The following is a 223388-nucleotide window of genomic DNA, read 5'->3' as shown; positions in this document are numbered from 1 at the left end:
AAACCGAGATCAACCAGAAGCTCGACCAGGAAGGCGATCCGCTGATCGCGGTGTTCATGCCTTGCACGCCCAATCCGACCACCGGCTTCCTGATGTATGTGCACAAATCGGAGATCGTGCCGCTCGACATGTCGATCGAGGACGGCGCCAAGCTGATCGTCTCGGCCGGCATGGTGGCGCCGGAGGTCAAGGCCAAGCTGGTGACGCTGAACGGCGAACCGGTCGAAGGCGGCCTTGCCAATCCGGCGATTGGCGCCGCTCAACCGGCGCGCAGCAGCCGCACCGCTTCGTCGCGGCCGAACAGGTAAAGCAGCAAGCGCAGCGCCTCGCCGCGTTCGGATTGCAGTTCCGGGTCGCGCGACAGGATCAGCCGCGCGTCGTCTCGTGCCGCTTCCAGCAGGTCCGCATGGAATTCGATTCGCGCCACCTGGAAGCCGGGCGTGCCGGACTGCCTCGTGCCCAGCAATTCGCCTTCGCCGCGCAGTTTCAGGTCTTCCTCGGCGATCTTGAAGCCGTCCTCGGTCTCGCGCATCACCGAAAGCCGGCGTTTGGCCGTCTCGCCGAGCGGCTCTTTGTAGAGCAGCACGCAGGAGGACGGCTTGTCGCCGCGCCCGACGCGGCCGCGCAACTGGTGCAGCTGGGCAAGACCGAAGCGTTCGGCATGCTCGATGACCATGATGGTCGCGTCGGGCACGTCGACGCCGACCTCGATGACGGTGGTGGCGATCAGGATGCGCGTTTCGCCCTGCTTGAAGGCGCGCATCGCCTCGTCTTTCTCCGCACCCTTCATGCGGCCGTGCACCAGTCCGATCCGGTCGCCGAACAACGGTTTCAGCGAAGCGAAACGGTCCTCCGCCGACATCAGCTTGATCTCTTCCGATTCCTCGACCAGCGGACAAATCCAATAGATCTTCTGGCCTTCGGCGACCGCATCGCGCATGCGTCCGACCAGTTCGTCCAGCCGCTCCATCGGCAAGGTCACGGTGCGGATCGGCTGCCGGCCGGCCGGCTTCTCGGTCAGCTTCGAGACGTCCATGTCGCCGAAGGCGGTCAACACGAGCGTGCGCGGGATGGGTGTGGCCGTCATCACCAGCATGTCGGGCGCGTCGCCCTTGGCGGTGATGGCGAGGCGCTGGTGGACGCCGAAGCGGTGCTGCTCGTCGACGACGGCCAGGACGAGGTCATGGAACGTCACGCTTTCCTGGAACAGCGCATGCGTGCCGACGATGATGTCGACCGCGCCGCTGGCGAGGCCCTCCAGCGTTTCAGTGCGCTCGCGGCCTTTCTCGCGACCGGTCAGGATGGCGATGTGCAGGCCGACTTTCTCCGCCAGCGGCGCGATGGTCGCCAGATGCTGGCGCGCCAGGATTTCGGTCGGCGCCATCAGCGCCGCCTGGCCGCCGGCCTCGACCGCGCGCGCCATGGCAAGCAGCGCCACCACCGTCTTGCCTGAGCCGACATCGCCCTGCAGCAGGCGCAGCATGCGTTCGGGATCGGCAAGATCTGCATTGATTTCGCCAAGCGCGAATTCCTGGCTGGGTGTGAGCTTGTAGGGCAGGGCCGCGCGCAGTTTCTCGACGATGCTGCCGTCGCCGACCAGCGGCCGTCCTGACAGGCGTCGCACCTTTGCCCGCACCAGCGCGAGCGACACCTGACCGGCCAGCAATTCGTCATAGGCAAGGCGCCGCCAGGCCGAGCCTTCGACGGCGACGTCGATCGGATCCGCCGGATGGTGGACACGGGCGAGCGAATCGCCAAAGGCGCGGAAGGTCTGGCGCCGCATGAAGGCGTCGTCCTGCCATTCCGGCAATTCCGGCAGGCGGCCGAGCGCCTGGCCGATCGCCCGGCGAAGCACCTTGGCCGACAGCCCGGCGGTCAGCGGATAGACAGGCTCGACCAAGGGCAGGCCGTCGGCCTCGCTGGCCAAAGCGATATGATCTGGATGGACCATGGTCGGGCGGCCGTTGAACCACTCCATACGGCCGGACACGACGACATGCTCACCGACCGGCATTGCCTTTTCGAGATAGGCGGCATGGGCATGGAAGAAGGTCAACGCGACCTCGCCGGTATCGTCATGGGCGTAGACCCGGTAGGGCACCGACCTGTTGCCGCGCGGCGGCGGCTGGTGGCGGTCGACCCGCACTTCGAGCGTGACGATCTGGCCCTCGGCCGAAAGCGCGATGCCGGGCCGGTTGCGGCGGTCGATCACCGTGTTGGGCAGAACGAACAGAAGGTCGGCCGCGCGCGCTGCGCGGTCGCCGAGATCAGCCGGCACCACACGCTCGATCAGCAAGCCGACTTTCGGGCCTACGCCGGCAAGCGAGGTGATCGGAACGAACAGGGGATCGAGGATGGTGGGACGCATCCTGTCAGCTTATGTCGCGACGGCGGCAGCGCAAAGGCTGACACCGCCCTCTATCCACGCTATATGCGCCGCTTCGAACAGGGATGCGGCGACATGACCGGAACACAGCGATCAAGCGAGGGGCTGGACGCCCGCCGCCGCAAGCTCCTGTTCCGCTCCTGGCATCGCGGCATGCGCGAGATGGACCTGATCCTCGGTTCCTTCGCCGACGCCGAGATCGGCGCCTTGACCGGCGATGAAATCGACCAATATGAGAGGCTTCTCGAAATCCCCGACACCGAATTCCTGCCGATGGTCACCGGCGAACGCCCGGTTCCGCCGGGTATCGACTGCGCGGTTCTGCGGAAGATCCTGGCGTCGCGCCGGACCATGACATTTTGAAAAACGCATATTCATGAGCCTCATTCCTTCCATTGGCCTGCCCAAGGGTCGCGCCGGTCAGTTCATCGTCGACGGCGTCGCCGACGGCTACGAAGCCTTCGCCCTGGTGCAGACGGCGCAGGAGATCGCGCCCGACAAGCCGGTGCTGTTCGTCGCGCGCGACGGCCAGCGGCTGCCGGCGATCATCGAGGCGCTCGCCTTTGCCGCACCCGGCCTGCCGGTGCTGGAACTGCCGGCCTGGGACTGCCTGCCTTACGATCGCGTCTCGCCCGGCGCCGATGCCGCGGCGCGACGGCTCGACGCGCTTTCGGCCATGATCGCGCTGGCCAGGAAACCGCATCGCGCGGTGATCCTCACCACCGCCAATGCGCTGTTGCAGCGCATCCCGCCGGCCGAGCTGATCCAAGCGCAGACTTTCCATGCCAAGCCGGGCAACCAGATCGACATGAACGCGCTGATCGCGCGGCTGGAGATCTCCGGCTTCGAGCGCGTGCCGACGGTGCGCGGCCTTGGCGAATTCGCGGTGCGCGGCGGCATTCTCGACCTTTTCGCGCCGGGCTGGAGCGAGGCGCTGCGCCTCGATTTCTTCGGCGACACGCTGGAATCGATCCGCGTCTTCGACGTGGCGACGCAGCGCACCACCGGCCAGCGCAAGTCGATGTCGCTGCAGGCGATGAGCGAGGTGGCGCTGACGCCCGAAACGATCAGCCGCTTCCGCCGCTCCTATATCGAAGCCTTTGGCGCGCCCTCGCGCGACGACGCGCTCTATGCGGCGGTCAGCGAAGGCCGACGCTTCGCCGGCATGGAGCATTGGCTGCCCTTCTTCTACGAGCGGCTGGAGACGGTGTTCGACTATCTGCCGGATGCGCCTGTCGTCTTCGACCATCTGGCGCATGAGGCGCTGGCCGAGCGCCACACACTGATCCTCGACCACTATGAGGCGCGCCGCAAGCAAGCCGACAGCGCGCTGAAGGACGCCGTGCCCTACAAGCCGGTGGCGCCGGACCTGCTCTATCTGTCGCCGGAGAATCTCAAAGCCTCGCTCGGTCCGCGTGAGGACATCGATTTCACGGTCTTCGACGCGCCGGATGTCGGGAGCAAAAAAGTGTTCCATGGCGGCTCGCGGCAAGGCCGCAGCTTTGCCGAGGAGCGCGCCGACCCGAACATCAATGTCTTCGACGTCGTCGTAAAACACATTGCCGACGAGCGCGCCGCGCGCCGCCGCGTCATCGTCGCCGGATGGACGGAAGGTTCGCTCGACCGTCTCGGCCAGATCCTCGCCGAACATCACCTCGGCAACCTGAAGCCAGTCGCAACGCTTGCCGACGTTGAAAAACTGGAACCGGGGCAGGCTGGTCTTGCCGTGCTGCCGCTCGAATCCGGCTTCGAGACCGACGATATGGTCGTCGTTGCCGAGCAGGATATCCTTGGCGACAGGCTGATCCGGCGTTCGAAGCGCAAGAAGAAGGCTTCCGATTTCATCGCCGAGGCCTCGTCGCTGTCGGCGGGCGACATCGTCGTCCATGCCGATCATGGCATCGGCCGCTTCATCGGCTTGCGCACCATCGAAGCGGTCGGTGCGCCGCATGATTGCCTGGAAATCCACTATGCCGGGGATGACCGGCTGTTCCTGCCGGTCGAGAACATCGAGCTTTTGTCGCGCTATGGTTCCGATTCGGCCGAAGCGACGCTCGACAAGCTGGGTGGCGGCGCCTGGCAGGCGCGCAAGGCGCGGCTGAAGCGGCGCCTGCTCGATATGGCCGGGCAATTGATCCGCATCGCCGCCGAGCGGCAGATGCGTGCAGCGCCCGCTATGATCCCGGCCGAAGGGCTTTATGGCGAGTTCGCGGCGCGCTTTCCTTATGAGGAAACCGACGACCAGCAGACGGCGATCGATTCCGTCATGGATGATCTCGGCGCCGGCAAGCCGATGGATCGGCTGGTCTGCGGCGACGTCGGCTTCGGCAAGACGGAAGTGGCGCTGCGCGCCGCCTTCATCGCGGCCATGGAAGGGTTCCAGGTCGCGGTCGTGGTGCCAACGACGCTGTTGTCGCGGCAGCACTTCAAGACCTTCTCGCAGCGCTTTTCGGGCCTGCCGATCCGCATCGCGCAGGCGTCGCGTCTGGTGGGCTCAAAAGAATTGGCGGAAACCAAGAAGGGCATTGCCGAGGGCACGGTCGACATCGTCGTCGGCACGCATGCGCTGCTTGGGTCTTCGATCTCGTTCAAGCGTCTCGGCCTGCTGATCATCGACGAGGAGCAGCACTTTGGCGTCAAGCACAAGGAGCGGCTGAAGGACCTCAAGTCCGACGTGCATGTGCTGACGCTGTCGGCGACGCCGATCCCGCGCACGCTGCAACTGGCGCTGACCGGCGTGCGCGAACTTTCGCTGATCGCCACGCCGCCGGTCGACCGCATGGCGGTGCGCACGTTCATCTCACCCTTCGATCCGCTGGTCATCCGCGAGACGCTGTTGCGCGAGCGCTATCGCGGCGGCCATTCCTTCTATGTCGTGCCGCGGATCAGCGACCTTTCGGAAATCCATGATTTCCTGAAGGAATCCGTGCCGGAGCTGAAGGTGGCGGTGGCGCATGGCCAGATGCCGCCGGGCGAGCTCGACGACATCATGAACGCCTTTTACGACGGCCAGTACGACGTGCTTCTGTCGACCACCATCGTCGAATCCGGGCTCGATATCCCGACCGCCAACACGCTGATCGTCCATCGCGCCGACATGTTCGGCCTGGCGCAGCTCTACCAGCTGCGCGGCCGCGTCGGCCGTTCCAAGGTACGCGCCTACGCGCTGTTCACGCTGCCGGCCAACCGCAAGCTCACCGATACGGCCGAGCGCCGGCTGAAGGTGCTGCAGTCGCTCGACACGCTGGGCGCCGGTTTCCAGCTCGCCAGCCACGACCTCGACATCCGCGGCGCCGGCAATCTTCTGGGCGAAGAGCAGTCGGGGCACATCAAGGAAGTCGGTTTCGAGCTCTACCAGCAGATGCTGGAAGAGGCGGTGGCCGAGGTGAAGGATACCGGCGAGGCGCAGGACGGCGGCTGGTCGCCGCAGATCGCGGTCGGCACCGCGGTGATGATCCCGGAAAGCTACGTGCCGGACCTGCAGCTCCGCATGGCGCTCTACCGGCGCCTCGGCGATCTCGAAACCACGGAGGAGATCGACGGCTTCGGCGCCGAGCTGATCGACCGGTTCGGGCCACTGCCGGAAGAGGTGACGCATCTGTTGAAGATCGTCTTCATCAAGGCGCTCTGCCGCAAAGCCAATGTCGAGAAGCTCGATGCCGGCCCCAAGGGCGTCGTCATCCATTTCCGCAAGCGCGAGTTCCCCAATCCGGTCGGGCTGGTCAAGTTCATCGGCGAGCAGGGCTCGCTGGCCAAGATCCGCGCCGACCATAGCGTCGTCTTCATGCGCGACTGGCCGAATGCCGAAAAACGCCTGGCGGGATCGGCGGTGGTGATGACGCAACTGGCCCGGCTCGTCGACAAGGCCGCATAGGCACGTGAGCGAGGCCTGCGGGCCTGTTGCAGGGGCAGGCGTACCCTCGCAAGGAAATAGTAACCCACCCGAAAGATCGCGCGCACTTGCGGGGCATGCGACGATTATGACCATTGCGGTGTTTGTACTTGAGAGGTTCAATAGGCCAATCTAATCATTGCTGCAGGGGCTGCTTGTGAACCCGCAAACTTTCGATGAATACTGGCTCGGTTACCTTGCCGGCCATTCAAAACCTTCAACCCGCTTTATCCATTACCTCGGCCTCTTCTTTGCGCCGATCGCCGGCGTCGCGGCATCCTTCCTCGTGACGTGGTGGGCCTTTCTGGTCATCATTCCCGTCTTCTACCTTGCGGCGTTGTTCACCCATCCCCTGCTTGAGCACAACAGCAACAAACCTTTCGCGGAACGGCCTTTGTGGAGCGCCATTGCGCTGCTTCGCATGCTCGCGCTCGATTTGACGGGCGGTCTTGGCCGCCAGCTCAGCCGTCTGAAGGACGCCGGCAGATAGGCATGGAAATGGCGGTTGTCGCTGCCTGTTCGGCCGTGCTGATGCTTGGCGCCGGATTCCATGTCTACTGGGCCTTCGGCGGCCGCATCGGCGCCGGCGTTTCGCTGCCTCAACACGAGGACGGCAGCCCGGCGGTGAAGGAGACGGCCGTCGGCGCCCTGGCGATCGGTCTGGTCCTGGCGCTGGTCCTGCTCCTCCTTCTTGGTTTCGCCGGCCTGATCCGCCTGCCGCTGCCGCACTGGCTGCTGAAGACGGCCGTTATGCTGTGGGCGGCCATATTCACCCTGCGGGCGTTGAGTTGGTCGCGATATTTCGGGTTATTCAAGCGGGTCAGGAACACGCGTTTCGCCAGATATGACAGCCTGCTTTACAGCCCATCTTGCTTGTTGTTGGGGCTGGGCTTGTTCCTGCTCGCGCTGGCGGACACCGCATAGCGAGGCGGCCGAAGCATTCGCCACCACTGAAAAACCCGGCTAGAATAGCCAGTCGGCTTCGTGTAAGGAGCCGCGACCTCGTATCGAGGCTGGAATGGCGGGCACGCGTGTTCGCCGGTTTGTTTTGACGCAATTCCGACGGAAATTTCACACTTTTCCCGGGGTTGCTCCGAAAGGGCGTTTGGGTGCAGCGATGACGAAATGGTCGCCGAATTCGTGGAGAGCAAAGCCGATCAAGCAGGTCCCGGCCTATCCGGATCCTGCCGCGCTCAAGGCCACCGAGGCCCAGCTTGCGACCTTCCCGCCGCTGGTTTTTGCCGGCGAGGCGCGCAAGCTGAAGAAGCAGCTGGCGGCGGTGGCCGCCGGCGAAGCCTTCCTGCTCCAGGGCGGGGACTGCGCCGAGAGCTTCGCCGAGCATGGCGCCGACAACATCCGCGACTTCTTCCGCGTCTTCCTGCAGATGTCGGTGGTGCTCACCTTCGCCGGCGCGCAGCCGGTGGTGAAGGTCGGCCGCGTCGCCGGCCAGTTCGCCAAGCCGCGCTCGTCCGATAACGAGACCAAGGCCGGCGTGACGCTGCCGAGCTATCGCGGCGACATCATCAACGGCATCGAGTTCGACGCAAAGTCGCGCATCCCGGATCCTGCGCGGCAGGAGATGGCCTACCGTCAGTCGGCCGCGACGCTCAACCTTCTGCGCGCCTTCGCGCAAGGCGGCTATGCCAGCCTGGAGAATGTGCATCGCTGGATGCTGGGCTTCGTCGCCGACAGCCCGCAGGGCGAGAAATACGGTGCGCTCGCCAACCGCATCACCGAGACGATGGAGTTCATGCGCGCGGTCGGCATCACCTCGGAAACCAATTTCGCGCTGCGCGAGACCGATTTCTACACCAGCCACGAGGCGCTGCTGCTCGGCTATGAGGAGGCGCTGACGCGCGTCGATTCGACCTCCGGCGACTGGTACGCGACCTCGGGCCATATGATCTGGATCGGCGACCGCACCCGCCAGCCGGATCACGCGCATATCGAATATTGCCGCGGCATCAAGAATCCGCTCGGCCTGAAATGCGGCCCGTCGCTGACGCCGGACGGTCTCATGGAACTCATCGACCTGCTCAATCCCGAGAACGAGCCGGGCCGCCTGACGCTGATCGCGCGCTTCGGCTCGGACAAGGTCGCCGAGCACCTGCCGAAGCTGGTTCGGGCGGTCAAGAAGGAAGGCCGCAACGTCGTGTGGTCGTCCGATCCGATGCACGGCAATACGATCGAGGCGGCGGGCTACAAGACGCGGCCGTTCGACCGCATCCTCAAGGAAGTGCAGACCTTTTTCGAGGTGCACCGCGCCGAAGGCACGCATCCGGGCGGCATCCATGTGGAGATGACCGGCAAGAACGTCACCGAATGCACCGGCGGCGCCCGCGCCATCACGGCGGAAGACCTGCAGGACCGCTACCACACCCATTGCGACCCGCGCCTCAACGCCGATCAGGCGATCGAGCTCGCCTTCCTCGTCTCGGACCTGCTCAAGAAGAGCCACCCGGTGCAGCACAAACAGGCCGCCATCGCCTGAACAGGACCTGATGCCGGATTATTATCGGAGGCGCTGGCGCGAAAGCCGGCGCCTTTTCAATTTGGGCAGGTAGGTTTCAGGCGCCGGCTATTCGGGGTCGGCTCATTCCGGATCGGGCGGTCCGGGAGGATTGCCCGGGAAGCTGGTTCTACCGGGCGGAATGACGGCAAAGTTGATCTCCAGGGGCGGTCCCTTGAGCGACCAGTTGAATGCCACCGTCTTGACCGGCAGACCGGCGGTCCAGGCCTCCTGTTGCGGAGAAAGTTTCCAGCCGCGCGGCCATACAAGCAGCATGCCCTGATCTCGCAGCCGCTGGTCCGTGATCCAGGGGGCGAGGCGCCTGTCGAGGGTCGTGAAGATCGAAGGCTGGTCCGGGGCTTCCAGTCCGGCAAGCCTGGCCGTGCCGTCGTCACCTCCGACGATGCCCAGCGGCGCGGATACCGCCTCGTGCCAGATTGCATCGGCCGTCAGCGAAATCGACCGCGCCGGCCAGCACATTGGCTGCAGGCGGCCGAGTATGTTGCAACTGGTCCAGCGGGTCGCCGCATAGGCGCTCGACACGCCGACCACGCATAGCAGCGCCAGCACCGCCAGCCGGCGCAATTCCGTTGGTCCCAGCCGCCGGCCCAGAAGCGCCATCGCCAGGACACCGATGAGATTGTACATCGTCGCGCCCCAGGCTTCGCCGGTGCCGGTAAACAGCGATGCGGCCATGATCAGGAGCGCCGGCCCCAGACCCATCCATGCCAGGTAGACAACCGCGCGCCGCTCGGGAGCAGGGTAGGCCAGCAAGGGGTCTTGCACGGGCCTGGGCTGTCGTCGCAACAGGCCGGAAATAGCCAGAACGACGGGAACAGCGGCAAGCCCGGCAAGCTGAACGCCGATATAGTAGAGCCGGGCGCGGTTGGCGATGACCCAGGCGTTACGATGCTCGGCATAGGTCAGCGGCAGGAAATCGAGGCGGACGAGTTCCACCGCCAACGGCGCCACGACGCCAAGAAAAACCGCGAGGCCGAGCCATGGCCATGGCGTGGCGAGCCGGCTTCGGGCACGGGTGTCGCACAAAATCCAGATGCCGCCGAAGGCCAGCAGCAGAGCCGTCGAGAACTTGGCATAGAGCCCAACGCCGGCAACGAGACCGAGGAAGAGCCACCAGCCCGGCCGCCCATCGCGCGCCGCGCGCCATAGCAGCCAAGAGGTCGCAGCCCAGAAAGGCATCTGCGCGTAGTCATGGTTGAATTGCGGGGTGGGCCAGCCGAAGAAATAGATCGCGGGCATCAGCAGCACGGCGGCGAGCGCGCGGGTCGGGCCCATCATGTCGCGCGCGAGCAGATAGACCAGGACGAAAGTCGTCGCGACCATCAGCTGCGACAGCATGTATTGCGGCCAGCGGAACGAGCCGGTCAGGAGATGGCTGATCTCGAGCAGCCAGCACGGGAGCTGCGGGTGCTTGTAGGTCAACAGCACCCATTCGCGACCCCACAGGAAACCTTCGACGACGTCGCGCGGCGGTCCAACATTGACGATCGCCGGCATCACGGTCCAGCAGGCGATCTGGATCAGGCACAAAAGCGCCAGCAAACGCCATGGATGCCGGACCAGGCTGTTCCACATCGAAGACAGGTTGCCTTCAGCCGCGGCCGCGACAGGCCAGACATGCACGGATTCGCTGGTTCTCGACATGCGGGCCTAAAATCACACCGGTGGATTGCTGAACAGTCCGATAGCAAAAGCTTACGAAAATGTATGCTGCCGCAACATTGTAAAGCCAAGATTGCTATGGAACCCGTCGCCGGCGCTTCGGGCAGGAACCGCCGGCCGATCATTGCCGGAGCCGGCCCAGGGGGCGCCGCCGTTCCAGCAATACAGGTGCCTCCATGCGCCACCAGCATGCCGTCATTCATTATCGCGGGCTCGATTTCTGGTCGGCGCGCGCCGCGGTTCTCGTCATCATCTGCCTGCAGCTTCTGGTCATCAACAACCTGTCCTTCGGTCCGCGCTGGCTGGCCCCGACGGTGGAAGCGGCGCTGCTGGTGCCCCTGTCGATCGCAACGGCCTGGACGCAAATGGCGACGCGCAAGGCAGTCGATCACGAGCATTGGTACGCGATCGGCCAATTGCGCCTCTATATCCGCCGCACGGCATTGGTGATGACCGGCGTCATCAGCATCATGAATTGCGGGTCGCTGGTTTACCTGGTGCGGGCGCTGCTGGAGGGGCATGCCGGCGCCGGCACGACGCTGCTCGTCGATGCGCTCAACATCTGGGTCACCAATGTGATTGTGTTCGCGCTCTGGTTCTGGAGCACCGATCGCGGCGGTCCGCCGACCTGCGGCCTGGTCAAGCGCGCGCAGGCGGATTTCCTGTTCCCGCAAATGACGCTGCCCGATCGCGAGATCCAGGGCTGGCTGCCGGGCTTCGTCGACTATGTCTTCCTGGCCTTCACCAATGCCACGGCGTTCTCGCCGACCGACACCTTGCCGCTCACGCAGCGCGCGAAGCTGCTGATGATGGCCGAAGCGATGATCTCGCTCTTGACGATCGCGCTTGTGGCGGCGCGGGCGGTCAACATCCTGGCCTAGCAGGAACTTCAGTGGCGCTCCCAGCGCATGACGGCCAGTCGCGGATCGGCAAAGGCGGTGCGCGAGAATTCGAGCCGCTTGTCCGGAAATTCACAGATCGCCTGGATGCCGAACGAGCCAATACGGATGCGCCAGGTCTGCGGCTCCAGCGGCTTCGGCCTGGCAAACCCCTTGCATGTCAACAGCGCGATGTTGGCGCCCTTGGGATCGCGCACCGAGCGATAGCGGATCGCCTGCATTTCGGCTTCGCGGGCGACATCGGCGATCGCCTGGCAGGCGGTGTAATCGGTGGGCTGGGTCCAGGCCTTCTCGTCGCGATCGAGCGGCGGCCGTGCCAGGTCGATCGCGCGATCGCATTTTATCGCGGCGGCGAAGGCGGTGTATTCCGCGGCGTCGTTCGGCCATGGCGTCGCTGGCGATTCCGCGAAGAACAGCAAGCGGTAGAAGGCCATTTCCGCCACCGCCGTCAGCACCGTCTCGGCGGCATAGTAGACGCCTTTGGTCTTGCCGGCGCGGCGGAAGCGCGAGCCGTACGGGTAGACGGAGCCATAGCGAAAAGGCGTCGCCAGCAGGTAATGGAGATGGCGGCATTCCATCGGGATCTGCGGCTTGGTGTCCTCGATGAGGTCCTCCAGCAGCGCCTGCTCGTCGAGCGTGTCGACGAGCTTGAGGGTCGAGACACGGTGCTGCGCCTCGACCATCCGCCAGTACTTGCCTTCGAGCTTGACGGCCTCAGACGAGAGCGCGCCGGGAGTCCAGGTAGGCAATGACATCGACAAGTCCGGCAATCGTCAGGATTTTCTCGAGCGGCGTGCCGTCGAGCGTGGTGTTGGGGCTCTTCAGCCACGCCCGGGCGACGGTCTCGTCGCCGCCGACGATGGCGTCAAGCGAGCGGAACAGGCGAACGAACAGCACCGCCAGCTCGAACGGCTTGGTACCGCGTTCAAGCAGGAATTCCTGCCGGCGCATGCGCGAGACCGTCGCTTCCGACACGCCGATGACCAAAGCGAGCGTCCTGGCGGTGATGTCGAGCAGGTCGGCCGCGCGCAGCGTGGCCTTGGTGATGACGGCGTTTTCGGCCGCCGTCGCGGCCGCGACTGGACGTTGCATGAGCGCACCCTTTTCATTTCTGTGGAAAATATAGTCCACAAAAATTCGTCTGGAAAGGGGCGTGTCAGTCTTTCTTGTAAAGCAGCCAGCCCTTGGCGGGGCGGCCCGCCGTCGTCGAATGCCTGGTGACCCGGTTGCGGCCGCCGACCTTGGAGCGGTAAAGTGCCCGGTCCGCCTTGGTGTAGAGGTCTTCGGGGTTTTCCGCCTCCGAAGCCATGCAGATACCCAGCGATACGGTAACGGTGCCGTAGTTGATGCCGCTCTGGCTGCTGGCGAACAGGGTCTGCTCGATCAGCGCGCGGATGCGCTCGGCGATCTCGTAGGTGGCTTCCTCGCTGGCGCCCTCGACGATAAGCGCGAATTCCTCGCCGCCGGTGCGCGCGACAAATATGTCGGAACGCACGCTGGACTGGAAGATCTCGGCGATGATCTGCAGGATCCTGTCGCCGACCGGGTGGCCATAGCGATCATTTATGTCCTTGAAATGGTCTATATCGGCAAGGATCAATGCGTTGAACAGGATGCCGCGATTGCTGTTGTAGATCCGGGTGATCTCCTTGTCGAAGGCGCGGCGGTTCCACAGCTGCGTGAGCGGGTCGGTGTCGGCGAGCCGCTTGTATTCCTCGAGCTTCGACTTGACGCTTTCAAGCTCGGCCGTCTTTTCGCTGAGCGTGCTGGCGATCTGGCGGCCGTGGTCGATCGTCGAGCTGGTGGCGGCCGACATCGCGCCGGCGATCTTTTGCAGGAACTCTTGCGAGAGCAAGCTGCGATTGCTTAGGCCGCTCGAGGTCTCGTCGAGGATGCGGCCGTACTTCTCGATATGCGAGTGCTCGCTGCGCAACAGCGTGGCAATATCCTCAAGCTCCTTGGCCACCATCTCGCGGGCGTGCTCGACGATGGCGGGGCCGTGATGCTGCGGGAAGAAAGTCCGCCCGATGCGATCGAGATCCTCCTGCGTCGGACGGTTGCTCAACGAGACGACGGCAAGACTGAGTTCGTGATTGCTGCCGCTCAGCGCCTCGTAGAAGATTTCATAGTTGCGCGGCAGGCCGAGCACGCCGAGCTGTCGCATCGTCCCCACGACGGTGCTGGCGATGTCGGTATTCCTGTCGATCGGAACGGCTGCCGGCTGCATGTTGTGTTCACTTCCCCTTCAGTGCGACCGGAGACCTGCCACCGCCGGGAGTCGCTTACGCGGGGATTTGAATCAGAATTGCGGTTGCGATAGCGCGTCCCCAACACGACCATTGCTTGTGGGAAGCATAAATGCGGTCCCGCTAAAGTTTCCTTAATAGCCGGCATTTCCTCATTGTCTTTGCTACCACAGGGTGCAAAGCGGGTGCAGGCGCGGCTTCTGAAACGCGTCGCTCCGGTGTCGCATTTGCCGGTGCCCAGCCATTTCAAAACTGAAATTCTATCCCGCAAGAACGGGACAGATGATGTCGACGGAGACCGGAATGGAAGACAACCATAGCGGATCGTGCCTGTGCGGGGCGGTGCGTTTCAGGACGAGCGGGCCGTTGCGCGGCGTCGTCTATTGCCACTGCTCGCAGTGCCGCAAGCAGAGCGGGCATTTCTACGCGGCGACCAATGTTCCAGATGCCAATATCGCGATTACCGGCGCGGAAAACCTCACCTGGTACGAAGCCTCCGATTTTGCCAAGCGCGGCTTTTGCAAGACATGTGGATCGGCGCTGTTCTGGAAGCCAAGGGACAACGCGTATGTGTCGGTTCTGGCCGGGTCTTTCGACGAACCGACGAGCCTACAGGGCGACTGCCACATCTTCGTCAGCGACAAGGGGGACTATTATTCGATCGAGGATGGGTTGCCGCAGTTCGAGAAATCGACGCCGTCGATAAAGATCGCGGACGGATGAATTTTGCGGCGGCTGCCTTATTCCCTTGATCCCGCCATTGCGATATCCCCCTGCCGGTGACTCGAAACGGGGCTGGGCATGCAGCGGCTGATCGACGCTTTCATCAATTCGGTGCGGGCTTTCCGCAAGCTTGCTGCACATGAGAAGGCATTCCAGCAGGAGCTGTTGCTGCTTGCGCTCGCCTTGCCGGCAGGCTGGTTCATCTCGGTCTCCTGGCGCGGCTATGCCCTGCTCATCGGCGCCGTGCTGCTCCTGATCATGATCGAAGTGCTCAACACCGGCATCGAGGCGGCCTGCGACGCGATCTCGCGCGAGTTCCACATCGACATCCAGCTTGCCAAGGATTGCGGCTCGCTGGCGGTGCTGATTTCGATCGTGCTCGCCGGCGGCGTCTGGGGCATCGCTCTCATCGAACGCCTTGTCGGCGCGCCGATCTGATCCTCGCGGATTGATCACGATCCCGCCCGGTCTTCCCTGGCGCGTTCGCGCTTCGCGAAGTGATGGGCTACCAACCAGGCGACCACGGCGATAACGATGCCGACGCCCAGGGCGATGACCAGGCGCTCATGGCGAGCAAACGCCTGGCCCACGATTTCCTCCGCGCCGAGGCCGAAGACATAGCCTATGCCGCTGAACAGGGCCGCCCAGGCCGCGGACGAGATGGCATTCAGGATGACAAAACGCGGCATCGACACGGTCGACAGGCCGGCAGCGATGCCGCCGACCAGGCGCATGCCGTAGATATAGCGGTTGGTCAGCACGAAAATGTTGGGATGGGTGTTGAGCAGGCGGTAGGCGCGGCTGAAGCCCGGACGCCTGCGCAACAGTCTCACATAGCGATGTTCGGCGAAGCTGCGCCCCATGATGAAGAAGAAGGTGTCGCCGGCGAAGGCGCCGACAAAGGCGGCGAGGAAAGTCTGCCACAACACGAAAACATGCTGATGAGCGAAGAAACCGCCGAGGATGGCGGCGCTTTCGCCTTCGGCCAGGCAACCCAGGAAGACCGCGATCAGCCCGTATTGCTCGATGAGGTGGTGGATGGTCTCGCTCATTCTGTTGCGGGCCGCGGGGACAGTTTTTCGTCGATGCGCCTGATCTGCTCGGCCATGCGCAGGATTTCGTCACGCATGCCGACGATCTCGCTATGGCGCAGTTCGTCGAGCTTTTCATGCAGGGCCATGATCTCGATCTCGGCCTTCAGATTGACCTCGTAGTCATGGGCCGCGTCGATGCGGTCGCGCTCGGTCTGGCGGTTCTGCGACATCATGATCACCGGCGCCTGGATCGCCGCCAGCATCGACAGAACAAGGTTGAGGAAGATGAAAGGGTAGGGGTCGAAGGCGTCGCGCGTGAGCAGCCAGGCATTGCCGGCAGTCCAGACAACAAGAAAGGCCAGGAAGCTCAGGATGAAGGACCAGGAGCCGCCGATCCTGGCAATGGTGTCGGCAATATGGTCGCCATAGGTCTCGTGGAAGGCCACGGCCTTGTTGGTGTTGCGCGTGATGGTGGTGCGCTCGAGGGTCGACTGGAGCACGCGGCTCTCGAGCGGACCGAAACCGTCCGGCTTTCGCTTGAGCAGGCGGTTCGCCATATCTTCGACGATCTTGTTCATTTGTCCTCTCCTTCGCAGGGCGTCGATAGAGGTAGAGGCTGCCGGGCCGGACGTGAAGTGATAGATTGCGGCGAACAGGCGAGGACAACGATGCTCGAATTCCAGAAAATCCATGCGCGGGCGGCAAAGCGCAAGGGCGGGGAGGCCGTGTTGGCGCGGTTGCTCGGCCCGGCGCCTGACAACACTGCGGTGGCGAAAATCCCTGACGACCGCATTCTCTCCACCATGGCCGAGCGCATTTTCGCCGCCGGCTTCGTGTGGCGCGTCATCGAACAGAAATGGCCGGGTTTCGAAGAAGCGTTCCTTGGCTTCGAGCCGAAGCGGCTGTTGTTCCAGCCGGACGACTTCTGGCACGAACTGTCGTCCGACAGCCGCATCGTGCGCAATCCGCAGAAGATCAAATCGGTGCGCGACAATGCCGCTTTCGTCGATCGCGTCTCGAAGGAGAATGGCAGCTTCGGCAAATTCATCGCCTCCTGGCCGGCGGACGATCAGGTCGGCCTGACCGCTTATCTGGCCAAGCATGGCAGCCGGCTCGGCGGCAACACCGGACAGTATTTTCTGCGCTGGATGGAATGGGACACATTTGTCGTCTCCACCGACATGGCGGCGGCCTTGCGCGATGCCGGCCTCGATATCGCCGAAAATCCGACCTCGAAGCGGGATCTCGACAAGATCCAGGCACAGATCAACCGATGGTCGGCCGAGACCGGCCTGCCGCGCCGCCACATCTCGCGCATCCTGGCGATGTCGATCGGTGAGAACCGGTCGGCAGAGGCGTTGCGCGAGTACATGGGCGATTAGTCAGGATACGATCTGCGATCGATCCCAAGTGGCACAAGCAATCGCCATTGCGGGGCGATTTCAGCCACGCTAAATCCGTTCCATGACCAAGACCGCTCCCGATATCCTGCGCATCGCCGTCGCCCAGCTCAACCCGACCGTCGGCGACGTCGCCGGCAACCTCGCCAAAGCGCGCGAGGCGAGGGCGGACGCGGCGCGCCAGGGCGCCGATCTGGTGCTCTACACCGAGCTCTTCCTCGCCGGTTATCCGCCGGAAGACTTGGTGCTGAAGCCTTCCTTCCTGAAGGCTTGCGAGAAGGCGGCCGAGGATTTCGCCAAGGACACGGCCGACGGCGGCCCCGGCGTCATCATCGGCACGCCGCTGAAGCGCAAGACCGGCACGCATAATTCCATCGTCTTCGCCGACGGCGGCAAGATCATCGCCGAGCGCTACAAGCTCGATCTGCCGAATTATGGCGAGTTCGACGAGAAGCGCGTGTTCCAGGCCGGACCGGAGCTGCAGGGGCCGGTCAATTTCCGCGGCGTGCGCATCGGCGTTCCGATCTGCGAGGACATCTGGGGCGACGTCGCCGTCTGCGAGACGCTGGCCGAGAGCGGCGCCGAGATCCTGATGGTGCCGAACGGCTCGCCCTATTACCGCGCCAAGATCGACGTCCGCCATCAGGTCGTGATCCGCCAAGTCATCGAAACCGGCTTGCCGATGATCTACGCCAACCAACTCGGCGGGCAGGACGAGCTGATCTTCGACGGCGCGTCGTTTGCTATAGGTTCCGACAAGACGCTCGCCTTCCAGATGAGCCAGTTCGAGGACGCGGTCGACGTCACCACCTGGAAGAGAAAGGGAGACACCTGGGTCTGCTCGGAAGGCCCGATGTCGAAGATCCCCGAGCGCGAAGAGGCCGATTATCGCGCCTGCATGCTCGGCCTGCGCGACTACGTCAACAAGAACGGCTTCAAGAACGTGGTGCTCGGCCTTTCCGGCGGCATCGACTCCGCGATCTGTGCGGCTTTGGCCGTCGATGCGCTGGGCGAAGAGCGGTTGCGCACCGTCATGATGCCCTATCGCTACACGTCGAAGGATTCGCTGAAGGACGCCGAAGACTGCGCCAGGGCGCTGGGCTGCCGCTACGACATCGTGCCGATCTCCGAGCCGGTCGAAGGTTTCAAGCATGCGCTGACCCAGCTCTTCGAAGGCACCCAGGAAGGCATCACCGAGGAGAACCTGCAGAGCCGCGCGCGCGGCACGATCCTGATGGCGATCTCCAACAAGTTCGGCTCGATGGTGGTCACCACCGGCAACAAGAGCGAGATGTCGGTCGGCTACGCCACGCTTTACGGCGACATGAATGGCGGCTTCAACCCGATCAAGGATCTCTACAAGATGCAGGTCTATGCGCTGTCGCGCTGGCGCAATTCGCATGTGCCGCCGGGCGCGCTCGGACCCTCCGGCGAGGTGATCCCGAACAACATCATCGACAAGGCGCCGTCGGCGGAGCTGCGCGAAAACCAGACCGACCAGGATTCGCTGCCGCCCTATCCGGTGCTGGACGACATTCTCGAATGCCTGGTGGAGAACGAGATGAGCGTCGACGACATCGTCGCGCGCGGCCACGACCGGGCCACGGTGGCACGCGTCGAGCACCTGCTCTATATCGCCGAATACAAGCGCCGCCAGGCGGCGCCCGGCGTCAAGATCACACGGAAGAATTTCGGCCGCGACCGCCGTTATCCGATCACCAACCGGTTCCGGGACCGCGGCTAATCCGCGAGATTGCGCCGCGCATGCAGGATATTGAAATCAGTTTCGACCTGTCGCGGATCGATTTCCGGGCAACCTCCGACCAGCTCATGCAAAGCTATTGGGGAGCGTCACGAACCGACGAGGCGAACCGTCGTGCCTTCGACAACTCGCTTTGCGTCGGCGCCTATCTCGACGGCAGGCAGGTCGGCTTCGCCCGCGCGATCACCGACTATACGGTCTTTGCCTATGTCGCCGACGTCATCATCTGGCCGGAGCATCGCGGGCGGGGGATCGGCAAGCGGCTCGTCCAGGCGTTGATCGATCACCCTGAGGTCGCGTCGGTGGCGCATTGGAGCCTGTCGACCAACGATGCCCACAGCCTCTACGAGAAGTTCGGCTTCAAGGCGTCGACCGATGGACGCTACATGCGCTTCGATCGCAAGCCGACAGCCTGACAAGGAACGCCGGAGCAACGCCGTTGTTGCAAATTCGCCTCAGTGCTTGGACCAGATGCCATTTCCGTGACGGGCCGACTTGGCGATCGGCTGATGCCTTCCTATAAGGACGTCTCCGCGATTCCCTTCCGGGAGGACCGTATGGCAGGATTTTACATCGTTACGCGAGGCCGCGAAGCCTAGGTCTGCTCAGGCTTTCCGAAGATTGATCGGAAAGCTGGATGCAGGAGAGGTATTTGCCGCTGCCGGTCGCCGCTTTCGGGCGGGCGGCCTACCATACTGAACCTCCCGCTTTTCCGAGACGCCGCAACGCGCGGACGCGGGTTTTCCAATTTGATTTTACCGGGACCGGGCTCATTGGCGCCTGGATGACATCATGGCTCGTTTCAAGATCGATCTGCGCGCAAGCGCCTTTCGCAGTGTGCTTGGTTTTACGTTCAGTCACTGGCGTCACCAGCCGTGGCGGCTTTCGCTCATCATGGGCGCCTTCCTGCTCTCGACGCTCGCCGACGTATTGACACCCTTTTACTCAGGCCGCCTGGTCGATGCGGTGGCCAGCGGCGCCGGAACCGACGCAGTCGCCTGGAATGCGGCGATGACGGCGTTCTCGACCCTGATGGCGCTGGCGCTGGCCGGCGTCGTGCTGCGCAATGTCGCCTTCCTGTGGATCGTCGAGCTGACGCTGAAGATGATGTCGGACATCGCCGCCGATGCCTTCCATCGGGTGCAGCGCTTCTCGACGGACTGGCACGCCAACAGCTTTGCCGGATCGACGGTGCGCAAGATAACGCGCGGCATGTGGGCGCTGGACCTGCTCAACGACACGATCCTGATCGCGCTTCTGCCGTCGGTCGTCATGCTCGTCGGTTCGACGCTGCTGCTCGGCTGGTTCTGGCCGCTGATGGGGGCAGTGGTGGCGGCCGGCTCGGTGCTGTTCATCGCGGTCACGGCGATGCTGTCGCTCGGCTATGTCGCGCCTGCCGCGCGGCTCGCCAACAGCTGGGACACGCGGCTGGGCGGCTCGCTGGCCGACGCGGTGAGCTGCAATGCCGTCGTCAAGGGCTTCGGCGCGGAGGCGCGCGAGGAAGCGCGGCTGGCGCGCGTCGTCGCCAAATGGCGCCTGCGCACCGGCCGCACCTGGATGCGCGGTACCGCGAACGGAACCACGCAAGGGGCGCTGCTGCTCCTGATGCGTGCGGCGGTGATCGGTCTTGCTCTCATGCTGTGGGCCTGGGGCCAGGCAAGCGCCGGCGACGTCGCCTTCGTGCTGACCTCGTTCTTCGTGCTGCAGGGCTATCTGCGCGACATCGGCACGCATATCCGCAACCTGCAGCGCTCGATCAACGACATGGAGGAACTGGTCGACTTCCAGTCCGAGCCGCTCGGCATCGAGGACCGGCCCGGTTCCCAGCCGATCCGGATCACCGATGGGCACATCGCCTTCGACAAGGTGACGTTCCACTACGGCAGTCACCTTCTGCCGCTCTACCGCGATTTCTCGGTCGATATCGCGGCCGGCGAGCGTGTTGGATTGGTCGGGCATTCGGGCTCGGGCAAGACGACCTTCGTCAAGCTGATCCAGCGGCTTTACGATGTGAACGCTGGGCGGATTCTGATCGACGGCCAGGATATCTCGCAAGTCGAGCAGGCGTCGCTGCGCGGCCAGATCGCCATCGTCCAGCAGGAGCCGATCCTGTTCCACCGCTCGCTTGCCGAGAACATCGCCTATGCCAGGCCCGGCGCCAGCCAGATCGAAATCGAGCATGCGGCCAAACTCGCCAGCGCGCATGATTTCATCACCAACCTGCCCAAGGGATATGGAACCCTGGTCGGCGAGCGTGGCGTGAAGTTGTCGGGCGGCGAGCGTCAGCGCGTGGCGATCGCCCGCGCCTTTCTGGCCGACGCGCGCATCCTGATCCTGGACGAGGCGACGTCGAGCCTGGATTCGGAATCGGAAGTGCTGATCCAGAGGGCGATGGAGCGGTTGATGATCGGGCGCACGACCCTGGTGATCGCGCACCGGCTCTCGACGGTGCGGGCGCTCGACCGGCTGCTGGTCTTCGATCGCGGGCGTATCGCCGAGGAAGGTTCGCATGACGACCTGATCAGGCTGAACGGCGGCATCTACCGGCGGCTGTTCGAGCGTCAGGCGCTCGAATTGACCAAAGGCCTCGTCGCCTGAGGGAAGGGACTGTGCCCGGCTCCGGCCGGGCGCAGCCGGAGCGTGGTCTTCGGAGTGATATGCCTGCCAACTCGACAGTTACAACCGCCTTCACGTTATGCGGATATGGCTGCATAATGTGCTATTAAAGTTTCTTTCTATACATTGAATATTTTAGTAATTGCTTTCTTGAAGTTGATCGTCTCCCGCTTTTTGAAGCAACATTCGTCGTATATTTACAGAAAAGCAAATCGGATATGATAGGCGCTGGCCTCCAGGATTTTTTGTTTCTGTAGGAATACCGGTTGAACGGAGATTTTCTTTGGGAAGCATGACCGGCCCGCGAAAAGTGGCCGCGCCGTCGACGCTGGAATCCCAGCATGGCTCGGTTCGGCCTTTGGCCGCCAGGGATCTCGAGCACGTCGCCGCGCTGTTCCTGATGAAGTTCCGCCATCGTCGCCTCCAGCGCGATCGCGCGATCGCGCAGACGGCCGACTACATGAGGGAGCTTTACCTTGATGGGGATGAGAGCAAGGCCCTTGTCCAGATCGATCCGCAGGGCCGCCTAGGTGGCTTCATGGGCGTTCTGAAAGCCCGCTACGAGCTCAACGGAAGCGTATTGAACGCGGCCATCATCGGTCCCTTCATGACCGACTCAAATACCGATCACGGTTGGGCCGGGCCGCAATTGCTGCGTACCCTGCATCAAGGCGAATTCGATCTCTACCTGACCGACTCCGCCAATCGCACATCCTTGGCCTTCGCGCGTCCGATGAAGTATCAGCTCCTGCCGGTGCACTGCCTGGAATGGACCTGTGTTTTCCGGCCGGGCGCCATGGCCGCCGCCGCGCTGCGCCGTAAATGGCCCGGGCTGCCCCGCCTTGCGCTCGATCCCTGCGTGAGAGCATTCGACGCTCTTGCAAGAAGAAGGTTCGAGCCATCGGCCCAGCATTCGTCTTCCCAACGGATCCACCGGGAGCCGATCGATGCGGTCCGATTTGCGGAGCGACTGCCAATCCTCATGACCGATTACTCCCTGCGACCGAGTTGGAACGACGGCGAGTTGCCGCGGCTGCTTGCGCTGGCGGCCGAGAAGCGAGCCGACGGGCCACTTCATTTCGGTGGGACCTACGACGAAACGGGCAAGATGCTGGGCTGCTACGCTTTTTATGGCCAGGCCGGCGGCGTCGCGAACCTGCTGCAAATCCAGGCGTCCGGATCCCACTGGGGCGCGACGCTGGATGCTCTCATCGCGGCGGCGCGGGATATGGGTTGCGTGGGCATTGCCGGGCAGTCCCAGAGCCGTTTCATGCCGCAGCTCTTCGGCCACCAGCATGTGTTCTTCCGCTATGCCGGGGGAACGATGGTCCGCTCGCGCATTGCCGAGGTCGCGGAAGCGGTCCGCTCCGGCGACATCTTCATCGGCGGATTGATGGGCGATCGTTGGACCCGGCTCAGTTCCGATGATTTCGGCCGCGTCTGACGGATTTTTCCGATCCGACGCAACCCGGGCGGAGCGCTAACGCGACGTCGCCGAGCCCGCTACGGCGAAGTCGCCGAGCTTTAACGCTCCGCGCTTTCCTGAAATTGCTTTGAATCAGGCGAATTTGCGCGGCGTGGCGCAAAAGCTGGCGATGATCTGGCAAAGGTCGGGTTCGTTGATCATGCGGACGGCTTCGTTCGGGCCAACCCATTTGCGCGTTCGTGCGCGCTTTTCTTTCCAGCGATCCGCGACACGGTCGACATGCAGCGGAAAGACCAGGACCTCGCAAGGCACTTCCTCGCCGGAGGCGAGGACCTTGGCATAGAAATAGCGACCGGCTTCAAGATGCGATACCTTGCCGCGCAACCCGGCTTCCTCGCCTGCTTCACGGGCAGCCGCCTCGCAAAGCGGCTCCCTAGCCTCCGGCCAGCCCTTGGGCAGCACCCAGCGCCCGGTGTCGCGGCTGGTGATCAGCATGATCTCGACGCCGTTCTCGCCTTCGCGCCACGGCAAGGCGGCAACCTGCAGGCGACAAGGCGCGACGCCGAAGAGCCGCCGGACTCTTTCGGCCACTTGGTTGTGGGTCGTTGGCCTCGTCAACATGGTAAGAAGCTGCCCCAAGCCTCCAGAATCGTTTTGCCACCTTACGAATCTTAGGGCGAATTGTGGGCTTTAAAAGTAAAAAACTTCACTCAGCCGGAAAAACCCACCAGAAAAAGTCAGTCTCGCAAAGTAGTCGTGCCCGCCAACCCGACTACGCGACGCCGTTTGAGGCAGATTCTCTGGAAAATACGATGGCCGTTCAGCCGGCGTGATCGTCCGCGATCGGCTTCTGATAAGTGAAGCCCATGTCCCAGGGAAAGTAGATCCAGGTGTCCTGGCTGACCTCGGTGACGAACGTGTCGACCAGCGGCCGACCCTTCGGCTTGGCATAGACGGTGGCGAAGTGCGCCTTGGGCATCATGGCGCGCACGATACCGGCCGTCTTGCCGGTGTCGGTCAGGTCATCGATGATGAGCACGCCGGCCCCGTCATCGGCGAGCAGCGGCGGCGAAATCTCCTTGAGGACCTGCAACTGACCCTGGCTGGTATAGTCATGATAGGAGGCGACGCACACCGTCTCGATGACGCGGATGCCGAGCTCGCGCGCGATGATGGCCGCGGGCACCAGGCCGCCGCGGGTGATGCAGACGATTGCTTTCCACTGTCCCTTGTTGGCGCCGGACAGCCGCCAGGAAAGCGCGCGGGCATCGCGGTGGAACTGGTCCCAGGAGACGGGAAAGGCTTTTTCGGGAAGGGACATGGTTCGCACTCCGCAAGGCGCGCCGTGGCGCGCAAAAACACTGGAATGCAGGCGGAATTAGCCGGAAAGCGCCAGGCTTGGCAAGGGCAGGGCCGGCGATGGCTGTGGACTCAGGAAATACACCCTAACGCGACAGGAAAGCCGCCACGTTCGTGGTGCGCAGCACCGTGCGGGTGACCCCGCCGAACAGAAGCTGGCGCAGCCAGGAGTGGCTGTATGCGCCTAGCACCAGAAGATCGGCGCCCGATTCCGCGATCCTGGCTTGAATCATGTCGTCGACCGAGGTGCCGCCGGATTTCTGCACGCAGACGCTGACATTGGCGCCGTGGCGAGACAGCGCCGCGGCGATCTCGGCGCCGGCGGCTTCCGGAGATTCCTCCAGCGTCTCCGGCGGATCGATGACGAGAATGTCGGTCTTGTCGGCCTCGGCGATGAAGGGCAGGGCATCGAACGCCGCGCGGGCCGCTTCCTTGCTGCCGTTCCAGGCAAGCAGCACACGTCTGAAGGTGGTGACCAGCGGTCCGCCATGGGGCACGACCAGCACCGGCCGGCCGGCGTCGTAGACCAGCGTGTCGACGTCCGCGCTCGGGTCGCCGCCGGCATCGCGTTGCGCGGCGATGATCAGATCGGCGGCGCGCACGCTCGATATGCCGGTCAGCGCGCTGTCGCCGGAGAAGCTCTCCAGGCTTCGCCATTCGAAGGACAGGCCGGATTCCTCCATCCGCTGCAGGAAATAGGCCTGCAATTTGTCGGCGCGTTCCTTGTTCATCTCGGCCGAGACCTGCAGGAATTCGGTATCCGGGAAGCCGGTGGCCGACGTGTAGGGCACGGGAAGCGCCTCGGCATGGATGCCGACGAGGTGGCTCTCGAACCTGTCGGCAAGCGGAAGAGCGCAATCGAGCACGCGCGCGGCGTCCTGTTCGTTCTGCAAAATGGCGACGATCGTCTTGAAGCGCATGACCGGTCCCTCGACGTCTTGACTGCGCATCCGCGCGGCAAAGGGAACGCCTCAGCGCGTTGACTGGTTCCAGCCGAACCGGCCGGTCAGTCCGCTTCGGCGAGCCCCGCCACCATCGCCTCGACGTCCTTGCGGGCAGCCTCGAGGGCTTCCCCGCTGCGGGCGCGGACGACCAGTTCGGTCCAGAACTTGCCGTCGCCATATTTGGGGTACGAGCCGATGATGGTGTCGGGATGCGCTTTTTGGATATCGGCCAGCGGGCCGCCGATCAGGCCTTCGCCGAACGGGCAATGCACGGTGGCCGACAGCATTTTTGTGCCGGCCTTGAGCGTCGGCACCACATTGTCGAGCATGGCCTGGAAGATCGACGGCACGCCGGCCATGACATGGACGTTGCCGATGCGGAAACCCGGCGCGACGGAGACGGGATTGTCGATGTGGTCGGCGCCGCGCGGCATGCGCGCCATGCGCTTGCGCGCTTCGGTGAATTCGATGCCGCGCCCGGCATAACTTGCCTCGAGCAGCGCGTAGGCCTTGGCGTCGTATTCGCAGGGCACGCCGAAGGCCTTGGCGATGGAGTCGGCGGTGATATCGTCATGCGTCGGGCCGATGCCGCCGGTCGTAAAGACATAGGTATAGCGGGCGCGCACGGCATTCACCGCGGCAACGATCTCGTCCTCCTCGTCGGGGACGATGCGCACTTCCTTCAGGTCGATGCCGATCGCGGTCATGATGTCGGCGAGGTGGCCGATGTTCTTGTCCTTGGTGCGGCCGGAGAGGATTTCGTCGCCGATGACGAGCATGGCGGCGGTGACGATTTCAGGCATGGAAGGGCTCCGGCGCAAAAGGTCGCCTGAGATAACGCGGCCGGCGGCCGGCCGCAATGCGAAAGCCGGATATCCGCTTGTGGCGGCGGCCGTTGCGGATATGGTGCGGTCGGTCGGCCTGGGGTGAATGCATGCTGATAACGATTGTCTCGTGGCTGGTTGCCGGCTTGCTCGTTGCGGTGGCCATCGTCGTGCTTGCCCTGATGGTTGCGACCTGGCGGATCGCGGCAAACGCCGAGAGACTGGTGCCGGCTTGCGGGAAATTCGTCGAGATCGACGGCAACCGCATCCACTATGTGGAAGAGGGCGACGGCAGGCCAATCGTCTTTGTGCATGGGCTCGGCGCCCAACTCCACCATTTCCGCCACACGCTGTTCGGGCGCTTCGGCGCCGGCTACCGGCTGATCGCGCTCGACCGGCCGGGCTCCGGCTATTCGGTTCGGGCAAGCGGCGCCACCGGCCGGCTGCCCGAACAGGCGGACATCGTGCGGCGCTTCATCGAGGAATTGCGCCTGGAGCGGCCTTTGGTCGTCGGCCATTCGCTCGGCGGGGCCATCGCGCTTGCGCTTGCGACCGGGCATCCGACTGCGATTTCCGGCATTGCGCTGCTCTCGCCGCTGACGCATCTGGAAGCGACGGGTCGTGAGGGATTTGACCTGCTCTATGTTCCGTCCCGGCCGCTGCGCCGCGTCCTGGCCCATACGGTGGCGATACCGCTCGGCCTTCGCTACGCGCAGCCTACGCTGCGGTTCATTTTCGCGCCGCAAGCGGTTCCTGTGGACTACATGATCGGCGGCGGCGGATGGCTCGGCTTGCGTCCGTCCCACCATTTCGCCACGTCCACCGATGTCGTAGCCGTGGAACGGGACCTTGGCCAAATTGAAAAGCGCTACCGCGAAATAGCGGTACCGGCAGGCATTCTGTTCGGCACCGGCGACCAGGTGATCGGCGAGGCCGTGCATGGCCAACCGATGCTGGACAAGATCGAAGGCCTCGACTTTGAACGGGTCGAAGGTCTCGGCCACATGCTTCAATTTGCAGACCCGGAACGGGTCGTCGGCTTTATCCAGCGTATCGCCGAGCGCGCCTTCGCCAAGGTGGATTGATTTCGGCCGGCGGCTACGGCAATGCCTCGCGGCTCTTCACGCGGCGTCACGCAAAAGTGTCGGACATTCTGTCCCACCCGGAATTTCCAGGGGAACCTTCCCACCCAGCCCAGGGTTTCGTTTTTGTCGCTGTGGGGCAGCGGTCCCACGAATTTTGCGATCAAGAGAATGGAGAAATCCGATGCTTACAAGACTTATTGCAGCTTCGGCGCTGGTGCTGGCCATGGGTGGCGCGGCCATGGCGCAGTCATCCGACGACGACTGGTGGTGGTGGCACCGCGACCACCGTCCCGAGGCGAGCACTCAGGTGGATCCCTATACCACAGGCAGCATCAACGGAGGCTCTGGGCTGACCACCTACGGCAGCACCGGCGCCATCGGGCCGTGCGCTGACACCACACCCGGTCCGGATGCCAACTCGCAACAGAACGTCAACGACCATTATTGCGGAAAGTAGCGCCGCATAGCCACCGGTGACCGGCATGAGGCCCGTAGGGCCTTGCCGGTCGCGGGGCAGTTCAATTCTTAATCGGAGACTTCGGTCTGCGGCCGGTCGCGGCCATCGGCAAGCTCGTCATGCCACTTGCCTTCGGCGTCCTCATATTGGATGCCGTCGGTGGTGCCGGCAACCTGCTGCTCGGACGAGGCGATCTCGGCGGCGCGCAGCGCCTCTTGGTGCGTGCGGAAAGTCTCGGAAAACGTCGAGCCGACCTTATAGGCCCAGCCGCCATCATGCTCGACGATCTTGTAAGTCAGCTTCGCCATGGAATCCTCCGGTTAAGAAGCCCGCTCAATGCAGCTTTCCGTCGGGCAGCCTGTCGTCGGGAACCAGAACTTCCGATTCCCTGGCCGCCTCGACAAGGGCGCGACGTGCGTCCGCTGTCGAACGATAACCTTCTAGCGCTTTGAGGCAAGTGTCGAGAGCATCACGATGGCGATCGCCGCGATTGAGCGGCCAAACGGTCATCAGGCACTCGGCGGCTTCTCGGGTGCTGCTTATCTGGCGGTATTTGCCGACATGGCCGAGCTCGACCACCACCGGCTTTTCAAAGGGTTTGTTGTCCATCATGGCCGCCAACGTAAAGCGGCCAAATTGGTTGCAGTTGTGGCGAGGATCCTGCGCCCAAACGTCTCAGGACCCTGCCGATTTCCGGCATTGTTTTGACGCAATTCCGGATGGAAGGCTACGGCGAAGTCGCCGAGCCTAACCGTTCACACTTTTCCTGGAATTGCTTTAGCCGGCGGCCTTCATCCAATGCCGCATCGTCGTCACCGAGCGCGCCAGCTGCGGCGCCGGATGGATTTCCTCGCCGAAGGCCGCCGCCGCGCGCCAGCCCCAACGCGGGTCGGCGAGGAATGCACGCGCCAGCGCCACCATGTCGGCATGACCGTCGGCAACGATCGCCTCGGCCTGGCTCGGGTCGTCGATCAGTCCCACGGCGCGCGTCGGGATGCCGGCGCCCTTGCGCACGGCTTCCGCCAGATGCACCTGGTAGCCGGGGCCGGGCGGCACCTGCTGCAGGGGCGAATTGCCGCCGCTGGAGCAGCACAAATAGGCGATGCCCTCGGCCTTCAGCGCCTTGGCCACCTCGATCGCGTCCTCGACGTCGAAACCGCGGTCGACCCATTCCTTCACTGAAAGGCGCGCGCCCAGCATCATGGACGGGGCAGCCTTCCTCACCGCCCTTGCGATTTCGACCGCGAAGCGCATGCGGTTTTCCAGCGACCCGCCCCAGCGGTCCGTCCGCTGGTTGGAGAGCGGCGAAAGGAACTGGAAGATCAGATAGCCATGCGCGGCGTGCAGTTCGGCAAAGTCGAAGCCGGCGCGCTCGGCGCGCATGGCCGACTGCGCAAAACGCGCAATGAGTTCCAGGATCTCGTCATCCTCCAGCGCATGCGGCACATTCCAGCCCGTGTCATAGGCGATGGCGGAGGCCGAAACCGTCTGCCAGGGGTCTTCGCCAGGCTGCAGCGGACCGCCGCCTTCCCAAGGTTTGCGGTTGGAGGCCTTGCGGCCGGCATGAGCGAGCTGGACGCCGAATTTCGTGCCGGGCGCGGCGACGCGCCTGGCGGCGTCGAGCGTGCGCTTGGCGGCCGCCTCGTTGTCGTCGGAATAGAGGCCGAGGCAGCCATGCGTGATGCGCCCGCGCCTCTCGACATCGGTCATCTCGACGGTAACCATGCCAGCGCCCGACATTGCCAGGTTCATCCAATGATAGAGATGCCAGTCGCTGGCCGAGCCGTCCTCGGCCGAATACTGGCACATGGGGGCGACCGCGATGCGGTTGGAGAAGGTGAGTCCGCCGAGGGTGATCGGCTGGAAAAGCGATGACGTCATGAAACGGGCTCCTGGGAAGATACCGCTATCTAGGGAGTCGCGGCGCGTCGCGCCAGACACGAGCCGGTGAAACGCCCGCTGGACCAGTCGGTTTCCAGGTCAGTCGTTTTCGAGGCTTGCGCGGTCGGCTTTCACCGATGGACCGGTTCTCGTCCTTCAAGACGGAGAACCGGTCCATCTTTTTGGTTTGAGGAATTTCGGACGGAAAACCGTTTCGCACTTTTCCTGAAATTGCTCTATCCCTTTGCCGCCAACACGGAGGTCGTCATGGAAGATCGCATTCGCATCCGTTCCGAGGAGGTCCTTTCGGACGACTGGGCGGTGCTGAAGAAGACGGTGCTCGACTATCGTCGCCGCGACGGGCGATGGGAGACGCAGACCCGCCAGACCTACGATCGTGGCGACGGCGCGGTGATCCTGCCCTTCGATCCGCAACGCTCGACCGTGCTCCTGGTGCGTCAATTCCGCTTCCCGGCTTACGCCGTGGGCCACCGCGAGCCGCTGATCGAGGCCTGCGCCGGGCTGCTCGACGAAAACGATCCCGAAACCGCCATCCTCAAGGAAGCGGAAGAGGAATTGGGCTACCGCCTCAAGGACGTCGAGCGGCTGTTCGCGCCGTTCATGAGTCCCGGCAGCGTGACGGAGCGGCTCTGGTTCTTCGTCGCGCGCTACTCGCCGGCCGACCGCATCTCGGCCGGCGGCGGCGCGCCGGAGGAGGGGGAGGACATCGAGGTTCTGGAAATGCCATTGGACGAGGCGCTGGCCGGCATCGCCGACGGCCGCATTGTCGATGCCAAGACGATCATCCTGATCCAGCACCTGAAGCTCAATCCGATCAAGGTTTGATTGACCGGGGTCGCCGCCGGCCGCGACGATCGGAACCTGCAGTTCACAAACCACGCGTTGACGCCGGGTTAGCGCAAGGGCTGGACGCTTGCTACCCGCGGCAGGCTTTGTCAATGTAGCCTGCCGCTGCGGTATGAGGCGAATAAGCTAGCAATTCAAAGTGGTGCGGACGACGGGAATCGAACCCGTACGATCAGAGATCGAGGGATTTTAAGTCCCTTGCGTCTACCAATTCCGCCACGTCCGCAGACGTGCCCTTTTCAGATGCCTGACATGAGCCGTCAAGCCATGTTTCGGATCGGTTGCGCTTTGTGCGGTCGCCGTCGTGCTCCCTTCGCGGTGCCGATTTAATATTAGTGATGTTTAAAATGCCAGTTTCTCCAAACCGATCTCATTAGCGTTTGGCTGCGAGCATGTGGCCGGCTTTGATGGTGGAACCATGCGTGGGGCAGGCTGGATCAGAGGGCTACGGGAGGCGGAGGCGCGGCAGCTGCGCTCCGAGATCGATCGGCTCGAGCGGGGACTGATCGAGGCCGCCAATTCGAAGGCCAAATGGAACCTGCACGAGGTCGCGCACACGCTGCGCTGGCAAAAAGCGCGGCTGCGGCGGCTGGAGGAATGTCTCGAGGCGATGCCGGAGGGAAAGACCGTCTCGCGCCGATCCTGACCGGTCGCCCGCAACCTTCGGCGAAGCATATCAGCCATGTTCGTCCACAAGGTGGCAAGGTGGCGCGATCGCGGAATTACGGTCTGCTGAGGGTACGTTAGTGTTTGCCACGCGGCGGATCGATCCGCCGAGGCCGGCGTCTATCAGGCCCCTACCCATTCCCCCGCCTCCTGCGGGCGCCGGCCACCCGAATTTTCAAGAGATGCGGGAGGGGTGTTCCGCATCGTCGCGGCGCCGCAAGCCTTAGAATTTATAGCTGAAATTCACGCCAAGCGTCTGCAGCTTCACGTCCTGATCGCGGTCGGCGAAGGTGTCCGGCGCATCGAAATGCTCCTTGCCGAAATCGTAGTAGCGGTATTGCGCGCCGATGACGACATTGTTGGTCAAGGCATAGTCGACGCCGGCGCCGAGCGTCCAGCCGGTGCTGATGCGGGTTCGGGCAAAGGCCGAGCCTGCCGCCTGCGAGGTCTCGATGCCGGCGAAAGCGACGCCGCCGATGCCATAGATCAGCACGCGATCCATGGCATAGCCGGCCTTGGCATCGATCGATCCGAACCACTTGACGTCGGTGCCGAATGTGTTTCCCGGCCCGGCGTCGGCGGTGCCGTCGATCGAGGCGTAGTTGAGACCGGCCTCGGCGCCGATCACAGCCTGGTCGAATTGCCAGAGCCCCGCGACATGGCCGCCGACGAAACCGCCGTCGATGTCGGGTTTCACCGAAAACGGGCCGCCGTCGTCGCCGGTGATTTCGGACCGGCCCCAGCCATAGCCGGCCTGCATGCCGGCATAATAGCCGGTCCAGTCGAAGCCGGCCGCGGTCATCGGCAGATCGCTACCCAGATCCGCCGCCCGGGCAGATCCGGACAGCAGGGCAAGAAAGCCGACACTGGCGAGCGTCAGTCGACGCATCGAGCGCTCCGAAATGGCGGTTTCGAATGACTCCTCGCAACAGACTAGCTCCATTCGCCGCGAAACGGAATTGCATCTCTGCAACAGTGGTTTACGACCTGACGCTCTGGCTCCGGACGCCGACATTTGCCAAAGTGGCCCATGCAGAGGAATCAGCCGATGACGAACGCCAAGCCGACAAGCGCCGCAAAGCCAAAGCCGTGGACGGAGGTGGCGACACATCTGGTCGACGTTGCGATGGGCCGAAAGCCGGCCGATCTGGTCATCCGCAACGGTCGCTGGGTGAACGTCCATTCGGGCGAGATCATCCCCGGTACCGATATCGCGATCGCCGCCGGCCGTTTCGCCTATTGCGGGCCGAATGCCGGCCACGCCATCGGGCAGGGGACGAAGGTCGTCGATGCCGGCGGGCGCTATCTGGTGCCCGGCCTTTGCGACGCGCACATGCACGTCGAGAGCGGCATGGTGACGGTGACGGAGTTCTGCCGCGCGGTCATCCCGCACGGCACGACCTCGATGTTCATCGACCCGCACGAGATCGCCAATGTGCTTGGATTGCCGGGCGTGCGGCTGATGCATGACGAGGCGGTCGCGATGCCGATCAACGTGCATGTGCAGATGCCGTCCTGCGTGCCCTCGGCGCCGGGGTTGGAACATGCCGGCGCCGAATTGACGGTCGCCGACGTGGCCGAGGCCATGACCTGGGAAAACATCATCGGCCTCGGCGAGGTGATGAATTTCCCGGGCGTCGCCGCCAACAATCCGGTGATGTCGGGCGAGATCGCCGAGACGGTCAAGGCCGGCAAGACAGTCGGCGGGCATTATGCATCGCCCGATCTCGGCCTGCCGTTCCACGGCTATGTCGCGGGCGGGGCGGAGGACGACCATGAAGGCACGCGCGCCGAGGATGCGATCGCGCGCGTGCGCCAGGGCATGAAGGCGATGCTTAGGCTGGGGTCGGCCTGGTACGACGTCGCGGCGCAGATCAAGGCGGTGACGGAAAGCGGCATCGACCCGCGCAACTTCATCCTGTGCACCGATGACAGCCATTCCGGCACGCTTGTGCATGAAGGCCATATGGACCGGGTGGTGCGGCACACCATCAGCCAGGGCCTGAAGCCGGTAACGGCGATCCAGATGGCGACGCTCAACATCGCGCAGCATTTCAGGCTGGAGCGCGAGATCGGCTCCATCGCGCCCGGACGGCTCGCCGATCTGCTGATCGTTTCGGACCTTGCCCAGATGACCATAGACGAGGTCTATGCCCGCGGCGTCCGGCTGGCGAAGGGCGGCAAGCTGGAGATCGACATTGCGGCCTATGACTATCCGCAATCGGCGAAGAACACGGTCAAGCTCGGCAAGAAGCTCGCGGCGAAGGACTTCGACATTTCCGCGCCGCAGGGCGCCAACGAGGTGCGGGCGCGGGTGATCGGCGTGATCGAGAACCAGGCGCCGACGCGCGCCCTGGAAGCCGACCTGCCGGTCGAGGACGGGCTGGTCGCCATGGATCGCCGCAACGACATCTGCCAGATCGCCTTGGTCGAGCGGCATCGCGGCACGGGCGGTGTCACCAACGCCTTCGTCTCCGGCTTCGGCTATGTGAAAGACTGCGCGATGGCGTCCAGCGTGGCGCATGACGCGCACCACATCATCGTCGTCGGCACCAACAAGGAGGATATGGCTTTGGCCGTCAACCGGCTGAGCGAGGTGGGCGGCGGCGTCGTGCTTTATTCCAAGGGCAAGGAACTGGCGCTGGTCGAGATGCCGATCGCCGGCCTGATGTCCGACGAACGCGCCGAGATCGTCGCGGCCAAGGCCGAGCAACTGACCGAGGCGATGCGCAAGGTCGGCTGCTCGCTCAACAACGCCTATATGCAGCACTCGCTGCTGGCGCTGGTGGTCATTCCGGAACTCAGGATCTCGGACGTCGGCCTGGTCGACGTGACGACATTCCAGAAGGTCGACCTCTTCGTCTAAGGCAAGTCATCCGCCCGTGGCGATGGTCAGCACCTTGAATGGCGTGGTGATGACGACCTCGGCGACCGAGCCGACCGCCTTGCCGAGGCCCTGGCCGATATTGTTGAGCTGCGCCGGGTCGGGTTCGTCGGAAGCAAGCCCGGCCGGCGTGCGCAGCCGGTTGCCCAGCAATTGCACCAGGATCGGGTTGTCGGCGAATTTGGCATGGTTCAGGCCGCCGTCGCCACCCTTGGCCTGAGTCAGGTCGACGACCGTCACGCCATAATTGACGAGATCGGCCGCGTTGCCGTAGTCGCCGACGCGCGGCTTGTCGCCGGAGATGAAGCTCGACAGCTTCAGCGCCCGGTCGTCGCCCGAAAGCAGGATGGCAAAGGGCTTGTCGGGCTTGCCGTAGCGGATCATCTGCTTCTTGAAGACATCGACGTCGATGTCGGGCGAGGCGAGGATGACGTAGCCGAGCTTGCCACTGAGATCGCGGTCGCCGGTGATGGCGAGCTGGCGCAGCGCCTCCATCGTCAGCCAGGTGCCCATCGAATGGGCGATGATGTCGATGCTCTTGACCTTCGTCTTGGCAAGCATCCGCAGCGTCGCCTCGAGGTCGTCGCGCGCGGCGGTCGAACTGTCCTTGTCGTAGATATAGCCGGTCGCCTTGGCGCTCGACGCCCATGAGAACAGCACCGGCGTACCCGGATATTTGGTGTCGTGCGCGATCTGCGTCAGCCGATAGATGCCGTCGTCAAAACCGTTGTTGAAGCCGTGCACGAACACCAGGGCGCGGTCACCGCGCACGGAAATGTCGGCGCCGACCGCCTTGGCGAATTGCTGCGCATCGCCATAGTGGACGACGTCGGTGGCGGTGAACTGCTTGGCCGGGTTAGAGTCGGCCGAGCCCTTGGCGCGCTCGATCGCGCCGACCTGATGGATCTTCGGCACGGTGACGTCGACGCGGGCATAGAGGGTGGTCAGCGAACGGTCGCCGTCGAAGACCTGGCGCGGATCCTTGGTCGCCTGCTGGCGGGTCGTGGCGACGAAGATCTCGTGCTTGGCGGCGATGTCGGAGACAGGCGCCGCAACCGCCTTGCGGTTGAGCAGGTCATGCGTGGGACCGGCGCAGCCGGCGAGGGCGAGCGTGAAGGCAAGGCCGACAACGATCTTCACATGCACAGTCACCCGGGATCCCCCAAGGGCGGCAACCTCTCTTGCTACTCCGATAAAGCCAGAGAGCGGCCGGGTCCAGTTCAAAGTCCCTGCGGGCACGGAACCCGCACCGATACGGTTACTGCGCAGCCAACTGACGGATACGGTCCGTCACATCACGATCGCTGGCAAAGCCATCGTCCTCGCGCAGCCGCTGTCCGATCATCTGCACCATCATAGGATTGTCGGCGAATTTGGTGTGGTTGAAGCTGTCAGCGCCCTTGACCTTGGAAAGGTCGACCACTGTGACGCCATAGGAGGCGAGGTCGGCGGCATCCCGATAATCGCCGACGCGCGGCCGCGAGCCGGCGATCAGGCCGGAGAGCCTCAGCGCCCGATCGTCGTCCGACAGGAGCAGGATGAAGGGCTTGTCCGGCTTGCCGTAGCGGCGCATCTGGCTCTTGAAGACGTCGACATCGATGTCGGGCGAGGCGAGCACGACGTCGCCGAGCTTGCCGCTGAGATCGCGGTCGCCGGTGATGGCGAGCTGGCGCAGCGTCTCCATCGTCACCCAGGTTCCCATCGAGTGGGCGACGATGTCGATGCGCCGGGCGCCGGTCTGCGCCAGCATCCGCAACGTCACTTCCAACTGGTCGCGGGCGGCGGCGGCGCTTTCCTTGTCATAGACATAATCGGTGGTCTTGGCGCCGGAAGCCCAGGAGAACAGCACCGGCGTGCCCGGATAGCCGGAATCGTGGACGATCTGGGTCAGTCGGTAGACGGCGTCGTCGAAGCCGGTGTTGTAGCCGTGGACGAAAACCATGACGCGGCCGCCACGGGCGTCGATGTCGGCGTTGAGGGCGCTGGCGAATTTCGGCTGCGTGTCGTAGCCGACGACTTCGGAGGCCATGAAATACTTCGTCGGGTCGTTCGACTTGCCGCGCGAACGGCGTTCGATCTGGCCGGTCTGGTGAATGGGGGGAACGGTGACGTTGACACGCGCATAGTTGAGCGTCGCCGAGCGTTCGCCGTCAAAAACCTTGTTCGGGTCGTCGGAGCGCTTGCGGGTCGTGGCGATGAAGATCGAGTGGTTGCCGGCGATCTCGGTCGCCGTCGTCGGCACGACGACGCTGCCCAGTATTTCCTGCGTCTGGTGGCCCGCGCAGCCTGCTATCAGCAGGGCAAAGGCAATGATCAGAATTGTCTTCAACCGCACGTCGACACTTTCACTGGCAATTCCATTCCGGCCACGATCGGCCGTCCACCTCCGCGAAAACCTCCCGGACAGCCGAAGTGCGGCTAAAGTAAGTCGCGTCCAGCGGAAATTGGCTCAGCGTCGGGCGACGGCCATCGCACTGTTGCGCGAAAGCCAAAACGGCGGCAGGAAGATTGCCGGCACGGGTCACGGCCATTCTGCCGCGTGCCGGCTGCCGAAACGAGGGACCTTCAGTGAACAGCTTTTCCGCCCGCGTAGCCGCTGCCGCCGAAGCGATCCGCGGAATCTTCCCGGAAACGCCGCTGCAGGAGAACGACTATCTGTCGAAGAAGACAGGCGCCCGCGTCCTTTTGAAGCGCGAGGACCTGACGCCGGTGCGTTCCTACAAGATCAGGGGCGCCTTCAACTTCTTCCGCAAGGCGCTCGCCGCTGGCAACAATGCCGAACTGTTCGTCTGCGCCTCGGCAGGCAATCACGCCCAGGGCTTTGCCTTCGTCTGCCGCCATTTCGGCAAGAAGGGCGTCGTGTTCATGCCGGTGACGACGCCGCAGCAGAAGATCGACAAGACGCGGCTGTTCGGCGGCGATTTCGTCGAAATCAGGCTGGTCGGCGACTTCTTCGACGATTGCTATCGCGCCGCCTTCGAATTCACGGAGGCCGCCGGCGCGCATATGGTGCCGCCCTTCGACCACAAGGACATCATCGAGGGCCAGGCGACGGTTGCCTATGAGATCGCGGCCCAGATGCCGGACGCCCGCGTGCCCGACATCGTCATGCTGCCTGTGGGCGGCGGCGGCCTTGCCGCCGGTGTGACGCATTATTTCGCCGACCAGCATCGCGATCCGCGCTTCGTGTTCTGCGAGCCGGCGGGCGCGCCGAGCCTGCGCGAGAGCCTTGCCGGCGGCAAGCGGGTCAAGCTCGCCAAGGTCGACAATTTCGTCGACGGCGCGGCGGTGGCCGAGATCGGCCGCGAGCCGTTGCGCCATCTCAAGGACTTCACCGCCGACGCCGTCCGCCTGGTCCCGGAGAACCGGCTCTGCGCAACCATGATCGAAATGCTCAATGTCGAGGGCGTCGTGCTGGAGCCGGCCGGCGCGCTGGCGATCGATGCGCTGAAAGATTTCTCCCGCAAGGAAATCAGGGGCAAGACCATCGTCGCAGTGGTCTCCGGCGGCAATTTCGATTTCGAGCGGCTGCCGGACGTAAAGGAGAGGGCGCTGCGCTTCGAGGGGCTGAAAAAGTATTTCATCATCCGCTTCCCGCAACGGCCGGGCGCGCTGCGCGATTTCCTCGAAATGCTCGGCCCCGACGACGATATCGCCCGCTTCGAGTATCTGAAGAAGTCGGCGCGCAATTTCGGTTCGGTGCTGATCGGCATCGAGACCAAGGACCGGCGCAATTTCGACCTGCTGAAAGCCAATTTCGACGCCGAGGGCGTGCAATATCAGGACATCACCGACAACGAGACGCTGGCGGGGTTCATCATATGAGCGCAAAAACAAGCACGGTCTTCGTAGCGCTGTTTTCAGGCATCAATGTCGCCGGCAACCGAATCGTCAAGATGGCGGAGCTCAAGGCCTTCTTCGAAAGCCTCGGCTTCGCCGACGTCGCGACCTATGTGCAGAGCGGCAATGTCGTGTTCCGGGCGAAGAAGGAGGATGTGGCGACGCTGACCGGGGAGATCGAGGCGGCCTTCGAGAAGAAATGGGGCTTTAATTCGCGCATCATGGTGCGCGATGCCGGCTGGTTCGAGCGGCTGGTGAAGGACAATCCCTATCCCGAGGTCGCCGGCGAACCGACCAAGCTTCATGCCTATGCGTTGGAGCGCGAGCCGACCGTCGAGGAGACGAAGCGGCTCGCCGACAAATGCACCGGCCCTGAGCGCTTCGAAATCAAAGGCGACGTGCTTTACCTGCATGCGCCGGACGGGCTCGGCAAATCGGTCTTCGCCAATCTCATCCCGCGCACGCTGAAGGTGCCGGGCACGGCACGCAACTGGCGCAGTGTGATGGCGCTGCTGGAAATGGCCGGCAAGGCCGGCGCCTGACTAATCACAGTACGCAATCCCTGACGGAAGGCTACGGCGAAGTCGCCGAGCCTAACCGCGGACCGCTTCCCTGGAATTGCCCGGGACTAAGCGGCCTTCTGCCAGTCGAAGCTCAATTCCTCGCGGAAGGCGAAGCGCTTGATGTGGTCGGCGACCACGCTCTCCAGCCGCTCCAGCGAGGCTGCGTCGTCGGCGGCCAGAGCGATGTGCAGCGCCTGATCGTCGGCATCCATCACGGTGCGGCCGATCGAGAGCTGGATGGCGCCGTGCCGCGGGTCGAACTCGACGGGGAATTTGTGCGACCAGTGCTTGCAGAGCTGCTGCAGGTAACGGCTTGCGTGCTCGGTGGCGACATCGGCGCGGCTTGTCGGCATGAGATTCTCCTGGCGGATGAAGAAACGCCAGCCTGGATAAGGCTGGCGCCAATGGCAGATAGATAGGCACCGCCTGGCCAAACGCCAGCGGGCGCTGGTCACATCGGCGTCGATCGCCGGCCTTTACCAGACGCCCGTGTTCGCCATCGAGGCCCATGGCTCGGCCTTGGCCTTGGCGGGGCCCTTCTGCAGCAGCTCGATCGAGATGCCGTCCGGCGAGCGTATGAAGGCCATGTTGCCGTCGCGCGGCGGACGATTGATGGTCACGCCATTGTCCATCAGCTTCTGGCAGGTGGCGTAGATGTCGTCGACCTCATAGGCGAGGTGGCCGAAATTGCGGCCGCCCTTGTAGTCTTCCGGGTCCCAATTGTAGGTCAGCTCGATCAGCGGCGCCTTCTCGTCGATGCCGCGCTGCTCGTCTTCGGGCGCGGCGAGGAAGATCAGCGTGTAGCGGCCCTGCTCGTTTTCGTAACGGCGGACCTCCTTCAGGCCGAGCTTGTTGCAGTAGAAATCGATCGATTGGTCGATATCGGCGACGCGGACCATTGTATGCAGATAGCGCATGGCGGCTTCCTCGGCTGCTGGGGTTGCCAGGCAACATAGGGGCCGTCCGGCGAAAGGGCAATCATCCGACAAATGCGGCGGCAGGATCGATTTTCGGATCTCGCTTTCGACTTCGGGAAGCGCCGGCAAACAACATTTCGACCTTTCCGGTGCTGAACGGTGAAAAAAGGCACGTCAGCCCTTGCACACCCCGGAAGCCGCAGTGTTAATCTCTTGGCAAGAATCAGTTGCGGTTCAGTTGGAAAAAGGGGGCATTCTTATGGGGGAAAAAGCCTCTTTTACGAGGCGGGACGGAAGCCTTGACGACGCCTTGCAGCGGGACAATGGCGGCGACCCCGCCGAGCTTGTCGAAATCGCCGGCGCTATCAAATGGTTCGACGTGGCCAAGGGCTACGGCTTCATTCTTCCGGACGACGGCGTCTCGGGCGATATTCTCCTCCATGTGACTTGTCTTCGAAGGGACGGCTTCCAGACGGCGCTCGAGGGCGCGCGGGTCGTTTGCCTGGTCAAACAGGGCGAGCGCGGCTTGCAGGCCTTCCGCGTCCTTTCCATGGATGCCTCGACGGCTGTCCACCCGGCAGAGCAGGAACAGCGCACCCACGTCACCGTCAACCCGGAGAGCGGCCTCGAGCGGGCCTTGGTCAAGTGGTTCAATCGCACCAAGGGTTTCGGCTTCCTGACGAGGGGCGAGGAGACAGAAGATATCTTCGTCCACATGGAGACGCTGCGGCGCTACGGCATAACCGAGCTCCGGCCCGGGCAGGTCGTGCTCGTCCGCTTCGGACGCGGCGACAAAGGCCTTATGGCCGCCGAAATCCACCCCGATATGGGCACCTTGTCGGTCTCGCACTGAGGGTTTCTCGACGTAGTCGAAAAGTCCCTTTGCCGCGGCGCGACCATCTTGTCCGAAAACCGGTTCCACTTGTCCGGATCATGGTTTAGGACGAGCGTTTGGACGAGGTACCCATGGCTCATGGCAATTGGCTGACCGCGGGCGTATTCTGCGCCGCGATCGTTTTCGCCACCTGTTTCATCGCTGCGAAGCCGAGTTCGGCGGATGCGATGCTGCTGCCGATCGACCGGACCCCGCTTGTGGTGTCGACTGGTTCGGGCGAGCGTTCCTTCTCCATCGAGATCGCCGATACCTCCGCCGAACGCGAGGCGGGACTGATGTTTCGCCGGACCATGGCAGACGATCACGGCATGTTGTTCGTCTTCGAAAGAACGGATGAGGTCGACTTCTGGATGAAGAACACGCCGATGGCACTCGACCTCATCTTCATCGGCCAGGACGGCAGGATCAAAGCCATCAAGCGCGGCGAGCCCGAATCCGAAGCGATCATCTCGCCAGGACAACCCGTGCGCTTCGTGCTTGAACTCAAGGCCGGCATGGCCGCCCGGGACGGCATCAAGGAAGGCGATCTGTTGCGCCACCCGGCTATCGGCACTGGCGCCAACTGAAAAAGCAAATCTGCCGATGCAGTTCTTTTCGCATGACGGTTTCGAACTCGCCTATCTCGATCGCCAGCCGGCCTCGGGGCAGGGCGACCCCGTGCTGATGATCCACGGCTTTGCCTCCAGCCACTATGTCAACTGGGTATCGCCGGGCTGGTTCAAGACGCTGAACGGCGCCGGCTACCGGGCGATTGCCTTCGACCACAGAGGCCATGGCTCGTCGTCGAAGAGCTATGACGAGGCCGATTACACGCCGGCCAAGATGGCGTCCGATGCGGCCGCGCTGCTTGATAATCTCGGTATCGAGCGCGCGCATGTCATGGGCTATTCGATGGGCGCGCGCGTCTCGGCTTTCTTGGCGCTCTCCGATCCGGAGAAGGTGGCGACGCTGGTGTTCGGCGGTTTGGGCATCGGCATGGTCGACGGCGTCGGCGACTGGGACCCGATCGCGGCCGCGCTGCTGGCGGAGGATCCCGCCGCGACCACGCATCCGCGCGGCCGCTCGTTCCGCGCCTTTGCCGACCAGACGCGCAGCGATCGTCGCGCGCTTGCTGCATGTATCGCCAAGTCGCGCGAGCTGTTGAGCGAGGACGACATGGCGCGCATTGCCCAGCCGACCCTGATCGCGGTCGGCACGAAGGACGATATCGGCGGTTCGCCGGACGAACTTGCGGCGCTGATGCCGAACGCAAGGGCCTTTCACATCGAGGGCCGCGACCACATGCTCGCCGTCGGCGACAAGAGCTTCAAGCAGCGCGTGCTCGAGTTCTACGCCGAAAATCCGCTCTAAGCGCGGCGCTCCTCGGCTCACAATGGTCGATCTGCTCGTCACCTACATGGAGATGCCGGCGCCGCCTCAGGGCGCTCCGCTTGCGTCACCTTCGCCCGTCGCGAGCGTGGCGCGCGAGAGGCTCGGTCTTTCCAGCTATCTCGATCTCTACCGCGCGGTCGGAGGGCCGGTGCAATGGGACCAGCGTCTGCGCATGCCGGAAGCGGAACTCGAAACGCTGCTCGCCGATGACGCCACGCATATCCATGTGCTGCGCGTCGATGGCGAAGCCGCAGGCTTCTGCGAATTCAACAATGTCGGCGAAGCGGCTATCGAGCTCGTTCATTTCGGACTGGTCCCGGCTTTTCAAGGAAAGCGATTGGGGCCGTTCCTGCTCGACCGGGCGTTGCGCTCGGCGTGGTCGCATGGGCCGCAAAGGCTTTGGCTTCACACCGATACCTATGATCATCCGGCGGCCCGGTCGGTTTACGGGCGCGCGGGGTTCAGAGGCTACGCCGAGAGGATCGAGACCTTTCCGGACTAGCCGGAAGGCGCTGCGCGCCCTTCCCGCAATCGCCCTAGCCGCGCGCGCTCCTGTCGGCGAGGGATCTCGCCATCACGCACAGCAGCTCGAACATCATCGTCGCGCCGGCCAGCGCCGTCATGCCGCCAACGTCAAAGGGAGGCGCGACCTCGACGACATCGGCGCCGACGAAATTCAATCCGTCCAGCAATCGAACCATCTCCTGCGCCTCGCGCGTCGTGAAGCCGCCGAGTTCCGGCGTACCGGTACCGGGGGCCATGGACGGATCGATGCAATCGATGTCGAACGTCACATAGGTCGGGCTGTCGCCGACAAGATCGCGCGCTTCCTGCATCACGGAAGCGGCGCCGCGTCTGACGAACTCTTCCATATAGACGATGCGCACGCCCCGTGACGTTGCCCATTCATGCTCGCCGGGCTCGTAGATCGAGCCTCTGATGCCGATCTGGACAACCCGCTTGGGGTCGAGCAGCCCTTCCTCGATCGCGCGGCGGAAAGGCGTTCCGTGCGTATAGGGATTGTCGCCGAAGTAGCGATCGTTGGTGTCGGAATGCGCGTCGAAGTGAACCATGCCAACAGGCGCCTTGCGGGCCACGGCACGCAGCACCGGCAGCGTCGTCAGGTGGTCGCCGCCGGCGGCTAGCGGCAGGGCACCGTCCGCCACGATCGCGGCAATGCCGTCCTCGATGCGCTTCAACCCGTCCAGCAGGTTGATAGGATTGACCGACAGATCGCCCACGTCGGCGACATTGGTGATGCTGAACGGTTCGGTTCCCGAGACGTGGTGGACGCGACGCATCAGGCTCGACTGGTTCCTGATTTCGCGCGGGCCGTGGCGGGCCCCGGCCCGGTTGGTCGTGCCGCCATCCCATGGAATCCCGACAAGGGCGATGTCCAGCCCTTTCGCGGTCGGTACGGCCGGCAGCCGCATGAAGGTGGAAAGCCCGGCAAATCGCGGCACCTGCGCGGCGTCGACGGGTTGGTGGAAGCTGTTTTCCATGCTGGCGGCCATTCCGGAGCGGTTCACGTTCCATAGTGATCGCAGGGCCTGGAATTCAGGCATAGGGGCAAAGCCCAGCGAGGGTATGGGCCTATCAGCGCCGCTCTTGCAGGGCTTGCAGTGAACGGCCGAGATTTTCCCTGGCCTGCGCCTCGAACCGATCCCGGAACTCGGTCGTATAGAAAATATGCGGCCGGGCGACGAAGCTCTTCAGGACGCCCGCGCGGCCCGCGCGCCACATCGGTTCCTCTACCCAGCCATATTCCGACCGGACCGCCCTCTCGTAAGCATCGAACACCGCCGGTTCGGCGCCGAGGATGGCCAGATCCATGTCGAGCAGAAAAGCCGCATCGTTGAGCGCGTCCTCGTTGCGGAAAGGCGGCAACTGGTGGGTGGCGGTGGCGTTGATCATGGCCGCGATGCGAGCGAGGCGATGGGAGTTGGCGCGTCCGGCGAGCCTTTTCTCGGCCAGTTCGGCGCTTTTTGCCTCATTATCCTTGGCGCGGCTGTCATAGATGGCATCGTGGAACCAGATCGCCGCTTCGACGGCCTCCGGGTCATCAAGAAGGTGCCGGTATTCGCCTGCCAGCGCCAGCATCGCTTCGATGTGAGCCAAGCCGTGATAGTGGCGATCCGCAGCCTGGTAGAGCGCTGCAAGCTCGCTTTTCAACGCTTCGTCGATCAAGGGTTCGTTTTCCATCGTCGCTTGAATCTGCGTGAACCATGTCCATTTGACAAAGCACTAAGGAAAATTGAGTTCAACCGTGGTATGATCTAGCCTATATGTGCCGCCGCAGAATGAGTAAGGCCGGAGAGCGTCGATGAACAGCGTTACGATTGCCCGTCCCAGCATGGTGCAGCCGGTCGATCCGATCTGGCGGTCGATCCGCGACGAGGCGATGGAGGCCGTGAACCGCGATCCGCTGCTCGCGGCGTTCCTTTATTCGACCATCCTCAACCAGGAGAGCCTGGAAGAAGCGGTGATCCACCGGCTTGCCGAACGGCTGGCGCATCAGGACATCGGTTCCGATCTCATCCGACAGACCTTCAAGGCGATGCTGGACGACGATCCGGAGTGGAGCACGACGGTTCGCGTCGACATCCAGGCCTATTACGACCGCGATCCGGCCTGCGACCGCTTCATCATGCCGGTTCTCTATTTCAAGGGTTTTCACGCGATCCAGACGCACCGGCTAGCGCATTGGCTGTGGAACCAGGGCCGCAGGGACTTCGCGCTCTACCTGCAGAGCCGTTCGTCCTCGGTGTTCCAGACTGACATTAATCCGGCCGCCCGCATCGGCAAGGGCATCTTCCTCGACCATGCCACGGGCCTAGTCGTCGGCCAGACGGCCGTCATCGAGGACGACGTGTCGATCCTGCACGGGGTGACGCTGGGGGGCACCGGCAAGGCCAATGGCGACCGTCATCCGAAGATCCGCCGCGGCGTGCTGATCGGCGCCGGCGCCAAGATTCTCGGCAATATCGAGGTCGGTCATTGCTCGAAGATTGCCGCCGGTTCGGTGGTGCTGTCGCCCGTGCCGCACAACAAGACGGTCGCCGGCGTGCCCGCCCGGGTCGTGGGGGAAACCGGCTGCGACCAGCCTTCGCGGCAGATGGACCAGCTCCTGCCGTCGCAGAGCATGGACCACGTGGTCAGCTTCGACATCTGATTTCCGCCGTCGTCGGGAACCGCCGAAATCCGGCCGCCGGTTTTCGGCCGACTTGTCCTATGCAATTGTGCCAGCTTGCCTTTACATGGCCATTGTTGGCGTGTCAGAAGCGCCTTCCAACGCACAAGGCCGACATTTCGGAGAAGACTTTTGAAGCCTGACGAAATCAGAAAGCTGGACGCCTATTTCAAGCGCGTCTTCCAGAACCCCAAGCTGCAGGTCAAGGCGCGTCCGCGCAAGGAAGACTCGGCCGAGGTTTATGTCGGCGACGAGTTCCTCGGCATCGTCTTCAAGGACGAGGACGACGGCGACTACAATTTCTCGATGGCCATTCTCGACATCGACCTGGCCTAAGCCAGCAACAGCTCTGGCCGAGGCGCGGAACACCGCCCGGCCGGTTGCAGCCCACAAGTGAAATTCCGTCTAGGGCTTTGTTTTGACGCATTTCTGAACGGAAAACCGCGAAGCACTTTTCCTGGAATTGCTCTAATCCTGGCAGTGCCGCGGGATATGCACCCGCCGCCAACTGGTAGAACCTTCCCGCACCACCACCCGGCGCGCCACCGTCCCGTATGAGGGCGGGATTTCCCGTATGCGGACTTGTTGCGGCCGCACCAGCACTTCGTGGGCAACCGCTTCATATTCCGCCGGCTGAACGACGCGCCGGACGCGCTCCGGCTGAACCACGACCGTTTCGGCGACGCGCGCATAGCGGGCCTTGCGCCATACCTTGCACAGCACCTTGCGGCCGTGGATGACGCGCCACTCCCAGGCATAACCGCCATCGTCGACCTTGACCGTGTGGTAGACCGTGCGTGTCACCGCCGGGACGGTCTCATAGGTGACGCGCGCCGGCGCGATCTGGTCCACGCTTTGGTAGGTGCCGTAGATCGGCGCGTCGTAATCGAGCACCTGTCCGCCAGGGCTCACCACCACATCCTCGTAAACGGTGTCGTAGAGCGCCGGCCTGTGGATCGGCTCATAGCATTCAAGCGCGCGGCCGCCGGCGGCGGTTTCAGAGACGGTGGCAAGCATCGCGACTGCCGCCAGCGATGCGGAGCTTTTGCGGATCATGACATTCCCCCGTTGAAAAAGGACGCCTTCACAACGCAGGACTGTAGCGGAAGCTCCGGGGGCGGACAGCGATTTCAAGGCTTTTCGTTAAGCGGCGCGGTTAAGGAATTGCTACCTTGCGAATGGCTTCGGTCGCAAAGCTGGACCGGGCTCACCTCTCGGGGGCAAGCCGCCCGTGCTTTGCGGGCTTGCCGCGCTTTACTCGACTTAACCAGATGGCTAGGAGAGGCGGCCTTGCGCTAGGGTGAGCCTGCATCCTATTTAGGTCGTAACCGATCCAGAACGATTCCGCGCGATTGCCGATATACCGAGGCGCCGGAATCCATCTCCAACAAGGGTAGTCCATGAAGAACCCCGTTGAAACCTACATGAACCTCGTTCCGATGGTGGTCGAGCAGACCAACCGCGGCGAGCGTGCCTATGACATTTTCTCGCGCCTCTTGAAGGAACGCATCATCTTCATCACCGGTCCGGTCGAGGACGGGATGGCGACGCTGGTTTGTGCACAGCTTTTGTTCCTCGAGGCGGAAAACCCCAAGAAGGAAATAAACCTCTATATCAACTCGCCGGGCGGCGTCGTCACCTCGGGCATGGCGATCTACGACACCATGCAGTTCATCAAGCCGGCGGTGTCGACGCTCTGCATCGGCCAGGCCGCGTCGATGGGTTCGCTACTCCTGACCGCCGGCCACAAGGACATGCGTTTTGCCACGCCGAACGCCCGGATCATGGTCCATCAGCCGTCCGGCGGCTTCCAGGGTCAGGCTTCGGACATCGAACGTCATGCGCAGGACATCATCAAGCTGAAGCGCCGCTTGAACGAGGTCTATGTCAAGCACACCGGCAAGAGCTATGACGAGATCGAGAAGACGCTCGACCGCGACCATTTCATGACCGCGGACGAGGCCAAGGACTTCGGTCTGATCGACAAGGTCATTTCCAGCCGCGAAGCCGTCGAGACTGCCACGGCTTCTGCCTGAGCATCGACGGCAAATGGCAGCATAACGCGGTTTTGGCGCGTCTTGCGGCATTTCGGCCACATTTGGCTGTTCCCTCAGGCGTTGGGATTGCCTACGTTAAGGCTATGTTGATTTTCGACGGCTTAGCTTTGCGTGGGGTTGCTGCGAATCATTGCCGCGTTTTGTGATTTGTGTTTCGTACGGAATGCGCTGTGTGAGCCGGGACACTGGCGGTGGCGGATTCCCGCGATAGATTGGTGAGACGTCACTCAAAGCCAGACCACCGGCGGGCGTTGGTGAAAGGACAGAAAAATGAGCAAGGTCGGCAACGGTGGCGGTGATTCAAAGAACACGCTTTACTGCTCGTTTTGCGGCAAGAGCCAGCACGAAGTCCGCAAGCTGATCGCCGGGCCGACGGTCTTCATCTGCGACGAGTGCGTCGAACTGTGCATGGACATCATCCGCGAGGAGAACAAGACCTCGATGGTGAAGTCGCGCGAAGGCGTGCCGACACCGCAGGAAATCCTCAAGGTCCTCGACGACTACGTCATCGGCCAGCCTTACGCCAAGCGCGTGCTGTCGGTGGCGGTTCACAACCACTACAAGCGCCTGGCGCATGCCGGCAAGAGCAACGACGTCGAACTGGCCAAGTCGAACATCCTGCTGATCGGCCCGACCGGCTGCGGCAAGACGCTGTTGGCGCAGACGCTCGCCCGCATCATCGACGTGCCGTTCACCATGGCCGACGCCACGACGCTGACCGAGGCCGGCTACGTCGGCGAGGACGTCGAGAACATCATCCTGAAGCTGTTGCAGTCGGCCGACTACAATGTCGAGCGGGCGCAGCGCGGTATCGTCTATATCGACGAGATCGACAAGATCTCGCGCAAATCGGACAATCCCTCGATCACCCGCGACGTGTCGGGCGAGGGCGTGCAGCAGGCGCTCTTGAAGATCATGGAAGGCACGGTGGCCTCGGTGCCGCCGCAGGGTGGCCGCAAGCATCCGCAGCAGGAATTCCTGCAGGTCGATACCGCCAACATCCTGTTCATCTGCGGCGGAGCCTTCGCGGGTCTCGACAAGATCATCTCGGACCGCGGCCGCAAGACCTCGATCGGTTTTGGCGCGACGGTGGCCTCACCCGAGGATCGCCGCACCGGCGATCTGTTCCGCCAGGTCGAGCCTGAGGATCTGCTGAAATTCGGCCTGATCCCGGAATTCGTCGGTCGTCTGCCGGTCCTGGCGACGCTGGAAGACCTCGACGAGCCGGCGCTGATCCAGATCCTGACCGAGCCGAAGAACGCGCTGGTCAAGCAGTATCAGCGGCTGTTCGAGATGGAGAATGTCGATCTGACCTTCCACGAGAACGCGCTGTCGGCGATCGCCAAGCGCGCCATCGAGCGCAAGACCGGTGCCCGCGGCCTGCGCTCCATCATGGAAGCGATCCTGCTCGACACGATGTTCGAGCTCCCGGCGCTGGAAGGCGTGCGCGAAGTGGTGATCTCGGAAGAGGTGGTGTCCGGCAACGCCCGGCCGCTCTACATCTATTCCGAGCAGAAGGAAAAGAAGGGCAATGTCAGCGCCTGAAATGGCGTTTGACCCCATAATTTTCATGGAACGGCGCCCGCGTGGCGCCGTTTTGCTGTGAAAGGCGGGAAGGCACGCAATGGAACGGGTCGAGCGACCGTGTTAACCCTTGATCTTTGCCCCGGCTGCATCCACCTAACAGCAGAAGGCCGAGGCGCCGAATTCTGTGCTGTAAAACTCCCGTCACAAACGGTGGTAGGCGGAACGACACTCGGTCGTTAATATGAGATTCGCGGTTGGCTAAAATAAGCAGCCGCGATATGAAAGGTTGGACAATGGCCAAGATATCCAAGGCTTCCGGCGACGGCGTTTTCGCAGTCCTCCCACTGCGCGATATCGTCGTGTTCCCGCATATGATCGTTCCGCTCTTCGTGGGCCGTGAAAAGTCGATCAAGGCGCTGGAAGAGGTGATGGGTCAGGAAAAGCAGATCCTGCTCGCCACCCAGATGAATGCAGCCGACGACGATCCTGAGCCCGATGCGATTTTCGACATCGGAACGCTCGCCAATGTGCTGCAGCTCTTGAAGCTGCCCGACGGCACCGTGAAGGTTCTGGTCGAGGGCGCCTCGCGCGCCAAGATCGTCTCGTTCACCGACCGCGTCGATTTCCACGAAGCCCGCGCTACCGCGCTCGCCGAACCGGAAGAGGAAGAGGTCGAGATCGAGGCGCTTGCCCGCTCGGTCGTCACCGACTTCGAGAATTACGTCAAGCTGAACAAGAAGATCTCGCCCGAAGTGGTGGGCGCCGCCAGCCAGATCGACGACTATTCCAAGCTCGCCGATACGGTTGCCTCGCATCTCGCCATCAAGATCCCCGAGAAGCAGGAGATGCTCGCCACGCTTTCCGTCAAGGAGCGTCTGGAGAAGGCGATGGGCTTCATGGAAGCCGAAATCTCCGTGCTCCAGGTGGAAAAGCGCATCCGTTCGCGCGTCAAGCGCCAGATGGAGAAGACGCAGCGCGAGTACTACCTCAACGAGCAGATGAAGGCGATCCAGAAGGAGCTCGGCGAGGGCGAGGACGGCCGCGACGAGGCCGCCGAGATCGAAGCGCGCATCAAGAAGACCAAGCTCTCCAAGGAGGCCCGCGAGAAGGCGGAAGCCGAATTGAAGAAGCTGCGCTCGATGTCGCCGATGTCGGCTGAATCGACGGTCGTGCGCAACTATCTCGACTGGCTGCTGTCGATCCCGTGGGGCAAGAACTCCAAGGTCAAGCAGGACCTGGCCTTCGCCCAGAACGTCCTCGACACCGACCATTTCGGCCTCGACAAGGTTAAGGAGCGCATCGTCGAGTATCTGGCCGTGCAGAGCCGGCAGAAGAAGCTGAAGGGGCCGATCCTGTGCCTCGTCGGCCCGCCCGGCGTCGGCAAGACCTCGCTCGGCAAGTCGATCGCCAAGGCCACCGGCCGCGAGTTCATCCGCATGGCGCTCGGCGGCGTGCGTGACGAGGCCGAGATCCGTGGCCACAGGCGGACCTATATCGGCTCGATGCCCGGCAAGGTCATCCAGTCGATGAAGAAAGCCAAGAAGTCCAACCCGCTCTTCCTGCTCGACGAGATCGACAAGATGGGCCAGGACTTCCGCGGCGACCCGTCTTCGGCCCTGCTCGAGGTGCTCGATCCCGAGCAGAACTCGACGTTCATGGATCATTACCTCGAGGTCGAATACGACCTGTCGAGCGTGATGTTCGTGACGACGGCAAACACGCTGAACATCCCTGCGCCCCTGATGGACCGCATGGAGATCATCCGTATCGCCGGCTACACCGAGGACGAGAAGATCGAAATCGCCAAGCGTCACCTGATGCCCAAGGTGATCCGCGACCATGCCCTGCAGCCGAACGAATTCTCGGTCGGCGAGGACGCGATCCGCGGCATCATCCAGACCTACACGCGGGAAGCCGGCGTGCGCAGCCTGGAGCGCGAGCTGATGAAGCTCGGGCGCAAGGCGGTGACCGAGATACTGCGGACGAAGAAGAAGACGGTGAAGATCACGGCGGACAACCTCGCCGATTATCTCGGCGTGCCGCGCTTCCGCTTCGGCCAGGTCGAGGCCGACGATCAGGTCGGCGTGGTCACGGGTCTTGCCTGGACGGAAGTCGGCGGCGAGCTGCTGACGGTCGAAGGCGTCATGATGCCCGGCAAGGGCCGCATGACGGTGACCGGCAATCTGCGCGACGTGATGAAGGAATCGATCTCGGCGGCGGCATCCTATGTCCGCTCCCGCGCTATCGATTTCGGCATCGAGCCGCCGCTGTTCGACAAGCGCGACATCCACGTGCACTTGCCGGAAGGCGCGACTCCGAAGGACGGCCCGTCCGCCGGCGCCGCGATGGCCACGGCCATCGTGTCGGTGCTGACGGGTATCCCGGTGCGGGCCGATGTGGCGATGACCGGCGAGATCACGCTGCGCGGCCGCATCCTGCCGATCGGCGGCCTGAAGGAGAAGCTGCTCGCGGCATTGCGCGGCGGTATCAAGAAGGTCCTGATCCCGGAAGAGAACGTCAAGGATCTGGCGGACATTCCGGACAATGTGAAGAACGGCATGGAGATCGTCCCGGTCTCGCGGGTCGGCGAGGTGCTCGCGCACGCGCTGACCAGGATGCCGGAGCCGATCGAGTGGGTCGAGCCGGTCAATGCACCGGCTCCGGTCGACAGCGGCGACGATGCCGGAAAGTCGCTTGCTCATTAGTATTTGCTAACATTGCAGCGCACAAAGAGAGAGCCGGGCCTTGAGCCCGGCTTTTTCATGTGAAAAAGCGACGAAAAAGTGGAAAAAAGCCCGGAATTCCGCGGTTTTCGGCTTGGGTTCCGGAACGCTTCTTTCTAAAGTCCGTTTCCTGCCGGATGAGTCGTAAGTTCCGGTTTTCTCATGGAAGGGAATTTTTATGAACAAGAACGAACTGGTGTCCGCCGTCGCCGACTCCGCAAGCATTTCGAAGGCTGATGCGCAGTCCGCCGTCGATGCGGTGTTCTCCGTGATTACCGGCGAACTGAAGAAGGGCGGCGATGTCCGGCTTGTCGGCTTCGGAAATTTCACCGTGTCAAAACGCGCTGCTTCGACCGGCCGCAACCCGCAGACCGGCGCGGAAGTGAAGATTCCGGCGCGCACCGTGCCGAAGTTCTCGGCCGGCAAGGGCCTCAAGGACGCGGTCAACTAAGACCTTTTCTTTTAAGAGCAGAAAAGCCGGGCTTGCCCGGCTTTTCTTTTTTACGGCTGTTCGCAGCGGCTCAGGCCGTCGGCGCGTCGGCGCGCATCAGGCCTTCCTGTTTCAAATCCACCCACAGCGCCGCAGGTATTTTGGTGTCGAGCAGCGCCCGGTTGCTTTCGACCTCGGCCGGCCGCTGACCGCCGGGGATCACCGACATCACCGAAGGATGCTGCAGCGGGAACTGCAGAGCCGCCTCGATCAGGCGCACGTTGTGGCGCTTGCAGACGGCTTCGATACGCGCCACGCGATCCAGGATCTCCTTCGGCGCCTCGCTGTAATTGTAGAAGGCTCCGGGCTTCGGTCCGGTCGCAAGCACGCCGGAATTGTAGGGCCCGCCCAGCACGATGCCGATGCCGCGCTTCTGGCAAAGCGGCAGGAAGCTGGCAAGCGCGTCCTGTTCGAGCAGCGTGTAGCGGCCGGCGAGCAGGAACAGGTCGAAGTCGCCGCGTTCGGCGAGGGTTTGAGCGACCTGCCACTCGTTGATGCCGCCGCCGAAGGCCTTGATGACGCCCTGGTCGCGCAGCGAAAGCAGCCCGTAATAGCCGGACGACATGAACTCCTCGATACGGGCATCCGAAGCTTCCTTGCTGCCATGGGTAAAGATGTCGACGTCGTGGACGTAGAGGATGTCGATGCGGTCGACGCCCAGACGCTCCAGCGAGGCCTCGAAGGAACGCATGACGCCGTCATAGCTGTAGTCGTAGACCTCACGGCGCGACGGCGTGTCGAAAAACTTGCCGATGCCGGTGCGCTTGTCCGGCGCGGAGACGCGCATGATGCGGCCGACCTTGCTCGACAAGACATAGTCGTCGCGCTTCCTGCCGCGCAGGAATGGGTTGAGGCGGGTTTCAGACAGGCCAAGGCCGTAGAGCGGGGCCGTATCATAGTAGCGGCATCCGGTCACCCATGCCGCCTGCAAGGTGGCGTTGGCGTCCTCGTCGGAGATGGCGCGGTAGAGATTGCCGAGCGGCGCCGTGCCGAAGCCAAGTTCGGTGAAGGTGATGCCGCCATTGCCGATGCGGTCGAAATGCCGTGTCTTCATGTCTGACGATGTCCTGGAGCGATTTGTCTGACATGACACTATCACGCTCGTGGCCCAGCAAAAGTGCCGGGGCTCGTTGGACAGCGATTTTCGCGGTGGTAGCATGAACAAAAACAAGCCTTTCGCGGCAGCACACCGCAAATCCACAAAGCCAAGCGATACCTCCGCAGGCAGGGTGAGCCATCATGACCAAAGCCGGATCAGGCATGTTCGCGACCGCGCTGAATGAGCTTGGCGCGGTGCTGGCGCGCACGGATGAAGCCCAAATCGACGCCGCCTGCGCAATGCTTGCCGGCGCCGGCAGGATCGCCGTCCATGGCTGCGGCCGCGAGGCGCTGCAGGTCAAGGGCTTCGCCATGCGGCTCTATCATCTTGGCCTGCCGGTCTCGGTCGTCGGCGACATGACCACGCCGCCATTGGGGCAGGGCGATGTCTTCCTGGCGAGTTCAGGGCCGGGCGAGACCACCACGGTGCTGACCTTGATGCGGGTTGCCCGCGCGGCTGGGGCAAAGGTGCTGCTCTTGACCGCAGAACCGGAAGGCAGCGCCGGGAAGCTTGCCTACTTCACCCTGCTCATCCCGGCGCAGACGATGGCCAGCGACCAGGGTGCAGCTCGAAGCTCGGTGCTGCCGATGGGCTCGCTGTTCGAAGGCGCATTATTCCTTTTGTTCGAAATCATGGTGCTCAAGCTCAAGGCGCTGACCGGGGCGACGCCGGAAGCGATGCGCGCCAGGCACACCAATATGGAGTAAGGGATGCGCTACGAGCTGATGCTGCCGCACCAGATCCGCAAGGCGATCGAGGAGAACCGGCCGGTCGTTCTGCCGCTCGGCGTGCTCGAATACCACGGCGAGCACATGGCCGTCGGCATGGACACGCTGGCGGTGATCAAGACGCTGGAACTGATCGAGAAGGAGAGGGACATTGTCATCCTGCCGCCGTTCTATTACGGCGCAGCAAGCTATGCGGTCGCGGCGCCGGAAGGCAGCGGCTCGGTGCAGGTCGGCGGTCTCGCGCTTTCGCCTTTCGCGGAGGAATTGTTCTACGGCCTGCTGCGCATCGGCTTCCGCAACATCCACGCCATCATCCATCATCAGACCGAGAATTTCGCGGCCGGCATGCCGACCGATCTCGCCTTCAAGACCGCCGGCCGGCAGGCGATCTTCCGCTTCCTCGAAAAGGAACGCGGCGAGGGCTGGTGGGGTTCGAACGCGATGGCCGACTACTATGCCGGCCACGCCCAGGGCGAGAATGTCTTCAACTGGGTGCAGGTGCATCCGCTGATGCCGGCCGCGATGAACGGCAAATACCCGTTCGACCATGCCGGCATCGGCGAGACATCGCTGATGCTGGCCCTATGCCCGGAGGCGGTGGACGAGAAGCATTTCGCCGACAACACCGGCTGGTACACTAAAGGCGCCGCGGAAGCCTCCGCGGGTCTCGGCAAGATCGGCGTCGCCATGATCCTCGACCATTTGAGGTCGATCCTGCAGGCCTAGCTCTCCCTTCTCCCACAAGGGGGGAAGGAGAAGGCGCCTATTTCACCGAGCCGGCCGTCATGCCCATGATCAGATAGCGCTCGAGCGCGATGCCGATGATCGCCAGCGGCGCGATCGCTGCCGTCGCGAGGGCTGCCATCGACCACCAGTTGATGCCTTGCGAGCCGGTCTGGCTCGCCACCATGACGGGGATTGTCTTGGCGTCCGTCGACGTCAGCAGGGCGGCGAAGAAATACTCGTTCCAGCACAGCACCATCGCCAGGATGAAAGCGGCGACCATGCCGGGCAGCGCGATCGGCATGACGATGCGGAAGAAGGCGCCCCAGATCGACAGTCCGTCGACCAAAGCGGCCTCCTCCAATTCGACGGGAATAGAGTTGAACTGGTCGCGCATGATCCAGATGACGATCGGCAGCACCATCAGCGTGTAGAGGAGCACAAGCCCGATGCGCGTATCGAGGAGGGCGACTTCGCGGTAGAGCACCAGGAAGGGGAGCGCCAGCACGACGGGCGGCAGGATCAACTGCGACAGGAAGAAGAAAGAGATGTCCTCGTTCTTGAACCAGGCGAATTTGTAGCGATAGCGGGTGAGGCCATAAGCGGCGAGGCTGCCGATGATGATGGCGAGGCCCGATGCCCCGACAGAGGTGATGACGGAATTCATGAACCGTTTCAGAAATTCGTCGCGCACGGTCGATGTCTGGAAGATCGAATCCGGCGACAGGCCGAGCGAGCGCCAGCCTTTCCAGTCCGGCTGGAAGTCGACGAAGGGAATGAGATGCCCTTGCGTGACGTCGACCGCCGATTTGAACGAGGTGGTGATCGTCCAGTAAATCGGGAACAGACAGACGAAAGCCCAGAAGATAAGCGCGCCGTAGATGAAGACGCGGCTGGCGATGAAGGCTGCCGGCGAGCGGATTTCGGAAACGGTGTAGTCGGTGGTCTGGACGCTCATGACGGCCGCTCAGTTGACGTTGCGCACGAAGCGACTGGCGAATTTCAGGAGCCAGGTCACGAACACGACGATGATGATGAGATAGGCCATGGCCAGCATGGTGCCGTAGCCGACATTCGAGCGGTCACGGTACTCGCGATAGATGAAGCTCGACACGGAATCGGTGGCGCCGCCGGGGCCGCCGGAGGTCAAGGTGATGATGATGTCGGCGAGCTTCAGCTTGAAGATGATGCGCAGGATCACGGCCGTCACCGACACCGGCAGCATCAGCGGAAAGGTGACTTGCCAGAAGGTCTGCCATGCGGTTGCGCCGTCGACGCGGGCGGCTTCCAGAACCTCGCGCGACATCGCCTGCAGGCCGGCAAGCAGCATGATCATCATGAACGGGATGAAGGTCCAGGCGTCGAGCATCATGATCGAGATGCGGGCGGTGATCGGATCGGAGAAGAAGGCGGGATTGTCCCAGCCGAGATGACGCGCCAGCGTCGCCGCCGGTCCGAACCGGTACTCCATCAGCGATTTGCCGACCATCCAGGACACCGCGACCGGCGACAGCATCAGCGGCAAAAGGAAGACGACGCGGAAGAATTTGCGGGCGCGGATCTGCGCGTTGAGCAGCAGCGCCAGGCCGAAGGCGATGACATATTCGACCAGCACCGCAAGCACATAGAGCACCATGTTGAACAGCGCGTTGCGGTAATAGGGGTCGGCCAGCATCTGCCAGAAATTGTCGAGGCCGTTGAACCTGCGTCCGGTAAACGAGCTGAGGTTCCAGTCGGTCAGCGCGATGTAGAAGCCGAACAGCGTCGGGAAGATCACCATGGCAATGGTGAAGAGCAGCGCCGGCAAAAGGAACAGCGCGCGCTGCCCGTCCTCGCCACGCGTCAGCACCTGCCAGGCGCCCAGCGCTGCGCCCCACAAGATGTAAGCGTAGATCACCGGTCGCCAGGTGTCGAAACCGACCGTGGAAATCTCGGTCTTGTAGAGCACCTGCACGACGATGATCGCCAGCAGGCCAAGCGTCGCGAGGGCCAGCAGGCCCCAGCCGAGGCGTTTGCGGCCTGCCGGGATCAGGTCGGCCGGATTTGCCGGCCACGCATTCGCGGTCGAAATCTGCTGAGCCACGCCTCTCGCCTTCTAGAGCGCTTCACCGTTTCACGGAAACGGCGAACCGCCCTATCTCTTTGTTTTTTCGCAATTCCAGGCGGAGAACCGCTCACACTTTTCCTGGAATTGCTCTAGCGCATCAAACCGGCCGAGCCGGTAAAGATGCGGCCCGATGTCGATGTGCCACCGGGCCGCGACGTCTCATAAGCCAGCCTACATGCCGAGCGAGGCTTTGTAGAGCTTGATCTGGTTTTCGCGGCCGATCTGGTCGGTCAGCTTTTCCCAGGCCGCGGCGATGGCGTCGGCGCCTTCCTGCGCCTTCATCTTGCCGGCGAAGGTGTTGGCCAGGATGTCCTCGGCGGCGGAGTAGTACTGGAAGATGCCGGGGATGCGCGGCTCGATCGCCGCGTTCGGATGGTTGTAGGAATCGCCTTCCGACTTGAGATAGGAGGTGATGAAGGCCTCGTCGTAACCGGCCGCCACCCACTCCGGAATGTTGAAATGGGAGTTGCGGTAGGGCTGGAAGCCCGACGGGTACATCGCCGTCCAGATCGACAGGTCCTTGCCGCCGAGATGCGCGGCGGCCGACCATGCCGCCTTCTTCTTCTTTTCGTCCTTGTCGACGCGGGCCATGACATAGACGCCCCAGCCGAGATAGGCGCAGTTCGGCGCATAGTTCGGGCCGCTGGCGAGCTTGTCCCACTTGCCGGTCTTGGAGTTGTAGACGTCGTCGGAGCCCGGCAGGATCGAGAAGCCGGTGACGTCGCCGATGACCGATGAGTCATTGGTCTTGACGTTCGAGCCGACATCGCCCCACCAGGGGATCATCGAGCCGGTGCCGGCCAGGAACTGCTGGAAGGCCGTGGTGTTGGGATCGGCGTTGATCTGGTCGGCGGGCTCGGACGGCAGGGCGTCGATCACGTCCTGGATGGCGCGCACCCAGGCCGGATTGTTGATGCGCGGCTTCATGGTGTCGGCATCGAACAGCCAGGCCTTGTCGTCGGGATGCTTGGCGTAGGCCGTGGCGCGGCTGCCGAGGAAGTAGAAGCCGAAACCGCCCCAGGGCTTGGGCGCGTCGAGATAGCCATAAACGTCCTGGCCCTTGAATTTCTTGCCTTTGAGGAACTTAGTTACGGCCTGCACTTCCTGCCAGGTCTTCGGCACACCCCACTCGGTCGTGGCGCCGCTTTCTTTCCAGGCCTTGGCGAGATCGGCATCGGCGAAGACGTCGGTGCGGTAGTTGAAGTTGTGCGTGTCGCCGTCGATGGTCACGCGATACTGCTTGCCGTCCCAAGTGCCGACCGGCGGCTTCAGGTAGTTGACGAGGTCGTCGAAGTCGATCTGCTTCTTGACCCAGTCGGGCATCTCGGAGGTGAGGCCCTTGCCGCAGACATCGCCTTCGAAGGGCGCGCCCATCTCGATGATGTCGAAGTCGACGGTGCCGGTGGCGATCGACTGCTGCAAGCGGGCGTTGTAGTCGGCCTGGGCGAGGTCGATCCAACTGATCTTGGCGCCCGTATAGGCCTCCCATGGCTTCAGGAAGCCGCGAAACAGCACATTGTGCAGGTTCTGGTTGTTGAGGCCCATGAAGGTGAGCTCGACACCGGCGAACTCGCCTTCCTTGACATTGGCCTTGGTCGCTTCGAGGCAGAGCTCGCCGACTTTCTGGAAGTCGGCATCGGTAGGCTGGCCTTTGCCGACGCCCGGGATCTGCAGGATTTTCTTGCGCAGCTCGTCATCGGCCGCGGCCGGCCTCGTCAGCGCGCCGAGCCCGGCGCCGGAGGCGGCGGCGATCGCGGCCATGCTGGCCGCGCCTTTCAACAGATCGCGGCGGCTGGCGCCAGCGCGCATCAGTTTTTCATACAGATCGACTCTCATCTACAGGTTCCTCCCAGAACAACAGCCATTGAATTGAAGTGCCAATCTCTCGGACGTCGAAACGCCTCTCGGTTCTCCTCGATCATACGGGGACGTGGGACCCCACCCTGCGTCGCCGGAGCTCCGATCTCAGGGTAACAGGCCTGCTCTCGGATTGGCACTCGCCACTATTCGCGTAATCGATTACCTTGTCAACAAGATTGGCTTTTTATCTATAAGATACCGACTTGCCGTTGCCGCTGGCAATGGCTAGCTTCACCGCAAAAGATAAAAGGGGAGACGATGGCTCAAGTCGCGATCAGCAGTGTGGCCAAGGCGTTCGGAACCGTCAAGGTGCTGCATGAGGTCAGCGTCGATATTGCCGACGGACAGTTCGTCGTGCTGGTCGGTCCGTCAGGATGCGGCAAGTCCACGCTTTTGAGGATGGTGGCGGGGCTGGAGACCGTTTCCGGCGGCACGATCTCGATCGGCGACCGCGTCGTCAACAACCTGCCGCCGGCGAAGCGCGACATTGCCATGGTGTTCCAGAACTATGCGCTCTATCCGCACAAGACGGTGGAGCAGAACATGGCCTTCGCGCTGAAGCTGCGCGGCACCGATCCGGCCGTCGTCGCCGAACGCGTCAAGCGCGCTGCCGACATCCTCGACCTTGCTCCGTACCTCAAGCGCTACCCGCGCCAGCTTTCCGGCGGCCAGCGCCAGCGCGTCGCCATGGGCCGCGCCATCGTGCGCAATCCGCAGGTGTTCCTGTTCGACGAGCCGCTTTCCAACCTCGACGCCAAGCTGCGCGTGCAGATGCGCACCGAGATCAAGGAGTTGCACCAGCGGCTGAAGACGACCACCATCTACGTCACCCATGACCAGATCGAGGCCATGACCATGGCCGACAAGATCGTCGTGATGCGCGACGGCCGCATCGAGCAGGTCGGCGCGCCGCTTGAGCTGTTCGACCGGCCGGCGAACCTTTTCGTCGCCGGCTTCATCGGCTCGCCTTCGATGAACCTGCTCAAGGGCACCGTGAAGAAGGCTGAGAAGCGGGTCGTCGAGATCGCGGGCACGGCGTTCCCGATGCCGTCGGGAGTTACCGCCGAGGATGGCCAGCCCGTTGTCTACGGCGTGCGGCCGGAGCATCTGGAGATCCATCCGGACGGCGTCGCATCCACCGTCTCGGTGGTCGAGCCGACAGGCTCCGAGACGCTGGCCTTCGTGCGCTTCGGCGAAGGCGAGATGGTGGCGCTGTTTCGCGAGCGCCACGACTTCAAGCCGGGCGACACGCTCAAGCTCAAGCCGCGTCTCGACCAGGTCCACCTCTTCGACGCCGGGACCGGCAAGCGTCTCTGACCGCACACAACCCTTCAAGAGGAAACCATGCTCAAAGGGATCAATCCGCTGCTCAATGCCGATGTGCTCCAGGCGCTGCGGGCAATGGGCCATGGCGACGACCTGATCATAGCCGACACCAATTTCCCGTCCGATTCCGTGGCCAGGCAAACCGTGCTCGGCAAGCTCTTGCGCATCGACGCGACGGCGGCCGAAGTGGTGAAGGCGGTGCTGTCGGTCTTGCCGCTGGATACTTTCGTCAATGATGCCGCCGCTCGCATGGAGATCGTCGGCAAGCCGAACGAAATCCCACCGGTGCAGAAGGAGGTTCAGAAGGAGATCGACGCGGCCGAGGGCAAGCCCTGGCCGATGATCTCGATCGAGCGCTACGCCTTTTACGAGCGCTCCAAGAAAGCCTATTGCGTGATCCAGACGGGCGAGCGCCGCTTCTATGGCTGCTTTGCCTTCCGCAAGGGCGTCGTGCCGCCGGATGCGGAGTAAGGACATGGCCACCGGCAAGCCTGTCGTCATGAAGCCCGTTGTGATCCTGGGCGTGTTCGTCGCCGACACCGCCTATCGCGCCGACCGCCAGCCGCGCCTGGGCGAGACGATCCTCGGCAATTCCTTCAAGCTCGGCCCGGGCGGCAAGGGATCGAACCAGGCCGTGGCCGCCGGCAAGCTCGGCGCCGACATCACCTTCCTGACGCGCCTCGGCGTCGATGCTTTCGCCGACATGGCCAAGCAGACCTGGAAGGACGCGGGCGTGAAAAGCGCCGTCATCGACACGCCGGACAGCTATACGGGCGCTGCCTATATCTTCGTCGAGGAAGGCAGCGGCAACAACGCCATCATCGTCAGCCCGGGCGCCGCAATGCTGATTTCCCCGGCCGACATCGAAGCGCATGCCGAGCTCATCCGGTCCGCCGGCGTCTTCGTCACCCAACTCGAACAGCCGATCGACGCGGCATTGAAGGCGCTGGAGATCGCGCGTGGGGCAGGGGTGACGACCATCCTCAACCCAGCGCCGGCCGCCAGCCTGCCCGACCGCATCTATACGCTCTGCGACTATGTCACGCCCAACGAGACCGAAGCCGAAGGGCTGACCGGCATCAAGGTTTCGTCGATCGACGACGCCCGCCGCGCCGCCGACGCATTGCTGGCCAAGGGTGTCGGCGCCGTCATCGTGACGCTCGGCGAGAAGGGCGCGCTGCTGCACACCAAGGAACGATCCGAGCATGTCGGCGCGGTCAATGCCGGCCCGGTGGTCGAGACGACGGGGGCAGGTGACGCGTTCAATGGCGGCCTGGCCGCGGCCCTGGCAAGAGGCGTCGAGCCGCTGGAGGCCATGCGTTTTGCCTGCGCGGTCGCCGGCATTTCGGTGACCCGCCCAGGCACCGCGCCGTCGATGCCGGCATTGTGGGAGGTCGAGGCGCTGCTCGCCAGGACCTCCCGCTTTTGATATTTCGTGGCTTGTTAGAGGCCGCTTATTCTGGAACGCGACCGACGCGAGCGCGTTCATCCTCCTGGTCGGCGACGCCGGAACGGTAGGATGAAAAAGCCTTACGAGAAGCCCACGCTGGTGAAACGCCAGAAACTCACCGAACGGACGGCCCAGATTATCGCTTCCGGGGTTATCCTGGGCGAATGATTTCCAAGGATAGCGCTACAGAATCCTGCTGGTCAGTTCCAGCATCGTCGTCGCACCTTGCTCGCTGCCGGGCATATGCACGACCCGCAGCACCCGCAGGTCCCTGCTCGATCCTTCGACCGGCATCGACACGCTTTCGCCGACCCGCGGCAATTCCTGGAAGGCGAGCTCGTCGACATCCCTTTCGTCGTCGATGGAAATCCGACATCTCACAGCCATCTGATCTCTCCCGTTTTTCGCCCGTGGGCTGAACGAGGCAAGATTGGAATGGTTCCGAGAAAGACCTCAACTGGCGAACCTGCCGCGATATTCGCGCGGCATAAGGCCCTTCAACGCCTTGAATTGACGCCCGAAATTGACCAGCGATCGATAGCCGACAAGCTCGGCGATGTGGACAATCTCGTCGAACGCGAGGCGCGGATCCGATCCTGGCGCGAGCGCGAGGCGCCGCGGCGCGCCGGCTTTGCGGGCGATCCGCGCGGGTGGGAGAAGAGAAACGCAGAGACGGCAAAGCTGACGCCACTCGGCGAAAGGCTGCCGGAGTTGGTCAACTGGAACGGATGAACCTGCACGATCGCAACGGCGGATCCTCGCCGTTTTGCATCTACTTGTCCGGCGGATTGGTGGGCGATGACGGGCTCGAACCGCCGACATCTTCGGTGTAAACGAAGCGCTCGCTCCTCCAAGGCTTGATCTCACAGAATAAATAGCTCTGTAATATCAATGCACTAGCCTTAGCTCTCTCTAGGCCCAAATCTGACTAGTCGGTTGCTGTCACAGCACAGTCACACCGGAGCTAAAAATGGCTACTCTTCGCAAGCGCAACGGCAAATGGCAGGTCCAAGTCAGGCGCCAAGGCTTCCCCGTCCAAACAAGGTCATTCCACTCAAAGGCAGCCGCTAGTGAATGGGCCAGGACGGTTGAACGTCAGCACGACAGGCACGAGCTAGGACCCGACAGAAAGACACTCAAGTCGATCACTCTTGCAGACTTGGTCACACGGTATAGGAATGAGGTCGTACCCAAAAAGAAAGGCTCGGCAGTCGAGACCATCCTGTTAAACCGGTTCCTCCGTTATCCGATCTGTCAGAAGACGCTGTATGAGCTTAGCACAGCCGATTTCGCGGCCTACCGCGATCAACGGTTGAAAGAGCCCAAATACAGATCGAACAAGCCTGTCACCGCTAAATCCCTGAAACGCGAGCTTTCTCCCCTCTCCCACATGTTCCGCCATGCTCTTGTCGAGTGGGAAATTCCCCTGGAGAACCCATTGGAGGGACTGAAACTCCAGGTAGCTGACAACAAGCGAGAGAGGCGCCTTCGTTCTGGAGAATTGGAAAGGCTGCTGGAGGCGACCAAAAAGTGCAAGAACGGGCTTGTTGCACCAATCATCTTGTTTGCCCTTGAGACGGCAATGAGGCGTGGCGAGATGCTCTCCGTTCAGTTTCGGCACATCGACTTCGAACGCCATTCCCTCGTCATCCCTGAGACGAAGAGCGGCTATTCGAGGATGATCCCACTGACCGTCGGAGCTGTGACGATCCTAGCCGCGCTCCGGCCGGGAGCCGCCAAGCCGACCGATCTAGCGTTTCCTATCACACCTGTGGCGATGCGCCTCCAATGGGACAGGCTGACCAAACGAGCCCAGATCGATGACCTGAACTTCCATGACCTGAGGCACGAAGCGATTTCGAGATTGTTTGAACTGGGCCTGTCGATCCCAGAGGTAGCCAGCATATCGGGGCACAGGACGCCACAGATGCTTTTCCGATACGCACACGCCAATCAGGAGGCCGTCAGGGCTAAACTAATAGGAATGAAACAAGGTGATCTTAAAACGATCCAGCGAAAGGTAGTTCCCGACGAAGCACTAACTGGCTCGCAATAAATCCAACTATTTCCCGAAGCTGCATCGCATGGAGCCTACCCCTAACTCACCTTGGCCCTTGGTCACGCCTTGGGCTTTTTCTTTAGAAATTCTGCGATACTGCTTACCGGAATTGAGAACATCCTAGCAGGATTCGGAGACGAGATGTCGAGAGTAAAGCAAGCTATTCCGTACGCTGTTGGGCTCCTCGTGATCTGGCTTGGTTTAGACGCGTGCGTCCGAGTTTATGAAGCTTATGACGCTGTGTGCGGGGACGGTCTGAGGATTCACTGCGCAAGCATTTCTCAGGACGTCACCCTTCTTCGCCTGATCGTTGGCGTCTGCGCTATAACCCTCCCAATGGCGATCTACAGGCATCTTGAAAGGGCAGAGAGACAGAAGCCTGAAAACAAGCCCCATAAAGATTAGTCAAACGCAGTTCCTCTCATTTCCTTTGCACACACACGGCTCTGACATAGGTCTCGGAATCCGCGATTGGCTTCTCCATTTCTGCTTTCAGAGCTTTAGCGGCATTCTCACATAGCTCTTGGCTGGCGTAGTCCACGTTTGTCCATGTCGTCGGCGCTGTAGGCGTTCCGGCAACGACCCATTGGAGCGAGAAAATCAGAACCCAATCCATAACAATCTCCTTCGGTTCTAGCCCCGTGGCCCAGTTTAGTTGGGCGTGTTAGACTTCTCAGCGCGAGCAAAAGTTTCGCCACACTTTACAAAGGCAAATGCCTGAATTCACTGCTCGTCGCAGCGCGGCACTTAAATCCCATTACTAAAGCTACGCGGAGGAGACAACGTGTCAGGTGGAGATCAAGGTGACCACTTCGATGATAGTGGAGACGACCACTCTGCCGAAGGCGACATTCATGACGGCAAAGATGCTTTTGGGAAGAGCGCTTTGCCTTCGGCCAGCAAAACCGGCAGCGATGTTAGGAGCGCGCGCGACGATGGCCGCGCAGCGAACAACGGTGGGGAGAGCAATCGGGATAATGGCGGCGATCACCCCGGAGATCACCCGGACGAGCATCCTGAAGGCAGCACAGCCACCGGTGGAAGCTACTACGGCAACGCCGAAAACCAGGGTGACGAGGGTGCGCAAACCCACAATGTACAAGAAGACTGGAAGTCCGGTGAACCCCAAGGAGAAGCTGGGGAACAAACAGCCGATAAAGGCAACGAGATAACGGACAAGGATGGCCCCAGCAATTGGGACAAATTCGATCTCGCGCTTAAGACCTGGTTCGAACGAGCCGCTGCGGCAGATCCAGAGGCTCTTCCCCCAATGCTCGATCCGGTCATCGACGAAAGTGACCGTCCCACCGAGGGTGAACTCAAAGACATGGAGCAGATAGTTAAAGATTTCAACCCAAAAGAAGGGCCAGTCAACAACAATGAGTCGACGTTACCAGATAAAGAAAAAGATTATCCATAAAATTCGCAGTACCCTAAAGGTCTGAACAGGACAACCCAATATGTCTAACGTAGACTTAACTGACATCCACGAATTTGTTAATTGGATAAAGTTAGTTTTTGCGTTTGTGTTATCTTTTAGTTTCTTTATATGGGTAGATTTAGTAGATAGACACCTTAGTTATCTCGGGCTGAGTTGGAGTCAGTATCTGTACAACCAATTTGTCACACGCGGACCGAATATTGCCTACATGCAGTACCACAGCAGCCTACTGAATATGGAGCGATCGGCCAGCAAAGAGAGAAATGCGCTGGCATCGACCAGCAGGCAAGACGGCGATTCGCTGGTTGTGGTCAGCGTCAAAAACGGGAGGGTGCATATCAAGGTAGGTTCGGGGATGATGTGCCTCACGGAGGAACAGTGGAGGACAATGAGGGTCTATCTTCCACTGCTAGTTGATCAATTTCCGCCATCAGATGGTCTCGGCAATTTCAAACAACAAAGAGTCTGGGCGGCTAAGATGGCTGATATTGCTAGTTCGGTAATTTGGATTTCGGTAATCGGCTGCTGCGGTGGAGCTGTAGCTGGTGCCCTAGTAGGCTTGTTTGATTGGTATGGCGGCTCCGTGACGGATGAATACGCATCTTGGTTAAATGTATTTCTCCAAAATTACGTCGGGAAAAGCTCCCAGGACATTGATGTTTTCAACATGGTTTCTCAATCTGCTATTTTTAGTGCGAAAGTTGGTATTTGTTTTGGGTTAGTGTTTGCGGCGCTGGTGTGCATTTTTAAGGTTAGGCACTTTGCTATTAGTTTCGGCGCTTTGTTTGGGCTATTAATTGGCGCGGCGACGCATCTTGCAGTATCGCCCTATGGTGGCGTTGCACCGATCGAACAATTGGTAGGGTACTCAGTATTTTATGGTGCTGTATTGGGCAGCTTTATTCGGTGGGGTATCTACCGCTGGCCAGAGTTTGCGATAGGCGCCAATTGGCTTAGCCGGCTGGCGGTTGGCGTTCCTCTGAAAAGATCGAAACCCAAAATGAAATCCGCGCGTCCTTCGCCGATTAAGCAGGTACTGACGATCATCAAACAGGCAGATCGAGCGCAAACGCTTCCTTGGAACCCGGGCAAGCGTCCAAGGCATCACTCGAGTTCTGATTAGCTTCGGAGCGACGCAGCCCCAAGGGCTGTCTATAAGCTCCAAGCGAGGAAGCCCAACATCCAAGCTTGTGAAGCAACAGAGATGATGCGGCTGAAAATCTGACCGGAGTACTGAGCAGAAACCAGATGTTTCTTTTCGTCGGCGAACTGACCTAGTACGTCTCCTCCGTCAAAGACGGTCTCAATGTTGGTGGCCATGGAAGACAGTCCGGTGTCCCTTGCCCGGATGTAGCGGAGCACGAGATAGTTGTGGGCGCGGACCTCAGCAAAATCGCTGCCATTCCTCACCTTCAGAAAGATTGTGAAGAGAGCAAAAATCACGAACATCTGAAACGGGGTTTCCGCCATCCAGTGAAATGCCGCTACGAACAAGGCAGAATGGACTGCCTCGATCAGGAACTTTCTCGCGAAAAGCCAAGCTGACATCCGCTGCGGCTCGGTATCAAATCGGGACTGTAAATTGGAAGCTGCGTACGTCTGTTGCATGCCACTTTGCGAGCGCTTCACGACCTAACTTCATGCGCTCGTCAGCGATCTTACGATGCGGCATGGCCGCGTAGATTTGGCTAGCGTTCCGGGTCTTCTGCATCACACCGAAGGTTCGCTCTACCCCTGCACTGAATTCCTCGGGTGTGATCCGCGCAATGTCCTGCTCCTCCAGATGCAGCCAAGACAAAAGAAAGGCTTGCTCGGCGATCCCTAAGCGGGCTTTTGCGTTCTCGTCGTGAAGATTCACTTCAAGGTCCCTGCGAGCTGCCATGATCGAGTTGATTGCAGCAAAGCTTATTGTCATCCGCTTCGTCGGGTATTCATTCGCTTTGAGCAGCCCATTCAAGAGCCGGTCCATTTTGTCTTCATTGTTGAGGAAATAGTCCACATAAGCCCAGACAACGCGATCAGCTCCGCCGTACTTTGTTATTGCGCTAATGGCAGCAGCCATTTCGTCTCTTACCTGTTTCTCAGTCGCCCCCCTGGCGAGCTTATCCTTGAGCCAAGCCAACATGGTTGCCCCCCAACAAATTACAGCCTTCAATGCAAGGCCGACCCCGAAATACATATTAAAGTTGATAAACTCAAAGCGCCCGACCTGCAATCCGTTCTTGTATGGACATGCGCAGATTGGTTGGACGGAACTTCGCCCGGCTGCGCCGTGAACGCGGTTTTACCCAGGAGGACGTGGAATCGCGTTCGGGTTTCAGTCAGCAATATCTCAGCGGTCTTGAGCAAGGTAAGCGCAACCCAACCGTCATTACGCTTTATGAGTTAGCTCAGGCCATTGGCGTAAGCCATGTCGACCTCGTTCGCCCTGACACTGAGAACGAAGCCTAGCGTCTCAGTTCGCTTCGGGGTTCGGGTGTGCCTTAGCTAGCTTTTGATGTCCTTGACAGAGGCCGATTTAAGCGAAACACCTAGGACTTCTCGTGGCTCAGAGGAGGCACAGAAGTATGGCTCGCCGGCCGCCCAAGCCACCTGAGAAGGCCTCAGCGCCTCGTTACAAAGATCGAAGAAAACCGTCGCCAGCCGATGACGACGCATGGCGCTCAGCAACCGATGGCGAATTCGATGAGATCCTGCTTGAAATGGGAAATGGCAGTGATCGCTCAGCGGCCATTCTTGGCGCGAGCTACGTCGAGACTGTGCTGAGGCAATGCCTCTTTCATCGCCTCGTTTCGATGTCCGTAACCGACGCAAGAAAGCTGGTTGGCCATGCGGGACCGCTAGGTTCTTTTTCCCAGACAATCGAAATGGGTTTTGCGCTCGGTCTCTATGGGCAGGTTGTTAGAAAGGACCTACATCTCATAAGGGAGGTGAGAAACATATTCGCTCACAGGTTTCTGCCCGTGTCGTTTTCAGATACCGATGTACGCAAGCCCATAAGCAAGCTTAGCTACAGAAAGGAGGACATATCGGGCAACGTGGATCGTATAATCGAAAAGGACGGAGATGTTTTCGTGCGAGAACGAGATTTGTATCACGAACATTGCCGCGTCATCGTTGTGGAACTGTATTACGATATGCGAATGCATAAGGAGGCTCGACCTCACGCCGTTCGCATGCCATAGCCCGATCGTGGCAAGTAGATAAGAGTCGGAACGGGTTCCGCTAAGGTCCCCCTAATAAGGTCCCGACATGCAAACTGTCAGGCGCCCCAAGCTGAGGCTGGCTACTCGTCCCGCCATACAACCCGCCGCTCCCAGCGAATTTCCTTCAGGCGCCGGAAACGGATCGTGACCAGTTCCTCGCCGTATGCATGGAAAAGCTCGGCCGACATCCATTGTGTCTTCCCGCAGACCTGGCAGCGAACCTTATTCCGCACGTCCTCGATTGTGAGGTTGCCGAGCACCTCGCGTAGTTCGGCGGGTTTATAGTACCGCGTGATATGGCAATGGCCGCACGAGATGCGTGCGATTTGCCCGGCATCATGGGCATGCATCAATGTCCAAGCCTGACCTCGCGGCCATTTTTCGGGTTGTTCCGGCATATGCTGAAGTGAGGAACATATTCCTGGTTGGTCAAGGGCTCTTGACTCTTTTGTTCTTATTTTGTTCACTGTCGGCACCTAATCAGGATCAAAGGCCATGGCACGAGAACCGGGATATGTAGTTCCCATCGAAGCTGCGGGCGTCTATTTCGGCATGCGCGGGATGCAAAACGGTAGGTTCGTCATCGACCTGGAAGGACAGGCAATTCTCTCGCTGCCCGGAATCCGATACGGCTTGGCTTTGAAACCAGGCGTCACGAAAGCTCAAGCTCAGAAATTACAGAGCCTCCTCAATGAGCTTTGCAACCAATATTTCGCCGGGTTCCTCGACCGCGTTAATGACGAGGAATTCCAGCAATGGCTGTTCGAAGGCTATGACATTGCCGGCTATTTGAATCCGAGCCGTCAGCTTGGGCCAGGAGACGAAATAGGCCGCGATCCCTTTGCCTACGATAGCAAGTAGAACCTATGTGTGGCCGCTACACCCGCTACCTGCCGTGGTCAGAAATTCATCGCCTCTACAGGCTGACGGCGCCGGCCGATGTCGGCCGCAACGATGCTCCGCGTTACAACATAGCGCCGACCGATGAGGTCCCTTTCATCACAGCTGCTGACGATGGCAATCACAAAGTCCGTGCCGGCCGCTGGTGGCTGGTGCCATTCTGGGCAAAAGAGATGCCCAAAGCAGCGATGTTTAATGCTCGCATCGAGACCGTCGACACGACATCGGCCTTTCGGGACGCCTTCAAATCAAGCCGGTGCTTGATCCCCGCCGACGGCTATTACGAATGGACGATTTCGCCTGCGGACGGAAAGCGCGACCCTTGGCATATTTGCCAACCAGATCATGCGCCGTTCTCATTCGCCGGCCTATGGGCTTACAATTCTAATCTGGACGTAACGAGTTGCACGATCATCACGCAGCCTTCAGCCGCACCAGTCAACCAGGTGCATGACCGCCAGCCGCTCATTCTCAATCCGGCCTACTATGACGCCTGGCTGGACCCTAGGACGCCTGTTAGCGATCTGAGGGACATTCTTCGCCACGATATCGACGGGGAACTGCAGTTCTATCGCGTGGGCCGAGACGTGAATGCTGCTGCGATCAACAAACAGCCCAACGACCATTCCGGGCTAATCAAGCCGATAGTATTGCTTTGAATGGGGGCCATTCGATGTCTCGCCACATATTTCTACAGGACCTGGAACGCACCGCGGACCACATCGCAGACGGCTCACGAGCTGATTTGCAAGTGCTGCTTCGTAGAGCCGCGCTACTGATCCGTAATGCAAGCGGACTTGCCCTTGAGCAAGGCATCGATGAAGCGCTCAACAGTCTCGCAATTGAGATGGCAGTTCAGAAGGCGGATTTGGTGGAAACGATTCTAAGCGATTGGCTAGTCGCTAACGTCTATCTTCCAATATGCTATCCACTGGACGAGGAGAGCATTACTGAGGGCAGAGCATGATCATTGAGCAATAGCCCCAGCAGACTTGGCCGGTATCCGATTTTTCAATCACACGAACGTTTGCGTAGCCGAGAGATGGCATTGAAAGCTCGCAAATCGGATTCGCAGCCTGGTAGACTATATGTTATCAGTCCTCACCACATTTGGGGGGGCACATATGCCACGCAAAATTGCGGTAGACATCCGCACTAGGTTTTTGCGCGACGACCAGCGCTGTTACATAATGTTTCCGGGGGATGGCTACAGATACTATTCGACGATGCGGGACGATAGCGTCGTATTTCTAGAGATTCCTGGATTCCCGTTCGAGCCGAACGAGGACCTTCGAAAAGTAAAAGACTTGGTCCAACGTGTCGTTCTCTCGGATCGAATAGCTGAATGGCATCGCGAGGGTCGGCCGAAAGATAAGCTTCCGCCTCGCACTGTAAAAGAATTGGGTAGACACCGCGTTACGAGAGCCAGGCAACAGTTTGCGGGGCTGGTTCGCGGATTTTTTCATCAAGTTAGAGCGGGTGACATCATCATTGTCCCCCCGCAAAATTTCGACGATGACGTTTTGTTCGGCGAGGTAATCGATGACAAGATTTCCTTTGCGTACGCGCCTCAGTTCCCGAAAGAAAGAATTCCAGTCCGCAAAGTGCGTTGGAAGGCTCGAGTTTCCCGTAATCAGATTCCCCTTTGGCTTGAGCGCAAAATTCCGAGCCCAAACCCACTAAGGCAGATAGAAAACATATATTTTGAAGAAATTTTCGACTTGATGTATGAAAGATATTTTTACAATGGGAATTTTGTTTGCAAATTTAACGTCAAATCTCAAGAATTCTCGTCTCTTGATAATTTCCTATTCCAACAGATAGTTTTGTATGCGGCTGCATTACACGAAAATAATCAAGAGGGAAACATAAAAAACGTAAAAAGCACATCTATATCTGTAGTTGTGTCGAAGCTTGATTTCTCTCAAGATATACCGGATCAGCGCATATCGATTAATTCTCCCGGTCATATTGTTGTGTATTCGAAAAATATCATACCCTTGGTGGCCGGGGTATTCATGGCGCTTTCAGCTGCGCTGGCTTCGGCAGGCGATCTGTCAACGACGAAGATTGTGATTGAAAACAGTACCGACAGTGGCCAGATATCCCAGGAATGCGTCAGCGACATTCAGCAAGAGGTCATGGACGATATGGTCGCCATGGGCTATCAGCGCTGGCAGGAACTCTGTACAATTGAGGCTCAAGCGCGAAAGCGGACCCAAATCAGTTCAGGGGTCGAGGCCAAGTCGTCCGGCGCTGCGCCGAAAGCAGACAGGCTTACAAAATGACAAAAGAGCAGGGAGAAGTCCCTTTCATATCGCCGAGTTGGTGGCGAGAAACCGAGACCCCTCGTTGGGTGCTGGCGCTGAGCACGGTCTCGATGGCGCTCGCCACTTTGGCGGGAACCTATGGCGTTGAATCCATGCTTTGGAGTAGGCAGCAGCGTGCCGCCGAGGTGAACGCACTGATCGACTCGACGCGAGAGTTTCAGGTCTATGCTGCTGCATTTTCGACAGAGATGTTTTCGGACAAAGCTGTCAGCACCGCAACGAGAAGCAAGCTAATCGAGAACTTGAACGATCAGTTTGCGCGCACAAAGACGCTGCCTGTTAAAGTGGCTAAAGTCGCAGAGAAAGAACTCGCCGATTACCAGAGCAAGATCCTGTCAATGAACGCGATTGTCCAGAAAACAGACGACCTGATGTCCATGAAGGATTTTTGGACGGCAGCAAGCAATTTGACCGCCTCACGGAAAACCCTGGACCTAAAATTGCAAGCCGCAATCTGACCGCGATGAAGCGCGGGCTAACTGGTCTCAAGGCAATACTGGCAGCCTCAGGAAGCACGGGACGACACTTCAGATTTGCAGCCTCTTGACTGCTCGTACAGCTTAGATACCCTTTGAGAGTGCCCTAAGAAAAAGCAGGCCTTTGGGTACCTGGACGCAAGGCCGCCTTAATAACCGACGGATGGGGGAGCCCTTACGTCGTAGAAAACGAGCAGCACAGCTGCCCAACACAACTCCCCACTCAACGTTAACTTTGTTCGCCCTATCGCCATGGGCGTCTGCGACCTCAGGGAGGATCGTTATGCAGGTTCAGAGTGGCTACTGGTGGGCAAGCATTTTGTCAGACGGTGCGCAACCCGAGATCATTTATGTCGTCAATATCGGAAGCGAACAAACAGCCACTCGCATGGGTGACGACTGGCCTTATAATCTGATCGAATGCGATCTGCTCATGCCCATAGACACAAGCGCCTGGCCGCAGGCGGGGAAGCTAACGGAAGATGAGCTGCTGGATGAACACTACACGGTCGATCCGACCACGATCACAGACGGTTATTGGTGGGCTATCATCGCAGAAGATTTCCAGCCGTTGATCGTCCTGGTCGAAAGAGGCGCCGTGTATCGGCTTGACAGCGAAGACCGGTTCGAGAACTTCGAATTCGTGATGTACATCGACACGACCGGTTGGCCGACGAGGTAACGAATTGGCCTGCACCGTTTGGCCGCGTTGAGGGGAACTGAAGCACGAACCTTCGCCGAAGCCGTGACCTTCGCCGCACGAATGAATGGTCGCCAGGAACAGAGCGGTCCCACGATTTGGCAGATCTCTTAGCCTACTCGCGATGGCCCGAATGTCCGAGTGGACTGTGGGACCCGTCTGTGAGTGCCAGAACGCTCCTCGGGCTGCGCCCACGGTTGAGCCTCCGCTACCTATCGATGACCGCAAGCCGGCGTCGTCACCAGTATTGACAATTTGATCAATTTTTGATATAATTATACTATCGAAGGTTAAATAGGCCTTCCCCGGCAAGAGTGCGCTTCCAAATAGGTCGCGTTTATTTTTTTCCAGAGAAAATTGAGTCGGCTCTAACCTGCCGCCCTGTTGGGGCGCTGGGGATTTTTGCTATAGAAATACGTAATAGATTATTCTAAAATAGAGGACATACCTTTGCTACAAAATTTAATTTTAAAGTTAGGCTTTATACCGAGAAGACGTCACGCACATGGCGTAGACCAAGTAAATGAAGAGGCGAGTTTCACGAAGGTAAGCAACAGAATATTTTGCAGTGATATTGAAGCAGCCACAGACGCATCCGGGGCCGAGGAGGCAGATATTGCCTTTTGTCTTCCTGATAGCGTTCTGGGACCGGTGCCTGCCCCCGATGAAAAGGAAAAAAGCGATACCTACTGCCACGTTGCCCTTCGGATTAATGAGAGATGGAGAGTCATCGTTTGCAAGGACGGAATCCAATGGATTCTTCAGGTGCGAAAGGGCTCCTACAACGGGAGACCAGCATGGAGAAGAGTGAGCTTTGTAAGAGGGAAGGTGGGACTGCGCCGTGTTATCAGGGAAGCGGTTGGAGATGTCTCTCCTGAGGTTGAGGCTCAACTGGCTCAGTTGCCGGATTGGGTGCAGCCATGATCTACAACGGCAATTCCCCTTGGCTTGATCGAACCCTGAGACTGTCTTCATCGCTTGATCCCTTCGTATCGCCTATAGCCGAAAACATCGCCAAGGGAGCAGGTAAGCAAAGGAGAGAGCATGCTGTCCATAATATCAAGACGGCCTTAAGCGTGATACTCGCCAATCTTCTTCGATCCTACGCCCTGCAACCCTCTCACGGCATCAAAATCGATCTCAGCAACGACGGCTTTCTCAAGGGACCATTCAATCCATTTGAGGTTGGGATTCGGGCCATTCGTAAGGTTGTGGACTACCTTGTAGGCTCCAATCCTCCACTTATCCACAAAAGGGGAGGGAATTTCGACAAGCTGCGAGGTGTCGGATACCCCACGGAGTTATGGATATCAGAAAGATTACTGAAAAACGTCACGAACTTCATAAAAGAGAACATTAAAGAAGTTAAATACCAAGAGCCATATAACCAATCCAATCCATTACTAGGAACACTTTCGATTTAAACTTCTATATATACAACTTTGAGCGGGTCTTCCAGAAAGAAGAGCTTCCAATCATTCGCCTACGAAAGGGGTCTTCAAAAAAGGACTCACGTTTCGTTAATTTCGAACCAACGCCTGAAACCCACCAGATGGAATCTCACTTACGTAGCTACAACTCATTCCTTCGGTCCGAAGCACGGATCAATCTGTTCCTTACCGACGAGGAGATAGCCGAATTGCAGAAGCGAAAGGACCGGGGCGAAGACGAGTTCGGCTCCTTTCAGCATGGCTCCTGTCTGATCGACCTAGCTTCTGCCAACAGCCTTTATCGCGTTTTCAATGACGGCAGCTTCGATCACGGAGGACGCTTCTATGGGGGGTGGTGGCAAAACGTTCCCAAGGAATACCGCCGCTTCATAACCATCAATGGCGTTCCCACTGTGGAGATCGATTTTTCGAGCATGCAACCCGCGATGCTCTACGCGAAAATTGGCCAGCAAATTGAAGGGGACGCCTACGCTATTGACGGCTTCCCATCCGAGCTTCGCCCTCTTGTGAAGACCGCTACTCTTAAAATGATCAATGCTCCGGGGCGAATTCAAGCTCCGTCGAGGCCAGCACTCCCAGAGGGGATATCTTGGAAGGGCCTTCAACAGGCGATCTTGGATAAGCATGAACCCATCGCGGAATACTTTCGATCTGGCGAAGGCATTAGGCTTCAGCGGCTAGATTCCGACATCGCGGAAAATGTCATCATGAGAATGATGAACCGAGGAATTCCCGTCCTTCCGATCCACGATAGTTTCATTGTCGCTACGGAATATGGCGATGAACTCTCGGGAGTGATGCTAGATGCCTATCGGGAGCGAATGGGAGGCATGAGAATATCCGCAAAGCGCTCGGCAAGCCTCGTTGATGATTTGTTGGATGGCCAGGAACAGTTGAACGGAAACGAACGGCATCCTCTCGCTATGAAGCTCTTCCTAGCCAAGAAAGAGACACCGGAGTACGCAGGTTACCGCTTGCGAGAGCACCTTCGTGGTCCTGCTGCAACTGCAAAAGTATGCGACGGTACCGATCTGGAACCGACTATCTATAAGGACAAGGGACAAGCCACCCCAAAAGCTTGAAAAGACCGGTCCCAAGCGCGTTTAGTATGTGGGCGCAGCGGACGTCCCCTTAACTCGGCAAAGCGACTGTGGGACCGCTATATAGGGCAAGGAAATGCCTTCTAGGACCACCCCCGACGGACATACAGGCCTGAAAGTTTACAGATCTCGAAACTGGCGCCCGGGGCGTCGGCATATACACATATTGCAACCCCCGGCCTGTCACCTGTGGGCACCCCCACTACCCGCCGTCAGTAAGTGTACAACTCAGAAACGAAGGGGTGCGTGGCAGCGCCGCGTATTCTTTTGGCGAATGCCAATGTGTAAACTCTTTTCCTGTTGGGAGAGAGGATCGGGGCTCCTCACTATGTTCGCTCTATAAAGTGCCTCACGACACCAAGCTGCGCATGTCAGGTCACACTGGTGTCACAGCTATCTGGCGATTCGGCTCGGAATAGCGGGCGATTAGCTCAGTCAGTCAGACTTGTTTGACGCTCGACCAAAAACGTCGTAGATTGCGCAAGCAACTGATTTATCAGCGATTTTGGGAGTGGAAGAGCGCTATTTCTCAAAGGCGGACTGGTGGGCGATGACGGGCTCGAACCGCCGACATCTTCGGTGTAAACGAAGCGCTCTACCAACTGAGCTAATCGCCCGCTTGAGCGCGGACCTTTAAGCAGTTAGGGCCGTATTCGCAAGGCCAAATGAGCAGACGGCGCGCCCACCTGTGGGGCAGATTTCCCCAGCTCCAGCGCCGCTGTCAAAAAACCTTCTCCTGATTGCTGTAATGCTTGAATGCCGTGCTTGACACCCGCAAACGAACCCCTTATCCAGCGCCCAACGACGAACACGCCTGACACGTGCTCGTCAGTGCGCGGGTGTAGCTCAGTCGGTTAGAGTGCCGGCCTGTCACGCCGGAGGTCGCGGGTTCGAGCCCCGTCACTCGCGCCATTATTTCCTTGGCAGGACCATTTGGAAATTCGGCTTGTTGAGCACGTTAGCACGTGGTCCGCGTAGTAAGCGGTAGTGGCCCCTGCCGGGCCGCCACCTTGTCGAAGGCCGGGTTCAGGTCGCTAGTGCGTTTCACCGCTTCACGGAAACGGCGAAACCCACTATCTCTTTGTTTTTACGCAATTCCGGACCGAAGGCTACGGCAAAGGCACCGTGCCCAACCGCTCACACTTTTCCTGGAATTGCTCTATTGCCGGACGTAACAGCGCTTGTGAGCGCCCGGAGCGGGATCATCGCCGAAAGCGTTGTTGCCGCAGCGGACGCCATTCCTGAAAACATTCTGCGTGTATTGGCCACGTGCGCCGTATCTGACCATCGCGCGGCCGCGGAAACCGCAGAACTCACCCTCCCTGGCGCAGGCTACCCATTCGCCGCGGTCCGGGCGTGAGCCGTAGTCGTTGTCCCCGTAATTGTTGTCATCGCCATAACCGCCGCCGCGCGCCACGAAATAGCAGGCCTTGTCGCGGCCGGGAGCGGGGTCGCCAAAAAGGCGATTCGAGCAGGGCACGGACTGTCGATCGAAAAACCGCGAGGTTGTTCGACCCCGTGCGCCGTAAACCACCTCCGTGGGATAGGGCAAGCGGCATATGCCGCCTTCATCGGCGCATCGCCGCAGCTGCTGCGCCGAGGCCGAGGTGGGGAAAAGGGCGGACGCCGCGGCGACCAACCCGGCCAGACACATGAAGGCCAGCATCGTTCGGATCGAGACACGAAAAGTTTTTAACACGAATTGTCTCCCGGTTTGGTTGTACGCAGGCATCCTATCGCAGACCGACTAAATGCGCGATGAATGCCTAATTGCGCCGGAAGGCTATCGTTAACTCGACGTGCGAGCGCAGAGCGTCGGGTGGTTCCTGCCGATGGCCCGGCTCAGTATTTGATGATCCGCCGCTCGACCAGAACCACCAGGCAGAACAGCGCGATCGACAGCGATGACGACAGAACGATCGCGGCGTAGAGCCGGTCGGACTGGTAATTGAAGGTGGCCTGGATGATCAGCGCGCCGAGCCCTTTGTCCGAGCCGATCCACTCGCCGACGATGGCGCCGATAACGGCGGTGGCTGACGAGATCCTCAGCGAAGAGAACAGCATCGGCAGGGCACGGGGTAGGCGCAGGCTCCAGAAAACCTCCGAGCGCGTCGCCGACAGTACCCGGAACAGCTCGTGTTCGTTGTCGCTGGCCGAATCGAGGCCGCGGATCATGTTCACCAGCGTCGGGAAGAAGCAGATCACCGCGGCGATGACGATCTTCGGCGTCATGCCGAGGCCGAAGATCAGGATGATGATCGGCGACAGCGCCAGGATCGGGATGGTGTTGAAGAAGAGTACGATCGGGAAATAGGCGGCTTGCAGGACGCGGCTGTGGACGAAGAGCACGGCCAGCAGCACGGCGGCCAGATCGCCGATGACGAAGCCGGCCACCGCTTCGATCAGCGTCGGCCTCAGATTATCGATGAGAAGCGTAAAATTCTTCTGGAAGACACCGAAGATCGCTGTCGGTGTCGGCACGATATAGGCCGGCACGCCGAGCAACGGCAGAATGTATTGCCAGGCAAGCAGGATCGAAGCCGCGCCCAGGACCGGAAGAGTGACGGTCATTTGCGGGGAAAGCGGCGCCTGTCTCACGATGCGTGCTCCAGCGCCACGCGCAGATCGGCCATGGCGGCGACGATCGCCGGATCTTCGCGGCTGCAGCGATTGCCTTCCTGCTTGAAGGGCCGCATGTCGAGATCCTTGACGACGCGCCCAGGATTAGCGGCCAGCACGATGACGCGCTCGCCGAGATAGGCGGCTTCCGCAATCGAATGCGTGACAAACAGGATCGTCGTGCCGGTGCGCCGCCAGAGCGCCAGCAATTCGTCGTTCAACCGGTCGCGCGTGATCTCGTCCAGAGCGCCAAAAGGTTCGTCCATCAACAGCAATTTGGGCTCGCCGAGGAGGGCACGCGCGATCGCAACGCGCTGGCGCTGGCCGCCGGAGAGTTGGTGCGGCAGGCGCTCACTGAGCCCGCCGAGCCCCATCAATTCCAGCAGTTCGGCGCTGCGGTCCTCGATCTTTCGCGTCAGACTGCGCTGGCCGACGCCAAGCGGCAGGCACACATTGTCGCGCACCGTGCGCCAGGGCAGCAGTGTGGAATCCTGGAAAACGAAGCCGACATCGCGGCGCGAGCGCACCGTATGCGGCGTTTCGCCAAGCACGCTGATCGAGCCGCCGAGCGGGTCGATCAGATCCGCTACCACCCTGAGCAAGGTCGACTTGCCACAGCCGGACGGCCCCAGGATCGACAGGAAGGAACCGGCCGCGACAGTCAAGTCGAGGCCGGCGAGCACTTTGACGACCGTCTGCCGGCCGCCATAGCCGACATCCAGCCGTCGGGCTTCGATCGCGCTTGGCATCATGCCGCGGGCGCGTCGAGCTTGGGCCGGTCGGCGGCGGAAAGCTCCAGGATCTTGGTGGTGTAGACATCCTTGGCGGCCGGCCGGCCGTTCGGATACTGGCCGACCTTGTCGAGCAGCGCCAACTGTTCGTCGATCGAGGCGGGATCGAACGTGCCCCAGCCGTCCCTGGCGGTGGCGCTGTCGAAGGAGAGTTTCAGCACCAGATTGACGGTCTTTTCCTCCCAGCCGAGATCCATTTCCGGATAGGCGGCAACCATCTTCTTGACCGCTTCCTGCGGGTTGGCGTGCACCCAGCCCCAGCCTTTGCCGACAGCGCCGATGAACTTCGCCAGCGTCCCGGGATCCTTCTCGATCGCCGCGTCGGTGGCGAAATAGACATCGGCGTAGGAGCTCAGCCCGAGGTCGCGCGTCAGGAGGTCGATGCGGTCGTCGCCGACGACGCTGAGCGCCTGGGTATTGGTGATCCAGCCGCCGATCGCGTCGACATCGCCCCGCACCAGCGGTGCCTTGTCGAAGCCGACATTGATGATGGTCACCTCCGACGGATCGATGCCGTTCTTGGCCAGGATCTCATCGATGATGAAGCGCGCCGTCGGCTGGATGCCGATCTTCTTGCCCTTGAGGTCGGCCGCGCCGCGGATCGGTTTTGCGGGCTTGGACGTCAATGCATAAGGACCGGTGCGGAAGCCGCAGGCGATGATCTTGACCGGCACGCCGCTGGCGCGGGCGGAATAAAGCTGCGGCGTTTCCGAGAACTGGCCAAGCTGCGCGGCTCCCGAGATCACCGGCGGCACGGTTGACGCATTCGGGCCGCCGGGGCTGAATTCGACCTCCAACCCGGCATCCTTGAAATAGCCGTTGGCGACGGCCGCGATGTCGCCGATCTGTCCGTTGGACATCAGCCAATCATACTGGATGACGACCTTGCCCGCGGCCTTCGCACCGGGCGTCAGCACCAGTTGCATGCCGGCCGACGCGGCCGCAACGGCTGCCACGCCGCCTTTCACGAAAGCGCGACGGTTCAATTCGAAGTCCCTGTTCCCATTCATTTTTCGCTCCTGTTGCAGACTTTTCTCGTCTTTTCTTCAGGCGCCGTTCCCTTCGGCGCGGCGTCGTCTACGGCTGTTCGTCGTGGTGATCGCCAGGGCCGCCGTCGAGCCAGGCGTAAAGCTCCCAAAGTGTGCCGTCCGGGTCGGTGAAATAGGCGCAGCGCGCATTCCAGACATAGTTTTCGGGCGGGCCGTAGAAGGGCACGCCGTTGGCGCTCAGTTCGCCATGCAGCCGGTCGATATCGGCTGGCGCGTCGAGCTGCACGGCGACGCAGACTTTGTGCGCGTGGCGCGGCGATCTCAGGTTGGACACGCCGGTATGCCGGTTGATGTGGTCGAGCTCCCAGGCGGCGAGCGTGACGCCCTCGCCGTGGAAATCGGCAAAGCCCTCGGCGCGGCGGCGCAGGCGGAAGCCGAGTTTTTCAACGTAGAAATCGACCGTCCTGTCGATGTTTTCGACCAGCAGGCAGACGTCGGAGATGCGGGTTATGCTTACCGGCATGGCTATTTCGCTCCGTTGGCTTTCGAGGGCGGCAGCTTGACGCCGACGCGGTTGGCCGCACCGACGATGTGCGCGCGCATCGCCGCTTCCGCCGCCTCCGGATCGCCCGCCACCAGGGCGTCATAGATGCGCACATGCTCGCCGACATTGATCTCCACGAGGTCGTGCAGCGGATTGGTCATGCGCGCGTAGTGGATCGAGTGACGGATCTGCTCGCAGACGAAGGAAATGAAGGTGTGGATGTAGCTATTGCCGGTGGCGCGCGCGATCTCGCGGTGGAAGAGCAGGTCGGCGTCGATGCTGCCTTCCTCCCAACGCTCTTCGCCGCCCATGCGGTCGAGTGCCGCCTTGATCGAATCGAGATGTTCCTGATTGCGCCGCGCCGCTGCCAGCGCCGCCGATTCGGCTTCGAGGATGCAGCGTAGCTCGAACAGCCGCTCCATGTTGTGCGTGTCCTTGAGCGCCTCGCGGTCGATGCGGATCGCGGCCCGTTGCTCAGGCGCGAGCACGAAAGCGCCGATGCCCTGGCGCGCCTCGATCAGGCCATCGGCACGAAGCTGGGCGATCGCTTCGCGCACCACATTGCGGCTGACGCCGAATTTCTCCGACAGTTCCTGCTCGGTCGGCAGCCGTGCGCCGGGGTTCAGCTCGCCCGATTCGATCTCGCGACTGAGGAAAGCGGCGACACGATGCGGCAAGGTTTCGATGGTACCGATGGCGGCCAGTCTTTGCTTCATGGAAAAGTTTCCGTCGCGGGCAACAGACAGCCGGGATTCATCAGGCCCTTGGGATCGAGAGCGCTCTTCAGCGCCGCAACCATGCGGCGATGCGCCGGCGAGAGTCCGGCCCAGAATTCCTTGCGGCGGCTGCGGCCGATGCCGTGCTCCGCGCTGATCGAGCCGCCGAGGCCGACGGCGATTTCATAGAGCCCGGCAATGACCTCAGCGCCACGTGCACGAGCCTCGTACTCGGCAAGGTCGAGAGGCGGCAGCACGTTGAAATGGATATTGCCGTCGCCGGCGTGGCCGTAGGCGAGGGGGATCCAGCCGGAATGGTCTTTCGCGACGAAGCGGCGGGCCTGCTCGATCAGGGCCGGGATGTCGGAAATCCTCACCGACAGATCGGTGCGCACATGATAGCCGCGCCTGGCTTGGCCTTCGACGAGACCTTCCCGGATGGCCCAAAAACTCCTGGCCTGCGCGGTGCTTGCGGCGAGAACCGCGTCGGTCACCAGGCCGTTCTCCATGGCTTTGGCGAGAAAGCCGGCAAGCAGACCGTTGAGGTCGATGGCGGCGCCGGACGACAATTCGATGAGCACCTGGACGGGCGCCGAGACCGGCGCTCCCAATGCAGGGTCGATCAGCCGGGCGAGCTCGATGCATTCCGAGCCGATGATCTCGAAAGCGGAGATCAGGTCCGAACAGTCGCGGCGCGCCCCGTTGAACAGCTCAACGGCCGCCTCGAACGAGGCCAGGCCGAGATAGGCGGTCTCTGTTTTGGCCGGTTTCGGAAACAGCTTGACCTCGACACCCGTAATGATGCCGAGCGTGCCCTCTGAGCCGATGAAAAGCTGCTTCAGGTCATAGCCGCTGTTGTTCTTGCGAAGGCCGGAGAAGCCGTTCCACAGTTCGCCATCCGCTAGCACAACCTCTAGCCCGAGGATCAGGTCGCGCGCCATGCCGTAGCGCAGCACGTTGACGCCGCCCGCGTTGGTCGCCGCATTGCCGCCGATCTGGCAACTGCCTTGCGCGCCGAGCGCCAGCGGGAACAGGCAATCCTTCGTCTCGCAAGCGTCCTTGATCGTCTGCAGCACACAACCGGCGTCGGCGCGCAGCGTGAAGTTTTTCGTATCGATCTGCCGGATAGCGTTCAGCCGCTCGAGGCTGACGACAACCAGGCCGCCACCTTTGTTGTCGATCGCGCCCGATACCAGTCCGGTGTTGCCGCCCTGCGGAACGACACCCAGCCCGAGCTCATTGCATAGGCGCATCAGCGCCTGGATCTCGGCCACCGATGCGGGCCGCAGCACGGCCAGGGCGTTGCCGCGATAATCGCCGGCCCAGTCGCCCAGATATTTCGCCATTCCAGCCGGCTCCACGGCGATGCCGTTTCGGCCGACTGCGCCTTCCATGGCGCTGAGGATTTCCGGCGAGAGGCGATGAACGGTCATGAAGGTTCATGTCTGGATATCGGGTGATGCATATCATCCTACAACTTCGTTCGAGTCAACGGTTTCTTCCCTGACCGGTGGATATCAGCGACCTTTCCCATGGGGATGCGGTGGTTGATCCATGTCGCCGGCAGGAGGCGTGCATAGGCCCTGCCGATGCGTGGTTCTGGCCGATTGCCGGCCGCCAAAACCACCGCGATGGTGGGCGGCAGGGGAAGCCGCGGCTCGTCCCCGACCAGATCGATCCGGTGAGGAGAAAAGATGATTGAACTGCCTTTTGCCCGCGAAGAGTACCAGCGGCGGCTCGCAAGAATCCGCGCCGAGATGGCAAAGCGCGGCATCGAACTCCTGATCGTCAACGACGTCGCCAACCAGCATTACATCACCGGCTATGACGGCTGGTCGTTCTACACGCCGCAGGTGGTGCTTGTGCCGATCGAGGACGCCGAGCCTGTCTGGATAGGCCGCGCCATGGATGCGGCCGGCGGCTTGCTGACGGCCTGGATGAAGCCGGAAAACGTGGTCGGATTTCCGGAGGACCATGTCCAGCGCGCCGATCGGCATCCCATGGACTGGATCGCGGCGTGGATCGTCGCCAAGGGCTGGGGCAGCCGTCCCATCGGCATCGAGCTCGAAGCCTATTACTTTTCGCCCAAGGCGCATGCGCGGCTCGTCGCCGGATTGCCCAATGCGAAATGGCATGACGCCGACCTGCTTGTGAACTGGATCCGCGCGGTGAAGTCGGCGCCTGAAGTCGCTTATCTGCGCAGGGCCTCGACGCTCGCCGAAGCTGCGGTCGCGCGCGCGTTCGACATTATTGCTCCGGGTGTGCGCGAATGTGACGCGATCGCGGCCATCCAGGCGGCGCAAATCGCCGGCAGTCCCGATTTCGCCGGCGATATCACGGCGCTGCCGCCGACGATCCTCGGCGGCGAAAACGCTTCCGCGCCGCACATCATGTGGAGCGATCGGCGGTTCGGAAAGGACGAAACGATTGCGCTCGAGCTAGCCGGGGTCTGCCGCCGCTATGCCGCCGGGCTCGCCAGGACGATGCAGCTTGGCAAGACGCCGACCCGCGTCGCGGACACGGCAAAGGCTGTGATCGAGGGCATGGATGCGGTGCTCGATACGGTCCGGCCGGGCACGACCGCCGAAGCGGTCGAAGCTGCCTGGCGCAAGGTCATAGAGCGCCATGGGCTGAAGAAGGAGTCGCGCATCGGCTACTCCATCGGCGTTGCCTATCCGCCGGACTGGGGCGAGCATACGATCAGCCTGCGGCCCGGCGACAAGACGGTGCTTCAACCCGGCAACGTCGTTCACTCCATCCTGGGCATGTGGATGGAGGGCTGGGGCATCGAGATCAGCGAGACCATTCTGGTGACCGATACCGGCAACGAGACGCTGACGAAGTTCCCGCGGGATATCCATGTCAAAGCCTGACCGACCGGCCGGCGCGAGCGATCCCGCGGCCGACATCGATGCCGGAATTCTCGATCGGATGATCGACATCCGCCGCCATCTGCATCGCCATCCGGAGCTTTCGAACCGCGAGGCGGGCACGCAACGCTATCTGCGCGAGATGCTCGAGAGCGAAGGCATCGCCGAGATCCGCGACGTTGCCGGCTACGGTCTTGCCGTCGATATCGTCGGCGCCGGACGGCCGTCCAACCGCAAGCTCGCCATTCGCGCCGACATAGACGCCTTGCCGATCGAAGAGGAATCCGGCGTCGATTATGCGTCGGAAAATCCAGGCGTGATGCATGCCTGCGGCCACGACGCCCATGCCGCAATGGGCTTTGCGGTGGCAGCGCATCTGCATCGCTTACGTGAAAGTTTCGGCGGGACCGTTCGGCTCATCTTCCAGCCGGCCGAGGAAGACGAGCCGTCGGGCGGCAAGCGGGTGGTGGAGGAGGGATTTCTCGACGACGTCGACGCGGCGATCTGCGTCCACGTCGATCCGTACACGCTTTCCGGCAAGGTCGCCGTCGGCTCCGGGCCGTACACTCTGGCGTGCGACACGTTCGATGTGCTGGTCACCGGCTCGGCGGCGCATGCGGCAAAACCCTATGAAGGTGTCGACGCGCTGACTGTCGCCTGCTCCATGGTGAGCGAGCTGCAGAAGATCGTTTCGCGCGAGACCGATCCCTATGATCCCCTGGTCATTTCGGTGACCGCCATCAATGGCGGCAATGCCTACAACGTGACCGCCGGCAAGGTCGCGTTCAAAGGCACAATACGCAGCGGCAACGACGCCACCCGCGAGCGTGCCGGGCGTCGGCTTCGCGAGGTTCTGGAGGGAATAGCGGCAAGCCACGGCGCGGGCGTGCAAGTGGACATCCATCGAGGCGAACCCGGCGTCGTCAACGATACAGAGATGGCCGAACTGATCCTTGCCAGCGCCAAGGCCAGCATCGGCGCGGACAATGCCCTGAACATGCCTGGGTGGAGCATTGCCGACGATTTTGCTTATTACAGCGAGAAACGTCCGTCGGTCTATTTCCGGCTCGGCATCCGCAATGAAGCGGCCGGGTCGGTCTATCCGCTTCACCATTCCAGGTTTCGCGTCGACGAGGCCGCGTTGAAGAACGGCGTCCTTACGTTGGTTTCCGCGGCAACGATGTACCTGGCCGGGCAGGAGAATCCTGGCGTCTAGCGAGGACCGCCAATCTGTCAGAGGTACTGCGCGACCTTCTTGCCGACAGTCAGGAAGCGCAGCGGGTCGACCGCCTCGCCGTCGTGACGCACTTCGTAGTGCAGGTGCGGGCCTGTCGAGCGGCCGCTGCTGCCAGTCTTGCCGATGACCTCGCCGGCGGCGAGCTTCTGGCCGACGCTGACATCGATCTCGCTCAAATGCCCGTAGCGTGTGGCAAAGCCGTTGCCGTGGTCGACCTCGACCATGCGGCCGTAGCCACCGGCCCAGCCGGCCCTGGTGACGGTGCCGGCGGCCGTGACCTTGGCCGGCATGCCGATCGGCGCCCTGAAATCCATTCCCGTATGCAAGGCGGCGCTGCCAAGGATCGGGTCGGTGCGCACACCGAACGGGCTGGTCACCGTATGGCCCGGAGCGGGGTTGGCGAGCGGCAGCTTGCGCGCCTCCTTCTTGACCCCGTCGAGCGCATCGAGTGCCTCGTCCAGTTCCTTGACCTTGCTGTCGAAAACCATCGAGGGATCAATCGGAACCAGTGGGCCGCCGACGTCGCTCTTGTCCAACTCGCCGTCGACCGGCAGGCCCGCCGCTTCCAGCGCCTGGGCGATGGCGTCGGCATTCTTGTAGGCGTTGTCGGCAAGCGTGGTGATGCGCGAAAGCTGCTGGCTCTCGATGGCCTTCAGCGACGTATTGATCGAAACGAACAGCTTGTCGGCGCGATCGGCGGCCGTTTCGCCGTCAAGCGGGTCCGACCTTGGCGACCAGAGCGAGAAGGGCCTTGTATCGCCGGCGCTCAAGGATGCGACGGAATAGGTCGGCGCCTGCGAAAGGCTGCCGGTGACCTCTGCGTGTTCATCGGGATTGGGCGCCGCGGCACCTGCCGCCGGTGCGTCGCCCACCTCGTTCTCGGCGCGCTCGAGGATCGGCCCAAGCCGTCCATGCCGCTCGCTGAGCTGGGTCTGCCTGGCCAGCAGCTCGCTGACCTTGGTCTCCATCAGTTGCTGATCGAGAAGCTGGCGGCTGGTGATGCGGTCGACCTGGGCGCGAAGGGCCGAGATACGGTCCTCATAGGCCTGCTGCATGCGCGCCTGTCTTGCCGTCGTGGCGCCGATCAGGTCGTCGCGCAATACCAGATAGGAAGTCGCGAGCAAATAGCCGATGGCGACCGCCGCCACGGCCGAGCCGATGAAGGCGGCGAGCCAGGGGCGGATGGTGAAATGCCTTATCTCGTTGCCCCGGGCGATGATGACCGTGTGCGGTTCCTTACGCCTGCCGAAGACAGCTGACTGACCGGTTGATTTCACGGGACCAAGCTTTCGTTACGGGACCAACGAACAAGCCTGATTACACATTATTAGGGTTAACAAAGTTTTGCCGGCCGCAGCGTCAAAAGCAACCATTTCGCGCAGCGCGGGTGAGAGGTTGCAATGGCGGCGGCCAGCCGGCGACGCCGCGAAAGCCGTGCGCGCCTGAGCGTGCGCACGGCCTCAAGCACCTCTCCGGCGTGGCCTTTGACGCGAACCTTGCGCCAGACGCGGGCGATCCGCCCATCCTTGCCGATCAGGAAGGTGGCGCGCTCGACACCCATATATTTGCGCCCGTACATCGTCTTCTCGACCCACAACCGATAGGCCTCGATCACTTTGCGCTCCTCGTCGGCGATGAGATCGACGGTGAGATCGTACTTCGCCTTGAATTTGTCGTGTTTCTTCACGCTATCGGGCGACAGCCCGATCACCACGGCGCCAGCCTTCTCGAACTCCGGCTTCAACTGCGAGAAGCTGATGGCCTCGGCGGTGCAACCTGTGGTGTCGTCCTGCGGATAGAAGTAGAGTACAACCGGCTTACCCCGGAGCGCGGCGAGGCTGAAAGAGCCGCCGCCGTCACGCGGAAGATCGAACTGCGGCGCTGCGTCGCCCACGTCGAGATCAGCCATATCGATGCCCTTGTTTGCGGTTACGCGCGGGAAATCATCGATATAACGTGAAGCGGGGATTCGTCCACGACGAGTTCGTCACAACGGAATATTGCTTGGATCAGGAAGAACCGCAGCACGAGAAGATCAGGTTCAGGCGTGACGAGATCACCGACCTGGCGAGGCTTCCGTCCGCGTGCACCGTGCCGCCGCTCGGCCGGGCAGCCGTGCGGCGCCGTTTCCGTATATTCGGTCGCGTGTTTGCCGGGCTTTGCGCGCTCGTGCTTCTGGCGGCGGCGGGCGTCTATGTCCTCGGCGCCTCCGGTATCGGCACGGAGCGCCTCCGGACCGAGGCGGAGACCGCCATCGAGAAGCTGGCCGGCGTCGATGTCCACGTCGTCGTCGGCGCGGCGCGACTGACGCTCGACGGGTCGAGCTTCGTCGCCCTGCAGGTGAACGATGTCAGCCTGAAGACGGCCGACGGCAAGCCGATGGCCGATATCGGGCGCGTGCGTTTCGGCATGCGCCTGCTGCCGCTGCTTTCCGGCGATGTCAGGCTGACCAGCGCCAGATTTTCCGACGCCCACATCGTGGTGGCCGCCATGCCCTCCGGCGGCGGCGACTGGATGGCGGCGCTGCGCAACGAGGACGGCCTTGTCGACCCGGAGAAAGTCTCGGCGGCGGTGTTTTCAGGCGTCAATGACGCGCTGGATGCCGTGCGTGAGGACTCTATGCGCCAGATCGATCTGCGTAATGTCGAGTTCGAACTGCCCGACACCGGGCTGGTCAAGCGCGTGACCGTCGCCTCGGCGACTGTCGCTCAGACCGGGACGGGAAGCATGCAGGCCTCCTACGATGCCGATGTCGATGGCCGGCACGCGACCTTGACCGCCTCGGCGACGCGTGATGCGACGGCAAGGCGTATTTCGTCGCTGGACGCCAACCTCGAGATAGAAGGCGCCCCCGGCGAGGGTGGTTCGACCGAGGCCGCCCCGGCGGCCGATGGCGCCAGACTGGGTTCGATCGCGTTGAAGCTTTCCGGCTCGGAAGCGTCGGGCGACAGCCCATCGCGCCTGGCGGCTTCGCTCTCGCTCAACGGTTCGGTGCTCGACCTGGACGAACGCGGGCTGCTGCCGACCGATGTCGATGCCGATGCCTCGCTGGTGGCCGGTTCGAACAAGATCTCGGTCGATCGGCTGCGGATCAGGAGCGGCCGCTCCAGCTTCGACCTTGCCGGATCGATCGGGCCGAAGCCGGCAGTGGCGGGGGAGGAGTCGGCCTACCGCTATGACCTCACCAGCGACGGTTCGACGCTGGCGCCTTCGGAATCGCCGGAACCGGCGCTTCAGTTCCTGGCCCGCATCGCCGGAGTCTACCAGCCAAAGAGCCGCAAGCTCGTCGCCGAGCAGATCGGCGTGCGCTCCGGCGGATCGGGCGAGGTGCTGGGCGCGGCCACCGTCGCCTTCATCGACAACGGCCCGCCAGGCGTGTCGCTGTCGCTCAACGTGCACGACATGCCGGTCTCGCATGTCAAGCAATTATGGCCGTGGTTCTCGGCCCGCAATGCGCGGCTTTGGGTGTTGGGGAATCTGTTCGGCGGCACGGTGACCGACGCCAATCTGCAGTTCCAGGTCGTGCCGGGGCGCCTGGGCAACGGCGTGCCGCTTACCGGCGACGAAGTGTTCGGCCGTTTCCAGATCGAGGGATCGCGCTTCGATACCGCCGGGCGCATCCCGCCGGTCCGCGACGCCGTCGGCGTCGTTGCGTTCCACGGCAACGATGTCGACATCACGCTCTCCTCGGGCAGCGTCTATATGCCGAGCGGCCGCACCGTGGCGGCAAGCGGCGGCACGTTGACGATCAAGAACGCGAACCTGCCGATGGTGGTCGGCAAGCTCGACATCGACGTCGCGGGTGAGGCGCCGGCGATCGCCGAACTCGCCTCCTACGAGCCGATCAATGCCATGCGCCATGTCGGACTGGCGCCGGAAGACCTGTCCGGCACCCTCACCGGCCACGTCAGGGCGGACATTCCCTTGACAAGGGGCATGGACACCTCGACCCTCGATTGGCTGGTTTCGCTCGACTATCAAAACCTGTCGCTGGCCAAGCCGTTCGAGGACCAGACGGTGACCGAGGCCGATGGCTCAATCACCGTCGGGCCGAAGCAGGCGGTGATTTCCGCCGAGGCCAAGCTCAACGGCATTCCGGCCGAACTCGATCTTATCGAGCCGCTTGCCGACGACGGGCCGGCGCGAAGACGCAAGGTTACACTGGTCCTCGACGACAAGACGCGCAACGCCAGCATGCCCGGCCTGTCGGACCTGCTTTCGGGAACCATCAAGGTGGCGATCGACAAGAGCGGCGAGGGGGCGCAGCAAGTTTCGGCGGACCTGACCAACGCCAGGCTCGACATTCCTTGGGCAGGCTGGAGCAAGGGTGCCGGCATTCCCGCCAAGGTCGTTTTCGACATGGCGAAGTCCGGCAGCACCACCACATTGACGGATTTCGATCTCGGCGGAAAAAGCTTCTCGATCGATGGCAATGTGACGCTGGTCAACGGCTCGCTGTCCGCGGCCCGCTTCAGCAAAGTCGCGTTGAACAGAGGCGACGACGTTGCCGTTTCGGTCAGGCGTTCCGGCAAGAGCTACGCTGTCGATGTCAGCGGCGCGTCGCTCGACGCCCGCTCGCTGATCAAGCAGTTCACCTCGGATGTCGATACCGCCACGAAGGGCGCCGGCAACGGTGCGATCTCGGTGAGCGCCGATGTGGCATCGCTGACCGGTTTCCATGACGAAGTGCTCTCCAACCTCAAGCTCGAATACAGCGCCGCCGGATCGCGCGTGAACGGGCTCAACGTCACGGCCGCGGCAAGCTCCGGCGCCGCGATCGCGATCAACAACACCACCAGCGAGGGCGGCCGCTCGCTTAGGGTCAAGTCGGCCGATGCCGGCGCGATCCTGCGTTTCCTCAACGTTTACGAGCATATGGAAGGCGGCGCGATCACGCTGTCGCTCTCGGGCGCCGGCGACGGGCCGATGAAGGGGCAGGTGGATGCCAGCAATTTCTATGTGGTCAACGAGCCCAAGCTGGCTTCGATCGTGTCGACAACGCCGGCCGGCGATACACGCAGCCTGAACGAAGCCGTCAAAGGCAAAATCGATACATCAAGGGTGCAGTTCGAGCGCGGCTTTGCCGAGATCGACAAGGGGTCCGGCTATCTGAAACTGGCGAACGGCCTGCTGCGCGGCCCGCGCATCGGCACGACCTTCCAGGGCACGCTCTACGACCCGAACAACAACATGGACATGACCGGCACCTTCATGCCGGTTTATGGCCTCAACCGCATCTTCGGCGAATTGCCGCTGTTCGGGCCATTGCTCGGCAACGGGCGCGACCGCGGCCTGATCGGCGTCACCTACCGGCTGCGCGGCAACGCCAACAAGCCGACGCTCAACATCAATCCGCTATCGGTGGTGGCGCCGGGCATATTCCGCTCGATCTTCGAGTACAGGCAACAACAACCATCCCAAAATGCGCGGTAAGGTGCGGCCGGTCAGACCGGCCGCACCAGCACGTGCTTCTTCTTGCCGAGCGAAAGCTTCACGATACCTTCCGGACCGAGATCCTGAAGCGTGACGACGCGCCGATCGTCGGTCAGGGCCTGGTCGTTGATGCGCACGGCGCCGCCCTGGATATGCCGGCGCGCTTCGCCGTTCGAGCCGGCCAGCCCGGCGCTCACGAACAGCGCCAGGATGCCAATCCCGGCCTCGAGGTCCGATTTGGCCACCTCGACGCTGGGCAGCGTGTCGGCGAGCGCGCCTTCCTCGAAGGTCTTGCGCGCAGTCTCGCTCGCGGTCTCGGCCGCGTCGCGGCCGTGCAACATGGCGGTGATCTCGGTGGCGAGGATTTTCTTCGCCTCGTTGATCTCCGAGCCGCCGAGCTTCGCCAGCCGCGCCACCTCGTCGAGGGGCAGCGTGGTGTAGAGCTTCAGGAAGCGCCCGACATCGGCGTCCTCGGTGTTGCGCCAATATTGCCAGAACTCGTAGGGGCTCAGCATGTCGCTGTCGAGCCAGATCGCGCCGGAAGCCGACTTGCCCATCTTGGCGCCGGACGAGGTGGTGAGCAGCGGGGTGGTCATGGCGAAGAGCTGCGCACCCTCCATCCGGTGGCCGAGGTCGATGCCGTTGACGATGTTGCCCCACTGGTCCGAGCCGCCCATCTGCAGCCGGCAGCCGACGCGCTTGTAGAGCTCGACGAAGTCATAGGCCTGCAGGATCATGTAGTTGAATTCGAGGAAGGACAGCGACTGCTCGCGGTCGAGCCTGAGTTTTACGCTATCGAAGGCGAGCATGCGGTTGACGGAAAAATGCCGGCCGACATCGCGCAGGAAGTTGACGTAGTTGATCTGCATCAGCCAGTCGGCATTGTTGACCATGACCGCGTCGCCCGGGCCGCTGCCGAACTTAAGGTAAGGCGCGAAGTTGCGGCGGATGCCGACGAGGTTGTCATCGATGTCCTGCGGGGTCAAAAGCTTGCGCGCCTCGTCCTTGAAGGACGGGTCGCCGATCATGGAGGTGCCGCCGCCCATCAGCGCGATCGGCCGGTGGCCGGTCTGCTGCAGCCAGTGCAGCATCATGATCTGAATCAGCGATCCTGCATGCAGGCTTTTGGCGGTGGCGTCGAAGCCGATATAGGCGCTCACCGTTTCCTTGGCGAAAAGCTGGTCGAGGGCGGATTCATCCGAAATCTGGTGGATGAAGCCGCGCTCGCTCATGATGCGCAGGAAATCGGATTTGAAGGCGGACATTTTTTCTTCCTGGAGATCGCCGGGCGCTTGGCCATGCTTGATATGAAGGCGCGCGTTTAGCATCCAACCGCGGACAGCAAAAGTGGAATCCGGTTTTGCGTCCGATCGAGCGCGGCGGCGCCGTCCTTGCTTCACCCTTTTCGCTGGCGTAATGAAGCGCCGCGCAAAGACAAGCGCGCCGCGACGGGGCCATCCCGCAGTTTCAGATCGGAAAAGCTCCCGCGATGAACAGGAACTACCTCTTCCTCTTTCTGTTCAGCATCGTCATGACCGTCAGTGGGCTGGCCAGCCTGCCGCCGGTGGATCGCGATGAATCCCGCTTCGTGCAGGCGACCAAGCAGATGGTCGAGACGGGCGACTACGTCGATATCCGCCTGCAGGACGTCACGCGCTACAAGAAACCGATCGGCATCTACTGGCTGCAGTCGGCGGCGGTCGCGTTGAGCGGCGAGGGGGCCGCGGCGCCGATCTGGGTCTATCGCCTGGTCTCGATGCTGGGCATCGCGCTGGCCGTCGTCGGCGTCGGTTGGACCGGGACAAAGCTCTTCGGCGCCAATGCCGGGCTGGCCGCCGGCCTGATGATGGCGGCGATCTTCGCCACCGCCTTCGAGGGGCGCGACGCCAAGACCGACGCGATGCTGCTCGCCTGTTGCGTGGCGGCGCAAGGCGCGCTGGCACAGGTCTATTGGGCGGCAAAGCGCAACGAGCCGGTACCCGGGCATCTGCCCTGGATCTTCTGGATCGCGCAGGGGTTGGGCATCCTCATCAAGGGACCTGTCTCGCCACTGCTATCCCTGCTCACGGCCGCGGCGCTCATTGCCTTCGACCGCGACTGGCGCTGGCTGCTCAAGATGAAGCTGGTGCGCGGCGTCCTGATCGTGCTCGTGATCGTGCTGCCATGGATCGTCCTCATCAGCTGGAAGAGCGGCGGTGCCTTCTTCCAGGAAGCGGTCGGCAAGGACATGCTGAACAAGGTGGCGCAGGGCGAGGAATCGCACGGCCTGCCGCCCGGCTTCTACATGCTGACCTATTCGCTGTTCATGTGGCCCTTCGGGCTGATCGCGGTCGGCGCCGGGCTGCAGGCCATCAACCGTTTTTGGGACGATCCGCGCCTGCGCTTCTGCCTCGCCTGGTACATTCCGTTCTGGCTGGTGTTCGAGGCGATCCCGACCAAGCTGCCGCACTATGTGATGCCGGCTTATCCGGGCATGGCGCTTTTGATCGGCTGGCTGCTCACCTTGCCGGCGGACCAGGCCAATGCGCCGCTCAAGCGCTGGCAGACATGGCTTTGGTGGGCGACCGCCTTCGGCCTTGCCGTTGTGGCGATCGGCCTTGCCGTGGTCTGCGTCGGCGCGCCGCTTTATCTCACCAAGACCTTCTCCTGGTGGAGCATTCCGGCGGCGATCGCCGCTCTGGTCACCGGCTATCTGGCCTTCCCGCGGCAATTGCAGGTGCCGCTTGGCCGCATCGCCGCGATCGCGGTCGGCGCCGGCATCACCTTCAGCCTGCTGTTCGGCGTCATTGCACCGTCGCTGAAACCGATCTGGCTCAGCCCCGCCGTCAAAGCCGCCGTCGACGCCAACCGTCCTTGCGACACCTCCGTGCTTGCCTCGGCGAAATTCCAGGAGCCGAGCCTGGTTTTCCTGGTCGGCACCAAGACCGTGCTGACCGACGTCGAGGGGGTAGCGCGGCATCTGCTGGCCGATCCATCCTGCGCGCTTGGGCTGGCGGCGATCAAGGACGAGCAGAAGCTTGCCAATGTGCTGACCGCCCAGGGCAAGTCGGCGAAGCGGCTGACCGAGATCGACGGCATCAACTATTCGTCAGGAGACAGACTGTCGCTCGGGCTTTATCGGGTGGCGCCGTGAACAATAGCGTCGGGCATCGAATGTCCCTATGAGCACGCGCTAAAGCCATGTCCGCCGCGCCCCTTGCCCTTTACCGCCGCTCGGTCGGCAATTTCCGCGACACGATGTCGATCGTGAAACGACGCTTTGCCGTGCGCCCGACGCGTTATCCGCGAATTTTGTGGGGTGTCTGGCTGCTGGCCTGGCTGCTGCTCATCGTGGCGGTTTTCCTGCGCCTTGACGCCAGCGCCGGCGAGATGCGCGGCGAATGGTCACCCGGCTTCGTGCGCTTCACCGATTTCTTCACGCAATTCGGCCTGGGCGGCTGGTATCTCATTCCGGCGGCGCTCTGCCTCGTCGCCGCCAACCTGACGGACTGGCGTGGCCTGTCGAGGGACGGGCGGATGCTTGTCTATAACTGGACGTGTTTCGCCTTCCTGGTGCTTTGCGCGGTCGGCCTGTCCGGCCTTGCCGTCAACGTGCTGAAATACGGCATCGGCCGGGCCCGGCCGCTTTACTTCGACAGTTTCGGCGTGCTGTCGCTGCATCCCTTCGCCATGGACGCGCGCTTTGCCGGCTTTCCGTCCGGCCATGCCACGACGATGGGCGCGGTGTTCGGCATCCTGCTGCTGCTGTTCCCGCGGCGCTGGACTATCGCGCTGGCGGTCACGGCCTGCATCGCCTCGACACGCGTCTTCGTCGGCGCGCACTATCCAAGCGACACGGTTGCGGGCTTCGGCCTCGGGCTGGCGTTTGCAGTGATCTCGGGGCTGGTGTTCGCCCGGCTCGGCTTCATCTTCGGCCAAACGAGATCGAAGCTGCCCGTGCGCAAGCGCACATTCCGACTGCGGCCGTCCAGCGCGCGGAGAGGCGGGGTTTCAACGGCAGGCCCGGTCAAGGCCAACTGACCGAACCCAAAGCCTGGGCTCTCGCAATGTTTCGTGCCTAGCGCAGGCGCTTCGGCCTCGGATCGGCCAGCTCGCCCGCCAGTCGCCGGTCGAGATAGTCGGAACATTCCTGAATGAGCAGTTCGGAATCGTTGGCGAAGAAGTGGTTGGCGCCGGGAATCGTCTTCTGCGTGATGGTGATGCCCTTCTGGGTGTGCAGTTTGTCGACCAGCCCCTGCACGTCCTTCGGCGGCGCCACCTTGTCGGCATCGCCATGGATGATGAGGCCGGACGACGGGCAGGGCGCCAGGAACGAGAAATCATAAGTGTTGGGCTGCGGCGCGACCGAGATGAAACCTTCGATTTCCGGACGGCGCATCAAAAGCTGCATGCCGATCCACGATCCGAAGGAATAGCCGGCCACCCAGCAGCTCTTGGAATCCGGATGCAGCGACTGCACCCAGTCGAGCGCGGCGGCGGCGTCCGACAATTCGCCGGTGCCATGGTCGAACTCGCCCTGGCTGCGGCCGATGCCGCGGAAATTGAAGCGCAGCGTGGTGAAATCGCGCTTCTGGAACATGTAGAAGAGGTCGTAGACGATCTTGTTGTTCATCGTGCCGCCGAACTGCGGGTGGGGGTGAAGCACGATGGCGATCGGGGCGCTCTTTTCCTTCGAGGGCTGATAGCGTCCCTCCAGGCGACCGGCCGGACCGGCGAAAATGACCTCAGGCATAAAATACTCCACGTGGCATATGAATGCGCTAGTCCGGAACTCTTCTGGCCTCTCCCGAGGCCCCACACCTTCTGTGGCCTTGACGCCGGGCGAGCGTCTTCCTAGAAGCTAGTTTAGAATTGTTCAAAACTGGGAGGCCGAAACCCGATGGTTCGGCCGCCCGCGCCGCAAGCCGCGTAAATAGGACGGCTTGCCTTGCAATTTCAAGGAAATAACGCGCTATCCTCGCGGGATAGTTGGCGAAAGGACGAACCGAGCGAAAATGGCCGCAACCCGCGCCTATCTCGACTACAATGCCAGCGCGCCGCTCCTTGCGGAAGCGCGCGCGGCAATGGTCGCCGCGCTCGATGCCGCCAACCCCTCATCGGTCCACACCGAGGGCCGCGCCTCGCGCCGGCTGGTCGAGGACGCGCGCCGCGACATGGCGCGGCTGGCCAATGCCAGGCCCGAGCATGTCGTCTTCACCTCCGGCGCCACCGAAGCCGCCTCGACGCTGCTTACGCCCGACTGGCAGATGGGGCGCGGCGCGATCCGCATGAGCCACCTCTATGTCTCGGCGGCCGACCATCCCTGCATCCTGAATGGCGGGCGGTTTTCGCCGGCGCAAGTGACGAAGATCGGCGTCGACCGGAACGGCATTGCCGATATCGAGGCGCTTTCTGCCGCGCTTGCCGCGCATGACAAGGCCGCCGGGCTGCCGCTGGTGGCGATCCACGCCGCCAACAACGAGACCGGCGTCGTCCAGCCGGTCGGGCGCATCGGCGAAACCGTCAAGGCCGCCGGCGGCGTGCTGGTTATCGACGCCGTGCAGGCGGGCGGGCGGATTCCACTCGATATGTCAGCCCCTTATGCCGACTACCTGATCCTGTCGTCGCACAAGATCGGTGGGCCCAAGGGCGTCGGTGCGATCGTTGCCGCGTCCGATTTGATGATGCCGCGGCCGCTGATCAATGGCGGCGGCCAGGAGAAGGGCCATCGCGCCGGCACGGAAAACGTCGCCGGGATCGTCGGTTTCGGCGCAGCCGCGCGGGTTGCCCTTGCAGGCCTGGACGATGTCGATGCCGTTTCGCGGCGCCGCGATGAGATTGAAGCCATCGTGACCGAACTGGCGCCGGACGCGGAAATCTTCGGAAATGGCGCTCCCAGGCTTGCCAACACGACATTCTTCGCTATTCCCGGCATCAAGGCCGAGACGGCGCAGATCGCTTTCGATCTCGCCGGCGTCGCGTTGTCGGCGGGCTCGGCCTGCTCGTCGGGAAAAGTCGGGCCAAGCCATGTGCTGAAGGCGATGGGCCACGGCGACAGCCTGGGCGCGTTGCGGGTCTCGATCGGTCGGGCGACCGGCGCCGAGGATATCGAGGCCTTCCGGACAGCACTGGCCGGCATCGTCGCCCGCCGCGCGGGCAAGGAAGAAGCCGCCTGAGGACGGCGGAGCATCGGAACGAGAAACGCCTTGCGGCGCTCGGATTTCCGCTGCTCGAAAGCGAATTCAGGCTTAAGGGCCTGGTAGAGCCGTGCGTTTTGTCCTGGCCGGGTGAATTTCCGGCCGACACGCACTATATGGAACTTACTCCGCTGCGAGTCCCTCCGTGGGACGCGATTTCGGCGGTGCCATAGTTTGAAAACTGCCGGGCCTTGACCCCGGCGTGGATGGAGAACGCTTATGCCTGCTGTGCAGGAGACGATCGATCGGGTTCGAAAGATCGACGTCGACCAGTATAAATACGGATTCCAGACAGAGATCGAGATGGACAAGGCCCCCAAGGGCCTGAGCGAAGACATCATTCGCTTCATCTCGGCCAAGAAGGACGAGCCGGACTGGATGCTCGAATGGCGTCTGGGGGCCTATCGTCGCTGGCTGACGCTGGAAGAGCCGACCTGGGCGCGCGTCCACTATCCGAAGATCGATTTCCAGGACATCCACTACTACGCCGCGCCGAAGAGCACGCCGGGACCGAAGTCGCTGAGCGAAGTCGATCCCGAATTGCTCAAGGTCTACGAGAAGCTCGGCATCCCGCTCAAGGAGCAGGAGATTCTGGCCGGCGTGCAGAAGACCGCAGCTGTCGACGTGGAAGAAGACGAGATTGGCGACAACGTCTACAAATCCGGGCGCGTCGCGGTCGACGCCGTGTTCGATTCCGTTTCGGTTGTCACCACCTTCAAGAAGGAGCTGGCGCAGGCCGGCGTCATCTTCTGCTCGATCTCGGAAGCGATCCGCGAGCATCCGGAACTGGTCAAGAAGTATCTGGGTTCGGTCGTGCCGACCTCGGACAATTTCTACGCGACGCTGAATTCGGCCGTGTTCACTGACGGCTCGTTCGTCTTCGTGCCCAAGGGCGTTCGCTGCCCGATGGAGCTGTCGACCTATTTCCGCATCAACGAGAAGAACACCGGCCAGTTCGAGCGCACGCTGATCATCGCCGAGGAAGGGGCTTACGTCTCCTATCTCGAAGGCTGCACGGCGCCGCAGCGCGACGAGAACCAGCTGCACGCGGCGGTGGTCGAGCTGATCGCGCTCGACGATGCCGAGATCAAATATTCGACTGTGCAGAACTGGTACCCCGGCGACGCCGAGGGCAAGGGCGGCATCTACAATTTCGTCACCAAGCGCGGCGACTGCCGCGGCGACCGTTCGAAGATATCGTGGACGCAGGTCGAGACCGGCTCGGCCATCACCTGGAAATATCCGAGCTGCATCCTGCGCGGCGACGATTCCAGCGGCGAATTCTATTCGATCGCGGTGTCGAACGGCTACCAGCAGGTCGATAGCGGCACCAAGATGATCCATCTCGGCAAGAACACGTCCAGCCGCATCATCTCCAAGGGCATCGCCGCCGGCTTCTCGCAAAACACCTATCGCGGCCAGGTCTCGGCGCATCGCAAGGCGGCTAATGCGCGCAATTTCACCAATTGCGATTCGCTACTGATCGGCGACCAGTGCGGCGCGCACACCGTGCCTTACATGGAAGCCAAGAATTCGACGGCGCAGTTCGAGCACGAGGCGACGACGTCGAAAATCTCCGAGGACCAGAAGTTCTACGTCATGCAGCGCGGCATCCCCGAAGAAGAGGCGATCGCGCTGATCGTCAACGGCTTCGTCAAGGACGTCATCCAGCAGCTGCCGATGGAGTTCGCCGTAGAGGCGCAGAAGCTGATCGGCATCAGCCTCGAAGGCAGTGTCGGATGAGCGCAGAGAAATGGTTCAGGCCGAAGCGCCTCGGCTATGGCGCGACGCCCGACAACTGGAAGGGCTGGGCCTTCGTAGTCACCTGGATCCTGATTGCTGTTGCGCTGTCGATTGGTCTGATCAATCTCGGTGCCTCGGCCTGGCTGATCGTCCTCATCGTCGTTGCCCTGACGGGCGCAATCATCCCGCTCATCAAGGCCAAGACGGACGGGGACTGGCGCTTGCGTTGGCATTGAATTTGAACGGAATTTTCTTGGAACGGAACGAAAATGCTTGAGATCAAGAACCTTCACGCCCGCATCGTCGACGACGGCACCGAGATCATCCGCGGCCTGAACCTGACGGTCAAAGCCGGCGAGGTCGCCGCCATCATGGGACCGAACGGCTCGGGCAAATCGACGCTGTCCTATATTCTCGCCGGCCGCGAGGACTACGAGGTCACAGAAGGCGACATCCTCTATAACGGCCAGTCGATCCTCGAAATGGATCCGGCCGAGCGCGCTACCGCCGGCATCTTCCTCGCCTTCCAGTATCCGATGGAGATACCGGGCGTCGCGACCATGGAATTCCTGAAAGTGGCGATGAACGAGCAGCGCAAGGCGCGCGGCGAGGAACCGCTGAAAATCCCGGAATTCCTGAAGCGCGTGAAGGATGCCGCCGCCTCGCTCAACATGGACATGGCGATGCTGAAGCGGCCGCTCAATGTCGGCTTCTCCGGCGGCGAGAAGAAGCGCGCCGAGATCCTGCAGATGAAGCTGCTTGAGCCGAAGCTTTGCGTGCTCGACGAGACCGATTCCGGCCTCGACATCGATGCGCTGAAGATCGTCTCGGACGGTGTCAACGCGCTGCGTTCGGCGGACCGCGCCATCGTCGTCATCACCCACTATCAGCGCTTGCTTGAGCACATCGTGCCGGACTCGGTGCACGTGCTCTACAAGGGCCAGGTCATCAAGTCGGGCGACAAGTCGCTGGCGCTCGATCTCGAGGCCAACGGTTATGCCGGCGTGATCGGCGAAGCGGCGTGAGATGGCAGTCGAGGCAAGAGCCATGAACATGCATGCACAGCCCCAAAGGACATTGGCTGAGACGGCGCTGATCGATGCCTTTGGCGAGCGGCTGTCGCTGCTGCCCGGCGACGGCGCGGTGATGGTCAAGCGCGACGACGCGATCGAGGCGATCAAGCACGGCCTGCCGACGCGCCGCGTCGAATCCTGGCACTATACGGACCTGCGCCGGCTGCTCACTTCGGTGCCGGCGTTCGAGACAGACGCCGTCGTCAAGGCGCTCGCTCCAATTCTCGAAGGGTCCGCGGTTCTGCCGGTTCTGAACGGCGTCGCGCAGTCGAAGCTGCCGGATATCGAAGGCGTCGCGGTGCAGCGCCTGTCGGAGAAGCTGACCGATGGCAGCGTGGCTCCGGGACTGGACCCCTACGGCAGCGACGACGCCATCGGTGCGCTCAACACCGCTTTCGTCGCCGACGGCTATTTCGTCGATATCGCCGACGGTGTGGAACTGGAGAAGCCGGTCGAATTGCAGAACCTGCAGGCCGGCGGCCAGTCGCATGTGCGGCTCTTGGCGCGTGTCGGCGCCGGCGCCAAGGCGATTGTCGTCGAGCGCCAGACGGGCGAAGGCGACGAGGCGCTCGTCTCTTCGGTCAGCCAGATCGTGGTCGGCGACGGCGCGGAAGTGGCCTGGCTGATCGTGCAGGAGCAGCCCGATACGGCCACGCATCTAGCCCAGTTCAAGGCGCATATCGGCAAGGATGCCAGGCTGACGCTGTTCGTGATGAACGCCGGCGGCAAGCTCGTTCGCCAGGAGATCGTCGTCAGGACGACGGGCGAAGGCGCGGACTTCAAATTGCGCGGCATCAACCTTCTGGCCGGCGACACCCATACCGACACCACCATGGTGCTCGACCACGCCGTGCCGCACACGACCTCGACGGAAGTGATCCGCAATGTCGTGACCGGCAAGGCGCGCGGCGTCTTCCAGGGCCGCATCAACGTGCATCAATACGCGCAGAAGACCAACGCCAAGATGGCCTGCAACACGCTGCTTCTGTCGGACGACGGCGAGTTCTCGACCAAGCCGGAGCTGGAGATCTTCGCCGACGACGTCGTCTGCGGCCATGGCGCGACGGTCACCGAGATCGACCACAACCATCTGTTCTACCTGATGGCGCGCGGCATCGACGAGAAGTCGGCGCGGGGGCTTCTGGTGAAGGCATTCGTGGCCGAAGTGATCGAGGAACTGGACGACGAGGCGCTGGTCGAAGCACTGGAAGCGCGGCTCGACGGCTGGTTTTCGACGCACGGATAGCGCCTGACCTTCTCCCCTTGTGGGAGAAGGTGGCCGAGCGAAGCTCGGTCGGGTGAGGGGCGTTGGAAGGATCTCGGCTTCGACCGACAAGGACTTTCGAAATGGACCAGAAGATCGAAACCACCCCCTACGACGTCGAGGCGATCCGCCGCGATTTCCCGATCCTGTCGCGCCAGGTCTACGGCAAGCCGCTGGTCTACCTCGACAACGGCGCCTCGGCGCAGAAGCCGCAGGTGGTGCTCGACACGATCCAGCACGCCTATTCACAGGAATACGCCAACGTCCATCGCGGCCTGCATTTCCTCTCCAATGCCGCGACCGATGCCTATGAGAATGCTCGCAAGTCGGTGCAGCGTTTTCTCAATGCGCCGAGCACCGACAACATCGTCTTCACCTCCAACACCACCTCGGCGATCAACACGGTCGCCTATGGCTGGGGCATGCCGAGGATCGGCGAGGGTGACGAGATCGTGCTTTCGATCATGGAGCACCACTCCAACATCGTGCCTTGGCATTTCATCCGCGAGCGGCAGGGCGCCAAGCTGGTCTGGGTGCCGGTCGACGATCTCGGCGCCTTCCACATCGAGGAATTCGAGAAACGGCTGACCGGCCGCACCAAGCTGGTCGCCATCACGCAGATGTCGAATGCGCTGGGCACGGTGACGCCGATCAAGGAGATCGTGCGCATCGCGCATGCGCGCGGCATTCCGGTCCTCGTCGACGGCAGCCAGAGCGCGGTGCACATGCCGATCGACGTGCAGGACCTCGATTGCGATTTCTTCGTCTTCACGGGACACAAGGTCTACGGCCCGTCGGGCATCGGCGTGCTCTACGGCAAGAAGGACAGGCTGGAAGAGATGCGGCCCTTCATGGGCGGCGGCGAGATGATCGAGGAGGTGACGGAAGACATCGTCACCTATAACGAGCCGCCGCATCGCTTCGAGGCAGGCACGCCGCCGATCGTGCAGGCGATCGGGCTGGGTGCGGCGCTCGACTACATGGAAAAAATCGGCCGCGAGCGCATCGCAGCCCATGAGGCGGATCTGAAGACCTACGCGCATGAGCGGCTGCGCGCTATCAATTCGCTGCGCATCTTCGGCGACGCGCCTGGCAAAGGCGCCATCATCTCGTTCGAATTGCAAGGTATCCATGCGCATGACGTGTCGATGGTGATCGACCGGCAAGGTGTTGCTGTCCGCGCGGGCACGCATTGTGCCCAGCCACTGTTGAAACGCTTTGGCGTAACCTCCACATGCAGGGCATCGTTCGGCATGTATAATACCAGGGCCGAAGTGGATGCCTTGGCCGAGGCGCTGGAAAAGGCGCGAAAGTTCTTCGGGTGACGATGATGGACGACGTGAGCGCGACCGCAGAGACTCTTTCGGAAACGGCTGGCAACGGCATCGTCTCGGCCTCGGCAATCCCGGCCGACGAGCTGGCGCGGTTGACCGACGACATCGTCTCGGCGCTGAAGACGGTCTACGACCCGGAAATCCCGGCCGACATCTATGAGCTCGGCCTCGTCTACAAGATCGACATCGAGGACGATCGTTCGGTCAAGATCGACATGACGCTGACCGCGCCCGGCTGTCCGGTCGCAGGCGAAATGCCTGGATGGGTCGAGAACGCCGTCGGGGCGGTCGAGGGCGTGTCCGGAGTCGAGGTCAAGATGACGTTCGATCCACCATGGACGCCGGATCGCATGTCGGAAGAGGCGCAGGTGGCGGTCGGCTGGTATTGAGCTTGACTTGCACGCTAGGTGAAACTTCACCATCTTAAGGGCAGACTCATTCCGCGGGCCTTGAACCCGCGCGAACGTGGAGAATGATATGGGACGCTTCGCCGTCATCACGATGACCGAAAAGGCCGCCGATCGGGTGCGCGAGATCGTCGCCACACGCGAAGGTGCGCATGGCATCCGGCTCGGTATCCAGAAGGGCGGCTGCGCCGGCATGGAATACACGGTCGACCTGGTGACCGAGCCGAACCCCAAGGACGACCATATCGAACGCGACGGCGCGCATGTCTATGTCGCGCCGGAAGCGGCGTTGTTCCTGTTCGGCACCGAGATGGATTTCGAGCAGACGACGCTGCGCACCGGCTTCACCTTCAGGAATCCGAACCAGAGCTCGGCCTGCGGCTGCGGCGAGTCGGTCGAACTGAAGCCAGCCGACCTCAAGGCGCTGGCAGAAGCACGGGCTTCGGCTTAGGTTTTACCTTCGCCCCGTTTACGGGGAGAAGGTGGCCTGAAGGGCCGGATGAGGGGTAAGCCTATCTCTCCGAAGCCGGCGCTGCACCTCATCTGCCTGCCGGCGTTCGTTGTTCGAAAAGCCAAGCAATTGGGCTTTTCGTCCGCTACGCGGACCACGCCTCACCTCCCCGTAAACGGGGCGAAGAGAGCTAATCCACCCACATCTTCATTCGCTTGTGCCAATCGGCGATCGATTCTTCCGGATAGACGTCGAACGCCTTGTCCTTCTTGCCGATATTCGGCTCGACCCAGTTCGCCTTGTATTTCAGCATCAGATGCACCTTTTCCAGTGGCGTCGGCAGGTCGCTGTCGATCGCCGAGGCGAAGGGGTGAACGAGGTCCGGCCAGGTTGGGTCGTAAAGCCACAGCGCCGCGCCGCATTTCCTGCAGAAATTGCGTTCGCCGGTCGAGACCTCGCAATGCGGATGCTCGTCATCCTCGATCTCGGCGCGGTAGACGCCGAGGTTGCGTTTGCCCCTGATATCAAGTGTCTCGTGGTCGGCACCGAGATTGATGGCGAAACCGCCGCCGCCCTGCTGCTTGCGGCAGATCGAGCAGTAGCAGAGCATGAACGGCACCGGCGTGTGGCTTTCCACCTCGAAGCGGACGGCGCCGCAGCGGCAGGAGCCTTTGAGCAGGACGGGCATGGCGCGATCTCCGTTTTCCGATCTCAACCTGTCAGCATGCTTTTGGTTGCGGCGATGACAAGGCCCATGCCGGATGAGATGATCGCGGCATGGATGGCATGGATAATGTCCGCCTTGAAGAATTGTTCGAAAGCCTTGGGCCGATAGGCATCCGAAAACTGTTCGGCGGCAAGGGCATCTATTGCGACGGCGTCATCGTCGCGGTCGTCGTGCGCGGCGAATTGCTGCTCAAGGCCGACGAAGAGAGCATCCCCGACTTCGAAGCCGCCGGCTGCAAGCAATGGACCTATGCAGGCTCGCGGCACGGCAAGGAGGTGGCGATGCCATACTGGAGCGTTCCCGACGAGGCTTTCGACGACCCCGACGAAATGGCGGTATGGGCGCGGCGCGCTTATGAGGCGGCGCGAAGGGCGGGGAGATAATTTTCGAGGGCGTTGTGACGGCTTTTTGGAGATGCCGAGGACAGCACCCCTCCCTGTCCTGCCGGACATCTCCCCCGCAAGGGGGGAGATTGACCCTCGCCACGACTTTCGCCAATCGCCGACGTTGCAAGAAGAATGCCGGCGGCCAAGCTGCTAATCTCCCCCTCGCGGAGGAGATGGCCGGCAGGCCAGAGGGGGTGACGGAACGCGGCGTTCGCTTTTGGCTATCGCTGCCGGTAGTTGAGTGTTCCGCGCCTACAACGCCTTCGCAATCTCCGCCGCCAGCCGCGCGTTGTTCTCGACCAGCGCGATGTTGGTCTTCAGGCTGCGGCCGCCGGTCAGCTCCAGGATCTTCGACAAAAGGAAGGGCGTCACCGCCTTGCCGGTGACGTTCTGGGCTTCGGCGGCCTTCTGCGCGGCTTCGATATAGCCGGCCATTTCGTCGGCCGGGATCTCGTCGTTCCGCGGCACCGGATTGGCGATCAGGATGCCGCCGCCGAGGCCCAGCGCCTGCCGCGTGCGATAGAAATGCGCGATGTCCTCAGGCGCATCGAGCGTCAGCGGCGCGCGGAAGGGCGATTGCCTGGACCAGAAGGCGGGCATCGTCTCGCAGCCATGGCCGATCACCGGCACGCCGCGCGTCTCCAGCACTTCCAGCGTCTTTTCGATGTCGAGGATCGCCTTGGCGCCGGCAGAGACAACGATGACCGGTGTGCGCGCCAGTTCGTCGAGATCGGCCGAGATGTCGAAGCTCTTTTCGGCGCCTTTGTGGACGCCGCCTATGCCGCCCGTGGCGAAGACCTTTATGCCCGCCATGTGCGCGGCGATCATGGTGGCCGCCACGGTGGTGCCGCCGGTGCGCTTTTGAGCGACGGCAAAGCCGAGATCGGCGCGCGACAGCTTCATGGCGTCGCCGGTCATGGCAAGCGATTCGCGTTCGCCGTCGGACAGGCCGATCTTGATGCGGCCGTCGACCACGGCGATCGTCGCAGGCATCGCGCCGCCATCGATGATGATCTGTTCGACCTTGGCGGCCATCGCGCCATTGTCGGGGTAGGGCATGCCGTGGGTGATGATGGTGCTTTCCAGCGCCACCACCGGCCGGCCGGCGGCAAGCGCCTCCGCCACGGGCGGGTGGATGTCGACGAAAGGGCGGGCGGTGTCGGGCGTCATGGCTGTCTCCGGTCAGGAGGAAGTGGATGTCTGGTGGCCCTATGCCACCTCCCGCGCCTCCGGCACAAGGCCAAGCGCCTGCATGAAGTTGCCCGCGGTGAAGGACGGCACGGCCTCCGGGCTCTCGATGGCCAGCATCGCCGCGGCAAGGCCTTCGCGCAGCGCGGCACGCAGCGGCAGGCCGCGCAGCAAGGCGGCGACCGTTGCGCCGGTCAAGGCGTCGCCGGCTCCGGTCACGTCGGCAATCTTGCGCGGCGCTGGTGGATCGATCTCGAAGATGCCGGTGTCGTCGAAGCCCAGAACCGAGGCGCTGCCGGACGTGACCACGCCGGCATTCAGGCCGGCCCGCCTGAGCGCGTCGACAAGGGTTTCGCCGGATAGCTCGGCGCCGGCCAACGCGGCGGCTTCGCGGCGGTTCATGAAAAGCAGCGACAGGTCGTCGAGCAGCGGCGCAAGGCGCACGACCTTGGCCGGCGAGACGGCGATGGCGAAGACCGGCCGGCCACCGGCAAGCGCTACCATGCGCTCCAGCGCCGCCGTCGGCAGGTTGGCGTCGCACAGGATGGCGTCGGCCGCGGCTATCGCCTCGCGCACCTTGGAACGCCTCATCTGTTTGGGGAAGGCAAGATCGTAGAGCGCCATGTCGGCTAGCCCGACGATCAGCTCACCTTCGGCGTCGATCAACGCCGTGTAGCTCGGCGTCGTGCGGTCGAGGAACACCACGGAGAGGTCCGCTATTCCGGCGTTGTCGATCGCCAAGGCGACGGTGTCGGCCGCGGCGTCGCCGCCGCGCACCGATACCAGCGAGGCCGACACGCCGCGCTTGACCACGCTGCGCAGCGCGTTGAAAACCACGCCGCCGACGTCCTCGCGCATGATGCCGGGATTCGAAGCGGCGGGCACATAGGCGCCCGAGACCTGGCCGCGCCGGTCGATATGGGCTCCGCCCAGCGCCAGGATTGTTGGGGATGTCGGCATGCGGATATGGTAACCTTGGTTGATGGTTGGCTGCGCACACTAGGTTTCTGCGCGTCGCCCCGCAATCGGCGCCGCGATTCGGGATATGCGGATATCAAATCTCTTCTGGACCAGTGGTTCTGGTTGGCTCAAGCCCTGGTGGCACAAATAAAGAACATAGCCAGATATTGATTGTTTTTCAGCTGCTTGCTCCCTTGCCAAATGAGAACAAAAAAGGTACAAAACAAGCAGGGATCACGGATTGTCCGGCCTTCATTGACGACCAAGGGGTGATGTATCATGGCTCAGAATTCTTTGCGGCTTGTAGAGGATAAGGCAGTGGACAAATCAAAGGCTCTGGACGCGGCGCTGTCGCAAATCGAGCGCGCTTTCGGCAAGGGCTCGATCATGCGGCTCGGCGCCAACGAGCAGGTGGTCGAGATCGAAACCGTGCCGACCGGCTCGCTCGGCCTCGACATCGCGCTCGGCGTCGGCGGCCTGCCGCGCGGCCGCATCATCGAGATTTACGGTCCGGAAAGCTCGGGCAAGACGACGCTGGCGCTGCACACGGTGGCGGAAGCCCAGAAGAAGGGCGGTATCTGCGCCTTCGTCGATGCCGAGCACGCGCTCGATCCGGTTTATGCCCGCAAGCTTGGCGTCGACCTCGAGAACCTTTTGATCTCGCAGCCCGACACCGGCGAGCAGGCGCTGGAAATCTGCGACACGCTGGTGCGCTCGGGCGCCATCGACGTGCTGGTCGTCGACTCGGTGGCGGCACTGACGCCGCGCGCTGAAATCGAAGGCGAGATGGGCGATTCGCTGCCCGGTCTTCAGGCTCGCCTGATGAGCCAGGCGCTGCGCAAGCTGACCGCCTCGATCTCGCGCTCCAACACAATGGTCATCTTCATCAACCAGATCCGCATGAAGATCGGCGTCATGTTCGGCTCGCCCGAGACGACCACCGGCGGCAACGCGCTGAAATTCTACGCCTCGGTGCGCCTCGACATCCGCCGCATCGGCTCGGTCAAGGACCGCGACGAGGTCGTCGGCAACCAGACCCGCGTCAAGGTGGTGAAGAACAAGCTGGCCCCGCCCTTCAAGGTGGTCGAGTTCGACATCATGTATGGCGAGGGCGTGTCGAAGACCGGCGAACTGATCGATCTCGGCGTCAAGGCCGGCGTCATCGAGAAGTCGGGTGCCTGGTTCTCCTACAATTCGCAGCGCCTCGGCCAGGGCCGCGAGAACGCAAAACTGTTCCTGCGCGACAATCCCGATACGGCGCGTGAGGTCGAACTTGCATTGCGCCAGAATGCCGGGCTGATCGCCGAGAAATTCCTCGAGAATGGCGGCTCCGAAGGCGGCGACGACGGTTTCGAGGACGAAGCCGGCGCCTTGTAGGGCCGGTTCGTTCCAGGAAGACCACGCAGCAGTTTCCTGTTCGGGACTGGGCGAAAGCTATTCGTCGGCTTAGTCGGAGTTCGGCCACAATCCTTGTTTATCGGCTTATGCTTATGTAACCGAGTTCTTGAGTATTGCGTACCCGAACCGCCGGCCTTCGCGCCGGCGGTTTTGCATTTTGCGGGCCGCGCCGGGCCGTCGCTCGCCGGCGGATTGACCTAACTCCGTGTTTCTGGACAGGCTCAAGAGCTACGGCTAAAAGGCCAATCTATCTTCTAAGCACCAAAGCCCATTTGCCGCCGGCAACGCCGGCGGTTCTCGCGAAAAGGCAGTACGCAATGAGTGGCGTGAACGACATCCGGTCGACATTTCTCGACTACTTCCGCAAGGAGGGCCACGAGATCGTCGCCTCCAGCCCGCTGGTGCCGCGCAACGATCCGACGCTGATGTTCACCAACGCCGGCATGGTGCAGTTCAAGAACGTCTTCACCGGCCTGGAGAAGCGTCCCTATTCGCGAGCGTCCACCGCGCAGAAGAGCGTGCGTGCCGGCGGCAAGCACAACGACCTCGACAATGTCGGCTACACCGCGCGCCATCTCACCTTCTTCGAGATGCTCGGCAATTTCTCGTTCGGCGACTATTTCAAGGAGCGCGCAATCGAGCTTGCCTGGAACCTGATCACCAAGGGTTTCGGCCTGAAGAAGGACAAGCTGCTCGTCACCGTCTATCACACCGACGACGAGGCGGCCGGTTACTGGAAGAAGATCGCCGGCTTCTCCGACGACCGCATCATCCGCATCCCGACCTCGGACAATTTCTGGGCGATGGGCGACACCGGCCCGTGCGGTCCGTGCTCGGAAATCTTCATCGATCGCGGCGAGCATATCTGGGGCGGCCCGCCCGGCAGCCCGGAAGAGGACGGCGACCGGTTCCTGGAATTCTGGAATCTGGTGTTCATGCAGTATGAGCAGGTGACGAAGGAAGAGCGCATCGACCTGCCGCGTCCCTCGATCGACACCGGCATGGGCCTGGAGCGCATGGCCTCCATCCTGCAGGGCGTCGAAAGCGTCTTCGAGACCGACCTGTTCAGGCATTTGATCGACGCGGCGTCCTCGGCGCTAGGCCAGGGGCCGAACCAGGAGAACGTGGGATCGTACCGCGTCATCGCGGATCATCTGCGCTCGTCCTCGTTCCTGGTGGCAGATGGCGTGCTGCCGTCGAATGAGGGACGCGGCTATGTGCTGCGCCGCATCATGCGCCGTGCCATGCGCCATGCGCAGCTGCTTGGCGCCAAGGAGCCGCTGATGTGGCAGCTGGTGCCGGCGCTGGTGCGCGAGATGGGCCAGGCCTATCCCGAGCTCGTGCGCGGCGAGGCGCTGATCACCGAAACCTTGAAGCTCGAGGAAACGCGCTTCCGCAAGACGCTGGTGCGCGGCCTCGGACTGCTTTCGGACGCCACCGAGACGCTGCATGCCGGCGACATGCTGGATGGCGAGACGGCCTTCAAGCTCTACGACACTTATGGCTTCCCGCTGGACCTGACGCAGGATGCGCTGCGCCAGCGCAGCATCTCGGTCGATATCGCCGGCTTCACCGACGCGATGGAGCGGCAGAAGGCCGAGGCGCGCGCGCATTGGACGGGCTCGGGCGAGGCCGCGACCGAGACGGTATGGTTCTCGGTGCGCGAAAAGACCGGCGCGACCGAATTCCTCGGCTATGAGACCGAGCAAGCGGAAGGCATCGTCCAGGCCCTGGTCAAGGACGGCAAGACCATCGACAGCGCGAGCCAGGGCGATGCGGTCGCCTTGGTCGTCAACCAGACGCCGTTCTACGGCGAATCCGGCGGCCAGATGGGTGACACCGGTGTGATTTCCGGGGAGGGTTTTTCAATCGAGGTCTCGGACACGCAGAAGAAGGCCGATGGTTTGTTCGTGCATCTCGGCAAGGTGGCTAAAGGCACGGTCAAGACGGGTGATGCCGTCGAGCTGAAGGTCGATCATGCCCGCCGCTCGAGGCTGCGCGCCAACCACTCCGCGACGCATCTCATCCACGAGGCGCTGCGCGAGGTGCTAGGCACCCATGTCGCGCAGAAGGGCTCGCTGGTGGCGCCCGACCGGCTGCGCTTCGACATCTCGCACAACAAGCCGATCTCGGCCGATGAGCTCGAGGAGGTCGAGCGCATGGCCAACGAGATCGTCGTGCAGAACAGTCCGGTGACGACGCGGTTGATGTCGGTCGACGATGCGATCGCCGAGGGCGCCATGGCGCTGTTCGGCGAGAAATACGGCGATGAGGTGCGCGTCGTGTCGATGGGCACCGGCCTGCATGGCGCCAAGGCCAATCGGCCCTATTCCGTCGAGCTTTGCGGCGGCACGCATGTGAGGTCGACCGGCGATATCGGCCTGGTGCGCATCCTGTCGGACAGCGCGGTGGCGGCAGGCGTGCGCCGCATCGAGGCGCTGACCGGCGAGGCGGCGCGCAGGCATCTGGACGAACAGGACAGACGGCTGAAAGCCGCGGCGGCGACCTTGAAGATCTCGCCGGCCGACGTGCCGTTGCGCGTCGAGGCGTTACTCGAAGAACGCAAAAAGCTCGAAAAGGAGCTTTCCGAGGCGCGCAAGAAACTGGCGCTGGGCGGCGGCTCGGCCGTTGCCGATGCTCCGGCCGCGAACGAGACCGTCGCAGGCGTGGGCTTCCTCGGCAAGGCGGTCACCGGCGTGGCGCCGAAGGACCTGAAGCCGCTGGCGGATGCCGGCAAGAAGACGCTCGGCTCCGGCGTCGTCGTCTTTGTCGGCGCGGGCGAGGACAACAAGGCAAGCGTGGTCGTCGGCGTCACCGACGATCTCACCGGCCGCTTCAGCGCCGTCGATCTCGTGCGCGTCGCCTCCGCCGCGCTCGGCGGGCAGGGCGGCGGCGGCCGCCCCGATATGGCGCAGGCCGGCGGCCCCGATGCGTCGAAGGCCAATGATGCCATTGCGGCGGTGAAGGCGGCGCTGGAAGCGGCGTGACGGTCGGGGCGATCGGCTGTAGCTCAGGCCGGCTCCCAACTCTCCGAGGGCTGCGCTGCCCCTCATCTGGCTGCCGCCATCTTCTCCCCGTTGAACGGGGAGAAGGGCGCTGTCAACGCGGCTTTCGCCAATCGCCAGCGTTGGAGAGATGGCGCGGCGCCACGCCCAGCCTCTTTCTCCCCGTTTACGGGGAGAAATGCCCGGCAGGGCAATGAGGGGCAGCGCCGACGCTGAAAGGCTTGCTCTAATTATGCGGTCTTTTCCGTGCGCGCAAAGCTCTTCCGCTCGGTGACCCGCCCATACCAATCCTGGATATCTGCAAACCGCGCCAGCAGCTCGCGTCCTTCCGCAACCTTGACGAAATAAGCGATGATCGGCGCCGCATGCAGGTCGGCCAGCGTCAGCTGGTCGCCAAGCAGCCACGGTCCGTCTGCCTTCAGCGAGGTCAACACCTTGAGCACCGTCTCGGCCTGGCGCAGGCCGCAGGCAATCACGTTCTCATCCGGCTCCGCCTTCTCCAGCCGCTCAACGGCAACGTCCCAGACCATGGCGCGATAACCATAGGCGTCGAGCATGCCGATGATCTGACCCATCCTGGCGCGGCCGCGCGCGTCGGTCGGCTGCAACATCGGACCCTCGAAGGTTTCGTCGACATAGTGCGCGATCGCACCCGTCTCGAACAGACGGAAGCCGTCATGCTCGAAGGCCGGGATGCGACCGAACGGATGATGCTCCAGATACCAGGCCGGAATGCCTTCGGCGGCAAAGATGTCGATCGGCACCAGCTCGTAGCCGATGCCCTTCTCCTCCAGCGCCATCCGCGCGATGCGCACATAGACGCTGTAGTCGGCGCCGTAGAGGGTCGGTTTTGTCATTCGGCCCGGCCCTCCGCTATGGCTACGGGCGTTCGTCGCTTGAAAAGCCCATTTCGGGGCCTTTCATGCGCTTCGCGCACCGCTCCTCACCCCATCGCCTTCTGCAAATTCTCGTCGATCTTGTCGAGGAAGCCGGTGGTCGAGAGCCAGGGCTGGTCGGGGCCGATCAGCAGCGACAGGTCCTTGGTCATGAAGCCCGACTCGACGGTCTGGATGCAGACCTTTTCCAGCGTCTCGGCGAAGCGCTTCAGCCCGGCGTTGTCGTCGAGCTTGGCGCGGTGGGCAAGGCCGCGCGTCCATGCGAAGATCGAGGCGATCGAATTGGTCGAGGTTTCCTCGCCCTTCTGGTGCTGGCGGTAGTGGCGCGTCACGGTGCCGTGCGCGGCTTCCGCTTCCACCGTCTTGCCGTCCGGCGTCATCAGCACGGAGGTCATCAGGCCGAGCGAGCCGAAGCCTTGCGCCACGGTGTCGGATTGCACGTCGCCGTCATAGTTCTTGCAGGCCCAGACATAGCCGCCCGACCATTTCAGGCTGGAGGCGACCATGTCGTCGATCAGGCGGTGCTCGTACCAGAGTTTCCGCGCCTTGAATTCGGCCTCGAACTCCTTCTCGTAGACCTCCTGGAAGATGTCCTTGAAGCGGCCGTCATAGGCCTTGAGGATGGTGTTCTTGGTCGACAGATACACCGGAAAGTTGCGCAGCAGGCCATAGTTCAGCGAGGCTCGGGCGAACTCGCGGATCGACTCGTCGAGATTGTACATCGCCATGGCCACGCCGGCGCCCGGCGCGTCATAGACGTCATGCTCGATCACCTGGCCGTCCTCGCCGACGAACTTGATCGAGAGCTTGCCCTTGCCGGGGAAGCGGAAGTCGGTGGCGCGGTACTGGTCGCCGAAGGCATGACGGCCGACGACGATCGGCTTGGTCCAGCCCGGCACCAGGCGCGGCACGTTCTTCATGATGATCGGCTCGCGGAAGATGGTGCCCCCGAGGATGTTGCGGATGGTGCCGTTGGGCGACTTCCACATCTTCTTCAGCTTGAATTCCTCGACGCGCGCCTCGTCGGGAGTGATCGTTGCGCATTTCACGCCGACGCCGTATTTCTTGATGGCGTTGGCCGAGTCGATCGTCACCTGGTCGTTGGTGGCGTCGCGGTTCTCGATGCCGAGGTCGTAATATTCAAGCTTCAGGTCGAGATAGGGGTGGATCAGCTTGTCCTTGATGAACTGCCAGATGATGCGGGTCATCTCGTCGCCGTCGAGTTCGACGACCGGGTTCGCCACCTTGATCTTCGCCATGGAAAGAATGCCTCGTTGCTCGGGGATCTGAACGGCCTTGCCCGCATGGTTTCGGCCGGGGATGCGGAGCGTATATCAAAGGCTTTTTCAGCGCGCAAACCGCGATCCGCGCCGGAGCGGACGGGTGCCGCTGTTGTGAATGCTTCATTTTCCGGGCCGGATGTGGCAGGGGACGCCCAAACGCCGCAAACTCCGGTTACCCATAGCCATGCCAACCACCGAAAATACAGCCAAGACCGCTTCCGCCGGACCCGCCATCATCCTGGTCGAGCCGCAGCTCGGCGAGAATATCGGCATGGTCGCCCGCGCAATGGCGAATTTCGGCCTATCCGAGCTCAGGCTGGTCAACCCGCGTGACGGCTGGCCGAGCGAGAAGGCGCGCGCGGCCGCCAGCCGGGCCGACCACGTCATCGACGCCACCAGGGTTTTCGACGATCTGGCCTCGGCGGTCGCCGACCTGAATTTCGTCTTCGCCACGACGGCGCGCGAGCGCGACGGCTTCAAGCCGGTGCGCGGTCCCGTGGAAGCGGGCAGGGCGCTGAGAGCACGTGTCGAGGTGGGCGAGCGTACCGGCATCTTGTTCGGCCGCGAGCGCTTCGGCCTCTATAATGACGAGGTCGGGCTCGCCGACGAGATCGTCACCTTCCCGGTCGATCCCGGCTTTTCCTCGCTCAACATCGCCCAGGCGGTGCTGCTGATGTCCTATGAGTGGATGAAGTCCGGCCTCGCCGACGAGACCCAGACCAACTTCTCCGGACCGGAGCTGGTGCCGGCGACCAAGGAGCAGCTGCACAGCCTGTTCGCCTATCTGGAGAACGCGCTGGAAGCGCGGGGCTACTTCCGCCCGGAAGAAAAGAAGCCGAAGATGGTCGACAATCTGCGCGCCGTGTTGACGCGCGCGGGGTTCGCCGAACCCGAGCTCAAGGTTCTGCGCGGCATCATCTCCTCGCTCGACCGGTTCTCGCCGGCCATGCCGCGCGGCGACGGCTCGCCCGGGGATGATCCAAGACGATTGCCGGCCAGCGCGCGCGGTCGCGTCAAAGACGAAGAAAGTTAAGATCGATAAGCTGTGAGCGTTTGAAGTAACCGATTTTTATTCGGTTGTACCTCATCCTTGCTGCAATAGTGGGGGTGGCACATGTTTACGTCCAATATTGGTCGGCTGCGCTTTTTCCTTTACTCTCTCGGTCTTGCCGTCGCCGAAACTGTGGTGATCGTTGTCTGCATTGTCAGCACGATCGGTTTCGAAGGGCTGATCAATTCGGGGCCCGGCCCGGCGCGGCAGGGCATGGCGGGCGCCGTCCTCGTCGCCTCGCTCGTCTTTGTCGCGCTGCGCGGCAATATCGCCTCGCGCCGCACCCGCGACGCCAACGGGCGCCGATGGATCCTGTGGGCCTACATCGCCCTTTCCGCCGTGTACGCGCTTTTGCAGGCAGGCGTGCTGCTGGTCGTCAAATTCGATGATCCCGAAAGCATTCCCGGCGGGCTGAATCTGCTTGCACTTTCGATATTCGGCCTCTGGTGCACGATTCTGTGGGCGAAGCCGGTCGCGGGCAGCAATATCGATGAATTGACCGATGTTTTCGACTTCGACGGTCCGCTGCCGGCACCGGCGCGTGCCGGACGAACCGCAACAGCCAGCGTGCCGGCCGCCCCACGCGGCGCCGCTTCCGCTGCGCGCGTCCCGCCCGCGCCTCAGCCCTTCGGCAGGCCGCGCCCCGCCGGCTTCGGCAAGCGCGGGATATGAGTTATTCTTAGAGATAGAGCATGATGTCGTTCGAAAACCGTTGCACACTTTTCGGCATCATTCTCTGGCGACTGTGAAAAAGCTGCTCGCATTCGCCTCTTCAAGACCATGATCATTCGCGATAGAAGCGCGGTCGATCCAATCGCGGATCGGATGCTTCTCACGGCCGGATGACAATGAGCGATCGATCAAGCCAGCGCCCGATCCTGATGTTCGATTCCGGCGTTGGCGGGCTGACGGTGCTGCGCGAGGCGCGCGTGCTCATGCCCGATCGCCGCTTCGTCTATGTCGCCGACGACGCGGCTTTTCCTTATGGCGCATGGGAGGAACCGGCGCTCAAGGGTCACATACTTACGCTGTTCGGCAAGTTGCTCGATCGGCTTCAGCCGGCGATTTCGGTGATTGCCTGCAACACCGCCTCGACCCTGGTGATCGATGCGCTGCGCGAGACATTCCCCGGCCATCCGTTCGTGGGCACCGTGCCGGCGATCAAGCCGGCCGCGGAACGCACCCGCTCCGGCCTGGTATCGGTGCTGGCGACGCCGGGCACGGTGAAGCGCCAATACACGCGCGACCTGATCAGCAAATGGGCGCAGAAATGCCATGTGCGCCTGGTCGGCAGCGACCGGCTGGCCGGGCTCGCCGAGATTTACATGCGCCAAGGTTTCGTCGACGAGGAGGCCGTGCGCGCCGAAATCGCGCCCTGCTTCATCGAGCGCGACGGCAACCGCACCGACATCGTCGTGCTCGCCTGCACGCATTATCCGTTTCTCGTCAACCGCATGCGCAAGACCGCGCCCTGGCCGGTCGACTGGATCGATCCGGCCGAGGCGATCGCGCGGCGCGCCATGTCGCTCATCGAACCGGTCGGAGAGACATCGGGCGATAGCGAGCCCGATCTCGCCGTCTTCACTTCCGGCAAGGTGGACTTTGCTACCAGGCGGCTCATCCAGGGCTTTGGACTGACCGCGCGCTAAGGCGTGTCGATATTCAGGTGATGCCGGCCTGCAAATGCCGGTTTCCTACGCTTCCGGTGCTCACGTACTTTAAGTACGCTCCGCTCCGGTTCTCGGAACCCGCCATTTTCGACTCGGCCTGACCTGAATCTCAACGCGCCTTCACCCAGCCGCTAAACAGGCTCGAAGACGATGCTGCGCTGATCCGGGTCGGCCGAAACCAGCTTTAGCGTCAGGCCGTCGCCCTGCCTGAGCCCGGAAGCCTTCACGTTGGCGACGACGGGCATGTCGGCAAGCTGCACGCGCAAGCCGTGATCGACGAAGTCGGTGACGACGGCCTTGAACGCCTCGCCCTCGCGTCCCTCGAGCATGACCGCCTCGGCAAGGTCGATGGCGGCATGGTTGATCTGCGAAGCGCGGGCATCCGCTCGCCCCATCACCTTCGGCAATCTGGCGAACGCGTCGGTGACGGACTGCGGCACGGGCTGGCCGTTGGCGATCGCCAGCGCGCAGCGCACGACATAGCGGTCGGCCAGCCGCCTGAGCGGCGCGGTGGCATGCGCGTAGGTCGCGGCCATCGCCTCGTGCCAGGGGACGACGCCCTCGTGATAGGGCTGGTAGGACGCACCGTTGCCTGCGCGGCGGATTTCCAGCATCAGCGCGGCCTGTTTCGGATCGGCCGGATCGAGCGTGCGCTGATAGTCGCGCAGGCTGGTGGAGGCGGGCCAGGAGAGCCCAAGCGCCTGCGCCGCGTTGCGCAGTCTTTGCACTTTGGAAACATCCGGCCCCGACATCACCCGGAACAACCCGGTCTTGTGCGCCAGCATGGCGTCGGCAATCGCCATATTGGCGGCCAGCGAAAGTGCTGCATTGTCCTGCTCGGATTGCAGCAGCGGCCTGAACGAAAGCCGGAACGTGCTGTCGGCGAGCTTTTCCACCTCCTGCTCGGGCGGATCGACGCGCGAGGCGCCGCGCCGCTCTTCGTTTGCCGCCATGCGCCGCGCCAGTTCCGCGAAGCCGGCTGGAACGTCCGAGGGCTGCACGCTGTCATAGGCGAGCTTGGCGCGGCTTTGGATAATGGCCCGTTCCGCGCCGTCCAATTTCACCGCGCCGTCGCCGGCAACCCGGACCGTGAAGATAACCGCAGGGCGCGGTCCATCGGGCAGCAGGCTCGCCGCAGCCTCCGCGAGCACCGACGGGTACAACCCGGCCTTGCCGTCCGGCAAATAGAGCGTTTCGCCCCGGTTCCAGGCTTCGATATCAATCGCGTCGCCGTCCTCGACGAACCAGGCAACGTCGGCAATAGCATAATGCAAGAGAAGATCGCCGCCGCTGGCCTCGATCGAGAACGCTTGGTCGAGATCGGTGGAACTTGCCGGATCGAGTGTTACGAAGGGCACCGCGGTGCGATCGGCATGCTGGTCGGGCACACGCCTGGCTGCCGCTTCCGCCGCGGCCGCTACCTCCGGCGGAAATCCATCCGGCACGTGGAACTCGGTGCGGATTTTGGCGAGGCCGGTGGAGAGCGCCTGTGAGGGATCGGTCAGCGATTTCATGCAGCCGTCCTACACTGGCGCTCCGGGCGCGGGAAGGCTGTCGCTGAAGATCGCCGATGCCGCAAGCTTGCGAAGGACTTAGCCGCCAGGCCGGAACTGCTGTCGAACCGCGGCGTTTCTCCCGCAGCAAAGGAGAACCCGCCATGCCCGCCAAATCGCAAGCCCAGCAAAAGGCCGCCGGCGCAGCGCTTTCCGCCAAGCGCGGCGAGACGAAAAAGAGCGAACTCAAAGGCGCGTCGCGCGAGATGTATGAATCGATGAGCGAGAAGCAGCTCGAGGAGTTCGCCGAGACCAAGCGCAAGAGTCTGCCCGGCAAGAAGTCTTAGATCGAATGAAAGGCCGGCGGCGTCGGCTGCGGGCCTCCGTTAACCCCTTTGCCGCAACATCAGCTAGCGGCGCCACCAGCAATGCCGCGTCTTGTAGCGCACGACATGGCGATGGCCGTGGCGCCAGACCACTTTTTTCTTCACAACGACGCGGCACACCTGCGTGTGGCCATGCCAATACCTGGCCATGGCCGGTTCCGGCGTCATGACCGCCATCGATCCGGCCAACACAGCGGCTCCGGTCAGTGTAAGGAAGAACTTCTTCATGGGAATTCGGACTCCTCTGCTTCAGTCAATTCATCATGTGCAGGGCGTTTGCGTCCGAAGACGCCGCATCCGCTTGATGCCGCGGGCGTGCAACTTTCCGCCACACCCAGCGCCGCATGCAACGCTAAGATGATATCGGGTTGCCGTCGGTGCCGCCAGCCACAAGCTTGACAGCGGTTAAATCTGTGTTTAACAGGCCCACCAACACCGGGTGGCGACGCCCGGTGGTTTCTTTTGACGTGTCCCGTGGGTTTTCCGTCGCTTTGCGTGGAAAACCCTGTCAGGTCTCGAAAACGGAGGCCAGAGGAGGGCGCGTTTCCTTCGCCCGGAGCCATGGGGTTCCGGGTATATTGTTTTGAAAGGGAATGCGATGAGCAAGCGCGAATCCGCGAAATACAAGATCGACCGCCGTCTCGGCGAAAACATCTGGGGCCGCCCGAAGTCCCCGGTCAACAAGCGTGAATACGGCCCCGGCCAGCACGGCCAGCGCCGCAAGGGCAAGCTTTCCGACTTCGGCCTGCAGCTGCGCGCCAAGCAGAAGCTCAAGGGTCACTATGGCGATGTTTCGGAAAAGCAGTTCCGCAAGGTCTATGAAGAGGCCAACCGCCGCAAGGGCGACACCTCCGAGAACCTGATCGGCCTGCTCGAGTCGCGTCTCGACGCGGTCGTCTACCGCGCCAAGTTCGTGCCGACCATTTTCGCCGCCCGTCAGTTCGTCAACCACGGCCATGTCAACGTCAACGGCAAGCGCACCAACATCGGTTCGTATCGCTGCAAGCCGGGCGACCTCATCGAGGTGCGTGAGAAGTCGAAGCAGCTCGTGATCGTGCTGGAATCGGTTGGTCTCGCCGAGCGCGACGTGCCGGACTACATCGAAGCCGACCACAACAAGATGACCGCGACCTTTGCTCGCGTTCCCGGCCTGTCGGACGTTCCGTTCGCCGTGCAGATGGAACCGAACCTGGTCGTCGAATTCTACTCCCGCTGATCGACATCAATCAGCCGCAGCATCCAAGGCCGCCTCTCGAGGCGGCCTTTTCTTTGTCCGCTATGTCCGCTAAGCCGGGCGCCAACGGAACGCAGGGCCGGCGCCATGAATATGCTGCCAGATGTCAAAACGCTCGAGCCGATCGCCGACGAGACCGACGGCGGCTTCCATCCGTTGTTTGCCGACGTGCCGTCCTCGGTCGAATTCAACAAGCTGCGCAAGCGGCTGTTGAGGCTGACGCGCCAGGCGATCGAGGATTTCGCCATGGTGAAGCCCGGCGAGCGCTGGCTGGTGGCGCTTTCGGGCGGCAAGGATTCCTATGGACTGCTCGCGCTGCTGCTCGATCTCAAATGGCGCGGCCTGCTGCCGGTCGAACTGCTCGCCTGCAATCTCGACCAGGGCCAGCCGAATTTCCCGAAGCACGTCCTGCCCGATTATCTCAACGCCAACGGCATAGAGCACCGCATCGAATACCAGGACACCTATTCGGTGGTGACCGACAAGCTGCCGGAGGGCAGCACCTATTGCTCGCTCTGCTCGCGGCTGCGGCGCGGCCATCTCTACCGCATCGCGCGCGAGGAGGGGTGCTCGGCGCTGGTGCTTGGCCACCACCGCGAGGACATTCTCGAGACCTTTTTCATGAACCTGTTCCATGGCGGCCGTCTCGCCGCCATGCCGCCCAAGCTTCTCAATGACGAGGGTGATGTCATGGTGTTACGGCCGCTCGCATATAGCGCAGAGGCCGATCTCGAAAAATTCGCCAACGCCATGAAATTCCCGATCATCCCGTGCGATCTGTGCGGCAGCCAGGAAGGGCTGCAGCGCAACGCCATGAAGGCGATGCTCGACGACATCGAGAGGCGCATGCCGGGCCGCAAGGACACGATGATCCGCGCCATGACCAATGTAAGGCCTTCGCATCTCCTGGACAGGAAGCTGTTCGACTTCGCGGGGCTAGAGCCAGATGATTTCAGGTCTGTTCGACCTGAAATCTGAATCCGGCTCTAACTCAAAGAAGTAGAGCATGATGTCGTCCGAAAACCGCTTCACACTTTTCGGCATCACGCTCTAGACGCGAACCCAGGACGAGACATTTCCGATGAAATTTGACGACCATTCGATCGACTGGCTGGCCGAGCTTCTTGCCGACGCCGCCAGGACTGAAATCATGCCGCGCTTCCGCCGGCTGGGCGAGGGCGACGTGCGCCAGAAGACGTCCGCCGCCGACCTCGTGACCGAGGCGGACGTCAATGCCGAGAGGCTGATCACCGCCCGGCTGCGCGAACGCTATCCCGACGCCATGGTGGTTGGCGAGGAAGCCTGCTCCGACAACCCGGCGCTGCTATCTGGCCTTGGCGATGCCACGCTGGCCTTCGTCATCGATCCGGTCGACGGCACCTTCAACTTCGCTTCCGGCGTGCCGCTGTTCGGCGTCATGGCCGGCGTCGTCGTCAACGGCGAGACTGTCGCCGGCATCATCCATGATCCGGTCGGCAAGGACTGGCTGATCGGCGCCAAGGGCGCGGGCAGCCATATCCGCCACGCGCACGGCGCGCTGGAGAAGGTCCGCGTCGCGGCACCGGTGCCCATGGCGCAGATGACCGGCGCCGTTTCCTGGCAGTTTCTCGAAGAGCCTGAGCGCTCGCGGCTTGCCCGCAACCAGACCAAGACGCTGTCGCAATTCGCCTATCGCTGCGCGGCGCATGAATATCGGCTGCTTGCCAGCGGTCACGCCCATTTCGTGCTCTACAACAAGCTGATGCCCTGGGATCATCTCGCCGGCGCGCTGATCCACCAGGAAGCCGGCGGCCATGTCGCGCGCGTCGACGGCAGCGCCTACCTGCCGTCGCATGTCGACGGCGGCCTGCTGGTCGCGCCGGACAAGCAAAGCTGGGACGAGTTGCGCTGCGAGCTCTGGGCTGAGTAGGGTAATTTGCGCTCGGCCGGCAATCTGCCGGCCGGATAGCAATTAAAGCGCGTCGCGTTGAAGCGGATTCAGGCAACGCGCTTTAGGCCTTTGTTTTCATGCATGTCGTTATTGCAAAACCGCTGCACACTTTTGCGCGACATGCATTAGTGCAGATCGGTAACGTGCCCCGAAACAGGGGGATTGTGGGGCTGGAACATCCTGCCCCGCTCGGCGATCAGGATCATCAGCAAAGCCGCGACCGAGACGCTGCAGAAGCCGGCGGCCAGAGGCGTGACCGTGCCGTTATAGGCCTGGCCGATCGCCGCGCCGATGAGGGCACCGAGGAAGGTCTGCATGAAGCCCAGGATGGATGCCGCCGTGCCGGCGAGCTCGCCGAGCGGCTCCATGGCCAAAGCGTTGAAATTCGCGCCCAGTCCGCCGAATGGCAGCATCGCCCCGGCAAAGAAAGTGACGAAGAGCCAGAGCGGCATCTGTATCTCCAGCGAGACCACCAGCCAGGCAAGGCTGATGCACAGGAAGATGAGCAGCGCGCCTTGCGACAGGCGGCGCATGCCAATCTGCCCGACCAACCGAGAATTGAGATAATTGGAAAAGGCAAGCACGCCGGCGACGCCGGCAAAGATCAGCGGGAACAATTCGCCGACATGAAAGACGTCGATGTAGATCTGCTGCGCCGAACTGATGAAGCCGAACATGGCGGCGAAAATGAACGTGCTGGCGAAAGCGTAGCAAAGCGTGAGCCGGTTGGTGAGCACGATGCGGAAGCCGCTGACCACGGAGCTTACCGTCAGCGGCCGGCGATATTCCGGATGCAGCGTCTCCGGCAGGCGCAGCAGAGCCCAGGTCGAAACGATCAACGCGCCGATAGCCATGGTCACGAAAATCCAGTGCCAACTGGCGAAAAGCATGACGAACTGGCCGATGCCGGGCGCGATGACAGGGATGGCCATGAACACCATGAAGATCAGCGACATCACCTCGGCCATGCGCCGACCTTCGAACGTGTCACGCACGATCGAGACGGCGATGACGCGGGTCGCGGCCGCGCCGATGCCCTGTATGAGACGCCAGGTCAGCAACAGGGTGAAACTGGGAGCTATGGCGGCGGCGGCCGCAGCCACGACATAGACGACCAGGCCAAGGACCAGTGGCGCTCGGCGCCCGAAGCGATCCGAAATAGGCCCGAACAAAAGCTGCCCGCCGCCGAAGCCGAGCATATAGGCGGTGATGACATATTGGCGGTGGTTCTCGCTCTCGACGCCGAGCGAGGCGCCGATCTGCTGCAGCGCCGGCAACATGATGTCGATGGCCAAGGAATTGAGCGCCATGAGCGCCGCGCAGAGCGCGATGAATTCCCAGCGCGGAATGGGCAAGCTGCTTGCCCGTTGCGACGCTTCTACCTGCTTGTCCACGGCAAAGTCCGATCTTTCAAACGAACAGGCGCCGGCTGGCCGGCGCGCTGGTTCGTCTCATCCCCGAGACTCGGGGGTTATGTTGCCGAGGTGGGGGCGGCCCCGAGCGATGCTTGCCGGCCGAGGGTTAGCCTCCGCGCCGGCGAGCAAAATTGAATCAGGCGGCGCCTTTGACGCTGACGCCCTTTTCGACCAGGAAGTCCTGCAACTCGCCGGCCTGGAACATTTCGCGCACGATGTCGCAACCGCCGACGAACTCGCCCTTCACATAGAGCTGCGGGATGGTCGGCCAGTTGGAATAGTCCTTGATTCCCTGGCGCAGTTCGGCCGAGTCGAGCACGTTGACGCCTTTGTAGTCGGCCCCGATGTAATCGAGGATCTGCACCACCTGGCCGGAGAAGCCGCATTGCGGGAAGCCGGGCGTGCCCTTCATGAAGAGCACGACGTCGTTGCTCTTCACTTCATTGTCGATGTAGTCGTTGATTCCGGTCATGGACGGTCCTTTCACGCCTGTGGGAGTCAGGCTCGAAACATGTCCTTCAAATAAACCCATAGGTTGGCTGAAACAAGACGTTAGCCGCGACGCCGGCCCAATGGCGCAAGGGATATCGCGATTTTGGGCTAAGCCTGAGCGGCGCCGGCGCTCAGTCGGGAATACTGGTCTGCAGCGCCAGCGCGTGCAGCAGGCCGCCCATATTGCCCTTCAGCGCGTTGTAGACCATCTGGTGCTGCTGCACACGGCTTTTGCCCCGGAAGCTCTCGGCCACGACCTCGGCCGCGTAATGATCGCCGTCGCCAGCCAGGTCGCGGATCGTCACCTTTGCGTCCGGAATGCCTTCCTTGATCAGTTTTTCGATGTCGTGGGCATCCATTGCCATGGCAAAATCCTGTTTCAAGCGGGCGGGCTGTATGGTGTGACTCGGGTGAGCCTAAAGCCTTTCCAGCCCGGATTGAAGCCGTTCCGTCGGGTGATGAGGCCCTATGGGTTATCCTGGCTCGAATGAACCACGCCGTCTTCGGTGATGTCATCGCGCGTCGAATAGGCGCGGCCGAGGCTGAAGACCAGCACGTAGAGCGGGAGGTTGATCAACAGGCTGACGATCGGAAGATAGCTCGTCATCCGCCATGCGGTTGAGAAGAAGGGCTGACCATAGCCGTCGCAGGTCAAGGACGAGCCATAGTCCCAAATAGCCCCGATCAACGCGGCGACGGCGAAGAGCTTGATAGAGGTCACGACGTGCTTTGCACGCGCCGGCTTCGGAGAAAGCCTGTTCCAGAGCACCAGGCAGACGACTGGAACGGCGTAGATCAGGGTCTGCAATATCAGCATCGGCAGCGTGCCGTTGGCCGCGGCCAGGAACTCGGCGCGGGTTTCCAGCCGCGGGCAGACCTCGCTCGAGGTCGTCGACAACAGGAACAGGACGAACGGCCCGAGAAACCAGAAGAAGAACAGGGACGGCCAGAAGACGACTGCAATCAGCGCCCTGGCGGTTAAATCATGTCGCATAAAAAAGGATTGCTTCTAGCCCGGTCAACTGGCCTGATCCATGAAGCGCGGGAACCAGCCCTCATAGGCGGCCTTCAGCTCGCTGACCGGGATCGGCCGGGCCTCGCCGAGCTTCAATTCGCGACCGCCGGTGGTGCCGATCCAGGGCGCGAAGATGCCGAGCATGCCCTGCTCTTCGCGGATCCTGTCCCATTCGCCGCTTTGCGAGTCGATCGACAGTGTCAGCAGGTAGCGGCCCTGGTCCTCGCCGAACCAGACCGGGATCGGATCGGTGCCGGTGAGCCCCGGAACGGTGGCGCCGATGCCGGAGGCCATCGCCATTTCGGCGAGCGCTATCGCCAGGCCGCCGTCGGAGACGTCGTGCGCCGATGTCACGATGCCGGAGGCGATCAGCGCGCGCACATGGTCGCCAACCCGCTTCTCATGATCGAGGTCGACGGGCGGCGGCGGACCGTCGGCTCGACCGTGGATGTCGCGCATATAGACGGACTGGCCGAGATGGCTGCCCCAGGTGGCGGGCGCGCCGACCAGCACGATCATCTGGCCTTCGGCGGCAAAGCCGATACGCGCCATCTTCGACCAGTCGGAGATGAGGCCGACGCCGCCGATGGTCGGCGTCGGCAGGATGCCGCGGCCATTGGTTTCGTTGTAGAGCGAGACATTGCCGGAGACGATCGGGAAGCCGAGAGCGCGGCAGGCATCGCCGATGCCTTTGATGGCCCCGACGAACTGGCCCATGATCTCTGGCCGCTCCGGATTGCCGAAATTGAGGTTGTCGGTGGCCGCAAGCGGCAAGGCGCCGGTCGCGGTCAGATTGCGCCAGCATTCGGCCACGGCCTGCTTGCCGCCTTCGTACGGGTCGGCCTCGCAGTAGCGCGGCGTGACGTCTGAGGAGAAGGCCAGCGCCTTGGTCGGATGACCCTCGACGCGCACGACGCCGGCGTCGCCACCGGGAAGCTGCAGCGAATTGCCCTGGATCAGCGTGTCATACTGCTCCCACACCCAGCGGCGCGAGGAGAGATCCGGCCCACCCAACATTTTCAGCAGCGCGTCGGCGACATCGGCCTTCGGCGCATCGTTCGCGGCGAGCGGCGCCGGCTTCTTCGGCTCGACCCAGGGGCGGTCATATTCCGGTGCCTGGTCGCCCAGGTCCTTGATCGGCAGGTTGGCGACCTCGTCGCCCTGATGGATGACGCGGAAACGCAAATCGTCGGTGGTCTTGCCGACGATGGCGAAGTCGAGGCCCCATTTGCGGAAGATCGCCTCGGCTTCTTCCTCCTTCTCGGGGCGCAGCACCATCAGCATGCGCTCCTGGCTTTCCGACAGCATCATCTCATAGGCGCTCATGCGCTCCTCGCGCACCGGCACCTTGTCGAGGTCGAGCTCGATGCCGAGGTCGCCCTTGGCGCCCATCTCGACCGCCGAGCAGGTCAGGCCGGCGGCGCCCATGTCCTGGATGGCGATGACGGCGCCGGATGCCATCAGCTCAAGGCAGGCTTCCAGCAGGCATTTTTCGGTGAAAGGATCGCCGACCTGCACGGTCGGACGCTTCTCCTCGATCTTGTCGTCGAATTCGGCCGAGGCCATGGTGGCGCCGCCGACGCCGTCGCGCCCGGTCTTGGCGCCGAGATAGACGACCGGCAGGCCGACGCCCTTGGCCTGCGACAGGAAGATGGCGTTGGTCTTGGCGAGGCCCGCCGCGAAAGCGTTGACCAGGATGTTGCCGTTGTAGCGGGCATCGAAATTGACCTCGCCGCCGACGGTCGGCACGCCGAAGGAATTGCCGTAGCCGCCGACGCCCGAAACCACGCCGGCAACGAGATGCCGGGTCTTGGGATGATCCGGCGCGCCGAAGCGCAGCGCGTTCATCGCCGCCACCGGCCTGGCGCCCATGGTGAAGACGTCGCGCAGGATGCCGCCGACGCCGGTCGCCGCACCCTGATAGGGCTCGATGTAGGACGGATGGTTGTGGCTCTCCATCTTGAACACGACGCAGTCGCCGTCGCCGATATCGACCACGCCGGCATTCTCGCCGGGACCCTGGATGACCCGCGGGCCGCTGGTCGGCAGGGTGCGCAGCCATTTCTTCGAGGATTTGTAGGAGCAGTGCTCGTTCCACATCGCAGAGAAGATGCCGAGTTCGGTGAAGCTTGGTTCGCGGCCGACCAGATCGAGGATGCGCTGGTATTCGTCGGGCTTCAGCCCATGCGCGGCGACGAGCTCGGGGGTGATCGGCACGGAATTGGAAATAGTCATGAGCGGCGATTTTTGTCCGTGGGAGAGGGGAGCTTCCTTGAGTCTCCTCTTATCGCAAGCTTTCGCGCGATACACCCCATCGGATGACGAAAAACGCCGGAAAACTGCCTCTGCGGAGATGCCCAGGGTCTGGGGCTTGCCGGCTTGATCAGGAAAAACTGTCGTAGCCGGCGCGGCCTTCGTCGAGCAGGCGGCGGATGACGGCGACGCCGCCGGCGACATCCTTGCTTTGCCGGGGCTGCGACACGCCAAAGCGCACGCCGTGAAAGACCTGCTCGGAGCGGCCGGCCTTGAACTCGTCCTCGTCGTCGATGAGCACGCCTTGCGCCAGGCAGGCGTTCTTGAAGGTGCCGGACAGCCACGGGTCCGGCAAGGTCAGCCAGACGAAGGGCACGTTGTCCCTTGCCTTGATGTCGAACCCCGCCAGCACGTCGCGCACGATGGCGAGGCGCGCTTGGATTTCGGCGATGCCGCGCTTGCGGATCTCGCCCGCCTGGCCCGACGTCACCAGCCTTGCGCCGACCTCGGCCAGCAGGAAAGGCAGGCCGCCGGTCATCATCTTGTGGGCGACGCGGATGCGGTGGCGATAGGCCGGCGGGCAGGAAAGCCAGCCGCCGCGCACGCCGGCGGCGACTGATTTGGACAGGCCGCCGGCGACGATGGTGCGCTCCGGCGCATATTCGGCCAGCAGCGGCGTCGGGTCGTCGGTGAGTTCGCCGTAAAGATCGTCCTCGATCAGCGCGACATTGTACTCGCGCGCAATCGTCGCGATCGCCTGCCGCCGCTTCGCCGACAGGGTCACCAGCGTCGGGTTCTTCGCGGTCGGCATCAGGAACATCACCTTTGGATGTTTCTGCGCGCAGACGCGCTCGAAATCGTCCGGGTCGATACCGTTGTCGTCGGTCAGAACCAGCGCGATGCGGCGCCCGATCAGCCCCGCGCTGCGCGCGATTTGCGAATAGGTGAGGTGCTCGAAGACGACGTAATCGCCGGGCATGGTCAGCGCCGCGATCGCCGCCATGACCGCGGCGTGGGTGCCCAGCGTCGGCACGATCGAATCGGGCGAGGGGCGGAAGGCGTTGCGCGCCAGCCAGCGGCTGCCAGCCTCGTACCAGCGTTCGGGAAAATCCCGCGTATAGCTCGAAATGTCGTGCGGATGCTCCTGCGCCGTGCGCGCCAGCACGTCGGCGATCACCGCGCCCTGGCCGACATCGGGCGCGGCGGTGCTGTCGAAACGCAGCTTGCCGCTCGGCGCGTCGATGAGGCGCGTGCCTTGCAGGCCTGGCTCGACATCGGGTTTCGGGGTCTCCGTCCGCTGGCCGAGCACATAGGTGCCGCGGCCAACCTCGCCGCTCACCAGACCCCGCTCGCGCAGCAGTTGATAGGCCCTGCCGATGGTGCCGACTGTCGTGCCGATGTCATAGGCGAGGTCGCGCTGCGGCGGCAGTTTTGCACCGGCATCGATGACGCCCTTGTCGATATCTGACTCAATGCTGTCAGCAAGACGCTGATAGAGCGGACCGGAGCCAGAGGAAAGATCGGGGAGCCAATTTGTCATGGTGACAATTTTCTATATTGCATCGCGCGATGAGTCAATCCATATCGAGCCGGCGATTGGAAAGGTACAATCGAGACAAGGTAGAACGGAAATGGATACAATCGAGACAATTCGCTACGCTCGCGCGGCCGGTGGCGCGCAGACCGAGCCCTTGGCCCATCGCGGCTTCGTCGGTCGCTTCGTGGTTGTGCTCCGTTCCATCGCGAGGCAGATTGACCGCATGCTCGAACGTCGGCGCGGCCGCCTTGCGCTGCTGGAGATGACGGACGAGCAGCTCAAGGATATCGGCGTCTCGCGCTGCGACGCCCATCGCGAAGGCATCCGGGCGTTCTGGGAGTGATGCCTATCGGCGGGTCGATTGGATGCCGGTTGCGGGTTTTCCCCGCAATCGGCCGATGCCGTGATCGATTAGCACGGCAAGCACGCTCAATCCGACGAATAACGCCGTGACGCCCACGACCGAGACGGCGACGCTGGCCGCGCCGTTCTTGGCGACGTCGAGGAACGGATAAGGTACTTCGCCGGCGAAGGGCGCGCGTATCAGCGCGTAGGCGAGATAGGCTACCGGGTAGATCATCCACCAGGCGATGTCGCTCCACTGCCGCCTGCCATCGGCGCCCGCCACCAGCCACCACAGCACGAACATCACCGGCGTCACATAGTGCAAAAGGACGTCGCAGAGCAGGAACAAGCCCTGCGGCTGCCAGAGCCTCGCCAGAACCGTGGCGTAGACGATGAAAACCAGGGTTATGGCCACCGCCACGCCGGTCCGCATCCGCTGCCCGGCAAAGGCCGGGAACCAGGCATAGCCGGCGGGTGACAGCAGCGAAGCGTGCACCATCACCGCCGCGATGTTGGTCAGGATGGTGAAGAAGCTGAAATAGAAGACGATCGAGCCGAGCAAGCCACGGCCTGCGGCCATGGATGCCGGCATGGTGATGGCGAATTGCAGGACAAGCGCAATCAGCCCGACAACCAGCCCCGCGATCTGCAGGAGCCGGCCCATCGCAACCTCACGCGGCAGCCGAGCAGGACGGATTGCCGGCCTGCCAGCGGGCGATGTCGGCGCCGATGCGCGCGCCGAGCGGCTCATTCATCAGCGGCCCGAACACGTCGACGCGGCTGGAATTGCCTTGCGCCTGCACGACCAGCAGCGGCTTGCCGCCATAATGTTTTGCCGGCACCAGCAGGAAGCGCGGCGTGCCGCTGTAGGAATTGAGCTCGTTCGCCATTTGGTAGGCCTTGAAGGCCGGGTCCTTGCTGGCGATCCAGCATTTGTGCGCGGCGATGGCGACCTGCTCCATGGCAAGCAGAGAGGCGCTCTTGCCTGACGGAACCGGCGTTGTCTTGGGGCTGGACTGGCAGGAAGCCAAGGCAATCCCGGCGGCGGCCAAGAGAGCAAGGCGAGCAATCGTCGGTTCCATGGTCAGTCCGCCCCCCGCGTTCCGATAAGATGTTGTTCCGATAGGATGTTAAAGGATCAAGCCGCGATGCCGAGCGCGCTCTCGAACAGCGCTCGCCCGTCATTGCCGCCATGCGCCGCTTCGATCAGGTTCTCGGGATGCGGCATCAGGCCGAGCACGTTGCCCTTGTCGTTGACGATGCCGGCGATGTCGTTGATCGAGCCGTTGGGATTGGTGCCTTCGGCATAGCGGAACACCACCTGGCCTTCGCCTTCGAGGCGGGCGAGCGTCTCGGCGTCGGCGAAGTAATTGCCGTCATGATGCGCCACCGGCGAGCGGATGACCTGTCCGGGCTGATAGCCGCGCGTGAACATGGTGTTGGCGTTGGCGATCTCAAGCTTCACCTGGCGGCAAACGAACTTCAGCGAGGCGTTGCGCATCAGCGCTCCGGGCAGCAATCCCGCCTCGACCAGGATCTGGAAGCCGTTACAGACGCCGACGACGGTCACGCCCTTGGCGGCTTTTTCGGCGACCGCCCGCATCACCGGCATGCGCGCCGCGATCGCGCCGCAGCGCAGATAGTCGCCGAAGGAAAAGCCGCCGGGGATGGCGATCAGATCCACATCGGGGATTTCCGTGTCTGTCTGCCAGACGGTCGCCGGCGCCTGGCCGGAAATCTTGGTCAGCGCCGCGATCATGTCGCGATCGCGGTTGAGGCCAGGCAGGAGGACGACGGCTGATTTCATTGTCAGGCAATCTCCACCGCGTAGTTCTCGATCACCGTGTTCGCCAGAAGCTTGTCGCACATGGCCTTGAGGTCGGCTTCGGCCTTGGCTTTGTCGGCTCCGGTGAGCTCGATGTCGAACACCTTGCCCTGGCGCACCTGGCCGACGCCGTCGAAGCCCAGCCCGGAGAGCGCGTGCTCGATCGCCTTGCCCTGCGGGTCGAGGACGCCGTTCTTGAGGGTCACGGTGATACGGGCTTTCATCAATGCTCCTGGGAGATCGTCGTTTGGCAAAAAAGGCCTGCCATTGTCTGGCAGGCCCGTCACTACTTAGTGCTTCAGGCCCTTGGGCGCCTCGGAGGAAGCGACGAGCACGGGACCTGTCGGGCGCGGCGGCTCGTTCTCGTTGATGATGCCGAGACGGCGGGCAACTTCCTGGTACGCCTCGACCAAGCCGCCCATGTCGCGGCGGAAACGGTCCTTGTCGAGCTTGTCCTGTGTGGCGACGTCCCACAGCCGGCAGGAATCCGGCGAGATCTCGTCGGCGACGACGATGCGCATCATGTCGCCCTCGAACAGGCGGCCGCATTCGATCTTGAAGTCGACGAGCTGGATGCCGACGCCGAGGAACAGGCCGGAGAGAAAGTCGTTGACGCGGATGGCCAAGGCCATGATGTCGTCGATTTCCTGCGGGCTTGCCCAGCCGAAGGCGGTGATGTGCTCTTCCGACACCATCGGGTCGTCGAGCGCGTCGGCCTTGTAGTAGAATTCGATGATCGAGCGCGGCAGCACGGTGCCTTCCTCGATGCCGAGGCGCTTGGACAGCGAGCCGGCGGCGACGTTGCGCACGACGACCTCGAGCGGAATGATCTCGACTTCCTTGATCAACTGCTCACGCATGTTGAGCCGGCGGATGAAATGGGTCGGGATGCCCATGCGGTTCAAGTGATTGAAGATGTGCTCGGAAATGCGGTTGTTGAGCACGCCCTTGCCATCGACCACTTCATGCTTCTTCTTGTTGAAGGCGGTGGCATCGTCCTTGAAAAACTGGATCAGCGTCCCCGGCTCAGGTCCCTCATAGAGGATCTTGGCCTTGCCTTCGTAGATGCGGCGGCGATTTTTCATCTGATTTTTTCTCTGGATCTGCGGGCAGGCGGCAAGTGACCAGTTCCTGTCCGTTTGCCTAAGTTAGTATGGCGAAGGCGGCGTTCAATGCCGGTGTTATCGCAATCGTCCTGTTTGCTCAATCGGCAAATCCCGCCAATCAACCGCTTTCGGAACCGAAATGCCGCAGCGCAGCATGCGACGAAGCATATTGACCGGCTCGCGACCTTTTGGTTTGTGCTTGCCCATCACACATATTCATCGCCAAGCGAATCGGATTGATCGGAGGGACGTCATGAGCAGCATGAAAGACCGCGAAGAGGGCTTCGAGCGCAAATTCGCCTTCGACGAGGAACTTCGCTTCAAGGCCTCGGCGCGCCGCAACAAGGCGCTTGGGCTGTGGGCCGCGGAGAAACTCGGCAAGTCCGGCGCCGATGCCGAAGCCTATGCCAAGGAAGTGGTGGTCTCCGATATCGAGGAAGCGGGCGACCACGACGTCTTCCGCAAGATCCGCAAGGATTTCGACGCCGCCGGCGTCAATCAGTCCGACCATCAGATCCGCCGCACCATGGACGAGTTGATGGCGCAGGCGATCGAGCAGATCAAGAACACCTGAGGCTGTATGGGCATGATGTCGCCGGAAAACCGCTTCACGCTTTTCGGCATCATCCCCTATCTCTTTGTTTTTATGCAATTCCGGACGGAAAACCGTTACACACTTTTCCTGGAATTGCTCTGACTGGACCAATCGACCGCCCGGCCAAACCGGGCGGTTTTTCTTTGCCTTAGCGTCGTTTCCGGCCGAAACTGCGGATTGTTAACAAGGAAAGTTCCGATGTCGCTCAAATCCCGCCTGGCCGCCGACGAAACGCTTTTCACCGCATGGTCGGGCGTGCCGGATGCGCTGACGGTCGAGATCATCGCCAAGCAGGGTTTCGATGCGGTCACCCTCGACATGCAGCATGGCGGCCATCACGAGGACAGCGTGCTGCGCGGCCTGGTGCCGGTGCTGGCCGCCAACAAGCCGGCGCTGGTGCGCATTCCGGTCGGGCGCTTCGACATGGCGAGCCGCGCGCTCGATTTCGGGGCCGAGGCGGTGATCGCGCCGATGGTGAACTCCGTGGCCGATGCAAGGCAGTTCGCCGCCGCGATGAAATACCCGCCGCTGGGCGAGCGTTCCTGGGGGCCGACCTATGCCTTCCCGCGTCACGGCAAGGGCGACCATGCCGAATGGCTGCGCGATACGAACCAGCGCACCATGGCTTTCGCCATGGTCGAGACGCGGGCGGCCCTCGAGGCGCTGGACGGTATTCTGGATACGCCCGGCATCGACGGCATCTTCGTCGGCCCGTCGGATTTCTCGATCGCCTGGTCGAACGGCGCCACCGTCAGTTCGACGCTGGAAAGCATGATGGAGACGGTCGCGTCGATCGCCGAGCGGACACGCAAGGTCGGCAAGCATGCCGCGATCTATGTCATCGAACCGGCGATCGCCGGGCGGGTCGTTTCGATGGGCTTCCGGCTGCTCGCCATGGGCTCGGACCACACGCTGATTTCACTCGGCGCGAAGACGCTGCTGAAGAGCATGCGGGATTCGATCGGCTCCTAGACGCCGATCAGGGTTCTTTCAGTTCCGTCAGAAACTTGGCGAACGTCATCGAACCTTCCGGCCAGGGGCCAAAACCCGCGTCGTGGTTGAGATGGCCGGCTTCGCCGGCGTCGATGAAGAGCGATCCCCAGGCGGCGGCAATGTCCTCGGCGACCGCGAAAGCGCAAAACGGATCGTTGCGGCTGGCGATCACGATGGACGGAAAGGGCAGCGGATCGCGCGAATAAGGGCCAAAGGTCATCAGATGTTTCGGCCTGATCTCCGGATTGGAGACATCCGGCGGCGCGACGAAGAAGGCGCCGGCGACCGGCTTCCTGAACTGCGGGATGGCCTGCACCGCGGCCGCGACGCCAAGCGAGTGCGCAACGAGAACCACCGGCCGCTCGGCCTCGTTGACGGCGTTCGCTACGCTCGCCGTCCAGTCCTCGCGCACGGGCTTGGTCCATTCCGCCTGCTCGACACGGCGCGCCGTCGACAGTTTCGACTGCCAGCGGGTCTGCCAATGCTCAGGACCGGAATTGGTGTAGCCCGGCACGATCAGAATATCTGCGTCTTTGACTTTCATGGCGCCGATGTAGCGAGCGGTCTTCTCGGCTGCAACCCTGTCGCCTATATCGGCGTGATCACAATTGTGAACAACTTGTTCGACTCTTGCTCTCTTGTGTGAACGATCGCAATCGACGATTTGGAGGGGAAGAAGAGGTGGCGGCCTGCAAATCCCATTTCGGGAAGAGGCGACGCCCGAACGGAGAGTTTGATGAGCGAACTGCCTTTTGCCGCGACCACCCCGGTCAGCGTTTCGCGTGTCGGGCTGAAGGCGCGGGACGCCGAGAGCCTTGCTGCCTATTATCGCGCGGTCGTCGGCCTGCAGGAATTGAGCCGCGCCGATGGCGCGATCACGCTTGGCGCCGCCAACCGGCCGCTGCTGGTGCTTGAACAGGATTCTTCGGCCAAGCCGGACGATCCGCGCAGCGCCGGGCTTTTCCACACCGCTTTCCTTTTGCCATCGCGCGCCGATCTTGGCCGCTGGATCAGCCACGCCGCCGCCAGCCGCATCGGTATCGAGGGCGCTTCCGACCATCTGGTCAGCGAGGCGCTTTACCTGACCGACCCGGAGGGCAATGGCATCGAGATCTATGCCGACCGCCGCCCGCAGGACTGGAAGTGGAACGGCGACAAGATCGCCATGGCGACCGAGCGGTTGAACCTGCCGGCGGTGGTGGGCAGCGTGCCGGCGGGCGATGCGGGCTGGCAAGGCGCACCGGAAAACACCGTTGTCGGCCATGTGCATCTGCGCGTCGGGCGGCCGGAAGATGCGGAGACCTGGTGGCATGACCAGTTCGGCTTCGACACGGTGGCGAAATATGGCGGCCAGGCGGTGTTCCTGTCGTCCGGCCATTACCACCATCATATCGGCGCCAATGCCTGGCAGAGCGCCGGTGCCGGCCGCCGCGACCCCTCCCGCTCGGGCCTCGCCTGGGTCGAGATGCGTTCGGACAATGTGAAGGAAGAGACGAGCCGAGAGGACCCGTGGGGCACGGCGATCAGGGCTGTGCCTGGGAAGGCTTGACCGGGCGTCGGTGACAGCGTCTTTCTCCCCGTCACTATACGGGAGAAATGCCCGGCAGGGCAATGCGGGGCAGCGCCGGCGTCAGGATGTTTCACGACAGACGGGTGCGATAGTCACCGAAGTCGGCGCCGCCCCTCATCCGCCCTTCGGGCACCTTCTCCCCGTATAGAGACGGGGCGAAGGAAAGATCAAGCTTTCCCGAACACCCGCCTGAAGATCGTGTCGACATGCTTGGTGTGATAGCCGAGATCGAATTTCTCGCGGATATCTGCTTCAGATAGCGCGGCCGTCACATCCTTGTCGGCAAGCAGTTCCTCAAGGAAATCGGCGCCGTGTTCCCAGACCTTCATGGCGTTGCGCTGCACCAGGCGGTAGGAGTCCTCGCGCGACAGGCCGGCCTGGGTCAGCGCCAGAAGCACGCGCTGCGAGTGCACCAGCCCGCGGAACTTGTTGAGGTTCTTCTCCATGTTCTCGGGGTAGACGAGCAGCTTGTCGACGACGCCCGTCAGGCGCGCCAGCGCGAAGTCCAGCGTCACCGTCGCGTCCGGCCCGATCATGCGCTCGACCGAGGAATGCGAAATGTCACGCTCGTGCCAGAGCGCCACGTCTTCCATGGCCGGCAACGCCATCGAACGCACCATGCGGGCAAGGCCGGTGAGATTCTCGGTCAGCACCGGGTTGCGCTTGTGCGGCATCGCCGACGAGCCCTTCTGCCCCGGCGAGAAATACTCTTCCGCTTCCAGCACCTCGGTGCGCTGCAGATGGCGGATTTCGACCGCGAGGCGTTCGACCGAGGATGCGATGACGCCGAGCGTGGCAAAGAACATGGCATGGCGGTCGCGCGGGATGACCTGGGTGGACACCGGTTCCGGCTTCAGCCCAAGCTTTGCCGCCACATGCTCTTCGACATAAGGCTCGATGTTGGCGAAAGTGCCGACCGCGCCGGAAATGGCGCAGGTGGCGATGTCTTCCCGCGCGTGCACCAGCCGCTCGCGGCAGCGCGAGAATTCGGCATAGGCCTGCGCCAGCTTGACGCCGAAGGTGGTCGGCTCCGCATGGATGCCGTGGCTGCGGCCCATGGTGACGGTGTCCTTGTGCTCGAAAGCACGGCGCTTCAGCGCCGCGAGCAGGGCGTCTATATCGGCAAGCAGGATGTCGCTGGCCCGCGTCAACTGCACGGCAAGACAGGTGTCGAGCACGTCCGACGACGTCATGCCCTGGTGGATGAAGCGGGCATCCGGTCCGATGAATTCGGCGAGATGGGTCAGGAAAGCGATGACGTCATGCTTGGTCACGCGCTCGATCTCGTCGATCTTGGCGACGTCGAATTTGGCAGCGCCGCCTTTCTCCCAGATGGTCCTTGCCGCTTCCTTCGGAATGACGCCTAACTCCGCCAGCGCATCGCAGGCATGCGCCTCGATCTCGAACCAGATGCGGAAGCGGGTTTCGGGCGACCAGATGGCGACCATTTCCGGCCGGGAATAGCGAGGGATCATCCGTTTTTTGAGTCCTGATGGGAAAAAGCGTTGGCCGCGTCCTAACAGAGGCGGGCCCGATGCTCAACGCCGCTGCCGCGCAAACCAGATACTTGCCGCGACAAGCGCTGCAAAACCCAGCGGAAAATAGAGCTGCACGCCGAGCACGACGAACTGATAGAGGGCGGTCAGCATGGTGAGGCGAATTCGAACGCCCAGGTCAGCGTGAACGCCGGCGCGTGCCATGCGGCATAGTAGGAGCGATATTGCAGCGCGAACAGGCCGCCGGTGAAGGCGAGCGTTGCCGCCAGAAGCGACACGAATGCCGCGGCGAAGGCTGTTTCCCAAAGACGGCCGCGAGAAACCAGTCTGGCCAGCGCCAGCCCAACTGGAAAGGCAAGCACGCCGCCAAGACCATAAAGCAGCGCGACAAAGCGGATCCTGTCGGGCGTCTCCCAGGCGGCCAGCAGAAGATTTGCCTGCGCACTCGCACCCATGGCGGCGCCCCAGAGCAAAGTTCCAACAACAGCCTCGCTTGCCGACGGAGCGGCGGCGCGCAACCGATCCGTGAGACCGTGGCGCAAGGGAACTTGCTGCAGCGGCATCATGGGCGGCAAGCCGTATCGCGCGTCGGATGGCCGGGCAGGCTGGGCGTCATCTGCATGACATCTGTCTCATCAGCGTCATGGCTATCACGTCATGGTGAACGAGACGTGCCGTGCGATGCATCCAATCTGGCGTTCATTTGTTATTGTCGGCCGTCTCGCATCCGAAAGGGCAAATCGCCATCCAGCGGAGGACCAGCATGAGCACCGACATCAGCAAGATACGCGGACATATGGAAGTGATAGGCGCCGATGGCGTCCATATCGGCTCCGTCGACAAGGTCGAGGGTGACCGGATCAAGCTGACCAAGGCTGACAGCGGCATGGGCTCGCACAAGGGCCATCACCACTACATTTCGCTTGCCCTGGTCGCGGAGATCGACGGGCAGAAGGTATGGCTCTCCGCGAATTCCGATGTCGCCGTTACCTTCGAGGAAGAGAAATCCGATCCGACTTGATTAGCCGTCAACGCGACGACCAGACCGGAAACAGGTCGCCGTTCGCGGGTGTCGCGGCATATACGCCGCGGCTGATCGCGCGCGCCATGGTGGCGCCGGCCGCCGCGAACAGATCGATCGCGGCGTCGGCGCCGAGTTCTCTTCCGCTCCGGCCCGTCGCCAGCGCGAACACCAGATCGCCGTCGGCCGGCGTATGCGTCGGCCAGATGGCGCGGGCGAAGCCGTCATGCGCCGAGATCGCCAGCCGCTTGGCCGCGGCCTTGGTCATGACGGCATCCGTGGCGATGACGGCGATGGTGGTGCTGCCGGCTTCCCCATGCCCGCCGACGCGTCTGTCGCGGTATTTCAGCAGGATCTTCCTGGCCTCTTCGGGCATCGGCGCGGGATAACCCAGGCCGCCGAACTCGTCGCCGATCTCGAAGGGCGCTGCCCAGAAATGGCGGCTGCGGCCGACCGTCACCGAACCGGTCGGGTTGACGGCGGCAAGCGCGCCGATGGTGACGCCGCTGTCGAGCACCGTCGAGGCCGAGCCCAGCCCGCCTTTCAGCCCGGAGGTCAGCGCGCCAGTGCCGGCGCCAGCCGTGCCGATTTCGAAATCCACTGTCGCCGCCTGGACAGCCTCATAACCGAGGTCGCGATAGGGCGGATAACGGCCCCAATCCTTGTCGCCGCCGTTGCGCAGGTCGAACAGGATCGCGGCCGGCACGATCGGCACGCGGAAACCGCCGACCTCGACACCGATATCCTTTTCGCGCAGCGCCGCCTGCACGCCGGAGGCGGCGTCGAGGCCAAAGGCCGAGCCGCCGGACAGAACGATGGCATGGACCGTCGCGATCGAATTCTGCGGCTCGAGCAGATCGGTCTCGCGCGTGCCCGGCGCGCCGCCCAGCACCTGGAAGCCGGCCACGGCGGGTTCATCGCACAGCACCACCGTGACGCCGGATTTCAACTTGCTATCGGCTGTATTGCCGACGCGAAGGCCGGCAACGTCGGTGATGAGGTTGCGCGATCCGGTGCGGAACATCACTTGTCCTCCAGCGGTACGAAATGCGTGCCGTCGAAGCGGAAGACGCGGAACGGGTTCTGGCTGAGGTCGCCCTTGTCGTCGAAGCGAATGGTGCCGATCGCGGTGGTGAAATCATGGCCGGTCAGCGCATCGGCGAGTGGCTGGCCGGAGCTTTCCGCATCGGCTGTCGCGGCCTTGGCGACCTCGACCGCCGCATAGGCCGGCAGCGTGTAGCCGTCGGGCACGATGTTCTTCGCGGTGAAAGCCTGCACCACGTTGGGATCGGCGACCTCCGACCATTCCGGTGGGGCGATCATCAGCGTGCCGACGGTGTAGGGCACATCGCCCTGCGGCGTACGCAGGTTCTCGCCGCCGGCAAAGGTGATGCCGGCATCGAGCTGGGCGGCGTCGCGGCCCATGATAGCGATGTCGTCGCCGTCGCCGCCGGCAAACACCTTTGTCGCGCCGGCCTTCTTCAGCCGGCCGACCAGTCCGATCTGGTTGTCGAGCTGCGGCCGGAACGTGTCGACGAAGGCAGGTTTCAGCGCCGCCTGCTCGGCCGCGGCGCGAAAGGTCTCGGCGATCTCGCGGCCATAGATGGTGCCGTCGTCGACGATGGCGAACAGGTCGTCGCGCCAGAGCTGGGTGAGCTTGGCGGCGACCGCGTTGCGCTCATCGTCGCCGCGCGGGCCGAGCCGGTAGACCGGCCAACCGGTCTTGGCGCGCCGGTCGGTCAGGCCTTCGGTGCGCACGCCGACGGTGATCACCGGTATGTTGGCGTCCTTCAGGATCGGCAGCGCCGCCTCGATCGCCTCTGTGCAGAGGAAGCCGACCACGACATTGGCCTTGGCGTCGACGAATTCCCTTGCCGCCGCGGCGCCGCCCTCGGCGGTGCAGGCATCGTCGACGGCCTTGAACGCGATGCCGTTTGCCTCGGCTGCCAGGCCGGCGCCGGCCTCGACCTGTTTGCCGAGGATCGCCGATGGACCGGAAAGCGGCGCGGCAACGCCGACCAGCGTCTCGGCGTCGGCGTTGGCTGCCAGCCAAAACAACGCGGCTATCGCCGTCGTCAGCGCGGCTATTGTCGTCGTCAGAAGGCGCATTCGGGCGAAGAGGTCCTCCGTGCCGGGCGTATGGTTCCGACACTATTCCAAGAAAGACCTAAAGGCTGGCTAAGCGCCGCGCAACACGCGAATTTGCGGATTGCAGTCAAGCACTTCGCCCGTGCTATGCAACTTGTGGCATGCAATATGCCGCCATATATAACGAACTGGTTCCGACAGGTGGATTATCGGGTGCTGAAGATCAATGATATCGGGCCGCAGCACTATCGCGATGCGATGGCGCATTTTGCCGGCCATGTGCATGTGGTGACGACGGACGGGCCCGGCGGCAAGAGGGGCGCGACGGTGATCGCCGCCTGTTCGGTTTCGGACACGCCGCCGACGGTGCTGGTTTGCCTCAACCGCGAGAACGCCAAGAACGAAGCTTTCGTCAAGAACGGCAAGTTCGCGCTCAACACGCTCGCATCGGACCAGGAAGCCGTCTCGGTCGGCTTTTCGGGCGTCACCGGCCTGCCGGCAGAGGAGCGCTTCGCGCTTGCCGAGTGGGACGTGATCTCGACCGGCGCGCCGACGCTGAAAGGCGCCCTTGCGGTGTTCGACTGCGAGATCATCGATGCCAAGGACCTTGCCACCCACCGTGTGCTTTTTGGCAAGGTGACAGGCCTGCGCATCGGCGATAATTTGCGCCCGCTGATCTACCACAACCGCGGCTACCATTTTCTTTGAAACGGGCAAGCGGGATCCACGGAGACAAGATGACCGCGCCGCGCCCCGCGCCGAGATCGATCGACGAAACGCTCGATCTTTTGACCGGCGCGGATTATGTCGCGGACCGTTCGCTGGCGACCGTGCTGTTTTTATCGCTGCGCATGAAGCGGCCCTTGTTCCTCGAAGGCGAGGCGGGTGTCGGCAAGACCGAGATCGCCAAGGTCCTGGCCGACGCGCTTGGTCGCCGGCTGATCCGCCTGCAATGCTATGAAGGGCTCGACGTCTCCTCGGCCGTCTATGAATGGAATTATGCCGCGCAGATGATCGAGATTCGCATGGAGGAGGCGGCGGGCAAGGTCGTGCGCTCCGACATGGAGCGGAACGTCTTTTCCGAGAAATACCTGATCCGCCGTCCGGTGCTCGATGCGCTGACCGGCAAGGCGGGCGAGGCGCCGGTGTTCCTCATCGACGAACTGGACCGCACGGACGAAGCGTTCGAGGCGTTCCTGCTCGAAATCCTGTCGGACTTCCAGGTGACCGTCCCGGAGCTCGGCACGATCAAGGCGGAAGAGCCGCCGATCGTCATCATCACAACCAACCGCACGCGCGAGATCCACGACGCGCTGAAGCGTCGCTGCCTCTATCATTGGGTCGATTACCCGAATGCCGAGCGCGAACTGGAGATCGTGCGCCGCAAGGTGCCGCAGGCGAACCGCCGGCTGTCGGCGGAGGTCGTGTCCTTCATCCAGAAGCTGCGCCAGGTCGAGCTGTTCAAGGCGCCTGGCGTCGCCGAAACCATCGATTGGGCCGGCGCGCTGACAGAACTCGACAAGGTGGCGCTCGATCCGGAGACCGTGTCGGACACGATCGGCGTGCTCTTGAAGTACCAGGACGACATCGCCCTTATCGGCGAGGGCGAGGGCCGGCGCATCCTCAATGAGGTGAAGGCCGAGCTTTCGGCGGCGGAGTAGGCGCGATGCCGTTGCCGCGTCCGGAACCCAGGGAGGCGACGGCTGACGGGCGCATCGCCGACAACATCGTCTATTTCGCGCGGGCGCTGCGCAAGGCCGGCATGCGCGTTGGCCCGGCCTCGGTGAAAGACGCCATCGAGGCGGTGCTCGCTGCCGGCATCGGCTCGCGCGACGATTTCTATTGGACGCTGCATGCGGTGCTCGTCTCGCGGCACGAGGATCATCCTGTCTTCGACGAGGCCTTCCGCCTGTTCTGGAAATCGCGTGAGTTGATCGAGAAGCTGCTGGCGATGTTTTCGCCGGTCGCGCCGGACGACCGCGAAAAGCAGAAGCCGCGCACGGCCGAGAACCGGGTCAGCCAGGCGATGTTCGAAGGCCATCGGAAGAACCAGCCCGTACGCGAAGTGCCGGAGATCGAAGTCGATGCGCGCCTCACCTTTTCCGGCAACGAGGTGCTGCGGGGCAAGGATTTTGCGCAGATGGATGCAGCGGAAATGGCCGGTGCCAAAAAGGCGATCGCGGCCTTGCGCCTACCCTTCGATCTGATCCGCACGCGGCGCTTCAAGGCCGCCGCGCAGGGGCGCCGCATCGATCCGCGCGCCATGATGCGCTCGGCCGCCCGCACCGGCGGTGAGCTTATCCTGCCAAAATTCCGGTCGCCGCGCGAAGTGCATCCGCCACTGGTGGTGCTGGCCGACATTTCCGGCTCGATGAGCCAGTACACGCGCATCTTCCTGCATTTCCTGCACGCATTGACGGAAAAACGCCGGCGCGTGCATGCCTTCGTCTTCGGCACGCGGCTGACCAACCTGACCCGCCAGATGCGCCATCGCGATCCGGACGAGGCGCTGGCCGATTGCTCGGCGGCGGTGAAGGACTGGTCGGGCGGCACCCGCATCGGCGACACGCTCGCCGAGTTCAACCGGTTGTGGTCGCGGCGCGTGCTCGGGCAGGGCGCGGTTGTGCTCCTCATCACCGACGGGCTGGAGCGCGACGACGTCACCGGCCTTTCGCAGGAGATGGAGCGGCTGCATAAATCCTGCCGGCGGCTGATCTGGCTCAATCCGCTGTTGCGCTTCGACGGGTTTGAGGCGCGCGCCCGCGGCGTCAAGGCGATGCTGCCGCATGTCGACGAGTTCCGGACGGTGCACAATCTCGATGCGCTGGCCGATCTTTGCGCCTCGCTCGACCAGCGGCCGGCGGCTTCGGTCGATCCGCGCCGCTGGCTGCGAACTGGCGGGAGGCAGGCCGCATAGCCATATGTTTCCTTGGGGACGTAACGTTTCCCTTAGGGAAAACTAAAGTTTCCCTTGAAAAACAGACTATGTGAGAAGCGACGATGGATGAGAGCATTTATCTCGATGAAGCCCGCGATCCCCTGATCATCGCGGAAGGCTGGATGAAGGACGGCAAGGATGTCGCCATCGCGACCGTGGTCGAGACCTGGGGTTCGGCGCCGCGTCCGGTCGGCAGCCATCTGGCCATCGACGCCGATGGGAATTTCCATGGCTCGGTCTCCGGTGGTTGTGTCGAGGGCGCCGTGGTGACCGAGGCGATTGACGTCATCGATTCGGGTAAGGCGAAGATGTTGGAGTTCGGCGTCGCCGACGAAACCGCCTGGCAGGTGGGCCTTTCCTGCGGCGGCCGCATCAAGGTCTATGTCGAAAGGCTGGGCTGACCATCGTGGATCCGTATGTCCTGAAGACGCTCAACGAAGAACGCCGCGCCCGCCGCGCCGCGATACTTGTCACCGACCTTGGCGACGGCCGAGACCGCATCGTGCGCGAGGGCGACCATGTTGCGGGCGATCTCGGGGCGGCAATCGCCGATGCGTTCCGCACCGGTAATTCAAGGTCGGTGGAGGCGGAAGGGCGGACCTTCTTTCTCAACGCGCATCTGCCGCGACCGCGCCTCGTGGTGGTCGGCGCCGTGCATATCAGCCAGGCGCTGGCGCCGATGGCGAGGATCGCCGGCTATCCGGTCGAGATCATCGATCCGCGCACCGCCTTCGCCACCCCGGAACGGTTTCCCGATGTCGCGCTGCATGCCGAATGGCCGCAGGATGTGCTGGAGCGCGCGCCGCTCGACAGCTATGCGGCGCTTGCCGCCGTCACCCACGATCCGAAGATCGACGATTTCGCGCTGAAGGCGGCGCTCGACGCCCGGTGCTTCTATGTCGGGGCGCTCGGCAGCCGCAAGACTCACGCCAAGCGTGTCGAACGCCTGCTGGCGCTCGGCGCCGGCGCCGACCAGATCGCCCGCATCCACGCGCCGATCGGCCTCGATATCGGTGCTGCCAGTCCGGCCGAAATCGCCGTCGCCGTCCTGGCGCAGACCATCCACGCCTTCCGCTCGCGCGGTCTCGAAGCAAAAGGCGCCGTGGCGTGAAATTCGGACCAGTTCCGATCGATGAGGCGGAAGGGGCGGTGCTGGCGCATGCGACCACCGCCGGTGAAAAACGGTTTCGCAAGGCGCACCGGCTGAGCCGTGAGGACATCGCGGCGCTCAAAGCCGCGGGCGTCGGCGAAGTCGTCGCTGCGGTTCTTGCCGCGGACGATCTCGGCGAGGATGCCGCCGCCGCCAGGATCGCCGCCGCCATGAGCCACCGCAACATCGAGGTCAAGCCGGCCGCGACCGGGCGGGTGAATTTGCATGCGGGAGCCGCAGGCGTCTTTACCGTCGACGCCGATATGATCGACGCCATCAATGCCATCGACCCGGCCATCACCATCGCGACGCTGGCGCAGCATGCGCCGGTCGAGAAGGACCAGATGGTGGCGACTGTGAAGATCATCCCCTTTGCCGTCGCCGCAAGCCTGGTGGACAACGTGGCGAGGATCTGCGCCGGTCGCGAGATCTTTGCCGTCAACGCCTATCGCCCCATCACCGTCGGCGTCATCCAGACGGTGCTTCCCGGCGTCAAGCCGAGCGTGCTCGACAAGACGCTGCGCGTCACCGAGGCGCGGCTGGCGCGTTCCGGCGGCCGGCTGACGGCCGAACGGCGCACGCCGCACGAGATTGCGCCCGTCGCGGCGGCCGCAACCCAGCTGGCGCGCGACAACGACATGGTGGTGATTTTCGGGGCATCGGCGATGAGCGACTTCGCCGATGTCGTGCCGGCCGCGATCGAGCGCGCAGGCGGTACAGTCGTCCGCGCGGGCATGCCGGTCGACCCCGGCAATCTGCTTGTATTGGGAACGCTCGACGGCAAGCGTGTCGTCGGCGCGCCGGGATGCGCGCGCAGCCCGAAGGAGAATGGCTTCGACTGGGTGCTCGATCGTCTGGTTGCCGGGCTCGAGGTGACGGCAGGCGATATTGCCGGCATGGGCGTCGGCGGGCTTTTGATGGAAATCCCGACCAGGCCGCAGCCACGCGAGCCGGCGCCGCAGCCGGCAAGGTCGGCGCTGAAAGTCGACATCGTGCTTCTGGCCGCAGGCCGTTCGAGCCGCATGGGCGGGCCGAACAAGCTCCTGGCGCTGTTCGACGGCGAGCCCCTGGTTCGCCGCACCGCCGGGCGGGCGCTGGGCTCGAAGGCCGCCGGCACCATCGTCGTCACCGGACATCAGCGCGAGCGCGTGCGTTCGGCGCTTGGTGGGCTTAGCGTAACATTCGCGGACAATCCCGATTTCGTCGACGGCCTTGCCTCGTCGTTGAAGGCGGGCATCGCGAGGGTCGCGGCCGATGCGGCCGGCGCCATGATCGTGCTTGGAGACATGCCCGGCGTTTCGTCGACGCACCTCGACAGCCTGATCGATGCGTTTCGCCGCGCCGGCGGTCACGCCGTGGTCCGCGCCTCGCATCAGGGCAAGCGCGGCAATCCGGTGCTTTTGCCGCGATCGCTTTTCGCGGCCGTCGCGCAACTCGAGGGCGATACCGGGGCGCGGCATCTGGTCGAAGCCGAGGGTCTCGACGTCATCGATGTCGAGATCGGGCAGGGCGCCTCGATCGATGTCGACACGCGCGAGGCGCTGGAAGGGGCGGGCGGCGTTCTGCAGGATTGACAAAGCGGAGCCGAATTTCGCATGGCTCTCGGCATGGCTTTCCGTTTCCGACTTTTCTTCGCCCTGATCGCCGCGACAGCGCTTTCCGTTTCGGCCGCCGAGGGGCAAACGCTTTCGCTAAAATCGTTCAAAGACGATCTGTTCGCTTATCCGGCGACGCTGTCGACGAGCGATAACGGCGCCTACACCGTCCTCGACTATCGCGAGACGCGTGACATCAACCAGCGCGACGAGGTGCCGGAGAGGCGCGTGCATGCGCAATACACCGACCCCGGGGTGCGCAAGGTGCAGCAGGACCTGATGCTGAAGACCGACGCCGGCGATATCAGGCATGTCGCGGTCGGCAGGACGCAAGGCGCTTCCATCATCGTGCTCTACCTGCACGGACAGGGCGGCAGCCGCAAGCAAGGCGTTGACGACTTCACCTTCGGCGGCAATTTCAACCGCATCAAGAACCTGATGGCCGCCAACAACGGTCTCTATCTTTCGCCCGATTTCCCCGATTTCGGCGACAAGGGCGCGGCGCAGGTCGCGGCGTTGATCGATCGCTATGCGGAGCAATCGCCGGGCGCGAAAATCTTCGTCGCCTGCGGCTCGATGGGCGGCATGATCTGCTGGAAGCTCGCCGCGCGCAAGGACACGGGCGGCCGCATCAATGGATTGCTGCTGCTCGGCTCGCTATGGGACGACAGTTTCCTCACCAGCCCCGCCTTCAAGCGCCGCGTGCCGGTGTTCTTCGGCCAGGGCAGCCATGACGTGGTCTTCCCGGTGGAGAAGCAGGAAGCCTTCTTCCGCTCAATCCTCGCCAGGAAGTCTTATCCGACCCGCTTCGTGCGCTTCGAGACCGGCACGCACGGCACGCCGATCCGCATGGTCGACTGGCGCGGCACGCTCAACTGGATGCTGACGAAAGCGCCCTGACTCTTCCGCGAGGCTCAAGGCGCCGTGTTGTAATCGATGACGGTCTGCGGATTTTGCTCGCCGTCATAGGATGCATCGACGTCATACTGGACGAGCGAGAAATCGCCGTTGCGAAACAGGTAAGTTCCCGATGATGAGGCATCCCCCACACCACGCCATTTGTCGGATGTGGTGATGGTTTTTGTGTTGTCGTCATAGTCCGAGTTGGTCGCCCAGCCGCTGGTCTTGAACCCGATGACGTGGATCGATTCGACCTTGCCTTCGCTGTTGTTGTTCTCGTAGCGGATGTCGAGCTCCGGCTCGGTGAACTGCAGCTGTGAGACGCCGTTGACGTCGTCGGCGACGTAGTAGACCGCCGTCTCGTTGTAGGCGGCCATCGAGCAGAAGAAGCGGAACAGCCGCGTCTCGCGCTCCGGGTCGTTGGGCTGGGCGTCCTTGTCCTTGTAATGGATCGAATGAGTCTCGGGCTCGCCGATCGGCTTGCCGTCCGGATCTTGCTTGTCGCACTGGTCGCCATAGGTGGCGAGGAAGGCCTTCTTGGCCTGCTCCAGCGCTTCGTCTTTCTTCGGCGGCGGCGGACCGTCGCCGCAGCTTGCCGGCACGGCGCTGTCGAAATCCTCGGTCGAGGGCTTCAAGGCGCCCTTGTCGATGAAGATCGGCTGAAAGGGCGGTTCCTGGATCTGCGCGTTGACCTGGCGGATCGTGTAACAGCCGGCGAAAACCTTGGCGTCGCCCTTCTTGTCGGTCGCCTGGATGGCGACCGGGACGCTGTAATAGATGCTGCCGGCAGCGCCGTCCTCCGAGACAGCGCCAGTCTTGACTTCGACGCTGGCGGTGCCGTCGTAACCCTTGACGAAGGCGTCAAAGTCCTTTGCCGGCTTCGTATCGCCGAAATAACCCCAGGCGCGGGCGAATTCGTGGCGGTTGATAGCGCTATAAAGCGAGCGGACGACCGCATCGGCGCTTGATCGGTCATCGATATAGGGCGCATCCGCCGCAGGCGCGGAATGCGTGAAGCCGGCCAGTGAGAAAAAGACAATCGCTGCGAAAGTGGCTCTTTTCATCGAATCCTCCGCTCGGTAACGAAAATACTACCACGGTGATTGCGGCGGCGCGGTGACGCCATGGGCAGGGCCGCTTGAAGAATCGTGGCGCGAGGCGCTAGTTCACGGCCCGCGGCGCTGGGGCCGCGTGGGAGATACCCGTGACCATTTCCATGTACGACATATCGGTGGGCGTGTTTTCGGCCAGGCTGAAAGCGCTGGCCAGCGTCTTGACGGCGGCGGAGCAGAATGCCGTCGAGCGCAAGATCGATCCGCAAGTGTTCCTCATCGCGCGGCTGGCGCCCGACATGTTCGCGCTGACCAGGCAGGTCCAGATCGCAACCGACCATGCCAAGGGCGCGCCGTCGCGGCTGGCCGGCCGCGAGGTGCCGAAATACGAGGACAACGAAGCGAGTTTTGCCGAACTGCAGGCCCGGATCGCCAAGACGCTCGATCATCTGGCGACGTTTACAGCGGCCGATCTGGAGGGATCGGAAGACAGGACGGTCGAATTAAGGCTCCGCGGGCGCGAAGCTACGTTGCCCGGCCTGCAGTACCTGCTGCATGTGGCGACGCCGAATTTCTACTTCCACGTCACAACCGCCTACGACATCCTGCGCCACAATGGCGTGCCGCTCGGCAAGCAAACTTTCCTCGGAAATCGCTGATTTTGAATGGCTTGGAGGTTTCCCAGGCGTCCCGGGAAACCTCTTTGGTTCAGCTCAGCGGATCGACATCTCGCGCGCGATGCGCGGAAAATCCGCCGGCTTGATGCCGATATCGGCGCGGTCCGCATTGCTCATCGCGTTCAGAAGCGCGAGCGCCGAGCGGTAACGCTGGTGTTCCTGCGGCCGCGGCCGAGCAAACATTTCAGTGAAGAACCCCATGACTCAGTTGCCCCTGTTGGTCCTCCCGACATCACCATATAGGTGATTTGTTAAAATTGTGCAGTGCAGCAATTGCATGGCTGCCATGCCGCACGAAATTTTTTCCGCCACAATCGATTTTCCGTGAAACTTTTCGGTACGCTCGACCGTACGCACTCGTGCCGGCATATGGTTGGCTTTTTCCTCGCCACTCCTGGCGACCTTGCCGGACTGCACGAAAGAGCAGTCCGGCTTTTTATTTTCCGATGTCGTCTTGCCGGCGGAAAAGCGGCAATTGTTAACATCGCCAGCATTCATTTTTAACGAGAGGCTTCTATGTTTGGCGGCATCAATGCATGCCGTCACGACAGGGAGGTTGAGATCGGCACCGGGAACAAGCTCGATTTCGCTTCGTTGCTCGACGACCTGATCGTCGCCTCGGAGAAAGGCGAGGACGAGGGCGCCCGGCCGACTATCCCGTTCGACTATCTGTCCGTGGCCGATGAACTGCATTCCGGCCGCATCAAGGTCGCGGGCGAGAGCGCCGCCGCCGAATATCGCGAGCAAGGCGCCGACCTTGCGGCCGAGTTCGCGGCACTTCTCGACCAGGCGAAACTGGCTCTTGCTGGCGAAGAGCACCGGCCGGAGGAAAAGCTGCCGCCGATCGATCCCGAAGCGATTGCCGGCGAGCTCGGTCTCGACCGTCCCGCCAAGAACGCTGATTTCGGCCGCATCCGCCGCAAGTTCGCCTTCGCCAACCATCCGGACCGGGTCGCGCCGCATCTGCGCCAGCGCGCCATGATCCGCATGCAGGTGGCCAATATGCTGATAGACGAGGCCAAGCGGCGAGCTCTGGCCGGGGCTCGCCGTTAGAGCAGTCTGCAAGTCACGCAAGTCGGAGCCGTGCGGCGTCTCAGGTTGGTCGATGGCGAACCCTTGCGAGAAGACGGACGCGCGTTATGCCGAAGCTGGAAAGCGCGCGCCTTACAAAAAGCGGCAGAGATGAGCACTGTACTCAAAACGATCTATCGAGATGATCGGCTTGCACGGGCTAATATCGTCAGATTTGAAATAGGTGACGCTGCTTATTTCACGTTCCATGAGGACGCTTGGTACGAGGGCGAACACGGCCTCGACGAGAGATATGCGTATTGGGCGTCCTCCGGAAACGGCTTCGGAGGAGGATTTTACGAAACCGCCGAGGCGGCTGAGAAGGAATGCCGCGCGACTATTCCGTGGCTAAGGGATTCAAACTGAGGCACCACCCGGAGCCAACAGGGGCTTGGAGAAACTCCGGCCTTTGCTTTATGCTTGAATTTCCTCCCCGCGCAGCTCGCGCAAAAACTCCCGCCGGAGACATTCCATGCATAAACGCCGCCTCGGTCGGACCGATCTCCTTGTTTCGCAAATCTGTCTCGGTTCGATGACGTGGGGCCAGCAGAACAGCGAGGCCGAAGGCCATGCGCAGATGGATCTGGCGTTTTCGCGAGGGGTGAATTTCATCGACACGGCCGAGCTTTACCCCATCCCGCCCAAGGCGGAGACGCAAGGGCGAACCGAGCGGATCATCGGCAACTGGATGAAGGCCAACGGCAGCCGCGACAAGGTCATCCTCGCCTCGAAGGTGGTCGGACGAACGGCCAACGCGTGGTTCCGGGGCGATCGTCCGTCGAAGCTGGTGCGCGCGGATATCTTCGACGCGGTCGAGAAATCGCTGGCCAAGCTCGGCACCGACTATATCGACCTCTATCAGATCCACTGGCCGGACCGGGACATTCCGTGGGGCTCGAATCCGACGCGCGTCGGAGCGATGGCGCGGCGCGCGGATGCGGCGGGCGCTCCGGGAGACGAGACGCCGATTGCCGAAACGCTCTCCGTCTTCGAGGAACTGGTGAAGGCGGGCAAGATACGCCATCTCGGCCTCTCGAACGAAAGCTCCTGGGGCGTCATGCGCTTCGTCTTCGAAGCCGAAAAGGGGACCGGTCCGCGCGTCGCCTCGCTGCAGAACGCTTACAGCCTCGTCAACCGCACCTTCGAGGTGAACCTTGCCGAGGTCTGCGAGCGCGAGGAGATCGCGTTTCTTCCCTATTCGCCGCTTGCACAGGGCTATCTCACCGGCAAATACAATCATGGCGCGCGACCGCAGGGCTCGCGCTCGCAGCTCTTCAATCGCGGCCAGCGCTACGAGACGCCGAATGCGGCGGAAGTGCTGCTGGAATACACCGAGCTGGCGCGCTCCTTCAGCATGGAGCCGGCACTTTTCGCCAACGCCTATGTGGCGAGCCGGCCCTTCGTGACCGCGAACATCGTCGGCGCGACCACGATCGCGCAGCTCGATATGGCGCTGTCCTCGGCCGACGTCAGCTGGACGGAAGAGATGCAGAAAGCGGTCGACGCCATCCATCAGCGTGTCGGCAATCCGTGCCCGTGATCGGGAATCGTTAAAAAACAAGAGGATGGACACGATGGCAGAGTTTCCGATCGAGGCCGTGCGCGGCAGATTTCCGGCGCTTTCGCTGGCCGATGACGGGCGCCGGCGCATCTATCTCGACAATCCCGCGGGCACACAGGTGCCGCTGGCGGTGGCGGAGGCGGTGTCGCGCTGCCTGCTGTCGACCAATGCCAATCTCGGCGGTTTCTTCGCAACGACGCTCGCGGCGCAGCAAGTGGTCGACGGGGCGCATGCGGCGACGGCCGATTTCCTCAATGCCGCCAGCGCCGAGGAGATCGTCATCGGCGCCAACATGACGACGCTGACCTACCATATGTCGCGCACGCTCGGCCGCACGATGAAGGCCGGCGACGAGATCATCGTCACGCGCATGGACCACGAGGGCAATGTTTCGCCATGGCTGCAACTTGCCGAGGATCTCGGCCTGGTCGTGCGCTTCCTGCCGTTCGACGAGCGGAGCTGGCAGGTGGAGGAGGCGGCGCTGAAGGCGCTGCTTTCGGAGAAAACGCGCCTTGTCGCGTTGAACTATGCCTCGAACCTCACCGGCTCGATCAATCGCGTGAAAGCGCTGACGGCGATTGCCAGGCAGGCCGGCGCGCTGGTCTATGTCGATGCCGTGCAGTTGGCACCGCACGGGCTGATCGACGTGCAGGAACTCGGCTGCGATTTCCTGATCTGCTCGGCCTATAAATTCTTCGGGCCACATGTGGGCATATTGTGGGGCCGCCGCGACGTCCTCGATACGCTGAAACCCTACAAATGCCGCTGTTCTTCGAACGTCCTGCCCGAACGGTTCGAACTCGGCACGCCGCAGATCGAACTGATGGCCGGGCTGACGGCGGCAATCGACTATTTCGCCGATCTCGGCGCTGCCGCCGGCGGGGACGGCTCGCGGCGGCAGCGGATCGCCAAGGCGTTCGAGGTCTCGATCGCTTACGAGAACGCGCTGGCCCGGCAACTGATCGAAGGCCTGTCTGATATCGAAGGCCTGATCATCCATGGCATCACCGATCCGCAACGCCTCGCGGAGCGGGTGCCGACCATTTCCTTCACCGTCGAAGGCATCGAGCCGGAAACGATCGTGCGGCAGATGAACGCCGAAAATATCTTCCTGTGGTCAGGCCACAATTATGCGTGGGAGGTCGTCCACCAGCTCGGCATACCGGCCGAGCAGGGCGTGGTGCGCATCGGCATCGCGCATTACAACACGGCGGCCGAGATCGACGAGACGCTGGAGAGCGCGCATCGCGTGATCGCGATGCTGCGGCAGCAGCGTTCCTAAGCCCGTCTACCGCTGTTTGCCGCCGAAACCGGTCAGGAAAGCGGTGAGGTTGTCGCCGAGCGCGTCGCAGAGATAGCCGCCTTCCTGGACGACGACCGTCGGCAGGCCAAGTCCAGCAATCGCCTCGCCGATGCGCGAGAAGCCCGGCGTCGTCACCGACAGGCCGCCGAACGGATCACCCTCGAAAGCGTCGAGGCCGAGCGCCACGACCAGCGCATCCGGTGCGAAGGCGCGGATGCGCTGGAAGGCTGCGGCAAGCGCATCCAGGAAAGCCTTGTCCCCGGACTTGCGCGGCAGCGGCAGGTTGAGATTGTAGCCGAGGCCGAGGCCTTCGCCGCGCTCATCGGCATGTCCCCAGAAGAACGGGTAGAAGCGCACCGGGTCGGCATGCAGCGAGACGGTCAGCACGTCGGGCCGGGCATAGAAGATGCCTTGCGTGCCGTTGCCGTGGTGCAGATCGACATCGAGGATGGCCACCCGGGCGGCGCTCTTGCGCAGCACCTGCGCCGCGACCGCCGAATTGTTGATGAAGCAGAAGCCGCCGGCGACATCGGCGAAGGCGTGATGGCCCGGCGGACGGCAAAGCGCATAGGCCGACGGTGCTCCGGCCATCACCGCTTCAGCGGCCTCCACCGCGCTCCAGGCGCTCCACAGCGCGCTGTTCCAGGTCTCGGCCGAGATCGGGCAGGCAGTGTCGGCCATGTGGTAGCCGGCCTGGCCGACAGCCGAGGCCGGATAGGAGCCGTCGCGGGCGATCGGGTGAATGTTCGGGATGACTTCCGCCGAGGCACCATCGATGCGCTGCCAGCGCGGAAAAATGTGCTCGAGGAAGTCGAGATATTCAGGCGTATGCACCGCCGCAACCGGTCCAAGCCCATGATTCCTCGGGCGTTCGACCGTCAACCCAGCCGATATTGCGCCGGCTAATAATCTCTCGACCCGTTCCGGCTTTTCCGGGTTCGGCTGCGGCGCGCCGCTGGAGAGGAAAGCCTTGGGGTCATGGCGTTTCTGCTCTTCGGCGTAAAAGGTTTTCATCGTCATTCCTCCGGCATATCGGCAAAGGCGAAAAAGGCATCGCCGACGATCTTCTGCACCTGCTCGTAGCTCGACCAGCCGATGCCCAGTCTTTCGTAGAAGGCCTTGGCGGTCTCGTTGTCGGTATCGACGGACAGCCTCAAATAGACCCCGCCCGCCGCGCGGCACTCTTTCGCGACGCGGCGCAGCAGTCTTTCGCCGACCCGGCGGCCACGAAAACGATCCTCGACGTAAAGGTCCTGCACATAGACGCCCGGCCGGCCCATCCAGGTCGAGAAGATCGGGAAATGCAGGCAAAGCCCGGCGAATTCGCCGTCGATCTCAGCGATCACGGTCGAGAAGGCGGGCTTTTCACCGAAGCCGTAGCGGCGAAGGTCGTCGGGCGTCGATTGGATCTCTTCCGGCGCGCCGATATGGGTGCCGAGACGGAGCAAGGCGCCGTGGATGGTTTCGACGTCCTCGATGCGACCGGGGCGGAGGGTGACCGGTGCCGGCATCAAAATAGCCTTCTCAGCCTTCCACCGGCAGATCGAGTTCCTCCGCCAGCGCCTTCAGCGAGTCGCCGATAATGGCGATCATCTCGCCGATCTGCTCGGCTGTAACGATCATCGGCGGCGCCACCATGAAATTGTCGCCGTCGACGCCACCCTTGACCTTGCGGCCATAGATGATGAGGCCGCGCGCATAGGCGTGATCGAGCAGGCGCTGCGTCGCCTTGCTGGCCGGGTCGATCGGCTTCAGCGTCTTGGGATCGGCGACCATTTCCGCGCCGGTGAGCAGACCCTTGCCGCGCACGTCGGCGATGAAGGGGAAGCGCTTTTGCAAGCCCTCCAACTCCGCCATCAGCACCTCACCCATGGCGGCGGCGTTGGCGATGAGGTCGAGCCGGTCCATCTCGCCAAGCACGGCGAGGCCGGCGGCGCAGGCGAGCGGATTGCCGGCATAAGTGTGGCCGTGCTGGAAGCCGCCCGAGGCAAGCAGCGGCTCGACAAGGCGCATCGGCGCGGCAAGAGCGCCGAGCGGCGCGTAGCCCGAGCCCAGTCCCTTCGAGAGGGCGACGATGTCAGGCCGGCAGTTCCAGTGGTCGCCGCCGAGGAATTTGCCTGTCCTGCCGGCGCCGCTCATCACCTCGTCATGGATCAGAAGGATGCCGTGGCGGTCGCAGATTTCGCGGATGCGCGGATAATAGCTGTCGGGCGCGACAAGGGCAGCCGTTGCCGCGCCGCCGATCGGCTCCATGATGAAGGCTAAAACGGTTTCCGGGCCTTCGGCGAGAATCTTTTCCTCCAGCATGTCGGCATAGCGGATGCCGCGCTGTTCCATCGTCAGGTTGTCGCGGTCGCGCCAGGCGGATGGCGCCGGCACGGTCGGCATCACCCGCATCATCGGCGTGAAACTCTCGGCGAGTGCGTCGTCGCCGGTGATGGAAAGCGAGCCCAGCGTGCCGCCATGATAGGACGGGAAGCGGGTGATCACCTTCCAGCGCTTCGGCTGTCCGGTGGCGACCGCCCATTGCCGGGCGAGCTTGATGCAGGATTCGGTCGCTTCCGAGCCGCCGGAAACGAAGAAGATGCGGTCCATGCCTTCGGGAAGCTTTCCGGCCAGTTCCCGGGCCAGTTCTTCCGCCGGCTCGTTCTCGAAATGCAGCCGGTAGGCAAAGGTGGTCTTGTCCATCTGCCGCTTCATGGCGTCGAGCACGTTGCGGTTGGAATGGCCGATATTGGCGACCATCGGCCCGCTCGAGCCGTCGATGAAGCGGCGGCCGTCCTTGGTCCAGAAGTAGATGCCTTCGGCGCGATCGACGAGCGGCCGGCGCAGGCTGGACAGATAGAACAGATGCGACGGCGGCCGTGCTTCGATGTCGGGCGAGGGCTTGGCTTGCGACTTCGACATGTCAGGACTTTCCGAGATAGCGGTCGAGGACATTTTTGGTCACGCGTTCGACCATCGCGTCCTGCCTTAGCAGGCCGGCGACCCATTCGCAGCTTCCGGCATGGAACACCTCGCCCTTGCCGCGCGGGAAATTGACGATCATGCCGTTGCCGCGCTTGACCTTGTCGAGATTGGCGTCGCTGGCCTCGCCGAACAAGGTCTCGGCGGTGAAGCGTCCGTCCTCGTCGGTGAGGAACTGGTCCTCGATCGGGATGTCTGCACTTTCCTCGACCTGGCTCGCCATGCCGACGGCCAGCACCTGCAGGCCATCCGGAGCGCCGCTGGTTTCGGTCGGGTAGGGCAGGCCGCCGCGGATCTCGAAATCGAGGCCATCGACCTCATAGCCATAGACGTGGCTGTCGGCGCCGAGCAGGTCGCCATAATAGATGCCGGTGCCGGCGAAGGCCCAGTGCTCGGGCCGGTACACCGGAAAGCCGCGCACGCCGCGCGGCGCGCAGCCGCCCCAGCCGGCATAGACGCCCCGCGTCGCATTGAGGCCGAAGGTGGCGCTGCCCGGACGGCCGATCTCGGGCGCCTCCCAGGAATTGGTGGCGCGGGTGACGTCGCCGCCGCGATAGGCGGGATCTTGCGCGCGTGCCTTGTATTTATAGCAAACCTGGCGGCGGCCCTCGTCCTCCAGCCGCGTCTGCCACATGAAATTGCCAGCGAAGCGCGCCGCATGCCCGCCGCTGGTCACATAGGTGTCGACCGCGTCTCGCATCTCCCAGGTCCAGTATTCGTCATGGCCGACGAAGACGACGCAGTCATAGCCATCGAGGATTTCGGGTGAGAAATGCAATTCGTGCTGGCTGGCGAGGTCGACCGCATAGCCGGCGCGCTCGGCGAAGCGGAAGAAATGGCTGTCATAGCTCGCCCAGCCGGAAGAGGCGTATTTCTTCGAATGTCCGGTGGCGAAAGCCCATTCCATATGCGGGTAACGCGGCACGGTCTTCGGCGGCACCGCGACTTCCAGCGGCACGCGCGGCGCATCCTTGGGCAGCACGACAAAGCCGCGGCACCAGGGACGCTGCGTCGACACCATCGTCGCGTATTGGTCGCGGTTCGGGCCGGTGATGCCCTGATAGTGGTTCGAGCCGCCCCAGGTGTTGTAGGCGAGCCATGTGCCGGTGGCGGCGACCTGCAGCAGGCGGCCGGGCTTGCGGCCGGGCAGGGGCGCGACGATGAAGAGATGGTGGCTGTGGATCGGCGTGCCGTTTCGGCCATCGGCCGAAAGCGTCACGCGATAGGCGCCTGACGGCCAATCGTCGCCGACACGGAATTCGAACGACGCCTCCCAGCCGCAGCCTTGGACCGAGCATTGGTCGGGCGTGTCCTGCCAGCGCGCCGACAGGCCTGTCTTCTCGAAGACCTTGGTCTCGCTGCCGCCGTCGCGGGCGATGACCATGCCGAATTGCGGCGCCGTCGAACTCACATGCAGCGTCACCGTTTCGCCCGGACGATAGGAAAGACGGTCGCTGTAGCACCAGATCTCGCCGCTCGAGCCATCCATGCCCGGCCATTCGTAGTAATGGCCGCGCACCGCCTCGCGGCGCTGCTCGGGCGTCAGCCCGAAATCGGGGAATTCGGTGGGCAGTTGCGTCAAGGAACACCTGAGATCACGAGGCCGTCATTGAGACCATCGGCCGGCCAAGCGTCAAATGGAAAGCATCGGGCCAGTCCGCACTTGCGCTTGGCGATGTCCGGCAAAGGGACTATTCAACTCCAGGCGACGTTCAACGCCAGGAGCCGACATGCTGCGTGTGCAAAAGGTCAAGGTCGACGACATCTACGTGCCGACGGCGCGCCGCAAGACGCTGCACCCTGAAACCGTGCGCCATCTCGCCGAGGATATTCTCGAAAACGGCATGAAGACGCCGATCCAGGTGCGGCACGACGGCAAGCGTCACGTCCTGGTCGAGGGGCTGCACCGGCTCGAAGCCGCCAAATGGCTGGGCGAGACCATGATCGACGCCTATCTCGTCCAGGCCAAGCGCCATTGATCTCTCGTCCGGGGCCTATCACCGTTAGCGATCGCATCCCATCAAAGCTTTTTGATTGACGCCGCGATGCCGGCGGCTAGAGCGTCCGGACAAACAGGATGCTTATCATGGCGAAGTATGAGGGCGGTTGCTTGTGCGGCGCGGTGCGGTACCGGGCCGAGGCCGAGCCGGTCAACGAACGGGTTTGCCATTGCCGGATCTGCCAGAAGGCGATCGGCGCCGCCTTCAACGCGCGGCTTCTGTTCCGCATCGACGATGTGACGATCGAGGGGCCGGTGGCGACCATCAATTCCACGCCCGACCTCCAGCGCGGCTTCTGTCCGGTGTGCGGCACGACGATGTTTTCGCGCCGCGACTCCAGGGGCATTCTCGGCGTCACGTCGGGCTCGCTCGACGATCCGTCGCTGTTCAAGCCCGACATGCATTTCTGGACCGCTTCGAAGCAGTCCTGGCTGATGCTCGACGATGGCCTGCCGCAATATGAAGGCGCGCCGCCGGCCTGACTCATTTTGACGCATCTCTGCACAAAAATTTCATCTTCGATTCACGAGATAGCCGGCAAAGCGTCATTGGCGGGCCATCATTGGCTGCCTATCTAAGCGCCATGCGGGAAGGCATCGAGGAGGCGACGGATGAGCGAGAGCATCAACACCCTGGACGAGCTTTTGAACGACCCGATGGTCCAGCTCGTGATGGCGCGCGACCGCGTGCGCCCGGCCGAGCTTCGCCTGCTTCTGGAAAAGGCTCGCGACAGGGCGGGCGAGGATTCTCGCATCGACCAGGCTTCGGTGCCGCCAGCGCATGTTGTGGCAAGAAGCTGCCTGAAGCAGTGGTTGTACCGTTGAGGCAACTCCGCGGAAAATGGTCAGCTCGAATTCGCGGGTAAGTAGCTGTAGTGGCTGCGCAAATAGGCAAGCCTGAAGCCGAGCCGGTCGTAGTTGCGATAGGCTGGTCCATCGCGGTCGGGACGCGGCGCCTCGATGTCGGCGACAAACAGCTTCGCGCCGGCGGCGATGCCGTCGCGAACCATTCTTTCGCCAAGCATGGCGTCAAGATCGAAGTTCGGCGCCATGATCCCCGGAACCGGCGCGTCGATGCCGCTCCAGGCGGCGCCGTTTGAGATGAAGAGCGAGCGCACGGCGGCGACCGAACCCCTGCGCTTCAGCATGTAATGATGCCAGCCCTTGCGGCCGACGAGCGCCATCAGCCAGGGCGAGGTGGGGAGCCTGTATTTGGCATCGATGAAGGAAGCCCATTCCAAAGCTGTCCCGGGCGTGACCTCCTCGACCATCAGATCGTCAACCGGGATCAGCGGGTCGCCCGGGAAAAGCGGTTCGTCCGGCAGCGGCGTCGCGTCGCGATAGATGCGCTCCCAGCCGCCTTGCTGCTGCATCCCCCGCGCTTCCAGCCAGCACCTCAGCCGCGACGGCTCGGTATGCGGGTTGGTATAGAGCCAAGGCCGCATGATGCCGGCCGCGCGGTAATGCGCGAGGAGCGCGTCGACCTGCTCTTCCGTCGCCGGCTCATCGACGCCGATATTCTTCACGCAATTGAAATGGATGAGCGGGATCGTCGCGCAGGTGGTCCAGACAAGGTCGCCGTCGCGCGCGACCGAAAGCCCTTGCCGCGTCGCAAAATCCACAGGCGCCGCCGCGTAGAGGTCGAGCCATGCAGCGACTTCGGCTCGTTCGATGGCGCGGCTGAAATCACGCGACACCGCTTCGATCGCGATGTCCGGGACGTGCGTTCGCGGCGGCACCACCGGCTGCAGTTCCGAGAGGGCGGCGGTCGACATGGGAAGCTCCTCCGATTGCCTTACAGTGTAAGATTAGCAGAGAATAATATGGCGGCGCCTGTTGTCAAGCAGGATTAGCGGCACCTTACAAATCCGTGAGTTGGAATCACGCTATCGTGAGGCTAAGCCTGTCCTCGATGGGCTTTCGATGACGATTCACTTTTTGCCCCGGATAACAACCGGGGCACGGGGAAAGGACCGAGATGACCGACGTCTGCACGCAAGGACTGGATACCGGCTTTGTCGGCCTGGGTTATGCCAAGGTGGCGTTTCTGGGCATCGTGCAAGGCATCACCGAATTGCTGCCGATCTCATCCACGGCGCATATGCGCATCGTGCCGGCCATGCTGGGCTGGCAGGACCCCGGCTCGGCCTTCTCCGCCGCCATGCAACTGGCGGCGCTGGCGGCGGTGATCAGCTATTTCTGGAGCGATGTCAGGGACGTGCTGTTCGGATCGCTGTCGGCGATCTCGCGCCGCGATTTCAGCGATCGCTATTTCCGCCTCGCGGTCAGCATCGTGCTTGCCACCGTCCCGATCGTCATTGCGGGCCTTGCGCTTTCCGGCGTGCTCAACGCCTGCAATTCGCCCTTGCGCGGGCTCGCCGTCATCGGCTGGGCCTGCATCGCCATGGCGATCCTCCTGGCGCTCGCCGAAATCTTCGCCAGTCACAAGCTCATGCTGCGCCAGGCGTCTATCCTGGACGCGCTGCTGGTGGGGGTCGGCCAGGTCGGCGCGCTTATTCCCGGCGTCTCGCGCTCGGGCTCGACGCTGACCGCGGCGATGGGGCTGGGCTTTGCCCGGCCGGAGGCGGCCCGCCTGTCGTTCCTGCTCGGGTTGCCGGCTATTGCGCTCGCCGGCCTCAAGGAGCTCTATGAACTGCACAAGGTGCATCTCGACGCGCATGGCTGGTCGATCCTGGCCGTCGGCCTCGTCGTCGCCTCGATCTCGGCTTTCTTTGCGATATGGGGGCTGATGCGAGTGCTCGAGCGCTTCTCCGCCTGGCCGTTCGTTATCTATCGCGGCCTGCTCGGCGTGGTGCTGCTGATCGGCGTCGCCACCGGCTGGCTTGTCTAAAGCGCGTCGCGTCGAAACGGATTCACGCGACGCGCTTTAGGTCGTTGCTTGATGCATGTCGTTGTCGCAAAACCGAGGCCACTTTTGCGCGACATGCATTAGAGGTCTCGACCCAATCCGCTGTATCGACGCCGACGCTCGGGTGCGCTGATGGATCTTGTGACTCTGCTGCAATCCGTGCCGCTGCTGGCGACGCTGGTGAAATCGGCGGCGCCGGCGGCTATCGGCGCCGGCATGGGCCTTGGCCAATGGCTGGCGGCGCTGCCGCCCTGCCGCAACCAGACTTTCGAGAACGCGGCCTACCTCGTCTGCGAAGCCGATCCGGAGCATTTTTCCATCGAGCTGTTCTGGAAGAACACGGACGGCGATTTCTACCGGTCGCTGCATAATCTGCGCAGCGCGCAGCAAGCGACCGGGCGAACCCTGCTTTTCGGCATCAATGCCGGCATGTACCATCCGAACCTCGCGCCGGTCGGCCTCTATGTCGAACGCGGCGAGCAGGTCACGCCTGCAAAGATCGGATCGGGGTCCGGCAATTTCTCCATGCAGCCCAACGGCATTTTCTATCTCAGCGCCGGCAAGGCCGGTGTTCGCGCGACCAAGGATTACCTCAAGCGTCCGCCGCGCGTGGATTATGCGACCCAGTCCGGGCCGATGCTGGTCATCGACGGCAAGCTGCATCCGAAATTCCGTTCCGACGGCACCTCGCGCAAGATCCGCGACGGCGTGGGCGTGCGCGCCGACGGGGTCGCGATCTTCGCGATCTCGGACGATGTCGTGACCTTTCACGAATTCGCGCGGCTTTTCCGCGACCAGCTCGGCTGCCCGAACGCGCTCTTCCTCGACGGCTCGATCTCGAGCCTCTATGCGCCCGGGATCGGCCGCAACGACGATTTCTGGAATCTCGGGCCGATGATCGGCGTGTTCAGGCGCTAGCCAAGAAGCTCCCTTCGGCGCCGCGCCGAATCATCCGGTCGCGCCAAAAGTAAATTTTGATTCAAACTTTGTTGGTAATTTCTCATTAGGAATGGGGGTTCCGGCGGCGCTGTTCCTGCCTTCGGTCTGTTTTGTCTTGCGTACAGGTCAAAGATGCGGATTTTTGGCGTCGTCAGTTTCGTGCTCGCATCGCTATGCCTTGCCGGCTGCTCGTCCACGTCGGGCGTCGATGCCTTGCAGATGCCGTCCAACGAGACGACGAGCTCGGTCGTGCGGCCGAGCGCGCCCGTATCGAAGGGCGCGAGGACCGTGGTCACCGAAAGAACCGTCGAGAACGCGTCGATGTCGGGTGCCGCGCGCATCAAGCCGCCGGCGCCGTTGCTCGACGAGGGTAACGCGAACCCTGACGACGAGAACTCGCGCCTCGGCGACGAGAACTCGCGCCCATTTGGCCTTGCCGAGGAAGAGACGGTGAACTTCCCGGCGGCCGACCTGCCGGACAGCGTCGAGCCGCCGGTGCAGGAGGCAGCGCTCGTCTCGGCGCCGAGGCGGCTGTCGCGTGCGGCCCCCGCGATGCTCGCCGGCCCGGTCACCCGTTATGCGTTCCGCGACGCCAAGCCGATCAATTTCGGCCGCTCTTCACCTCGCCATCTGGCCGTTCACGGCGTCGATGTCTCGCGCTGGCAGGGCAACATCAACTGGCAGAAGCTGCGCGCCCAGGGCGCCAACTTCGCTTATATCAAGGCGACCGACGGCGGCGACCATCTCGACCCGATGTTCATGAAGAATTGGCGCAACGCCGATGCCGCCGGGCTGAAGCGCGGCGCCTATCATTTCTTCTACTGGTGCCGCACCGCCGGCGAGCAGGCCGACTGGTTCATCCGCAACGTGCCGAAGGTCGACGGTGCGCTGCCGCCGGTCATCGACGTCGAGTGGAACGGCGATTCCTCCTGCAAGCGCCGGCCTTCGCGCGAAAAGGTGCTGGAGAAGATGCAGGTGTTCATGGACAAGCTGGAGCGCCATTACGGCCAGCGGCCCATCATCTACACCAGCCCCGATTTCTATCGCGACAATCTGCGCGGCGCCTTCCAGGATTATCCCTTCTGGCTGCGCGCGGTGGCGGCGCATCCGTCAAAAGTCTATCCGGGCCGCAGGTGGCTGTTCTGGCAATATTCCGGCTCCGGCCTGTCGCATGGTGTGAGCGGCCGCATCGACCTCAATGTGTTCCATGGCGACGAGCGGCAGTGGCGCGCCTGGCTGGGCGGCGGGCAGATGATGGCCGACGCGGACTAGGATTTCTTCTGGAGGCGGCCGGAGAGGAGTGCTTCAGGGAAGGCCGGTCCGTTGAAGTATCGGGCATCACACGCCTTCGTCATCCACGGGCGGAGCAAGGAGCGAAGCGACGCGCGCAGACCCGAGGATCCGTGCCGTGACCTTTATCGTAGGGCGCAACGGCGCAGAATTCTGAACCGTTGCAACGCGTTGATGTCACGGAATGGATTCCAGGGTCTGCGCGCGTCGCTTCGCTCCTTGCTCCGCCCTGGAATGACGAAGCGGAGGGGCGCGCCGTCACATTACGCCTCGTTGATCATCGCCTCGATGTTGTAGCCATCAGGATCGAGTAGGAAGCAGTAATGCTCCGCGTAATCCGGACGCGGCCCGGGCGCGCCATTGTCCCCCGCGCCCGCCTCGAGCGCCGCGCCATGGAACGCATCGACCTCGGTCTTGCTCTTCACCCGGAAGGCGACATGCAGATGAGCGGCGGCTTCTCGCTCGTGCGCTGAATCTCAAACAGGCAGCCATTGCCGACATCGAAGGCCCAGAACAAGCCTTCCTTGCCGAAGGCAGGGTTGTAGCCCAAGGGCGCAACGCCATTTCGTAGAAGAGCTTGCTCTTGGCGAGATCGCCGACTTCGATGGTGATGTGGTCGATCATGGGTGTGTTTTGGAGTCACCTTGATACGCGCCACCACTCCATCGAGTGGAACGAGCCAGTTCAACTGATCAAACTCACCAAAGCGATTGGTGCCCCGCAGCGTTAAGAATTATGTCGAGATACCGCATTTTATCTTCTCGACTTTCCACATTGAAAGATTCAACAGCTTCCCGCTGAGCTATTTTTAGCGCAGGGCTTATGGCTTTCTCTACCAAGGCAGAGGCAGAAAAAACCAAATAACAATTAATACCAACGTTAGACAGCGTATCCTTTGCATGCTGAAAGGTTACGCTTGCCAGAGCCGCGTTCTTAATTTCTGCAGATCCTGCGTGATCCGAGTTGGTAAAATCTAGTGTTTCAGTTGCGTGATATCTTGAGTTCTTGAGCATGAAATCGACATGAAGCTTACCTGCTGGTCCGACCGGCATATTAGCTATAACGCGATGTTTCTCGATGTCTTGGATATCTCGGCTAAATAAATCGTACTCCTTGAATATCTTGCGTAGCTCTTTTGATAATTTGCTGCCGGGCTTTCTCGTAATTGATGGCCCTTTGGGTTTTTCTATGTACTCAGAAATTATTTCGGATATTCGCTGATCATATTGACCCTCTGAATCGACCGTGAACCACCCGTTCTCTGAAAGCGTGTAGCCGGTGGCTTTCGAGAGACGTGCAATTCGCGCACTCAGTTCAATTGAAGGATCGTCGGACTCCCTGAGGTGGGTGGCAATCCACTCAACGGCACGGGAACTGACATTGAAATAATTCAGCAACTGAGGAGACGCGTTCAATCGCACATCCAGGCGATCAGAATGGAATACGACCAGGCCTGCGTTCAAAACGTCGCCACGGTGCGCGAACGGCACCAAGCGAATTAGAGCGTAGTTAAAGATATGCACCACTGCGAATTCCTTCGTCCACTTCGTCGATTTGACGCCCAAATTCGGGACTCAAGATTCTATCTATCAGCGAAGTTCGTGCATTTTTTGACAACCACTCCGTCGGCAACCCTATCATCGCATTGTCACAGATAAGTGCTCGACCTTTCTGAAACCGGTCCAAGAAGGATCTGGCGAATTCCACAGAGAAACCGTGTACCTTTCGTATTTTTTTTCCATACTGTACCGTTGGGGTGCCTTGTGAGAGGCCACCGCCGACGGCATTTTCATTCAAGATCGTTGAGCTAGCGAAGTCAATTATATGGAGGTTGGCGATCTCTTGACCATCAACCAACCCCGCCCTTTGAAATAGGAAATTGTGATCGTGCCGATCGGGATTATTGATCAATTGATCAAAGGCATATGTTTCTGAAAGCAGATTGCGAAGGCTTGGCACGTTGAGGTTGCCGGAGCCATTGAGTAGCAACATGCTTGCTTCCAGATCACTCATACAATGTGTGATGGCCTGAGAGCCAAACACGAGCGCTCCGGCGGGGGTTTGCAACACTTTTACCGGAGGGACGGGTAGATTTAGAGACTTTGCAAACGACGTGCAAATCCACTCTGTGGCGCAGACGCCCGCCTCACCGCCCATACCCTTTACAAAGTACCGCAGTCCATCATCGCAAAGCGCTACACCGGTCTGGTGGAGTGTCGTTTGACGTGGGTTCGGCTTGTACTCAGTAATCCTGAGAGGGATAAAGTCCAATTGTGTCATTGGTTGGTATCCAGAGTCCCACAAATACCCCTCTCAAAGTCCCCTGCTTGCGGCAACAAGCGAACGTTTGTCCGCTGTCACACCCTCGTCCCTACAGTCCCCGAAGCCCTTGATCGGCTACCGCTTGCTATCGGGCGTGACCTTCACCGGCACCCAAGTCGAATTCGGCTTGGTTGTGGGGGGCAGTGGCTTGTTGTCAGGCACCGCTGCGAAGTTGGGTTGCCTTCCACCCCTTGGCCCGACTTGTTGAAAGATACCGCCTCGATTGCCCGTACCTGTGCCAGGTTTCTTGCCCATTCCTGTTCTCCATTCCTTCGAGCGCCCCGCGCGGGCAGGTGGCGGCGGGTCCTGGATGATCTTGGAGATGCATCCCGAATCGAGGTCAATAAGGCGCTTGAGCTTTTGCGCCTCGACGACGAGGAGTTGGGCCCGCGGCCCACAGACTGGTTCATTGCGTTGGCCGATGCCGCGATTGCCGTCGATCTGCAGGACGAGTTATCGGAGCTGCCCTCTGTCGTAGCCGATGACGGATCGCGGCTCACACCGACCGGGGAGATACTGCTCGTTCGGCAATCTGACGAGCGCAGCATAGCCGCGCGACTGGAACTCGAAAAACGCGTGGCGCCTGTCTACTTCTCACCAAAGACACCTGGAAGGGTCCGCGAGTGGCTCAAAGAGCACTGCGTGTCAAAGGCGTCGGCCGACCCAGCGTCCATCCTATCGGCGTTGTCGCGACGAAGCGGCGACGAGCCGTTGGCTGTCGACGACGAAACACTCATGATGCTGCGCGAAGCGCTTCACGCAATCGATGACGTCCATCGACCGTCGCTTGCGGCTGCAATTGGCAATGTCATTGCCGTGAACGGCTACGTCTTCAAAAAGAAGAAAAAGGTCAGGCTCCACGTTAAGCCGGCCGCGGCCTATCTCCCGACGCCGATCGCCAAGGACACGCGCGGCTGGGCCACCGCGGCGAAGACGGCCGAGGACATTCAATGGGTCGATCCACGCTATGCCGCCGAGTTCCGTGCGGGAACCGCGGGAGAGCTTGGTGCACGGCGGTTCTTCTTGCTGCTTGGTGCGGGTGTCGGCCCTCGCCTCGTTGCCTCGAGCGATGGTTCTCGGGTGCCACTCCACGACGAGCTGCCGATTGCACAGGCGGATGCGTTGGAGCAACTGGCATCATCGCCAAGACCGAGCCATCTGGCGCGCGATTGGATTTCCCCGGATCTGGAGCGGGTGATTGCCGATATTGTGCGGCAGCGCGTCGACGCGAAGCGCCGGGAGCGGTCTCGAGCACTTTTCGAAACACTGTCACGAGAATGGGAACGATTGAGCGAAAGGTCTGAAACAACAGCCACATACCTCTACTACTCTTGGCGCATCGCCGGCACTGTGCCTGCTACCTGGCTGGCGCAGGCAGCATCCGAGCCATGGCTCAGCAGCAAGTCCGGCCGAAAGGTCGCGCCGAGAGAAGTGGCAATAGAAAATGCGACTACGCGCCTGACGAGGGGGCAGGAGAAGTCGCAATACGTTCATGAACTGGATGAAACTGATTCCGGGCATCCCCTCGTTACCGCCCTGGGCATCAAGGGTACGCCACCGGCATCGGAGCTGCTTGACGAACTCAAGGCACTCAAGGAGCAGCACGGGACGCGAGCCCAGCAGGAGGACGTGCAACCACTATATGCAGCCCTCGCCGCGTTGGTCCCGCGAGACGGAGGCCAGCGCGCCGGTGATCTCTCGGCCGCGGAACTTCGCCGTGCTTTCGACAAGGGCAATTTGCTCCTGATGGCCGACGGATGGTTTGCGCCGAGGGATGCCTTTCGAGGCAGGCCCATCTTCGGAAAGCGCCGATATTTTGTTCCCGACCACAGGTCGCTGGTTCCCTTGTGGCAATTGCTACGCATCAGCCATCCGGAGGTACCGGATTGCCTGAAGGTGCTGGAAGAGATTGCAAACAGCGGCGCAAGTCCATCACGTGAGGATCATGCGATTATGGTCGATGTTCTTCGCCATTTGGCCAAGCACGAAGCGTCCCTAACCGCCGGAACAAAACGGCAGCTGATGCAACTGCCACTGTGGACGGCGCGAGGGTGGCAAAGAAAACGGCCATTATACGCCGTGCACGATCGCTCTCTGGAAGAGAAGTTGGGAGATCAGATTGCGTTGTGGCTCCCGGGTTGCTCAATCCAGAGCCTTGGGGAAATACCCGGCCTGCTTGACGTCAATGTGCTCACCGATCGGCAATTCATCGTTGCCCGCGAAAGCCGCCTCGAACCGCCCGACAGGACGACTTCAATGGTGTTTCGGCGAGCGGTTGCACACCTTCGAAACGAGTTTGCCAAGAAGAACCATCGGGTCTGGGACGCGATGGATTGGTCTCGGCTCGTCGGCCTGGAACTGATCCAGGCCGAACCACTGCTGACGCACGCCGACGTCGGCGGGCGGAGGGTGTCTGTCGGACGTAAGATCCATATCGAAGACGGCCGGCTTTATTTCGTGGATACGGAGGAGCTTGGAAGCCCCGATGCCGGAGCACGAATCGTCGCGTCGTTTTTCTCGGGCGAGCTGCCCGAAATGCTTGACTACGCCTGGTCCTATGCGTGGCGAGCCGCTGAGGAAAGGGGCGCACCCGAAGAAGAGCTCGACCTTGCGACCGAGACCGACGAAGAGGATCCGTTTCTGGAATTGGTTACGGGCGGAAAAAAGGCCACCGGCAAGCGATTGTTCGCGGGAGGAGCAGTGCGGAAAGAGAGACGCGTCGGGAAGGCAAAGATCGCGTCCCCGCCACCGGCTAGGCGCCTCAAGACATTCGAAGGTGCGACGATTGCCCGCGTTGAAGTCGTGGCGGGCACCCAAAAGGTCGAGCCACTGAAGAAAGCCAGCAAGACGCTGATTATTGACCCCGTAAGACCGGTGGAGTTTGCCAACCGCCTGCGCTCGCCCGATCCGGTGAAGGAATGGAGCGAAGAAGAACGCGAGCGTCGCGGTTTTGAAATTCTGGCGGCGGCGCTCAAGAAGATCAACCAGCAAAAGCTCGAGGATTTTCGCGACATGCGCCATGTTGGTGCTGATTCGATCGATGACTTGAGGAGATATTTCGAACTCAAGGCGCATCTGGGAGACGCGCCCGACGAAGTTCGCTTTGAGGCAAGCCAGTTCGAACGTGCGGTCAGGGAAGGCAAGAACTATTTTCTTGCCGTGGTGTCGGGCCTTGAGGAAGGCAAGGAAACTCAGATCAGCATATTCCCAGATCCGGTTCGGAATTTGCAGTGGCGCCGGACATCGACGATCAAACTCGGAGGCATTCGTTCCGGTGCCTCAAAGGTTCTGCGAATTTCAATCGACACGGGCTGAACATATGGCAGTTTCCGCGGCCGGACCGCTGAGATTTACCAGTTCCCGCCATTCAACCGAGAGTAGTTGGACGCCGGCGAAATAGGGAGGTCTACCCTAAAGTCGTAGTCGTCGATCAGCCTGCGCAGGGTCTTCACCCGTTTCCGCATAAGGAGAGCTAATTTCGCGCCTCTCAAGACGGCACCTGCGCAACCGCGACTCTCATGAGTCGCCCACAAGCCGAACTTAAGTGAACAAGCGTCCAAAGGAAATGCCGCAACCTAGGGCTCGCGTAAGGGTGGACCTGAGGCGGACAATGACAATTTGCTCATTTGCGCTTTTTGCAAGTGATATTGGGTCCTGCGGATTGGCCGCTTCAGCCAAATGTCTTCCAAAAGTGGACTGACATTTTCCGTGACCCGAAAGCGAAATGTGATCACTTTCCTCGATTGACGTTATCCTTCTTCGAATGATCGGGATTGTCCCGCGCATATTCCCGGCCGTTAATTTTAACGACGTGTGCGTCTTGGTGTTCGCCACGCTTAATCTCGGCCACAACGTTTCTTCGAGGAACATCTTTTCGATTGCCGATATCGTAATGCTCGTTCCGGCCCCCGGGGCCATCATTCTTACCTTTGATCTTAGTCATGTCGCGTTTCCAAATGTCACTATCTGGGGTTCGCAGAAAGAAAATTTCAAGGCGCCAGTTGAGCGCTGATGTCTGTATACCACACACTCGGGCGACTTGCAGACTTTCCGCTTGCCTGTTGCTGACCAAGTGGGCAGACACGGCAGCATCGAGGAGCGAGCTGCATCAAAAATCTCCGAGATGGGATCGATCCCGAAGGCATGTTCGCAGTCCTGGCGAAGGCATCGCCTTATCTCCCGGCTTTGCGCCATCCGGCTGCGCGCGCGTCGTCTTCGCTGCAAAACCAGCGCTCTCCTTTGCCAGTCGAAATTACCGTCTCGTCATAGTGCTCCTGGCCCGGCACATGATAGATGCGCTCGCCGGTGTTCATGCTGATGTTCCCCTTGATGTCGCAGCCACCGGAGCCAGAGCCGAACAAGGAAAGGGTGGATGACGGTTGCTCGCCGTCACCGCCGCGGTGTTCAGAGCGCCATTCCCAGGGCGCTTGGAACGCTCCGACCCACAGACCGACCTTTGCCGCCTCAGCCTGCGCCTGCTGCTGTGCGTAGGCGCCGTGGCTGTATCTGGGCCAATCCAGCGCCTGGCCGTGCTCGACCATCCAGGCGGCGATACTGGCGCCATCCGCACGCCGGCAGTCCCCGACGAAGCGATGATAGCGATCCCAACTCACGAAGGTGCATTGGACGGGCCTAGAGGCCGTCAGGAAGGTGTCCAGCGCTTCGGCCGAGCGCCGCCCGCAAGGATATTCGAAGCCCTTGGCGTCGTCGCAATATTGTCGGCTCTCGGGCGCGTCGATGCCGTTGAAGCGGATGCGCTGGCCGTGCACTTCGATCGTGTCGCCGTCGATGACAGAGGCAACGCCAGCGATCGGCGCCGACTTCGGCCCGACCAAGTTCGATAGATTGATGTCGGGCACGTCGCCGCTGTACTGCATGACGAACTGAGTGACCAAGACCGCGGCTGCGGCGACCGTGACGAAGACCAGCCGCTTCGGAACGCTGGCCAACAAGATTGCGCGACGACGCCTGGCGCCAGTGCGCTTTCGCCACTGACCCGAGCGGTTGTCGTGCCGCGATCTGTCCATTGCCGCGCCTATGCCGACCAGCCGGGCCACGTCGAATCGATCATAGGCATGCCAGCGCAGTAATAGTCGTAGACGAACTGCCCGGTCGCCATGTCGCGACACCGCCAGATCAGATTGTAGTTTGGCCCGTAGAACTGGTCCCAGGCGACGCCATACTGTGGCCGTGGAACATAGTAGCCCCCGCCGCCATTCTTTGCGGCGGCGCCGGCCGCCGCAGCGACCCCCGCAACCGCTATTCCAGTCGCAACGGCGTTGTCTGTCTGTATGAGCCTAATGCACTTCTCGGCCGTTGCACCGCGGCGAGTTAGAAGGGCCGCGACACGACTTCGATACTTGTCGTCGGTGCTGGTCGCGAGCGCGCGACAGAGGTTTATGGTGTTCTGAGCCGTAAGATCGCTATCGGAAACATTTATGTTCGTCGAGCAGCCGCCGATGAACACGGAAGCGCCCGCAAGAAATGCCATCGCCTTCATTGATTGATCCCCCGCCGAATACTGGGGGCATTTCGCAACGGCTGTCTACAGCTTTGTTTCAGTTGGGCGTCCCAGGCATCTAGTTCCAATGGCTTATGCCCCGGCTGCTCATGCCAGACGACTTGCCGCAGATCGTCAAGAGGCAGACGGGCGTCGATGCCCCGACCCGTGGCGCAATGAGGGGAATTCGCCGCCGCGCGAGAAAGGTAGTCATGAACGAAGAACAGTATTTCAACGAGTGGATGGAGCGAAAAGACGAAAGAAGAAAGCAAATATGCGTTGATTGTTCGAGTCTCGCCGCGCATTATCGCGCGGGGTGGGGAAATGACGAAACTTCGGAACGCTATTGAAGCCGAATTTGTGGTGGATATTCCGCCGCAGTTCGAGAAACACGCCGATGCCGCGATGCTTCGGCTGCAGGCACTCTACCCCAATTGCCGCCTTGTGTGGAAGGGCGACACGATATCAATAGGCTCATCGGGCGGCATTGCCGAAGACCAGCTTCGGAAAGATATTTTGCACGCCGTCTATCGCGAGAAAATATATGCGGAAACCTTAGTCACGCGTGAGGCGCTTGTCGCCGCGGTGACAAGCCGATGAACGTATGGCCATTGAAGTTCCGCGAGATGCCGGACGGGTCGTTGCTGTTCTCCGATGACGCAGGCGAGTTCTTCAAGTCCAGCCACGGCTTCCTGGATCGGTACGCCACCGACAACCTGTCTCCCGCCGATGAGACATTCCTGAGGGAGGGAAATCACGGCTTCGACAAGGAGTTCGACCTTCACTGGACCTCGTTCGCCTACAGGTGGGCGCGGCGGCAGTCGAGGCCGACGAGAATGAACTACGTCATCCTCGTGCCGACCCTCCGCTGTAACCTTGCCTGCGGCTATTGCCAGGTTTCCCGCGCTCCCGAAAAGGCCCGCGGGTTCGACTGGTCGCCCGAAATCCTCGCCGGTGTCCTTACGTTTCTCGACAGTCTGGAAGGTCCCGACATCAAGATCGAATTCCAGGGTGGCGAGCCCCTGTTGCGGGTCGACTTGATGGAAGCCGTGCGCGACTTCTGCCGGGAAAAGTTTTCCCAATGCCAGTTCGTCGTCTGCACGAACTTGCAGCGACTGGATCCTCGCGCATGGGCGTTCTTGGATGCCGACGACACCTTCATCAGCACCTCCCTTGACGGAGACCGTATAACGCATGAGCGCCAGCGCACGCATGGAAGCGAAGTCACCGACGCCTTCTTTCGAAATCTTGAGGCAGCCGTTTCGCGCTATCCGAAGGGCAAGATATCGGCGTTGCCGACGGTGGACGTTGCCAACCCACCGGACTTCGAGGCGCTGCTGGACAACTACGAACGCTACGGAGTCCGGTCCGTCTACCTTCGCCCGATAAACCACCAAGGATTCGCGCGAAAGATCCAGCAGGGCGACAACGTCCTTGCGCGTTGGAATCGCCTTCATTGCGAATTCATCGACCTGCTGATCGCTCGCAACCATCGCACTGGGCGCTTTATGGAGGAATACTACTTCAGCCAGTGCCTGAAGCGTGTGCTCCGCTTCGATGCCGACAACCACGTCGACATACGCAACCCGAACTTCTTCGCCTCCGACTACGCCGTGATAGACCACGACGGCCGCTTCTACCCTACCGACGAGGCCCGGATGCTGTCCAGGATCGGCCGTATCGATCTCAGCATTGGTGACGTCGGGACGGGAATCGACCGGGCAAAGGTAGACGTTCTCAATTCGGGGGCACTCAACCATTTCGATCCAGATTGCATCCATTGCGCCTATCAGCCGTTCTGCGGCACCGACGTGATCGACGATATCTCCCGGTATGGCCGGATCGACGTTCCGCGGCCTGACACATGGTTCTGCGGCCGGCATCTGTCGCTCTTCGACAAGGTCTTTGAGGTTCTCTACCGAAAGGACGAGCCAACGCGCGCCTCGGTGGCCGCATGGCTCGGCGTTGCCGGCTGGACCGGTGACATGGCGCCGGCGCACCCATGATACCCCTGCGCATCAAGGTGGAAGCAAACGCTGACCAGCCTTTCGTGGTCCGGCTTCGCTCGTTCGAGACCGCAGTCTGCGAGCAAAGGACTGAACAACTGAACCCTTTCGACGCCGCGCTGGAGCGCGTCGGCCCGGAAGGGGCTGACTACGTCGGCGAGGGCGGTCCGATCCGAATCCTTGGCATCGATCCTTCCAAAGTGGATGGAGACGTGTTGCTCGTGAACCCGCGGCGCGGAACCGCGGACCGCCTTATCCGCAGCTCGTCGCAGCACAACACGTTCCTGGTTACCGAGCGGTGCGACCAGATTTGCCTGATGTGCTCCCAGCCGCCCAAGAAGCACCACGTCGACCTATTCCCGCATTTCCAGACTGCTGCGTTGCTTGCTCCGGAAGGCGCGACGATCGGGGTTTCGGGCGGGGAGCCGACGCTCTCCAAGGCTCAGCTGTTCCGATTTCTCCAGAGCGTGCTCGAGGCGCGCCCGGACCTTTCCTTCCACGTCCTGACGAATGGCCAGCACTTTGAAGAAGCCGATCGGGACGCGATGGGCCACATCGAGCGGGGCAGGGTGGTCTGGGGTATCCCTCTCTATTCCCGCGATGCGGGCGTGCATGACGAGATCGTCGGCAAGGCGGGCGCGCACGCACGGCTCTTGGAGAATTTGGCTCTGATGTGCCGTCTGGGTGCACAGGTAGAGCTTCGCACCGTGCTGATGCGCCCAAACGCCGACGGGCTGTTTGGTCTGGCACGGTTCATCGCGTCGACGCTTCCCTTCATCCGCACCTGGGCAGTCATGCAGATGGAGAACATCGGCTACGGCCGCATGAACTGGAATACGCTCTTCTACGACAGTTCGGAAGGCTTCGATGTTGTCGGCCGTTCCATCGATCTCGTGAGGAGCCGCGGGATTGACGCTTGGCTCTACAATTTCCCGCTCTGCACGGTGCCGGAAGGATACCGCCATCTCGCGCCGGCCACGATCTCCGACTGGAAGCGTGCCTACCGGGAAGAGTGCGACGGATGCTCGTTGAAAGCTCGGTGCGGGGGATTTTTCGAGTGGCATCCAGCTAACCACGGATACAGCAACTTGGGGGCTATCCAATGAAGAAGCGGCTTTTCGCGATACCGTCGCTGCTCGCGGCGGGATTCTTGCCAGCCAATGCACAGGCGCTGCCCGCCAAACCAACGTTGGACGGCGACCTCGGAAAGACGAAGTCCCTCTTCGATATCTTCAAGCTCGACCACCTGTATACGCTGGCCGGACATAGCAGCCACAGCAGTCACAGCAGCCATAGTTCTCACTCGAGTCATAGGTCGTCGACCGGCGGCTATTCCTACATCCCGCCAGCGCCGAGTGAATCCGCTCCGCTGTATAGCGCGCCGTCCACGCCCGCGCCGACCTACCAGGCGCCCGCTATCGCGCCAGTGCCGGCACCGCTGAAGACACTTCCAGGCAACGCCTACAAGTTCAAGGAGATCGTCCAGGAGGTCCAGTTCGCCTTGCTCGCGTTCGGCTACTACAACGGCGAGATAGACGGCGAGATGAATCCGGAGTTGAGAGCCGGGCTGCTACGCATGCAGGCAGACTACTTTTTGAAGGTAACCGGGACGATCACTCCCGAGACGCTGACTGCGCTAAGGATAGAGGCCAGATAGGGAGGGCTTGATTTTGCTGTCGCCTGACCTGCTCAGGTGCTCGACGCTACAATGCTTGGCAACCTCTGCCCTGCATAGGGCAGCTATCGTGGCTGGCTCTCGAGCGCGGATTGAAGCTTAGCTTCGTAAAAATGCAACGAATGGATATAAACAAGATTAACTATTCAGTTCGCCAACTTTTTATTGCGAGGGATCTAGACTTTCCCGGATCGCCTATGTATAGGATCGCCCATGTTCAAGAGCGCCCTTTCTTTCGCACGCATATGACCCTCGCCACCCGGTGAGCGACGTCATTTATCGTGTCAAAGGAAGGAACCAAATCTTGGATATCACCGATCGTATCAAGCAGGCTATCGCGGCGCATGCGCGTCCGTTGCCTGAGTACGTTTCTCCCGGCGACCTCGACCTCCGCTTCGGCGTAGGCAACGCACCCGATGGCTGGCATCTCACAGACGAGAGTCTGGTGCGCGCAGGGCACTACTGCACGTACGCTCGCAGGGCGACCGCGATCGTGCTCGTGCCTGGGTTCCCGTCGATCCCTACCTACTGGCGGCCCGCCGTATTCTTCCTGCCGGACGACGTGATCCAGAAGCCGGAGATGGCGTACGACGGCGACCCGCTGCGGCGCGGCTGCAAGCTCGTCCCGGTCGTGCAAGGTGCCGACATGAAGGAGGCGAATATCCAGCGCGATGTTTTCGGGCATGTCGACCCGGCGTTGGATGCCCTGGCTCGCTTCTACCGACGGACCGGACAGCGCTGGGAAGTTCTCTATCTCCGTGAGCGTGATCGCTCCCAGAAGGCGGGCGAGGCTTTCGACTGGTCAGAGCTGCCTGTCGACCCGGGCACGCTCTCCTAGGGTCTCGAATTCGAAGCCGCCATTTGGGCGGCTCCCCCCAACTGAGACCAACGCGGCATTCGACGATGCCGCGGTTGCCAGCGTGTACCCCAATCCCGGGGAGCGCAGCCGCCTCCTACCAACGAAAGGATCCAAGCATGCCCAACTCCGAATCTACCCCCAAGTCTGAACCCCGTATGAGGAAGATCCTGGTTCCGATTCGCGACGAACCTGATTTCCCCATCGAATTCAACTTCATGCTTTCCGCAGAGACCGCCGAACGTCTCCGCATCCGGCGGGACATCATTCTCGTTGTCGATGAGACCAAGGAGCACACCGACGATGACCGCGGCGTCCTCCGGCTGAAGATGGCTGACCAGAGCGGAGTGCAGTGCGCCGTTGCGAGGGTGTGTTCGCCGGCGAGTTGGCCGCAGCAGCGTGATCATGCACTCGACTTTCCGCAGGAGGCCGCTGCCTCCCTCCTGAGGGAGTGGAATCCGATGGGCCCGAGGATCCAGCAGAGTTAGGGCAGTGAGCTACCCAATACAGGTGGGCGCCGGCCCACCTGTATAACGGCACCGTCGAGGCGTCTTTCAGGGTTGCACCTACCACCAATCGACGTCAGCATTTCTTATGTAGCTAAGCCGGTCGGCAACGAAAGACGGCTGGGCACACCAACGAACTAGGGATCGTCATGAACCGCACCGCTAGGCGTGCCGCGCAAGCGCAGGCGCGAAGGAAAACTATTGACCGCATCACGGCTGTGCACGAGGCAGGCCACGCGGTCGCCCGACTGCTTGCCGCCGAGGACATGGGATACCTTTTCGAGATGGGGGTCGATAGCATCCAGATCGGAACTGGGCCCAGTTGGCGCAGCGCAGACGGTAGGATTGTGCTGAACTCGGCGGCGATCTGCTACGGGCCAGCGGTATCCAAGGTACTGGCAGTTGCCTACACGCAGGCCTATCCGGGCAGCGGGTCGATTTCTGCGGATGAATTCAACGCCCGGCTATTGACCCTTGGCACGGCCGAGCAGCGAGCCATTTCAGGACAAGCGAAGATGATCGTCACCGCCATGGGGGCGGCTGCCGAGGCCCGACTGACCGGGGCGACATGGGAGGAGGTGTTCCTAAGCGACCCCTGCATCGGCGATCGAACGGATTTCAGACGAGATGCCCGACTTGCTGGCTTTGGCGATGACGACTTGGCTGTTGCGGTAGCCAGGGTCAGATCCACTGTGATCAAACTCATTGCCGTGCCGGAGGTCTGGAGTGCCATTGGAGCAGTCGCCTCTGCCATGAAGGGGGACCTTTCGGGCAGGCAGGTCGCCCTGCTGGCCGCGCCCCACATCAGGGGAATGCGGTTGAGTAATGTCGCCGTGAGTGCACATCCCCGACGCCAATGAAGAAAGCGTCCGAAGCCTTCTTTCATCCCTTGCTTAGCCGGCAGTGCGCGGCAGAGGCATCGATTCTTGCTTCCAGCGAACGCAAGCTATTGCGGAAACTGGAGCTCGAAAATGTCGGCAGAACCGTTCTCCGTAAGTCACAATCTTTTCAAGGTGGGCCGCAAGGGTTTCGCCGTCCTCGAAAGCATGATTTTCCCATTTCCGCTCGACCACGAAGGCCCGAACCACAGGGCGGCTCGCCTGACGATCCGGACAGCCGATGCCCAGTACGCGGTCTACGCGGCGAACATGAATCTGCGGGCCGCGCGCGAATTGGCCAGCCTGTTGCCGCTTCCGCGGGGTGACCTTAACGGGTTGAAGCTCACCGCCGGCCACGATGGCATGCGCAGCTGGGGCGACCCCTTCGTTGTGGCAGGCGAGGTGCCTTCGCGGGATTGGGTTCTGCAGGTTGACGACCCGGGCGACGCAGCAGTTCAGGTCGGTGACATTTTCACGCCGGATGGGCTTGACCGCCTGACGCCATCGAAGCATCCCCACGCCCAAATCGAAGACCATGTCGCGCGGGAATTCTATCGTCTGCGAGCCGCCGAGAGAGAAGCCAAATTCACACTCTGAGGCACAGCGTCAACGCTTCGCCCCAGTCGGACGTTTCGCCCTCGGTGTGACAACGACCAAGTCGTCCAGGCCCTCATCATATTCGTAGGCAACGCCGTCGAGCTTAATCCCACCTTCGTCTGGCGGGAGAGGGGGCGCTCCGTTGGCGTGGGCTTCGCACGCAACGTAAAGCCAGTGCTTGTCTCGGAGGCTGGCCGGCTCGCCGCAGGTCTCGCAGTATCGATAGGAGCGCGAGTCGGCGAGGAACTCCGCCTTGTCTAGCGCAAGGTGGACCAAGTTCGCCACAGGGCCCTCGGGCATTGCGTCAACCCTCAGGCTTCCATACTTCTCGTAGACCCTTTCGAGGCGCAGGCGCGTTCCTGACGGCAGGGCGACGGCCACTTCGCCGAAATACTTGTCCAGGACCTTTTCCCATCCCGGTCCGCACTCGAAATCCATCCGGATCGGAATTAGGTCAGGGTACTTCGTCTTCAAGTTCGAGAAGTCGGTCATCTGGAGGCCCTTCACCGTTCGCCAAGCCGTCAGCTTGCAGCGATAGCAAGCTGGAGGTGAAGGTTTCGTTCATCTCAGCGGGCGAGGCCGGCCGACCGGGCAGACAGCATCCCGCTCTTCAATGCGGCTTTCGAAAACAGCTCATATGTGAGGCGAAAAGCGACCCCGGCACCAAAAGCAGCCAGGATATGAGGTGGATGGACGGCCGCCCCCGATTTGAGAAGCTAAGCTGTCAGTGGATTCACGTATCGGATGACTATCGATATCAGAGTGGAATGCCCGGCAGCGACGTCTGAGTTTCTCCGGCCGAGTTCCCTGATGTCGCACCAGCCACGACTCAAATTGATCCAGGAAAGGGAGCGAAAAAAGGATGGCATTCAACATCGATTCTGTCGTTGCGCCAGTCGGGTTCCGGTGGACGGGAACTGCGCCATCGAGCCGTGTTCACTACCAACATGAGGACACCTGTCCAGGCCGTTTTCCAGCATAGCCAATCGGAACTGAAAAAATGAAAATTTGGCTCATCTCGGATTTGCACCTCGAAGTCGCTGACCTGCGGGAGCCGCTAGTCATTCCTGAGGCCGACGTCTGCATTGTCGCCGGAGACCTCTGCCGCGCGCCAGCCGATGGGATGCGCTGGCTGGCAAAGCACGTCGCCCACGCAATGACTTGCATCTACGTCGCTGGAAACCACGAATTTTATAAAGGCGATCTTTTCCCAGTAGAAAGCCCATCGATCGCCTCTCGAACGCGAAGAGGCCTCCTCCGTTATGCGTCCTGGCCTTGCCTGAGGGGATGTGGAGGACCTCGTACTGGTCGCCGTCCTGGGCCCCGCGGAAGATTTCCAGGAGCCGACCGAGCACGACCTCGCATACTTGCGAGCAAAGATCTGAACAGCACTGTGAATTTCCGAGGATCAGGAAGGGATGGGACTCGCACCTATCTATTATCTCGCTACGATTGAAATCGAAGCATAAGATTCGGAACGGTCCAATGGGTTCTTCTACGGTAGCATCGCTCGGTTACATTGCAGATCAGGAGACGAAGGTCGACTTGCTTCGTAACGAGGCAATTTCCAAGGTCATCGTGGATCTGATCTGCAGATCTAAGACTTCAGTGACCGTAGGCGTCCATGGTGACTGGGGCGCAGGCAAGTCGAGCGTTCTTCATATGTTGGAGCACGCGTTCGGAGAAGGCTCCGCGAAGGACAGCGGCAGCCTGTGCATCCGTTTCAACGGATGGGAATTCCAAGGCTTCGAGGATGCCAAGATCGCCCTGATCGAAGGTATCGTCACGCAGCTCGTCGAGAACAGGACGCTTGGAAACGAGGCCAAGGCCCTTCTGAAGCGGATCCTCAAGAGCATCGACCTTCTGAAGGTGGCGAAGCGCGCCGGAGGCGTGGCGATGGATCTCGCCATGGGAGTACCGCTCATGACGATGATGGCGATGGCGGAGTCGTTCGCCACGAATCCTGGCACCGTCGCCACTGCGGAGAACGCGCGGACGGCCCTATCCGAGGTAAGGGGCGTACTCAGGGACTCACCCGGCCAGGCATCCGTGCCTAAGGAACTTTGGGATTTCAAGGAAGCCTTCGGTCAACTCCTGAAGGAGACAGGGGTCAAGCGTCTCGTCGTCCTCGTCGACGATTTGGACCGTTGCCTTCCAGAAACAGCGATCCAGACCCTCGAGGCCATCCGTCTGTTCGTATCGCTTCCGAACACCGCGTTCGTCATCGGTGCGGACGAGGCGATGATCGAATATGCGGTGAAGGACCACTTCAAGGACCTTCCTGAAGACAAGATCAGGGGTGGATATCCAAGGGCTTACCTGGAGAAGCTGATCCAGGTTCCTTTCAGGATACCGTCCTTGGGCGAGGCCGAAACCCGTATTTACGTAACTATGCTGCTGATCGGGACGGCCGTTGGTGAGGACCATGCCTCGTTCAGGAAACTTCTCGTACGCGCACGTGAATTGCTGGCGCAGCCGTGGGAGCGGAAGGCCCTAAGCGACGACGACCTGACGGCGGCGTTCGTCGCTGTCCCGGATGGTGTCGCCCGTCTTGCGGCTACCGCAGACACCATCAGCCCGGTGTTGGCACAGGGAACCCAAGGCAATCCAAGGCAGATCAAGAGGTTCATCAACGCGCTCAACCTCCGCCTGGCTATCGCAGAAGCCCGAGGCTTCGGGGATGCGATCGATGCCGCAGTGCTGGCGAAGTTCATGTTGGCGGAGATGTACCTGCCGGACTCTATGTTCAAGCACATGGCTACCACCGCCGCATCCTCGGAGGACGGCCTATGTGGGGATGTCGCGACGCTTGAAGCTCTCGTTCGAGCGTCCGCGCCGGGACAGGCGGACGAAGACGAGGCGAAGTCGGAAGCCTTGTCCACGGATGGTCTCGAACTGGCTGCGGAATGGGCGACCCAGCCCGAGGTGGTCCGCTGGGCTCGCGTCGAGCCGCGGATCGGGAAGATTTCCCTGAAACCCTACCTGTTCGTCGTCAACGACAGGCAGAACTTCGTCGAAGGCTCAAAGCCGATGTCCGCGAAGCTGAGAGCGCTCGTCCAGAAGCTCCTCGGAGGCGAGTTCGCGGTTGCATCTGCACGTCCGGATATCCAACAACTCGACGGTGCCGAAGTCGAGCAGGTCTTCAGCCAGTTCAAGTCGATGCTCCTCATGGAGAAGTCGTTGAGCACTCAGCCCGCTTCCGTAAATGCGCTGTCGGGGATCGTCGCGGCCCATCCGGCTTACCAGGGACGATACGTGGAAGTGCTGGAACAACTGCCTCCTGGCAGCCTCGGGTCGTGGGCGAGTTCCAAGTTCACCAGCACTTTCACGTCGAGCACTGCAGTAACGCGATTCGAGCAACTGAAAGCCAGGTGGTCGAAAGAGGGAGGGGCTCCGCTGAGGAAAGCCGTCGAAGTGATGGCAAAAGCGAAGGGCGGCTGACATGGGGACGTCAACACCATTCCGCGGTAACAAGAACGGGAATCCTCTGCTCCCTAGCTGGCTGGACGACGCACCGCCGGGCGGGCCCCCAATACCACCTGGGCCTCTTCCCGAAGACGCCCCAGCCCAGCCGCCCTCGGATGATGGAAATCCGCCTCCAGGTGATGACCAACGCCGGGATCCGGCGGATCGGAAGCCTGCACAGTCCGCAGAGGAGCAAGACCCGAAGACCTACTTCAGGCCCGGGCGAACGCTTATGAACAAGCGTCTGCGATCGAGCGATGGCGGCGACAGGAAGAAGGGCTTAGACAGACTTTCCAGGTCGATCGGATCGTTTGTCCGACAGGGATCGGGCGGTGCAGGAAATGCCTCACGGCGGCTGTCATCAGCGAGCGGCGGAGCCGTCGCACGCTTCGGTGACATCCTCTTCGAAGCGGCGAACGAAGGCATTCGCGAAACCGTCCGACGACTGAACCTCGAAGCGCTCGCAAGCCGATCCCTCGCAGAGATCTACGCGTCCCTCGTCGACTTCATCTGCGGAGACGGCGGCGACCTCGAAGACGCCATGAACCGCGATGCCTACATGCATGCGCTCGAGGAAATCATTGCCGTGCCGGAAATCGACCTCGAGAAGCCATCGGTGGACACTATCAATCTCCTGATCGAACGCTTCATCGCCGGAACCATCGACAACCGGATCAAGAACGGCATCGCATCGGGCATCGTATTGCTGCCCAAGGACATTGAACAGGTAAAGTTGGCGCAGGCGGATGTCAGGCAGTTCGTTGGTGGCGCGGTGAAAGAGGCCATGGCAAGGACTGGCAAGTTGTTCGCGCGCAGCGCCATACGCGAGACGATAGACCGCGTATACGAATGGGCGATGGCCGTCCTCGGGACATATGGCGACGATGCAGCCGGAGAACCCGCATGACTAGATACGTAATCTCCGGCGTGCTCGGACACGAAGACCGGTACCGCCTGAAAGCTGAAGTGGACGAGGTTGTCACTCGCTTCGATCTACTGAATACAGGTGGACATCTCGCATTCGGCGTTGATCGAACGCTCATGCGAATGGCGGCGATGAGTCTTTCCCCGACTGCGATCGGCGTTGATCTGATCACCCTGGCCGCGCTAGTCCATACAGCCGACACGAGGGTCAGCAGGTTTCAAACTGCCCAGGATGGGTGGACACGGGAGCTTTCCGTTGTTGTCCCGGTCAGCGATCCTGATCGTTGGAACGCGGCGGTCCCGACTCTCGACCGGATGCTCAGGTTCCTGACTGGCGATCTATGGAAAGTTCGCTTTAGGGCGTTGGCCGGAAAGAGGCCCGGCGCCAGTCGCGTGCCGCGGGTTATCCGGCGGGAGGACTTCGACGGCGTATCACTGTTCTCGGGCGGTCTCGACAGCCTCATCGGTGCGATCGACGAACTCAAGGGCGGTAGACGGCCACTATTCGTCAGCCATGGCGGAGAGGGTGGTGTTAGCGGCCCTCAGCGTCGGCTTTTCAGGACGTTGGACAGCCTAGGCATTTCCAAGAAGCCATTAGCACGTGTGCGGCTAGGGATGGTGATCCCACACCACGTTTTCGAAGGGATCGCAGGGGAGAATTCGACCCGGGGGCGCTCTTTCCTGTTCATCGCGCTAGGAATATTCGCCGGAACCGCTCTGAGGAAGTCGTTCACACTGCGTGTGCCCGAGAACGGATTGATCTCGCTCAACGTCCCGCTAGACGAGACCCGGCTCGGGAGCAACAGCACAAGGACCACTCATCCGTTCTACATCCACCGATGGAACGAGTTGCTCGACAAGATCGGGATCGATGCGACGATCGAGAATCCTTACTGGAATCGCACCAAGGGGCAGATGGTCGCCGAATGTGTCGATGCCGATGCACTACAGAAGCTCGCGCCGATGTCTGTCTCCTGCGCCCATCCTTCGACGAAGCGTTGGTCGGCGGGAAGCGAGTCGCACTGCGGCTACTGCCTTCCTTGCATCATAAGGAGATCGTCGTTGCTGAAGGCACCATGGACGCCGAAAGACGAGACCGGCTACGCCGTTCCGGACCTCACCGCCGAAATTATGGATACCAACAAGGCCAAGGGACGGCAGATCCGTGGATTCCAGTTCACCATCGCCCGGTTGGCTAAGAATCCCGAACTCGCGAAGCTTTGGATTTACAAACCCGGCTCCCTCGCAGAAGACGCGGCCAAGGTTCCCGAACTGGTTAGGGTTTACGAAGACGGCATGGCAGAGGTGGCGGAACTTCTGAAGCGCGTCAGAGCCGCTCCACTGGACCAACGAAGTGAATGAACCGCTCGTAGACTTCCATTGCCATCTCGATCTCTTTCCGGACCTTAAGCAGATCGTCCGTGAGTGCGAGGCGCGAAGGGTGTACACGCTTGCGGTGACCACTACGCCGCGGGCGTGGGCCAGGAACCGTGACGCTGCTGCAGCCACCAAGCACGTGCGCGCGGCTTTGGGCATCCACCCGCAGCTCGTCACGACTCACGGCAATGAGATCGAGCTCTGGGAGAAGCTTCTGCCAGAAACGCGTTATGTCGGGGAGGTGGGCCTGGACGCGGGTCCGGCGCATTTCAAATCGCTCCCCCTACAGCGAGAAGTGTTCCGTCGGGTTCTGGAAGCCTGCGCAACGCTGGGCGACCGTATCTTGTCGGTTCACAGCGTGAGGGCTGCGACGCCGGTCCTCGACATGATCGAGGCGCATCTGCCGCCAGGACGCTCGAAGGTCGTGCTTCACTGGTTCTCGGGAAGCAAGGCGGAGGCCCGGCGCGCCGTCGAAATGGGTTGCTGGTTCTCGGTGAACGTGCCGATGCTGAGCAATGAACGGATCGCTTCGATCATAACGTCGGTGATTCCTCTCGACCGGATCCTCACCGAGACAGACGGACCTTTTGCAGAAGGACTGTCGGGACCCGCACGCCCAAAAGACGTTCGGATGGCGTTGGATCTCTGCGCACCTGCGCTTGGCATAGAGCGCGCGGAAGTCGCGAGCCACGTCCTGCGGAATATGAGGGGCCTATTGACAGTGTGATGTTTGAGTCTCCGTTCTCGATGGAGAAGACCCGGTGGCGTCGGAATTTGGACCCTTAACGAATGACAGCCTTTATTTAACCGCTGCAGCCAAGGACCGGACAGCCAGGTAACGGTCCCAACGCGCGGGTCGAAAGTCGGCCTGCTTACTCGCACTGAAGGCCCGAACGATGCGACGTTCGGGCCTTCTTTTGCTATTTCATATCAGGGTGAGCAGACTTTGTGTGTCGAATGAGCGATCTACCTTGACGTTGAGCGAGATTCAGTGACGCGTCAGGGTCGCTTGCGCTCAGTCTCAGCTGCACCCGCTCGTCGAGCCACACGTGTCGCACTTCTCGCAGGTGCCGTTCCGCACCATGGTGAAGTTGTGGCACTCGGAGCATTCGTTGCCGGTGTAGCCCTGGAGCAGCGACTGCTGGCGCCTTGTCGCGGCGAGCTTCTTCGCTTCGGCCGCCTCGTTGGCGGCGGCGTCGGTGAATAAAGCTTCGGCGCCGCCGGCGGCCTCGGCTTCTTCTTCCACCATATCCTCGGCCAGTTCCCGGGCGCGCTCCTCATAGTCGCGCTTGTAGGCGAGCGCCTCGTCGCTGGCCGGCTTCAGCGCCAGCACGTTGGAGCCGGCGAAGGCGGTGGGCGCCGCGCGGGCAGGGGTCGTCGCCGGGGCTGAGCCGCCGAAGCCCTTGGGCTCTGAGCCGATGCCAGACACCAGCTTCACCGGCGAGGCGCCGCGATAGAGGCCCTTGGAGAAGGGCGTCGCCTTGCCTTCGGTGATGCCGCGGCCAAGCGCGGTCTTGTCGAAGTCCGACTGGTCGACATGGGCGAGGTCGTGGCGGCCGAGATAGGAGACGGCGAGCTCGCGGAACACATAGTCGAGGATCGACGTCGCGTTCTTGATCGCGTCATTGCCCTGCACCATGCCGGCCGGCTCGAACTTGGTGAAGGTGAAGGCCTCGACATATTCGTCGAGCGGCACGCCATATTGCAGGCCGAGCGAGATCGCGATGGCGAAGTTGTTCATCATCGCGCGGAAGGCGGCGCCTTCCTTGTGCATGTCGATGAAGATCTCGCCCAGGCGGCCGTCGTCGAATTCGCCAGTCCTGAGATACACCTTGTGGCCGCCGACGACGGCCTTCTGGGTGTAGCCCTTGCGGCGGTTCGGCAGTTTTTCGCGGTCGCGGTAGAGGCGCTCGATGACGCGCTCGACGATCTTTTCCGTCACCTGCACGGCGCGCTGCGCGGCGGGCGCGGCGATCAGTTGCTCTACCGCCTCGTCCTCGTCCTCCTCGCCATCGGCGAGCAGCGAGGCATTGAGCGGCTGCGAGAGCTTCGAGCCGTCGCGATAAAGCGCGTTCGCCTTCAGCGCCAGCTTCCACGACAGCATATAGGCGTTCTTGGCGTCCTCGACCGTCGCCTCGTTCGGCATGTTGATGGTCTTGGAAATGGCGCCGGAGATGAAGGGCTGCGCGGCCGCCATCATCAGGATGTGGCTGTTGATCGAGAGCGAGCGCTTGCCGATCTTGCCGCAGGGGCTCGCGCAATCGAACACCGGCAGATGCTCGGCCTTGAGGAAGGGCGCGCCTTCCAAAGTCATGGCACCGCAGACATGGATGTTGGCGGCGTCGATGTCCTTCTTCGAGAAGCCGAGAGCCGGCAGCATTTCGAAGGAGATGTCGCCGAGCTGCTCGTCGGTGAAGCCGAGCGTCTCCTTCACCCAGTCGGCGCCGAGCGTCCACTGGTTGAACACGAACTTGATGTCGAAGGCCGACTTCAGCGCCGCATTCAGCGCCGCGATCTTCTCGTCGCTGAAGCCCTTGGCCTTGAGCGAGGACGGGTTGATGCCGGGCGCCTGGTTGAGGTTGCCGTGGCCGACCGCGTAGGCCTCGATCTCGGCGATCTGGCTTTCGGAGTAGCCCAGCGTGCGCAGCGCTTCCGGCACGGCGCGGTTGATGATCTTGAAATAGCCGCCGCCGGCGAGCTTCTTGAATTTCACCAGTGCGAAGTCGGGCTCGATGCCGGTGGTGTCGCAATCCATGACGAGACCGATCGTGCCGGTCGGCGCGATGACAGTCGCCTGCGCGTTGCGGTAGCCATGCTCCTCGCCGAGCTCGATGGCGCGGTCCCAGGCGGCGCGGGCATGCTCGGCCAAAGCCTGCTGCTTAAGGTCGGAGGCGACCAGCGGCACCGGGTTGACGGCGAGCTTCTCGTAGCCGTCCCTGTCGCCATAGGCGGCGCGGCGGTGGTTGCGCATGACGCGCAGCATGTTCTGGGCGTTGCGGTCATAGTCCGGGAAGGCGCCGAGCTCGGAAGCCATCTCGGCCGAGGTCGAGTAGGCTACGCCGGTCATGATGGCGGTGAGCGCCGCACAGATGGCGCGGCCCTCGTCGGAGTCGTAAGGGATGCCCGAGGTCATCAGCAGGCCGCCGATATTGGCGTAGCCGAGGCCGAGCGTGCGGTAGTCGTAGGAGAGCTTGGCGATCTCCTTGGACGGGAACTGCGCCATCATCACCGAGACTTCGAGCACGACGGTCCACAGCCGAACGGTGTGCTCGTAGGCCGCGATGTCGATCGTGCCGTCCTCGTTGCGGTAGGGCAGGAGATTGATCGAGGCGAGGTTGCAGGCCGTGTCGTCGAGGAACATGTATTCCGAGCACGGGTTGGAGGCCCGGATCGCACCGGCGGAAGCGCAGGTGTGCCAGTCGTTCATCGTCGTGTTGAAGTGCAGGCCCGGATCGGCGGAAGCCCAGGCGGCGTAGCCGATCTTTTCCCACAGATCCCGCGCCTTCAGCGTCTTCAGCACCTTGCCGTCCTTGCGGGCGGTAAGCTGCCAGTCGCCATCGGCCTCGACGGCGCGCAGGAAGTTGTCCTTCAGCGACACCGAGTTGTTGGAGTTCTGGCCGGAGACGGTGAGATAGGCGTCCGAATCCCAGTCGGTGTCGTAGGTCTTGAACGACATCGAGGTGTAGCCTTGCTTGGCGAACTGGATGACGCGGTAGATGTAGTTCTCCGGCACCGCGTCCTTCTTGGCCGCCTTGATCTCGCGCTTCAGCGCGGTGTTCAAAGCCGGATCGAAGCAGTCGTCACCATGGCCTTCGCAATTGACGCAGGCCTTCATGATGGCTTCGAGATGCTTCTTGACGATCTTGGAGCCGGTCACCAGCGAGGCGACCTTCTGCTCTTCATTGACCTTCCAGTCGATGAAGTCCTCGATATCCGGGTGGTCGGCGTCGACGATGACCATTTTTGCCGCGCGGCGCGTCGTGCCGCCCGACTTGATGGCGCCCGCCGCGCGGTCGCCGATCTTGAGGAAGCTCATCAGGCCGGACGAGCGGCCGCCGCCGGACAGTTTTTCGCCTTCGCCGCGCAACATCGAGAAGTTCGAGCCGGTGCCGGAGCCGTATTTGAACAGGCGCGCCTCGCGCACCCACAAATCCATGATGCCGCCCTCGTTGACGAGATCGTCCTGCACGCCCTGGATGAAGCAGGCATGCGGCTGCGGATGCTCGTAGGAGGACTTCGACTTGGTCAGCTTGCCGGTGAAGGGGTCGACATAGAAGTGGCCCTGGCTGGGGCCGTCGATGCCGTAGGCCCAGTGCAGGCCGGTGTTGAACCACTGCGGCGAGTTCGGCGCGACGCGCTGGGTGGCCAGCATATAGGCGAGCTCGTCGCGGAAGGCGCGCGCGTCGTCCTCGGATTTGAAGTAGCCGCCCTTGTAACCCCAATAGGTCCAGGTGCCGGCGAGGCGATCGAAGACCTGGCGGGCGTCGGTTTCCGAACCATAGCGCTCGGCCTCGGGCAGCTTGGCGAGCTCAGCCTCGTCGGCAACCGAACGCCACAGGAAGGAGGGAACGTCGTTCTCCTCGACCTTCTTCAGGCGCGCCGGCACGCCGGCCTTGCGGAAATATTTCTGTGCCAGGATGTCGGCCGCGACCTGGCTGAACTGCGCCGGCACATCGATGTTATCGAGGCGGAACACCACCGAGCCGTCGGGATTCTTGATCTCCGACAAAGCCTTGCGGAATTCGATCTCCGCATAGGCAGACTGTTCTGGCTTGGTGAAGCGACGCTCGATGCGCATTGGTCCGGTCCCTTTGTATCTATATATAGCGCTTTTCCCTGGGGATTTCTGCCCCACCAGGCGAAAAGCACAGTCCGCCGTTTGCCGGCATTGCGAGCAGCGCCGGCACTCTCCTCGTCGCAAGTGCCGGCACGCAGACAGCAAGACGCTTTCCCAAGCATCTGCCCGGGCTGCAGGCCGACCCTCGCGGGTCCCTAAACTGAAACTTTTGTCGATTCCCTCCGTAGAGGGAGGTTCACACTATCTAGCGTCGAGCCTGCCTGCAAACACTAAATATAGTGTTAACAGATCATTTTTTCCAGACCGACAATTCTCCCTTTCGTCCACCCAAGCCCTAAAGATCCCCACGTCTCCGCCGGCCTCGTGAACAGGCGGAAATCCGGGCAAAACGCACAAAATCCGGGAAAAAAGACCGGGCTCGAAACTCTCCGGTCGCGCCCGCAACAGGAGCGCATGGCCTATAAAAAGCGACTCGTTCCGACCCGTCAAGGATTCGTTTTTGTAGCTTTTGTGACCCCAACATCTTGTGTGTCACACATGTGGATAACGGGGACATAGGAAGCTTGGGTTCGCAGGCACTTGACGCGGTTTATCAATCTGCCGCGAAGCCGTGTCGGGCCGTCGGCTTTTCATTTTAGCTGGCTTGCACTATCTGTTGCGTTCGCGCGGGGGCGCGCCTTGTCAACACCAAAAGCATCCGCTACGCCCCGCTCATGACAGTTACCGTACGTTTTGCCCCATCGCCGACCGGCCGCATCCATATCGGCAATGCGCGCACCGCGCTGTTCAACTGGCTTTTCGCCATGAACAACAAGGGCCGTTTCATCCAGCGCTTCGACGACACCGACATTGCCCGCTCGAAGCAGGAATATGCCGATTCCATCCTGTACGACCTGCATTGGCTGGGCATCTTCCCGGATGTCACCGAATACCAGTCGCGCCGCTTCGAGATTTATGACGCCGCGGTCGAGCGGCTGAAGGCGGCGCGGGTGCTCTATGCCTGCTACGAAACGCCTGAAGAACTCGATCTGCGCCGCAAGGTGCGTCGCACGCGCGGCCTGCCGCCGGTCTATGGCCGCGAGGCACTGACGCTGACGCCGGAGCAGGTGGCCGAATACCAGTCGGATGGCCGCCGGCCGCATTGGCGTTTCCTGCTGCCCAACTTCACCGGCGATCCGCTGCAGCCCGAACGGACCGAAGTGCATTGGAACGACCTGGTGCGCGGCGAGGAGACCGTCGACCTCGCTTCGCTGTCGGATCCAGTGCTGGTGCGCGAGGACGGCACCTATCTCTACACGCTGCCTTCGGTGGTCGACGACATCGATATGGGCGTCAGCCACGTCATTCGCGGCGACGACCACGTCACCAACACCGGCGTGCAGATCGCCATCTTCAGGGCGCTCGGCGCCGAGCCGCCGGTCTTCGGCCACCACAATCTGCTCACTACCGTGTCGGGCGAGGGGCTCTCGAAGCGCACCGGCGCGCTGTCGATCGAAAGCCTGCGCGACGACGGCATCGAGCCGATGGCGGTCGGTTCGCTGGCGGTGCTTGTCGGCACGTCGGAAAACGTCACCGCCGCGCACGATCTCAACGAGCTTGCCGGCCATTTCGACCCGGCTGCGACGTCCAAGTCCGCCTCCAAATTCGACCCGGACGAGCTCTTCGTGCTCAACCGCACGCTGATCCATCATATGCCGTTCGAGGAAGCGCGCGACCGGCTCATAGTGCTGGGCATTTCCGGCGACAAAGCCGAGCCGTTCTGGATGGCCGTGCGCGGCAATCTCGACCGCCTGTCGGACGCGGTCGCCTGGTGGCGAATCCTGAGTGAGGGCCCGCAGGAACCGGCCGAGTTTTCCGGCGAGGACCGCGATTTCCTCAATCAGGCGTTCGAGCTTTTGCCGGAGGAACCGTGGAACGGTACGGTGTGGAAGGACTGGACCGGCAAGATCAGGGAAGCAACCGGGCGCAAGGGCAAGCCGCTGTTCATGCCGCTGAGGCTTGCCCTTACCGGGCGGACGTCGGGGCCGGAGCTTTCAGATCTATTGCCGCTGATGGGTCGGGAAGGAACGCTGGCCCGACGACCCTGACCTTGCGCTGATCCGGCGGCAGCGCCGAGACCGGCGACACCGGCACCTTGGTGGTCAGCCGCTTGATCGCTTCTTGGTCGAGCCCGCCCTCGGCATTGGCGAGCGTTTCCGGATCGGCGCCGGGATCCGGCTTGGACGCTGGCATGGGAATGAAGGGCGCTGCCTCGCCGTCGGGCTGCGACAGTTCGGGATTGGGCGGGTTGCCGCCGATGATCGTGAAGTTGCCGGCCTGCGCGTTGCAGCCGCAGGTCGGCGGCCGTGAATAATTGGCCTGCTTATAGAGATAGGCGGTCGCCAGCTCGCTGTAGGGTTGACCGGTTGCCGACGAGGTCATCGAGCCAGAGTCGTCGTCCATTCCACGCGAATAGAAGACCTGCATCTCGGTGCCCGGGCAGCTCGATTCGCAGTTTTTCTGGTCGCGCTCGAAGTCACCGGCGGATGCCGCGTTGGACATCGGGAAGAAATAGCCGTCGCAGGTGCGCACGCACATGGTGTGGAACTCGCCGGCCGGCCGGGGCAGGTCCATGCCGTCCGGCGGGTCGATGACGCGGCGGATGTTGCGCACGCTCGGATCATCGGGCGGCACCTCCGAGTCCGGCATATCGGGGCCATCGGGCGTTTCGAGCTGCTGGTCCTGGCGGCCGAAAAGCTGCTCGAACAGATTGCCGCCGCCATTGTCGCGGGCCGCCTCCCGAAGCGGGGCGTGGCGCGGCGCGATCTCGTCGTCGCGGCAGCCATTGGCGTCGAGCGCCGCCAGAATGCGGCTGCGGTCGCGCCGCGTGCCGCCGGCGGCGAGCCGCTCGCGCTTGGCTTGCAACGTGTCGAGATTGGCGTTCATGCGTTGGATCGAGGCATTGATCGCCGCGCATTGGCTGACATTGCGCGAAAACAGCGTGAAGCCGCAATTGGCGTCGCTCGCGCGGCTGCGGACCTTCGCAAGCTGCTCGCGCTGTCGCTGGATGGCATCATCATATTTGCGTACGATGACCGGCCCTCCGCCGCCACCGCGTGTCGCGGCGAGTTCGGCTTCAAGCTGCCTGCAGGCGCGCGAGGCCGCCTCGGACCCGGTCACGGCGACGACCGAGCCTGCAATCGCTGCAAGCAGCGCCATCAGCTGGGTCAGCTTCAACCCCGCGCCTTTCATCCGAAACCCCAAATCGCCTGTTCGACCCGAAGCTACGCTGCCGTGGTTAATCGACTATGCCAGAGTCGGACCCACCGGACCCAGGAACAATTCGGCGCGAAGCGTTTTCAACCGGAAACACAACCTTCCGTCGCCGGCCGCAAGACGCCGAGGGCCCAAAAAAGACGCTTTCGCGCGGGACCAATTGCGCGAACTCGGCTTGCAAGAAAGGGGCGGTGCATGATCCCGGTTACCCGTCGGACCGCGCTGCGGCTCGGCCTTCTGTTCCTGGCGGTGCCGCACGCGATGGCCAGGAAAGCCACGCCTGAGGCGATGGCGAAGATCGCCACGCCTGAATGGACCTTCAGGCTGGTCGATGCCGCGCGCAGGCAGATCGGCGTCACCACGCTCTATGATCCGACTTACACCCGCATCCCCTATCCCGGCGGCGATGTCGCCCAGGACCGGGGCGTGTGCACGGATGTCGTGATCCGCGCCTATCGCCGCGCCTTCCGGCTCGACCTGCAAAAGCTGGTGCATGAGGACATGGTGGCCGATTTCTCCGCCTATCCCAAGGCCTGGGGCTTGAAATCGACCGATCCGAACATCGACCACCGCAGGGTGCCCAATCTCGCCGTGTTCTTCGAACGGCGGGGGGGCTTCGCTGGCCGTCAGCGACGATCCTGCCGACTATCAGCCGGGCGATCTCGTCACCCAGATGCTGCCCGGCAACCTGACGCATATCGCCATCGTCTCCACCAACCGCTCGACCGAGGCACCGGAACGGCCACTGGTCATCCACAATATCGGCCGGGGCGCCCGCGAGGAGGACACGCTATTTGTCTTCAGGCGGACGGGGCATTTCCGCTTCGCGCCTGCCTAGGGAGGCCTCAACACACCCTAACCCAGATCGACCAGCGCCTGCGCCTTGTGCGCCGCCTCGACCACGGCGAGCGCGGTCATGTTGACGACGCCGCGCGAGGTCACCGACGGCGTCAATATATGCGCGGGCTTGTCCGTGCCGAGCAGGATCGGCCCGACATGCAGCGCGTCCATCATAGCGCGCAGCGCCGTCAGCGTGATGTTGGCCGAATCGAGATTCGGGAAGACCAGCAGATTGGCTTCGCCCTTCAGCCTGGAATGCGGATAGACGCGCTGGCGCAGATGCTCCGACAGCGCCGTATCGGCATGCATCTCGCCGTCGCACTGCAAGCCGGGCGCGATGCGGCCGAGGATGTCCGCCGCGCGGCGCATCTTGAGCGCGCTCGGCGAATCGCGGGAGCCGAAATCCGAATGCGACAGAAGCGCTGCCTTCGGCTCGATGCCGAAACGCTGGATCTCCTCCGCCGCCAGCACCGTCATTTCGGCGATCTCCTCCGCGGTCGGGTCGACCGAGACATGCGTGTCGGTGAGGAAGACGATGCCGCGCTGCGAGATCAGCATCGACAGCGTCGACAGGTCCCAGTCCTTGATGCCGGCGCGAGGCCCGATGATCAGCGAGACATTGCGCAGATGCCGTTCGAAGCGGCCTTCGAGGCCGCAGACCATCGCGTCCGCGTCGCCGCGCTTCAGTGCCAGGGCCGCGATCACCGTGTTGTCGGTGCGCACCATGGTGCGGGCGGCTTCCGTCGTCACGCCGCGCCGGCCGGCAAGTTCGATCAAGAGGTCGACATAATGACGGTATCGCGGATCGTCCTCCGGATTGATCAGGGCGAAATCGACGCCCGGACGGATGCGCAGACCGTAACGCTTCAGCCTGACCTCGACCACATGCGGGCGGCCGATCAGGGTCGGTTCTGCGATGCCTTCCTCCAGCACCACCTGCGCCGCGCGCAACACGCGCTCGTCCTCGCCGTCGGCATAGATGACACGCTTGGCGCTTGAAGCCTTGGCGGAGGAGAACACCGGCTTCATCACCAGGCCGGAGCGGAAGACGAAGCGGTTGAGCTTGTCGATATAGGCGGCGAAGTCGGCGATCGGTCGCGTCGCGACGCCGGTGTCGCAGGCAGCCTTGGCCACCGCCGGCGCGATGCGCAGGATGAGGCGCGGATCGAAGGGCGAGGGGATCAGGAAATCGGGGCCGAACATCGGCGTCTCGCCGGAATAAGCGCGCGCCGCGACATCCGACGGCTCCTCGCGCGCAAGGGCGGCGATGGCGCGGACCGCCGCCATCTTCATCTCCTCGTTGATGGCGCTGGCGCCGCAATCGAGCGCGCCGCGGAAGATGTAAGGAAAGCAGAGCACGTTGTTGACTTGATTGGGAAAATCCGAGCGCCCGGTGCAGATCATGGCGTCCGGCCGCGCGGCTCTTGCCGCTTCCGGCATGATCTCGGGGTTAGGGTTGGCCAAAGCCAGGATCAGCGGCTTCGGCGCCATATGCTGCAGCAACTCCGGCTTCAGCACGCCGGCGGCGGAAAGGCCGAGGAAGACGTCGGCGCCGGGAATGACGTCGGCCAGCGTGCGCGCCTCGGTATCCTTCACATACGGGTCTTTCCAGCGATCCATCTCCTCGACGCGACCCTTGTGGGCGACGCCGAAACGGTCGGTGACCCAGATGTTTTCGACCTTGGCGCCGAGCGAGACCAGAAGGTTGAGGCAGGCGAGCGCCGCGGCACCCGCGCCGGAAGTGACGATCTTGATGTCGGAGATTGCCTTGCCGGCCAGTTCCAGCCCGTTGAGCACCGCGGCTGCAACGATGATCGCGGTGCCGTGCTGGTCGTCGTGGAAGACCGGGATGCCCATGCGGGCTTTCAGCCGCTCCTCGACCTCGAAACACTCAGGCGCCTTGATGTCCTCGAGGTTGATGCCGCCGAAGGTCGGTTCGAGCGCCGCGACGGTCTCGACCATGCGGTCGATCTCGGGCGCGTCGATCTCGATGTCGAAGACGTCGATGCCTGCGAATTTCTTGAACAGCACCGCCTTGCCTTCCATCACCGGCTTGGAGGCGAGCGGACCGATATTGCCCAGCCCAAGCACGGCGGAGCCATTGGAAACGACGCCGACGAGGTTGGCGCGGGCGGTATAGTCGGCGGCGGTTGCCGGGTCGTCGCGGATTTCGAGGCAGGGCGCGGCGACGCCCGGCGAATAGGCAAGCGCCAGGTCCCGCTGGTTGCCGAGCGGCTTCGTCGCCTGGATTTCGAGCTTTCCCGGTGTCGGATGCTTGTGGAAGAAGAGGGCGGCCTCGTCGAGGTCCGACCGGGCCGTTTTCTTGTTCTCGCCGTCCATCCGGCCCTCCCTCTGTTCCTGATTTGGAGCCTTTTAGCATGTGCCGACGAGACTTCGCGACGGCAAATCGCGGACCCCGGCCTTCACAATGCCGGAGCGAAAATAATCAACCGATTCCAGACGGTTGGCTCGGAAGCCTCAGGCGTATTGGATTGGCGGTGGTCAAAACGCACTGACGTAGAGACCGCCGTCGACCGGGATGTTCTGGCCGGTGAGGTAGCCGGCATGGACAGAGCAGAGGAAGGCGCAGATCTGACCGAATTCCTCCGGCGTGCCGAGACGTTTTGCCGGCACGTCGGCGCTGATGCGGGCCTTGCGCGCGGCGGCCGCGGCCGGGTCTTCCTCGGTGCCGGCCTCATGCGGGCCGCGCAGCCGGTCGGTATCGAGCTTGCCGGGCAGCAGGCTGTTGATGGTGACGTTGCGGTCGATGACCGTGCGCGCCACGCCGGCCAGGAACGAGGTCAGACCGGCGCGCGCGCCGGACGACAGGTCGAGACCGGGGATTGGAACATAGACCGACAGCGAGGTGATATTGACGATGCGGCCGAAGCCACGCTTGGCCATGCCGCCGATCACCGCCTGGACGAGTTCGATCGGCGTGACCATGTTCTGCGTAACGCCCTCGAGGATCTTTGCGCGGTCGAGCTCGCGAAAATCGCGCAGCGGCGGGCCGCCATTGTTGTTGACCAGGATGTCGGGGTCCGGGCAGGCGGCGAGTATCGCTTTTTGCACCTCGGGCTTCGACACGTCGCCGGCAACTTCGATGACCTTGACGCCGAACCGGTCGCGGATGTCCTTGGCGGTCTTGGCCACCAGTTCGGCGTTGCGACCGTTGACGACGAGGTCGACGCCGGCTTCGGCAAGCGCCATCGCGCAGCCGCGCCCCAGTCCCTTGCTCGAGGCGCAGACGATGGCCTTCTTGCCGCGAATACCGAGATCCATGGTGATTTTCTCCTGGTGCTTTGGTCGCGCAAGCTAGCGCCTGGGCTGGACCAACCGCAACCGTCATACGGTTGTTGCATGAATCGGGGCATAGGCACGCGAAAGCAAAGGGTAAAATCGTGATGTCGGACCCAGAGCCCCGCACTTTCCGCGCCTTGTTCATTTCCGATGTGCATCTCGGCTCGAAAGCGGCCAAGGCCGATTTCCTGATCGACTTCCTGCGCTATCATGACGCCGAGATCATCTATCTGGTCGGCGATATCGTCGACGGCTGGCGGCTGCGGCGCAGCTGGCACTGGCCGCAGAGTCACAACGACGTGGTGCAGAAGCTGCTGCGCAAGGCGCGCAAGGGCGCTTCGATCACCTATATCGCCGGCAATCACGACGAATTCGCCCGCCAGTTCCAGGGCGTGCATTTCGGCGGCATCGTCGTTGCCGACCGTGCCATCCACGAGACCGCCGACGGCCGGCGCCTGCTGGTCATTCATGGCGACCAGTTCGACACGGTGGTGCACAATCAGCGCTGGCTCGCCTATCTCGGCGACTATGCCTATGACACGGCGATGGTGATCAACCGCGTCGTGACCAAGCTGCGCCACCTGCTCGGCCTGCCTTACTGGTCGTTCTCGTCCTGGGCCAAGGTCAAGGTCAAGAAGGCGGTGAACTTCATCGGCTCGTTCCAGACCGTGCTTTCGGAAGAAGCGCGGCGCTCGCATGTCGACGGTGTGATCTGCGGCCACATCCATCACGCCGCGATCGAAAGCTATGGCAACGTGCAATACATCAACACCGGCGACTGGGTGGAAAGCTGCACGGCGGTGGTCGAGCATTTCGATGGCCGCATGGAGATCCTGACCTGGGCGCATGTGCTTCCTGAAACCACGGCAGGCAGCGACGCGCTGGTGCCGGTCGACATCATCGACCTGAAGGGCAGGGCGGCTCAGGCGGCTTGAATGCAGCGGCCTGTTCCCGCTTCCGCTGCTTCCCTGGTCGCGCCGACACAGGGCGCGGGGCGCCCGCTCAGGGGCCTCGCTCGTCAACAGCTTTGCTCTTGATCGATTGATCTAGGCAGTTCCGCCGCGCTTTGCCTCATGTTAGGGATCGAGACACGTTGCATGGAGTTGAATGCAGCGAAATTGGATCGATTCATGCCGCTGCCGCCGCTATCGCCCGAACAGCTTGTCAAGCCCAGCCATTTCGAACTGCGCATGAGCCTGATCTTCGCGACCCTGTTCGTGTCGCAAGGCACGCATCTGCCTTACTTTCCGCTCTGGCTGCAGGCGAAAGGTTTTCATGCCGAGCAGATCGCGGTCATCCTGGCGGCGCCAATGTTCCTGCGTGTCGTGACGACGCCGATGCTGACCGCGTTCGCCGACCGCGCGAATGACCGCGCCAATGTCTATATCGCGTTAGTCGCCGGCTCGATGGTCGTCTCCGCCGGTTACTTCCTGCCGGCCACCTATGCGATCGTGCTTGCCGTGTCGCTTTTGCTGACGATCGTCTGGACGCCGCATTCGCCGATGGCCGATTCGCTGGCGCTGTCGGGCGTGCGCCGCTTCGGCTCGAACTACACGGCGATGCGCAAATGGGGTTCGATCTCCTACCTCGGCGCCAATGTCGTGGGCGGCTTCATCCTGGCGGCCACCGGTCCGCAGGCGGTTCCGGCCATCATCTTCATCGCGCTCGGCGCGGCCCTGGTCGCGGCAGTGGCGGCACCGCGCATGGGGCGACCGCGCAAGGCCTCGCCGCTTTCGGCGACCGAGATCCAGCATAAGGCGCCGAGCCTGTTCAACGCCTATTTCCTTTATTTCACGCTCGGTGTCGGCATCATCACCGCCAGTCACGCCTTCCTCTACGGCTTCGTCTCGATCTATTGGAAATCGATCGGCATCGGCGATTCCGTCGTTGGCCTGCTATGGGCTTGGGGCGTGGTCTCCGAAGTTTGCATGTTCCTGTTTTTCAACCGTATTTTTGCGTCCATCTCGGTCGTCAGGGTGATGGTGATCGCCGGTATCGGTTCGATCGTGCGCTGGATCGCCTTTCCGCTGGTCTGGCCGCTCGGCCTGGGCGTCGCCGGCTTCTTCGTTGTTCAGACGCTGCATTCGGTGTCGGTGGCGATGGTGTTGATCGGCCTGCAGAAGATGATCGGCGAGACAATCTCCGAAGAGCGCACGGGTGCTGCGCAAGGCATCGCCTATTTCTTCAACGGCTTCTTCATGGCGGCAGTGACGCTGGCTTCCGGCCCCCTTTATGAGCGGCTTGGCGTCGACGGTTTCCTGGCGATGATCCCGATCGCGATCATCGGCATGGTGCTGATAGGCCTCGCTTCCCGCTCAGCCCCAAAGCACCCGCTCAGGGGGTGAAACCAGCGATCCCCGGTAGACAAGGCCGGGCTCGCGGTCGCGCGCAAGCAGCAGCGGGCCGTCGAGGTCGACGAAGTCCGCGTCCTGCGCCAGGAGCACCGCCGGCGCCATGGCGAGCGAGGTGCCGACCATGCAACCCACCATGATGCCGAAGCCAAGGTCGCGCGCGCGGTCGCGCAGCTTCAACGCCTCCGTCAGGCCGCCGGATTTGTCGAGCTTGATGTTGACGGCGTCGTAGAGGCCGACCAGCGCATCGAGGTCTTTCGCCGCATGAACGCTTTCGTCGGCGCAGACCGGCACCGGATGCGCGATCCGGCGCAGGATGTCGTCCTTGCCCGCCGGCAGCGGCTGCTCGACCAGCGTGACGCCGTGTTGCGCGGCGAAAGCGAGGTTCGCCTCGACATTTTCGTCGGTCCAACCCTCATTGGCATCCAGGATGATGCGGCTTTCGGGAGCGGCTTCCGTCACCGCGCGGATTCTGGCCATGTCGTTGTCGCCGCCGATCTTGACCTTCAGCAAGGGCCGCGTGGCGTTGGCGCGCGCCTGCGCGGCTATGGCCTCCGGTGTGGCGAGCGACAGGGTGTAGGCGGTTTCCAGCGGCCTGGTCGGAACGGCCCCGATCGCCACCGCCACCGGCGTGCCGGTGAGCTTGGCTTCCAAGTCCCATAACGCGCAGTCGATGGCGTTTCGCGCGGCGCCCGCGGACATGGCCGCAAGCAGGGCGGTCCGATCGATGCCGGCGACGATCCGATCACACATGGCTTCGATGGCCGCGCGCACTTCCTCCATGGTTTCGCCATAGCGTTTGTAAGGCACGCACTCGCCACGGCCGGAACGTCCCCCGTCATCGATCGTTACGGTGATGACTTCGGCCTCGGTTTTGGATCCGCGCGAGATGGTGAAGGTGCCGGCAATCGGAAACCGCTCCGCCTCAACCGAAATGACACGCGCCATAATTTTCTTCTCCGGCTATGCGACACCAGTCTGCCGGCAAATCGACACGCCAGTCCGGTCACGCTAAACAGGACGCCATGTTGACCATCCGCAAACGCGAAGCAAGCGGCGAGGCCAAGGACGCCGAGCATCGGCCACGCGTTGCCGTGGGCGAGGAGGGGGGCGTGCTGGGCTGCGCCTTTTCCGGTGTGTGGACGACGCGCACCGTGGCGCTGGTCGACGCCGACATGCGCAAGATCGAGGGGACAAGCGGCGCAAAGCAGCTGATGCTCGACCTTTCCCACATCGAAAAGATGGACACCGCCGGCGCCTGGCTTATCGACCGGCTGGCCAGCGCCTTCGAGAAGAAAGGCGTCGAGGTCCATTTGCAGGGGCAGAGCGAGATCGCCTCGATCCTGCTCGGCGCGGTCGGCGATGCGGTTCGCCGGGAGCCCGAATCGGGGCCGTCCGGGCCGCCCAATGTCATCCTGCGCGCGCTGGAGCTGGTTGGCCGGCGGGTCTATGAGATGCGTGACGATTTCTTCGCATCGATGAACATCCTCGGCGCCACGATCCGCGGCGCGCAGATGAAGCTTGGCCGCGGCCACGCGGTCAACCTGGCCGCGATCTTCAACCAGATCGATCGCATGGGCGTCGGCGCAATACCGGTGGTGGTGCTGATGTCGGCCATCGTCGGCGCCATCGTCGCCCAGCAGGGCGCCTACCAGCTCAGCTATTTCGGCGCCAACATCTTCGTCGTCGACCTGGTCGGGGTGCTGATCCTGCGCGAGCTCGGCGTGCTGATGACGGCGATCATGCTCGCGGGACGTTCAGGCAGCGCCATCACCGCCGAGATCGGCTCGATGAAGATGCGCGAGGAAGTCGACGCGCTGAAGGTGATCGGCCTCAATCCGATCGGCGTGCTGGTCTTTCCGCGGCTCGTCGCGTTGGTGATCGGGCTGCCGTGCCTCACCATCATCGCCAATTTCGCCGCGCTTGCCGGCGGCATCGTCGCCGCCTGGCTCTATTCCGATATCCCACCGGCCGCGTTCATCGACAGGCTGCGCGTCGCCATCGATCTCAGCACCATCTTTGCCGGCCTGATCAAGGCGCCGTTCATGGCCCTGATCATCGGCATCATTGCCTCGGTCGAGGGCATGAAGGTCGGCGGCAGCGCCGAATCGCTCGGCCTGCACGTGACCGCATCGGTGGTGAAGTCGATCTTCGTCGTCATCATCCTCGACGGGCTTTTCGCCATGTTCTACGCAGCGATCGGGTTCTGAGATGGCGAACGGCAACGGCGCAGCGGCAGCGCAGGATACCAACGACGACGAAATCGTGCTTTCGGTGCGCGACGTCACCGTGGCCATCGACGACAAGCTGATCCTCGACAAGCTCTCGCTCGACATCAAGCGCGGGGAGATCCTTGGCTTTGTCGGCGCTTCGGGCGCCGGCAAATCGGTGCTGTTGCGCACCATATTGGGGCTGATGCCGAAGCAATCGGGGACGATCAGCCTGTTCGGCGTCGATGTCGACAAGGCGAGCGACGCCGACCGCCTGCGCATCGACATGCGGCTCGGCGTCCTTTTCCAGCATGGCGCGCTGTTTTCGGCGCTGACAGTGCTGGAAAACGTGCAGGTGCCGATGCGCGAATATCTCGACCTGCCCAGGGCGCTTATGGATGAGCTCGCCTTGCTCAAGATCGAGCTGGTCGGGTTGCCGGCCGACGCGGCCCGGAAATTTCCCTCCGAGCTTTCCGGCGGCATGATCAAGCGCGCCGCACTGGCGCGCGCGTTGGCGCTCGATCCCGACATCGTCTTTCTCGACGAGCCGACCTCCGGCCTCGATCCGATCAGCGCGGCCGAATTCGACGAACTTGTCGTCAAGCTGCGCGACACGATGGATCTGACGGTCTACATGGTCACGCACGATCTCGACACGCTGTTCACCGCTTGCGACCACGTCGCGGTGCTCGGCAAGAAGAGGGTGCTTGTCGAAGGCACGATCGACGACATGCTGAAGAGCGAGGAGCCGTGGGTGAAATCCTATTTCCGCGGAAAACGCGCCCGGCAACTTGATCTTGCGGCGCGCGCATAGCCATAAGTGGAGCAATGGAAACAAGAGCCAACTACATTATTGTCGGCATCTTCACGCTGGGTGCGATCTTGGCGGCCTTTGCCTTCGTCTATTGGACCGCGGCGATCGGCGACAGAGGCGAAACGACAATGCTGCGCGTGCGCATTCCAGGTTCGGCCTCGGGCCTCGGCCGCGGCAGCTTCGTGCTGTTCAACGGCGTCAAGGTCGGTGACGTCAAACGCGTGTATATCGACGTTGACAATCCGACGGTAGCCATTGCCGACACTGAGATCGACCGCATGACGCCGATCACCAAGTCGACACAGGCCGATATTGGCCTTGCCGGCTTGACCGGCCAGGCCAATATCGAACTCCGGGGCGCCGACCCCAAGGAAGCGAAGCTGCTCGACGAGGCGGAAAAAGAGGGCAGGATCCCCGAGATAACCGCCAATCCGTCGGCGGTCACCAACCTTCTGCAGACGGCCCAGAACATCTTCACCCGCGCCGACAAGGTGCTGAGCGAGCTCGAAGGCTTCACCAGGGACGTTCGCGGCCCGCTGACGCAGACGGTCAAGAATGTCGAGACCTTCTCGGACGCGCTGGCCAAGAACTCCGATGGGATCGACAAGTTCCTGTCGGCGGTGAGCTCGCTTTCGGATCAGCTAAAGAATGTCTCGGGCCGACTCGACAGCACGCTGAAGGCCGCCGAAGGCCTGCTCAATTCCGTCGACAAGGACCAGATCAAGAGCATCGTGGCCAATGTCGATACGGTGACGGCGAATCTGAAGGAGACCTCGAAGCAGTTCGATACGGTCATCGGCAACGTCAACACGGCGGTCGGCTCGATCAACGATTTCGCCAAGCAGACGCAAGGGACATTGGCCAAGGTCAACGGCGTGCTCGACGGCATCGATCCGGCCGACGTCAAGGCCGCTTTGGCCAACATCCAGAAGGCCAGCGCCAGCGCCGACAAGGCGGCCTCGGACATCGCCAAGGTGACCGACAAGATCGCCAACCGCTCCGACGATATCGACCAGACCATCAAGGACGCCCGCCAGCTCGCGCAGCGGCTCAACGACGCCTCGGTGCGCGTCGACGGCATCCTGGCCAAGGTCGACAAGATCCTCGGCTCGGGCGAGGCTGACGGCGTGATGGCCGATGCCAGGGCGACGCTGAAATCCTTCAAGCAGGTTGCCGATACGTTGAACTCCCGCCTCGGCACCATCGTCGATAATCTGTCGCGCTTCTCCGGCCAGGGCCTGCAGAATGTCGAGGCGCTCGTGCAGGACAGCCGGCGCTCGATCAACCGCATCGAGGAAGCAGTGACTGACCTTAGCCGCAATCCGCAGCGCATTCTGTCCGGCGGCGACGGCGAGGTCCGGCAGTTCGATGGAAGGGCACGGCGTTGACTTCGGCTGCCGCGACCGCCAAGAAAATGATCGTAAGATCCGGGGACAACGGGGATCACGCGTGAAGTCGGTCAGGGTGGTAGCGGGGAGTTTGAGATCGTCCGCGGCAGCGTTGCTGGTGCTTGCGGTTGCCGGGTGCGCGGCCCTGGGCGGCAAGCCGGCGCCGCTCGACACGTTTGAATTGTCGGCGCCGTCGGTCGACATGCACGCCCACAGCCGCCGCCAGATCCTGATAGCCCAGCCGTCGGCACTCAAGGCGCTGGACAGCCAGAACATCGTCATCAGGCCTTCCGACCGGTCGATCCAGTTCCTCAAGGGCGCGCAATGGGCGGACCGGCTGCCACTGATCGTCCAGGCGAGGCTGGCCGAAACCTTCCAGCGCTCCGGCAGCTTTGCCGGCGTCGGCAAGCCGGGCGAGGGGCTGGCGATCGACTACCAGATCATCGTCGAGGTGCGCTCCTTCGAGGTGCGCGTCGATGGCGGCGAGCATGCCGATGTCGACTTGTTCGTGCGCATCCTCAACGACCGCAACGGCGAGGTGCGCGCCTCGAAGAACTTCACCGCGAGCGCGCCGGTCTCCGGCAGCGGCAACGCCGCTTATGTCGGCGCGCTGGACAACGCCTTCGGCCAGGCGGCCAAGGATATCGTCCGCTGGACGGATTCGACGATCTGAGCGCCGGACAGGCAGTCAAACTCCAACATAAAAAAGGCGGTACGGGGCCCGCCTTTTTGTTTCAGTCCGCCGATCGGCTTCAGTGCAGGCGGCCGCTGGCGTGGGCCAGCATGGTGTAGACCTTGCCGGTGTCGGACGTCAGATAGGTCTGCGCCATGATGTTGTCGCGGTCGTTGCGCGAGACATCCTTGAGCAGCTTCTCGAAATCCTCGCAGTAGCGATCGACCGCGGCGCGGAATTCCGCCTCTGCCTGGTACTTGCGACGGATCTCGTCAAAAGTCTGCTGGCCCTTGAGCGTGTAGAGGCGGCGCGTGAAGACGTCGCGCTCGCCGCGCCGGTAGCGGTTCCAGAGCTCGATCGAAGCGTCATGGTCGATGGCGCGGGCGATGTCGACGGAGAGCGAGTTGAGCGACTCCATGACATGCAGCGGCGAGCGCTGGGCAGGCGTCGCGCGCGGCGCTTCCACCGGCGCTGCAGGCCGCAGCTCCTCCTCGCGCGAAGCGTTGGTCAGGAGGTCGCGCACCCAGCCGCCTTGCGGCGTCTTGCTGTTCGGGTCGCGGCGCGGCGCCTCGGCAGGACGTTCGAGGTCAAGCGTGCCGCGCAGCGTGGTCTCGGCGAGCGGCGCCTGGGGGGCGCGAGCCGTGGGCTGCGGCTGAGGCTGCGGGGACGGTGGGCGACGCAGCGGCGGCTCGGCGGCGCGGGCCGGCGCCTGCGGGGCAGGCCGCAGACCGCGCGGTTCGCCCTGTTCGCTGCTGCCGCTGCGGCCGGATTTCGCAACGATATCCGACAGTTCCTTGAGCGCATTGATCTGCTCGGCGACGGCGCGACGGATGGCCGAGGTCGACTCCTTGGCCTCTTCCGGCATCTCGATGACGCCCTTCTTCAGCTCGGCGCGGGTCAGGTCGAGCTCGCTCTTGATCGAGCCCGCGGTGCGGCGCATCTCCTCGGTCGCGTCGGCAAAGCGACGCGTCGCCGAATCGACGACCTCGGCGATGGCGGTGCGGATCTTTTCCGCCGATTCCATCGTGCGCCCCTCCGCGGTCTGCATCGTCTGGCCGACGAGGTTTTCGAAGGAACGCATCACCTTCTCAAGGTCTTCGGACTTCTTGACCAAGCCGACGGCGAGGTCTTCCAGCGAGGACTGACGCTCCAGCGTGTGCTCGAGATTGCTCTGCGCGGAGCTGAGCAGGTTAGAGGCGCTGGAGAGCAGGCGGCTGTGCTCGTCGAATTTGGTCGCGATCGAGGCCACCTCACGCAGCGTTGCCGAGGACAGATCGGTGAGCCGCGTCGTGTTGGAATCGACGAGACGCGCGGAGCTGGCGAAGGTCTGGGCGGCCTTCTCCGTGGTCGTGGCGAAGCTCTGCGTGCTGCCGGAGAGCCGCTCCTCGACCTGGCCGAGGTTGACGGCAGCCTGCTCGATCAACTGGCCGAGCTGCGCGCTGGAGGTCGTCATGCGGCCGATGAGATCGGCCACGCTGTCGGCAAGCGAGGAACGCGCGCCTTCGACGGCCGACAGGGTCTCGGCCGTGCGGCTGGCCAGCGCGTTGACGAGGTTCGTGTTCTCGCTGCGCAGCTTCTCGGCCGCCCGTTCGGTGACCTCTTCCATGCTGCGCTGCAGTTCGGAGCCGCCCTGGGCGAAGCGCTCGACCAGCGGCTTGGCCGTCTCGTCGAGGATTTTCGCCATCTCGGCCGAACGCGCCGCCAGCATGGTGTTGAGCTCGCGGGTGTTGGCGCCGATCGTGCGCGCGGCCTCGTTGGTGCTCTGACCGATATGCTGGCCGACCGCCGTAAAGGTCTCGGCGATGACGTTGGCGCGCGAGATGAGCTGGGCCTCGGCGCTGGAGACCTGCTCGTTGAGCTTCTGGCCCATGGTCTCGGCGGTATAGGCGAAGCGGTTTTCCACGCTCGCGACCTGGTCCTCGACACGGGCGGCCGCGGCGGAGGCGCTTGCGGCCAGCCGCTCGTCGGCGCCGGCCAGCGCCTGCTCGATCTCGCGGGCATGCACGGCAAGCTCCTGGCCGGTCTGGCGAGCGCGGTCTGCGACACGCTGCTCGGTGGCGGCGAAGGCGCCGACGATCGTGTCGGCATGCTCGCCGATGGTCGAGCTGGTCGAAGCAATGCGCGACACCAGGCGGTTGTCGGCGTCGTCAAAGATGCGGCCGATTTCGCCTGCGCGGGCGGAAAGCGCTTCCGAACCCTCGGCAATGCGCGACATGAGCTGCTGGTCGGCGCTGTCGAAGATGCGGCCGAGATCGGAGGCGCGGGCGGCCAGCGCTTCGGCCGATTCCGTGATGCGCATCGACAGCCGTTCGTCGGCGCCTTCGAAGTTGCGCAGAATGTCGCCGGCGCGGGCGGCCAGCGACTGCGCCGTCTCGACGGCGCGGGCAACCAGCTTCTGATCGGCCGTGTCGAAGGTGCTGGCGATCTCGCCGGCGCGGGTGGCAAGCTTGTCGGCGGTTTCCTCGGCGCGGGCCATGAGCGCGTTCGACGCATCGTCGGCGCGCGCCATCAGCATGTTGGACGTATCCTGGGCGCGCTCATGCAGGCGACGGTCCGCCGCCTCGAAGGCCTGGGCGATATCCTCGGCCCTGGAGAGCAGCGCGGAGGAAGTCTGCTCGGCGCGTTCGGCGATCTTGCGGTCCGCGTCGCTGAAAGCGGCGCCGGCCTGCTCATGCAGGGCACTGGTGACTTCCATGACCTTGTCGCGCAGCGCGCCCGCCACGAACACGGCGGTCTTTTCCAACACGCCGCGGACATTGTCGACGCCGTTCGACAGCGCGCGCTCCATGGTGCCGGCACGCTCCTCGATGATACCGGTCTGCCGGTTGAAGGCCTGCTCGATCTTCTCGACGTCGGCGGCAATCGCCGCCGAGATGTCGCTGCTCCTGGCGGCGATCTGGTCGATATGCCCGGACACCGAACGATCGACGTCCTTGCGCGCATCGGCGAGCTTGACGAGATCGTCCTCCAGGGCCTTGGCCAGCATATTGCGGCCCTCGGACAGCTTGCCGACATGGCCGGCGATGACGTCGTCGATCTCCGAGCGGCTTTCAGTCAGCTTCTGAAGATCGGCTTCGAGGGCGCGCTTGAGGATATCGCGACCCTCGGCCAGCTTTTCGACCTGGCCGGCGACGAGGCCGTCAATGCCGGAGCGGCTTTCGGCAAGCTTGGCGAGGTCGGCTTCAAGGGCGCGCGTGAGCACGTCGCGGCCTTCCGCAAGCTTTTCGACCTGGCCAGCGACGAGGCCGTCGATGCCAGCGCGGCTTTCGGCGAGCTTGGCGAGGTCGGCTTCAAGCGCGCGGGTGAGGATATCGCGGCCTTCCGAAAGCTTCTCGACCTGGCCAGCGACGAGGCCGTCGATCGAGGCGCGGCTCTCGGCGAGCTTGGCAAGGTCGGCCTCCAGAGCACGCTTGAGGATGTCGCGGCCCTCGGCGAGCTTCTCGACCTGGCCGGACACCAGGCCGTCGATGCTGGAACGGCTCTCGGCGAGCTTGGCAAGATCGTCCTCGAGCGCCTTGGACAGCGTCGCACGGTTTTGTGAGAGCTGGTCGGCATGGGTCTGCATGAGGCCGCTGGCATTGGCCATATCGGCATCAAGCGCACGCGAAAGCACGGCGCGGTGGTCGGTGATCTTCTGCGAATGATCGACGATCGCACCCTGGATGGTGTTGAGGTCTGCTTCCAGCGCGCGCTTGAGGATATCGCGGCCCTCGGCAAGCTTCTCGACCTGGCCCGCGACCAGACCGTCGATGCTGGAACGGCTCTCCGCCAGCTTGGCGAGATCGTCTTCGAGCGACTTCGACAGCACCGAACGGTCCTGGACGAGCCTGTTCTGATGGTCGGCGATGGCGCCGCTGACGTTCTGGAGGTCATCCTGCAAGGCCCTCGACAAGGTCGAGCGATCCTGCGCGAGCCTGTCCTGGTGATCGGCGATGGCGCCGCTGACCGCCTGCAGGTCGGCTTCGAGCGCCCTCGACAGCTGCGAGCGATCCTCCAGCACCTTGTCCGAATGTCCCGCAATGGCACCCTTGATGGTGTTGAGGTCTGCTTCCAGGGCGCGCTTTAGGATATCGCGGCCTTCGGCGAGCTTCTCGACCTGGCCGGCGACAAGACCGTCGATCGAGGCGCGGCTTTCGGCCAGCTTGGCGAGGTCGGCTTCCAGCGTCTGCGAAAGCAGGCCGCGGTCGTCGGCGAGCTTGCCGGCGTGGCTGTCGATCAGGCCGCGGATGCCGCTCAGATCGTTTTCAAGCGCGCGGCTGAGTTCGCTGCGGTCCTCGGCGAGTTTGCTCGAGTGCGTCTCTATCAGGTTCCTGATGCCGATGATGTCGGTTTCGAGCGCCTTGGCGAGCACGGCGCGGCCTTCGGCGATCTTCTCGACCTGACCGGCGACAATGCCGTCGATCGAGGCGCGGCTGTCCTGCAGCTTGCCGAGATCGGCCTCCAGGGCGCGCGCCAGGATGTTGCGGCCCTCGGCCAGTTTCCCGACATGGCCGGCGACCATTTCGTCAATCATTGTACGGGCTTGGACGAGCCTGCCGGAGTCTTCGTTCAAGGCCTGGGACAGGCGATTGCGGCCTTCCTCGATCTGCTCCAGATGGCTGCCCAGCGACGCATCGATAGCGGCGCGCGACTCGTTGACCTTGCGCAGATCTTCTTCGAGCGCGCGCGAAATCAGGCCGCGGCCTTCCGCCAGCTTCTGCACCTGGTTGGTGACGGCGGAATCGATCGCCGCGCGGCCTTCGGCGAATTTCGCCAGGTCTGCCTGCATGGCGGTGGCCATGCGTTCGCGGCTCTCCGAGAGCGCGCGGCTGTGGTTCTCGACCGCTTCCTCGATGCCGACACGGGCATTGGCCAGCCGCTGGATGTCAGAATCGAAGGAGCGCGACACCACATGCCGGGCCGCTTCCATGCGCCCGGCGAAGTCGGTGGCGCGGGCTTCGAGCATGGAGGAGGTCGACGAGATGATGTCGGCCATATCGGCGCCGATCTGGGTCTTGCCCTGATCGATCATCGCCGACAGCGTGTCCTTGCTCTCCGCGAAGGCGTGGGCGATTTCCTTCGCGCGCTCCACCATCGTCTCGTTGATCTGGCGGGCGCGCGCTTCGAGGGCGGCATTGAGCTTCTGCGTGCCGGTGTCGAGCGCCTCGGCGCGGGTCTGGAATTCGCTGATCAGCGCCTGGCCGCGTTCGGCAAGCGTCCGTTCGATGCCGCTGAGGCTCGTCTCGAACTCCGAGCTCAAGGTGCGCGCCGCGCCGCCGAGCAGCGAGACCATGCCATTGGTGCGGTCGTCGAGCAGGTCGGTCAGCGAGCGCGTCAGGCCGTCCGTGGTGTCGGTCAGCTTGGCGATACGGGTGTCGAGGAGGCTCGCGAAAGCCTCGCCGGAGGTCGAAAGACGGTCCGTGATGTTGTCCAGGCGCGATTCCACGGAGTCGAAGATCGACGTCGAGCTTTCATTGATGCGATCGATCAGCGTGTCGCCGGAATTGTTGATCGTCATCGACAGCTTGGTCGATGCGTTAAGGATGGAGTCACGGATGATATCGCTGGCCGAGCCGATCTCGTCGCGCAGCGTCTCGTGAGCGCTGGCAATAGAGGCGCGCACCCGCTCGGCATGCGTGACAACCGCCTCTCGCTCGCTGCCGAGACCATCGACCAGCGAACGAATGCGGGCCTCGTTCTCGGAATAGGAGCGTTCGATCTGGCTGACTTCGCCGTGGACAAGCGTTTCGAGCTCGACCGCGCGGGCCAGGGTGCGCTCGATGCCTTCGCCCATGGCCGCCACCTCGCGGCGAACGGCCTGGCCAATCATCATGACACGGTCCTGGGCGAGGTTTTCGGGCTCCGCCAGGCGGAAGGCGACCTCGGTCATGGATTGCGCGGCGATGCGCATTTCCTGCGCGCGCCGGATCATGGCGGCGAACGCCCAGAACAGGATGACCGGAACGATCGCGGCAACCGCCAGGCCGATCAGTTCGGGACGGGCGAAGAACTGGTCGAAGGTGCGGATCTTCCAGATGCCGGGACCGAACAACAGGTTAGCCAGGCCGCCGGCGCCGGCGATCCAGGCCAGCGAGATAAAGGCGATCACCCAGTAGACGGTGCTCGACGCACGGCGGTTGAGGCTGTGCAGCAGCGTCTTATAGTCTTTCTGGCGGTCGTCGTTGGCGGGCGTGAAGCCGGCGGGAGGCGTAAAGCCGGACGGCTGCCCATTACGCGGCTCGACCGGGCGCAACTCGGCCGGCTTGGCCGCGGGCGCCCTGGGAGGCTGGGTGGCGGCAGGCTGGGGATTATTTGCCGGCTCCGTCCTCTGGCTGCGGCCTTCGCGCGCCAGTTCATCGGCCGCCGCTGAAATCTGTGCTTCGAGATCCTCCATCGACGCCGCCATATCGAGGCCGCCGTCGTCGCCGTTAAGGTCAAGGTCAAGCGCCTTTTCCAGTTCCGCGGCTACGTCATTCTCGAGAGACTTGGTCGTCGTTGGTTTCTTAGCCATGCCTTCGCTACCCTGTACTAGCTGCCGCGGGACTTATGATTTTGGCCTGATTCTGGCCCGATTCTGGCTTGTCTATCCCGAGCAGGAGGCTGAAAAATGGACCTTCGTATCGTAATGACACACAGGGGTAAAGAAAACATGCATTCCGGGCGATACGTAAAACTTTAAATATAAGGTTAACGGAGACGTGATCCGGCTGCCTCCGTGACAACATTTTTCCCCGGCAATCGTTAACCCGTTGGCGACCGGAAGCGCCTATTTTCGTGGGCCCGTCTGCCCGCTTAATGGAGTTGCAGTGCGTATGCGTGGCGAAAGTGGTATTGCGTTTTCCATGCCGGGGGGAGATGCCTCCGGAACGGCCGGAGCCCGACCGGTCGACCTCGGCCATCTGGCGCGCCAGACGATGGGCGACCGTGACCTCGAACGCGAGGTGCTGGCGCTGTTCGTGCACCAGTCGCTGTCCGTCCGCGACCAGATCGCGGATGCCGACCCTAGGCAAAGGGTGCTTCTGGCGCATGGCTTGAAAGGCTCGGCGCGCGGCATCGGCGCCTTTGCGGTGGCCGATTGCGCGGCGATCATCGAAAGGCAGCCGGAAGACGTCCGGGCGCTCAAGCGGCTCGGCACGCTGATCGAGGAAGTGCGCGACTTCATCGCCGGCATCAGCCGCTAGAGCCGGATGATTTCAGGTCGAATCGACCTGAAATCAGAATCCGTCTCTAGATCAAAGAGATAGAGCATGACGTCGCCCGAAAACCGCTTCACACTTTTCGGCATCATGCTCTAGCGCTATCTTTCTGAAAAACGTCATTTCGTGGCGCTTTCGCGCCGCAGTTGACTTGTCCGGTAGAGTGATTATCTCGGCTGCGACTCCTCAGGTGACTCAATGACGAAGCTGACATATATCGCCCATGACGGGACCCGATTTGACGTGGAAGCCGAAAACGGCTCGACGGTCATGGAAAACGCGATCCGCAACGCGGTTCCGGGCATCGAAGCCGAATGCGGCGGCGCCTGTGCCTGCGCGACCTGCCATGTCTATGTCGACGAAGCATGGACGGCAGAGGTCGGCGAGCCGGAGGCGATGGAGGAGGACATGCTGGACTTTGCCTATGACGTCCAGCCGAACTCGCGCCTCTCCTGCCAGATCAAGGTGCGCGACGCGCTGGACGGGCTGATTGTTCGGGTCCCCGAACGCCAGGGTTAAAGCCGCCTTTCCAATATTCTTTCGCGCTGGCTGCTTGGCAGCGGGCGATAGCTCATGCAGTCTCGCAGCATTCCCAATTGGGGCGCAGCGCATGACCGATACCATCAAAACGGACGTTCTTATTGTCGGGGCAGGGCCGGTCGGCCTGTTTGCCGTGTTCGAGCTCGGCCTGCTCGACATGAAATGCCATCTGATCGACATTCTCGACCGTCCCGGCGGGCAATGCGCAGAGCTCTATCCGGAAAAGCCGATCTACGACATTCCCGGCTGGCCGACGATCTCCGCGCAAGGGCTGGTCGACAAGCTCATGGAGCAGGTCCATCCGTTCAAGCCGGACTTCACCTTCAATCGCATGGTGTCGAGCCTGGAAAAGCTCGAGGACGGCACCTTTCGCGTCGCGACCGACGAAGGCGAGGTGTTCGAAGCCAAGGTGGTGGTGATCGCCGCCGGCGGCGGCTCGTTCCAGCCCAAGCGTCCGCCCATTCCGGGCATCGAGGCCTATGAAGGCAAGAGCGTCTTCTATTCCGTCCGGCGCATGGAGGAATTCCGCGGCCATGACCTGGTCATCGTCGGCGGCGGCGATTCGGCGCTCGACTGGACGCTCAACCTGCAGCCGATCGCCAAAAGCGTGACGCTGGTGCATCGCCGTCCGGAATTCAGGGCCGCGCCCGACAGCGTCAACAAGATGTATGCCATGCAGGAAATGAAGCAGCTCGAATTCCTGGTCGGTCAGGTCAGCGGCCTTGCCGGCGCCGACGGCCAGCTTGCGTCGGCGACGATCAAGGGCGGCCCGGACGGCGACGTCGAGGTGCCGTGCACCCGCATGCTGCCATTCTTCGGCCTCACCATGAAGCTCGGGCCGATCGCCGAATGGGGCCTTAACCTGCACGAGAACCTGATCCCGGTGGACACCGAGAAGTTTCAGACGTCGATCCCGGGTATCTTCGCCGTCGGCGACATCAACTGGTATCCCGGCAAGCTCAAGCTGATCCTGTCAGGCTTCCATGAGGTGGCACTGATGGCGCAGGCCGCCAAGCGCATCGTCAGCCCGGGCGAGCGGATCGTTTTCCAGTATACGACCTCGTCAACCAGTTTGCAGAAGAAGCTCGGCGTTCACGACTAAGCGCGGATTGATATTCAGGTGACGCCGGCTTGCGAACGGCAGCATCTGAATCTTAACACCTATTCCGCAAGCACGGGCGCGGCGTGCTCGTCGCGGCCGCGCAGTTCCTTTTCCGGCATCAGGAAGAGCACGACAAGCGCCAGAACGAGCATGATGCCGGCGGCGACGAAGATCATCGCGAACGGCAACGCCGATGCCAGCTGGATATGCGTCTGCGAGCCTTCGGCGGAGAGCGGCAGGCCGTAGCCGAGCGCGACGGCGCCAAGCAAGGCGACACCCAGCGCGCCGCCCAGCGTGCGCAGGAAGGTCAGCACGCCTGTCGCGACCCCCAGATGCGCGCGATCGACGGCATTCTGGACCGAGACGGTGGCGACCGGGAATGTCGTGCCGCTGCCCAGGCCGATCAGAGTGGTCAGGATTTCCACCTCGAGCAGCGAGGCGTGTTCCGCAGTGGCACTGAGCACGCCAATGCTGACGATGGCCAGGCTGACGCCTATCATGGCGATGCGCTTGTAGTGGACGAAGCGCGGGATGGTGCGGCCGCTGAAGGTCGCGCCGGCGACCGTGCCCAGCAAAAGGCCGAGCATCGCCGTGCCGGATTCGCTGACCGAAAGCCCGACGACCGATTGCAGATAGACCGGCAGGTATACCGACGCGCCGATATTGGCGGCCTGAAGCAGGAACATCGATATTGTGCCGGCGAGCACGATTGGGTTGCTCAAGACTTCCAGCGAGACCAAAGGCTCGGCCGCCCTTAGCAGCCTCAGCGCGAAGAAGGCCCAGAATACGACCGAGCAGGCGACCAGCCCAAGGATTTCGCGGGAGAACCAGGGATAAGCGCTGCCGCCCCAATTGAGCGCCAGGAGCAGCAGCGACGTGGCGATAACCAGCAGCACCGCGCCCAGGCCGTCGATACGGTGATTCCTGGCCGCGATCGGCAGCTTCCTCAACGGGTTGTTGATGATGGCCATGGCCAGGAAGCCGATCGGCAGGTTGATCCAGAAAATCAGCGACCAGTGCAAATGTTCGGCGAATACGCCGCCGAGCAGCGGGCCGGCGACGCTGGCGACCGCCCAGGTTCCGGAGATCCAGGCCGCATAGCGCGCTCGCTCGCGCGGCGGCACGAGATCGCCGATGACCGTCTGGGCCAGAGCGAAGAGACCGCCGCCGCCGGCGCCCTGGATGGCGCGGCCGATGACCAGCACCAGCATGTTGGGCGCGAGCGCGCTGACCAGCGACCCGAGCAGGAAGACGAGGATGGCAGCGTAGATGACAGGGCGGCGTCCGTAGACGTCGGAAATCTTGCCGTAGAGCGGCGCCATCGCGGTCGCGGTCAAGAGATAGCCGGTGACGATCCACGGCAGATACTCGGCATGGCCGAGGGCGCGCGCGATCGTCGGCAGGGCAGGGGCTACGATGGTCTGATCAAGGGCCGCCAGCAACATCGACAACAGCACGCCGCCGATGATGGCATTTTTCTCGCTCTCGCTCATCATCGGCGCGGCTTTCGGCGCCATCGCCTGGTTCTCGACGGTCTGGTCCATGCGTCATTCTTTCAAAGGCTGATGCTCAGCGCGCCAAAACGGCTGCGGCCGACCCGTCATGCCTGGCGTCTGTCATTTCTCGTCACTGTTCGAGGCCCCGGGGGCTGCTTCGAACCCGCTATATGTCGTGCGATATAGGCCGATTTCGACCGCCACTCGAAAGTTTTTCCGGTCTGGCACCATGCTTGGACGAAATTGGCCCGGGATGGGGCTGGCTCTCAAGTCAAGGCGGCGGCAGTTGGCCGGCTTCGACGCGCTCCATGCGGTAGCGCATCAGCCGAAGGATACGGCTTTCGAAATTGGCGCTCTCGACGCGGTCGAAGCGCAACTGGTCCTGATCGTGCCTGGCGAGCTCGGCCGCCTGGATCGCGGCGGCCTTCGCTTTCGCCTGTTCGCAAGTCTTCTGGACGGGGGCGGCCTTCAGCGCATCTTCAAGCGCGCGCGCATGATTCTTGGCGATCTCGACATGGCGCTCCTCATGCCGCTTGATGTCGGCCGACAGCGTGTCCCAGAACAGCCTGACGTCGGGATCGGCTTTGCGCGGGCGCCGCCATTCGGGGAGGATCACCTTGACCTTCACGGTGACGGCCGCGTCGGCGACGCGGCAGGCCCCTGCGCTCTGCGCGTAGCTGATGCGGGTGGTGAAGGCCATCTGCGTGGCGCCAGGATGCCGCGAGCCAGTGCTCTTCACCTCGGGGCCGTTTCTCGACAGCTGGTTCTGGATATCGTCGAGCGTGCGGCCACCGACGCTGAAATAGCTGTAGGTCTTGACCAGACTGGCCGCGCCCGCCGGCATGGCGGTCAATGCGAGCATCAGGGCGCAGAGCAGCGATCGGTTCATCATATTGCCTCTTCACGCACCTTGCTTTAGGGCCGTCGCCAGCGCAACGGAATTGATGTCGCGGATCACGCATGGTTGATGGATGATGACGACAAGGCGATGGCAGCTGGCACATGGGCGCTATGTCGACCTCGGTCCGAAGGCGGTCGTCGTCGGCATCCTGAACGTCACGCCCGACAGTTTTTCGGACGGCGGCCTGTTCATAGCGCCTGAGAAAGCGCAGGAGCAGGCGCGCCGCATGGTCAAGGAGGGCGCGGCGATCATCGACGTCGGCGGGGAGTCGACGCGGCCGGGTTTCGCCCCGATCGCGGCCGAGGAAGAGCAGGCGCGCGTGCTGCCGGTCGTCGCGGCGCTCGCCGCTTCCGGCGAGGCGCTGATTTCGGTCGACACCTATCGCGAGGATACGGCGCGGCGGGCGGTTGCCGCCGGCGCCCATATCGTCAACGACGTGTGGGGCCTGCAGCGTGAGCCTGGCATCGCGCGCGTCGCCGCCGAGACCGGCGCCGGGCTCGTCATCATGCATACCGGGCGCGAACGGCAGAAGCTGGCCGACGTGATCGAGGACCAGTTCCTTTTCCTGCGCAGATCGCTGGAGATCGCGCGCGCCGGCAATGTCGCCGACGGCCAGATCGTGCTTGATGCCGGCTTCGGCTTCGCCAAGGAAACGGCGGAGGAAAACCTCGACCTGATGGCGCGATTTTCCGAGCTCGGGGCGCTCGGCTACCCGTTGATGGCCGGAACCTCGCGCAAGCGCTTCATTGGCGCCGCGACCGGGCGCGAGCCCGCCGAACGGGCAGCCGGCACGGCTGCCACCAGCGTCATCCTGCGCTTGAAGGGAGCCGACCTGTTTCGCGTCCACGATGTCGCAATCAACGTGGATGCGCTGGCGGTGACCGATGCTATGCTTCAACGCGAAACCGAGCTTCCTCCCGGACACTGATCATGTACGTCATCCGTATGAAGAACTGCGCCTTCTTCGCTCGCCACGGCGTGCTGGACGAGGAGGAGACGCTTGGCCAGCGTTTCTATGTCGATGCCGTGCTGACGGTCGAGCCCAGCCGTCCGCTGACGGAGGATTCCATCGAGGATACCGTCAATTACGGCGTCGCCTTCGCGGTCATCGAGAAGATCGTGACCGGACATCGCCGCTTCCTGATCGAGGCGCTGGCGCTGGAGGTCGCGAAGGCGCTGACGGCCAGGTTTTCGCAGATCAGGAAGGCCGAGATCACCGTGCGCAAACCGAACGCGCCGGTGCCGGGCGTGCTCGATTATGTCGAGGTGACAGTTGTCTGGCCAGAATAGCGCCGTCTACCTCAGTCTCGGCGGCAACCTCGGCGAGCCGGCGAAGTCCATGGGCGCGGCATTGCGCATACTGGACGGCGACGACGCGACGCGCGTCACCGCCGTCTCCTCGCTTTACCGCACGCCGCCCTGGGGCAAGCTCGACCAGCCGGATTTCCTCAATGCCGCCGCCGCGATCGAAACGGCTCTCTCGCCGCGCGCGCTGCTCGACCTTTGCCTCGACGTCGAGAGGCGGTTGAAGCGCGTGCGCGAGGAGCGCTGGGGGCCGCGCCTGATCGATATCGACATATTGGTTTTCGGCGACCGGGTGATCCATGAGACCGGGCTCGAAGTGCCGCATCCGCGCATGCTGGAGCGCGCTTTCGTGCTGGCGCCGCTGGCCGAGATCGCGCCCGCGCTTTCGGTCGCCGGCAGGAGTGTGTCGGAGCGGCTCGGCGCCGTCGATATTTCCGGTATCGAGCGGCTGCCGTCCGGCCGCGAATGGTGGCTCGGCTAAAACCCGGCTGGTTAGCCGGAAAAACCGCCGCCGTCCAAAAATGCCTGTTCCTCGGCGGTTGTCGCGCGACCAAGCATCCGGTTGCGGTGCGGAAAACGGCCGAAGCGCCGGATGATCTGCAGATGCTCCTCGGCGTATTTGAGGTATTCGGGCGCTTTGGCGGTTGTGAGTTGCACTGACCATTCCTGGTCGGCCAGCAATTCGGAATGCTCGAAGGGCAAATAGAGGAAGACGCGAACCAGTTCTTCCAGTTCCAGGTCCTGACCTGCGGCGATTGCCTTGTCGGCGAAGTATCTCGCCAGCGGATCGGTCGCGAACATATGGCCGGTGCCGCGGAAGCAGTTGCGCGGGAACTGGTCGAGCAGGATCATCAGCGCCAGCGACCCTTCGGCATGCGTGTTCCAATGGTCGCACTCGCGCCGCGCGGCGGCGCTATGCAGCTCCAGAAAGCGACTGTGGAAATCCGCGTCGAAGGCGTCGTTCTTCTCGAACCAGGCGTCCCCGCCCGCATCGCGCCAGAATCTGGTGACGGAAAGCGCCCGCGGATCGAGCTCTGCCATGCGTTGCCCCTCAGTTCTTGGTCTCTGCCTGGTTCAGCACGACGGCCGTTTCCTGGTTCAACGCCCGGCCGGCGCGGCGCGGCTGGGTGAGCGGCGTCGGGATCGGCGTGCCGATATTGCCCTTGAGGAAACGCTGGCCGGCGCGCACGCCCTCGGCCAGTTGCGTCTCGAAGCGCGCTTCGTCGCGCCGCCGCACATCCTCGATGACTTCGGCGACTTCTTCCGGATCGACGCCCAGCGCCTCCAGCGCGGAACCGCCGAAGACCAGCGCCGATTCGAAGGTCTCGCGCAGCTGATAGTCGACGCCGGCCCGCACGAGTTGCAGCGCCGTGCCTCGATCGAAGGCGCGCGCCAGGATCGTGACCAGAGGGAATTCGGCCTTGATCAGCTGGGCGATACGCACGGCGGCGTCCGGCTTGTCGACGCAGATCAGCACCGCGCGGGCGCGCCCGGCGCCGGCCGCATGCAGGATGTCCAGCCGCGTGCCGTCGCCGTAATAGACCTTGAAACCGAAATCGGCCGCGGCCTGGATCATCTCCACTTCGTTGTCGATGATCGAGACGTCCATCCCGCGCAGCAGAAGCGGCTGGCTGGCGATCTGGCCGAAGCGGCCGAAGCCGATGATCAGCACGCTGCCGGTGAGGCCGTCGGCGATGTCGACGCCGTCGAGGGACTGCTCGTCGCGCGGGGTCAGGTAGCGCAGCGCTATGATCGCCAAGGGCGTCAGCACCATGGAGATGATGACGATGGCGGTCAGCGTGGCGTTGGCCTGGCCGTCGATGATGCCGACCGCGGCGGCGGACGAATAGAGCACGAAGGCGAACTCGCCGCCCTGGGCCATGAAGACGGCGCGTTCGAGCGCCTCGCGGTGGCTGCTTTTCAGAATGCGCGCGACGGCGTAGATGCCGACCGCCTTCATGACCATGTACGCGACGACATAGACGGCGACGAGCCGCCAGTTCTGGGCGACGACGCCAAGGTCGAGCGACATGCCGACCGCAAGGAAGAACAGGCCGAGCAGGATGCCGCGGAACGGCTCGATATCGGCTTCGAGCTGGTGGCGGAAGGTCGATTCCGACAACAGCACGCCGGCGAGGAAGGCGCCCATCGCCATCGACAGGCCGGAGAGCTGCATGGCCAGGGCCGATCCCAGCACCACAAGCAGCGCGGCGGCGGTCATGACTTCCCGGGCGCGGGCGTCGGCCAGGATGCGGAAGAGCGGATTGAGCAGGTAACGGCCGGCCACGACCAGTCCAACGATCGCGGCGATGCCGATGCCGACTTCGGTCAGCCGCTCCGAAAGGCTGGTTTCGGCGCCGCCGGGCGCGAGGAACGCCACCAGTGCCAGCAGCGGCACGATCGTCAGGTCTTCGAGCAGCAGGATGGAGACGATACGCTGGCCTTTCGGCGTGGCGATCTCACCGCGCTCCTCGAGCAGCTGCATGACGATCGCCGTCGAGGTCAGCACGAAGCCGGCGCCGGCGACGAAGGACTGTGCGATGGGAAAGCCTCCGGCCAGTCCGACCAGGGTCAGAAGCACGGCGCAGACGCCGACCTGCAAGGCACCCAGGCCGAAAATCTCGCGACGCAGCCCCCAGAGCCGCGACGGCTGCATCTCCAGGCCGATGATGAACAGGAACATGACGACGCCGAGCTCGGCGACATGGAGGATCGCTTCCGATTCGGAAAAGATGCGCAGGCCGAACGGACCGATGACTACGCCCGCGGCGAGGTAGCCGAGGATCGAGCCCAACCCCATACGCTTGAAAATCGGCACGGCGACGACGCCCGCGGCGAGCAGCGCCACCACCTGCACCAGATCGCTGCTCGACGCCTCAACCGCCATGCCTGTCATCCCATTCTCTAAAGCGCGTCTCTCTGAAACGGATTCAGGCGACGTGCTTTAGGTCTTTGATTTGATGTATGTCGTTGTCCCAGAACCGCTGCGCGCTTCTGGGCGACATGCATCGGAAGCACTCCTTGCATGCCCCGGGAGCGAGAGGCAAGGGCGCGGAGACTGGCTGGAAGAGCAGGGCACGCCGCAGGATACGAAGCTACAGGTTCCGCGGCAAACGCCTGTTGCAACCGCGTTACACAAGTTGACACGGCCCGGTCGTTGCGTAACGCCACAATCAGAGGTTATGGCACGTTCGGCTTCGGCCATCGGAGGCAGCGGCGATGGGCGGCTGCCTTTTTTTAGGAGATGATTGATATGAAGAAGTTTTTGCTCATTGCCGTCGGTGTCGCGGCGTTGGCCGGTTCGGCTTGCTCCAAGGGGCCGGAATGCACGCAGGAAATCGCTGCCAAGAAGGCGCAGGACATGGCCGCCGCCCTCCAGGAAGCCATCACCAAGGATCCGAGCAAGGCGGCCGATCTGACCGCCAAGGTGCAGGCCGTGACGACCAAATATCAGGGAGCGACGACACTCGACGAAGCCTGCAAGGCCTATGACGAGCTGACCGCCACCATCAAGGGTTGAGCCAAACCGTCGGCGAATGCGAGGGCGGCGGCCATTTGGCCGCCGCCCTTTTTCTTGCGCAGCACTTCGGTCGGCAGCGCTTTCCGAGATACGCTACGCGATACCCATCGCGCGCTTATGGTCGGTGATCTCGGCGAGCAGCCAATCCTGGAACAGGCCGGTTCCGGGCTTGTTCCCGATGCTGCGGCGCTGATGCAGATAGATGCCGGCGGGATAGGTGTGGCGGGCGCTGAAAGGAGCGACAAGCCTGCCTTGCTGCAGAAGGTCCTGAGCCATCATGGTATCGGCCAAAGCGATCCCCGCGCCGTTTATCACCTCACGCATGATCAAGGTGCAGTCATCGAGCGTCGTGCTGGATTTCGGCGTGGTGTCCAGAACGCCCTCCTGCTCCAGCCAGCGCCGCCAGCGCATGCTCTCGCATTCGTGGATCAAATGATGATTGACGAGGTCGGCGGGCGTTCTGAGCGGCACCGGTCCTTCGAGCAGCGAGGGCGCGCAGACTGGGGTCAGGACCAGCGGGATCAGCAGCGTCAGGGCGGGGCCGGCCTTGTAGACGAACTCGTCGACAATGGCCAAATCGAAGTTGGCGCGCTTGCCCGAGGTAGAGATCTCCAGGTCCACGGCCGGATGCTGCTTGCGGAAATTCGGCAACCGGTCGGCCAGCCAAAGGTTCAGGACCGCCGGCACGCAGAGCACCCTAACACGCTGGGTCCTGCCGTGCCCCGGCCCATCGACGAAGCTGACATCGTCGGTGGCGCGCCAGATGGCCTCGAATGCCTCCGAGAGAGAGCGGGCATAATATGAGCCCCTGATGGTTGGGGTGATCTGGCGAAAGCCGCGCTCGAACAGGTCCTGGCCGAGGTTTCTTTCAAGCGCGCGAATGTGGCGGCTGACGGCCGAGGGCGTCAAATGCAGCTCCTCGGCTGCATCCTTGATGCTGCCGAGACGCGCGGCGGCCTCGAAAGCGCGCATGCCATTGAGTGAGGGCAGTGCCATTGACCGATCATGAATTGTCAGTTGAGTTTTTGTCAATCGACTTGGGCAAAATTGGCGTTTGATCGCCTGGCCGGTTCGGGGATACCCAAATGGCAAGAGCGACTAAGTCGCCGTCAGAAAACAATTATTTGGGTACTCCGATACCATTTTCCCAACGGCGCGAACCGGCCTCATCGGTTTGCATCGGTTGCGGGAGAGGTTTGCGCATGACGCAGCCGATCTGGCAGGAGCCGCCCCGCAAATGGGAGAACGAGCTTTATGCCTCAGTCGCCAGTGCCGGTCTTCGAGACGACGACGGAGATTTCCGCGGAAACCTCCGTCGTCGTGATCCTGCAAACCGCTCACACGGGTTTTGGGCCCCGGGCAGCGGCGCTCGATGCCGAGATGGACGGGATCCTGTCCCGCGCGTGTTCCGAGCCGGCCGCGCTTGAGGAATCCGGCGCCTGTCTCGATGTCATCGCGCCGAAGGCCGTACCGGTCCGGCGCGTGGTGGTGCTGGCCTTGGGCAGGGCCGAGGCCGTAACAACGCTTTCCCTGGCGCGAGCCGGCGGCTTGCTTGCGGCGCATCTGGAAGGCAAGGGCGAATGCGCGGCCACCCTCGTGTTGGACCCGCTCGCCGATGTCGACCTGCCTGCAGCGGAAGTCCTCGCGCGGGTTGCGCTCGGCATGCGGCTTCGGCGCTATCGTTTCGACATGCGCAATCGGCGTCAGGGAGCCGGCGCCGACCGCACTTTGCGGGTGCAATTGATCGGCGCGGCCGGTCCGGAACTGAAGGCGGCGCTGGCGCGGGTCGATGCCATCGCGGACGGTGTCGAATATGCGCGCACACTGGTCAACCTGCCGCCAAACCATCTCCACCCCGACAATTTCCATGACCACCTGGAGCCGCTGCGCGAGGCCGGCATCGATGTCGAGATCCTCGATGCGGCACGGCTGAAGGAGCTTGGCATGAATGCGATCCTGGCCGTCGGCTCCGGCTCGGCGCGGTCGCCGCGTGTCGCCGTCCTACGCTATCGCGGCAAAGGCGCTCCCGCGCAGCCACTGGCTTTCGTCGGCAAGGGCGTCTGTTTCGATTCCGGCGGCCTGTGCATCAAGCGCGGCGAGCAGATGTTCGACATGAAGGCCGACATGGGCGGCGCGGCCGCGGTGGTCGGCCTGTTGATTGCGCTCGCCCGGCAAGGCAGCTCGGTGCATGCCGTCGGCGTGCTCGGCATTGCCGAGAACATGCCGTCCGGCACCGCGCTCAAGCCGCGCGACATCATCACGACAGCGTCGGGCCAGACCGTGGAAGTGTTCGACACGGATGCGGAAGGCCGACTGATCCTGGCCGACTGCCTCTATTATGCCGCCTCGCGCTTCAACCCCTCGGTGATCGTCGACCTGGCGACGCTGACCTATTCGGTGATGCGGGGCCTCGGCTCGGTCTTCGCGGGCCTTTTCAGCACCGACGACACCATCGCCTCACGGATGATCGCGGCCGGGGAAAAGGTTGGCGAGCGGTTCTGGCAGCTGCCGCTCGACCGGGCCTATGACGAGGGGCTGCAATCGCCCTTCGCCGATATCCGCCATCACGCCAAGGACATGGAGGATGGCGACGCGCCCTATGCCGCGGCCTTCCTGCGCAATTTCACCGAGGATCGTCCCTGGGTGCATCTCGACATTGCGGGCAAGGAACTGGCCGATAAGGACCAGCCGCTGGGCCGGGAAGGCGCCACGGCTTTCGGCGTGCAGATGCTGGAAGAGTGGGTGCAGTCCGGCCAGGCGGCGAACTAGGCGACGGCGGGATGTCTTCAACCACGCAGGGAACCACAATGCCGTCCGAGATCGTCAGCAAGGAAGGGCGGGCCGGCTTCGGCGCCTATGAAACCTGGTATCGGATCAGCGGCGCGCTCGATGCCGGCAAGGCTCCAGTCGTGATCCTGCATGGCGGCCCGGGCGCCGCGCATAATTACGTCGATGCCTACAAGCTTCTCGCCCGGGGCGGCCGCGCCGTCATCCACTACGACCAATTAGGCTGCGGCAATTCCACCTTGCTGCCGGAAAAGGGCGCCGATTTCTGGACGCCCCAGCTCTTCATCGACGAACTGGAGAACCTCGTCGACCATCTCGGCATCCGCGGCGGCTTCCATGTGCTGGGTCAAAGCTGGGGCGGCATGCTGGGTGCCGAATATGGCGTGACCCGCCCGAAGGGCCTGAAGTCGCTGACCATCGCCAACTCGCCTGCTTCCATGAAGCTTTGGGTCGAGGAGGCCAACCGGTTGCGCGCCGATCTGCCCAGGAAGGTGCAGGAGACGCTGACGAAGCACGAACAGGCCGGCACGACGGGCGATCCGGCCTACCAGGAAGCGACGATGCGGTTCTACGAACGGCATGTCTGCCGGGTCGTGCCGTTCCCGCCCGAGGTGACGGAGACTTTTGCCCAGATCGTGCGCAATCCGACCGTCTACAATGTGATGAACGGCCCGAACGAATTCCACGTCATCGGAACGCTGAAGAGCTGGAGCGTCATCGACCGCCTGCCGGCCATCGAGGTTCCGACACTCCTCATCTCCGGCCGTTACGACGAAGCAACGCCCGCGACCGTGCAGCCCTTCAAGGACGGCATCAAGGGATCGCGCTGGGAGATATTCGAGCACTCCAGCCACATGCCGCATGTCGAGGAGCAGGATCTCTGCATGCGGGTGGTGGGAAACTTCCTGGACGACAACGACAACTGAAAAGGGGAATGACGACATGAAGAAACTGCTTTTGGCGGCGTCAGCCGCCGCATTGCTGGCCGGCTCGTGGCTCGCTCCGGCGCACGCCGAATATCTCAAGGAACACCGCGGCGGCACCATTCGCCTTCTTGCCCGATCGGCGGCCGGAACGCTCGATCCGCATATCAACTACACGGACCAGGGCTGGCAGATGTACCAGCCGATCTATGACGGCCTGGTCGCCTTCCGCAAAGCCGAGGGCGTCGAGGGTTTTTCCATCGTTCCCGACCTGGCCGAGGCGTTGCCTGAGGTCAGCAATGACGGCAGGACCTTCACCTTCAAGCTGCGCAAGGGCATCAAGTTCTCCAACGGCCAGGACCTCGGCGTGAAGGACGTCGTCGCCTCCTTCCAGCGCATCTTCAAGATTTCCGGCCCGACGTCGGGCACCTTCTATGCCGGCATTGTCGGCGCCGACAAATGCCTGGCCGACACCAAGAGCTGCACGCTGGAAGGCGGCGTCGTCGCCGACGAGGCGGCCGGCACGATCACCCTCAATCTCACCAAGCCGGACGCCGAGATCCTCTACAAGCTCGCCTTGCCGCATGCCGTGATCCTGCCCGCGGACACGCCGGCCGAGGATACGGGCTCCAAGCCGATCCCCAGCACCGGCCCCTACATGATCTCGGCCTTCGATCCCAACAAGGGCATGACGGTTTCCCGCAACCCCAATTTCAAACAGTGGAGCGAGGAAGCCCAGCCGGACGGCTATCCGGATGTCGTGCAGTACGATTTCGGCCTGTCGGAAGAGGCGGCCGTAACGGCGATCCAAAACGGCGAAGCGGACTGGATGTTCGACGCGCTGCCCAGCGACCGCCTCGGCGAACTCGGCAGCAAGTCCATGGACCAGCTGCATATCTCGCCGCTTTCGGCGTGGTGGTACGCGCCGCTGAACACCCGCATGGCTCCGTTCGACAATGAAAAGGCGCGCCAGGCCGTCGCCTATGCGGTCGACCGCAACACGCTGGTCAAACTGTTCGGCGGCAAGGTGCTGGCCTCGCCGGTCTGCCAGGTCCTGCCGCCGGATTTCCCCGGACATGAGGACTATTGCCCCTTCACCAAGAACCCTGGCGCCAAATGGTCGGCTCCGGATGTCGACAAGGCCAAGCAGCTCGTCGAGGAATCGGGCACCAAGGGCCAGAAGGTGACCATCATCGTCGAGGATACGGCGATCTCGCGGTCGATCGGCGTCTATCTGCAGAGCGTGCTGACCAACATCGGCTACGTCGCCGACGTCAAGCCGATCTCGTCCAACCTGCAGTTCACGTATATCCAGAACACCAACAACAAAGTGCAGATGTCCGTCACCCAGTGGTACAAGGACTACCCCGCGGCGTCGGACTTCCTGAACATCCTGTTCAGCTGCGCCTCCTATCGCGAAGGCTCGGACGCCTCGATCAACATCTCCGGCTTCTGCGACAAGGACATCGACGCGCAGATGCAGAAGGCGCTGGACCTCGGCGTAACGGACCAGAAGGCGGCCGACAAATTGTGGGCGGCGATCGACAAGCAGGTCACCGACAATGCGCCGGCGGTCGGTCTGTTCACGCCGAAGCGGCTTGATTTCGTCAGCAAGCGCATCGGCAATTTCAAGTTCAACCCGCAGTTCAACTGGATTATCACGCAATCCTGGGTGCAGTAACGAACCGCGGAAGGCACATATCGTGTCCAGCCAAGTCGCCGCCATGCCGCGCAAGACGCGAGGGCCCTGGGCCGTCGCGTTCGCGAAGCTGGCAACGGACAGGGCCGCCATGGCGTCCCTGGCCGTGTTCCTCATCATCGTCCTCGCCTGTTTCAGCGCGCCGCTTTACGCAAAATGGGCGAGCACGGATCCGTTCGCCTCGACGCTCGACGCCGTCATCCAGATCGACGGCGCCGACGTTCCGGTGATGGAACAGTCGACCGAGGGACTGGGGCTTGGCTACACGCCGATCGGCCCGACCTGGCGGCTTGGCAATTATTTCCTCGGCGCCGACAGCCAGGGGCGGGACGTCATGGCAAGGTTGCTCTATGGCGGCTTGAACTCGCTTTTGATCTCGGGCGCGGCCACCCTCTTCACGCTGATCGTCGGCACGATGGCGGGACTGATCGCGGGTTATTTCGGCGGTATCACCGACACGGTGCTGTCGCGCCTGCTCGACGTGCTCTGGGCGTTCCCGATCTATCTGCTGGCGATCTCGCTTTCTATCGTCACCATCGCGCAAGGCATCGCGATCGGGCCGATCGAGATCCAATCGGGCAGCCTATGGCTGCCGGTCATCATCATAGGCATTGTCTATATACCCTATGTCGCGCGTCCGATACGCGGGCAGGTCCTGGCGCTGCGCCACAGCGAGTTCGTGTTCGCAGCGATCAATCTCGGCGTGCCGGGCTGGCGCATCCTGTGGCGCGATATCCTGCCCAATATCACCACCACCCTCATCGTCTTCGTGCCGCTGATGATGGTGCTGAACATGCTGACGGAATCGGCGCTTTCGTTCCTGTCGATCGGCGTGCAGCCGCCGGCCGCGAGCTGGGGCACCATCATCCAGGACGGGCAGGCGCTGCTCTATACGAGGCCGCTGGTCGCGCTGGTGCCTGGCCTGGCGATCGCCGTTTCCGTCATGGCGCTCAACGTCTTCGGCGACGGCCTGCGCGATGCACTCGACCCGCGCTCCAAGGTCCGGCTGGGGCGCGACTGATGTTTTATGCCATCCTGCGCCGTTTCGGTCAGATGCTGTTCGTGATGTTCGGCATCTCCGTCGTCGTCTTCCTGATCTTCTTCGCCACGCCCGGCGCCGATCCCGCCGCACGCATCGCGGGCCGCAACGCTTCGCCGGAAGTGCTGGCGGCGGTGCGCCACAGCTTCGGCTTCGACCAGCCGCTCTACGTGCAATATACGCGCATGATGGAGAAGATCTTCGTCACCGGCGACCTGACCTCATTCGTCAACCGCGGCTGGAAGGTTGTGCCGGCCGTCATGGATTCGATCCCCGTCACGCTTTCGCTGGTGTTCGGCGCCGCGGTCCTGTGGGTGGTCGTCTCCATCATCATCGGCATCGTCGCCGCGGCCACCCGCGACAGCTGGCTTGACAAGCTGCTGATGGCTTTGGGACTGCTCGGCATTTCCATGCCGGTCTACTGGCTGGGCGAGGTGATGAACCTGATGACCCAGAGCCGCTATCACGACAGCTGGGCGTTCTCCTGGGTGCCGCCGCTCGGCTACAAGAACTTTTCCGACGATCCCAAGGGCTGGTTCCTGACGCTGGTCATCCCATGGATCACGCTGGCCATCCTCTATATCGGCATTTACGGGCGCGTGCTGCGCGCGGCCATTATCGAATCCATGCAGGAGGATTATATCCGCACCGCCCGCGCCAAGGGCCTGTCGGAGACCCGCATCCTGTTTCGCCATGCGCTGCGCACCTCGCTCATCGCCTTCGTCACCCTGTTTGGCCTCGACTTCGGCGCGCTGGTGGGCGGCTCGGCCTTGCTCACCGAAGTCGTGTTCGGCCTGCACGGCATCGGCAAGCTCACATATGACGCGCTGCAGAACCTCGATCTGCCGATGATCATGGCGACGGTCATGTACGCTTCGATGTTCGTGGTGATCGCCAACGCGGTCGTCGATTTCGTCTACATCCTCCTCGATCCGCGCCTGAGGGCATCATGATACTGTCGGTGCGCGATCTCAAAGTGTCCTTCCGCACGCATGACGGACCGGTACGGGCCATTGACGGCGTTTCCTTCGATCTCGAGGAAAGCGAGATCCTCGGCGTCGTCGGCGAATCCGGCTCGGGCAAGACGGTGTCGCTGCTTGCCGTGATGGGGCTTATCACCGACCCGAACGCCACCATCGAAGGTTCGATCCGCTACAAGGGCCGCGAACTCGTGGGCTTGCCGCCGCGCGAGCTTCGTCGTCTGCGCGGCAACGAGATCGCGATGATCTTCCAGGATCCGATGACGGCGCTGACGCCGGTCTACACGATCGGCTGGCAGATCGCCGAGCAGATCCGGGCGCATCGCGGTCTCAGCAAGTCCAAGGCGATGGAGCGCGTCGAGCAGCTGTTGGCGGAGGTGAATTTCCCCAACCCGCACGAGGCGATGTCGCGCTATCCGCACCAGCTTTCCGGCGGCATGCGGCAGCGCGCGGTGATCGCGATGGCCTTGTCCTGCGATCCGGCGCTGCTGGTGGCCGACGAGCCGACCACCGCGCTCGACGTCACCGTGCAGGCCGGCATTCTCGACCTCGTTCGCAAATTGCGGGCGAAGCACAAATCGGCAGTGGTCTTCATCACGCATGACATGGGTGTCGTCTCCGAGCTCGCCGACCGGGTCATGGTCATGTATGCCGGCCGCGTGGTGGAACGCGGCACCCGCACGGAGCTGTTTTCCGATCCGCGACACCCTTATACGCGTGCGCTGCTCGGCTCGATCCCGCCGCTGACCGGCCAGAAACCGCGCCGCCTGCCGGCCATCCCCGGTTCGCCGCCTTCCT

General features: G+C 62.7%; 216 protein-coding genes, 3 tRNA genes and 5 pseudogenes (2 of these 224 only partly in view). 131 read left to right on the top strand and 93 right to left on the bottom strand.

Going from position 1 to position 223388, the window contains the following annotated elements; translation table 11 throughout:
• Positions 1–308, top strand: the 3' portion of a protein-coding gene (locus FJ957_RS08940; protein ID WP_140830535.1) for a DUF502 domain-containing protein. It extends 448 nt beyond the left edge of the window; the window shows 308 of its 756 coding nt (coding positions 449–756); the start codon falls outside the window, past its left edge; it ends in the stop codon at positions 306–308.
• Here the strand turns inward: FJ957_RS08940 and recG are convergent.
• Entirely contained in the window at positions 260–2368 is a 2109-nt protein-coding gene (gene recG / locus FJ957_RS08935; protein ID WP_140830533.1) for an ATP-dependent DNA helicase RecG, read from the bottom strand. The two genes, FJ957_RS08940 and recG, sit on opposite strands and share 49 nt — an antisense overlap.
• Before the next feature lie 93 nt (positions 2369–2461).
• Here recG and FJ957_RS08930 point away from each other — a divergent pair, with 93 nt between their 5' ends.
• The 5 genes from FJ957_RS08930 (at position 2462) to FJ957_RS08910 (ending at position 8769) form a co-directional block, all read left to right on the top strand.
• Complete coding sequence (locus FJ957_RS08930) at positions 2462–2749, top strand: succinate dehydrogenase assembly factor 2 (RefSeq protein WP_140830531.1); 288 nt, start codon at positions 2462–2464, stop codon at positions 2747–2749.
• A 13-nt stretch (positions 2750–2762) separates the two neighbouring features.
• A complete protein-coding gene (mfd, locus tag FJ957_RS08925; RefSeq protein WP_140830529.1) occupies positions 2763–6260 on the top strand; it encodes a transcription-repair coupling factor in 3498 nt (1165 codons plus the stop codon).
• A gap of 157 nt (positions 6261–6417) precedes the next feature.
• Positions 6418–6768: an Mpo1-like protein gene (locus FJ957_RS08920; RefSeq protein WP_140830528.1), complete on the top strand. Its 351-nt coding sequence runs from the start codon at positions 6418–6420 to the stop codon at positions 6766–6768.
• A 2-nt stretch (positions 6769–6770) separates the two neighbouring features.
• Entirely contained in the window at positions 6771–7202 is a 432-nt protein-coding gene (locus FJ957_RS08915; RefSeq protein ID WP_210243237.1) for a DUF3995 domain-containing protein, read from the top strand.
• A gap of 193 nt (positions 7203–7395) precedes the next feature.
• Entirely contained in the window at positions 7396–8769 is a 1374-nt protein-coding gene (locus FJ957_RS08910) for a 3-deoxy-7-phosphoheptulonate synthase class II (protein ID WP_140830526.1), read from the top strand.
• A gap of 102 nt (positions 8770–8871) precedes the next feature.
• Here the strand turns inward: FJ957_RS08910 and FJ957_RS08905 are convergent, their stop codons facing one another.
• Entirely contained in the window at positions 8872–10452 is a 1581-nt protein-coding gene (locus tag FJ957_RS08905; RefSeq protein WP_140830524.1) for a glycosyltransferase family 39 protein, read from the bottom strand.
• Between the two features lie 194 nt (positions 10453–10646).
• Between FJ957_RS08905 and FJ957_RS08900 the strand changes: the two genes are divergently transcribed.
• A complete protein-coding gene (locus tag FJ957_RS08900) occupies positions 10647–11351 on the top strand; it encodes a hypothetical protein (RefSeq protein ID WP_140830523.1) in 705 nt (234 codons plus the stop codon).
• Between the two features lie 8 nt (positions 11352–11359).
• On the opposite strand, the gene FJ957_RS08895 is transcribed toward FJ957_RS08900, so the two are convergent.
• From FJ957_RS08895 to FJ957_RS08885, 3 genes are all read right to left on the bottom strand, one after another.
• A complete protein-coding gene (locus FJ957_RS08895) occupies positions 11360–12124 on the bottom strand; it encodes an RES family NAD+ phosphorylase (RefSeq protein WP_140830521.1) in 765 nt (254 codons plus the stop codon).
• Positions 12084–12461, bottom strand: a complete 378-nt coding sequence (locus FJ957_RS08890; RefSeq protein ID WP_140646156.1) for an MbcA/ParS/Xre antitoxin family protein — start codon at positions 12459–12461, stop codon at positions 12084–12086. The genes FJ957_RS08895 and FJ957_RS08890 overlap by 41 nt, the downstream gene beginning before the upstream one ends.
• A 64-nt stretch (positions 12462–12525) precedes the next feature.
• Positions 12526–13596, bottom strand: a complete 1071-nt coding sequence (locus FJ957_RS08885; protein ID WP_140830519.1) for a diguanylate cyclase — start codon at positions 13594–13596, stop codon at positions 12526–12528.
• Positions 13597–13918: 322 nt separating this feature from the next.
• Between FJ957_RS08885 and FJ957_RS08880 the strand changes: the two genes are divergently transcribed.
• Together FJ957_RS08880 and FJ957_RS08875 are read left to right on the top strand one after the other, a co-directional pair.
• On the top strand, positions 13919–14338 hold the full coding sequence (locus FJ957_RS08880; protein ID WP_140830518.1) for a GFA family protein: 420 nt from the start codon (positions 13919–13921) through the stop codon (positions 14336–14338).
• A 78-nt stretch (positions 14339–14416) separates the two neighbouring features.
• The gene (locus tag FJ957_RS08875; RefSeq protein WP_140830516.1) at positions 14417–14776 is read left to right on the top strand and encodes a diacylglycerol kinase; all 360 of its coding nucleotides are present in this window, start codon (positions 14417–14419) and stop codon (positions 14774–14776) included.
• Between the two features lie 14 nt (positions 14777–14790).
• Here FJ957_RS08875 and FJ957_RS08870 read toward each other — a convergent pair whose 3' ends face one another.
• Together FJ957_RS08870 and FJ957_RS08865 are read right to left on the bottom strand one after the other, a co-directional pair.
• On the bottom strand, positions 14791–15390 hold the full coding sequence (locus tag FJ957_RS08870; RefSeq protein ID WP_140830514.1) for a DedA family protein: 600 nt from the start codon (positions 15388–15390) through the stop codon (positions 14791–14793).
• Complete coding sequence (locus FJ957_RS08865) at positions 15387–15950, bottom strand: DUF1003 domain-containing protein (RefSeq protein ID WP_140830512.1); 564 nt, start codon at positions 15948–15950, stop codon at positions 15387–15389. Before FJ957_RS08865 ends, FJ957_RS08870 begins: the two co-directional genes overlap by 4 nt.
• Positions 15951–16040: 90 nt before the next feature.
• On the opposite strand from FJ957_RS08865, the gene FJ957_RS08860 reads away from it, so the two are divergent.
• The 5 genes from FJ957_RS08860 (at position 16041) to FJ957_RS08840 (ending at position 22594) form a co-directional block, all read left to right on the top strand.
• Entirely contained in the window at positions 16041–16754 is a 714-nt protein-coding gene (locus FJ957_RS08860; protein ID WP_140830511.1) for a DNA-3-methyladenine glycosylase I, read from the top strand.
• An 82-nt stretch (positions 16755–16836) separates the two neighbouring features.
• Positions 16837–18516, top strand: coding sequence for an NAD+ synthase (locus FJ957_RS08855; protein ID WP_140830509.1), 1680 nt, complete (start codon positions 16837–16839; stop codon positions 18514–18516).
• A 20-nt stretch (positions 18517–18536) separates the two neighbouring features.
• Complete coding sequence (locus FJ957_RS08850) at positions 18537–18950, top strand: GNAT family N-acetyltransferase (protein WP_140830507.1); 414 nt, start codon at positions 18537–18539, stop codon at positions 18948–18950.
• Positions 18951–19326: 376 nt separating this feature from the next.
• A complete protein-coding gene (locus tag FJ957_RS08845; RefSeq protein WP_140830505.1) occupies positions 19327–21132 on the top strand; it encodes an ABC transporter ATP-binding protein in 1806 nt (601 codons plus the stop codon).
• Between the two features lie 310 nt (positions 21133–21442).
• Positions 21443–22594, top strand: coding sequence for a hypothetical protein (locus tag FJ957_RS08840; protein ID WP_140830884.1), 1152 nt, complete (start codon positions 21443–21445; stop codon positions 22592–22594).
• Positions 22595–22708: 114 nt separating this feature from the next.
• Here the strand turns inward: FJ957_RS08840 and FJ957_RS08835 are convergent, their stop codons facing one another.
• The 4 genes from FJ957_RS08835 to FJ957_RS08820 form a co-directional block, all read right to left on the bottom strand.
• On the bottom strand, positions 22709–23197 hold the full coding sequence (locus tag FJ957_RS08835; RefSeq protein WP_140830504.1) for an NUDIX hydrolase: 489 nt from the start codon (positions 23195–23197) through the stop codon (positions 22709–22711).
• A gap of 199 nt (positions 23198–23396) precedes the next feature.
• The gene (gene gpt / locus FJ957_RS08830) at positions 23397–23897 is read right to left on the bottom strand and encodes a xanthine phosphoribosyltransferase (RefSeq protein WP_095765134.1); all 501 of its coding nucleotides are present in this window, start codon (positions 23895–23897) and stop codon (positions 23397–23399) included.
• 124 nt (positions 23898–24021) lie between these two features.
• Positions 24022–24855 (bottom strand): universal stress protein, encoded by an 834-nt coding sequence (locus FJ957_RS08825; protein ID WP_140830502.1) that lies wholly within the window; start codon positions 24853–24855, stop codon positions 24022–24024.
• An 86-nt stretch (positions 24856–24941) separates the two neighbouring features.
• Positions 24942–25682, bottom strand: coding sequence for a competence/damage-inducible protein A (locus FJ957_RS08820; protein WP_140830500.1), 741 nt, complete (start codon positions 25680–25682; stop codon positions 24942–24944).
• 131 nt (positions 25683–25813) lie between these two features.
• On the opposite strand from FJ957_RS08820, the gene FJ957_RS08815 reads away from it, so the two are divergent.
• Positions 25814–26788 carry an alpha/beta hydrolase gene (locus tag FJ957_RS08815; protein WP_140830499.1) on the top strand — a complete coding sequence of 325 codons (975 nt, stop codon included), beginning with the start codon at positions 25814–25816 and terminating at the stop codon, positions 26786–26788.
• Between the two features lie 181 nt (positions 26789–26969).
• Positions 26970–27245 (top strand): hypothetical protein, encoded by a 276-nt coding sequence (locus FJ957_RS08810; protein WP_140830497.1) that lies wholly within the window; start codon positions 26970–26972, stop codon positions 27243–27245.
• 68 nt (positions 27246–27313) lie between these two features.
• On the opposite strand, the gene FJ957_RS08805 is transcribed toward FJ957_RS08810, so the two are convergent.
• The 3 genes from FJ957_RS08805 to FJ957_RS08795 all read right to left on the bottom strand — a co-directional run bounded on the left by FJ957_RS08805 (position 27314) and on the right by FJ957_RS08795 (position 29126).
• The gene (locus tag FJ957_RS08805; protein ID WP_042644408.1) at positions 27314–27553 is read right to left on the bottom strand and encodes a DUF2188 domain-containing protein; all 240 of its coding nucleotides are present in this window, start codon (positions 27551–27553) and stop codon (positions 27314–27316) included.
• A gap of 25 nt (positions 27554–27578) precedes the next feature.
• Positions 27579–27857: a DUF982 domain-containing protein gene (locus FJ957_RS08800; protein ID WP_140830883.1), complete on the bottom strand. Its 279-nt coding sequence runs from the start codon at positions 27855–27857 to the stop codon at positions 27579–27581.
• 165 nt (positions 27858–28022) lie between these two features.
• Positions 28023–29126, bottom strand: coding sequence for an NADH:flavin oxidoreductase/NADH oxidase (locus FJ957_RS08795; protein WP_140830495.1), 1104 nt, complete (start codon positions 29124–29126; stop codon positions 28023–28025).
• Between the two features lie 267 nt (positions 29127–29393).
• Between FJ957_RS08795 and FJ957_RS08790 the strand changes: the two genes are divergently transcribed.
• The gene (locus FJ957_RS08790; RefSeq protein WP_140830494.1) at positions 29394–29972 is read left to right on the top strand and encodes an NUDIX domain-containing protein; all 579 of its coding nucleotides are present in this window, start codon (positions 29394–29396) and stop codon (positions 29970–29972) included.
• 161 nt (positions 29973–30133) lie between these two features.
• Here the strand turns inward: FJ957_RS08790 and FJ957_RS08785 are convergent.
• A tRNA-Leu gene (locus FJ957_RS08785) sits at positions 30134–30219 on the bottom strand.
• 168 nt (positions 30220–30387) lie between these two features.
• On the opposite strand from FJ957_RS08785, the gene FJ957_RS08780 reads away from it, so the two are divergent.
• Entirely contained in the window at positions 30388–30639 is a 252-nt protein-coding gene (locus FJ957_RS08780; RefSeq protein ID WP_246683216.1) for a hypothetical protein, read from the top strand.
• A 243-nt stretch (positions 30640–30882) separates the two neighbouring features.
• Here the strand turns inward: FJ957_RS08780 and FJ957_RS08775 are convergent, their stop codons facing one another.
• Positions 30883–31548 (bottom strand): outer membrane protein, encoded by a 666-nt coding sequence (locus FJ957_RS08775; RefSeq protein ID WP_140830492.1) that lies wholly within the window; start codon positions 31546–31548, stop codon positions 30883–30885.
• A gap of 159 nt (positions 31549–31707) precedes the next feature.
• Between FJ957_RS08775 and ade the strand changes: the two genes are divergently transcribed.
• Positions 31708–33525, top strand: coding sequence for an adenine deaminase (gene ade / locus FJ957_RS08770; protein WP_140830490.1), 1818 nt, complete (start codon positions 31708–31710; stop codon positions 33523–33525).
• Between the two features lie 6 nt (positions 33526–33531).
• Here ade and FJ957_RS08765 read toward each other — a convergent pair whose 3' ends face one another.
• Positions 33532–34695: an alpha/beta hydrolase gene (locus FJ957_RS08765; protein WP_140830488.1), complete on the bottom strand. Its 1164-nt coding sequence runs from the start codon at positions 34693–34695 to the stop codon at positions 33532–33534.
• A gap of 106 nt (positions 34696–34801) precedes the next feature.
• Positions 34802–35878: an alpha/beta hydrolase gene (locus FJ957_RS08760; RefSeq protein WP_140646134.1), complete on the bottom strand. Its 1077-nt coding sequence runs from the start codon at positions 35876–35878 to the stop codon at positions 34802–34804.
• Between the two features lie 233 nt (positions 35879–36111).
• Here FJ957_RS08760 and ilvA point away from each other — a divergent pair, with 233 nt between their 5' ends.
• Positions 36112–37368 carry a threonine ammonia-lyase IlvA gene (gene ilvA / locus FJ957_RS08755; RefSeq protein WP_140830487.1) on the top strand — a complete coding sequence of 419 codons (1257 nt, stop codon included), beginning with the start codon at positions 36112–36114 and terminating at the stop codon, positions 37366–37368.
• A complete protein-coding gene (locus FJ957_RS08750) occupies positions 37365–37925 on the top strand; it encodes a DUF1697 domain-containing protein (protein ID WP_140830485.1) in 561 nt (186 codons plus the stop codon). The genes ilvA and FJ957_RS08750 overlap by 4 nt, the downstream gene beginning before the upstream one ends.
• Positions 37926–38011: 86 nt before the next feature.
• Here FJ957_RS08750 and FJ957_RS08745 read toward each other — a convergent pair whose 3' ends face one another.
• A complete protein-coding gene (locus tag FJ957_RS08745; RefSeq protein WP_140830483.1) occupies positions 38012–38299 on the bottom strand; it encodes a DUF2218 domain-containing protein in 288 nt (95 codons plus the stop codon).
• Positions 38300–38422: 123 nt separating this feature from the next.
• The gene (gene gloA, locus FJ957_RS08740; RefSeq protein ID WP_140830481.1) at positions 38423–38863 is read right to left on the bottom strand and encodes a lactoylglutathione lyase; all 441 of its coding nucleotides are present in this window, start codon (positions 38861–38863) and stop codon (positions 38423–38425) included.
• 259 nt (positions 38864–39122) lie between these two features.
• On the opposite strand from gloA, the gene FJ957_RS08735 reads away from it, so the two are divergent.
• From FJ957_RS08735 to FJ957_RS08720, 4 genes are all read left to right on the top strand, one after another.
• Entirely contained in the window at positions 39123–39716 is a 594-nt protein-coding gene (locus FJ957_RS08735; protein ID WP_140646193.1) for a cold-shock protein, read from the top strand.
• A gap of 113 nt (positions 39717–39829) precedes the next feature.
• Positions 39830–40324, top strand: a complete 495-nt coding sequence (locus FJ957_RS08730) for a DUF192 domain-containing protein (RefSeq protein WP_140830479.1) — start codon at positions 39830–39832, stop codon at positions 40322–40324.
• 16 nt (positions 40325–40340) lie between these two features.
• Positions 40341–41108: an alpha/beta hydrolase gene (locus tag FJ957_RS08725; RefSeq protein WP_140830478.1), complete on the top strand. Its 768-nt coding sequence runs from the start codon at positions 40341–40343 to the stop codon at positions 41106–41108.
• A 22-nt stretch (positions 41109–41130) separates the two neighbouring features.
• Positions 41131–41631, top strand: coding sequence for a GNAT family N-acetyltransferase (locus tag FJ957_RS08720; RefSeq protein WP_140830476.1), 501 nt, complete (start codon positions 41131–41133; stop codon positions 41629–41631).
• A gap of 34 nt (positions 41632–41665) precedes the next feature.
• On the opposite strand, the gene speB is transcribed toward FJ957_RS08720, so the two are convergent.
• Both speB and FJ957_RS08710 read right to left on the bottom strand, forming a co-directional pair.
• The gene (gene speB, locus FJ957_RS08715) at positions 41666–42631 is read right to left on the bottom strand and encodes an agmatinase (RefSeq protein WP_140830474.1); all 966 of its coding nucleotides are present in this window, start codon (positions 42629–42631) and stop codon (positions 41666–41668) included.
• A gap of 94 nt (positions 42632–42725) precedes the next feature.
• A complete protein-coding gene (locus FJ957_RS08710; protein WP_140830473.1) occupies positions 42726–43331 on the bottom strand; it encodes a hypothetical protein in 606 nt (201 codons plus the stop codon).
• 121 nt (positions 43332–43452) lie between these two features.
• On the opposite strand from FJ957_RS08710, the gene cysE reads away from it, so the two are divergent.
• Together cysE and FJ957_RS08700 are read left to right on the top strand one after the other, a co-directional pair.
• The gene (gene cysE, locus FJ957_RS08705) at positions 43453–44301 is read left to right on the top strand and encodes a serine O-acetyltransferase (protein WP_140809074.1); all 849 of its coding nucleotides are present in this window, start codon (positions 43453–43455) and stop codon (positions 44299–44301) included.
• A 150-nt stretch (positions 44302–44451) separates the two neighbouring features.
• Positions 44452–44655: a DUF3126 family protein gene (locus tag FJ957_RS08700; protein WP_027166457.1), complete on the top strand. Its 204-nt coding sequence runs from the start codon at positions 44452–44454 to the stop codon at positions 44653–44655.
• A gap of 132 nt (positions 44656–44787) precedes the next feature.
• Here FJ957_RS08700 and FJ957_RS08695 read toward each other — a convergent pair whose 3' ends face one another.
• Complete coding sequence (locus FJ957_RS08695; protein WP_140830471.1) at positions 44788–45375, bottom strand: hypothetical protein; 588 nt, start codon at positions 45373–45375, stop codon at positions 44788–44790.
• 344 nt (positions 45376–45719) lie between these two features.
• Here FJ957_RS08695 and clpP point away from each other — a divergent pair, with 344 nt between their 5' ends.
• The 4 genes from clpP (at position 45720) to hupB (ending at position 51077) form a co-directional block, all read left to right on the top strand.
• Positions 45720–46355, top strand: a complete 636-nt coding sequence (gene clpP, locus FJ957_RS08690; RefSeq protein ID WP_140646123.1) for an ATP-dependent Clp endopeptidase proteolytic subunit ClpP — start codon at positions 45720–45722, stop codon at positions 46353–46355.
• A gap of 291 nt (positions 46356–46646) precedes the next feature.
• Positions 46647–47921 carry an ATP-dependent Clp protease ATP-binding subunit ClpX gene (gene clpX, locus FJ957_RS08685; RefSeq protein ID WP_140830469.1) on the top strand — a complete coding sequence of 425 codons (1275 nt, stop codon included), beginning with the start codon at positions 46647–46649 and terminating at the stop codon, positions 47919–47921.
• A gap of 275 nt (positions 47922–48196) precedes the next feature.
• Positions 48197–50608, top strand: a complete 2412-nt coding sequence (lon, locus tag FJ957_RS08680; RefSeq protein ID WP_140830467.1) for an endopeptidase La — start codon at positions 48197–48199, stop codon at positions 50606–50608.
• A gap of 196 nt (positions 50609–50804) precedes the next feature.
• Entirely contained in the window at positions 50805–51077 is a 273-nt protein-coding gene (gene hupB, locus FJ957_RS08675; protein ID WP_027166452.1) for a DNA-binding protein HupB, read from the top strand.
• A gap of 70 nt (positions 51078–51147) precedes the next feature.
• On the opposite strand, the gene FJ957_RS08670 is transcribed toward hupB, so the two are convergent.
• Complete coding sequence (locus FJ957_RS08670) at positions 51148–52170, bottom strand: aldo/keto reductase (protein WP_140830465.1); 1023 nt, start codon at positions 52168–52170, stop codon at positions 51148–51150.
• A 185-nt stretch (positions 52171–52355) separates the two neighbouring features.
• Between FJ957_RS08670 and FJ957_RS08665 the strand changes: the two genes are divergently transcribed.
• Positions 52356–52922 (top strand): SIS domain-containing protein, encoded by a 567-nt coding sequence (locus FJ957_RS08665; protein ID WP_140830463.1) that lies wholly within the window; start codon positions 52356–52358, stop codon positions 52920–52922.
• A 3-nt stretch (positions 52923–52925) separates the two neighbouring features.
• Complete coding sequence (locus FJ957_RS08660) at positions 52926–53669, top strand: creatininase family protein (protein WP_140830461.1); 744 nt, start codon at positions 52926–52928, stop codon at positions 53667–53669.
• Between the two features lie 37 nt (positions 53670–53706).
• Here FJ957_RS08660 and FJ957_RS08655 read toward each other — a convergent pair whose 3' ends face one another.
• From FJ957_RS08655 to FJ957_RS08645, 3 genes are all read right to left on the bottom strand, one after another.
• Positions 53707–54624, bottom strand: coding sequence for a carbohydrate ABC transporter permease (locus FJ957_RS08655; protein ID WP_140646117.1), 918 nt, complete (start codon positions 54622–54624; stop codon positions 53707–53709).
• Between the two features lie 9 nt (positions 54625–54633).
• Positions 54634–55749 carry a sugar ABC transporter permease gene (locus tag FJ957_RS08650; protein WP_140830459.1) on the bottom strand — a complete coding sequence of 372 codons (1116 nt, stop codon included), beginning with the start codon at positions 55747–55749 and terminating at the stop codon, positions 54634–54636.
• A gap of 195 nt (positions 55750–55944) precedes the next feature.
• Positions 55945–57609, bottom strand: a complete 1665-nt coding sequence (locus FJ957_RS08645) for a sugar ABC transporter substrate-binding protein (protein ID WP_140830458.1) — start codon at positions 57607–57609, stop codon at positions 55945–55947.
• A gap of 282 nt (positions 57610–57891) precedes the next feature.
• Between FJ957_RS08645 and ugpC the strand changes: the two genes are divergently transcribed.
• Genes ugpC through rbsK form a run of 3 tightly spaced genes read left to right on the top strand, consistent with a single transcriptional unit; the run spans position 57892 to position 60388 of the window.
• A complete protein-coding gene (ugpC, locus tag FJ957_RS08640) occupies positions 57892–58950 on the top strand; it encodes a sn-glycerol-3-phosphate ABC transporter ATP-binding protein UgpC (RefSeq protein WP_140830455.1) in 1059 nt (352 codons plus the stop codon).
• Positions 58951–58977: 27 nt separating this feature from the next.
• Entirely contained in the window at positions 58978–59430 is a 453-nt protein-coding gene (locus tag FJ957_RS08635; RefSeq protein ID WP_140677348.1) for an RbsD/FucU family protein, read from the top strand.
• Positions 59431–59434: 4 nt separating this feature from the next.
• Positions 59435–60388 carry a ribokinase gene (gene rbsK, locus FJ957_RS08630; RefSeq protein WP_140830453.1) on the top strand — a complete coding sequence of 318 codons (954 nt, stop codon included), beginning with the start codon at positions 59435–59437 and terminating at the stop codon, positions 60386–60388.
• A gap of 204 nt (positions 60389–60592) precedes the next feature.
• Here the strand turns inward: rbsK and FJ957_RS08625 are convergent, their stop codons facing one another.
• Positions 60593–60796 (bottom strand): hypothetical protein, encoded by a 204-nt coding sequence (locus tag FJ957_RS08625; protein ID WP_140542619.1) that lies wholly within the window; start codon positions 60794–60796, stop codon positions 60593–60595.
• 168 nt (positions 60797–60964) lie between these two features.
• Here FJ957_RS08625 and FJ957_RS31765 point away from each other — a divergent pair.
• A pseudogene (locus tag FJ957_RS31765) lies at positions 60965–61141 on the top strand (phytanoyl-CoA dioxygenase); the annotation flags it as partial.
• Positions 61142–61379: 238 nt separating this feature from the next.
• Positions 61380–62465, top strand: coding sequence for a site-specific integrase (locus FJ957_RS08610; RefSeq protein WP_140830452.1), 1086 nt, complete (start codon positions 61380–61382; stop codon positions 62463–62465).
• A 424-nt stretch (positions 62466–62889) separates the two neighbouring features.
• Here FJ957_RS08610 and FJ957_RS08605 read toward each other — a convergent pair whose 3' ends face one another.
• Positions 62890–63084: a hypothetical protein gene (locus FJ957_RS08605; RefSeq protein ID WP_140830450.1), complete on the bottom strand. Its 195-nt coding sequence runs from the start codon at positions 63082–63084 to the stop codon at positions 62890–62892.
• A 168-nt stretch (positions 63085–63252) separates the two neighbouring features.
• On the opposite strand from FJ957_RS08605, the gene FJ957_RS08600 reads away from it, so the two are divergent.
• Together FJ957_RS08600 and FJ957_RS08595 are read left to right on the top strand one after the other, a co-directional pair.
• Entirely contained in the window at positions 63253–63888 is a 636-nt protein-coding gene (locus tag FJ957_RS08600) for a hypothetical protein (protein WP_140830448.1), read from the top strand.
• A 40-nt stretch (positions 63889–63928) separates the two neighbouring features.
• Complete coding sequence (locus tag FJ957_RS08595) at positions 63929–65032, top strand: hypothetical protein (RefSeq protein ID WP_140830447.1); 1104 nt, start codon at positions 63929–63931, stop codon at positions 65030–65032.
• 29 nt (positions 65033–65061) lie between these two features.
• On the opposite strand, the gene FJ957_RS08590 is transcribed toward FJ957_RS08595, so the two are convergent.
• Together FJ957_RS08590 and FJ957_RS08585 are read right to left on the bottom strand one after the other, a co-directional pair.
• Entirely contained in the window at positions 65062–65517 is a 456-nt protein-coding gene (locus tag FJ957_RS08590) for a hypothetical protein (protein ID WP_140830445.1), read from the bottom strand.
• On the bottom strand, positions 65474–66124 hold the full coding sequence (locus FJ957_RS08585) for a hypothetical protein (RefSeq protein WP_140830443.1): 651 nt from the start codon (positions 66122–66124) through the stop codon (positions 65474–65476). The genes FJ957_RS08590 and FJ957_RS08585 overlap by 44 nt, the downstream gene beginning before the upstream one ends.
• Positions 66125–66135: 11 nt before the next feature.
• Here FJ957_RS08585 and FJ957_RS08580 point away from each other — a divergent pair, with 11 nt between their 5' ends.
• Positions 66136–66360 carry a helix-turn-helix transcriptional regulator gene (locus FJ957_RS08580; protein WP_140830442.1) on the top strand — a complete coding sequence of 75 codons (225 nt, stop codon included), beginning with the start codon at positions 66136–66138 and terminating at the stop codon, positions 66358–66360.
• Positions 66361–67195: 835 nt separating this feature from the next.
• On the opposite strand, the gene FJ957_RS08570 is transcribed toward FJ957_RS08580, so the two are convergent.
• Positions 67196–67465 carry a hypothetical protein gene (locus FJ957_RS08570; protein WP_140830438.1) on the bottom strand — a complete coding sequence of 90 codons (270 nt, stop codon included), beginning with the start codon at positions 67463–67465 and terminating at the stop codon, positions 67196–67198.
• A gap of 145 nt (positions 67466–67610) precedes the next feature.
• On the opposite strand from FJ957_RS08570, the gene FJ957_RS08565 reads away from it, so the two are divergent.
• The 8 genes from FJ957_RS08565 (at position 67611) to FJ957_RS08530 (ending at position 74054) form a co-directional block, all read left to right on the top strand.
• Complete coding sequence (locus FJ957_RS08565) at positions 67611–67976, top strand: hypothetical protein (RefSeq protein ID WP_140830437.1); 366 nt, start codon at positions 67611–67613, stop codon at positions 67974–67976.
• A gap of 5 nt (positions 67977–67981) precedes the next feature.
• Positions 67982–68674, top strand: a complete 693-nt coding sequence (locus FJ957_RS08560) for an SOS response-associated peptidase (RefSeq protein WP_140830435.1) — start codon at positions 67982–67984, stop codon at positions 68672–68674.
• Between the two features lie 14 nt (positions 68675–68688).
• Positions 68689–68982 carry a hypothetical protein gene (locus tag FJ957_RS08555; protein WP_140830433.1) on the top strand — a complete coding sequence of 98 codons (294 nt, stop codon included), beginning with the start codon at positions 68689–68691 and terminating at the stop codon, positions 68980–68982.
• Between the two features lie 157 nt (positions 68983–69139).
• Entirely contained in the window at positions 69140–70303 is a 1164-nt protein-coding gene (locus FJ957_RS08550) for a hypothetical protein (protein WP_140830432.1), read from the top strand.
• Positions 70300–70803 (top strand): hypothetical protein, encoded by a 504-nt coding sequence (locus FJ957_RS08545; RefSeq protein ID WP_140830430.1) that lies wholly within the window; start codon positions 70300–70302, stop codon positions 70801–70803. Before FJ957_RS08550 ends, FJ957_RS08545 begins: the two co-directional genes overlap by 4 nt.
• Before the next feature lie 301 nt (positions 70804–71104).
• Positions 71105–71503 (top strand): hypothetical protein, encoded by a 399-nt coding sequence (locus FJ957_RS08540; RefSeq protein WP_140830428.1) that lies wholly within the window; start codon positions 71105–71107, stop codon positions 71501–71503.
• A 938-nt stretch (positions 71504–72441) separates the two neighbouring features.
• Positions 72442–72945, top strand: coding sequence for a hypothetical protein (locus FJ957_RS08535; protein WP_140830427.1), 504 nt, complete (start codon positions 72442–72444; stop codon positions 72943–72945).
• Positions 72946–73160: 215 nt separating this feature from the next.
• The gene (locus FJ957_RS08530) at positions 73161–74054 is read left to right on the top strand and encodes a hypothetical protein (protein WP_140830425.1); all 894 of its coding nucleotides are present in this window, start codon (positions 73161–73163) and stop codon (positions 74052–74054) included.
• Positions 74055–74613: 559 nt separating this feature from the next.
• On the opposite strand, the gene FJ957_RS08525 is transcribed toward FJ957_RS08530, so the two are convergent.
• Positions 74614–74689 (bottom strand) — tRNA-Val (locus FJ957_RS08525).
• Positions 74690–74907: 218 nt separating this feature from the next.
• On the opposite strand from FJ957_RS08525, the gene FJ957_RS08520 reads away from it, so the two are divergent.
• Positions 74908–74984, top strand: a tRNA-Asp gene (locus tag FJ957_RS08520).
• A 247-nt stretch (positions 74985–75231) separates the two neighbouring features.
• Here FJ957_RS08520 and FJ957_RS08515 read toward each other — a convergent pair.
• The 7 genes from FJ957_RS08515 to FJ957_RS08485 all read right to left on the bottom strand — a co-directional run bounded on the left by FJ957_RS08515 (position 75232) and on the right by FJ957_RS08485 (position 81164).
• A complete protein-coding gene (locus FJ957_RS08515) occupies positions 75232–75771 on the bottom strand; it encodes a hypothetical protein (RefSeq protein WP_319022984.1) in 540 nt (179 codons plus the stop codon).
• 143 nt (positions 75772–75914) lie between these two features.
• The gene (locus FJ957_RS08510; protein WP_140830424.1) at positions 75915–76670 is read right to left on the bottom strand and encodes an ABC transporter permease; all 756 of its coding nucleotides are present in this window, start codon (positions 76668–76670) and stop codon (positions 75915–75917) included.
• Complete coding sequence (locus tag FJ957_RS08505) at positions 76667–77440, bottom strand: ABC transporter ATP-binding protein (RefSeq protein ID WP_140830881.1); 774 nt, start codon at positions 77438–77440, stop codon at positions 76667–76669. The genes FJ957_RS08510 and FJ957_RS08505 overlap by 4 nt, the downstream gene beginning before the upstream one ends.
• Positions 77440–78492 carry an ABC transporter substrate-binding protein gene (locus tag FJ957_RS08500; protein ID WP_181180528.1) on the bottom strand — a complete coding sequence of 351 codons (1053 nt, stop codon included), beginning with the start codon at positions 78490–78492 and terminating at the stop codon, positions 77440–77442. The genes FJ957_RS08505 and FJ957_RS08500 overlap by 1 nt, the downstream gene beginning before the upstream one ends.
• Before the next feature lie 67 nt (positions 78493–78559).
• Entirely contained in the window at positions 78560–78994 is a 435-nt protein-coding gene (locus FJ957_RS08495; RefSeq protein ID WP_181180527.1) for a VOC family protein, read from the bottom strand.
• A 2-nt stretch (positions 78995–78996) separates the two neighbouring features.
• Entirely contained in the window at positions 78997–79731 is a 735-nt protein-coding gene (locus FJ957_RS08490; protein ID WP_140830420.1) for a FadR/GntR family transcriptional regulator, read from the bottom strand.
• On the bottom strand, positions 79728–81164 hold the full coding sequence (locus FJ957_RS08485; RefSeq protein WP_181180526.1) for an FAD-binding oxidoreductase: 1437 nt from the start codon (positions 81162–81164) through the stop codon (positions 79728–79730). Before FJ957_RS08485 ends, FJ957_RS08490 begins: the two co-directional genes overlap by 4 nt.
• Positions 81165–81425: 261 nt before the next feature.
• On the opposite strand from FJ957_RS08485, the gene FJ957_RS08480 reads away from it, so the two are divergent.
• Together FJ957_RS08480 and FJ957_RS08475 are read left to right on the top strand one after the other, a co-directional pair.
• Complete coding sequence (locus FJ957_RS08480; RefSeq protein WP_140830419.1) at positions 81426–82604, top strand: M24 family metallopeptidase; 1179 nt, start codon at positions 81426–81428, stop codon at positions 82602–82604.
• Entirely contained in the window at positions 82591–83817 is a 1227-nt protein-coding gene (locus FJ957_RS08475) for an amidohydrolase (protein ID WP_140830417.1), read from the top strand. Before FJ957_RS08480 ends, FJ957_RS08475 begins: the two co-directional genes overlap by 14 nt.
• Positions 83818–83834: 17 nt before the next feature.
• On the opposite strand, the gene FJ957_RS08470 is transcribed toward FJ957_RS08475, so the two are convergent.
• Positions 83835–85115 (bottom strand): M23 family metallopeptidase, encoded by a 1281-nt coding sequence (locus tag FJ957_RS08470; RefSeq protein ID WP_140830415.1) that lies wholly within the window; start codon positions 85113–85115, stop codon positions 83835–83837.
• A gap of 167 nt (positions 85116–85282) precedes the next feature.
• Positions 85283–85747: pseudogene (locus FJ957_RS08465) on the bottom strand (peroxiredoxin); the annotation flags it as partial.
• A gap of 95 nt (positions 85748–85842) precedes the next feature.
• Here FJ957_RS08465 and FJ957_RS08460 point away from each other — a divergent pair.
• Positions 85843–89271, top strand: coding sequence for a DUF3971 domain-containing protein (locus FJ957_RS08460; RefSeq protein ID WP_140830412.1), 3429 nt, complete (start codon positions 85843–85845; stop codon positions 89269–89271).
• An 11-nt stretch (positions 89272–89282) separates the two neighbouring features.
• Here the strand turns inward: FJ957_RS08460 and tyrS are convergent, their stop codons facing one another.
• The gene (tyrS, locus tag FJ957_RS08455) at positions 89283–90536 is read right to left on the bottom strand and encodes a tyrosine--tRNA ligase (RefSeq protein WP_140830410.1); all 1254 of its coding nucleotides are present in this window, start codon (positions 90534–90536) and stop codon (positions 89283–89285) included.
• A gap of 224 nt (positions 90537–90760) precedes the next feature.
• Here tyrS and FJ957_RS08450 point away from each other — a divergent pair, with 224 nt between their 5' ends.
• Both FJ957_RS08450 and FJ957_RS08445 read left to right on the top strand, forming a co-directional pair.
• Entirely contained in the window at positions 90761–92404 is a 1644-nt protein-coding gene (locus FJ957_RS08450) for a glycosyltransferase family 39 protein (protein ID WP_140830408.1), read from the top strand.
• Positions 92405–92451: 47 nt separating this feature from the next.
• Entirely contained in the window at positions 92452–93291 is an 840-nt protein-coding gene (locus FJ957_RS08445) for a phosphatase PAP2 family protein (protein WP_181180525.1), read from the top strand.
• A 37-nt stretch (positions 93292–93328) separates the two neighbouring features.
• Here FJ957_RS08445 and FJ957_RS08440 read toward each other — a convergent pair whose 3' ends face one another.
• Positions 93329–94003 (bottom strand): alpha/beta hydrolase, encoded by a 675-nt coding sequence (locus FJ957_RS08440; RefSeq protein WP_140830407.1) that lies wholly within the window; start codon positions 94001–94003, stop codon positions 93329–93331.
• 262 nt (positions 94004–94265) lie between these two features.
• Here FJ957_RS08440 and FJ957_RS08435 point away from each other — a divergent pair, with 262 nt between their 5' ends.
• The 8 genes from FJ957_RS08435 to sufA all read left to right on the top strand — a co-directional run bounded on the left by FJ957_RS08435 (position 94266) and on the right by sufA (position 101719).
• Complete coding sequence (locus tag FJ957_RS08435) at positions 94266–95426, top strand: cysteine desulfurase family protein (RefSeq protein WP_140830405.1); 1161 nt, start codon at positions 94266–94268, stop codon at positions 95424–95426.
• 240 nt (positions 95427–95666) lie between these two features.
• Positions 95667–97190 (top strand): Fe-S cluster assembly protein SufB, encoded by a 1524-nt coding sequence (gene sufB / locus FJ957_RS08430; RefSeq protein ID WP_140830403.1) that lies wholly within the window; start codon positions 95667–95669, stop codon positions 97188–97190.
• Positions 97187–97426 (top strand): hypothetical protein, encoded by a 240-nt coding sequence (locus FJ957_RS08425; protein WP_140830401.1) that lies wholly within the window; start codon positions 97187–97189, stop codon positions 97424–97426. The genes sufB and FJ957_RS08425 overlap by 4 nt, the downstream gene beginning before the upstream one ends.
• A gap of 33 nt (positions 97427–97459) precedes the next feature.
• On the top strand, positions 97460–98215 hold the full coding sequence (sufC, locus tag FJ957_RS08420) for a Fe-S cluster assembly ATPase SufC (protein WP_140830399.1): 756 nt from the start codon (positions 97460–97462) through the stop codon (positions 98213–98215).
• A gap of 22 nt (positions 98216–98237) precedes the next feature.
• Positions 98238–99509 (top strand): Fe-S cluster assembly protein SufD, encoded by a 1272-nt coding sequence (gene sufD / locus FJ957_RS08415; RefSeq protein WP_140830398.1) that lies wholly within the window; start codon positions 98238–98240, stop codon positions 99507–99509.
• A 101-nt stretch (positions 99510–99610) separates the two neighbouring features.
• On the top strand, positions 99611–100852 hold the full coding sequence (locus tag FJ957_RS08410; RefSeq protein ID WP_140830396.1) for a cysteine desulfurase: 1242 nt from the start codon (positions 99611–99613) through the stop codon (positions 100850–100852).
• A gap of 5 nt (positions 100853–100857) precedes the next feature.
• The gene (locus tag FJ957_RS08405) at positions 100858–101250 is read left to right on the top strand and encodes an SUF system Fe-S cluster assembly protein (protein ID WP_140830394.1); all 393 of its coding nucleotides are present in this window, start codon (positions 100858–100860) and stop codon (positions 101248–101250) included.
• An 88-nt stretch (positions 101251–101338) separates the two neighbouring features.
• A complete protein-coding gene (gene sufA, locus FJ957_RS08400) occupies positions 101339–101719 on the top strand; it encodes a Fe-S cluster assembly scaffold SufA (RefSeq protein WP_140830392.1) in 381 nt (126 codons plus the stop codon).
• A gap of 190 nt (positions 101720–101909) precedes the next feature.
• Here the strand turns inward: sufA and FJ957_RS08395 are convergent, their stop codons facing one another.
• Positions 101910–102407: a GFA family protein gene (locus FJ957_RS08395; RefSeq protein ID WP_140830390.1), complete on the bottom strand. Its 498-nt coding sequence runs from the start codon at positions 102405–102407 to the stop codon at positions 101910–101912.
• Positions 102408–102505: 98 nt separating this feature from the next.
• On the opposite strand from FJ957_RS08395, the gene FJ957_RS08390 reads away from it, so the two are divergent.
• On the top strand, positions 102506–102829 hold the full coding sequence (locus FJ957_RS08390) for a TfoX/Sxy family protein (RefSeq protein ID WP_140830874.1): 324 nt from the start codon (positions 102506–102508) through the stop codon (positions 102827–102829).
• 255 nt (positions 102830–103084) lie between these two features.
• Here FJ957_RS08390 and FJ957_RS08380 read toward each other — a convergent pair whose 3' ends face one another.
• Both FJ957_RS08380 and FJ957_RS08375 read right to left on the bottom strand, forming a co-directional pair.
• Positions 103085–104002: a pseudouridine-5'-phosphate glycosidase gene (locus FJ957_RS08380; protein ID WP_140830388.1), complete on the bottom strand. Its 918-nt coding sequence runs from the start codon at positions 104000–104002 to the stop codon at positions 103085–103087.
• A gap of 39 nt (positions 104003–104041) precedes the next feature.
• A complete protein-coding gene (locus tag FJ957_RS08375) occupies positions 104042–104980 on the bottom strand; it encodes a carbohydrate kinase family protein (RefSeq protein ID WP_140830386.1) in 939 nt (312 codons plus the stop codon).
• A gap of 279 nt (positions 104981–105259) precedes the next feature.
• Between FJ957_RS08375 and recA the strand changes: the two genes are divergently transcribed.
• Positions 105260–106357, top strand: a complete 1098-nt coding sequence (gene recA / locus FJ957_RS08370; RefSeq protein ID WP_095765184.1) for a recombinase RecA — start codon at positions 105260–105262, stop codon at positions 106355–106357.
• A 338-nt stretch (positions 106358–106695) separates the two neighbouring features.
• Positions 106696–109365: an alanine--tRNA ligase gene (alaS, locus tag FJ957_RS08365; RefSeq protein WP_140830385.1), complete on the top strand. Its 2670-nt coding sequence runs from the start codon at positions 106696–106698 to the stop codon at positions 109363–109365.
• Between the two features lie 248 nt (positions 109366–109613).
• On the opposite strand, the gene FJ957_RS08360 is transcribed toward alaS, so the two are convergent.
• Positions 109614–110240 carry a glutathione S-transferase family protein gene (locus tag FJ957_RS08360; RefSeq protein ID WP_140830383.1) on the bottom strand — a complete coding sequence of 209 codons (627 nt, stop codon included), beginning with the start codon at positions 110238–110240 and terminating at the stop codon, positions 109614–109616.
• A gap of 86 nt (positions 110241–110326) precedes the next feature.
• The gene (locus tag FJ957_RS08355; RefSeq protein ID WP_140830381.1) at positions 110327–111538 is read right to left on the bottom strand and encodes an NADP-dependent isocitrate dehydrogenase; all 1212 of its coding nucleotides are present in this window, start codon (positions 111536–111538) and stop codon (positions 110327–110329) included.
• Between the two features lie 208 nt (positions 111539–111746).
• Between FJ957_RS08355 and FJ957_RS08350 the strand changes: the two genes are divergently transcribed.
• The 3 genes from FJ957_RS08350 (at position 111747) to murI (ending at position 114262) form a co-directional block, all read left to right on the top strand.
• Positions 111747–112595: an RNA methyltransferase gene (locus FJ957_RS08350; RefSeq protein ID WP_140830379.1), complete on the top strand. Its 849-nt coding sequence runs from the start codon at positions 111747–111749 to the stop codon at positions 112593–112595.
• A gap of 150 nt (positions 112596–112745) precedes the next feature.
• Positions 112746–113285, top strand: coding sequence for a hypothetical protein (locus FJ957_RS08345; RefSeq protein WP_140830378.1), 540 nt, complete (start codon positions 112746–112748; stop codon positions 113283–113285).
• A gap of 176 nt (positions 113286–113461) precedes the next feature.
• Positions 113462–114262: a glutamate racemase gene (gene murI, locus FJ957_RS08340; RefSeq protein ID WP_140830376.1), complete on the top strand. Its 801-nt coding sequence runs from the start codon at positions 113462–113464 to the stop codon at positions 114260–114262.
• A gap of 152 nt (positions 114263–114414) precedes the next feature.
• On the opposite strand, the gene FJ957_RS08335 is transcribed toward murI, so the two are convergent.
• Positions 114415–115797 carry an RNB domain-containing ribonuclease gene (locus FJ957_RS08335; protein ID WP_140830374.1) on the bottom strand — a complete coding sequence of 461 codons (1383 nt, stop codon included), beginning with the start codon at positions 115795–115797 and terminating at the stop codon, positions 114415–114417.
• 143 nt (positions 115798–115940) lie between these two features.
• Between FJ957_RS08335 and FJ957_RS08330 the strand changes: the two genes are divergently transcribed.
• Positions 115941–116123 carry a DUF3008 family protein gene (locus FJ957_RS08330; protein WP_140830373.1) on the top strand — a complete coding sequence of 61 codons (183 nt, stop codon included), beginning with the start codon at positions 115941–115943 and terminating at the stop codon, positions 116121–116123.
• A gap of 63 nt (positions 116124–116186) precedes the next feature.
• On the opposite strand, the gene FJ957_RS08325 is transcribed toward FJ957_RS08330, so the two are convergent.
• On the bottom strand, positions 116187–116390 hold the full coding sequence (locus tag FJ957_RS08325) for a hypothetical protein (protein WP_140830371.1): 204 nt from the start codon (positions 116388–116390) through the stop codon (positions 116187–116189).
• A 370-nt stretch (positions 116391–116760) separates the two neighbouring features.
• On the opposite strand from FJ957_RS08325, the gene rpsD reads away from it, so the two are divergent.
• The 3 genes from rpsD to FJ957_RS08310 all read left to right on the top strand — a co-directional run bounded on the left by rpsD (position 116761) and on the right by FJ957_RS08310 (position 119305).
• Positions 116761–117378 (top strand): 30S ribosomal protein S4, encoded by a 618-nt coding sequence (gene rpsD, locus FJ957_RS08320; RefSeq protein ID WP_140677426.1) that lies wholly within the window; start codon positions 116761–116763, stop codon positions 117376–117378.
• Between the two features lie 111 nt (positions 117379–117489).
• Positions 117490–118374 (top strand): tRNA 2-thiocytidine(32) synthetase TtcA, encoded by an 885-nt coding sequence (gene ttcA, locus FJ957_RS08315; protein ID WP_181180535.1) that lies wholly within the window; start codon positions 117490–117492, stop codon positions 118372–118374.
• A 103-nt stretch (positions 118375–118477) separates the two neighbouring features.
• A complete protein-coding gene (locus tag FJ957_RS08310; RefSeq protein ID WP_140830367.1) occupies positions 118478–119305 on the top strand; it encodes an inositol monophosphatase family protein in 828 nt (275 codons plus the stop codon).
• Positions 119306–119451: 146 nt separating this feature from the next.
• On the opposite strand, the gene FJ957_RS08305 is transcribed toward FJ957_RS08310, so the two are convergent.
• The 6 genes from FJ957_RS08305 to FJ957_RS08280 all read right to left on the bottom strand — a co-directional run bounded on the left by FJ957_RS08305 (position 119452) and on the right by FJ957_RS08280 (position 126041).
• A complete protein-coding gene (locus FJ957_RS08305; protein ID WP_140677432.1) occupies positions 119452–120720 on the bottom strand; it encodes a multidrug effflux MFS transporter in 1269 nt (422 codons plus the stop codon).
• 157 nt (positions 120721–120877) lie between these two features.
• On the bottom strand, positions 120878–121213 hold the full coding sequence (grxD, locus tag FJ957_RS08300) for a Grx4 family monothiol glutaredoxin (RefSeq protein ID WP_059185116.1): 336 nt from the start codon (positions 121211–121213) through the stop codon (positions 120878–120880).
• Between the two features lie 151 nt (positions 121214–121364).
• A complete protein-coding gene (locus FJ957_RS08295; protein ID WP_140647507.1) occupies positions 121365–121598 on the bottom strand; it encodes a BolA family transcriptional regulator in 234 nt (77 codons plus the stop codon).
• A 101-nt stretch (positions 121599–121699) separates the two neighbouring features.
• Positions 121700–122227, bottom strand: a complete 528-nt coding sequence (locus FJ957_RS08290) for a hypothetical protein (RefSeq protein ID WP_140830366.1) — start codon at positions 122225–122227, stop codon at positions 121700–121702.
• 24 nt (positions 122228–122251) lie between these two features.
• The gene (gene purL, locus FJ957_RS08285; RefSeq protein ID WP_140830364.1) at positions 122252–124483 is read right to left on the bottom strand and encodes a phosphoribosylformylglycinamidine synthase subunit PurL; all 2232 of its coding nucleotides are present in this window, start codon (positions 124481–124483) and stop codon (positions 122252–122254) included.
• Positions 124484–124631: 148 nt separating this feature from the next.
• Entirely contained in the window at positions 124632–126041 is a 1410-nt protein-coding gene (locus FJ957_RS08280) for a PLP-dependent aminotransferase family protein (RefSeq protein WP_140830362.1), read from the bottom strand.
• 91 nt (positions 126042–126132) lie between these two features.
• Between FJ957_RS08280 and FJ957_RS08275 the strand changes: the two genes are divergently transcribed.
• Complete coding sequence (locus tag FJ957_RS08275) at positions 126133–126381, top strand: DUF1127 domain-containing protein (RefSeq protein ID WP_140830872.1); 249 nt, start codon at positions 126133–126135, stop codon at positions 126379–126381.
• A 3-nt stretch (positions 126382–126384) separates the two neighbouring features.
• Here the strand turns inward: FJ957_RS08275 and FJ957_RS08270 are convergent, their stop codons facing one another.
• The 5 genes from FJ957_RS08270 to purC form a co-directional block, all read right to left on the bottom strand.
• Positions 126385–127047 (bottom strand): Pr6Pr family membrane protein, encoded by a 663-nt coding sequence (locus tag FJ957_RS08270; RefSeq protein WP_140830360.1) that lies wholly within the window; start codon positions 127045–127047, stop codon positions 126385–126387.
• A 7-nt stretch (positions 127048–127054) separates the two neighbouring features.
• Positions 127055–127465 (bottom strand): hypothetical protein, encoded by a 411-nt coding sequence (locus tag FJ957_RS08265; RefSeq protein WP_140830358.1) that lies wholly within the window; start codon positions 127463–127465, stop codon positions 127055–127057.
• A gap of 56 nt (positions 127466–127521) precedes the next feature.
• A complete protein-coding gene (gene purQ / locus FJ957_RS08260; RefSeq protein ID WP_140710352.1) occupies positions 127522–128190 on the bottom strand; it encodes a phosphoribosylformylglycinamidine synthase subunit PurQ in 669 nt (222 codons plus the stop codon).
• Positions 128191–128192: 2 nt separating this feature from the next.
• Complete coding sequence (purS, locus tag FJ957_RS08255; RefSeq protein WP_140650819.1) at positions 128193–128435, bottom strand: phosphoribosylformylglycinamidine synthase subunit PurS; 243 nt, start codon at positions 128433–128435, stop codon at positions 128193–128195.
• A gap of 63 nt (positions 128436–128498) precedes the next feature.
• Entirely contained in the window at positions 128499–129293 is a 795-nt protein-coding gene (gene purC / locus FJ957_RS08250) for a phosphoribosylaminoimidazolesuccinocarboxamide synthase (protein WP_040995384.1), read from the bottom strand.
• Positions 129294–129567: 274 nt separating this feature from the next.
• Between purC and FJ957_RS08245 the strand changes: the two genes are divergently transcribed.
• Both FJ957_RS08245 and FJ957_RS08240 read left to right on the top strand, forming a co-directional pair.
• On the top strand, positions 129568–129888 hold the full coding sequence (locus FJ957_RS08245; RefSeq protein WP_140830356.1) for a DUF1476 domain-containing protein: 321 nt from the start codon (positions 129568–129570) through the stop codon (positions 129886–129888).
• 219 nt (positions 129889–130107) lie between these two features.
• Positions 130108–130881, top strand: coding sequence for an HpcH/HpaI aldolase/citrate lyase family protein (locus FJ957_RS08240; protein WP_140830355.1), 774 nt, complete (start codon positions 130108–130110; stop codon positions 130879–130881).
• Positions 130882–130888: 7 nt separating this feature from the next.
• On the opposite strand, the gene FJ957_RS08235 is transcribed toward FJ957_RS08240, so the two are convergent.
• Positions 130889–131446 carry an alpha/beta hydrolase gene (locus FJ957_RS08235; RefSeq protein ID WP_140830353.1) on the bottom strand — a complete coding sequence of 186 codons (558 nt, stop codon included), beginning with the start codon at positions 131444–131446 and terminating at the stop codon, positions 130889–130891.
• Positions 131447–131638: 192 nt separating this feature from the next.
• Between FJ957_RS08235 and FJ957_RS08230 the strand changes: the two genes are divergently transcribed.
• Entirely contained in the window at positions 131639–132451 is an 813-nt protein-coding gene (locus FJ957_RS08230) for a VOC family protein (RefSeq protein ID WP_140830351.1), read from the top strand.
• A 188-nt stretch (positions 132452–132639) separates the two neighbouring features.
• Here the strand turns inward: FJ957_RS08230 and purB are convergent, their stop codons facing one another.
• Both purB and FJ957_RS08220 read right to left on the bottom strand, forming a co-directional pair.
• The gene (gene purB / locus FJ957_RS08225) at positions 132640–133947 is read right to left on the bottom strand and encodes an adenylosuccinate lyase (RefSeq protein ID WP_140830350.1); all 1308 of its coding nucleotides are present in this window, start codon (positions 133945–133947) and stop codon (positions 132640–132642) included.
• A 63-nt stretch (positions 133948–134010) separates the two neighbouring features.
• Positions 134011–134531 (bottom strand): annotated as a pseudogene (locus tag FJ957_RS08220) (hypothetical protein).
• Between the two features lie 200 nt (positions 134532–134731).
• Between FJ957_RS08220 and FJ957_RS08215 the strand changes: the two are divergent.
• Positions 134732–134989 (top strand): DUF2171 domain-containing protein, encoded by a 258-nt coding sequence (locus FJ957_RS08215; protein ID WP_140830348.1) that lies wholly within the window; start codon positions 134732–134734, stop codon positions 134987–134989.
• Between the two features lie 7 nt (positions 134990–134996).
• Here the strand turns inward: FJ957_RS08215 and FJ957_RS08210 are convergent, their stop codons facing one another.
• Positions 134997–136013 (bottom strand): P1 family peptidase, encoded by a 1017-nt coding sequence (locus tag FJ957_RS08210; RefSeq protein ID WP_140830346.1) that lies wholly within the window; start codon positions 136011–136013, stop codon positions 134997–134999.
• Positions 136013–137098 (bottom strand): branched-chain amino acid ABC transporter substrate-binding protein, encoded by a 1086-nt coding sequence (locus tag FJ957_RS08205; protein WP_140830345.1) that lies wholly within the window; start codon positions 137096–137098, stop codon positions 136013–136015. The genes FJ957_RS08210 and FJ957_RS08205 overlap by 1 nt, the downstream gene beginning before the upstream one ends.
• A gap of 192 nt (positions 137099–137290) precedes the next feature.
• On the opposite strand from FJ957_RS08205, the gene FJ957_RS08200 reads away from it, so the two are divergent.
• The 7 genes from FJ957_RS08200 (at position 137291) to FJ957_RS08170 (ending at position 143660) form a co-directional block, all read left to right on the top strand.
• Positions 137291–137785, top strand: a complete 495-nt coding sequence (locus FJ957_RS08200) for a flavin reductase (protein ID WP_140647490.1) — start codon at positions 137291–137293, stop codon at positions 137783–137785.
• Positions 137786–137814: 29 nt separating this feature from the next.
• Positions 137815–138738 (top strand): MoxR family ATPase, encoded by a 924-nt coding sequence (locus FJ957_RS08195; protein ID WP_140830343.1) that lies wholly within the window; start codon positions 137815–137817, stop codon positions 138736–138738.
• A 5-nt stretch (positions 138739–138743) separates the two neighbouring features.
• Complete coding sequence (locus FJ957_RS08190; RefSeq protein ID WP_181177367.1) at positions 138744–139994, top strand: VWA domain-containing protein; 1251 nt, start codon at positions 138744–138746, stop codon at positions 139992–139994.
• Between the two features lie 83 nt (positions 139995–140077).
• Entirely contained in the window at positions 140078–140416 is a 339-nt protein-coding gene (locus FJ957_RS08185; RefSeq protein ID WP_140830341.1) for an XdhC family protein, read from the top strand.
• Between the two features lie 5 nt (positions 140417–140421).
• Positions 140422–141126 carry an XdhC family protein gene (locus tag FJ957_RS08180; protein ID WP_140830339.1) on the top strand — a complete coding sequence of 235 codons (705 nt, stop codon included), beginning with the start codon at positions 140422–140424 and terminating at the stop codon, positions 141124–141126.
• Positions 141123–142739, top strand: coding sequence for a molybdopterin-binding/glycosyltransferase family 2 protein (locus tag FJ957_RS08175; RefSeq protein ID WP_140830337.1), 1617 nt, complete (start codon positions 141123–141125; stop codon positions 142737–142739). Before FJ957_RS08180 ends, FJ957_RS08175 begins: the two co-directional genes overlap by 4 nt.
• 33 nt (positions 142740–142772) lie before the next feature.
• The gene (locus FJ957_RS08170; RefSeq protein WP_140830869.1) at positions 142773–143660 is read left to right on the top strand and encodes an alpha/beta fold hydrolase; all 888 of its coding nucleotides are present in this window, start codon (positions 142773–142775) and stop codon (positions 143658–143660) included.
• Between the two features lie 14 nt (positions 143661–143674).
• On the opposite strand, the gene FJ957_RS08165 is transcribed toward FJ957_RS08170, so the two are convergent.
• A complete protein-coding gene (locus FJ957_RS08165) occupies positions 143675–144724 on the bottom strand; it encodes a DUF1176 domain-containing protein (RefSeq protein WP_140830335.1) in 1050 nt (349 codons plus the stop codon).
• Positions 144725–144864: 140 nt separating this feature from the next.
• Here FJ957_RS08165 and FJ957_RS08160 point away from each other — a divergent pair, with 140 nt between their 5' ends.
• Positions 144865–145371, top strand: a complete 507-nt coding sequence (locus FJ957_RS08160) for a DUF1993 family protein (protein WP_140830332.1) — start codon at positions 144865–144867, stop codon at positions 145369–145371.
• A 54-nt stretch (positions 145372–145425) separates the two neighbouring features.
• Here FJ957_RS08160 and FJ957_RS08155 read toward each other — a convergent pair whose 3' ends face one another.
• Together FJ957_RS08155 and FJ957_RS08150 are read right to left on the bottom strand one after the other, a co-directional pair.
• On the bottom strand, positions 145426–145590 hold the full coding sequence (locus tag FJ957_RS08155; RefSeq protein ID WP_095765222.1) for a DUF1127 domain-containing protein: 165 nt from the start codon (positions 145588–145590) through the stop codon (positions 145426–145428).
• Between the two features lie 3 nt (positions 145591–145593).
• Positions 145594–145887: a hypothetical protein gene (locus FJ957_RS08150; RefSeq protein WP_140830330.1), complete on the bottom strand. Its 294-nt coding sequence runs from the start codon at positions 145885–145887 to the stop codon at positions 145594–145596.
• 96 nt (positions 145888–145983) lie between these two features.
• On the opposite strand from FJ957_RS08150, the gene FJ957_RS08145 reads away from it, so the two are divergent.
• The 4 genes from FJ957_RS08145 (at position 145984) to FJ957_RS08130 (ending at position 149303) form a co-directional block, all read left to right on the top strand.
• Positions 145984–146442: a hypothetical protein gene (locus FJ957_RS08145; protein WP_140830867.1), complete on the top strand. Its 459-nt coding sequence runs from the start codon at positions 145984–145986 to the stop codon at positions 146440–146442.
• 129 nt (positions 146443–146571) lie between these two features.
• Entirely contained in the window at positions 146572–146826 is a 255-nt protein-coding gene (locus FJ957_RS08140) for a hypothetical protein (RefSeq protein WP_140830328.1), read from the top strand.
• A gap of 106 nt (positions 146827–146932) precedes the next feature.
• A complete protein-coding gene (locus FJ957_RS08135) occupies positions 146933–148000 on the top strand; it encodes an aldo/keto reductase (RefSeq protein ID WP_140830326.1) in 1068 nt (355 codons plus the stop codon).
• A gap of 34 nt (positions 148001–148034) precedes the next feature.
• Positions 148035–149303, top strand: a complete 1269-nt coding sequence (locus FJ957_RS08130) for a cysteine desulfurase-like protein (protein ID WP_140830324.1) — start codon at positions 148035–148037, stop codon at positions 149301–149303.
• A gap of 6 nt (positions 149304–149309) precedes the next feature.
• Here FJ957_RS08130 and FJ957_RS08125 read toward each other — a convergent pair whose 3' ends face one another.
• From FJ957_RS08125 to FJ957_RS08110, 4 genes are read right to left on the bottom strand one after another with little or no spacing between them, the layout of a single operon-like run.
• A complete protein-coding gene (locus FJ957_RS08125; protein WP_140830322.1) occupies positions 149310–150338 on the bottom strand; it encodes a histone deacetylase family protein in 1029 nt (342 codons plus the stop codon).
• Between the two features lie 2 nt (positions 150339–150340).
• Positions 150341–150835 carry a GNAT family N-acetyltransferase gene (locus tag FJ957_RS08120; protein ID WP_140830321.1) on the bottom strand — a complete coding sequence of 165 codons (495 nt, stop codon included), beginning with the start codon at positions 150833–150835 and terminating at the stop codon, positions 150341–150343.
• 13 nt (positions 150836–150848) lie between these two features.
• Positions 150849–152231: an aspartate aminotransferase family protein gene (locus tag FJ957_RS08115; protein WP_140830319.1), complete on the bottom strand. Its 1383-nt coding sequence runs from the start codon at positions 152229–152231 to the stop codon at positions 150849–150851.
• 1 nt (position 152232) lies between these two features.
• Entirely contained in the window at positions 152233–153873 is a 1641-nt protein-coding gene (locus FJ957_RS08110) for a N,N-dimethylformamidase beta subunit family domain-containing protein (protein ID WP_140830317.1), read from the bottom strand.
• 148 nt (positions 153874–154021) lie between these two features.
• On the opposite strand from FJ957_RS08110, the gene FJ957_RS08105 reads away from it, so the two are divergent.
• From FJ957_RS08105 to FJ957_RS08095, 3 genes are all read left to right on the top strand, one after another.
• Positions 154022–154270 carry a ParB N-terminal domain-containing protein gene (locus tag FJ957_RS08105; protein WP_140542817.1) on the top strand — a complete coding sequence of 83 codons (249 nt, stop codon included), beginning with the start codon at positions 154022–154024 and terminating at the stop codon, positions 154268–154270.
• 107 nt (positions 154271–154377) lie between these two features.
• Positions 154378–154773, top strand: coding sequence for a GFA family protein (locus FJ957_RS08100; RefSeq protein WP_140830315.1), 396 nt, complete (start codon positions 154378–154380; stop codon positions 154771–154773).
• Between the two features lie 129 nt (positions 154774–154902).
• Positions 154903–155115: a hypothetical protein gene (locus FJ957_RS08095; RefSeq protein WP_140647475.1), complete on the top strand. Its 213-nt coding sequence runs from the start codon at positions 154903–154905 to the stop codon at positions 155113–155115.
• A gap of 20 nt (positions 155116–155135) precedes the next feature.
• Here FJ957_RS08095 and FJ957_RS08090 read toward each other — a convergent pair whose 3' ends face one another.
• Complete coding sequence (locus tag FJ957_RS08090; protein ID WP_140830313.1) at positions 155136–156065, bottom strand: hypothetical protein; 930 nt, start codon at positions 156063–156065, stop codon at positions 155136–155138.
• A 203-nt stretch (positions 156066–156268) separates the two neighbouring features.
• On the opposite strand from FJ957_RS08090, the gene FJ957_RS08085 reads away from it, so the two are divergent.
• The 3 genes from FJ957_RS08085 (at position 156269) to FJ957_RS08075 (ending at position 159370) form a co-directional block, all read left to right on the top strand.
• The gene (locus tag FJ957_RS08085; protein WP_140830312.1) at positions 156269–157141 is read left to right on the top strand and encodes an undecaprenyl-diphosphate phosphatase; all 873 of its coding nucleotides are present in this window, start codon (positions 156269–156271) and stop codon (positions 157139–157141) included.
• A gap of 150 nt (positions 157142–157291) precedes the next feature.
• Positions 157292–158077 (top strand): phosphodiester glycosidase family protein, encoded by a 786-nt coding sequence (locus FJ957_RS08080; RefSeq protein WP_140830309.1) that lies wholly within the window; start codon positions 157292–157294, stop codon positions 158075–158077.
• A gap of 153 nt (positions 158078–158230) precedes the next feature.
• Positions 158231–159370, top strand: coding sequence for a GH25 family lysozyme (locus tag FJ957_RS08075; RefSeq protein WP_140830308.1), 1140 nt, complete (start codon positions 158231–158233; stop codon positions 159368–159370).
• A gap of 281 nt (positions 159371–159651) precedes the next feature.
• Here the strand turns inward: FJ957_RS08075 and FJ957_RS08070 are convergent.
• The 3 genes and pseudogenes from FJ957_RS08070 to FJ957_RS08060 form a co-directional block, all read right to left on the bottom strand.
• Positions 159652–160012: pseudogene (locus FJ957_RS08070) on the bottom strand (VOC family protein).
• 74 nt (positions 160013–160086) lie between these two features.
• On the bottom strand, positions 160087–160914 hold the full coding sequence (locus FJ957_RS08065; RefSeq protein WP_140830306.1) for a hypothetical protein: 828 nt from the start codon (positions 160912–160914) through the stop codon (positions 160087–160089).
• Positions 160898–161668, bottom strand: coding sequence for a HipA family kinase (locus tag FJ957_RS08060; RefSeq protein ID WP_140830304.1), 771 nt, complete (start codon positions 161666–161668; stop codon positions 160898–160900). Before FJ957_RS08060 ends, FJ957_RS08065 begins: the two co-directional genes overlap by 17 nt.
• A gap of 402 nt (positions 161669–162070) precedes the next feature.
• On the opposite strand from FJ957_RS08060, the gene FJ957_RS08050 reads away from it, so the two are divergent.
• A complete protein-coding gene (locus FJ957_RS08050; RefSeq protein WP_140830300.1) occupies positions 162071–165025 on the top strand; it encodes a hypothetical protein in 2955 nt (984 codons plus the stop codon).
• Positions 165026–165440: 415 nt separating this feature from the next.
• Here the strand turns inward: FJ957_RS08050 and FJ957_RS08045 are convergent, their stop codons facing one another.
• The 3 genes from FJ957_RS08045 to FJ957_RS08035 all read right to left on the bottom strand — a co-directional run bounded on the left by FJ957_RS08045 (position 165441) and on the right by FJ957_RS08035 (position 167210).
• Positions 165441–165653: a DUF3892 domain-containing protein gene (locus tag FJ957_RS08045; RefSeq protein ID WP_140830298.1), complete on the bottom strand. Its 213-nt coding sequence runs from the start codon at positions 165651–165653 to the stop codon at positions 165441–165443.
• Positions 165654–165882: 229 nt separating this feature from the next.
• Entirely contained in the window at positions 165883–166659 is a 777-nt protein-coding gene (locus FJ957_RS08040) for a thermonuclease family protein (RefSeq protein ID WP_246685785.1), read from the bottom strand.
• A gap of 86 nt (positions 166660–166745) precedes the next feature.
• Positions 166746–167210 carry a hypothetical protein gene (locus tag FJ957_RS08035; protein ID WP_140830296.1) on the bottom strand — a complete coding sequence of 155 codons (465 nt, stop codon included), beginning with the start codon at positions 167208–167210 and terminating at the stop codon, positions 166746–166748.
• A gap of 324 nt (positions 167211–167534) precedes the next feature.
• On the opposite strand from FJ957_RS08035, the gene FJ957_RS08030 reads away from it, so the two are divergent.
• The 8 genes from FJ957_RS08030 to FJ957_RS07995 all read left to right on the top strand — a co-directional run bounded on the left by FJ957_RS08030 (position 167535) and on the right by FJ957_RS07995 (position 173728).
• Positions 167535–167810, top strand: coding sequence for a hypothetical protein (locus FJ957_RS08030; RefSeq protein ID WP_140830294.1), 276 nt, complete (start codon positions 167535–167537; stop codon positions 167808–167810).
• Entirely contained in the window at positions 167807–169216 is a 1410-nt protein-coding gene (hxsB, locus tag FJ957_RS08025) for a His-Xaa-Ser system radical SAM maturase HxsB (RefSeq protein ID WP_140830292.1), read from the top strand. Before FJ957_RS08030 ends, hxsB begins: the two co-directional genes overlap by 4 nt.
• Entirely contained in the window at positions 169213–170322 is a 1110-nt protein-coding gene (hxsC, locus tag FJ957_RS08020; protein ID WP_140830290.1) for a His-Xaa-Ser system radical SAM maturase HxsC, read from the top strand. The genes hxsB and hxsC overlap by 4 nt, the downstream gene beginning before the upstream one ends.
• A complete protein-coding gene (gene hxsA / locus FJ957_RS08015) occupies positions 170319–170873 on the top strand; it encodes a His-Xaa-Ser repeat protein HxsA (RefSeq protein WP_140830289.1) in 555 nt (184 codons plus the stop codon). The genes hxsC and hxsA overlap by 4 nt, the downstream gene beginning before the upstream one ends.
• Positions 170874–171195: 322 nt before the next feature.
• Positions 171196–171729, top strand: coding sequence for a hypothetical protein (locus FJ957_RS08010; protein ID WP_140830287.1), 534 nt, complete (start codon positions 171196–171198; stop codon positions 171727–171729).
• A gap of 176 nt (positions 171730–171905) precedes the next feature.
• Complete coding sequence (locus tag FJ957_RS08005; protein ID WP_140830285.1) at positions 171906–172235, top strand: hypothetical protein; 330 nt, start codon at positions 171906–171908, stop codon at positions 172233–172235.
• A gap of 167 nt (positions 172236–172402) precedes the next feature.
• A complete protein-coding gene (locus tag FJ957_RS08000; protein WP_140830284.1) occupies positions 172403–173113 on the top strand; it encodes a hypothetical protein in 711 nt (236 codons plus the stop codon).
• Positions 173114–173224: 111 nt separating this feature from the next.
• Entirely contained in the window at positions 173225–173728 is a 504-nt protein-coding gene (locus tag FJ957_RS07995; RefSeq protein WP_140830282.1) for a hypothetical protein, read from the top strand.
• A 9-nt stretch (positions 173729–173737) separates the two neighbouring features.
• Here the strand turns inward: FJ957_RS07995 and FJ957_RS07990 are convergent, their stop codons facing one another.
• The gene (locus FJ957_RS07990; RefSeq protein ID WP_140830281.1) at positions 173738–174220 is read right to left on the bottom strand and encodes a hypothetical protein; all 483 of its coding nucleotides are present in this window, start codon (positions 174218–174220) and stop codon (positions 173738–173740) included.
• A 993-nt stretch (positions 174221–175213) separates the two neighbouring features.
• Between FJ957_RS07990 and qatA the strand changes: the two genes are divergently transcribed.
• The 4 genes from qatA to qatD all read left to right on the top strand — a co-directional run bounded on the left by qatA (position 175214) and on the right by qatD (position 180221).
• The gene (gene qatA, locus FJ957_RS07980; RefSeq protein WP_140830277.1) at positions 175214–177169 is read left to right on the top strand and encodes a Qat anti-phage system ATPase QatA; all 1956 of its coding nucleotides are present in this window, start codon (positions 175214–175216) and stop codon (positions 177167–177169) included.
• A gap of 256 nt (positions 177170–177425) precedes the next feature.
• Entirely contained in the window at positions 177426–178100 is a 675-nt protein-coding gene (gene qatB, locus FJ957_RS07975) for a Qat anti-phage system associated protein QatB (protein WP_140830275.1), read from the top strand.
• Positions 178097–179479, top strand: coding sequence for a Qat anti-phage system QueC-like protein QatC (qatC, locus tag FJ957_RS07970; protein WP_140830273.1), 1383 nt, complete (start codon positions 178097–178099; stop codon positions 179477–179479). The genes qatB and qatC overlap by 4 nt, the downstream gene beginning before the upstream one ends.
• Positions 179472–180221 carry a Qat anti-phage system TatD family nuclease QatD gene (gene qatD / locus FJ957_RS07965; protein ID WP_140830271.1) on the top strand — a complete coding sequence of 250 codons (750 nt, stop codon included), beginning with the start codon at positions 179472–179474 and terminating at the stop codon, positions 180219–180221. The genes qatC and qatD overlap by 8 nt, the downstream gene beginning before the upstream one ends.
• Before the next feature lie 294 nt (positions 180222–180515).
• On the opposite strand, the gene FJ957_RS07960 is transcribed toward qatD, so the two are convergent.
• Positions 180516–184292 carry a vitamin B12-dependent ribonucleotide reductase gene (locus tag FJ957_RS07960; RefSeq protein WP_140830269.1) on the bottom strand — a complete coding sequence of 1259 codons (3777 nt, stop codon included), beginning with the start codon at positions 184290–184292 and terminating at the stop codon, positions 180516–180518.
• Positions 184293–185005: 713 nt separating this feature from the next.
• Here FJ957_RS07960 and gltX point away from each other — a divergent pair.
• Positions 185006–186379 (top strand): glutamate--tRNA ligase, encoded by a 1374-nt coding sequence (gltX, locus tag FJ957_RS07955; RefSeq protein ID WP_140830267.1) that lies wholly within the window; start codon positions 185006–185008, stop codon positions 186377–186379.
• Here the strand turns inward: gltX and FJ957_RS07950 are convergent.
• Positions 186297–187523 carry a DUF2865 domain-containing protein gene (locus FJ957_RS07950; protein WP_140830266.1) on the bottom strand — a complete coding sequence of 409 codons (1227 nt, stop codon included), beginning with the start codon at positions 187521–187523 and terminating at the stop codon, positions 186297–186299. The genes gltX and FJ957_RS07950 overlap by 83 nt on opposite strands.
• 219 nt (positions 187524–187742) lie before the next feature.
• Between FJ957_RS07950 and FJ957_RS32160 the strand changes: the two are divergent.
• Together FJ957_RS32160 and FJ957_RS32155 are read left to right on the top strand one after the other, a co-directional pair.
• Positions 187743–188099 (top strand): annotated as a pseudogene (locus FJ957_RS32160) (DUF1287 domain-containing protein); the annotation flags it as partial.
• A 1-nt stretch (position 188100) separates the two neighbouring features.
• Positions 188101–188385, top strand: a complete 285-nt coding sequence (locus tag FJ957_RS32155) for a DUF1287 domain-containing protein (RefSeq protein WP_348642555.1) — start codon at positions 188101–188103, stop codon at positions 188383–188385.
• 17 nt (positions 188386–188402) lie between these two features.
• Here the strand turns inward: FJ957_RS32155 and FJ957_RS07940 are convergent, their stop codons facing one another.
• Together FJ957_RS07940 and FJ957_RS07935 are read right to left on the bottom strand one after the other, a co-directional pair.
• Entirely contained in the window at positions 188403–190727 is a 2325-nt protein-coding gene (locus FJ957_RS07940) for an NADP-dependent malic enzyme (protein ID WP_140830264.1), read from the bottom strand.
• A gap of 162 nt (positions 190728–190889) precedes the next feature.
• Positions 190890–191669, bottom strand: a complete 780-nt coding sequence (locus FJ957_RS07935; protein ID WP_140830262.1) for an SDR family oxidoreductase — start codon at positions 191667–191669, stop codon at positions 190890–190892.
• 122 nt (positions 191670–191791) lie between these two features.
• On the opposite strand from FJ957_RS07935, the gene FJ957_RS07930 reads away from it, so the two are divergent.
• Together FJ957_RS07930 and FJ957_RS07925 are read left to right on the top strand one after the other, a co-directional pair.
• Entirely contained in the window at positions 191792–192622 is an 831-nt protein-coding gene (locus FJ957_RS07930; RefSeq protein ID WP_140830260.1) for a UDP-2,3-diacylglucosamine diphosphatase, read from the top strand.
• A 195-nt stretch (positions 192623–192817) separates the two neighbouring features.
• Positions 192818–194032 carry an MFS transporter gene (locus FJ957_RS07925; protein ID WP_140830258.1) on the top strand — a complete coding sequence of 405 codons (1215 nt, stop codon included), beginning with the start codon at positions 192818–192820 and terminating at the stop codon, positions 194030–194032.
• Here FJ957_RS07925 and dgcA read toward each other — a convergent pair.
• Positions 194003–194986, bottom strand: coding sequence for an N-acetyl-D-Glu racemase DgcA (gene dgcA, locus FJ957_RS07920; RefSeq protein ID WP_140830257.1), 984 nt, complete (start codon positions 194984–194986; stop codon positions 194003–194005). The genes FJ957_RS07925 and dgcA overlap by 30 nt on opposite strands.
• Positions 194987–195063: 77 nt before the next feature.
• Here dgcA and FJ957_RS07915 point away from each other — a divergent pair, with 77 nt between their 5' ends.
• The 4 genes from FJ957_RS07915 (at position 195064) to FJ957_RS07900 (ending at position 199123) form a co-directional block, all read left to right on the top strand.
• Positions 195064–196248 carry an ABC transporter permease gene (locus FJ957_RS07915; protein ID WP_140830255.1) on the top strand — a complete coding sequence of 395 codons (1185 nt, stop codon included), beginning with the start codon at positions 195064–195066 and terminating at the stop codon, positions 196246–196248.
• 1 nt (position 196249) lies between these two features.
• Complete coding sequence (locus tag FJ957_RS07910) at positions 196250–197062, top strand: ABC transporter ATP-binding protein (protein ID WP_140830253.1); 813 nt, start codon at positions 196250–196252, stop codon at positions 197060–197062.
• A gap of 14 nt (positions 197063–197076) precedes the next feature.
• Positions 197077–198450: an MlaD family protein gene (locus FJ957_RS07905; protein WP_140830252.1), complete on the top strand. Its 1374-nt coding sequence runs from the start codon at positions 197077–197079 to the stop codon at positions 198448–198450.
• Between the two features lie 61 nt (positions 198451–198511).
• Positions 198512–199123: an ABC-type transport auxiliary lipoprotein family protein gene (locus FJ957_RS07900; protein ID WP_181180524.1), complete on the top strand. Its 612-nt coding sequence runs from the start codon at positions 198512–198514 to the stop codon at positions 199121–199123.
• A 79-nt stretch (positions 199124–199202) separates the two neighbouring features.
• Here FJ957_RS07900 and FJ957_RS07895 read toward each other — a convergent pair whose 3' ends face one another.
• Positions 199203–205613: a kinesin gene (locus tag FJ957_RS07895; protein ID WP_140830248.1), complete on the bottom strand. Its 6411-nt coding sequence runs from the start codon at positions 205611–205613 to the stop codon at positions 199203–199205.
• Positions 205614–205914: 301 nt separating this feature from the next.
• On the opposite strand from FJ957_RS07895, the gene FJ957_RS07890 reads away from it, so the two are divergent.
• The 3 genes from FJ957_RS07890 (at position 205915) to FJ957_RS07880 (ending at position 207940) form a co-directional block, all read left to right on the top strand.
• A complete protein-coding gene (locus tag FJ957_RS07890; RefSeq protein WP_140830247.1) occupies positions 205915–206283 on the top strand; it encodes an Hpt domain-containing protein in 369 nt (122 codons plus the stop codon).
• Between the two features lie 213 nt (positions 206284–206496).
• A complete protein-coding gene (locus tag FJ957_RS07885; protein ID WP_127253704.1) occupies positions 206497–206817 on the top strand; it encodes a 2Fe-2S iron-sulfur cluster-binding protein in 321 nt (106 codons plus the stop codon).
• 91 nt (positions 206818–206908) lie between these two features.
• Positions 206909–207940 (top strand): NAD(P)/FAD-dependent oxidoreductase, encoded by a 1032-nt coding sequence (locus FJ957_RS07880; RefSeq protein WP_140830245.1) that lies wholly within the window; start codon positions 206909–206911, stop codon positions 207938–207940.
• A gap of 59 nt (positions 207941–207999) precedes the next feature.
• Here the strand turns inward: FJ957_RS07880 and FJ957_RS07875 are convergent, their stop codons facing one another.
• Together FJ957_RS07875 and FJ957_RS07870 are read right to left on the bottom strand one after the other, a co-directional pair.
• On the bottom strand, positions 208000–209484 hold the full coding sequence (locus FJ957_RS07875) for an MDR family MFS transporter (RefSeq protein ID WP_140830243.1): 1485 nt from the start codon (positions 209482–209484) through the stop codon (positions 208000–208002).
• A gap of 223 nt (positions 209485–209707) precedes the next feature.
• The gene (locus FJ957_RS07870; RefSeq protein ID WP_140830241.1) at positions 209708–210328 is read right to left on the bottom strand and encodes a DUF922 domain-containing protein; all 621 of its coding nucleotides are present in this window, start codon (positions 210326–210328) and stop codon (positions 209708–209710) included.
• A gap of 82 nt (positions 210329–210410) precedes the next feature.
• Between FJ957_RS07870 and folP the strand changes: the two genes are divergently transcribed.
• From folP to folK, 3 genes are read left to right on the top strand one after another with little or no spacing between them, the layout of a single operon-like run.
• Positions 210411–211265 carry a dihydropteroate synthase gene (folP, locus tag FJ957_RS07865; RefSeq protein ID WP_140830240.1) on the top strand — a complete coding sequence of 285 codons (855 nt, stop codon included), beginning with the start codon at positions 210411–210413 and terminating at the stop codon, positions 211263–211265.
• Positions 211266–211267: 2 nt separating this feature from the next.
• Positions 211268–211627: a dihydroneopterin aldolase gene (gene folB / locus FJ957_RS07860; protein WP_140830238.1), complete on the top strand. Its 360-nt coding sequence runs from the start codon at positions 211268–211270 to the stop codon at positions 211625–211627.
• On the top strand, positions 211611–212123 hold the full coding sequence (gene folK / locus FJ957_RS07855) for a 2-amino-4-hydroxy-6-hydroxymethyldihydropteridine diphosphokinase (protein WP_140830236.1): 513 nt from the start codon (positions 211611–211613) through the stop codon (positions 212121–212123). Before folB ends, folK begins: the two co-directional genes overlap by 17 nt.
• An 11-nt stretch (positions 212124–212134) precedes the next feature.
• On the opposite strand, the gene FJ957_RS07850 is transcribed toward folK, so the two are convergent.
• Together FJ957_RS07850 and FJ957_RS07845 are read right to left on the bottom strand one after the other, a co-directional pair.
• Positions 212135–212683, bottom strand: a complete 549-nt coding sequence (locus tag FJ957_RS07850) for a DUF924 family protein (RefSeq protein ID WP_140830235.1) — start codon at positions 212681–212683, stop codon at positions 212135–212137.
• A 10-nt stretch (positions 212684–212693) separates the two neighbouring features.
• The gene (locus tag FJ957_RS07845; protein ID WP_140830233.1) at positions 212694–214529 is read right to left on the bottom strand and encodes a monovalent cation:proton antiporter-2 (CPA2) family protein; all 1836 of its coding nucleotides are present in this window, start codon (positions 214527–214529) and stop codon (positions 212694–212696) included.
• A 366-nt stretch (positions 214530–214895) separates the two neighbouring features.
• Here FJ957_RS07845 and FJ957_RS07840 point away from each other — a divergent pair, with 366 nt between their 5' ends.
• Positions 214896–215162 carry a hypothetical protein gene (locus tag FJ957_RS07840; protein WP_140782867.1) on the top strand — a complete coding sequence of 89 codons (267 nt, stop codon included), beginning with the start codon at positions 214896–214898 and terminating at the stop codon, positions 215160–215162.
• Between the two features lie 93 nt (positions 215163–215255).
• Here the strand turns inward: FJ957_RS07840 and FJ957_RS07835 are convergent, their stop codons facing one another.
• Positions 215256–216158, bottom strand: a complete 903-nt coding sequence (locus tag FJ957_RS07835; protein ID WP_140830231.1) for a LysR substrate-binding domain-containing protein — start codon at positions 216156–216158, stop codon at positions 215256–215258.
• Positions 216159–216416: 258 nt separating this feature from the next.
• On the opposite strand from FJ957_RS07835, the gene FJ957_RS07830 reads away from it, so the two are divergent.
• The 6 genes in view from FJ957_RS07830 to FJ957_RS07805 are tightly spaced (at most 38 nt apart) and all read left to right on the top strand, a layout consistent with a single transcriptional unit that may run on beyond the window.
• Positions 216417–217931 (top strand): leucyl aminopeptidase, encoded by a 1515-nt coding sequence (locus FJ957_RS07830; RefSeq protein WP_140830229.1) that lies wholly within the window; start codon positions 216417–216419, stop codon positions 217929–217931.
• Between the two features lie 38 nt (positions 217932–217969).
• Positions 217970–218875 (top strand): proline iminopeptidase-family hydrolase, encoded by a 906-nt coding sequence (locus tag FJ957_RS07825; RefSeq protein ID WP_140830227.1) that lies wholly within the window; start codon positions 217970–217972, stop codon positions 218873–218875.
• A gap of 16 nt (positions 218876–218891) precedes the next feature.
• Entirely contained in the window at positions 218892–220553 is a 1662-nt protein-coding gene (locus FJ957_RS07820) for an ABC transporter substrate-binding protein (RefSeq protein ID WP_140830225.1), read from the top strand.
• Positions 220554–220575: 22 nt separating this feature from the next.
• A complete protein-coding gene (locus FJ957_RS07815; protein ID WP_140830224.1) occupies positions 220576–221592 on the top strand; it encodes an ABC transporter permease in 1017 nt (338 codons plus the stop codon).
• Positions 221592–222563, top strand: a complete 972-nt coding sequence (locus FJ957_RS07810) for an ABC transporter permease (RefSeq protein WP_140830222.1) — start codon at positions 221592–221594, stop codon at positions 222561–222563. The genes FJ957_RS07815 and FJ957_RS07810 overlap by 1 nt, the downstream gene beginning before the upstream one ends.
• Positions 222560–223388, top strand: the 5' portion of a protein-coding gene (locus FJ957_RS07805; RefSeq protein WP_140830220.1) for an ABC transporter ATP-binding protein. The gene runs 131 nt beyond the window's last position; the window shows 829 of its 960 coding nt (coding positions 1–829); it begins with the start codon at positions 222560–222562; the stop codon falls past the right edge of the window. Before FJ957_RS07810 ends, FJ957_RS07805 begins: the two co-directional genes overlap by 4 nt.

Source organism: Mesorhizobium sp. B2-4-6 (assembly GCF_006442775.1).
In the GTDB taxonomy this organism is placed as follows: domain Bacteria; phylum Pseudomonadota; class Alphaproteobacteria; order Rhizobiales; family Rhizobiaceae; genus Mesorhizobium.
Note: the sequence above shows the minus strand (reverse complement) of the source record. Positions and strands in the feature narration are given on the sequence as shown.

Excerpts from the sequence above, each read along its gene's own strand:
- gltX (WP_140830267.1), top strand. The coding sequence starts at position 185,006 with ATGACAGTTACCGTACGTTTTGCCCCATCGCCGACCGGCCGCATCCAT.
- FJ957_RS08030 (WP_140830294.1), top strand. The coding sequence starts at position 167,535 with ATGACGAAACTTCGGAACGCTATTGAAGCCGAATTTGTGGTGGATATT.
- FJ957_RS08665 (WP_140830463.1), top strand. The coding sequence starts at position 52,356 with ATGACCAAAGCCGGATCAGGCATGTTCGCGACCGCGCTGAATGAGCTT.
- FJ957_RS08425 (WP_140830401.1), top strand. The coding sequence starts at position 97,187 with ATGAGCGCAGAGAAATGGTTCAGGCCGAAGCGCCTCGGCTATGGCGCG.
- FJ957_RS08190 (WP_181177367.1), top strand. The coding sequence starts at position 138,744 with ATGCCGTTGCCGCGTCCGGAACCCAGGGAGGCGACGGCTGACGGGCGC.
- hxsC (WP_140830290.1), top strand. The coding sequence starts at position 169,213 with ATGATACCCCTGCGCATCAAGGTGGAAGCAAACGCTGACCAGCCTTTC.
- sufC (WP_140830399.1), top strand. The coding sequence starts at position 97,460 with ATGCTTGAGATCAAGAACCTTCACGCCCGCATCGTCGACGACGGCACC.
- FJ957_RS08310 (WP_140830367.1), top strand. The coding sequence starts at position 118,478 with ATGAAATTTGACGACCATTCGATCGACTGGCTGGCCGAGCTTCTTGCC.
- FJ957_RS07990 (WP_140830281.1), bottom strand. The coding sequence starts at position 174,220 with ATGACCGACTTCTCGAACTTGAAGACGAAGTACCCTGACCTAATTCCG.
- purB (WP_140830350.1), bottom strand. The coding sequence starts at position 133,947 with ATGATCCCTCGCTATTCCCGGCCGGAAATGGTCGCCATCTGGTCGCCC.
- FJ957_RS08880 (WP_140830518.1), top strand. The coding sequence starts at position 13,919 with ATGGAAGACAACCATAGCGGATCGTGCCTGTGCGGGGCGGTGCGTTTC.
- FJ957_RS07890 (WP_140830247.1), top strand. The coding sequence starts at position 205,915 with ATGCGTGGCGAAAGTGGTATTGCGTTTTCCATGCCGGGGGGAGATGCC.
- FJ957_RS08140 (WP_140830328.1), top strand. The coding sequence starts at position 146,572 with ATGAGCACTGTACTCAAAACGATCTATCGAGATGATCGGCTTGCACGG.
- FJ957_RS08905 (WP_140830524.1), bottom strand. The coding sequence starts at position 10,452 with ATGTCGAGAACCAGCGAATCCGTGCATGTCTGGCCTGTCGCGGCCGCG.
- FJ957_RS08835 (WP_140830504.1), bottom strand. The coding sequence starts at position 23,197 with ATGTTGACGAGGCCAACGACCCACAACCAAGTGGCCGAAAGAGTCCGG.
- FJ957_RS08355 (WP_140830381.1), bottom strand. The coding sequence starts at position 111,538 with ATGGCGAAGATCAAGGTGGCGAACCCGGTCGTCGAACTCGACGGCGAC.
- ade (WP_140830490.1), top strand. The coding sequence starts at position 31,708 with ATGACGAACGCCAAGCCGACAAGCGCCGCAAAGCCAAAGCCGTGGACG.
- mfd (WP_140830529.1), top strand. The coding sequence starts at position 2,763 with ATGAGCCTCATTCCTTCCATTGGCCTGCCCAAGGGTCGCGCCGGTCAG.
- sufD (WP_140830398.1), top strand. The coding sequence starts at position 98,238 with ATGAACATGCATGCACAGCCCCAAAGGACATTGGCTGAGACGGCGCTG.
- FJ957_RS08105 (WP_140542817.1), top strand. The coding sequence starts at position 154,022 with ATGCTGCGTGTGCAAAAGGTCAAGGTCGACGACATCTACGTGCCGACG.
- FJ957_RS08545 (WP_140830430.1), top strand. The coding sequence starts at position 70,300 with ATGACAAAAGAGCAGGGAGAAGTCCCTTTCATATCGCCGAGTTGGTGG.
- murI (WP_140830376.1), top strand. The coding sequence starts at position 113,462 with ATGAGCGATCGATCAAGCCAGCGCCCGATCCTGATGTTCGATTCCGGC.
- FJ957_RS08295 (WP_140647507.1), bottom strand. The coding sequence starts at position 121,598 with ATGGCAATGGATGCCCACGACATCGAAAAACTGATCAAGGAAGGCATT.
- ugpC (WP_140830455.1), top strand. The coding sequence starts at position 57,892 with ATGGCTCAAGTCGCGATCAGCAGTGTGGCCAAGGCGTTCGGAACCGTC.
- hxsA (WP_140830289.1), top strand. The coding sequence starts at position 170,319 with ATGAAGAAGCGGCTTTTCGCGATACCGTCGCTGCTCGCGGCGGGATTC.
- FJ957_RS07935 (WP_140830262.1), bottom strand. The coding sequence starts at position 191,669 with ATGGATCTCGGTATTCGCGGCAAGAAGGCCATCGTCTGCGCCTCGAGC.
- ttcA (WP_181180535.1), top strand. The coding sequence starts at position 117,490 with ATGCTGCCAGATGTCAAAACGCTCGAGCCGATCGCCGACGAGACCGAC.
- FJ957_RS08565 (WP_140830437.1), top strand. The coding sequence starts at position 67,611 with ATGGCACGAGAACCGGGATATGTAGTTCCCATCGAAGCTGCGGGCGTC.
- FJ957_RS08480 (WP_140830419.1), top strand. The coding sequence starts at position 81,426 with ATGATTGAACTGCCTTTTGCCCGCGAAGAGTACCAGCGGCGGCTCGCA.
- speB (WP_140830474.1), bottom strand. The coding sequence starts at position 42,631 with ATGGAAAACAGCTTCCACCAACCCGTCGACGCCGCGCAGGTGCCGCGA.
- FJ957_RS08045 (WP_140830298.1), bottom strand. The coding sequence starts at position 165,653 with ATGACTAAGATCAAAGGTAAGAATGATGGCCCCGGGGGCCGGAACGAG.
- sufA (WP_140830392.1), top strand. The coding sequence starts at position 101,339 with ATGGGACGCTTCGCCGTCATCACGATGACCGAAAAGGCCGCCGATCGG.
- clpP (WP_140646123.1), top strand. The coding sequence starts at position 45,720 with ATGAAGAACCCCGTTGAAACCTACATGAACCTCGTTCCGATGGTGGTC.
- FJ957_RS08535 (WP_140830427.1), top strand. The coding sequence starts at position 72,442 with ATGATCTACAACGGCAATTCCCCTTGGCTTGATCGAACCCTGAGACTG.
- FJ957_RS07820 (WP_140830225.1), top strand. The coding sequence starts at position 218,892 with ATGAAGAAACTGCTTTTGGCGGCGTCAGCCGCCGCATTGCTGGCCGGC.
- FJ957_RS08035 (WP_140830296.1), bottom strand. The coding sequence starts at position 167,210 with ATGAAGGCGATGGCATTTCTTGCGGGCGCTTCCGTGTTCATCGGCGGC.
- FJ957_RS08405 (WP_140830394.1), top strand. The coding sequence starts at position 100,858 with ATGGACGACGTGAGCGCGACCGCAGAGACTCTTTCGGAAACGGCTGGC.
- FJ957_RS07870 (WP_140830241.1), bottom strand. The coding sequence starts at position 210,328 with ATGATGAACCGATCGCTGCTCTGCGCCCTGATGCTCGCATTGACCGCC.
- FJ957_RS08490 (WP_140830420.1), bottom strand. The coding sequence starts at position 79,731 with ATGAAGCAAAGACTGGCCGCCATCGGTACCATCGAAACCTTGCCGCAT.
- FJ957_RS08290 (WP_140830366.1), bottom strand. The coding sequence starts at position 122,227 with ATGCGACATGATTTAACCGCCAGGGCGCTGATTGCAGTCGTCTTCTGG.
- FJ957_RS07885 (WP_127253704.1), top strand. The coding sequence starts at position 206,497 with ATGACGAAGCTGACATATATCGCCCATGACGGGACCCGATTTGACGTG.
- FJ957_RS08580 (WP_140830442.1), top strand. The coding sequence starts at position 66,136 with ATGGACATGCGCAGATTGGTTGGACGGAACTTCGCCCGGCTGCGCCGT.
- FJ957_RS07845 (WP_140830233.1), bottom strand. The coding sequence starts at position 214,529 with ATGGCGGTTGAGGCGTCGAGCAGCGATCTGGTGCAGGTGGTGGCGCTG.
- FJ957_RS08805 (WP_042644408.1), bottom strand. The coding sequence starts at position 27,553 with ATGGCGAAGCTGACTTACAAGATCGTCGAGCATGATGGCGGCTGGGCC.
- FJ957_RS08625 (WP_140542619.1), bottom strand. The coding sequence starts at position 60,796 with ATGGCTGTGAGATGTCGGATTTCCATCGACGACGAAAGGGATGTCGAC.
- FJ957_RS08085 (WP_140830312.1), top strand. The coding sequence starts at position 156,269 with ATGACCGACGTCTGCACGCAAGGACTGGATACCGGCTTTGTCGGCCTG.
- FJ957_RS07830 (WP_140830229.1), top strand. The coding sequence starts at position 216,417 with ATGCCTCAGTCGCCAGTGCCGGTCTTCGAGACGACGACGGAGATTTCC.
- FJ957_RS08165 (WP_140830335.1), bottom strand. The coding sequence starts at position 144,724 with ATGAAAAGAGCCACTTTCGCAGCGATTGTCTTTTTCTCACTGGCCGGC.
- FJ957_RS08720 (WP_140830476.1), top strand. The coding sequence starts at position 41,131 with ATGGTCGATCTGCTCGTCACCTACATGGAGATGCCGGCGCCGCCTCAG.
- FJ957_RS08325 (WP_140830371.1), bottom strand. The coding sequence starts at position 116,390 with ATGAAGAAGTTCTTCCTTACACTGACCGGAGCCGCTGTGTTGGCCGGA.
- FJ957_RS08440 (WP_140830407.1), bottom strand. The coding sequence starts at position 94,003 with ATGCCTGAGGTCATTTTCGCCGGTCCGGCCGGTCGCCTGGAGGGACGC.
- FJ957_RS08205 (WP_140830345.1), bottom strand. The coding sequence starts at position 137,098 with ATGCGCCTTCTGACGACGACAATAGCCGCGCTGACGACGGCGATAGCC.
- FJ957_RS08795 (WP_140830495.1), bottom strand. The coding sequence starts at position 29,126 with ATGACGTCATCGCTTTTCCAGCCGATCACCCTCGGCGGACTCACCTTC.
- qatB (WP_140830275.1), top strand. The coding sequence starts at position 177,426 with ATGAACAAGCGTCTGCGATCGAGCGATGGCGGCGACAGGAAGAAGGGC.
- cysE (WP_140809074.1), top strand. The coding sequence starts at position 43,453 with ATGAACAGCGTTACGATTGCCCGTCCCAGCATGGTGCAGCCGGTCGAT.
- FJ957_RS08670 (WP_140830465.1), bottom strand. The coding sequence starts at position 52,170 with ATGAAGACACGGCATTTCGACCGCATCGGCAATGGCGGCATCACCTTC.
- FJ957_RS07995 (WP_140830282.1), top strand. The coding sequence starts at position 173,225 with ATGTCGGCAGAACCGTTCTCCGTAAGTCACAATCTTTTCAAGGTGGGC.
- FJ957_RS08095 (WP_140647475.1), top strand. The coding sequence starts at position 154,903 with ATGAGCGAGAGCATCAACACCCTGGACGAGCTTTTGAACGACCCGATG.
- FJ957_RS07930 (WP_140830260.1), top strand. The coding sequence starts at position 191,792 with ATGTCGGACCCAGAGCCCCGCACTTTCCGCGCCTTGTTCATTTCCGAT.
- FJ957_RS08790 (WP_140830494.1), top strand. The coding sequence starts at position 29,394 with ATGGAAGATCGCATTCGCATCCGTTCCGAGGAGGTCCTTTCGGACGAC.
- FJ957_RS07825 (WP_140830227.1), top strand. The coding sequence starts at position 217,970 with ATGCCGTCCGAGATCGTCAGCAAGGAAGGGCGGGCCGGCTTCGGCGCC.
- FJ957_RS08750 (WP_140830485.1), top strand. The coding sequence starts at position 37,365 with ATGAGCGCAAAAACAAGCACGGTCTTCGTAGCGCTGTTTTCAGGCATC.
- FJ957_RS08195 (WP_140830343.1), top strand. The coding sequence starts at position 137,815 with ATGACCGCGCCGCGCCCCGCGCCGAGATCGATCGACGAAACGCTCGAT.
- FJ957_RS08240 (WP_140830355.1), top strand. The coding sequence starts at position 130,108 with ATGTCGCTCAAATCCCGCCTGGCCGCCGACGAAACGCTTTTCACCGCA.
- FJ957_RS08005 (WP_140830285.1), top strand. The coding sequence starts at position 171,906 with ATGAGGAAGATCCTGGTTCCGATTCGCGACGAACCTGATTTCCCCATC.
- FJ957_RS08915 (WP_210243237.1), top strand. The coding sequence starts at position 6,771 with ATGGAAATGGCGGTTGTCGCTGCCTGTTCGGCCGTGCTGATGCTTGGC.
- FJ957_RS08445 (WP_181180525.1), top strand. The coding sequence starts at position 92,452 with ATGTCCGCCGCGCCCCTTGCCCTTTACCGCCGCTCGGTCGGCAATTTC.
- FJ957_RS08380 (WP_140830388.1), bottom strand. The coding sequence starts at position 104,002 with ATGACGCCCGACACCGCCCGCCCTTTCGTCGACATCCACCCGCCCGTG.
- FJ957_RS08245 (WP_140830356.1), top strand. The coding sequence starts at position 129,568 with ATGAGCAGCATGAAAGACCGCGAAGAGGGCTTCGAGCGCAAATTCGCC.
- FJ957_RS08185 (WP_140830341.1), top strand. The coding sequence starts at position 140,078 with ATGGATGAGAGCATTTATCTCGATGAAGCCCGCGATCCCCTGATCATC.
- alaS (WP_140830385.1), top strand. The coding sequence starts at position 106,696 with ATGAGTGGCGTGAACGACATCCGGTCGACATTTCTCGACTACTTCCGC.
- FJ957_RS08270 (WP_140830360.1), bottom strand. The coding sequence starts at position 127,047 with ATGGGCCGGCTCCTGCAGATCGCGGGGCTGGTTGTCGGGCTGATTGCG.
- FJ957_RS08080 (WP_140830309.1), top strand. The coding sequence starts at position 157,292 with ATGGATCTTGTGACTCTGCTGCAATCCGTGCCGCTGCTGGCGACGCTG.
- FJ957_RS08855 (WP_140830509.1), top strand. The coding sequence starts at position 16,837 with ATGACCAAGACCGCTCCCGATATCCTGCGCATCGCCGTCGCCCAGCTC.
- gpt (WP_095765134.1), bottom strand. The coding sequence starts at position 23,897 with ATGTCCCTTCCCGAAAAAGCCTTTCCCGTCTCCTGGGACCAGTTCCAC.
- sufB (WP_140830403.1), top strand. The coding sequence starts at position 95,667 with ATGCCTGCTGTGCAGGAGACGATCGATCGGGTTCGAAAGATCGACGTC.
- gloA (WP_140830481.1), bottom strand. The coding sequence starts at position 38,863 with ATGCGCTATCTGCATACAATGGTCCGCGTCGCCGATATCGACCAATCG.
- FJ957_RS08230 (WP_140830351.1), top strand. The coding sequence starts at position 131,639 with ATGAGCGAACTGCCTTTTGCCGCGACCACCCCGGTCAGCGTTTCGCGT.
- FJ957_RS08500 (WP_181180528.1), bottom strand. The coding sequence starts at position 78,492 with ATGAATGGGAACAGGGACTTCGAATTGAACCGTCGCGCTTTCGTGAAA.
- purC (WP_040995384.1), bottom strand. The coding sequence starts at position 129,293 with ATGAAAAATCGCCGCCGCATCTACGAAGGCAAGGCCAAGATCCTCTAT.
- FJ957_RS08350 (WP_140830379.1), top strand. The coding sequence starts at position 111,747 with ATGCCAACCACCGAAAATACAGCCAAGACCGCTTCCGCCGGACCCGCC.
- lon (WP_140830467.1), top strand. The coding sequence starts at position 48,197 with ATGGCCAAGATATCCAAGGCTTCCGGCGACGGCGTTTTCGCAGTCCTC.
- FJ957_RS08800 (WP_140830883.1), bottom strand. The coding sequence starts at position 27,857 with ATGATGGACAACAAACCCTTTGAAAAGCCGGTGGTGGTCGAGCTCGGC.
- FJ957_RS08570 (WP_140830438.1), bottom strand. The coding sequence starts at position 67,465 with ATGCATGCCCATGATGCCGGGCAAATCGCACGCATCTCGTGCGGCCAT.
- FJ957_RS08595 (WP_140830447.1), top strand. The coding sequence starts at position 63,929 with ATGTCTAACGTAGACTTAACTGACATCCACGAATTTGTTAATTGGATA.
- FJ957_RS07905 (WP_140830252.1), top strand. The coding sequence starts at position 197,077 with ATGGAAACAAGAGCCAACTACATTATTGTCGGCATCTTCACGCTGGGT.
- FJ957_RS08170 (WP_140830869.1), top strand. The coding sequence starts at position 142,773 with ATGGCTTTCCGTTTCCGACTTTTCTTCGCCCTGATCGCCGCGACAGCG.
- FJ957_RS08135 (WP_140830326.1), top strand. The coding sequence starts at position 146,933 with ATGCATAAACGCCGCCTCGGTCGGACCGATCTCCTTGTTTCGCAAATC.
- FJ957_RS08895 (WP_140830521.1), bottom strand. The coding sequence starts at position 12,124 with ATGTCATTGCCTACCTGGACTCCCGGCGCGCTCTCGTCTGAGGCCGTC.
- FJ957_RS08820 (WP_140830500.1), bottom strand. The coding sequence starts at position 25,682 with ATGCCTGAAATCGTCACCGCCGCCATGCTCGTCATCGGCGACGAAATC.
- FJ957_RS08060 (WP_140830304.1), bottom strand. The coding sequence starts at position 161,668 with ATGACACAATTGGACTTTATCCCTCTCAGGATTACTGAGTACAAGCCG.
- FJ957_RS08695 (WP_140830471.1), bottom strand. The coding sequence starts at position 45,375 with ATGATCCGCAAAAGCTCCGCATCGCTGGCGGCAGTCGCGATGCTTGCC.
- FJ957_RS07940 (WP_140830264.1), bottom strand. The coding sequence starts at position 190,727 with ATGGACGGCGAGAACAAGAAAACGGCCCGGTCGGACCTCGACGAGGCC.
- FJ957_RS08550 (WP_140830432.1), top strand. The coding sequence starts at position 69,140 with ATGCCACGCAAAATTGCGGTAGACATCCGCACTAGGTTTTTGCGCGAC.
- hupB (WP_027166452.1), top strand. The coding sequence starts at position 50,805 with ATGAACAAGAACGAACTGGTGTCCGCCGTCGCCGACTCCGCAAGCATT.
- FJ957_RS08605 (WP_140830450.1), bottom strand. The coding sequence starts at position 63,084 with ATGGATTGGGTTCTGATTTTCTCGCTCCAATGGGTCGTTGCCGGAACG.
- FJ957_RS08155 (WP_095765222.1), bottom strand. The coding sequence starts at position 145,590 with ATGGGGTTCTTCACTGAAATGTTTGCTCGGCCGCGGCCGCAGGAACAC.
- FJ957_RS08910 (WP_140830526.1), top strand. The coding sequence starts at position 7,396 with ATGACGAAATGGTCGCCGAATTCGTGGAGAGCAAAGCCGATCAAGCAG.
- FJ957_RS08660 (WP_140830461.1), top strand. The coding sequence starts at position 52,926 with ATGCGCTACGAGCTGATGCTGCCGCACCAGATCCGCAAGGCGATCGAG.
- FJ957_RS08335 (WP_140830374.1), bottom strand. The coding sequence starts at position 115,797 with ATGAAATCGCTGACCGATCCCTCACAGGCGCTCTCCACCGGCCTCGCC.
- FJ957_RS08495 (WP_181180527.1), bottom strand. The coding sequence starts at position 78,994 with ATGCCGGTAAGCATAACCCGCATCTCCGACGTCTGCCTGCTGGTCGAA.
- FJ957_RS08100 (WP_140830315.1), top strand. The coding sequence starts at position 154,378 with ATGGCGAAGTATGAGGGCGGTTGCTTGTGCGGCGCGGTGCGGTACCGG.
- recA (WP_095765184.1), top strand. The coding sequence starts at position 105,260 with ATGGCTCAGAATTCTTTGCGGCTTGTAGAGGATAAGGCAGTGGACAAA.
- FJ957_RS08560 (WP_140830435.1), top strand. The coding sequence starts at position 67,982 with ATGTGTGGCCGCTACACCCGCTACCTGCCGTGGTCAGAAATTCATCGC.
- FJ957_RS08390 (WP_140830874.1), top strand. The coding sequence starts at position 102,506 with ATGGATAATGTCCGCCTTGAAGAATTGTTCGAAAGCCTTGGGCCGATA.
- FJ957_RS08730 (WP_140830479.1), top strand. The coding sequence starts at position 39,830 with ATGGCTCATGGCAATTGGCTGACCGCGGGCGTATTCTGCGCCGCGATC.
- FJ957_RS08075 (WP_140830308.1), top strand. The coding sequence starts at position 158,231 with ATGCGGATTTTTGGCGTCGTCAGTTTCGTGCTCGCATCGCTATGCCTT.
- FJ957_RS08930 (WP_140830531.1), top strand. The coding sequence starts at position 2,462 with ATGACCGGAACACAGCGATCAAGCGAGGGGCTGGACGCCCGCCGCCGC.
- FJ957_RS08435 (WP_140830405.1), top strand. The coding sequence starts at position 94,266 with ATGGCCGCAACCCGCGCCTATCTCGACTACAATGCCAGCGCGCCGCTC.
- grxD (WP_059185116.1), bottom strand. The coding sequence starts at position 121,213 with ATGACCGGAATCAACGACTACATCGACAATGAAGTGAAGAGCAACGAC.
- FJ957_RS08115 (WP_140830319.1), bottom strand. The coding sequence starts at position 152,231 with ATGTCGAAGTCGCAAGCCAAGCCCTCGCCCGACATCGAAGCACGGCCG.
- FJ957_RS08875 (WP_140830516.1), top strand. The coding sequence starts at position 14,417 with ATGCAGCGGCTGATCGACGCTTTCATCAATTCGGTGCGGGCTTTCCGC.
- FJ957_RS08235 (WP_140830353.1), bottom strand. The coding sequence starts at position 131,446 with ATGAAAGTCAAAGACGCAGATATTCTGATCGTGCCGGGCTACACCAAT.
- FJ957_RS08450 (WP_140830408.1), top strand. The coding sequence starts at position 90,761 with ATGAACAGGAACTACCTCTTCCTCTTTCTGTTCAGCATCGTCATGACC.
- FJ957_RS08710 (WP_140830473.1), bottom strand. The coding sequence starts at position 43,331 with ATGGAAAACGAACCCTTGATCGACGAAGCGTTGAAAAGCGAGCTTGCA.
- qatA (WP_140830277.1), top strand. The coding sequence starts at position 175,214 with ATGGGTTCTTCTACGGTAGCATCGCTCGGTTACATTGCAGATCAGGAG.
- FJ957_RS08280 (WP_140830362.1), bottom strand. The coding sequence starts at position 126,041 with ATGACAAATTGGCTCCCCGATCTTTCCTCTGGCTCCGGTCCGCTCTAT.
- tyrS (WP_140830410.1), bottom strand. The coding sequence starts at position 90,536 with ATGTCCGCCTTCAAATCCGATTTCCTGCGCATCATGAGCGAGCGCGGC.
- FJ957_RS08540 (WP_140830428.1), top strand. The coding sequence starts at position 71,105 with ATGCAGGTTCAGAGTGGCTACTGGTGGGCAAGCATTTTGTCAGACGGT.
- FJ957_RS07810 (WP_140830222.1), top strand. The coding sequence starts at position 221,592 with ATGTTTTATGCCATCCTGCGCCGTTTCGGTCAGATGCTGTTCGTGATG.
- recG (WP_140830533.1), bottom strand. The coding sequence starts at position 2,368 with ATGCGTCCCACCATCCTCGATCCCCTGTTCGTTCCGATCACCTCGCTT.
- hxsB (WP_140830292.1), top strand. The coding sequence starts at position 167,807 with ATGAACGTATGGCCATTGAAGTTCCGCGAGATGCCGGACGGGTCGTTG.
- FJ957_RS07950 (WP_140830266.1), bottom strand. The coding sequence starts at position 187,523 with ATGAAAGGCGCGGGGTTGAAGCTGACCCAGCTGATGGCGCTGCTTGCA.
- FJ957_RS08000 (WP_140830284.1), top strand. The coding sequence starts at position 172,403 with ATGAACCGCACCGCTAGGCGTGCCGCGCAAGCGCAGGCGCGAAGGAAA.
- FJ957_RS07850 (WP_140830235.1), bottom strand. The coding sequence starts at position 212,683 with ATGGCAGAGCTCGATCCGCGGGCGCTTTCCGTCACCAGATTCTGGCGC.
- FJ957_RS08610 (WP_140830452.1), top strand. The coding sequence starts at position 61,380 with ATGGCTACTCTTCGCAAGCGCAACGGCAAATGGCAGGTCCAAGTCAGG.
- FJ957_RS08865 (WP_140830512.1), bottom strand. The coding sequence starts at position 15,950 with ATGAACAAGATCGTCGAAGATATGGCGAACCGCCTGCTCAAGCGAAAG.
- dgcA (WP_140830257.1), bottom strand. The coding sequence starts at position 194,986 with ATGGCGCGTGTCATTTCGGTTGAGGCGGAGCGGTTTCCGATTGCCGGC.
- purQ (WP_140710352.1), bottom strand. The coding sequence starts at position 128,190 with ATGAAATCAGCCGTCGTCCTCCTGCCTGGCCTCAACCGCGATCGCGAC.
- FJ957_RS08130 (WP_140830324.1), top strand. The coding sequence starts at position 148,035 with ATGGCAGAGTTTCCGATCGAGGCCGTGCGCGGCAGATTTCCGGCGCTT.
- FJ957_RS08410 (WP_140830396.1), top strand. The coding sequence starts at position 99,611 with ATGGACCAGAAGATCGAAACCACCCCCTACGACGTCGAGGCGATCCGC.
- FJ957_RS08635 (WP_140677348.1), top strand. The coding sequence starts at position 58,978 with ATGCTCAAAGGGATCAATCCGCTGCTCAATGCCGATGTGCTCCAGGCG.
- qatC (WP_140830273.1), top strand. The coding sequence starts at position 178,097 with ATGACTAGATACGTAATCTCCGGCGTGCTCGGACACGAAGACCGGTAC.
- FJ957_RS07960 (WP_140830269.1), bottom strand. The coding sequence starts at position 184,292 with ATGCGCATCGAGCGTCGCTTCACCAAGCCAGAACAGTCTGCCTATGCG.
- rpsD (WP_140677426.1), top strand. The coding sequence starts at position 116,761 with ATGAGCAAGCGCGAATCCGCGAAATACAAGATCGACCGCCGTCTCGGC.
- FJ957_RS08870 (WP_140830514.1), bottom strand. The coding sequence starts at position 15,390 with ATGAGCGAGACCATCCACCACCTCATCGAGCAATACGGGCTGATCGCG.
- FJ957_RS07895 (WP_140830248.1), bottom strand. The coding sequence starts at position 205,613 with ATGGCTAAGAAACCAACGACGACCAAGTCTCTCGAGAATGACGTAGCC.
- FJ957_RS08475 (WP_140830417.1), top strand. The coding sequence starts at position 82,591 with ATGTCAAAGCCTGACCGACCGGCCGGCGCGAGCGATCCCGCGGCCGAC.
- FJ957_RS08810 (WP_140830497.1), top strand. The coding sequence starts at position 26,970 with ATGCTTACAAGACTTATTGCAGCTTCGGCGCTGGTGCTGGCCATGGGT.
- FJ957_RS08735 (WP_140646193.1), top strand. The coding sequence starts at position 39,123 with ATGGGGGAAAAAGCCTCTTTTACGAGGCGGGACGGAAGCCTTGACGAC.
- FJ957_RS07910 (WP_140830253.1), top strand. The coding sequence starts at position 196,250 with ATGGCGAACGGCAACGGCGCAGCGGCAGCGCAGGATACCAACGACGAC.
- FJ957_RS08125 (WP_140830322.1), bottom strand. The coding sequence starts at position 150,338 with ATGAAAACCTTTTACGCCGAAGAGCAGAAACGCCATGACCCCAAGGCT.
- FJ957_RS08375 (WP_140830386.1), bottom strand. The coding sequence starts at position 104,980 with ATGCCGACATCCCCAACAATCCTGGCGCTGGGCGGAGCCCATATCGAC.
- FJ957_RS08275 (WP_140830872.1), top strand. The coding sequence starts at position 126,133 with ATGGATACAATCGAGACAATTCGCTACGCTCGCGCGGCCGGTGGCGCG.
- FJ957_RS08815 (WP_140830499.1), top strand. The coding sequence starts at position 25,814 with ATGCTGATAACGATTGTCTCGTGGCTGGTTGCCGGCTTGCTCGTTGCG.
- FJ957_RS08215 (WP_140830348.1), top strand. The coding sequence starts at position 134,732 with ATGAGCACCGACATCAGCAAGATACGCGGACATATGGAAGTGATAGGC.
- FJ957_RS08590 (WP_140830445.1), bottom strand. The coding sequence starts at position 65,517 with ATGCAACAGACGTACGCAGCTTCCAATTTACAGTCCCGATTTGATACC.
- purL (WP_140830364.1), bottom strand. The coding sequence starts at position 124,483 with ATGACTATTTCCAATTCCGTGCCGATCACCCCCGAGCTCGTCGCCGCG.
- rbsK (WP_140830453.1), top strand. The coding sequence starts at position 59,435 with ATGGCCACCGGCAAGCCTGTCGTCATGAAGCCCGTTGTGATCCTGGGC.
- FJ957_RS08845 (WP_140830505.1), top strand. The coding sequence starts at position 19,327 with ATGGCTCGTTTCAAGATCGATCTGCGCGCAAGCGCCTTTCGCAGTGTG.
- FJ957_RS08655 (WP_140646117.1), bottom strand. The coding sequence starts at position 54,624 with ATGAGCGTCCAGACCACCGACTACACCGTTTCCGAAATCCGCTCGCCG.
- FJ957_RS08150 (WP_140830330.1), bottom strand. The coding sequence starts at position 145,887 with ATGAATGCTGGCGATGTTAACAATTGCCGCTTTTCCGCCGGCAAGACG.
- FJ957_RS08775 (WP_140830492.1), bottom strand. The coding sequence starts at position 31,548 with ATGCGTCGACTGACGCTCGCCAGTGTCGGCTTTCTTGCCCTGCTGTCC.
- FJ957_RS08395 (WP_140830390.1), bottom strand. The coding sequence starts at position 102,407 with ATGCCCGTCCTGCTCAAAGGCTCCTGCCGCTGCGGCGCCGTCCGCTTC.
- FJ957_RS07875 (WP_140830243.1), bottom strand. The coding sequence starts at position 209,484 with ATGGACCAGACCGTCGAGAACCAGGCGATGGCGCCGAAAGCCGCGCCG.
- FJ957_RS08825 (WP_140830502.1), bottom strand. The coding sequence starts at position 24,855 with ATGCGCTTCAAGACGATCGTCGCCATTTTGCAGAACGAACAGGACGCC.
- FJ957_RS08090 (WP_140830313.1), bottom strand. The coding sequence starts at position 156,065 with ATGTCGACCGCCGCCCTCTCGGAACTGCAGCCGGTGGTGCCGCCGCGA.
- FJ957_RS08725 (WP_140830478.1), top strand. The coding sequence starts at position 40,341 with ATGCAGTTCTTTTCGCATGACGGTTTCGAACTCGCCTATCTCGATCGC.
- FJ957_RS08485 (WP_181180526.1), bottom strand. The coding sequence starts at position 81,164 with ATGACCGTTCATCGCCTCTCGCCGGAAATCCTCAGCGCCATGGAAGGC.
- FJ957_RS08900 (WP_140830523.1), top strand. The coding sequence starts at position 10,647 with ATGCGCCACCAGCATGCCGTCATTCATTATCGCGGGCTCGATTTCTGG.
- FJ957_RS07880 (WP_140830245.1), top strand. The coding sequence starts at position 206,909 with ATGACCGATACCATCAAAACGGACGTTCTTATTGTCGGGGCAGGGCCG.
- FJ957_RS07840 (WP_140782867.1), top strand. The coding sequence starts at position 214,896 with ATGAAGAAGTTTTTGCTCATTGCCGTCGGTGTCGCGGCGTTGGCCGGT.
- clpX (WP_140830469.1), top strand. The coding sequence starts at position 46,647 with ATGAGCAAGGTCGGCAACGGTGGCGGTGATTCAAAGAACACGCTTTAC.
- FJ957_RS08840 (WP_140830884.1), top strand. The coding sequence starts at position 21,443 with ATGACCGGCCCGCGAAAAGTGGCCGCGCCGTCGACGCTGGAATCCCAG.
- FJ957_RS08645 (WP_140830458.1), bottom strand. The coding sequence starts at position 57,609 with ATGAGAGTCGATCTGTATGAAAAACTGATGCGCGCTGGCGCCAGCCGC.
- FJ957_RS07835 (WP_140830231.1), bottom strand. The coding sequence starts at position 216,158 with ATGGCACTGCCCTCACTCAATGGCATGCGCGCTTTCGAGGCCGCCGCG.
- FJ957_RS08860 (WP_140830511.1), top strand. The coding sequence starts at position 16,041 with ATGCTCGAATTCCAGAAAATCCATGCGCGGGCGGCAAAGCGCAAGGGC.
- FJ957_RS08850 (WP_140830507.1), top strand. The coding sequence starts at position 18,537 with ATGCAGGATATTGAAATCAGTTTCGACCTGTCGCGGATCGATTTCCGG.
- FJ957_RS08265 (WP_140830358.1), bottom strand. The coding sequence starts at position 127,465 with ATGGAACCGACGATTGCTCGCCTTGCTCTCTTGGCCGCCGCCGGGATT.
- FJ957_RS08505 (WP_140830881.1), bottom strand. The coding sequence starts at position 77,440 with ATGCCAAGCGCGATCGAAGCCCGACGGCTGGATGTCGGCTATGGCGGC.
- FJ957_RS08210 (WP_140830346.1), bottom strand. The coding sequence starts at position 136,013 with ATGTTCCGCACCGGATCGCGCAACCTCATCACCGACGTTGCCGGCCTT.
- FJ957_RS08745 (WP_140830483.1), bottom strand. The coding sequence starts at position 38,299 with ATGCCGACAAGCCGCGCCGATGTCGCCACCGAGCACGCAAGCCGTTAC.
- folB (WP_140830238.1), top strand. The coding sequence starts at position 211,268 with ATGTACGTCATCCGTATGAAGAACTGCGCCTTCTTCGCTCGCCACGGC.
- FJ957_RS08330 (WP_140830373.1), top strand. The coding sequence starts at position 115,941 with ATGCCCGCCAAATCGCAAGCCCAGCAAAAGGCCGCCGGCGCAGCGCTT.
- FJ957_RS08890 (WP_140646156.1), bottom strand. The coding sequence starts at position 12,461 with ATGCAACGTCCAGTCGCGGCCGCGACGGCGGCCGAAAACGCCGTCATC.
- FJ957_RS07915 (WP_140830255.1), top strand. The coding sequence starts at position 195,064 with ATGTTGACCATCCGCAAACGCGAAGCAAGCGGCGAGGCCAAGGACGCC.
- FJ957_RS07925 (WP_140830258.1), top strand. The coding sequence starts at position 192,818 with ATGCCGCTGCCGCCGCTATCGCCCGAACAGCTTGTCAAGCCCAGCCAT.
- FJ957_RS08120 (WP_140830321.1), bottom strand. The coding sequence starts at position 150,835 with ATGCCGGCACCGGTCACCCTCCGCCCCGGTCGCATCGAGGACGTCGAA.
- FJ957_RS08360 (WP_140830383.1), bottom strand. The coding sequence starts at position 110,240 with ATGACAAAACCGACCCTCTACGGCGCCGACTACAGCGTCTATGTGCGC.
- FJ957_RS08885 (WP_140830519.1), bottom strand. The coding sequence starts at position 13,596 with ATGCAGCCGGCAGCCGTTCCGATCGACAGGAATACCGACATCGCCAGC.
- FJ957_RS08555 (WP_140830433.1), top strand. The coding sequence starts at position 68,689 with ATGTCTCGCCACATATTTCTACAGGACCTGGAACGCACCGCGGACCAC.
- folP (WP_140830240.1), top strand. The coding sequence starts at position 210,411 with ATGACGACAAGGCGATGGCAGCTGGCACATGGGCGCTATGTCGACCTC.